The organism is Chryseobacterium polytrichastri, assembly GCF_900142445.1.
GTDB lineage: Bacteria > Bacteroidota > Bacteroidia > Flavobacteriales > Weeksellaceae > Chryseobacterium > Chryseobacterium polytrichastri.
Map to the genome: position 1 here is coordinate 57672 of NZ_FRAV01000001.1, position 222501 is coordinate 280172.

Consider the following 222501-nt stretch of genomic DNA (forward strand, 5'->3'; position numbering starts at 1 on the left):
TCTTTTTTCCCTATTTCATTATAAACAAAATTATAGATCAGAGAAGAAATAATTACATCCTGAGTCTGTCTATCTTTATTTATTAATGTTCCTGTAAATGCAATTAAGCGGTCAGCTCCTGCCTGATCCAAAGTTCCACGATATTCTTCATCTAGCAATATCTTTTGTGAAACCTGATCACTTGTAAGCATACCAGCAGTATATTCTTGCCCAATTTGAGAATGAAGCTGAAAATAGTTACGAAAAACCTCATCTCGTATTATTCTATCATTGGCGAAATAATCATAATAGGCATCTTTATTCTTTGTTAAACTTAGCTGTGTATTAAAAAGGGTAAGTCTGTGAGAAACTTTGTCGTTTACTGTAGCAAAATAATTTAATCCCGTATTAAAGTTTACCCTTCCCAAGCCAATATTATTTTGAACGGCCGCCCCTAGAACAATAGAAGATGTAGGGCTATATCTTTTAGGAATGAATTTATAATAATCAAAAGGAATCAATAATCTAGGGAAATTAAGAGAGGCTTGTGCAGAAATCTCATATGCTAAAACTCTTTGGCTGATATCTTTTGTACTTCTTATAGAACCAAAAGTTCCGGAAAGACTTGTTGAAAGGTTTTCTGCACCATTGAAAATATTTCTTGTAGTTAAATCTACGGAAGGAGAGATTCCTAAGTTTAATAACTGGGAATAGTTAACATCCGTTCCTAATTTCAACTCATATTTTGGAAGTGGTTTTAGTAAATACATGACATCAATAATACTGTCATTTGGAGATGTTCCGCCACCGTGTCTCAAAGAATCTTTTGCTTTCAGGATACTGAAGTTATTCATTGATAAAATATTTCTCTTGGTAAGATCTAGTTTTTTTTGATCATACACTTGTTTATTGGCAACAATAATGGACCTCCAAATAGACCGGGTTTTATATTGATTGTTTATTTTATGAAATCTGATACCTCTTAAGCTATCTTTAGTAGTCCTTTTAGGGTACTCATTAGCTTCATCTACAATAGCAACGTCTATATTTCCTATGGTGGCCTTTTTATATGGGGTATCTAAAGAGTCTTTATGGATCTCAAGAGTCAGAGGAATCTGTTTTCTGCTTTTTAAAGAATCTGCTACAAAATAAATTTCATCATTCAGATTATTAAATTTGTAATATCCATAATCTCTCATGAGATCGGTAATTCTTGTAACTTCTTTTTCAAGAACGGTCTGATCTAGAACTTTCCCTGACCTTACAAGACTTTGATGGATTTTTTCTCTATAGATTCCTTTAATTGTAGGGTCCGAAATATTATAATAATACTCTTTGATTAGAGAAGGATCTTTATGTGCTATAAAATAGGTGACAGCTGCTTTTTTAGAAGCCGAATCTAATGCCTGCTTAAACTTTACATCAGCATCCCAATATCCTCGATAGGTTAATCTTTTCTTAATAGATTCAGCACTTTTTTCAGTTTTAGTTTGATCCAGGATTACGGGTGGTGAGCCCCAATTGTGATACAATCTATCAATTAACAGATTTTTTCCCACGCTGCTTTTCATGTTATATTTAATGAAAAGAGAATCTCTTAATTTCTGATCTCTCATTTCATTAGGATAGGTCATGTATTCATTAAGAATGGTGTCGTATTTAGGATTTGCTGCATTGTATAGCCATAAACCTAAAGGCATGAAAAGAAATTGCTTCTTATTTGGCTTTTGCTGAACATAATTTTTCAGTTCACTATCGAAAAGATCTTTCTTGTCTTCAAACTCAAAATTGTTTTGGGTAAGCAAATATTCACCATTCGGAACTTTCTTTGTTGTACTACAAGCATAAAGAAGACCAACAAATGTTGCAAATGAGATAATTTTATAATATTTTTGAGGAGAATTCTTATAATGCTTACAGCTCATACAATAAAAATTTTACAGACTTTAGATAAAAAGAAGTTCAGACAAAAATACAATTTGTTTTTGGTTGAGGGTAATAAAATCATTTGCGAACTTTTTAATTCTAACTTTAAAATTAAAGAAATATTCTCTACCGATCCTCAAAAATTGGACCGTACAGATGTACCCATTACTCATGTATCTGAAAATGAGTTGAAAAAAATTAGTTTCCTGAAAAATCCTAAAGACTCCGTGGCTCTTTGCTATTTAAAAACGGAAGAAAAATTTGAAGATCAAAATGTTCAACTTGTGTTGGATGGAATTCAGGATCCCGGAAATTTAGGCACAATAATTCGATTGGCAGATTGGTTCGGGATAGAACAGATTATTTGCAGCGAAGATACGGTAGATGTCTATAATCCTAAAGTAATCATGTCGACTATGGGATCTTTTACCAGAGTAAATGTAGTTTATACAGATCTTGTAGAATATCTTTCCGAAACAAAAAATGTGAATATTGGAACAGATATGGAAGGAGAAAATATTTATACCTTTCAAAAACCTGAGAAATTTAATCTCATTCTAGGTAATGAAGGCAATGGAATGCGTCCTGAAACTGAAAAATTACTTCAGAAAAGCATTAGTATTCCGAGATTTGGAAAGTCTCAATCTACGGAAAGTCTGAATGTTTCAATGGCGGCAGGAATTATCTTAGGACAACTCTTCAGAGTTTGATAATAGTTAAAGTAATAGGGTTTTAGTGTCGGAGGGTTGTAGAGTTTTGTTTAACTACTCTTAAATTCGACACTAAAACTCTATACTATTATATAAGTTGTTCCATGCTTGAAACGCTTTTACTTTTTTGATAGCTTTCTAATTTCTTTCTTACGAATTTTAAAGCAATAGGAGCGAGGTAAATCATTGCAGCGCCCAAAATCTTTTTCTTCCAGTTGGGACTGCTCATATTTTTCTTGGCATAGTTTCCTACCAATGCAGCAACTCCAAGTTTAATGATACTGTCTACAGCATTTCCTTTAAATGCAGAACTCGCAAGACTCATTGCTGAGTTTCTGTTGATCAACATATCTTTAACCTCTGAGGTTAGTTGTTTGGCGATAACGTCTTTTCTGAGAACAATTTTTTCATCGCCTTCTTCATCTGTTTTTTCCTGCAGATACTGATCTGTTAAACCATTTGTAAATGCACTTAAACTTTCTTTTGTGTTTTTAAAAGTCAGTAAATTTTCTAAATCACTGATTTCACCTTTTAACAAATTTTTCTTAGTTCTTAATTCTTGTAAGCTTTCGTAATTTCTGCCCATAGTTTAATGATTTAAAAATTTAATAACTTGATCTGCCACAGAGTTTACAATTCTATTTTTGAAGGCAATAATAAAGATCATGACTAAAAAATAAAATGCAGCAACAATTAAAAATCCATATGATGTATTATCAAGGGCTTTACCAATAAGGAATGCAATTCCGAAATTAAAGAGAATAATAAAAAAGGTAAAAGCAATAATCAATACAACAAGATAAGTGATAATACCTGCAGAGAGTGATGACTTTTCAGTAGCTTCAATCTTCAGAAGATCTATTCTCTTAGATGCGTATTCTTTAATAGTTTCTATCATCATTGTTTTTTTTGAAATTTACAAAAAAAGGAACTTTCGTGCACAAAGTTCCTTCTCATAATTTACTTCTAAAAATAAATTATTTATTTTTTAAGATCATTTAATTCTGCTTCTACATTTTTTACTACATCTGTAGTTTTAGAAACAATTTGATCTTTATATTTATCATAACCATCTTTCATTGTATGAGCTACATTATTAGCTGTTTCTTTAAAAGTAGATGAAATATTACCATACTGGTCTTTCATTTTTTCAGAAACCTCCCCATACTTTTCTTTTGCTTGATCTTTAAGGTCGTTAGCTTTCGTTTTAATTTTTTTTCTTGTTTCTTTACCTTCTTCAGGAGCATAAAGCATTCCTAAGATTACACCTGCAGCAGCACCTGCAAGAAGTCCTGCTAATATACCCGCTGTATTTTTTTCTTTTCTAGACATTTTTCGTTTTTTAAATAGTTAATAAATATTAGTTTTTTACGCTTTAAATCCTACAATTAATGTACCAAAACAGGCTGTTTTCTATTAAAAATTTTTATTAATTTTTAATTCGGGAAAGAATAGTTTCAATAGTTTCTTTCTTTGTGAGGTTGGTGTTGTCTATTACAATGGCGTCATCTGCCTGCTTTAGAGGGGCAATTTCTCTTTCACTGTCAATTTTATCGCGGATAATAAGATTTTCCTTTACTTGTTGTTCATTGGCCTCAATGCCAAGGCTTAGCAATTCGTTGTATCTTCTTTTTGTTCTTTCGTCTATACTTGCAGTAAGGAAAAATTTGAAGTCCGCATTTGGCAGAACTACTGTCCCGATGTCACGTCCGTCCATAATAATTCCGCCTTTCTCTGCCAAGGTACGCTGAGACTGAAGTAAAAAATCTCTTACTTCTTTTTGTTTAGCGACTAAACTTACGTTATCAGAAACCTGATTTGTTCTGATTTGTTTAGATATATCATTTTGATTAAGATAAAGAACCAATTCGCCATCATTATTTTTAAACTCTAGCTGAATTTGATCTAAAGAAGAAAAAAGTTTTTCAAGATTTACAGAACCTTTTTCGTCCAGGCAATGTTGTAATGCAAACCAAGTAACACCTCTGTAAAGTGCACCTGTATCCAGATGAACAAGTCCTAGTTTATTGGCAATGACCTTGGAGATTGAACTTTTTCCGGTAGACGAGTACCCATCGATAGCTATTACAGGTTTTTTCATATCGCAAATTTCAAAATTTTTTCTGAAAAACCAATAGATACTAAGAAATTTTCTTCACTAAAATAAAAATTTCCTGATTCGAAAAATTTAATATCTATTTCTGCTAAGATCTAAAGAAATTCCTATTTGATTGACATTTGAAGAGTTGTGATATCTTACATGAGCATAATCAATTCTGAATTTTGCAATTTTAATCCCAAAACCTCCGGAAAGACCTGAAAAGTTTCTTTGATCTGCTACAGCCAATTCGTTTCCTCTTTTTACATTATATCCTAATCTGATGTTAAAACCTTTTTCAGGGAATAGCTCTGCACCAATAGAGAAGTGATCGGCAATTTTTCTTCCTACATTTACTTCCTGTCCGTTTACATTATAGTCTGACGAAATATCAAACTGCTGCAAATCGTGAGCAGTAATGGTAATTGCTAAAGGAATAGCCTTTAAAATTTTAGTATATCCTAAATCTACTCTAAATGGAAGATTTTCTCTCGTTCCGTTGAAAGATTTAAACTGATATCCAAAGTTTCTGGCTACTACAGAAATAACCTCTTTGCTTTTTTTATTGTGATAAGTAACCCCTAGAGTTCCTCCAATAGCAGAGGAAGTATAAGTATCGATTTTTGAAGTAATGAAGTTGATTCCCCCACCAATGGTCCAGTCTTCTTCAAACTGATAAGCATATCCGGCTCCCACAGCAACGTCAGAGGCAGTGAAGTTTCCGTTTTCAAAACCACTATCATCTGTTCTGGGGATGTCACCATAGCTCATATACCTCGCATTGATAGTGGCCATATGGCCATTCTCAAAATCTTTGGCGAAAGCTATCGTTCCGTATTTTGAATCGGCTAGATAAGCAGCTCCATTTACAGAAAGCTGTTTATCAGAATCTTTATTTAGTAACGAGGGGTTTGCAATAGCAAAGGAAACATCATAATCTCTTATGGTAATTGCGTCTCCACCTAAGGCTGCTTGCCTTGCAGATACAGGAATATTTAAAAATGGATAAACATTTCTTCCTGATTGCGCATAAGACACAATTCCTGACAGAAATAATGAAAAAATGACAATTTTCTTCAATTCAATTTATAATTAATGCAAAAATAATCCTTTTTCGTACGTATCAAAATATTTCTCACATTATTTCTGATTAAATATTTTTCTTATTGCAATATTTTTAATGATTATATTTGCAAAATCAAATTTCAGGGAGCTATCCCTTCTTAAAAAGTTATTAAAAATTAAAGATGAAATATAAAAGAATCCTTCTAAAACTTAGTGGTGAGGCCTTAATGGGTAACAGACAATATGGTATTGACACTGAAAGACTACAAGAGTATGCAGTGGAAATAAAGAAAGTAGTAGAAAGAGGCTGTGAAATTGCCATTGTAATTGGGGGAGGAAATATTTTCCGTGGAGTAGCAGGTGCTGCGAAAGGAATGGACAGAGTACAAGGAGATTATATGGGAATGCTTGCCACTGTAATTAACGGAATGGCTTTGCAAGGTGCTTTGGAAGATGCAGGAATCAAAACGAGACTTCAATCTGCTATCGAAATGGATAAAGTAGCTGAACCTTTCATTAAAAGACGCGCTGTAAGACACCTTGAGAAAGGTAGAGTAGTGATCTTTGGAGCAGGAACAGGAAACCCTTATTTCACAACTGATACGGCTGCTACACTAAGAGCTATCGAAATCGGAGCTGATGTTATCTTAAAAGGAACAAGAGTAGATGGTATCTACGACAGCGATCCTGAGAAAAATGCGGATGCCGTAAAATACAATTCTTTATCTTTCGACGAAGTTTTTGAAAAGAATCTTAAAGTAATGGATATGACTGCATTCACTTTAAGTCACGAAAATAAATTACCAATCATTGTATTTGATATGAATAAAGAAGGTAATTTAGTGAAGATTGTAGAAGGAGAAAATGTTGGAACTCTAGTCAATTTATAATTAAGTTCAGGGTCTAGAGTTTTTTTATTTTAAAAATTACTCATTACCGCTTACTTATTATTCATAAAAAATGTGTAACTATTCAAATTTTAGATATATAATGGAAGAATTAGATCTTATAGTAGAAACTGTAAAACAAGACATGGAAGCAGCTATTAAGCATTTGGATCATGCATTTCAAAGAATTAGAGCAGGACGTGCATCTACATCTATGGTTCAGGATGTTATGGTAGAATATTACGGAGCTCCGACTCCTATTAACCAAGTTGCTAACGTTTCTGTTCCTGATGCTATGACCATCGCTATTCAACCTTGGGATAGAACTGCAATTGGTGCTATAGAAAAAGCTATTATCAACTCTAACTTAGGTTTTGCACCTTCTAACAACGGGGAAAATATTATCCTTAATGTACCGCCTTTAACAGAGGAAAGAAGAAGAGACTTAGCAAAACAAGCTAAAGGAGAAACTGAAGATACAAAGATCGTTGTAAGAAACGCGAGACAAAACGGTTTGAAAGAACTTAAAAGATTGGAAGGTGTTTCTGAAGATGTTATAAAAGGAGTGGAAGAAGATATTCAAGCTCTTACAGACAAGCACGTAAAGGCTTGTGATGATCATCTTAAGGTTAAAGAAGCTGAAATTATGAAAGTATAATGTTCAGTTTTTGAAAATAAAAAAGAGGTTCCAGTTTTGTGGAACCTCTTTTTGTTGGTATGAATAATTGATTATTTACAGTTTTCGTTATAATCATAAATCACTTCGTTTACGATAGAAACGTTATCAGACATTGCATTGTCAATTTCATTTTTGATGAATTTTCCTAATCCAGATCTTTTCTTCGTGTCATTTTTCAGAGAAGCATATTCTCCTTTTGTGATTTTACCTCTTACATATGGGCAGTCGGCAACAATTATTTTAGCTTTATCAAGTGTTAATTCTTCTACTTTTCCTCCTTTTTTTGAATAAATATAAGATGGACTTTGTTTTAATCTTCTGGTTTCTTCTTCAGCTACTGCAATCTGGCTTCCTGCAGAAAAAGTAGTTGGGTAACCATATAATTTATATACTTTTATCTTTCCATCTGCTATCAATTCTGCAAACTGATTAGATTTTGTAAGATTATTAAAAGCCTTTATACTTCCACTTAGGCCTCCTGTTGCTGTATTGAAGCCTTCTTTGGTATTGGTATATTTTACAACTTCAAAGTGTCTTTCAGTATCATTTTCATAAGCCATATATGCTTTCAGATCATCTGAATCATAGGTCTTAAATTTCTGTCTTTTTTTAGAGCTGTCAATATCAGAAGATGCAATAAACTTTACTTTTTTTTGATTTTGCCACGGGCTATTCTCACTTCCATTCAATCTTACAATACCTTCAATTTTCTTTCCACTTTTATCGATTATATAGCCATATTTTTCACCTGCTCTCATTTCATAATCTAAGTTGTCTTCCTGTGCGTATGCATTGAAAGAAACTAGGCTGAATAATCCAATTAGTAATAATTTTTTCATATAATTTTATTTAATTCTCCCAAAGATAATTTTTTATCTTGAAAATTAATATAAGAGGAAAAATTTTAATGAAGAGTAATAAAAAAAGATCCAGAAAACTCTGGATCTTTTACTTTTGAATATTTTAATTTTCTATTGATATCTTTTATGTTCATCATTTTTCTTTGAGAACAATTTCATAATAGGTTTAAATAAAACTTTGTACTTCTCGGCATCAAACAATTGAGAGTCTGTAAGCGCTTTATAAGTCATCCAAACTCCAAAAGGGAAGAGAATGATATTTGGAAGCCAGGCAGCCAGATAAGGATTCATTTTTCCTGCCCAGGCAATGTTTTCAACGCCAACATTAATCACATAGAATATAATGAAAATTACAATCGCGATGATCACAGGAAGTCCCATTCCTCCTTTTCTAATAATGGAACCTAAACTTGCCCCAATCAAAAAAAATATAATACAGGTAAATGAATAGGTAAGGATTCTTTGCTGATAAATTACCACTTTACTGAAGTACTTTATGTTTGGGTTTATTTCGTTATTTTTTGTTTCTAATGTTGATTTTAAATTGTCTAATCTGTTATGAGCATTGTAGATCATTTCCAATTTCTTATCGCTTTTTACGGTGTCTAATTTAACCTGAGCTTTCGGAATTGCTTTAGATTTATTTTGCTCCATGTATGTAATGACAGCATTGGTCTGATTCAAAACATCTCCACTTGAAGTTGCGAAGAATTTTTCATTATCCTTCTTATTCTTATTAATCGTCTTTTGAAGCTGATTGAAAGTCTGGAAACGGTAATCATCAGTAATCTGCTCTTCATCGATCGCTTTATTGATGATTTCACTAATGTCAAAATGGGATGTTAATGTATCAAATTTAATAGCTTGATCGGGCTGTTTTAACCTTACATTATCAGGCTTGCCGCTAAAGTTATCTTCAAAAATATATCCGTTATAAAGAACTAATTTTAAATAATTTTTATTAGCAGCTGGAACAAATTTTCCTTTCTCTGCTACAATTGATTGCTGGTTTTCATACGTACTTGCTTTTCTGTGAACAAAAACACCTTCTATATTTTCACCGTTTTCACCATAAATTTTATCAAACTTTACCATGTATCCAGGAAGCTGATCTATAAACTGCCCAGGTGTAAAGTTCAATGCAGGCTTTGTTTGAGCAATATTAAAAAGCATGTTCTTTGCCTTTCTCTGAAAATCGGGAATAATATTATTCGAAAAGAAAAATAGCATAATGGCCAGTGCGGTAGAAACCCCTAAAAGAGGCATCATGACTCTGGTTAAAGAAATTCCGGCAGCTTTCATTGCTGCCAGTTCGTACCGTTCTCCAAATTCACCGAAAGACATAATACTAGCCAAAAGAATAGTAAGCGGTAAAACCATACTTATTACACTTACCCCAAGGTAAAAAAGTAATTTCAGGATTTCCCAAGTACTTAAGCCTTTTCCCATAAATTGTCCTAATTGCACCCATACAATATTTACAATAAAGATGAAAAACAATACACTAAATATGAAAAAAAACGGTCCAAAGAAGGTTTTTATGATATATCGGTCTAGTATTTTTAACATTCGCCAAAATTAATGAAAAAGCCACAAAGTTTTCTTTGTGACTTTATATTTTATTATTTTTTTATCATTAAGTAATAATACGAAATTGTAACGCTGAAAATCTGCTTTTTACAATTCTGTGATTACGTAATTCTTATATTTATTTTTATCAAATACAAACATGTTTGCATCCAGGTCTTGATTTTCTTTGTATTCTTTAATAGCAATTACAGCAACATCTTTATTGTTTCCGTGTTGTTCTAATTTTACCATTTGTTTTTTAGCAGAATCTACAAAGATGTACACATATTTTAACCCGTTTGCTTTAACCGGAGTTAATTTAATGAAATCTGCATTTATGCCATTCACATTTTTCTTCCCGTCGTAGGTTACATTATAATCATTTCTATACGTAGAAAGATAATTGATAGGGGAGAACATGGTGCTGTTGGCGTTAGGTTTTGCTACCGTTACCTCCATGTCTTCTGTATTAATATTGTAAATCTTATTTCCATCGAAGATCTGTTCTGTATCCATGATCTTCAATTTGTATTTATCTCCGGAAGCATAATAAATTCCAGGTTCTGTTTTGCCAACCTCTCCGTTTACTCCACTTCCAAAAGAGAACTTGAAATAGGTGTTCTTTTTAGATTTATAATTTGCTGTGATGTCGTCTAATATTTTTTTAGCCTTCGCATCAATTTTTTGGGCATTGGTAAATCCAACTGCTCCTAAAACAAATCCGCCTAATATTATTTTTGAAATACTGTTTTTCATTTTTTTAAATTTTTATACTCTTTATACATTTTCCAACTTCAAAAGTTTAACATCAAATGATGTTTTTTCCTTTATCTACGCAGATCTTTCAAAAACTGTTCCAAGAATTGCAACGTATTGAGAGGATGTATTAAATTATTTTCTATCTGCTCTATAAGTGTATTTATCAAAATTCTCAGGAAGAATATTTGTTACTGTGAGCTTATTGGAAGTAATCGTAGGTTCTATTCTAATTACTTTTGTATTATCATTGATTTCTACTTTGTGTGTACTTCTCATATTTACCATATCTATATGAAGAGCTTTGAAATCATAGTTCCCGTTTTTTAAATCAATGATCAGATATTCTTTTGTTCTGATTTGTCCGATTGATTTATCGTCAATCCAGACATTTAACCTGGCAGTATTATCCATTGAATGCAAAATACTTGCGCCATTATATATTAATACTTTCCCATTTCCTAATGTGTTTGTATCAACTGTTTCTAGTCTTACAGAACTATAATCACTCGGAATTGATCTTAGTGCACATGAAGTGAGCGATAGCGCTGAGAAAATTAGAAATAGATGGGCTATGTTCTTTTTAAGAATTATCATGATGTATGTATTATTAGTTATTAATTTAACATTTTTCAAAAATTTCTACCTGCGTAAGTCTTCTAAAAACTGTTCCAGCGAGTGAAGATCACTGATAATCACTTCTCTTGCTTTTGCACCATTAAAGCCGCCTACAATACCACTTGCCTCCAATTGGTCCATAATTCTTCCTGCTCTGTTGTATCCTAATTTTAACTGTCTCTGAAGCATAGAGGTAGATCCTTGTTGCGTAGAAACAATAATTCTTGCAGCATCCTCAAATAACGCATCTTTTTCATTCGGATCAAAAGCTCCGACATTACTTGTTGCTTCTTCTGAAACATATTCAGGAAGAAGGAATGCAGAGGCATATCCTTTTTGTTCCCCGATAAATTCTGCCAATCTTTCTACTTCCGGAGTATCTACGAAAGCACATTGAAGTCTTAAAATTTCATTTCCGTTAAAATAAAGCATATCTCCTTTACCAATCAACTGATCTGCTCCGGGAGAATCCAGAATCGTTCTTGAATCCACACTTGAAATTACTCTAAATGCAGCTCTCGCTGGGAAGTTAGCCTTAATCATCCCTGTAATTACATTTACAGAAGGTCTTTGTGTAGCAACAATTAAGTGGATTCCTACTGCTCTTGCCAGCTGAGCCAATCTTGCAATAGGTAATTCAACTTCTTTTCCTGCAGTCATAATTAAATCTGCAAACTCGTCAACAACCAAAACGATGTAAGGTAAATAACGGTGTCCGTTTTCAGGATTTAGTTTTCTTTCCGTAAATTTCTTATTGTATTCTTTTAAGTTTTTACAGAATGCATTTTTAAGCAGGTCATATCGTTGATCCATCTCTACACAAAGAGAATTCAACGTATTAATTACTTTATTGGTATCGGTGATAATAGCATCATCTGTATCCGGAAGTTTCGCTAAATAATGTCTTTCAATTTTTGAATATAAAGAAAGTTCTACTTTTTTAGGATCCACCATTACGAATTTCAATTCACTAGGGTGTTTCTTGTAGAGTAGGGAAGTAAGGATGGCATTGATACCAACTGATTTCCCCTGTCCTGTAGCACCCGCCATCAATAAGTGAGGCATCTTTGAAAGATCGGCCATGAAGACTTCATTCGAAATTGTTTTTCCAAAAACAACCGGAAGATCCATATCTGTATTTTGGAATTTATGTGATGCGATAACAGAGCGCATAGAAACCATGGTCGGATTTTTTCTGGGAACCTCAATTCCGATTGTTCCTTTTCCTGGCATTGGAGCGATAATTCTAATTCCCAATGCAGAAAGGTTCAAGGCAATATCGTCTTGTAATTTTTTAATGGCTGATACTCTAATTCCCGCTTCTGGAACAATTTCGTATAAGGTAACTGTGGGCCCAATTGTAGCTTTGATTTCAGAAATTCCAACATTGAAATTCTTTAACAACCCTACAATTTTATTTTTATTTTCTTCTAATTCTTCTTGGTTGATAGAAATCTCTTCATTTCCATAATCTGTTAAAAGATTAACCGGAGGCATTTGGAAATTAGCCAAATCTAATTTGTGATCATAAAGACCATGTTTGTCTACAAGCTCTTTAGATTTTCTGTCGGATTCATCTAAGACATCAATAACAGGTGCTATTTCTATATTAAATTTAATATCTTCTTTTACGATTGGTTTTGGAGGATTAATATCAAACGCTTCCTCTGGAGTTGAAACCGGTACAGGAGTTTTTGTATTTAGATTTACATTAACGGGTTGTGAAAAATCATTTCTACTTTCTTCAAATGAAGTATGATTTGGAGTGGTAATGGTAACAGGATCTAGAGTTGTTGAAACGGGAAGAACCTCAGGGAATCCTTTCGGAACACTTACTGCTTTTACAGGTTCTTCAACTTTTATTTTTTGAGGAATATCTGTTACCGAAACATTACTACTTTCGCTGTTAATGCTGCTAGTACTAGTAGTGGTATTATTATTATTATTATTATCCGGAGTCTCTTGAATTTCTTCTTCCAATTCTTCATCGGCTTCAAAATCTTCATCAGAACTTGGTATCATAGATTTTACTTTACCAATTGTATTTTCGTTGATTTTGTCCAGCTTTGCTTTCATTGAACTTGGGCGAAGATTAAATTCTAAGATAAAATATAATGCAATGCTCGATACCAAAACCGTCCAAAGCCCAACACCTCCTATAATGGCATTAAGAGAATCCATGATTTGATACCCATAAACCCCGCTTAAAACCCCTTGCCCTTTTGTGATTGCTCCAAACAAAACAGGAAGCCAGCAAATGAAAAATAAAGAATGCCCAAAGGTCATCCAAGGTTTAAAAATTTTCTTTTTAAGGATCATGGTTCCTATTACCATAAAAAGGAATGCTATAATAAAAGAGGCAACGCCTATGCTTTCAAAAATGAAAAGGTTTCCGAGCCAGTCGCCCAGTTTTCCAAAAATATTCGAAGATTTTATACTCTTGTCCAGCATTGTTCCTGCTTGGCTTTGGTCTGCTTTCCAATTCATTAAATAAGAAATGAACGAGAAAACAAGTACTCCAGAAAAAAGGATAAAAGTAAGCCCTATGAATATACGGGGCTTGGATAAAGTTCTGCCTTTGTCAGGCGATTCAGCTTGTTGTTTTTGTGTCTTTTTGTCCATAATATCAATGTTGGCAAATTTAGTGTTTTTTCAACACCAATACATATTTTTAATCAAAATTGAAAGGTAAATTATGTTAATTTTTCTAGAATAATGCTTACTACTAAAAGAAGATTTTAATAATTTTTGAAATTCTCTGAAATTATAAATTGGTTTTACTTTCACAAAATAAGTAGAAATATAATGCTTTTTTGAACTAGTTCAATTTTTTTGAATCCGAGTCTCTATAATTTTGCTTCATAATTAAGAAAACAAAATAGAATTATGAAAAAAGCACTTGTAATTATTGATGTACAAAATGATTATTTTCCAGGGGGAACCCACACTTTATTTGAAGTTGAACAAGCGGGAAAGAATGCTCATGAAGTTTTAGTTTATGCACGAAGTAAAGGTTTTGAAATTATTCATATTCAGCATATAGCCACGAACGAAGGTGCAGACTTCTTTTTAGCTGAAACAGAGGGCGCAAAAATTAACAACTGCGTACAGCCAAATGATGGAGAGAAAATAATCATTAAAAATTATCCAAACAGTTTTAGAGATACTGACTTGTTGAATCATCTTCGAAAAAATGAGATCAATGATTTGGTTGTGTGTGGAATGATGACTGATGTCTGTGTTGCTGCTACCGTAAGAACGGCGATGGATTTTGGTTTTAATACCACCATAATTGGTGATGCCTGTGCTACAGAAGACCGCGAATTGTATGGGAAAACTGTTGATGCTAAAGATATGCACATCTCTTTTCTTGCGGGGCTTACTGCCTTGGGTAATCTATATGCCTATGTTATAACAACTGAACAATTTCTATTGTCCTAAACCTAATTTTTTTAACTAAAAATATTATATGAAAAATTTATTTAAAACAGCCGCATTATTAGTTGTGTTCTTATTGGGAATAACTCAGTATGTTGTTGCACAAAGCCCGAATAATAATTTTGAAAATACTGCGCTTATCATTATTGATGTGCAGAATGATTATTTTCCAGGAGGAAAAATGACATTGGTAAATGCTGATGAAGCTGGTGAAAAGGCAAAACAATTACTTGCTGCATACCGAGCACACAATAGACCTGTAATTCATATTCAGCATATTTCTACCAATGCGGGAGCTACTTTTTTCTTGCCTAATACACAAGGGGCAAAAATAAGTTCCTATGTAACACCTAATTCAGGCGAAAAAGTAATTGTAAAGCATTATCCCAATAGCTTCAGAGAAACTGATCTTTTGCAGTATCTTAAAAGTATAGGTGTGAAAAACCTTGTAATATGTGGAATGATGACTGATGTATGCGTGGTTTCTACTACCAGAGCAGCGATGGATTTAGGCTTTAATAATACGTTGATAAGTGATGCAATTGCTACCAGAGATCGTATGCTGTATGGTAAAACTGTAAGTGCAGCCAAGATTAACAAATCTTATTTGGCAGGCCTATCATCTCTTGGTAACCTGTATGCAAGAGTGAGAACAACGCAGCAATTCATTAACGGGCAATAAGCCTAAATCATAAAAGATACAGATTAATTAAATTCTTAAAATAAAAAAATGAAAAATATATTTTTAACCTTCTTTTCAATGGCTCTGTTGATGATTACAGGATGTAATGATAATGACAGAAACCATCATGATGTAAAAGAGAATTCTACAGCATTGTTAATTATAGATGTTCAAAACGATTATTTTCCAGGTGGAGCCATGGAATTAGTTGGGGCTAATGAGGCTGGTGAAAAAACAAAATTGTTATTAGAGTATTACAGGAAAAATAACCTTCCTATAATACATATTCAGCACATTGCTACCAATGCGGGAGCTACTTTTTTCTTACCAAACACTCCTGGTGCAGAGATTAATGCTTTAGTTACTCCTTTGGAAGGTGAAAAAGTCATTGCTAAACATTATCCAAACAGTTTCAGGGAAACAGATTTGTTACAATATTTGAACTCTAAAAATATTAAGAAACTTGTTATAACAGGAATGATGACCGATGTTTGTGTGGATGCAACAACAAGAGCAGCAATGGATTTTGGATTTGATAATACGGTTGTTGGAGATGCTGTGGCAACAAGAGATAGAGAATTATTTGGAGAAACTGTAAAAGCTGCAGATGTGAACGAATCATTCCTTGCGGGGTTAACGGCTTTAGATAATTTATATGCGAAAGTATTGACAACAAAGGAACTTCTGAAATAATAAAAAAAATACATTGATTCTACTTGAATGGAGATACTCAATTGGGTGTCTCCATTTTGTTTAATGTAAAATTGATACATTTGTTTCACTCATAAACCAAATTATGTTCGAGATCTTAAAAAATAATATCAGCAGATATATTGACCTTTCTGATGAAGAGTTTCAACGTTTTTCTGAACCTTTTAAGCTTGAAACATTTAAAAAGAAAGATGTTGTATTAAAAGAAGGGGAGTATTGTCTTTTTGAGGGCTTTGTTGTAAACGGTTGTTTTAAAGTGTATTTTTTAACAGAAGACGGGTTTGAACAAACCTTATATTTTGCAATCGAGAATTGGTGGATCACAGATATCGACAGTTTGATTAATAATGTTCCAAGTACGTTGAATATTGAAGCGTTGGAAGATAGTGAAGTCTTAATGATTTTAAAAAAAGATAAAGAACTTCTTTATGAAACGATGCCAAAAGTTGAAAAGTTGTTCAGGATTATGAATCAACAATCTTCGGTAGCTTTGCAAAGACGGATTTTATCTTTAATGAATAAAACGGCAGATAAGCGCTACCTGGAATTTTTAGAAAAATATCCAACTCTTGAACAGCGATTAACGCAACAGCAAGTTGCTTCTTATTTGGGAATTTCTCATGAATTTTTAAGCAAAATAAGAAAGAAAACAATATTAGGAAATAGATAAACCCAATCGCGGGAATAGCTATTTTGTATTCACATTTTCAGGGTTTTCGATTTTAAATTTTCTTCAATTTATTTTTGCTTATTAAGAATGTTTCAAAATAGCGAATATAGGCTTCAAAGTGACAAAAAACAGTTTTTTTTATCCTCTTTATAGTTTATCATGCTTATTTTTGCATGTCAAGTAAAATAAATCATGAAGAAGCTCCAAGATATTCTTATCTCAACCAGAACAATGGCTGTGCTGTTACTGGTATTCGCATTTTCGATGGCCTATGCCACGTTTTTAGAAAACGACTACGGAACTCCAACAGCAAAAGCTTTAATTTATGAAGCAAAATGGTTTGAACTTATTATGGTTCTGCTTATTTTAAATTTCATAGGAAATATCGGAAGATACAGACTTTGGAAAAAAGAGAAATGGCCGGTTTTGGTATTCCACCTTGCATTCGTATTTATTTTTGTGGGTGGTGCAATCACCAGATACATTAGTTTTGAAGGTACAATGCACATCAGAGAAGGTGAAACTTCAAACGAAATTGTAACCGACAAAAATTTCTTTAAAATTCAGATTGAAGAAAAAGGTGATGTTCTTAACTATCAAGACGTTCCTTATCTGATGTCTCCTTTGCACAAAGACTTCAATGCTACCTACGATTTCCGAGGAAAGGAAATTAAAGTAGTCACTAAAGATTATGTTCAAAGAAAAAAAGACAGTTTAGTTGCTGGTCCTAGCGGTGCCGAATATCTACATTTGGTATCTACAGGAAAAACCGGAAGACAAAATATCTTCATCAAACCGGGTGAAACAAAGTCTATTAACGGTACTTTGGTAACATTCAACAGAGCGATTGAAGGTGCAGTTGAATTTAAAACTGAAGGAGGTAAAATATTCATTAAAACTCCTGTGGATGCGACGTATATGACGATGGCAACTCAGGCTACAGGTAATACAACGAAAGACGAATTCCAGCCTTTAGCGTTGAGAAGTTTATATAGTATTAATGAGTTAAAATTAGTTGTACCTGAAGGTCTTAAAAAAGGAAAACTAATATCTATTGAAGGCGATAAAAAGAAGGATGCTAATGTGCCGGATGTATTAACAGTTGAACTTCAAGGTCCAAAAACAAAGCAGTTGGTAGAACTTTCTGTTGAAAGAGGGAATCCAAATGCTTACAAGCAAATAACAATGGATGGTTTAAACATTATGGCTGGTTTTGGTCCTAAAGTGTATAACACGCCTTTTGCCTTGAAATTAGATGATTTCGTAATGGAAACTTATCCTGGAAGTTCATCTCCAAGTGCTTATGAAAGTCACATTAAAATCATTGATGAAGGAAAACAAACGCCTTATAAAATTTATATGAACCACGTTTTAAATCATGGCGGTTACCGTTTCTTCCAGTCAAGTTTTGATCCGGACAGAATGGGAACAGTACTTTCTGTAAACCACGATTTCTGGGGAACTTTGATCTCTTATATCGGGTACGGACTATTATTCTTAGGAATGTTTGTTATTTTCTTCTGGAAAGGAACGCACTTCTGGAAATTAAATAAAATGTTGACAGACGTTAACAAAAAAAGAGCGACAATGGTTGTGCTATTGTTCTTAAGCTTAGGCTTAAATGCTCAGAAGATTGATACGCACGGAACTATAGACGGAAGCACAGAGCACGTTCATGTAGAAGGTGATGGTCATACTCATGATATGGCTCAGCCTCAATCAGCACCACAACAAAATTCTTTAGCTGCGCCACTTACTAAAATGAAAACAATCTCACCAGATGAGATTATTGCAAGAAATAAAATTAGCGAAGAGCATGCAGATAAATTTGGATATCTATTGGTTCAGAATATTGAAGGAAGAATTATTCCGATCAATACTCAGGCTTTAGATATTTTAAGAAAACTTTACCAAAAAGATGCATTCAGAGGTACAGACGGAAAGTCTTTAACAGCTAATCAATGGTTTATTTCAATTAATACTGATACTCCGAGCTGGACGATGGTTCCGTTAATTAAGGTAGAGTCAAAAGGAGGAAAAGGGCTTTTAGAAAAAACAAAAGCCAATGAAGATGGATATACTTCTTTAATGAATCTTTTCCCGGCTGATGCCAATGGAAATTTAACGTATATTTTAGAGGAAGATTATAATACGGCATTTCGTAAGAAAGCATCAGAGCAAACTGAATATGACAAGCAGATTATTAAAGTAAACGAAAGAGTTCAGATTTTCAACGAATTTTTCAGCGGTCAGTTTATGAGAATTGTTCCTGTGAAAAATGATGCAAATCACACTTGGCATTCTTGGTTGGATCAAAAATTTGAACCGGATATGGAATCTCAACAAGTAATGGGACCTTATTTTGCAGAAGTATTGGCGGCTCAAAAATCAGGAGACTGGAGTAAAGCAGATGCGGAATTGGCAAAGCTTTCAGAATACCAGCAAAAATGGGGGAAAAGTGTAGTTCCTTCGAAGTCTAAAGTTGATTTAGAGGTTTTCATGAATGAAGTAAACATCAACTTCAAATTATTAATTTTCTATACAATAATTGGAGGATTATTGTTGCTTTTAGGTTTTGTTGAATTATTTAAACCTAATAAAGTTTTAAATAAAACGATTAAAGTCATTATTGTTCTTGGAATAGTAGGATATATCTGTCACTTCTTAGGATTGGTTGCAAGATGGTATATTTCAGGTCACGCACCTTGGAGTAACGGTTATGAAGCAATTATCTTTATTTCTTGGGTTGGAATTTCGGCTGGTTTAGCTTTATATAGAAACTCTAATGCATTAATTCCTGCAGCAGGATTTATGGTTGCGGTAATTATGATGGGATTTGCGCATGGAGGTTCAGCGCTTGATCCACAGATCACACCATTGGTACCTGTATTGAAATCATATTGGTTGATCGTTCACGTGGCGATTATTGTTTCAAGTTATGGTTTCTTTGCACTGTCAATGATTATTGCGGTAATCAGTTTAGTATTTTATATCATTTCTAGTAAAGAAATGTACAAAATTCATCATGATACAACATTAAAAGAATTGGTAATTGTATCCGAAATGTCTCTTACAATCGGTTTGTTTGCATTAACAGTAGGTAACTTTTTAGGAGGAATCTGGGCAAATGAATCTTGGGGTAGATATTGGAGTTGGGATCCGAAAGAAACTTGGGCTTTCATCTCGATCATGGTCTATGCTTTTGTTTTACACATGAGATTGGTTCCGGGATTAAGAAGCAAATGGGCATTCAACGTAGCAACAATGTTTGCATTCTGTTCTATGGTAATGACGTATTTTGGAGTAAACTATTACTTAAGCGGACTTCACTCTTACGCAGCAGGAGATCCGGTTCCGGTTCCGGCTTGGGTATACATAGGACTTGCATCAATGATTATTTTATCTGCAGTTTCTTATGTTAAGTTTAAAGCTTTAAATAAAAAATAAGATTTTTAAAATCATAAATAAATCAAATCCCGAAAAGTAATTTTCGGGATTTTTTTTGCAACATACTTTGAAATGACATAGGAAACTGAAGTGTTAAGAAACCTTTAAGAGGTTCGCTGATTCAAATAAAAAATAAATAAGGCAGAGGCAAAATTAAAAATTAATCCGTTAAAAAATTCCCACTGTTTGAAGCGCGAGACAAATTTAGAATTGAATAACTAATAATGAATTTGCGCAAGTTTTGGGAATTTTAAGATTAACTTTTAATTTTTAGCATTCAGTTTTCAAGTCTTGAAATAACATTCGCCGACTTTATGGAGGCAATTTTTGTTTCCTTTTGTTTGACTACGTCGAATCTTCGATTTCAAGACAAAAGAAAATTTAAATAATTATTTATAATTCAAATTTTACTCATATCTTTATGATATCAAAATAATATCACTTTAAAATTACAGTTATGGAAAAAGTTTTAAAACCAATGTCAGGTTATCTTGCTTTGGTAATTTGTTTAGTCTTGTTTATTGCCTCTGTAGTTCTATTTATAACAGGAACGGGCAGTGAGAATATTGTAAACATTGCGTTGGCGGGTGTATGCTTTATTACGTTTTTCTTTTTTATTAAAGGATTAATGATCATTCAGCCTAATCACTCAAGAGTATTGAATTTCTTCGGAAAGTATGTAGGAACGGTAAAAGACAACGGATTGTTTTTTATTAATCCTTTATATTCTTCACAGAAAATGTCTCTTCGTTCAGAGAACTTACAAGGACAAACGTTGAAAGTAAACGATAAAATGGGAAACCCAATCGAAATTGCAGTCGTAATGGTTTGGAAAGTGGGAGATACTTATAAAGCTGCTTTTGATGTTGAGCGGTATTCAGATTTTGTGAAAATGCAGAGTGAAGCAGCGGTTCGTCATTTGGCGATGAGTTTTCCGTATGATAATTTGGAAGATGATCATGCGCCAATTACTTTAAGAGAAGGAGGAGATAAGATTAATTCTATCTTGGAACAGGAATTAACAGACCGACTTTCAAAAGCGGGAATCGTCATCCAAGAAGCCAGAATTTCACACTTAGCGTATGCGTCTGAGATTGCAGGAGCCATGCTTCAAAGACAACAGGCAACAGCAATTGTGGCAGCAAGAACTAAAATTGTAGAAGGAGCAGTGGGAATGGTAGATCTAGCATTAAAAAAGCTTTCAGAAGGAAATATCGTTGAACTGGATGATGAAAGAAAAGCAGCAATGGTAAGCAATTTAATGGTTGTTCTTTGTGGTGAAAAAGCCGCACAGCCTATTTTGAATGCAGGAACTTTGTATAATTAATCTAAAAATTAAGAAGCAAAATTTCCTCAAAGTTTGTCATTCCGTAGGAATCTAAACAGTGATGTTAATGAATCTAATTTTAGATATAAAATATTGATTCTTCACTTCATTTTGTTCCGTTCAGAATGACAAAGTAACGTAAACCCTTTGCTGAGTGAAACGCCCTTGCGAACTTAAAAACATAAAGTTTATCAAAAAAACTTTGCGCCCTTTGCGTTTAAAAAAAGCATTATAAAACAAGTAAAATGAAATCAGAAAAAGCTCAAAACTCTACCGAAAACAAAAGCAAAAAATCTTTCGTCATAAGGATAGATGAGTCTACGTACAAACTTCTGGAAAAATGGGCAGGCGATGAATTCAGAAGTGTAAACGGACAGATTGAGTATTTGCTACATCAAAAACTGGTAGAATCCGGGAGAAAGAAAAAAGAATAATTTGGTAATTTTAATAAAAAAAGATCATTTAAATTCACAAAATAATAGTTTCTTTCCTCTATTTAAACTTTCACTAAAATGATATACATTTAATAGGAGTTATCTTAAAAATGATGTGAAATCTGTAAAAGTAGGGAGAGAATCAAAAAGGGAGATCAACTTCAAAAAATAAAAAGCAGAGAATATTTTCTCTGCTTTTTATTGTATTCAAAATTTATCAATTAATTAATCAAACATTCCTGTGAAATAACCACTTATCACGCTCCAGAAATTTTTTCCAAGAAAATAAATTAAGGTAGAAGTAATGATTCCTTTTACGGTAAAGAATATAATTCCGCCAATTCCAAATTTCTTCAAAAGCTGTTTCCACTTAGAGTTTTTCTTTTCTTCCACGGGTTCGTTTACCGTTTTGTTATTTTCCATTTCTGAAATTCAAATGATTACCCTACAAAGATAAGCATGTTTGTAATTAGTCCAAATAAAAAGTTTCTAAAAAATTAAAATTTTGGGATTCGCATAATATTTTTATCTTTAGGCAAAACGAAAAGTAATATTTATGTCTAAAAAAGTCAAAGATTTCGGAATCGAAAAAACACTCAAGAACCTAGGTATTAAAGATGAAAACAAAGGAACTTCCATAGGTGGAAAATACTTTGCTTCGGGGAAGACTATAGAAAGTTATTCTCCTGCCGATGGAAGACTGATTGGTAAAATAAAGACTTCTGGAGAGAGCGATTATAATGTAGTGATAGAATCTGCTCAAAAAGCATTTCAGGAATTCAGAATGATTCCCGCTCCAAGGAGAGGAGAGTTAGTAAGACAATTAGGATTAAAACTAAGAGAATATAAAGATGATTTGGGTAAACTTGTTTCTTATGAAATGGGTAAATCTTTGCAGGAAGGTTTAGGTGAGGTACAGGAAATGATTGATATCTGCGATTTTGCAGTTGGTTTATCAAGACAGCTTCACGGTTACACCATGCATTCAGAAAGACCTGGTCACAGAATGTACGAGCAATATCATCCAATTGGAATTGTAAGTATTATTACCGCTTTCAACTTTCCGGTAGCAGTTTGGGCTTGGAACACAGCTTTATCTTGGATCTGTGGGAATGTTACGATCTGGAAGCCATCAGAAAAAACACCTTTCTGTGCAGTAGCTTGTCAGAACATTATGGCTGAAGTATTAAAAGAAAACAATATTTCTGAAGGAGTTTCTAGTTTAATGGTTTCTGATCATGAGATGGGTCAAAAATTAGTTGAAGATAAAAGAGTTTCTTTGGTTTCTTTTACAGGTTCTACAAGAGTAGGAAGAATGGTTTCTACTAAAGTGGCAGAAAGATTCGGGAAATCAATCCTTGAATTAGGAGGAAACAATGCCATCATTATATCTAAAGATGCCGACATTGATATGTCAATCATCGGAGCTGTTTTTGGAGCAGTAGGAACTGCTGGACAAAGATGTACAAGCACAAGAAGACTGATTATTCACGAAAGTGTATATGAGGAAATAAAGAAAAGATTGGTGAAAGCTTACGGTCAGTTGAAAATTGGGAATCCATTGGATGAAAATAATCACGTTGGACCATTGATCGATGTTCATGCAGTGAATCAGTATGAAGAAGCCATCAAAAAATGTAAAAAAGAAGGTGGAAAATTCATCGTTGAAGGTGGAGTATTAGAAGGAAAAGAATACGAATCGGGATGTTATGTAAAACCATGTATCGCTGAAGTAAAGAACTCTTATGAGATCGTTCAGCATGAAACTTTTGCACCAATTTTATATTTAATTAAATACAAAACATTGGAGGAGGCTATCGCAATTCAGAATGATGTTCCTCAAGGTTTATCTTCTGCGATCATGACTCAGAATTTAAGAGAAGCAGAATTATTCCTTTCTCAGGCAGGTTCAGACTGTGGAATTGCCAACGTAAACATCGGAACTTCAGGTGCTGAAATCGGGGGTGCTTTCGGTGGTGAAAAAGAAACAGGAGGCGGTAGAGAATCCGGTTCCGATGTTTGGAAATACTACATGAGAAGGCAAACTAACACTATAAATTACACGGCTGAACTTCCTTTAGCACAAGGGATTAAATTCGATTTGTAAACCAAAGCTTTAAATCAAATAAATCATTCAAAGATTAAAGAATATCATTCGCATGGTCTGATTTTCAACTTCTTTAATCTTTGAATAAAAACCTTTCAATTCACACCAAAATATGGAACACACATTAGATATACAGGCAAATAAAGTAAAAGAAACAGTAGGAAAGCACGTTTTAGCAGACGGTTTTGATTTCGTGATGGATATCGAAAGATCTCACGGATCATGGTTGTATGACAAACTTTCAGACAGAGAATATTTAGATATGTTTTCAATGTTTGCCTCAGCATCCATCGGTTATAATCACCCTTACCTTGTTGAAAGATCGGCTTGGCTAGGAAAAATGGCTGTAAATAAACCTACGTTAGCAGATGTTTATTCTGAGGAATATGCACACTTTTTAGAAGTTTTCGAAAGAGTGGTAATTCCTGAAGAATTGCAATATGCTTTCTTTATTGAAGGAGGAACTTTAGGCGTAGAAAATGCTATGAAAGCATGTTTCGACTGGAAAACCCGTAAGAATTTTGAAAAAGGACTTCAAACAGAAGCCGGAATTTGTATCCATTTCAAGCAGGCATTTCACGGAAGAAGCGGTTATACATTGAGCTTAACCAATACTTCTGACCCAAGAAAATATCAATATTTCCCGATGTTCGACTGGCCAAGAATCTTAAATCCGAAGCTAAGTTTCCCAATTACAGAGGAGAATTTGGCAGAAACAATTAAGAATGAAAGATTGGCGATGTTAAATATCGAAGAAGCGATTTTAATGAACCCGAATAAAGTAGCTTGTATCATCATTGAGCCGATTCAGGCTGAAGGAGGAGACAATCATTTCAGAGATGAGTTTTTATTAGGCTTAAGAAAAATTTGTGATCAGAATGAAATCTTATTGATTTTTGACGAAGTACAAACAGGTATTGCAATTACAGGAAAAATGTGGGCTTTCCAACATTTCACTGCAAAACCGGATATTATTTCTTTCGGAAAAAAAGCGCAGGTATGTGGTGTTTTAGCAAACAAAGAAAAATTTGATCAGGTTCCGAATAACGTTTTCAGAGAAAGTTCAAGAATTAACTCCACTTTCGGAGGTAATTTTATTGATATGCTTCGTTTCCAATTGGTGATGGAAGTTATTGAGCAGGAAAACCTTGTGGAAAATGCTAAAATTGTTGGAGAATATTTATTGGATGGGCTGAAAATTTTGGCTCAGAAATATCCTGAGAAAATTTCAAATGCAAGAGGAAGAGGGCTAATGTGTGCGATAGATTTGCCGTCGGGAGAAGAAAGAAATCACTTAGTAAATGAGCTTTTTAATGATGGTTTGATCATCTTATCATGTGGAGATCAGGCAGTTCGTTTCAGACCTCACTTGAACGTTACCAAAGAAGAAATTCAGTTGGCTTTAGACAAAATTGAAAATAATATTAACAAAATTTAAAACTGAAGATTTGTAATTTTAAAAAAAACATTGTACATTTAGATACTCAAACGATATAGAATATGGAAAGAAGTACGAGAGTATCCGTTTTTGAAAGTGATAAACCTTCAGAAATACAGTTAATCAAATCTAAATTGGATGATGCACAAATTACAAATGCAGTTGAAAACAGTTATTTAACTTTTACAACAACGCCAACAGCAACATCATTAAAAATTATGGTAGATTTGGAAGAAGAAAGCAAAGCATTTGAAATTATTGATGCTTATCTTCAACAAAGTGAAAAACAATAAAAAACAATTTCATAATTTTAAATTTTACTACTTCGAACCGAAAATTAATCTTAATTAATTTTCGGTTTTTTTTAGTTGCTTTTTTGAAATAATTATTGAGTTAAATGATGAATTATCCGGACAATACAAGAATGTATTAAAGGCAAATTTCACAAACCGAAAGGATATTAGAATGATTAAAAATCTGGATATTCTTCTAACTTTTACGATTGATCTACTTTTGTTTAAAGGATAAATTTATTTTCATTAAAACAATGGTTTAACGTTTAATCAGTTCTTAATTTTTTAATATCTTTAGATTAAATTTTAAAATTATTAATAATGACAGAAGAAATAATAGGGTATTCAGGAGCAATTATATCATCCGTATCGTTTTTACCACAAGTTATAAAATTATGGAAAACAAAATCTGGTAAGGACCTTTCTATGGTTACCTTATTTTTCCTTACCCTAAATGCTATACTTTGGGTTATTTATGGGGTAATGAAAGATGCCAAACCGCTTTGGGTGACCAATATTCTCATGCTAAGCATGTTGATTATAATGATTTTTCTTAAAATCAGCTATAGAAAAAATGGAGCTCTTCCAAAAAAATAAAGCTGGAATCATATTATGAGAAGGCTTTAATAAACTCTTATTTGAACAAAATTTAATCAATTTATTTAATTAAAAAGTCTGATATTCAGTAATTAAATAATTATTTGTAGTAAAAATATAGAATTTACATTTAACTTATGCTTATTAAAATTATCAATAGATGTAGTTTCTATCAACCTTTCGGGGTTAAAATAAGTCAGCATAAACATTGACTTTTTTAAATATTCCAATTTTCAATATATAATAAACATGACGCAAGAAATTAAACTAAGGAAAGCAGAAATTAACGACAGAGATCTAATCTGGGAAATTATACAGCAAGCAATTGAAAGAAGAAGAATCGACGGAAGCACACAATGGCAAAATGGATATCCCAATCTTGATACCGTAGAAAGTGATATTGCAAAGAACTTCGGCTATGTTTTAACAGTTGACGGAGAAATTGCGGTGTATGTTGCCCTAATTTTTAATGACGAACCTGCGTACAGCACCATTGAAGGAGCTTGGTTGAGTGACGGAGAATTTGTTGTTGTACATCGGGTAGCGGTACTTGAAAAGTTTGCAGGACAAGGATTGGTGAAAAAACTTTTTGATCATATTGAATTTTTCACGAAAGAAAATGGGGTGCAAAGTGTAAAAGTAGACACCAATTTCGACAATATTGCGATGCTGAAAATCTTAGAAAAGCAAGGCTATTCCTACTGTGGAGAGGTATTTCTTGCCGGTGGAATGCGAAAGGCATTTGAGAAGATTATCATTTAACCCAAAAGTTAAATCAATCTTTATTGAATTTTTAGAAGATACTCTATTTATAAACTCTATTAAGTTTGTTCGTTTAGTTCTGAACTAATTTTTTACTTTTGCTTCAAATTATATACAATGCATAAAAGTATAGAAATTGATGAAAAAATTTTTCAAGATGCTGTAAAGTTCTACGGCACCGTTTTTAATCTACCACCGTTAGCTTCAAAAATCTATGCCTACCTTCTTTTCGATTATGATAAGGTGGGTATTACATTTGATGAGTTTGTTGAAGTGCTTTCCGCAAGTAAAAGCTCCGTTTCTACGAGTATTTCCTTATTGCTAAGCTCACAACTTATTATTGATCATAATAAAATGGACGAGCGGAAGCGGTATTTTTTCATCAATGATGAGTACAAAAAGATAAGATTTGAAAAAATAGTTCAAAAGATGAAAGACGAATTAAAATTATTGGATGATTTAAATAATTTCAAAAAAGTTCAAGATGAAGGGTACAACGAAAAAATAGAAGCTTACAAAGCTCTCTTAGATAAAAACATAATAAATATTCAAGAATCTCTTAATAAACTATAAAATGAATAATAAGCTAGTTATACTTTCTATTGCAGCGTTTTCACTCACAGCCTGCAAAAAAGAAGCTCCGAAACAGGATGGCGCAAAACCATATCCTGTTATTACAGTGGAGTCAAAAAATATCGTCGGCTATCAGACGTTTCCTGCTACCATTCAGGGTAGAGTAAACAATGATGTACGTGCGAAAATACAAGGATATATCACTCAGGTTTTAGTGGATGAAGGGCAATATGTTACAAAAGGGCAACCTTTGTTTCGTCTTGAAACTAATATTCTGAACGAAAATGCAGCAGCAGCAAAAGCAGGAATCGGGGCAGCTCAATCAACAATTGCAGCTTCTCAGGCAGCTGTAAATGCAGCTCAGGTTGAAGTGAATAAACTAAAACCTTTGGTGGCTAAAAATATCATCAGTGATGTTCAGTTACAGACTGCGCAGGCTAATTTAGCTCAGGCACAGGCTCAATTGCAACAGTCAATGGCAGCAAAACAACAAGCTTCGGCTAATTATAAAGGAGTAGAAGCCAACATCGAATATTCTATTATCCGTGCGCCTATTTCAGGAGTTATTGGGAAGCTTCCTTTAAAAGTGGGAAGTTTGGTTGGTCCGACAGATCAAACTGCTTTAACAACCATTTCAGATACTTCAGAATTGTTTGCTTACTTCTCAATGAATGAGAAAGAATATTTCGATTTCTTGGAAAAATTTCCTGGGGCTACAATGCCTGAGAAGATCAGAAATCTTCCTATGGTAGAATTACAATTGGCGAACGGAAGTATTTATTCTGAAAAAGGGAAAATACAAGCAATTACAGGACAAATTGACCCTACAACAGGAACCATTCAGTTTAGAGTTGCTTTCTCAAATCCTCAAAAATTATTGAGCAATGGGAACAGTGGATCTATCAGACTTCCGAAAACTTATGACAACGTATTGGTAGTTCCTGAAAGTGCAACGTTTGAGCAGCAAGGTATTGTTTACGTGTATAAAGTAGAAAAAGATACGGCTAAAAATGTTGTGATTAATGTGATCGACAGAATAGACAATATGGCGTTAGTAAAATCAGGGGTAAACAAAGGGGAAACGATTGTTGCTGCAGGTATCGGAGCATTAAAACCGGGAACTGCGATCATCAAAAAACCAATTAAAATGGATAGCCTTGTACAATCTATAAAACCGAAATTCTAACATGATAAAGAACTTTATTAACAGACCGGTTTTATCCACCGTAATCTCAATTTTGATTGTGATTCTCGGTGTTTTGGGATTGATATCCCTGCCAGTCACACAGTATCCTGATATTGCGCCTCCTACAGTAAGTGTTACAGCAAACTATACCGGAGCCAATGCGGAAACCGTGATGAAAAGTGTTGTGGTACCGTTGGAAGAGCAGATCAATGGGGTGGAAGGAATGGATTACATTACTTCCAGTGCAGGAAATGATGGTTCAGCACAGATTCAGGTATTTTTTAAACAAGGGATTGACCCGGATATTGCTGCGGTAAACGTACAGAACCGTGTTACCAGAGCAACTCCACTACTTCCAAGTGAAGTAACGCGTTCTGGAGTTGTAACACAGAAACAGCAAACGAGTGCTTTGATGTATATGTCTTTCTATTCTGAGAATAAAGATTTAGATGATGTATATCTTCAAAACTTTTTGAATATCAACGTTATTCCAAGCTTGAAAAGGATTAATGGAGTAGGTGATGCCAACGTTTTCGGGGGTAAAAACTACTCAATGAGAGTTTGGTTGGATCCTTCAAAAATGGCAGCGTACGGATTAACTCCGGATGATGTTACTGCAGCGATCAATGAGCAGAGTAGAGAAGCTGCCGCTGGTTCTATAGGACAAAACAGTGGAAGTTCTTTCGAATATATCATTAAGTATGTCGGAAAATTCAACGAAAAAGATCAATACGATAATATTATCATTAAAGCGCTGCCGGATGGTCAGAATTTAATGCTGAAAGATGTTGCTAAAGTTGAACTGGCAGGGCAGTCTTACACTGGAGTCGGGGAAAATGGAAACTATCCATCCATCAGTATGGGGATCTTCCAGACGCCGGGTTCTAATGCTCAGGAGATCATCAAAAATATTAAAACGTATCTGAAATCAGCAGAAGGAAGTTTCCCTAAAGGCGTAAAATATACTTTTAACTTTGATACCAATGAATTCTTGGATGCATCTATTGAAAAGGTAGTTCATACCTTAATTGAAGCATTTATCTTAGTATTTATTGTGGTTTATATCTTCTTACAGGATTTCAGATCTACTTTAATTCCGGCCATTGCGGTTCCGGTATCTATTGTAGGAGCGTTCTTCTTCCTGAATTTATTTGGATATTCATTAAACCTTTTAACGTTATTCGCATTAGTTCTTGCAATTGGTATTGTGGTGGATGATGCGATTGTCGTCGTCGAGGCTGTACATGCCAAGATGGAACATGGTATTTCCGATGCCAAGAAAGCAACGGTAGAAGCGATGGATGAGATCACAGGAGCTATTATCTCTATTACATTGGTAATGGCAGCGGTATTCGTTCCGGTAACGTTTATTACAGGTCCAACAGGAGTTTTCTACCAACAGTTTGGTATTACCTTGATTATTGCGATTATTATTTCGGCAGTCAATGCATTAACGTTGAGTCCGGTTTTATGTTCATTATTCTTAAAACCTCACACAGAGCATCATGCAGAATACAAGAGCATGAATTTCCTTCAGAAGTTTTTCTATAAGTTTAATATCGCTTTTAAAACAACTACAGAACGTTACGGAAGAGGATTTGTATTCTTATTAAGACATAAATGGGTAACGTTAATCATCTTTGCGGTGACAGGTGCTATTCTATTTTGGGCGAATTCTACAATGAAGAAAGGTTTCGTACCTACTGAAGATAGAGGGATCATCTTTACCGATGTACAGCTTCCTCCAGGGGCTTCAATGGAAAGAACATACAATGTTTTGAAAACGCTTCAGGCGAATGCAATGAAAGTTCCGGGAGTACAAAACGTTACCATTTCTACAGGTAGAGGTTTCTTATCAGGAAATGGGAGTAATAACGGTCTTGCTTTCATTAAGTTAAAACCATTTGAAGAAAGGAAAAGCGGAGGTCAGACCTCTGAAGATATTACTAAAAGACTATTTGGTATTTCAGGTAAAGTTCCGGATGCGAAAGTAGTATTTTTCCAACCACCGAGTGTACCAGGTTTTGGTAACAGTGCTGGTTTTGAAATGGTATTGTTGGATAAATCAGGAGGTGAATATGCCGACCTAGATAATAAAACAAACGAGTTCATTGGAAAATTGATGCAAAGACCCGAAATTGAATTTGCTCAATCTTCATTTAATACAAAATATCCTCAGTATCAAATGGACATCAATGTTCCTTTGGCTAAACAAGTAGGTGTTTCTGTAAGTACGATCTTAAGTACAATGCAGGGATATATTGGAGGGGTTTACACGGCTGACTTCACGAAATACGGAAAACAGTTCAGAGTAATGGTTCAGGCGCTTCCAGATAACAGAAAGAGCATTGAGAATTTAAATGAATTGTATGTAAGAACTGGTTCTGGAGTAATGTCACCAATTTCTCAGTTTGTTACGCTTAAAAAAGCATACGGTCCACAATCGGTTAGTAGATATAACTTGTTTACTTCCGTGAAGATTACAGGAGCCAACTCAGCAGGATTCAGTTCCGGAGATGCGATTACAGCGGTTCAGGATGTAGCGAAAGAAACATTAAATCAAAATTACGATGTAGAGTTTACGGGGTTAACAAGAGAAGAATTAAATTCCGGATCTCAAACATTATTGATCTTTGGTTTAAGTTTAGTATTCGTTTACTTCATTCTTTCTGCGCAGTATGAAAGTTATATTCTTCCTTTGGTGGTGGTAATTTCTCTTCCTCTTGGGGTAATGGGAGCTTATTTTGGTCAAAAAATAATGGGCTTGGAAAACAATATTTATTTCCAGATCGCTTTGATCATGTTGGTAGGATTGCTCGCAAAAAATGCCATCTTGATTATTGAATTTGCTGTCCAGAGAAGGCATCACGGGGAAACCATTGTTATGTCTGCCATCAATGCTGCAAAAGCGAGGTTAAGACCAATTTTGATGACGTCATTTGCTTTTATCTTTGGTTTATTACCATTGGTGTTGGCAAGCGGAATTGGAGCAGTGGGTAACCGATCTATTGCAACGGGTGCAGCAATTGGATTATTAATAGGTACAATTTTAGGACTTTTTGTAATTCCTGTATTGTATGTGATTTTCCAAACCTTACAAGAAAAGGTGAAGCCTATTAAAAGAGAAGACATCAATTTAGCAGAATAAAAAATAATGAAGAGTTTATTAAACATCATAAAAGGAATAACTTTTTCAGTCGCAATTCTTGCAGCCGTTTCATCTTGTATGGCGAGGAAAGAATATGAAAGACCGAAAAATGTTGTTGACGAAAAGCTTTTCCGTACAGATATGCTTCCTACAGACAGTGTTAGTATCGCGAATGTTTCTTGGAAAGAAATTTTTACCGATCCAATACTTCAAGGGCATATTTCAAAAGCTTTAGAAAATAATTTAGATATAAGAATTGCCCTGCAGAGTATTACTTCTGCAGAGGCTTATTTGAAGCAGAGTAAGGCTGCTTATGCGCCTACAATTTCTGTAGGGCCTAACTATACTTTCCAGACACAGTCTATCAATACACAATTTGGACAGATTCTTGGAGAAAGACGGTATGTAAATCAATACGATATCACCGGAAGCATTGGCTGGGAAGCGGATATCTGGGGTAAACTGAAAGCTCAGGAAAAAGCTCAGTTGGCGACTTATTTAGGAACAGTAGCTGCTCATAAAGCAGTAAAAAGCAGTTTGATTGCATCTGTTGCTTCTGCATATTATCAATTGTTGACGTTTGATTCTCAGAAAAAAATTATTACTGAGACCATCGCTGTTCGTGAGAAAAACTATGAAACCACTAAGGCCTTGAAAATATCAGGAACGGTTACAGAAGTTGCTGTTCAACAAAGTGAGGCATTGGTTTTCAATGCACAATCTATGTTGATTGATATTGATACTCAGATTCAGTCATTAGAAAATACAATGAGCTTGTTAATGGGAGAACCTTCTCACGCGATTGAAAGATCAACGTTGGAAACTCAGAAAATTCCTATTGATCTGAAATTAGGATATCCGGCTCAATTGTTAGCAAACCGTCCAGACGTAATGCAGGCAGAATACAGTTTGATGAATGCTTTTGAATTAACCAATTCTGCAAAAGCTCAGTTTTATCCTACGTTGAAAATTACAGGAAGTGGAGGGGTACAGTCTGTAGATATTGATCATTTATTCAGTGTAAACTCTTTATTTGCAAGTGTAGTTGGAGGCTTACTTCAGCCTGTTTTAAATAAGAGAACGATCAGAACGAATTATGAAGTAAGTTTAGCCAATAAGGAAACTGCCTATTTGAACTTCAGAAAAACGGTTCTTACCGCTGGAAAAGAAGTTTCTGATGCGATAAGAGTTTTCTCTGTTCAGGATTCTTTTATTGAGTTAAAAGAAAAAGAATTGAATGCTTACAAAAAATCTGTAGATTATTCTCAGGAATTGGTAAACTATGGGATGGCCAATTATCTTGAAGTATTGAATGCCAGCGTAAATTCATTAAACGCCGAGTTGAATATTTCAAATGCAGAATACAGTAAAATGAAAGCCGGAATAGACCTTTACCAAGCTTTGGGAGGCGGATGGCAATAATGAATATTGTATAAATTATAAAAATCGCATGTTAAAATTAACATGCGGTTTTTTGTTTATTATGAAAGTGAATACGACTAATAAAAAGAAATACAATTACTGATAAAGAATTGACAGTTAAATGATTTCGTTTTTACTATATCGTTTGTAGAAAATTGAAAAGGATGATTATCGCATAGCTAATTAGGGTTTTAATTAAATTTTATTCAATTAAAAACTTGTATATATGGTTTAAATACTTACTTTTGTACCGCTTCGAAAAACAAGGGGGATTGGCGCAGTTGGCTAGCGCGTTTGACTGGCAGTCAAAAGGTCACGGGTTCGAATCCCGTATTCTCCACAACACCTAAAGTCGTATTTAATACGGTTTTAGGTGTTTTTTTTGAATTGAATAAACCTTTAGTATTTACGGGTTTCCATGAAAGACTAACTCTTTTAAATAATATATTTGCTGGAAATTATAACCATGAAAAAAGCATTTGTATTTTTCACTATTTTATCTGCGACTCTAGCCTTTTCTCAGGAATTTATTTTAACTGAAGATAATTACAAATTAAAAGATGATAATTCAAAAAATTATACTGTTCTAGATTTTCCTGGAAAAAACAAAGAGGAGTTATTTATTTTGACAAAAAAATATATTTCATCAAATTATAGGGGCGTTGAAAATGAAAAATATAAAGAGGTAGTAAATGAACAGATTATTTCAGACATTACAAGCTTAACTTCTAGAACTATTTTTATAAGTAAAAAAGGGCCGAACATTTGGAGGGTAGTGAACAGTTATGAGATTAATTTTAAAGATTTTAAAATTATGATTCGTCCTACTTTTTTACACCTTGTCAATACCGATAATAACACAAAAACTACAATTGGAGCATTCTACGATAGTCGTGGAATATTACGTTTGCAAAATGCAACATATTTTGTAGATGCTTTTACGAATACTTTCGTAAGAAATCTAAAAAAAGAAATTCTTGATGGTAAAACTAATGATTGGTAAAATAAGAGATAGGAGGAAGAATTAATACATATGAAAAATCTTAATTTCAAATGTAAGTTCTCTGATCTCATGACGACCAATTTTATTGAAGATTGTTTTATTAAATATCATTTATAGAAGGCTGATAGAGAAAGCAGTTTAATTATATAGGAGTCTGAAAAAATTTACAATCCAACAACAAAGCAACACAATACATCTTTTTTGACGGAGATTTTATGTTTCATAATTTAGTATTTATAATTAGTAGTGATTTTCTGTAAAGGATTTCTATTGGGAAATAATTTACAAAAAAAATAAATCATTACATCGGGAATATTACTATATTTGGAATTCAACAAATTAAAATTATAACATGAAAAATTTAAAGAAAATCTCTAAGGAGAAATTAAGAAGTATTAATGGCGGCCAAAAACTATGTCTACCGGGACAAATAGAAATGCATTGTCCAGGCGTAGATAATCCACAATGCTATTGGAAAGAAAATACAATGGAATGCCCTGATTTATAAAATACATCCCCTCAATTTGAGGGGATTTTTATTTAATTCTAGTTCTAATTTTTTCAATTTCTATTTTAGTTGAAATTTAATCTTATGCTAATTACTTTTTATCTGGAGAATTTACTTTTACGTTAGACGCATAAGCTATAGAGCTTGGTAAAGAATTAGAAAAAAGCTATACCCCCAACATAATAAGGATATAAAATCTGCTTTAACGATATTTAAACTTCATACAATTAAGCTGGAATTTAAGGTTGTCATAATTTTTCTATTATTTTAAATCTGTAATTGGTGAATAATTATTATGTTTAGCACTCAACAAATTAAAATTATAACATGAAAAATTTCAAAAAAATTTCTAGAGAAGAACTTAAAAAAGTAAATGGAGGAGCTGATAAATGTGGCCCTGGATTTATATTAAAATGCGACTCATTTGGTCAATGTGATTCAAGCACTGGTTTGGAGGATTGCATTTGTATATGCATTCATATCAATACACCTCCATTATAGTGTTTTTTACACGTCCTATAGAAGTGTATTTAAAAAAATGAATTACCCTCTCTTTAGAGGTTAATTCATTTTTTTTGCAGTTTATTCTTTAATATATTAACAAATAATATTGAATTAATAATAATTTTCAGTCAGCATTCGCTCAGAAATATTATTTTTGTGAGATGGAGCTAGGCCAGGAAATCTTATTTTTTTTTAGTGCGTTAGGGGTGTTTAATGGATTCATTATTAGCATTTATCTGTTGTTGTTTAAGAAATCGAAAACTCCAACATCTTATTTTTTCGGATTACTGCTGCTCGTCCTGTCTATTAGGATTGTTAAATCTATCTTTCTGTATTTCTATCTGGACTTACCCCTTATTTATATTCAAATAGGATTGTCAGCTTGCTTTATGATTGGTCCGTCATTGTATTACTTTACGAAATCTGCATTGATTGAACCTGAAAAAACACCTGTTGTATGGAAACGGACTTATTGGGGGTGGTTTTTAGCGATTGTTCTATTCGGTATTACTTTTCCCTATCAAAATAATCCACATGTCTGGAAATACCTTTGTCCGCAGCTGATTTATGTTCAATGGTCAGTTTTTGTAATCCTGTCGGGATGGCAACTTAGAGGATTATTTGCTAAATTATTTAACTCAACAGAAAAATTATCGGAGACTGAAAAATCACTATTATCGATTTTCATTGGAGTTTTAATTATTCATATTGCTTTTGTTTTATCCATAATGGGAGCCTTTAAGGGGATGTATATTAGTGGAGCGCTCTTCTTTTCTTTCATTTTATACTTGAACATTCCGCTGTTTATCAACAGAAAAAAAAGCAATACCGTCTTTTTGGTAGATCAGGATGAAAAACGATATGTTAATAAGAAGATTTTAGACGAATATGCACTGCCTTTAACAGAAAAACTTGAAAGAATAATTACAGAGCAGGAATTGTATAAAAATCCAGATCTTAAATTAGGTGATCTGGCTAAAAAAATGAATATTTCTACACATCAGCTCTCGCAATTACTCAATGATAATTTAGGAAAGAGTTTTACTGTTTATATTAATGAATACCGCATAGAAGAGGCTTGCCAACTGATGGTAAGAGAACATGCGATTAAGCTTGAAGCCATAGGATATGAGGTAGGATTCAATTCTAAATCTACTTTTTACGCTGCATTTAAAAAACATAAAAATACCACACCTAAAGGCTACAAAGAACAGCTTTCGGCGAGTTAACATATCTTTATTTCGTATGGTTTTATAAATTGAAACTCCTGATTTTTAAAATCAGAACCTCGTAGATTTTCTTTTTCTATAGTTTTGGATCATTCCAATAATGGGATAAAAATTTAACTCATTTTAATCCAAAAACAATGAAGAAACTCTTTCTTTTATTCTATCTATTTACTGGCTCACTCGTTATTTCCGCTCAACAAAGACAATCAGATAAACAACTGATCAGGAAAGTCCTTACAAACTATATCGAGGGAAGGAATAATGGAGATACAGCACGTTTGTCAAGTGCATTTCATCCTCAAGCAGATCTTCGCTCGCGCGATGAAAAAACCGGGAAGCTTATGATTTGGCCTATTGCCGATTATATCAACAGGTTTACTCCCGGAGCAAAAATTAACTGCACTGGAAAAATTATTTCTATCAATATAGCAGGAAACGCGGCTCAGGCAAAAATTAAACTTTACTATCCTGATAAGACGTATGCAGACTATTTTAACCTGCTAAAGATCGATGAAAAATGGGTAATTGCCAGTAAGATATTTTCCATTTACCCAGCTCGTCAGTAGATCTCATTTCCTTTTTTACTAATAGAATACACTCTAGAGGAGATGATTCGTCCTATTTTATAAATTGAAACTTCTGATGTTAATACTCAGGACCTCTTGGATTTTCTATTCCTGTAATTTTGGACTACTCCAATAAAGGAACAATTTTTTAACTCATTTTTAATTCAAAAACTATGAAAAAACTCTTACTTTTCATTTACCTATTTACTTGTTCAATCCTTACTTTTGGTCAACAAGAGCAATCTGATACAGAACTTATCAGGATAGTCCTCACCAATTATATTGAAGGAAAAATTAACAGCGATACAGCCCGCTTATCAAGTGCCTTTCACGAAAAAGCAGATTTTCGGTATCGTGATCTAAAAAGTGGGAAGCTTGTCATTTGGCCCACTGCCGATTATGTTCGCTCATTCACACCGGGGAAAAAGAATAATTTTAAAGGCAAAATCATTTCCATTAATATTGCAGGAACTGCTGCTCAGGCAAAAGTGGATATCATGTATCCTAACGCGACCTATGCAGATTATATGAACCTGCTGAAAATAGATGGTAAATGGGCTATTGCCAATAAGGTACTCGGCCAACATGCCATTCGTAGAAAGGTATTGTTTATTACGACCAGTCATGAAAAATTGGGCAACAGTGGTGAAAAGACAGGGTATCATTTCGGAGAAGTAGCTCAGGCTTATAAACCTTTTTATGAAGCAGGCTATGATGTCGATTTTGCCAGTCCTAAAGGAGGTAAAACCTACCATTATGGGGCTGATATGAATAATGAAACAGATGCTTGGTTTATGCAGAATATTGAGGCTACTGATAAATTGTTTAATGCGCTAAGACTATCTGAAATCGTACCTGAAAAATATGATGCCGTTTATTTTGCGGGTGGTCACGGCGTAATGTGGGATTTGGCTAATCATACTACCAGTGAAATGATTACAAGAAAGATCTATGAAAATAACGGAATAGTGGGTGCGGTATGTCACGGGCCTGCTGCGATAACGAATGTAAAACTTTCTAATGGCGAATTTTTAGTTCAAGGCAAAGTATTGACTTCATTTACCAATAAGGAAGAAAAATACATTAAACTGCATAAGATAGTGCCCTTTTTACTACAGGATGAACTAGAAAGAAAAGGCGGTGTATTTAAATCTGTTGACAATTGGCAGCCAAATGTGCAGGTAGATCAGCGTCTGGTTACAGGGCAAAATCCTGCTTCTACAGGAAAACTGGCAGAGGAGATGATTCGCCTTCTGGCAAGTAAATCTGATGTAAAATAAAAATAATAAGCCTAAAATTCGTGAATTTTTCAAAATAACGTATCGAGTTTAAAATAAAAATGCACAAAAAGTGCACAAATTAAATTAATATTATATATTTGCCAGATTCTTAAAGTATATAGATAAATATTTTAAGATATAAGAGGTAGAATAGTGGTTTTTCCATATTCACCATAAAATATCAGAATTTATTCCATATAACTATTATAAAAACTATGAAGAAACTATTTTTACTCTTGTTTACCGCTTTTTTGTTTGTTGGTTGTAGCTCTGATGACGATACGATTTACGATTTTATCGGAACATGGTCTGGAACTTATGATGGAAGTGACAAAGGCGATTTTAATTTTGTGGTCGCTAGTGACGGAAAACTAACAGGGACGATGCATTCTACAGTAAAAAATGAAAATTATGTTATTTCAGGAAAGGTAACGGATGCAGGAGATATTACCGGAGTAGTAGGTTCACCTTCAGATGGTGACTTTCATGGGGCTTTAACAAGAGATAAAAAAGGAAGCGGAGGCTGGACGAATTCTGTGCCTACCCCTTCAAGATCTGGAACTTGGTCTGGAGAAAAGAATAAGCAATAAGATTATTATTACAATATACAAAAAGACTATTCGCTTGGATAGTCTTTTTTTTTGTTTTAAATCTGTAAAAGTGATTTCCTAATCTAATTCATTTACAAACCCCATATTCAAAATTTCTTCCTTCTTTTTTGCAATCATTAAATAAAGAATCACATCCTCTTCCAGAAAATGTTTTCCAAAAGATATTTTTTTCTGGTGTTCTAATAAAATGGCTTCTTCAAAAGATTCTGTTGTATAGTTTTCACAATCCACTTTTATAGTCAGCATTACCACTTCATCACAGGGTAATTGATTTTCAATAGAAAGGTTATTTTCTGCCGAATCTAAAGAAATTGAAGCCCTGTTTTCAAAATTAGGTTTTATGCCAAATTGAAATTTTCTGAGGAGAAGTTTTCCTTTTTTTGTAATCATTCCTTTGGCAACATTTCTTTTTCCTCTTTCTGAAATGAGGTCTAAATCTTTAATCTCTGTCATCAATTTGGCAAATTTCTGATAGAGTAGAGGATCTTCAGCCTTTTTAATATAGGGCTCTAAAGCCTGTCTTATAATCTTTCCAACTTTTGAACAATGGCCGAATTCGGAGCTGTTTTGTCGCACTTTTTCATAAGCAGGACTTTTCTTAAAAGCCGTTTTATTGAACCCGCTTTTCTTTCGAACAACATTTTTGCCATTCAAAGTATAAAAAACGAGGTCGCCAACAGCACCTTTAATTTTAATTAGACTTTCATAGGTTGCCATATCCAAAATTGAATTCAAATATAATGATAATTAGTTGAATATCAAATTTTAACATATATTTAGTATATAGTTCTAGTATAGTTTAAACATAATTTAAATATAAAATGTATATTTGTAAATAATTAGCTACAGTGTTAAAAATCAGATGAATATGAAAATGGGATTATTTAAAGACAACTTACAAATAAAGCAGCTATCTGTTTTACTGATTGCATCTTCACTTATTATTTCTTGCGGAAGTTCAAAAAGTGTTGCGAGTAAAAGAAACACAAGCAATAAAACAATTGCTAAATCTGAAAACATCAGAAAGTTAGATTCCAAGTTCGACGGAAAAGTCCCTAAATCCATCAATAGTGTTTTGAAAGATGCTGAAAAGTATATGGGAACACCTTATAAATTTGGAGGCAATACTTCTTCAGGATTTGATTGTTCAGGCTTTACTGTAAAAGTTTTTGAAGAAAATGATTTTAACCTGCCGCGTAGATCCTCCGATCAGGCAGAAGCAGGTCAAAAAATAGATATCACTGAGGTAAAACCGGGAGATCTTCTGTTTTTCGCTACAGCTGGAGGAAGCAGGGTTTCACATGTAGGAATTGTTCATGATATCAGTACAGATGGGGAAGTGAAATTTATTCATGCCTCCACTTCAAAAGGTGTTATCATTTCTTCATTGAATGAAAAATACTGGAATAAAGCATACCTGCACGCACAAAGAGTTTTGTGAAAAGTATCAATTGCAGAAGAAAATAACGAAGATGAAAAATAAAACTTTTGCTTTCATTAAAACTGATAAGAAATTTGTTAAACTTTTCTTTGATGATATCACGGCTATAAAAGGACTAGGGAACTACGTTGAAATTTACACAACTTCTGATAAAAAATACATTTACTATAAAACGCTTAAGGACTTAATTGAAAGTCTTCCGGATGAATTCATGCGAATTCATAATTCTTATATCGTCAATTTAACAAACATTCACTCATTCGAAGACAACCATATCATATGTAAGGATTTAAAATTAACGGTCGCTAAAAGTTATCGGGAATGTTTAATGAATACTTTGCAGAAGATGATGTTGTAATCCATCTACATTAGTAATTAGGCTAACGGAATAATATTTTCTGCAGACCGAATAATAATATTTTCTGATATTTATATTCACTTTAGTTTTGTTAAAAATTAAAGCAAAATGAATAAAAAAAAAGCCTTAGATTATATTCAAACTCATAATCTGATAGGAATAAAAGCTGGTGCAGATCGCTCTTCTTTTTTAGAAATTTGGATGGTTGTAATTAATGATCGAATTTTTGCAAGGTCTTGGGGATTAGCTGAAAAAAGCTGGTACAATAGTTTTCTACAAAATCCAAAAGGCCAGATACAGTGTGGCAATCTTATTCTTAATATCAACACTAGAGTTCCGACAGATAATGATGCACTTACAGATGCTATTAATAATGCCTATCTAACGAAATACAATTCCGAGCACAATATGGAGTACGCCAAAGGAATAATCCAAACGAAACATATTGAAAAAACAATGGAGTTCATTATTGATGAATCATGATACATCTTTCGCGAGGTGTCTATATTAAGATAATTTAATGATAAACTTCAGAGCTTTCTCGTAGAATTCAACTTGTATACTATAACAATCTTTTGTATTTTTATCGACTCAAATAACGGGCACGTAAGGTTGTGTTGGTTATTAAGAAAAAATAATTTAAAACAGAAATATGTCGTTACAACAAACAATTGAAAACATTTGGGACAATAGAGATTTACTACAAAATGGAGACAGTAAAAAGGCAATAAGAGAAGTAGTTTCTTTATTAGATTCTGGAGAACTTCGTGTTGCTGAACCTACAGAAAACGGATGGCAGGTAAATGAATGGGTAAAAAAAGCTGTAGTAATGTATTTCCCAATTCAGACAATGGAAACTATTGAGGTAGGTCCGTTTGAATTTCATGACAAAATTCCTTTGAAGAGAAATTATGCTGAAAAAGGAGTGAGAGTTGTACCTCATGCAATTGCAAGAGAAGGTTCTTACATTGCTCCAGGAGTAATTTTGATGCCTTCTTATGTAAATATTGGAGCGTATGTAGATTCAGGAACAATGGTTGATACTTGGGCTACGGTAGGAAGTTGCGCACAGATTGGTAAAAACGTTCACTTAAGCGGTGGTGTTGGAATCGGTGGTGTTTTAGAACCTCTTCAAGCGGCACCGGTAATCATTGAAGATGATTGTTTCATCGGATCAAGATGTATCGTTGTAGAAGGAGTTCACGTGGAAAGAGAAGCGGTTTTAGGAGCGAATGTTGTTTTAACTGCATCTACAAAAATTATTGATGTAACAGGTCCTGAACCTATTGAAATCAAGGGAAGAGTTCCTGCACGTTCAGTAGTAATTCCTGGAAGTTATACAAGACAATATCCGGCTGGAGAATATCAGGTTCCTTGTGCTTTGATCATTGGTCAGAGAAAAGAATCTACAGATAAAAAAACGTCTCTTAATGATGCGTTGAGAGAGAATAATGTAGCGGTTTAAGATTAATTCTTTACACTAATACCACGCAATTTTGAAAGAAAAATTTCTTAAGATACTATTAAACCCTAAATATATATTTGGGGTTTATCTTATTATATCGGTTGTTACCGCAATTTCTAAATACTTGAGAGGTGATTATGCAATCAATAATTATCTGATTTTTAAGAATGTATTTTTTAATACACTTCATAAAAAAAATCTTTATCTACAATATTTAGATCTTTATCAGGATTCCAATCATTACGGAATTTTTTTTAGTGCGTTAATAGCACCATTTGCTTTAATGCCGGATTGGATTGGGATTTGTCTTTGGAATGTAGCCAATACAGCCATTTTCCTATATGCTATTCATAAGTTACCACTGTCTGATCCTAAAAAGGCTTTATTTGCTTTATTATGTTTACAGGAATATATCACTTCATCTCTTTATTTTCAGTTCAACATAGCCTTAGTAGCTCTTTTAATATTGGCAGCTATCTATGTATATGAAAATAAAGAAGTAAAATCTGTAACAGCAACCTTAGTAGGAGTATTTGTAAAAGTATACGGAATTGTTGGGCTTGCTCAGTTTTTCTTTGTGAAAAATAAATTCAAATATATTCTTTCAGGTCTTATCGTTGCTGTACTTTTTTTTGCCATACCTATGCTATTTTCAAGTCCGGCATTTGTCATTCAGAGTTATGCAGATTGGTTCCAGTCCTTATCAGAGAAAAACGGACAGAATCAAGGTTTAACTTCTTATCAGGATATTTCTTTAATGGGAGTTGTGAGAAGAATTGCAGGAGATGCTGATATCTCAAATCTATATTTTTTAGGATTTGGAATCCCTATATTTTTATTACCTTATATAAGAATTAAACAATATAAGAACTATGCATTTCAGTTAATGATATTGGCTTCTACATTGCTGTTTCTTGTATTATTCAGTTCCAGCTCAGAATCTCCTACGTATATTATTGCAGTTGCAGGAGTGATGATTTGGTTTTTTATTCAGAAAGAGAGGTCTTCTTTAGCAATAGGATTACTCATTTTTGTAATTCTTTTGACTTGTTTTTCGACTTCAGATTTATTCCCGAAATACGTTAAAGAACATTTCATACATAAATATTCTTTAAAAGCTGTACCTTGCATTGTCGTTTGGTTTAGGGTTATTTATGAGCTTTTAACCAAAGATTTTGAAAAAAATTATAGTCTCAATTAATTATTTATGAAGAAGATTTCTATCGTGATTCCCGCTTATAACGAAGAAGGAAATGTTGCCATGATCCATCAGAAAATCAAAGAGGTTTTTGAAGGGTTAAGCAATTATGATTTTGAAATTATATTCGTTAATGATGGCAGTAGAGACAATACGCAGCAAAAATTAGAACAACTTTCTCAGGAGTTTAGCGAAGTTAAGTTTATTGAGTTTTCAAGAAATTTTGGACACCAGCCGGCTGTAAAAGCAGGAATGGATAATGCTTATGGAAACGCTGTCATTTCAATGGATGGCGATCTGCAGCATCCGCCTGAACTGATTCCGGATATGATTAAAAAATGGGAAGAAGGCAATGATATTGTTTTTACCATCAGAACGTATCCAAAAGAAATTTCTTTATTTAAAAGAAAAACGTCAGACTTTTTCTATAAACTTTTATCAAGCCTTTCTGATGTAAACCTTACAAAAGGAGGTGGTTCAGACTTTAGATTAATGGATGCCAATGCGGTAGAAGTGATGCGAGGTTTCAATGAAGATGACCTTTTTCTGAGAGGATTAACAAGTTGGATGGGTTTCAAGCAAACAGGAATCGAATTTACAGCGTGTGAAAGATTATCCGGAGAAAGCAGCTATAACCTAAAGAAAATGATCACTTTTGCTTTTACAGGAATTACAGCTTTCAGTGTAAAACCGTTGTCAATTGCGGCTTATCTCGGGTTTATATTCTCTGCATTTTCAGTGGTTGGATATGGCTTGTATGTCTTGTATGCATTCATTGCTAAAACAGAGATCTCGGGTTGGGCATCTTTAATTATGACCATCGTTTTCTTTGGTGGATTACAATTAATTATCTTGGGAATAATCGGAATTTATTTAGGTAAGATCTTTAAAGAAGTAAAGCAAAGACCTAATTATATTATAAAAAATAAAAATTTTCAATAATGGTTTTATTAAGTTTTGACATTGAAGAATTTGATATGCCATTCGAATATAAAGGTGAAATATCCTTTGAAAAGCAGATCTCTATCTCACAAAACGGACTAGAAAGAATACTTGATATTCTTAAAAAATATAATGCAAAAGCTACCTTTTTTTCGACTGTAGTTTTTGCGGAAAACAGTAAGCATCTTATCGAAAGATTGCTAAAGGAAGGTCACGAATTGGCTTCTCATACATGGTTTCATTCTGAATTTGAAGAGAAACATTTAAAAGAATCCAAAGAAAAACTAGAAGAATTGTTTTCTACGAAAGTAACAGGATTAAGAATGCCGAGAATGATGCCTGTAGATGAAAAAGAAGTTGAAAAAGCAGGATATTCTTACAATTCATCTGTAAATCCTACTTTTCTTCCGGGAAGATATAATAACTTAAAAGTTTCAAGAACCTATTTTAAAGAAGGAAATGTAACACAGATTCCGGCTTCGGTTTCGCCTAACTTTAGAATTCCCTTATTTTGGCTGAGCTTTCATAATTTCCCATTATCATTTTATAAAAAACTGGCTTCAGATACCTTAAAGAAAGATAATTATCTTAATGTTTATTTCCATCCATGGGAGTTTGCAGAGATTAAAGATGAAGCATTTAGATTGCCTGGTTTTACAGTGAAAAACTCAGGAAAAGATATGGTAAAAAGGTTTGATGAGTTTGTTTCTTGGTTAAAAAGTAAAAACTATTCATTCGGAACATTTCAGGAATTTCAAAAACAAATAGAATCATGAAAATAGCTTTCGATGCCAAACGTTTCTTTCACAACACCTCAGGATTAGGAAATTATTCAAGAGATCTGGTGAAAATTATTGCTCAATATTTTCCTGAAAACGAATACCTTTTACTCAATAAAAATAAATCTGAAAGAGGTTCTGCTATTCTTGAAAATGCTAATGTTCAGTTTGTTGAAACATCAAAAGGAACAATGTCTCGCCAACTCAAAATGGGAAAAGATGCACAAAAGCAAAATGCAGATATTTTCCATGGTTTGTCGGGTGAATTACCTTTAAAATGGGACAAAAAGCCAATCAAAAAAGTGGTAACAATTCACGATTTAATCTTCGTTCGTTATCCTCAATATTACTCTTTTTTTGATCGGAAAATCCACTTGTGGAAGTTCAAAAAAGCCGCTCAAACTGCCGATAAAATCATTGCGATTTCTGAACAGACGAAAAGGGATATTATTGAATATTTAAAAGTTCCTGAAGGTAAAATTGAAGTCATTTATCAAGGTTGTCATCATGCTTTTAAAGAACAGCAATCAGAAGAATTTATTCAACAAACAAAAGAAAAATTCAACCTTCCTGAGAGATTTATTCTTAATGTGGGAACCATTGAAGATCGTAAAAATTTGTTGAATGTTGTAAAAGGCATCGACAAAACAGAAATTCCATTAGTGGTTGTCGGAAGAAAAACAAAATATTACAGTAAAATAGAGCAATACATCAAGAAAAATAAAATGGAGAAACAAGTTCATTTTCTTGAAGGAGTTTCTATGGATGAGCTTGCTGTGATTTACAAATTAGCCGATATTTTTGTCTATCCAAGTTTCTTTGAAGGTTTTGGAATTCCTGTAATTGAAGCTTTATTTTCAAAAACGGTTGCCATTACAAGCAATACAAGTTGTCTTCCTGAAGCGGGAGGAAAAGACTCTGTTTATATTGATCCTAAAAATTATTTAGATATTCAGTCAAAAATAAAATTTTTATGGGCTAATGAGTCGGAAAGAAAACGCCGTGCTGATAAGGGTTTTGAGTTTGTTCAGAAGTTTAATGACGAACCAATTGCCAATGAATTAATGAACCTTTATCAAAAAATTCTGTAGAAAAACCTTTGAAGTTTAAAAATAAGTTCTACATTTGTACCATAAAATTCAACAATGAAACCCAATTTTTTAACACTACATCATTATTATCATCATCTCTGTTAGACGGAATTGATTGATATAAACATGTGTTAAAATCAAAAATATTTAAAACCGTCTGAGTAATAGACGGTTTTTTTGTTTCTAAATTTCTCGGGAATTTCTTTTCAATAATCAGTTTTTATTTACTCAGACTCAATGTAGAAAAAATGAGTAAATTAAAAATTGCAATCCAAAAAAGCGGTCGGCTTTACGAAGATTCTTTACAACTTCTGAAAGACTGTGGTATTTTCGTTAACAACGGAAAAGATCAGCTTAAAGTTTCGGTAGATAACTTTCCAATGGAGATCATGTACCTTCGAAATTCAGATATTCCTCAGTATTTGGAAGATGGTGTGGTAGATATTGCCATCGTTGGGGAGAATCTTTTGGTAGAAAAACAAAAAAAGATCGACATTATTCAGGAGCTTGGATTTTCAAAATGCAGGGTCTCACTTGCTGTTCCTAAAGAAATTGAAACGAATGATTTGAGCTATTTTCAGAATAAAAAGATAGCGACTTCTTATCCGAATACCCTTAAAGAGTTTTTAACGAAAAATAATATCTCTGCGGATATCCACGTTATTTCAGGCTCTGTAGAAATTGCTCCGAATATTGGTTTGGCAGATGGGATTTGTGATATTGTAAGCTCTGGAAGTACCTTATTTAAAAACGGATTAAGAGAAACGGTTACCTTATTGAAATCGGAAGCTGTATTGGCTAAAACACCGAATCTCAATCAGGAAAAAGAACTCATTCTTGAAAAATTCTTATTCAGAATTCAGTCTGTTTTAAAAGCAAAAAATTCAAAATACATTTTGATGAATGTTCCCAATGCAAAGATTGCGGATATTTCTAAAATACTTCCGGTCCTTAAAAGTCCGACGGTTATTCCTTTGGCTGAAGAAGGCTGGAGCAGTATCCATTCTGTGATCAACGAAGACCGATTCTGGGATGTTATTGATGAATTAAAAGAAAATGGAGCACAGGATATTTTAATTATTCCAATCGATAAAATGGTGATTTAATATGAAAATAGATCAATATCCCAATCAGGAAAAGTGGCAGGAACTTACAAAGCGACCAGCTTTTACAAGAGAAGAAATCTCAAAAACAATTAGAGATATTTTCTCAGAAGTAGAAAAAAATGGAGACAAAGCATTGCTTGAATTCAACAAAAAATTTGATTCTGCAGAGGTTGAAAATATCACCGTTTCAATAGAAGAGATTGAAAATTCGAAAAGTTTGGTGAGTCAAGAATTGAAAGAAGCAATTCAACAGGCTAAAGAAAATATTACAAAATTTCACGCTTCTCAACAATCTGACATTGAAAAAATAGAAACAACAAAAGGAGTAGTTTGTTGGCGAGAAAACAGAGCCATTGAAAAAGTAGGAATCTATATTCCGGGAGGAACAGCGCCTTTATTTTCAACTGTTTTAATGTTGGCAATTCCAGCTCAGTTAGCAGGTTGTAAAGAGATTGTATTGTGCAGTCCGCCAGATAAAAATGGAAATATTAATCCTGCGATTCTGTATGCTGCTCAACTTTGTGGTGTTGCAAAAATATGTAAAACAGGCGGGGCGCAAGCGATTGCAGCGATGACGTTGAGAACAGAAAGTATTCCGAATGTTTATAAAATTTTTGGACCTGGAAATCAGTTTGTTGTTGCAGCGAAAGAATATGCTCAAAATTATGGAGTTGCCATTGATATGCCTGCGGGACCAAGTGAAGTTTTAGTGATTGCAGACGAGCAAGCTATTCCCGTATTTTGTGCTGCAGATTTACTTTCACAGGCGGAACATGGAAGTGATAGTCAGGTGATTTTTATATCAACGGATGTAAAAGTTTTCAACGAAACGATTGAAGAAATAGAAAAGCAGGTTAAAGAACTTCCAAGAAATGAGTTTGCTCAACAATCGTTGAATAACAGCCATTTTATTCTTCTTAATACTATTGAAGAAGCCATCGAATTCAGCAATTTATATGCTCCGGAACACCTTATTTTAGCGTTGAATGATTTTGAAAGATATATTCCATCTATTCAAAATGCAGGTTCAGTTTTTCTGGGAAATTATTCATGTGAAAGCGCCGGAGATTATGCAAGCGGAACCAATCACACACTTCCTACCAACGGTTTTGCAAAGAATTACAGCGGCGTTTCTTTAGACAGTTTTGTGAAGAAGATTACTTTTCAACATTTGTCGAAAGAAGGACTTCAAAATTTAGGAAAAACAATAGAAATCATGGCAGCAGCAGAAGGATTAGTTGCTCACAAAAATGCCGTTACCATCCGATTAAATCAATAAAAAATGAAACAATTTACCTTAAATAATTTCGTTCGAAACAACATTTTAGCATTACAGCCTTACATCAGTTTTAGAGATCATAATGAATTCAAAGCACCAATTTTAATGGATGCTAATGAAAGTCCGTTTGGAGAGTTTAACCGTTATCCGGATTCTACTCAGAAAAGGCTTAAAAATAAATTGTCGGAGTTTAAAAATATTTCGTCAAATCAAATTGCTGTTGGAAATGGGAGTGATGAATTGATTGATCTAATTATTAAGATTTTCTGTGAGCCTAAAAAAGACTCGATCCTAATGATGAATCCGTCTTTTGCGATGTACGGATTTTATGCTACTATTAATGAAAACACAGTGGTAAAGCTCGATTTAAACGAAAATTTTCAAATCGAAAAACAACAATTTTTAAAAGTTACGCGAGAAAATCAACCAAAAATATTCTTTTTATGCTCTCCAAATAATCCTACAGGAAACAGTATTCAAGATATTGAATTTTATATTCAAAATTTTGATGGAATTGTTGTTGTAGACGAAGCTTATATTGAATTTTCAGATCAGAAATCGAGTCTTGAACTTCTTGAAAAATATCCTAACCTTATTGTTCTCCAAACGTTTTCAAAAGCTTGGGGAATGGCTGGCGCAAGAGTGGGAATTGCATATGCCAGTGAAGAAATTATTACGTTGATTAATACGGTAAAAGCTCCTTATAATGTCAATTCTTTAAGTCAGGAATTGGTTTTAAATGTGATTGATGATCAATATCAATTCAATCAAAACTTGAATAATATTTTTGAGGAAAGAGAATGGTTAAAAAATGAATTTCAAGATATAAATTGTATTACAAAAGTCTTTCCTACTGATGCCAATTTCTTTTTAATTGAATTTGAAGATGTTGAAAAAGTATATCAAACCCTTTTGGATAAAGAAGTTTTGACAAGCAAAAGAACTCCTCAAATTCCAAATTGCATCAGAATTAATATTGGAAACAGAGAAGAAAACATTCAATTAATTCAGGTTTTAAAGAAGTCTGAAACCTTATAGGTTTTGAAAACCTATAAGGTCTGATAGAATTAAAAAATCAAAAAAATTACAATTATTTAGAAATGAAAAAAGTATTATTCATAGACCGCGACGGAACATTAATTATTGAACCTCCAATAGATTTTCAGGTTGATTCTTTAGAAAAACTGGAGTTTTATCCCGAAGTATTTCAAAATCTTTCAAAAATAGCCAAGGAGTTGGATTATGAATTGGTAATGATTACCAATCAGGATGGTCTGGGGACGGAAAGTTTTCCTTTTGAAGACTTTATTAAACCTCAGGAAAAAATGTTGAAAGCATTTGAAAATGAAGGCATAATTTTCAGTGATATCTTAATTGATAAAAGCTTTGAGCATGAAAATTTACCAACTAGAAAACCGGGAATTGGGATGCTGGGAAAATATATTTATGGAGATTATGATTTACAAAATTCTTATGTAATTGGTGATAGACTTACGGATATTCAATTAGCAGAAAATCTAGGCTCTAAAGCAATTTTCATTAATAAAACGCCAAACGAAAAGGCTGAATTAACTACAGAAAGCTGGACAGAAATATATCAGTTTTTAAAGCAAAAACCAAGAAAAGCGAAAGTTTCAAGAAAGACGAACGAAACACAGATTGAGATTGAAGTTAACCTCGATGGAAAAGGAAATTCTGAGATCTCAACAGGTTTGTATTTCTTTGATCATATGTTGGAACAGATTTCTAAACACGGAAATTTAGACTTAAAAATTAAAGTCGATGGAGATTTACAGGTGGATGAGCACCATACGATTGAAGATACAGGAATTGTGTTTGGAGAAGCAATTCTTCAGGCATTAGGAAAGAAAAAAGGCATTGAAAGATATGGTTTTTTGCTTCCGATGGATGATTGTCTGGCGCAAGTCGCGATAGATTTTGGAGGGAGGCCTTGGCTCGTTTGGGAAGCTGATTTTAATCGAGAAAAGATTGGTGATGTTCCGACTGAAATGTTTTATCACTTCTTTAAATCTTTCACTGATTCTTCTAAATCTAATGTAAATATTAAAGTTGAAGGAGATAACGAACATCACAAAATAGAATCTGTTTTCAAAGCCTTTGCGAAAGCTATAAAAATGGCCGTGAATCAGACCGACAAAAACTTTAATTTGCCCTCAACCAAAGGAAGTCTTTAAATATGATTGCGATTATAAAATACAACGGAGGAAACGTTAATTCCGTGCAAAATGCATTGAATAGATTAGATGTAGAATCAATAATAACAGATGATTTTGAATTAATTCAAAAAGCTGACAAGGTAATTTTTCCGGGAGTTGGTGAAGCTTCTTCTACGATGGAATTATTAAAAGAGAAAAGGTTAGATCAATTAATTCCAACTTTGAAACAACCTGTTTTGGGAATTTGTTTGGGCATGCAACTGATGTGTAAAAACAATGAAGAAGGAAATACTGAAGGATTAGGGATTTTTGATATTAATGTAAAGAAATTCCCATCAAAAGAAATTGTTCCTCACATGGGCTGGAATACAATTTCTGGGCTGAAATCTTCTTTATTTTCAGAGATTAACGATGAAAATGATGTTTATTTTGTACATAGTTATTATTGTGAATTGTCAAAATATACAACTTCTGTATGCGATTATATTTTGCCTTTCAGCGCGTCTTTGCAGAAAGATAATTTTTTTGCAACGCAGTTTCACCCTGAAAAATCAGGAAAGATTGGGGCTGAATTATTACACAACTTTTTAAAACTCTAACGATGAAAATTATTCCCGCTATTGATATTATTGACGGAAAATGTGTCCGTCTTTCAAAAGGTGATTTTAGCACAAAAAAGATCTACAATGAAAATCCTGTAGAAGTTGCGAAAGAGTTTGAAAGCTTTGGAATCCAATTTCTTCATTTGGTTGATTTAGACGGTGCAAAATCTAAGCATATTGTTAATCAAAAAGTACTGGAAAGTATTGCAAAAGAAACGTCTTTATCTATTGATTTTGGAGGTGGTCTGAAAACGTTGGATGATATTGAAATTGCTTTCAATTCTGGTGCAAAACAAATTACGATTGGCAGTATTGCCGTTCAGGATCCTGAATTTTGTTTTGAATTGATTGAAAAATATGGTGCTGATAAAATTATCCTAGGAGCCGATTGTGACAACCGAAAAATAAAAACCTCAGGCTGGCTGGAAAGCAGTGATAAAGAGGTAATTGATTTTATTATTGAATATCAGGAAAAAGGAATTCAACAGGTAATTTGTACAGATATTTCAAAAGATGGAATGTTACAAGGTCCATCAACAGAGCTTTACAAGGAAATGATTGCTAAGACATCAATCCAACTTATTGCAAGTGGTGGAATTTCGTGTATTGAAGATGTAGAAAAAATGAAAGAAATTAGCTGCGCCGGAACTATCATCGGAAAAGCCATTTATGAAGGGAAAATTGAATTAAAAGAACTTCAAAAATTTATCAATTATGCTTAAAAAAAGAATAATTCCTTGTCTGGATATCAAGGATGGAACAACGGTAAAAGGAATTAATTTTGAAGGACTTCGAAATGCTGGAGATCCGATAGAATTAGCGAAAAGATATGAAGAAAGCGGAGCCGACGAATTGGTTTTTCTAGATATTACAGCTACCATTGAAAAGAGAAAAACATTTGTTGAATTGGTGCAAAATATCTCTAAAGAGTTGAGTATTCCTTTCACCGTTGGAGGCGGCATCTCTTCTATTCAGGATGTACAAAAACTCTTGGAAGCAGGCGCTGATAAGATCAGCATCAATTCATCTGCTGTGAATAATCCTCAGTTAATTTCTGATTTGGCTAAGGAATTTGGAAATCAGTGTATTGTTGTGGCGATTGATACTAAATTGATTAATAATTCAGATTGGGTTCATGTAAAAGGTGGGCGAGAAATCACCAATTTAAAAACGATAGATTGGGCAAAGGAAGCCGAGTCTCTAGGGGCTGGTGAAATTTTATTGACATCAATGGATGGCGATGGAACGAAAACGGGCTTTGATATAAGAATAACAAAATTGGTTTCTGAAAATATTAATATTCCTGTGATTGCTTCAGGTGGGGCTGGAAAAATAGAAGATTTTGAAAAGGTTTTCAAAGAAACAAGAGCAACAGGAGCCTTGGCAGCTAGTATTTTTCATTTCGGAGAAGTAAGCATTCAGGAGTTGAAAAAAGAATTAAATAATAAAAAAATTGAAGTAAGATGGTAATAGATTTCAGTAAAACAAACGGATTGGTTCCTGTAATTATTCAGGATAACAGAAGCTTACAAGTCTTGATGTTGGGCTATATGAACGAGGAAGCTTTTGAGAAAACAGAAAAAGAAGGAATTGTTACTTTTTTCAGCCGTTCTAAAAACAGACTTTGGACGAAAGGTGAGGAGTCGGGTAATTTTTTAAAAGTTGAAAATATTCAGATTGATTGTGATAATGATACCATTTTAATTAAAGCTATTCCTAAAAATGTAGTTTGCCACACAGGAAGCTTCAGTTGTTTCGGAGAGAAAGATGCAAAAGGTTTTTTATATGAACTGGAAGATAAAATTTCCCAAAGAATTGATGATAAGGTAGAGTCTTCTTATACCTATTCACTCTTTCAAAGAGGCATTAATAAAGTCGCTCAAAAAGTAGGAGAGGAAGCCGTAGAATTAGTGATTGAGGCTAAAGATAATAATGATGATTTGTTTAAAAATGAAGCTGCAGATTTGTTGTATCATTTTTTAATTTTATTGAAAACGAAAAGTTTTAGTTTAAAAGAAATCGAGGAAATTTTACAAAAACGAAATAAAAACTAAACATATTATTACAACATATTACTATTCAATCGTAATTTATTATAGTTGAAAAAATACTAAGAATAAATTATTCATTTGGATAAAAAGGTATTTTTGTTTCATTTTGAAGTAGTTGAAAAATAGTATTTTTGTCATTAATTATTCTAAATAAAAAGAATGCATTGATGGAAAAAAAGATTATTTGCTTAGGAGGGCTTGTATTCTCCGTAACTGTTTTAGCTCAAAATAAGTCTACCGTTAATGATACGGTGAAGTCTGAGAGGCTAGAAGAAGTAATTGTTTCGGCAACAAGATCTCCTGAAATTGTAAAGAAAACAGCGGCTACAGTTACTATTCTTAAGAGAAAGGATATTGAGCAGCAATCCCTTATTTCTCCAGATCTGAGTAATATTCTAGCTTATCGTGTTCCCGGACTGGCGTTTGGCAATAATCTGACAGGAAATAGAGGGCAAACGTTGAGAGGAAGAAATGTTTTGGTTATGATTGACGGCATTCCTCAATCCAGCCCTTTAAGAAATAACGATAGAGAAATACGGTCAATAGATCCATCAATACTAGAAAGAATAGAGGTCGTAAAAGGTGCAACTTCCATCTATGGAAATGGCGCAGAAGGAGGGATTATTAATTACATCACCTTAAAAAATGCAAGTAATAAACCTATTGCCGGGAAAACAGTTTTCGGCTTTACAAGTCATGACGTTTTTGATAAAAATATGTTTAAATCTGACGGAGGAGCCGGTTACAGAATTTCGCAAAGTTTATATGGTAAACTGGGAAAAGTAGATTATTTGGTGAACGGAACCTTTACCCGAAATGGAGTGAAAATAGATGGAGACGGGCTTGTGCAAAATCCACGGTACGGATTAGGAGAAACCAATGTAAGCAATGCATTTGCCAAAATAGGATATGATCTTAATGAAAATAACAGGTTTGAAATAATGTATAATTATTACTCCAGCCTACAGGATTCAAAATACATTCTTGATCTTGGAAAATACGGAGAAAGACCTTCTGCAGGTAAATTGGGGGAAAGACAAGGTGCAAAGGAAGGAACAAAATACAATCATAACGGATACCTTAAGTATACTAATAAATCTATTTTCCGTAATACATCTTTAAATACAACATTATATTTTCAGGACTTTTATACGATCTATGATTACCGAGATGCGCCTCGTTGGAAAACGGGTGGGCAATCGGCTATTTTAGAAAAAAAGTATGGCTTTCGAGCAGATTTTACTACCGAATTTAAGCAAAATGATAAGGTTACAGGTTCTCTTACCTATGGGGTTGATCTCCTTAATGAAAAAACAAGTCAACCTTTGGTAGATGGAAGGATTTGGGTTCCTGAACTCAATATGATTGCAGCAGCACCTTTCGTGCAGGGAAAATTATTTTTGACACCGGATCTCACCGTAAAAGGCGGATTACGATGGGATGAAATGCATGTGGATGTTCCTAATTATACAACACTTCCATCTGGTAAAGATACAGCAGTAGATGTTCTTGGAGGAAAATTGAGATATAATAACCTCTCTTATAATGTAGGTTTAAGCTACACGGCGATTGATCTTTTTCAACCTTTTACATCCTATTCAAGAGGATTTAATATTTACGATTTGGGACGTGTTTTGAGAGATGCAAAAGATAATACATTAGAGAAGATCAATACAGAGCCTATTGTTGTAGACAGTTACGAGATTGGTTTCAACAGTAAAATAGGAAAATCCATAGACCTGTCTGCGAGTTATTTTTACAATTATTCTAAACTAGGAGCAGATCTGGTTTCTGTAAATGGCTTTTGGGTTCCTCTAAGAGCGCCTCAGTATATCAGTGGAGTAGAAGTTTCTATTGATGTTTATCCAACAAAAAATCTAAATATTGGAGCAAACTATACGTATCAGGAAGGAAAAGTAGATACGGATAGTGACAACAAATATGAAAAATATCTGAGCGGTGTGAGAATAGCTCCTGCTAGACTTAACTCTTATATAAAATGGAATACTAAAAACAACAAGCTTCAAATGGGGCTGTATCATATGTATTCTTTTAAAAGAGACCGTTTTGAAAAGGATGCATCGGGGAAATACCAAGAAGGAGAAGGAGCAGTTACCGATTTTAATCTCTTTAATTTTCAAGGAAGCTATAAGCTAAATACTTTCACCACAGTAGGTTTAGGAATTGAAAATATTTTTAATAAGTCATACTATACTCCAACGGCTCAATTTACTGCAAGAGATGCAGAATACGTGAGGGGGAACGGAAGATATTATACGGTTTCGTTTAGCTTTACATATTAAATGATTGAATGTTGTATTCGTTTTTATGATAAGAAATAATTGATCTTTATTGTTGTATTAAAAAAATGCAGAAGTAAAATAAATAATATTTTAACATCAATAAAAGATTATTTTTACATTGAATTAAAAACAATTACCATGTCAGAAAAAGAAAAGGAAGAAAATCCTCAACCGATAAAAAAAGAGGAAGAAAACACGCAAAGTATTTCTCAGAAAGGCGGTGAGCGTTCGGGGAAAACTATAAATAGTGAAACAGCCAAAGGTGGTACGAGAGGAGGATAAAAATATAGAAGAGCCAATCATTGAGATTAGCTCTTTTTTTGTGAAATTATTTTTCAATTAAAATTTTTCTGACAACCGTCTGACCTTCGGATTTTAATACACCAATATAAGCTCCATTTGCTAAATTTGAAATATTAATCTGAGTCTTATTTTCTTCTTTTATTAATGTATGACCAATCATGTCAGTGATTTCAAAACTGAAATCTTTGCCTTTTTTAGGTAATTCAATGTGTAGAAAATCTTTTGCAGGATTAGGATATATTTTTATAGATTCTAATGTATTCACTGAAAGATTTTTGGTACTTAATGTACTTGCAGTAGTTGCTACGGCAAAGTGTTGAAGTGCTCCCACAGAAGCTTTCCCAACATTGTAAATATATACAGGATCTGTATTGGCAAAAGTATCATTGGAGGTATGTGGATAGGTGCTCCTTAATTTTTCAAAATAACCCGTAATCACTTCTCCTTTTGCTTCAAAAGGCATATAATCGGTATCTTCTGCTTGGTCAATATCCGTCAAAAGAGGAGAATAAAGCCCTGTAAGTGTTACCAATTCCTGAGTAGCAGCAACTCCTGCCGCCGTATTACTAGAGTTTCCTCCCATATCTTCGTCACAAAAAACGGTATTGTTGTTATTTCCCATTTTTCCGCCTACCTGATCCAGATTAAAAACTAATTTTATGTCTAATACTCGGTTGCTTCCTTGATAAGCTACAGTATTTGCGTAGTGTTGGCTTCCTCTTAAACCTTGCTCTTCTCCCGAAAAATGAATAAACTTAATAGAATATTCCGTGGGAACATCTTTTAAAATTCTTGCCGCCTCCAAGATAATTGAGGTTCCGCTTCCGTTGTCATTTACTCCAGGACCATTAATAGTATCAAAATGCCCACAAATAATCACATATTTGTTAGGATATAAGGTTCCTGTTTTGGTAATAACTAAATTTTTAGAACTTGTACTTCCAAAAGTAAAAGGGTCTTCTACAATCTGACTTGCAGAGTATCCGTATGATGCATATTTGTTTTTAAGCCAATTTAGGGCGTTCGCATTATTAGCAGAACCTGTAGTTTTGATTCCAAAATTTGAAAATTCCTGCAGGTTAGTGGTAATATTAGTTTGGGTAACCATATTGGCACGGTCTTGATAAGCTTGAATAAAGCTTTGGGCCTGAAAGTTGTAAATTGACAATGAACATAGAAAAAAGGTAGCTGATTTTATCATTCTGATTGAGTTTATTGCATTTGTGTTAATTTCAAGCAAATGTAGATAATAAAAAAATCCCAAGCAAAAAACTCAGGATCTATTAATCTTACGGGAATGAAATTTATTTTTCAATAATTACTTTTCTTGTAACACTTCCGTTTTCTGTTTTCACTGTACATAAATAAGTTCCATTTACTAAAGTAGAAACATTTATTTTGGTTTGGTTTTCACCTGAAAATAATGAACGTCCACTAGCGTCAGTAATTTCAACATTAAAGGCTTTAATCTTTGTTGGTAATTCTATAGTAAGGACTTCTTTTGCAGGATTAGGATATACTTTTATAGATTCTAGTACTTTTTTTGACGATATATCTTTTACGCTTAAAACTGTAGTTGAAGCAACTGAAAAATGCTGCAATGCTCCAAGGGCAGCCTTTCCAACTTTAAATACATAGCCAGGATCTACATTGGCAAAAGTATCATTTACAGTATGTTCATTATGGCTTTGAGGCGTTTCATAGAACCCTGTAATGATATCTCCATTAGCTTCAAAAGGCATATAATCTGATGAATAGGCATTAGACATTACAGTCTGCAATGGAGAATACAAAGTAGTACAGGTTGCTAGTTGTTGGGTGAAAGATAGGGACGCTGCATTATTTCCTGGCTGCCCGCTTTGGTCACTCTCACATTTTATAGAATTACTTGGATTTGATAATTTGCCACCCACTTGATCTATATTGAAAACCAATCGTATATCTAAATCACGTACTCCGTTTTTAAATACTACATTATTGGCGTAATGATCGCTTCCATATAATCCTTGCTCTTCGCCCGAAAAATGAATAAACTTAATAGAATATTCTGTAGGTACATCTTTTAAAATCCTTGCTGCTTCTAAGATAATAGATGTTCCACTTCCGTTATCACTTACTCCAGGACCTACAATGGTGTCGTAATGCCCACAGATAATAACGTATTTATTAGGATAAACAGTTCCTGTTTTGGTAATGATCAGATTTTTAGAACTGAGACCTCCTGCTGTAAAAGGATCTTCTTCCATCTGGGTTACTGTATAGCCATAAGAAAGATACTTATTCTTTATCCAGTTAAAAGCATTCGTATTGGCTAGAGAACCTGTCGTTTTCACCCCCAAATTTCCAAAATCTTGCAAATTTGTGGTGATATTGGTTTGAGTAATCAGGTTGGCTCTGTCTTGATAAGCCTGAATAAAACTTTGAGCCTGTAAACTGTAAGTTGATAATGAAAGGAGTAGAAGAGTAGATAATTTTTTCACTTTTAAATAAAGTTTTATATATTTAATAATATAGCAAATGTAGATAATAAAAAAATCCCGAGCAAAAAACTCGGGATTTATATTGATAACAAAAAATTTTACATTATTTTACTTGATCTACAACAGCTTTGAAAGCTTCAGGATAGTTCATAGCTAAGTCAGCTAAAACTTTTCTGTTAAGCTCGATGTTGTTCTTTTTAAGAGCTCCCATAAACTGAGAGTAAGACATTCCGTGCTCTCTAGCTCCTGCGTTGATACGCATGATCCAAAGTGATCTGAAATTTCTCTTTTTCTCTTTTCTACCACGGTAAGCATATTGCATTGCTTTTTCCACGGCATTTTTAGCTACAGTCCAAACGTTCTTTCTTCTACCGAAAAAACCTTTAGCTTGCTTAATAATTTTCTTTCTGCGAGCTCTTGAAGCTACGGCATTTACTGATCTAGGCATAATTTAAATTGTTTTTTTGAAAAGGGCGGTAAACTATTTCATTACACTTATCTGCACCATTTCAGGGTTAAAATATTGAATTGTTATTCTTATAAACCGAATAAGGATTATAAAAACTACTGAATTGCTAATTGACGCTTAACGCTCTTTTCGTCCACTTTTGCAACATAAGAAGTTTGCGTAAGATTTCTCTTTTGCTTAGTTTCCTTTTTTGTCAAGATGTGGCTTTTGAAAGCATTTTTTCTTTTAATCTTACCAGTTCCGGTAAGTTTAAAACGCTTCTTAGCACCTGATTTCGTTTTTAATTTTGGCATTTTTTTGCTTTTTATTGTTTTGTTATCAATATCTCTATAGATTACCCCTAAAGGTTATTAGGAATAATAGGCTGCAAAATTACGAAAAAAATATGATACCTGAAAGGAAAATTTAGGCTGTGAGAGGGAAGAGTTGTAAAGTTTATTGCCTAAAGCAAAAACTACGAGAAACAAGAATTGCTCGTAGTTTTTTAATGTATGTAAATTAAATTATGATGTAAAAAACTCTAAAAGGTCTTTATTAATTGTTGCAGCTTCAGTAGTTGGCATCCCGTGAGGAAAACCTGGATACGTAATAAGTTTACCGTTTTTCAATAATTTAATTGATTTTAATGCTGCATTTTGATAAGGTACAATCTGGTCGTCTTCTCCATGCAATACCAAAACAGGAATGTCAACGGATTGCAAATCTTCTCTGAAATCAGTTTCAGAAAACGCTTTGATACCATCATAATGAGCAACAATACCTCCCATCATTCCTTGTCTCCACCAGTTTCTCTGGACTCCTTCTTTTACAACAGCACCTTCTCTGTTATACCCGTAGAAAGGGATAGTCAAATCGATGTAAAACTGTTGTCTGTTGTTTAATGTTTGTTCTCTGATACCGTCAAAAACTTCCATTGGAACACCGTCAGGATTACTTTCACTTTTCACCATAATTGGTGGAACAGCACTAATCAATACTGCTTTTTTTGCTCTGCCATTTGCGTATTTGTTAACATAACGGATTACTTCACCACCACCTGTTGAGTGGCCAATGTGAATAACATCTTTCAGATCAAGAAATTCTACCAATTCAGCTGCATCAGAAGCGTACTGCTCAATAGTGTGATTGTATATATTCTGGCTTGAACGTCCATGACCTCTTCTGTCGTGAGTGATTACCCTAAAGCCTTTCTGCAAGAAAAAAATCACTTGTGCATCCCAATCATCTGATGATAAAGGCCATCCGTGGTGAAACATTAATGTTGGTCCTTCTCCTTGATCTTTATAGTAAATTTCTGTTCCGTCTTTTAATTTTAGTGCGCTCATTGTTTTGTTTTTTATGTTATTAATTAATATTTAAATAATTTTCTTTGTTATTTCTAAAGCAAATGTAGAGCTAAACTTTTCATGCGAAATTGATGTATGATAAATTTTAATGATTAATTAATAAGTATCATAAATTTTATAAAATAATGAAAGAAAATTTATTATTTATTTAACTACTTTAATAAAAAGTATAATTTCTCATTTTAATAATGAATGTGATAAGCTGATAAAAAATGAGATTAAATATTTAGGATATACAAGTGGATTTAAGCACAAGAATTCTTTAAAAAAAAGTCTTTCCAGATTATTTTCAATTTGATGCTTGGATCTTTTCAGGATGGTAAATTTGATGGATATAAATTTAAAAGAAGGAATAATTTCAATAAACAAAAAAAACCTCAAATTGCTTTGAGGTTTATATTTTAAAGAATAGATTTAAAATCTACTTAAATTATTTTGCTGGTTTTTTAGGACTCATCATCATAATCATTCTTTTTCCTTCCAGTTTAGGCAACTGATCTACTTTTCCAACGTGCTCTAATTCCTGAGCTAGTTTTAGAAGTAAGATTTCTCCCTGATCTTTAAAGATAATCGAACGTCCTTTAAAAAATACGTAGGTTTTCAATTTTGAACCTTCTTCTAAGAATTTTTCAGCGTGCTTTCTTTTAAACTCATAATCATGGTCATCAGTCTGAGGTCCGAAACGGATCTCCTTTACTACCACTTTTACTTGTTTAGCTTTAAGCTCTTTCTGTTTTTTCTTTTGCTCATATAAGAATTTTTTATATTCTAATATTCTTGCAATAAACGGTTCTGCCTTATCAGAAATTACCACAAGATCCAATTCCTGCTCTGCAGCAAATTGTCTTGCTTTATCAATTGGATAAATTCCCGGCTCTACGTTATCGCCCACTAAACGAAGCTCTCTCACACGAATTTTATCGTTGATCAAGTGTAAGTCCTCCTGTACAGGACGTCTTTGTGGGCCCCTGTTGTTAAATCTTTGTGCTATTGTATTAAATTTTATTGGTTAACTTTCTATTTAGCAATAATTATATTGCTGCTTCTTTCTTAAAATAATTGACGAAATCTTCCATATTCATCACTCCAAGATCTCCTTCTCCACGTCTTCTTATAGAAATCGTTCCATCTTTCTCTTCATTCTCTCCTACAACCAGCATGAATGGGATCTTGTTTAATTCTGCATCACGGATCTTTTTACCCGTTTTCTCATTTCTGTCATCAATCTGACCGCTAATATCGTGATTTTCTAAAAATTGTGAAACTTTTTTCGCATAATCTACATATTTTTCACTGATTGGTAGAATAATGAACTGATCAGGGCTTAACCATAATGGGAAATCTCCTGCAGTATTTTCTAATAAAATCGCGATAAAACGTTCCATAGACCCAAATGGTGCTCTGTGAATCATTACCGGTCTGTGTTTTTCATTGTCACTTCCGATATAGTGAAGATCAAATCTTTCCGGTAAGTTATAATCTACCTGAATAGTTCCTAACTGCCATTTTCTTCCTAAAGCATCTTTCACCATGAAATCTAGCTTAGGACCATAAAATGCAGCTTCTCCGTATTCTATAACTGTTTTTAGTCCTTTTTTCTCTGCTGCGTTAATAATCGCACTTTCGGCTTTTTCCCAATTCTCATCAGAACCGATATATTTTTCTTTGTTATCAGGATCTCTTAAAGAAACCTGAGTTACAAAATCTTCAAATCCTAAAGATTTAAATACATAAAGTGTTAAGTCAATTACCTTTTCAAATTCTTCTAAAAGCTGATCCGGAGTACAGAAAAGGTGAGCATCATCCTGAGTAAACCCACGAACTCTTGTTAAGCCATGAAGTTCTCCACTTTGCTCATATCTGTAAACCGTTCCGAATTCTGCATATCTTTTTGGAAGATCTCTGTAGCTCCATTGTGAAGTTTTATAAATTTCACAGTGGTGAGGGCAGTTCATTGGCTTCAGTAAGAATTCTTCTCCTTCATTTGGAGTTTTAATCGGCTGAAAGCTGTCTGCTCCATATTTATCCCAGTGACCAGAAGTTACATATAGTTCTTTTGAACCAATATGTGGAGACATTACGAATTCGTAACCTCCTTTTTTCTGAGCAACAGAAAGGAAATTTTCTAATTTTCTTCTTAAAGCAGTTCCCTTTGGCAACCAAAGTGGTAAACCGGCACCTACTTTTTCAGAAAATGCAAAAATACCTAATTCTTTACCTAATTTTCTATGATCTCTTCTTTTAGCTTCTTCTAATCTTTCAAGATGTTCAGTAAGATCTTTCTGTTTAGGGAAAGAAATACCATACACTCTTGTTAATTGAGGATTCTTCTCATTTCCTCTCCAATAAGCTCCTGCTGCATTTAAAATCTTCATCGCTTTCACAATTCCTGTATTAGGAATGTGCCCTCCACGACATAAATCTGTGAAATCATCGTGAGTTACAAATGTGATTTCTCCATCATTAAGATTAGAAATCAACTCAACTTTGTAAGGATTATCTGCAAACGTTTTCAACGCTTCTTCTTTAGATACAGGGTATAATGAGAATGTTGAAGCTTTTTTAGCATTTTCTAATACTTTCTTCTCAATCTTCTCAAAATCTTTTTCGGATAAACTTTCGTCTCCAAAATCTACATCATAATAGAATCCACTTTCGATTGCCGGACCAATTGTCAACTTAGCTTGAGGATAAAATTCCATAATCGCCTGCGCCAAAAGGTGAGCAGAAGAATGCCAGAATGCTTTCTTTCCAAGATCGTCATTCCAGGTTAACAATTGTACCGTAGAATCCGTGGTTATAGGTGTGGTGATCTCTACTTGTTTGTCATTAACAATTGCGGAAATGGTGTTTCTAGCCAATCCCTCGCTTATAGATTTTGCCACATCTAAAGGAGTAACTGCTCCTTCAAATTCGTTGACACTATTGTCTGGAAGTGTAATTTTTATCATTGTTTACTAAGAAATTTTAAGTTGCAAAAATACGCATTTTTTATTTAAAAAGGTATATTAACGTATATTTGAATTAAAGAATTAATACAAAACCATGAAAAGTATCCTCACATTTTTTATTCTTCTATTTTTCACTCTCTCTTTTTCTCAAAAAAATACCTCGAAATTTTCGGTGTCTTACCATAAGAATATAGAGACTTATTTCCTTGCTGAAATCCTTTCGGCAGACCATAGAAAAGCTAATAAAGGTTTTGAACTTTTTAAAATTAAGGAATGTTCTACCTATCAACCTATTGTGAAAAAAGCATTGGAGAAGTATGGTCATTTAAAGAACTCTAATATAGCATATTTAACTGCAAAAATTAATGACACATTATTAGAAAAATATGGCATTGGAAATGATGTAATGATGAAGCCTCTTTTATCCCATAAAGAATTTCCGTTGAAAGGATGGGCTGAATCATATGCTTTTGAAAGAAATACATTAACTAAAGAGCAAAATGAAGAGGTGACTTCTCTCATTAAAAATTATATTGCTGAGCTTGAACGTTTCTATGATAAAGAAAAGATAGGGGGATTCTTTAAAGAAAACAAAGCATTTTATGAAGGTGGAATAGCAGAATACAGCAAGCAAATCCCTGTAAATTTCACTTCTGCTATGGAACAGTTTTATGGAGAAGGTTTTCAGGAATACATCGTTCTTATCTCGCCGATGATGATGTGGCCTATTGATGATAATGAAGGACGTGGAATAGGTGCTGATGTGCAGCATAAATTAGGAAATAAAAGTATTTATGAAATTGCAAGTCCATTCATGAGAGTAGAGCAGCCGGGGTATTTTGGCTATGATAATCAATTTCAGGCGAGGTTTTTAACCGTTCATGAATTTGGACATTCATTTGTGAATAAAGAAGTCTATAGGTATAAAAAACAAATGGAAAAGTTTAAAGATTTATTCGAAAAATCAAATTTAAAAGAGATTATGACCAAAACAAATGGAGTAGCAGATTATCAGACGTGCGTGGTAGAGCATTTAGTGAGATTGGGTGAAATTCAGACCGCAAAAATTCAACATGATGAAGAACGCGCCAAAAAATTGGAAGAGTATCATCTTAAAAATTACTTCATCTTTTTACCTCAGTTAGAAGAAAAAATAAAAGAATACAATGCTAATAGGGCTCAATATAAGACATTCGGAGATTTTGTGCCGGAGCTTATAAAAGTTTTTGAAAATTCTAACATAGAATATATTAATAAAGAACTTAATGTCATCAAAAAAATAAGATAACTAAAGTTTTAAATACAACATACACTAATGACTCATTTTAATATCGATTTACACTGCGACTTATTATATTATCTATTAAAGGAAAACTCAAAACCAAATGATAAAGAAGTAAGATGCGCATTACCACACTTAAAAGAAGGAAATGTAAAGCTTCAGGTAATGGCAATTTATGCCGCTACAGCAAAGAATAGTACAGAAGAAGGAATTCTGCAAAGTGAAATTTTCGCAGATCTATTGAATACCGATGATTTTTTTCTTTTTAAAGATGAAAATGATATACCTAATGATAATAGAGTAGGTATTCTTGCTGCTATTGAAAATGCATCGTCATTTTGTGAAGAGGAAATGAATCTGGATATAGGATTTAAAAACCTTGAAACGATTATTAAAAATACCCAAAAAGTATTGTATCTAGGGATTACTCATCATTCTGAAAATCGTTTCGGAGGCGGAAATAATTCTGAAACAGGCTTAAAAGAAGATGGAAAAGTACTTATTGATTATCTGGCTGATAAGAAAATTGCGATTGATTTGGCTCATACAAGTGATCAATTAGCCTATGATATCCTGAATTATATTGATCAGAGAAATTACAAGATATCCATTCTTGCGAGCCATTCTAATTATAGAAACGTATACAAAAACAACAGAAATCTTCCCGATGAATTGGTAAAAGAAGTGATTAAAAGAAAAGGGTTAATCGGGCTTAACTTCATTAAAGATTATATTGATCTTCAACATCCGGAAAGATTCTATGAACACATTCAGTACGGTTTAGATTTGGGTGCTGAAGATTGTATTGCATATGGAGCAGATTTTTTCTTTGATGCTGAACATCCAGATCAATCCCGCTATCCTTTTTTCTTTGAAGAGTTTAAAGATGCCACAAAATACAATTCCATCAATAAAAGAGTAGCAGAAGATTTTTCCCCTGTAATTATGGAAAAGATCAGCCATAAAAATGCAGTAAATTTTATCACAAGATTGTGGATCTAAATGTATTAAATGGCAGTAATAAATTCTAAACTGCCATTTAGTTTCTTTTTTTATATTTCACTTTTCGTTTAATAATTTCTATAACATCTACATTTTGAACTTTAGATTGTACCCATCCATGAATATCGATGTAGAAAAGTGATCTTCTATAATATTCATTTTTAGAAAAAATGCTCAGTTTTTTATCAAAATTTTCAAAGGCCTCTTGTCTTTTATTTAAAACTAAATTATTCAAGTTTTTGAAAAAGTCGATACTTTCAAAATGAAATGCTTCCGGTTTTTTCATTTTATGGGTAAACTTCAACGTCGCTTTTATAAATTCATCATAATCTTCATCGTTTCCTGATTCGTGTTTCGACATTAAGATCAGGATTCGGGTATGAAACAATAGATCTTCCTGTACCATTCCTTTAGATTCAATGATTTTCTTAGAGTATTCCAAAGATTCATTATATTTCTTACTTCCAAAAAGCATGGCTGCTATTTTAATATAGAAAATCATAAAATGATGTTCATCAATTTTATCCCGAAGTTTTTCCATCTTCATTTCTATTTCAGGAATAAGCTTGGTTCCTGTGAAAAATTCACCTTTTATAAAGTGAATATTCATCAACGTATTATAATGCGTTAAGAAAATAAGAGATTGTAAGTTTTCATTCTGGGCAAAACTTTGAGAATTTACCATTTTATTGAAATTCCCGAAATGCTTTTCTAGAATATCAATATTACCATAAAGGAAAAGAATCTTAAGCAAATAGGTGTTTCCTTTGATATACCAAACGGGATGACTGGCAATCATTTCAGGGTTTTGATGGAATAATTCCACCCATTGAAAGGCGTATTTCAACGTATACTTATAATCCTGTAGCAGCTGATTTTTCCATACATGTGCTTTGTAATACCATAATTTCTCTGTGAAATTAAGCTTAAAAGGCTTTATGTTTTTGATTTGTGAATTAAATATATCCAAAATTTCCTTTCGCCCTTCATCATTTTTTACATAGCCATGCGTAAGCATTTCACTATAAAGCTTTAATGAAAGATTAGAAAGTTGTGTTGTATATTGATTTTGCTTACTTACCGCGTTAGATTGCTTAATTAATTCTTCTGCTCTTCCGGCAATACTTCGTGTAATGAATTGTGATTCAATCACTTTTTCTAAGTCAATAATTTCTGAGGCGATGCTTTTTTCATCTAATTCCAGGGCATACTGTTTGGTTTTATCTAATATTTTTAAAGCTTGCTTATAAAGGCCTTTTTGATAAAGAATATTGGCAAAATCCAACTGTTCCCTAAGTTGAATTCGATAGTTCTGATGACTGGGATTCATACGAAGACTTACCAAAAGCTGTTTGTAAAGATGGGCTTTGAGGTTAGAAAGCTGCTGTTTCGTAGATATCTTTTTTTGAAGAATAATGTTTTCATCATATTCATTCATTTTATCCAATTCTGAAAAAAGAAGCAAAAATTTTGCATCTATATTGATTCCCAAGCGGTTCACATAGAGTTTAAATTGTCGTTTTTCGGAGGTTGTCAAAGATTTAATAAGTACAAATAAAAAATCTTTTTGTAATTCTGCCATTGTAAATTTTAAGAATATAAGTGTTTGATTATCATTTTATTGATGTTTATTCTTGGCTGATTGAATATTGTATTTTTTAATAAATATGAAAATGAAAAAATAATTCAATCTTTAGTTTTGAATCAAAATTAAGTAAAAACTTTATTATGAATTCCGAAAAAATTGAAATTTTTGATACGACGTTGAGAGATGGTGAGCAGGTTCCTGGATGTAAGCTTAATACAGAGCAAAAATTAACCATTGCGGAGAGGCTTGATGAATTAGGAATTGATATAATTGAAGCAGGATTTCCGGTTTCTAGTCCGGGAGATTTTCATTCTGTTTCTGAAATTTCAAAATTGGTAAAAAATGCTAAGGTTTGCGGATTAACAAGAGCTAATAAAAAAGATATAGAAATAGCTGCGGAAGCTCTAAAATATGCAAAAAGACCAAGAATCCATACCGGAATAGGAACTTCAGATTCTCATATTAAATATAAATTCAATTCTACAAGAGAAGACATTATAGAGCGGGCTGTTGATGCGGTGAAATACGCCAAAAGCTTTGTTGAAGATGTAGAGTTTTATGCAGAAGATGCGGGAAGAACAGATAATGATTATTTGGCAAAAGTATGTGAAGAAGTAATTAAGGCCGGAGCAACGGTTCTTAATATTCCTGATACTACAGGCTATTGCCTTCCCGAAGAATATGGTGCTAAGATTAAATATTTAAAAGAAAATGTAAAAGGTATTGATAAGGCTGTATTGTCTTGTCACTGCCACAATGATTTAGGATTGGCGACAGCTAATTCAATTTCGGGTGTTGTGAATGGAGCCCGACAAATTGAATGCACCATTAACGGGCTTGGAGAAAGAGCTGGAAACACAGCGCTGGAAGAAGTTGTCATGATTCTAAAACAGCATACAGATTTGAATTTACATACAGATGTCAATTCAAAAATGCTTAACAAGATGAGTACTTTAGTTTCGGATTTGATGGGTGTATTCGTTCAGCCTAATAAGGCCATTGTGGGAGCTAATGCTTTTGCTCACAGCTCAGGAATTCATCAGGATGGTGTTATTAAAAATAGAGAAACCTATGAAATCATTAATCCTGAAGATGTAGGTATTAATGAATCTTCCATTATTCTTACTGCCAGAAGCGGGCGTTCAGCATTGGCCTATCGTTTTAAGCATATTGGTTTTGATGTTACTAAAAATGAACTGGATTTTTTATATCATGAATTTTTAAAAGCTGCCGATATGAAAAAGGAAATAGATAATGAAGATCTTCATATGATGATGACTGCTTTTAGCAGAAAAATAGGATAGGAGAGTTTCAAATCAAATATATCAAAAATGAACAATAATAAAAATACACTCTTTGATAAAGTATGGGATGCCCATGTTGTAGAAACAATTCCGGACGGCCCACAAATTATATATATTGATAAGCATTTAATTCATGAAGTGACAAGTCCACAGGCTTTTGCCGAACTGGAAGCCAGAAATCTTGAAGTATTCAGGCCTAAGCAAATTGTGGCTACAGCAGATCATAACGTTCCTACATTGCATCAAGAACTACCCATAGAAGATGAGTTATCAAGAAATCAGGTAGAGCATCTAACAGAAAATTGTAAGAAAAATAATATTGAATTGTTTGGTCTGGGTCACCAGTATCAAGGGATTGTACATATTATTGCCCCAGAATTAGGAATTACCCAGCCCGGAATGAGTATTGTTTGTGGTGACAGTCATACTTCTACGCACGGTGCTTTTGGATCAATTGCATTTGGAATTGGTACAAGTCAGGTAGCGCAGGTCTTTGCAAGTCAGTGTTTGTTGCTTAATAAACCTAAATCAATGAGAATAACAGTGAATGGGAAGTTGAAAAGCAACGTTCAGCCCAAAGATGTTATTCTTTATATTATTTCTAAAGTTGGAACGAATGGTGGAACAGGTTATTTCTGTGAATATGCCGGACAGGTTTTTGAAGAAATGTCTATGGAAGGAAGAATGACCGTTTGTAATATGAGTATTGAAATGGGAGCGAGAGGAGGAATGATTGCTCCGGATGATACCACTTTTGCATATATAAAAGGAAAAACTTTTGCACCCAAAGGGCAGGAATGGGAAGATAAATTAGTCTATTGGAAGACGTTGAAAACAGAATCTGATGCTACTTTTGATGAAGAATTTACGTTTGATGCTTCGGATATACAGCCTATGGTCACTTATGGAACTAACCCCGGAATGGGAATTCCATTGCATGAAGTGATTCCTGCGCCTCAAAATGAATCAGAAGAAAAAGCGTTGCAATATATGGGGTTAAAGGCCGGTCAATCTCTTTCAGATATTCATGTGAATTATGTATTTATAGGAAGTTGTACCAATGCTAGAATTGAAGATTTTAGATCGGCAGCAGAATATATTAAAGGAAAAAATAAATCTCAGGATGTAAAGGCTTTAATTGTTCCAGGATCTCAATTGGTTGTAAAACAATTGTATGAAGAAGGGCTAGATAAAATATTTAATGACGCAGGATTTCAGATCAGACAACCCGGATGCTCAGCTTGTTTAGCTATGAATGATGATAAAATCCCAGAAGGTGAATACTGTGTTTCAACATCTAACCGAAACTTTGAAGGCAGGCAAGGGCAGGGTTCCAGAACAATTTTGGCAAGTCCGTTAACCGCAGCGAAAGTTGCGATTGAAGGAAGAATTTCAGTCTTTGAAAATTTAAATTAAGAAATAACAATACAAACAAATAATGAGAGAGGATGTTGCTTTTGTAAATGTTGAGTTATCATATTCTCAAAAGCAGCTTTTATTTTAAATTATTTACGATATAACAATGCAAAAACTAACTATAATACAATCGCGTGCTGTACCAATGCCGGTAGAAAATATAGACACAGATCAAATTATTCCGGCAAGATTTTTAAAAAGCATTGATAAAAAAGGCTTTGGAGATAATCTTTTCAGAGATTGGAGATACAACGTTCATACAAATGAACCAAATTCTGATTTTGTTTTAAATAACCCAAAATATAGCGGAGAGGTTCTTGTTGCAGGAAATAATTTTGGATGTGGAAGCAGCCGTGAACATGCGGCATGGTCTTTGACAGATTATGGTTTCAAAGTAGTAGTGTCAAGTTTTTTTGCTGATATTTTTAAAGGAAATGCTTTGAATAATGGGTTACTTCCTGTAAAAGTTTCAGATGAATTTTTAAAAGAGATTTTAAATGAAATCACCGAAAATCCTGAAAGTGAGATTGCTGTTGATGTAGAAAAGCAAATAATCACTTTTAATGGTAAAACAGAAAAATTTGAACTTGATTCTTATAAAAAAATATGCCTTTTAAATGGCTATGATGATATTGATTTTTTAATCAGCAAAAAACAGGTGATACAAGAATTTGAACTAAAAACACAAAAATATGGATACTAATTATTTTAAAATCGCGGTGCTTCCCGGAGATGGAGTGGGCCCTGAAGTTACCGATGAGAGTGTGAAAATATTGAAAACTATTGGTAGTTTATTCAATTATAATTTCGATTTCAAATACGGAATTATAGGTGCTGAAGCTATTTTTCAAACGGGAAATCCGCTGCCGGAAGATACGCTTGAGCTCTGTAAACATTCTGATGCAGTTCTATTCGGTGCCATTGGAGATCCTTCATTTGATAACAATCCAGATGCTAAAGTAAGACCTGAACAAGGGCTTTTAAGACTTCGTAAAGAGCTAGGGCTTTTTGCAAATATCAGGCCTTTGAAAACATATTCTTCACTCGTCTCAAAAAGTCCACTAAAAAAAGAAATTATTGAAGGAACTGATATTCAGATTTACAGAGAATTGATTAGCGGAATTTATTTTGGCGAAAAATATACTGAGGAAGACGGGTCTTATGCTTACGATGTTTGCAGATATAGCAGAGAAGATATTGTTCAGATTGCTCATCTCGCATTTCAGGATGCACAGAAGCGCAGAAAAAAAGTGACTCTTATTGATAAAGCTAATGTATTGGATACTTCAAGGCTATGGAGAAAAGTATGTAAGGAAATCGCGAAAGAATATCCTGATGTTGCATTAGATTTTATGTTTGTAGATAATGCGGCGATGCAGTTGATTCTTAATCCAAAGCAGTTTGATGTTATTTTAACGGAGAATATGTTTGGAGATATTATTTCTGATGAAGCCAGTGTTATTGGAGGGTCAATAGGATTATTGCCGTCGGCTTCCATTGGGGATTCAAATGCTTTATTCGAGCCAATCCACGGATCTTATCCTCAGGCAAAAGGAAAAGGAATTGCAAATCCTATTGCTTCTATTTTGAGTGCGGCTATGATGTTAGATCATTTGAGATTAGAAGATGCGGCTCGTAAATTAAGAGAATCTGTAGAGCATGCTATCGAAAATAAATATGTAACTGCAGATCTTAATTCTGAACAGTCTTATTCAACCAGTGAAGTGGGAGATTTTATTGTAGATTATATTAAATATTCAGAAAAAACATATTACAATTTTGAGAATGTGAGAATAGGAAAGTCCACTATTGTATAGTATACTATAAGTTTGATATTATTTTTTTTTTATAAAAGTCTGCCTCTTTCGAAGCAGACTTTTAATTTTTTTATTGATCTGTATTGTCCGTTTTTCCGGATTTATTTTTAGAAGCTTTTTGAATGTCTTCCTTTTCAATATCCGGCGGGCTGGTCTTTTTTGATGAAGCAGGAATATCAGGGAAATCCTGATTTTGCTTTTTCGCTTCTGCAGAATTCGTAGATTCTTTCTTTTTGTTATTGTCTTTTGAATTACTCATAGCTTTCAATTTTTTAAAGTCTCGCAATACCGAGTTGACCGTATTGTCTTCTATAGTATAGTTCAAAGCCTTTGCCAAAATGAAAATATGATGAAATTTCTATAATCAAATAACAGAATTAACCTCCGGTCTTTCCGGATTTATTGGTTGTAGAATTTTGACTATTTTCTTTTTCAACCTCTTTTGTCTTTTTAGATAAAGAAGAAGTGTCTAAATCTTTATCAGCTTGTATTTCTGATGATTTACCTTTGTTGTTTTCTTTTGGATCCATAGTTTTTGTTTTAGATTCCTAAGATACCAATTTTCCCGGTCTTATCTTCTATAGGGTAATTTAAAGCTTTTGCCAAAACGAAAATGTGCTGAAATTTCTATAATCAAATAACACGATTAACCTCCGTTCTTTCCGGATTTATTGGTTGTAGAATTTTGACTATTCTCTTTTTCAGCTTCTTTTGTCTTTTTAGATAAAGAAGAAGTGTCTAAATCTTTATCAGCTTGTATTTCTGATGATTTACCTTTGTTGATTTCTTTTGGATCCATGGTTTTTATTTTAGAGTCCTAAGGTACCAATTTTTCCGGTCTTATCTTCAATGGTGTAATTCAATGCTTTTGCCAGCACGAAGATATTATTCAGGTTTTCTATTAATTGCTGATGTCCTTCGTTTCTTAGCTTATTTTGATCAATAGAATTAATAGCTACATCTTTAGCTTTTTGAGTTACATTTTTAATGTCTTTCTCAGAGATTCTATTGAAAAAAGAATCATCCAGAGACTGTATTTCTACACTGGGTGTGATTCTTATATCAGCATTTGGCAATTCTGTAATAATCAATTTTTTGTTGATAGAATCTACCTCCATTTTCATTTTGTTTAAGTCGTAAGAAACTTGCGCATTGGTTTTCGTATACGTAATGATACTATTGCTAGAAACTTCGCTTCCGAACACTTCATAACCCATCTTGGTTTTTTGCATGCTTGAAACATTTTGCTCCAAAACCACCATTTTATTCATCTTAGAAATTTGGTTGGTCAGGATATAATAATCTGATTTCTCCGTTTTACCTCCAAGATTAAAACAAGATTTAAGGCTAAAAAACAGGACTAACATGATGAGTATTCCTGCTAAAAATGGGATAATAATTCTAATATTTTTCAAATCTATTTTTTAAATATTTCTTTAATCACAGATTGGTCGTCTTTATTTAAAATTTCAACCAAATCTCTTTCTATGTAGCCTGTTGAAGGCATTTCTATAATCCTTCCAATTTCCTTGCCATATCTTTCAACAATAATGGTTGGGACTTTTTGGATATTATATAAGCCCTCTTCACCAGAAGGAGATTCTTTCTTGCGGTTTACTGCAATAACGGTTATTTTACCTTCAGGATATTTTGCAGCCTCTAAAACTTTCATCAATCTTGGAAAGTCTCTGTGGCTGTCTTCGCACCAGGTTCCGATAAAAGCAGTGATATTATAAGATCCTAATTTATCTTTTTTAAGTTCACTAATCGCTTTTTGATCAACAGCATATTCATCATGCTCTTTTACATACCAATCTGCATAAGGAGCTTTTGTGAATTGCTCTTTGGTTTGAGGTCCTAAAAGCATTTTACCATCTTTTGTAGACTCAACTTCGCGGTTCACCACTACTTTTTGAGCGCTGAACTGCTGGGTTGCCAAAACTACGCAAGAAATGGTAACAACATTTGTGATTATTTTTTTCATATTATTTTTCGATAATTGTCTTAAGATCGGCAGGAGAATAATATTTGTTTTTCAATACTTTATGATCTGCCTGTCTGTATACATTGAATTTTTCTCCAGATTTTTCATAGAAAGATTCTACTTCTTTTTCTTTATAGAACTCAACTGTTTCATTGGCTTGCTCTTCATTATCACAAGCTTTAGACATGTTAGAACGCTGAACTTCGTTGAATAGCTCTACAAATTTATCTCCAAGTCCGAATTCTAGAACAGCACCACTTAAAACATATTGCAAGTCACAAAGAGCATCAGCAATCTCTACGATATCATTATCTGCAATAGCTTGTTTTAATTCGTTTAATTCTTCTTGTAAAAGCTCAACTCTAAGATTGCATCTTTCCGGAGAAGGGATTTGTGGGGTATCTAAAATAGGTGCTTTGAAAGTAGTATGGAATTCTGCTACTTGGTTCAGACTATCAATTTTTTCCATGAAATTTTAAATTTAGAGCAAATATAATGATTGATGATAAATTTTGTATGCTATACAATGTAAAATATATAAACGAGTTTTTAAAAAAAATCATAATATTTCATTTACCTAGTAATACTATTGAAAATAAATTAATATATAAAAATATATTAACGGTAAATATTTGTTAATTAATTATATTTTAATTAAAATTTTAAATCAAAAAATAAATTCAATTAACTATTAAAACATGAGTAATATTTTAATAGTTAATTTAAATTGACATAAGTATTGGGATTATGTTTAAAATTATAAATTTAGACCACTGTAATTAATTATATTTTTTTAAAACTAATGTAACCAAAAAACAAACATATGCAATCTGAAATTTTATTTGACGTTTCTTTTTTTGATCGTATAAAAAAAGAATATTTTGAACTTCAAGAATCTCAGCTTTCCCTTAAAGAATTACTTTCTCCAGAAATTGCCTCTGAGATATTTTATAGAAAATTTGCTCCACATCCTCAAAGTAAGGATTTAAAAAAAGATATTCAAAGCTTTGGTGAAGAACATAATATGTCACTACCAAATTTTCAGGAATATATCAATTTTTCTTTATTATTTTATCCAAGGGGTTCTTATGATGAAGTGCTCTGTATTGCTAAAAATAATTTTTTCGATTTTTATTTGAACGATACTTTAGGTCGTGATATTTTTAAGTTTCTTTCAAAAGAAGAACAAGAAAAAGCAACAATGTTTATTAATAATATAAGCGGTCTAGATGAAACTTTGAGCGGTATTGTAAACCCGGATTCTCTAGAACTACTGTTTATCGAGTTATTAAGTGAAGTTAAAAACAATTCTCCGGAAGATTGGTTTCTGCAATTTTTAAAAGCTTACTGTTATCATTTTGAAATCACCCATAAAAACTGCCAGATTGATTCTAAAGAACAAATACCTACTATTGATGATTATTTAGAATACAGATGTCACATGGGAGCATTTTATACGGTATTGCACAATATAGAGTACAGTAGGAAGCAGTTTCTAGATTGGAAATTCCTGAAAAAAATACAAATAGATGAAAAACTCAAAAGACTTTATAAGCTCATGAGTGAATTTGCAGTTTCTACAAATGATCTTTTTTCTTTTGAAAAAGAAGTTATTACATATGAATCAAGCTCTAATCTCGTTGTGATATTTATTTTAAATAATCCAGGAACTACACTTCGTGACAGTATTATTGCCATATCGAAAATTATAAAAAACCAGTTAGCTGAAATATTTTCCTTGTTAAAATCAATTAGAATTACAGTTGATAGCTTGCCAGATTCTGAGATAAAATCTATCATAGAAGATAATTTGTTTGAAGTCAACAGGGTTTTACAATTAAGCTGGGTTTGGCAAGCGCAATCTTCAAGGTATAAAAACCCTACATCAATATGGGTTGAAACAAGAACCTGCGAGTCATCTCTTAATAAATAATGTTAAAATCTTTTGTTGATGATATAAAAAAAAGAGGCTTTTTTAAGCCTCTTTTCCTTGTTTTTTAATGATTGTTTATCTTAGTTTTTGATGAATCTTTTTGAGATCTCACCGATTTGAATCATATAAGCACCTTTAATAAGACTGCTTACATTTACAGATCCTCTTTGAAGTTTTCCTGAGTTAATTAGTTTTCCACCCATATCGAAAATTTTGTAATCTTCGGAAGTCGTATTAGAAACATTTAGAATATCTCTTACAGGATTTGGATATAATTTAATATCAGTCAATAGATTTTTAGGGTCTGATAACTCTCCTTTTCCTGAAGAAGCTATATTTAATGTATAATCTTCAACCTGTCCATAAGTGTATGATCCACAGGGTGATGTTGGGATAGAGCTGTATTGCATCATTACTCTCATTCTTGTAGTTCCTACCGTTGCTGTTGCAGGGATCGTAATGCTTCCTGTAGCTGGAGTTGTGGTAGAGCCGGCTTTAGACCAAGCTAATTCTCCGCTGTCTGTAAAGTCACCATTACCGTTATAATCTATATATACTGCATAAGCTTCGCTATAATTAGTTGAAGTCCAAACCGGAGTTACGGAAATCGCATAAGTGTTTCCTCTTGTAACATTCGTGGAAATAGTTGTGAAATTTTCATAACCTGCAGTTCCTGTTGATGTATTATCTATGGTTCCGAATTTCACATTTCCAATTCTCTCATCAGCAGTATTTGTTGAAGTAGCTGAGCAATAAGAGACTGTGCTTCCTGCAAGAGTTGTTACGCTTACAGAATTGCTTGCAACAGAAATGTTTCCTGCAGCGTCTTTTGCTTTAACAGTGAAATTGTAATTTGTTGATGGTGTTAAGCTTGTTACGGTGTAAGACGTAGAAGCAGTAGAACCAATCAGTGAAGCGCCTTGGTATACGTCATAACCCGTAACACCTACTGCGTCAGTTGACCCACTCCATGATAAGTTTGTGCTTGTAGAAGTAGTTCCAGAAGCTGAAAGGGTAGCAGCGGTTGGAGCTGTTGTATCAATAATTCCAGAACCTGCATTTACAGTAATATTGGCGTTATTCACATCAAAGAAAATATGATTAGAGCCTTTTACCATAATTCTTCCTGTAGTGGTAGCAGAATTCGGGATCGTTACCGGTTGTGTACCGTCGTTTGGAGTTCCTGCTAATAAGGTAGTCCATGTATTTCCGCTATCTGTAGACCAAAGAATATCTACATTCGCTGCGTTCACGCCGTTTGCTGTAGTTCCTGCCACATTCCAGGTTACGGTTTGAGAGCTTCCACCTGTGTATGCTATTGCTGAGTTTTGAGAACTTACAGTGAATGGTCCTGCTGTTCCATTTACAGTAACAATGGCGTCATCAGAATTGTTTCCGCCACCTCCGGCTCTGTTATCACGAACGGTAAATCTGAAATTTAATGTTCTGGCTACGGTAGATAGGGCTTCAACTGTGATTTCTGAACCTGCGGTTGTAGTTGCTCCCGTTAACACAGAAGCCATTCTTGGGAAATATCTCACAGGAGTTGTCTGTGGTGTCCAAGATCTGAAATTAGGACCTGTTGCTTTTGTAGCACTTGCGGCAGAACTTGCTCCTGTTTGAGAAGAAGAGGCACTGTCCATTTGTTCCCAAATATAAGTTAGTGAATCTCCGTTGGCATCAGTTCCTGTTCCTGTCAGCACAAATGGTGTTCCTTTCGGAATGGTATAATCTAATCCTGCATTAGCTGTAGGAATTGAATTTCCTGTTGATGTGCTTACCGGACATGTTTTAGCTTTAATGTTATTGGTGATTTGCTGAATGCTTACCGCATGAAAGAAAGAATCTGAATGAGGTTGAACGTCCTGAGCCGTAATTCCTGCATATCCCATGATCGTTGATCCTGAACCAGGTTCTACATTCACACCAGTTCCTTCATTGGTATGAGAGAAAGTGTGGTTCCCTCCAAATTGATGACCCATTTCATGAGCTACATAATCAATATCAAAATTATCTCCTGATGGAATAGCGTCTGCCGGAGAAGTATATCCACTACCTTTTGAACCGTTGGTACAAACGCAACCGATACATCCTGCATTTCCACCGCCTCCGGAAGCTCCGAATAAGTGACCGATGTCATAATTTGCTTCCCCGATAACTGAAGTTAAAGTAGATTGAAGTTGAGAATTCCAACTGCTCATTCCTGAGGCTGCAGAATAAGGATCCGTAGAAGCATTGGTGTAAATTACCGCATCATTATTAGCGATAAGAACCATTCTTGCTGCAAAATCTTTTTCAAAAACTCCGTTTACACGGGTCATGGTGTTGTTCATTGCGGCTAAAGCGTTGGCTTTTGTTCCTCCGAAATAAGTAGTGTATTCTCCTGTACTTGAAAGTGCCAGCCTGAATGTTCTTAGTTTAGCATCATCAGCGTTGGGTCTTGCTGCGAGGTTGTTTGTATTGGCAACCCCTTTTTGAGCGACATCAATAACAGAGCATTCAAACTTATTAAGGTCATCTTTTTTATCTGATTTTCTGTAAACCACATAAGTAGATAAGTCTTTCGTGTAAGGTTCAATAAAAACAGCAGATTTGTCACCATAAATTTCCATTGAAGATAATCCTAGCTGAGAAATACTGAAGTATACAGTAGAGTTTGAATCACCTAAGCCTTCACCAACGTAAGATTTGATATCAGGATATTTTGCCGCTAATTGAGGGTCAAAGTTTGAATTTTCTTTTACTTTAAAATTCTCCATTCTCCCTTCTGAATTTGGGAAAGAAATAATGATCATGGATTTTTCACCCACAGCGAGTCTTTTGGGAGCTTTTGCCAATATGCTCTTCAGGCCGTTAATATCGAGGCTGTAAACCTTTGGATTAGTAACGAAATTTTTGTTTTCGAAGACTTCTGAATTTGTTTTTCTTGAGCCTTCAGACCAAAGACGATCTGTCTGAGCGAAAGAAATGCCCGTGATGAGAAGCATTCCGATCATTGATAATTGTTTTTTCATATAAATATTATTTTGATTGTGGAATATCAAATCTAATAAATTTTTAATAATGAAAAACAAAATTATTTAAGAAAATTTATGATAATATATTTAAATTATTATGCAATACATTGAGTGTGCTTTAATGTGGAAAATTTTAAAAATAAAATAGCACACGCAAAATACGTGTGCTATTCAATTATGATTATATAATTCTAATTTTTACATTTCATCATCGAAAACAGATTCGAGATAATCTGTATTGATGTAAAATTATTTTGTAATATCTCTACCGATAACTAGTCTTTGGATCTCAGAAGTTCCTTCTCCAATAGTACATAATTTAGAATCTCTGTAATATTTTTCAGCAGGGAAGTCCTTTGTATATCCGTAACCACCAAAGATCTGAACTGCGTTGTTAGCAATTCTTACACAAGCTTCAGAAGCATATAATTTTGCCATAGCTCCTTCTCTTGTCATTTTTTGCTTAGCATTTTTCAATGTTGAAGCTCTTTGGATCAATAATTCAGATGCATCGATCTCTGTAGCCATATCAGCTAACATAAAGTTGATTGCTTGGAATTCAGAAATTGATTTTCCAAACTGATGTCTTTCTTTAGCATATTTTAAAGCAGCTTTGTAAGCTCCTCTTGCTGTTCCTAAACTTAGTGCAGCGATAGAAATTCTACCTCCGTCAAGAATTTTCATTGCTTGTTTGAAACCTTCTCCAACTTCTCCTAAACGGTGAGAGTCTGGAACTCTAACGTTGTCGAAAATTAATTCTGCTGTTTCAGAAGCACGCATTCCTAATTTATTTTCTTTTTTACCAGAAGAAAAACCAGTCATTCCTTTTTCTAATACGAAAGCGGTAGAATTGTTTTTAGCACCAATTTCTCCAGTTCTTGTCATTACAACAGCAATATCACCAGAAATAGCGTGTGTAATAAAGTTTTTAGCACCGCTGATGATCCAGTCATCTCCATCTCTTACAGCAGTGGTAGACATTCCTCCAGAATCTGAACCCGTGTTATGCTCTGTTAATCCCCAAGCTCCGATTACTTTCCCGGAAGCTAATTGAGGAAGCCACTTGTGTCTTTGTTCTTCATTTCCAAATTCATAAATATGATTTGTACAAAGAGAGTTGTGTGCTGCTACAGAAAGTCCGATAGAAGGATCTACCTGAGAGATCTCATCTAGGATTGTAACATATTCATGATAACCAAGACCAGAACCTCCATACTGTTCAGGAATAACAATCCCCATGAAACCCATCTCTCCTAATTGATGAAATAAATCTTTTGGAAAAGTTTGGCTTTCATCCCATTCCATAATATTCGGTCTGATATTTTTTTCAGCAAATTCTCTTGCCGTTTCAGCTATCATTTTAATGTTGTCCATTGTTTCTGTATTCATAAAGGTAAAATAGTTAATGCCCAAAGATACTTAAATTGTTGGTATACGAAAAAAAATTATCTTTAACATGTGAATTCATTTACAAAGTTTTAATTACCAATTTTTTATATTTCAATATTTAATGATTTCGTAATGAAAAGGTACAAACTTTAAGTTGTTAAATTGACTATTTTAGCCTCCCAATTTTAAAGCATGAAAAAACTTCTACTTCCTATCATTTTATTTTCGGTTTATATTTCTGCGCAGGCTCCGGCAGGATATTATAATGGAACAGCCGGGCTTTCAGGCTATGCCTTGAAGTCTAAAATTCATGATATCATTTCTGAAAAAAATATTAACTGGCATTATGGTGACTTGCCTGCTTTTTATAGCCAGACTGATCTGGATAGATATTATGATCATGGATCCAGTAATACAACGATTTTATTGGATATTTATTCCGAAATACCATCCGGGCCGGATGCATATGAATATACTTCTGCAAACTTAATAAGTACTTCAGGATCTGAAGGATTAGGTTATAATAGAGAGCACGCTATTCCACAAAGTACATTTAACAGTAATTATCCAATGTTTTCTGATCTGCATTTTGTAATTCCCACAGATGCAAGGATTAATCAGTTACGAAACAATTATCCTTACGGAATTGGTAATTCTACAGTACATCACACTTTTTCAAACTCCTCTAAAATTGCTAACAGCGCTATTCCTAATTATGTATATACCAATAGGGTATATGAACCGATTGATGAATTTAAAGGAGATGTTGCAAGAATGTTGTTGTATTTTGCAGTGAGATATGAAAATAAGTTGCGGTCATTTAATCACTCTACAAATATTAATCCAGCGTTAGACCGCTCGGCATTAGATGGAACTGCAGAACGTGCTTTTGAACCGGCATATATCTCTATGCTTCTTCAGTGGCATAATCAGGATCCTGTATCTCCAAGAGAAATAGATCGAAATAATGCGGTGTACAATATTCAAAATAATAGAAACCCTTTTATTGATAACCCTCAGTGGGCTAATGCAATTTGGACACAGACTCCTGATGCTATTGCGCCGCAAGCACCTTCAAATTTAACTTCTACTCAATCTGGAGCTAATTACACTAGTTTAACTTGGTCTCCAAGTATGAGTACAGATGTTCTTGGATACAATATTTATCAGAACGGTGTTTTTTTAACGGCTACAAAATCTACATCAATAGTTGTTGATCATTTAAATCCTTCAGCATCCTATTCGTTTACGGTGCGTGCATATGATCAGGGATATTTGCAATCTTCTGATAGTAATACTGCTACAATATCTACGTTAACAACGGATCCAAATTCGAAGGATCTTTTTATTGTTAAATATATTGAAGGAACTGATAACAACAAAGCTTTAGAAATCTTAAACAAAACGGGGCATGAAGTAGATTTAGAAAATTACAGTATAAGGGTGCAATATTACAACAGTGTAACTAATACTTATTATTTTGGAAATAGTTTCGAGTTTGAAGGTAAAGTGCCTAATAATGAAAGCTTTGTTATTCTTAATCCTAAATCTACATTATCTTGTTATACAAATGCTGAAGCTCAATTTCTCACGGCAGGTGATGCTCTTAATTTTGTAGGAACTCAATATGTTGAATTAGCATATAAATCAGCAACAATTGACGCTGTGGGAAGTAAATTTGTCAGTAATTCTTATGGAAATATTTCTCTTTACCGAAAGAATACTGTTACACAGCCTACTTCAGTATTCAGTGCCAGTGAGTGGGATTCATATTCAATCGATTATTGTCAGAATTTAGGAACACTTTCTACTTCGGATACTCTTTTCTCTAAAACTGATAAAGTTAAAATATATCCTAATCCTGTTAACGAAAATCTCTTTGTTGATGGTAATGAAATAGAAAAGATCAAAATAGCACAGATCATAGATTTCTCAGGGAAATTAATTTATACTGAAAAAGTACCTTTTAAGGACAAGAAAAATATTTCTGTACAAAACTTACCATCAGGAATGTATTTATTAAACCTTGATGGGAAAGGATATCAGTTTATTAAAAAATAAATTAAAATAGTCAGACCATCTAAATTTTAGGGTTTTAATCTTCATAAAACCTTGCATATAAAGCTTAATTGATATAAGCAGATTCACTAATAATCAATATCTATAAGTGTTTCTGCTTATATTTTTTATTTATAAGTAATTATGCTTATATTTGCAAAATGATAGCGGTCCTTACGGGTGATATTATAAATTCGCAACACGCAGACACAGAAGTTTGGATTACCAAGCTAAAGAATCTTCTGGAACATTGGGGAAGCTCTTCCCTTGTATGGGAAATCTACAGAGGAGACGAGTTTCAGTTTAAATGCAACATTGATGATGCATTTTGGCGTTTTCTAGCCATAAAATCTCTTATAAAAAGTCAGGAAAATTTAGATGTAAGAATTGCCATAGGAATTGGTGAAGAAAATTTTTCATCAGAAAAAATCACCGAATCCAACGGAACAGCCTATGTGAATTCCGGAAGATTATTAAATGATTTAAAAAGCGATGGACATACCGTTGCCATTAAAACTTCCAACGACAATGTAGACAGAGATCTTAATATTCTGTTGAAATGGTCTTCCAAAGACTTTGATAACTGGACAATGGCTACTTCGGAAATCATTCACGAAATGATCATGAACCAAGACATTACCCAGGAAGATTTGGCAAAGAAATTCGCGATTTCCCAATCGTCCATAAGCCAGCGACTGAAACGTGCAAACTACGAGCTTATCGTAGAGACCAATCAATATTTTAGAAAGAAAATCTCAGAACTGTAAAACATGATCTTTACTAAACTCATATTGGCACATTTACTTGGAGATTTTATTCTCCAGCCAAATTCATGGGTTTTTGATAAAGAAAGTAAAAAACTGAAGAGCAAGTATTTGTATCTTCATATTCTGATTCATACTATTTTAAGTTTTATTTTCCTTTGGGATCTGCAGCTTTGGTGGGTAGCAGTTTTAGTGGGAGTTTCACATTTTATTATTGATGCTGCTAAACTAAGTTTCCAAACGATTAAGAATAAAAAGAACTGGTTTTTTATAGATCAGCTTCTGCATGTTTTAGTTATTGTAGGAGTTTCATTTTATTTTAATGAGTTCAATCTTGAGTTATTAGAAAATCAAGACTTCTTAAAAATAGCAATGGCAGCTTTGTTTTTAACAACACCTGCTTCTATTTTTATTAAAATATTGTTGTCTTCATGGACACCCGTTCCAGAGACAACAAATAATATACAAACCGAATCTTTATCAAGTGCAGGAAAATATATTGGAATTTTAGAACGTTTACTAGTCTTCACTTTTATTATGGTGAATCATTGGGAAGGCGTAGGTTTTATGGTGGCTGCAAAATCTGTTTTCAGGTTCAGTGATCTTGCACAGGCCAAACAAAGAAAATTAACAGAATATGTATTGATAGGTACATTACTGAGCTTTGGAATGGCAGTTTTAACAGGAATTTTAATAAAGTAAAATAAATATAAATCTAACTAATAAGACATTTAGAAAATGGAAAAGAAAGAAATGTTGTACGAGGGTAAAGCAAAACAAGTATTTGCTACCGATAATCCGGATCAAGTAGTTGTACGTTTCAAAGACGATGCTACTGCATTTAATGCTCAAAAAAGAGGATCTGTTGATTTGAAAGGTGAAATGAACAATGCCATCACAACTTTGATTTTTGAATATTTAAATGAAAAAGGAGTGAAAACTCATTTCATTAAGCAATTGGACGAAAGAGAACAATTGGTAACAAAAGTATCTATCATTCCTTTGGAAATGGTTGTAAGAAACTACTCTGCAGGAAGTATGGCTCAAAGATTAGGAGTTGAAGAAGGTATTAAATCTCCGGTTACAATCTTTGATATTTGCTACAAAAAAGACGAATTGGGAGATCCGCTTATCAATGATCACCATGCAGTTTTCTTAGGAGCAGCTACGTATGAAGAGCTTGAGGTAATGTATAAATTAACTTCTGAGATCAACGAAATTTTGATCGATTTATTCGACAAAATGAACATCATCTTGGTTGATTTCAAAATTGAATTAGGGAAAACTTCAGACGGTGAGATCATCTTGGCTGACGAAATTTCTCCTGATACTTGCAGACTTTGGGACAAGGATACGATGAAGAAATTAGATAAAGACAGATTCAGAAGAGATCTTGGAGAAGTAACTGAAGCTTATGTTGAGATTTACAACAGACTGAAAACGTTACTTAACAAATAAGATTCCAGATGCTGGGTTTCTGGCATTGAAAAATGATTTGTTATTCAACAAAATTAAATTAGAAGTCGGTTTTTAGCCTTATATCTACTAGCTGACTTCTGCTATCTATAATAGAAAAAATAGAAATGAAAAGTTTAGACATTCATAAAAGTGAATATTTAAAACAGTTTGAAAATCAAACCTACGGAAGAAATCTTTTAAGAACGCAGGAAGAAGAAAGACTGGATGCTCCAAACGAGGAGTGCGGTATCTTCGGAATGTATTCGGATAATGATTTAGATACGTTTTCTCTTTCGCAATTCGGGCTTTTTGCATTACAGCACAGAGGTCAGGAGGCTTGCGGTATTTCTGTTCTTAAAGACGGAAAGATCACCAACATGAAAGATGAAGGTTTGGTTTTGGATGTTTATAAAGAGATCCAAGATCCTGAAGCTTTTATGGGAAATTCTGCAATCGGGCACACTCGTTACACGACAGCAGGAGACAAAAAGAAATATAATTTTCAGCCATTTTTCGCGAAAAACGAATATGACCAGATTATACTTTCTATCGCTCACAATGGTAACTTAACCAATGCGAGAGAATTAAAAACAGAATTAGAAGCTGAAGGCGTTGTCTTCAGAGCAACTTCGGATTCTGAGGTTATTTTAAGATTAATTCAAAAAAATCTTGATTTAGGACTTCGTGGTGCCATTAAAGCAACCATGGAAAAAATAGAGGGTGCGTATTCGGTTGTTGGAATGACGAGAAATAAATTCTTTGCATTCAGAGATTTCAACGGAATCAGACCTTTAGTTTTAGGTGCAGTGGATGAAAAAACATATGTTGTTGCTTCAGAATCTGTAGCTTTAGATGCTGTTGGGGCTCAATATGTTCGTGATATTTTACCGGGAGAGATCATTTACACAAATGAGAACGAGCCTGGGAAATTGAATTCTTACATGGTGAATGAAGAGAGAGGAAAGCAGAGAATCTGTTCTTTTGAATATATTTATTTTGCAAGACCTGACTCTACTTTAGAAAACATTAACGTTTACGAAATCAGAGAAAAATCTGGTGAAAAAATTTGGGAGCAAGCTCCTGTAGAAGCTGATATCGTTATTGGAGTTCCTGATTCTGGGGTTCCTGCAGCGATTGGTTTCTCTAAAGCTTCGGGAATACCTTTCCGTCCTGTTTTAATTAAAAACAGATATATCGGAAGAAGTTTCATCGTACCTACTCAGGAAATGAGAGAAAGGGTAGTGAACCTGAAATTGAACCCAATTATTTCTGAGATCAAAGACAAAAGAGTAGTGATTATTGATGACTCTATCGTTCGTGGAACTACTTCTAAAAGATTGGTTAAAATTCTAAAAGATGCTGGTGTAAAGGAAATTCACTTCAGAAGTGTTTCTCCACCAATTATTGCGCCTTGTTATTTAGGAATTGATACACCGTCAAAAGATGATTTAATCTCTGCCAATATGACGACTGAAGAGCTTAGAGTTTATCTTGGAGTGGACTCTTTAGAGTTTTTAAGTACAGACAGCCTGAAAGAGATTTTGGGTTCTTCTAACCATTGTTTTGGATGTTTTACAGAAGAATATCCTGTAGCGAAAGGGGAAGAAATAGAATTATTTAATTAAGCTTAAATAAATTGATAAATGAAAAGGTCTGACTTAATTACTAAGCCAGACCTTTTTCTATTGATATTAAAATTTGTTCTAGAATTTGTAGTTTAATCCTAATTGGAACACTCTGTTTGTTAGAGCATCAACCCCTTTAGGGCTATTTGTTTCAATATTGGTTAAACTGTTTACGTATCTCGCATTGATTCCTATGTTATGAGTGATATCATATCCTACACCAAGACCTAAACCTATGTTAAATTTCTTGATATCATCTTTGTCAATAGTTTCAGATACTGATGAAGTGGTAGTTGTTGTAACTCCTGCTGTAGTACTTTCAACCCTTCTTTCTCCTTTGTTCTTTCCATTGATGAAATAACTGAATTCAGGACCTGCTTCTATATAAAAATTCTTAGTAGGTCTCATTTGAAGCATCAATGGTACTGAAATATAATTTAGAGTATTTGAAAAGTCTTCTCTTGTTTTAACTGTAGTTGAACCTGTAGTTACATCTGAAGATGAGACTACACTTTTTGATCCTAATTGATTATATAAAACCTCTGGTTGAAGACTTAATTTTTGAGAAAGTGGAATGTTAACAAATACCCCAGCATGAAATCCTAATTTTTGATTATTAAGACTTACATCTTGATTGTTAAAAGAAGCAGCGTTACCACCCCCTTTAATACCAAATCTAATTGGGTCTTTTTGATTATTCACAGTAGTTACTGTAGGAGTAGTTTTTGTTTCTTGAGCAAATGCTAGTGAACCTGTAGCTACTGCTAGTCCTAGAAATAACTTTTTCATAATTGTTTATTTTTAATTTTACTTTTCTATTTTCAGTCTGATTTTTCAATCAGATGAGAAGTAATTTGCAAATTGCTTGCCAAAATTGAAAAATTATACGTTTAACCAGTGATGGATAAAGCATACCGCAAAATAGCTAATGTGAACTAAATCTTAATTTTATGTAATTAAATTAAAATTATTCAACTTAAAATGCTTTTTATATTAACAGATTCATTAAATCACTATTATATGTATTATATTAATTTTGGCAATTTTATCTGTTTTTTTAATTAAAAATTTTTATTTTAACATAAGTATCAAGTTTGTTTACTTCTAAATTGTAGTAAAAAATAAGATTCGGTCTCTAAATACATATAGTAAATCCCTTTAGATAAGTATTGTTTGGTAAGAATGAGTTCTAATTTTTATGAAAATTTATGTATTCTGAAAATAAAAAAGTCAAGATTATGTATGCAATCTTGGCTTTTTCTATTGAATGTAAAAATGTATTACTTAAACTTATTATAATTATTTCTTTACTTTAATATATTCCTAAGTAAAAAATGTGAAAAGGTCAGGCTTAATCATAAAGCCTGACCTTTTCTGTATTGAAATCAAAGTCTGTTATTAAAATTTATACGCAAGACCTACCTGGAATACATTGTTTTTTCCTTCTGGCTGATCTCCTTCAACTTTTTTACCTATATCTGTTACCCCTGCAACATATCTTGCATTAATACCAATATTAGGAGTAAAGAAATATCCTGCTCCAATCCCAATTCCAAAATCAAAACCTTTGATATAATCATTAGCTTTTACGGATACAGATTGGTATTTGAATTTAGAATCTATTAAGAAACTGAATTGTGGTCCTGCTTCAAGATAGAAATTAGGTGTTGCATTATATTGGAACATTACCGGAACGGAAATGTAACTTAAATTTACTTTAAGATCCTGAAATCCGTCTGCTTTTGCGCCAAGACCATTGTACAAAACCTCTGGTTGAAGACTGAAGTTTGATGCGATTGGAGCGTTCAAAAATAATCCGCCATAGAATCCTACTTTAGCTTTTGAATCACCACCAGAAATTGTAGACACATTTAAACCTGCTTTCACCCCATATTTAAGTGGAGTAGAAGATTGAGTTTTCTCTTGCGCCCATACTAATGAACTTGTAGCAATGGCTAATCCTAATAATAATTTTTTCATAGTTAATGTAATTAATTTTTATTATTTATATTTTTGATTTTCAAATTTTAATATACAAAATTCTTGCCAAAAAGTATTAATTCGTTTAATAATCAATAATAAAAAGGATGCTTTATAGCAATAGCTATTAAAATGTTTTCATTGAAAATCTATAATTTGCGATAAATTACAAACCAAATTAAGCCAGACCTTACGATCTGGCTTAATCTATTAAAATTTGTATAGGTAGGCTTATTTGAATTTATAAGCTACACCAACCTGGAATGCATTATTTCTAATTGCATCTCCACTGTTATGTTTGTAGACATCTGTAATACCTGCAGTAAACCTTGCTGTTACCCCAAAGTTCTGAGTAAAATAATATCCGGCTCCAATTCCAATTCCGAAATTAAATTTATTGTGAAAATCCTTATTGATTTTATTTGAGAAGCTTGATGTTTCGGTAACGGTAGTATTTCCTGTGGTGGTTGTCGTTGTAACATCTCCTTTATTTTTTCCTCCTAAAAGGAAGCTAAATTCCGGTCCTGCTTCTACATAAAGCTGAGGAAGAATATTATACTGTACCATTACAGGGATTGAAAGATAATTAAGATTTTTCTTGTAATCAGCTTCTCTTTTGTATTTGTCAGAGTTGACATAATACAGCTCTCTTTCTTCAGTTTTAGAACCTAATTGGTTAAAAAGGATTTCAGGCTGAATGCTGAATTTCTGCGCTACCGGAATGTTAACAAATACTCCTGCATTAAAACCAGGCTTCAATTTCTGGTCATTATCATACTGGTCAGCTTTACTAAGTGTAGAAGCGTTGAATCCAGCTTTAACTCCGAAAGTAATAGGAGAAGAAGATTTAGTTTTTTCTTGAGCATTCACCAAAAGGCTTCCTGCAAATGCTAATCCTAGAATTAGTTTTTTCATGATTTTAAAGTTTAAACTTATTTCCCCACATCGCTGCAAAATCCCCGCCAAAGAAAGGAAACTGATAAAAATCATATTAAACATCCAATGACTATGCTTAAAAAAATTAATCTTGTTTTTTAAAGTTACATGGAAAGCAATAAAAAATTTCGCTTTTCAAAAGTAAGATTAAATCCATCTCCATTTGACAGGAGGGCAATGGGTTATAAAACAAAAAAAGTCAGACCTTGCGATCTGACTTTATATATTAAAATTTGTTTTTGGAATGTTTAGGCTTATTTGAATTTATAAGCTAATCCTACTTGGAATACGTTGTTTCTTACCGCGTCTCCATTGTTGTTTTTATAGATATCATTTACACCAGCTGTATATCTAGCAGTAATACCTAAGTTTTGAGTGATATAATATCCAGCTCCTAAACCAATACCGAAGTTAAATGAGTTGAAATCTTTTTTATTCAATTCATTAGTTGTAGTACTGTTAGTTGTTCCGTTGGTAGAACTTTTATATTTGTCTTTAGCTGATACCAAGAATCCAAATTCCGGACCTGCTTCTATATATAAATTAGGAAGTGCATTATACTGGAACATTACCGGTACTGCGATATATCCTAAATTTCTAGAATAATCAGATCTATATTTATCTCCTGATATAGGAGCAGTAAATTCTCTTGTTACTTTCGAACCTAGGTCATTATAAATTACCTCTGGCTGAATGCTGAAAGAGCTTGCTACCGGAATGTTAGCAAAAACACCTGCGTTAAAACCGATTTTAGATTTTGAATCGCTTAAATCTGCTCCTTTAGAAAGAGAAGAAACGTTCATTCCTCCTTTAACACCAAATGTAATTGGGTTTGAAGATGAAGCTTTAGGTGTTGTTTGTGCGAATGCCAGTGAACTTGCAGTTACTGCTAATCCTAAAATTAACTTTTTCATAACTTTAATTTTTTTAATATTTACTATTCTTAATTTTAAATTTTACTACTGTCAATTTTTGTTGACGCAGAGTATCTTTCAAATTGCTTGCCAAAAATTAAAACATGATAAAAATCAGTAGTAATAAAATTCAATTCTTTGATTTTTTTAAAATTTAAATATCTTTAAATCAATTAATTGAGCGGTTTTATGAATAGACATGTAGAAAAGTGAAAAATTATAAAAATTTCTAAAATTGAGTTAAATAGTATCTAAAGTTCTGTAAAAATGTAAAGATTTAATAATATTTTTTTGATCACATTGATGATCGAAGGTGCAAGAACCTATTCCTGAGAGCAAAGAGAAGTTGATTTTACTGTCAATATTTTTCTTATCATTTAATAAAAGTGCAAAAATATCTTCATCTTTAAAATCACTGATATCTAAGTAAGGATAATATCTTTGAACATTTTCAATCACAATTTTTGAATCTTCTTCAGAGATAAGGCCCTCAAGGTAAGAAAGGTGTGCCTCGGAAATCATTCCCATTGCTACTGCTTCACCATGCAAAATAGGATTACCTTGTTCCAAACATAAGCTTTCTATAGCATGCCCAATTGTGTGAGCAAAGTTTAAGGTTTTTCTTATGTTTTTTTCGTGAAAGTCTTTTTCTACAACATCCTGCTTAATATCCATAGATGTTTGAATATGTGGAATAATACCTTCTATATCTAATTTATGGATCTGGGTGAGGTTTTCCCAATGTAGTTTATCTGCAATTAATCCGTGTTTTAGCATTTCTGCAAAACCACTTCTTAATTGTTTAAAAGGAAGGGTTTCCAAGAATTTAGGATATACAAAAATCTGTTCCGGGAAAGTGAAAGTTCCTACCATATTTTTATAATGCATCAGATCAATTCCTGTTTTACCACCAATAGAGGCGTCACACATCGATAATAATGTTGTTGGAATATTAATGAACTGAATTCCTCTTTTATATGTAGAAGCAACAAAACCACCCATATCTGTAATTACACCGCCACCAAGATTGATGACAAGTGCTTTTCTGTCGGCTTGCATTTCTGTTAAAATTTCCCATAGCTGATTTGCTGTCTGAATATTTTTCATCTCTTCACCCGCTTCAATCTCCAGAATTTCGAATCCAAGATCCGTCTCCATATTTCCTAAAAGTATGGGCAGACAATACTCATGCGTATTTTCATCAACTAAAATAAAGATTTTGCTGAATGATTTTTCATGTAAGAAGTCGTTAAGCTGAGAAAAATTATCGTTTAATATTGTTATCATTTTCAGAATTTCTATAATGTTAATAGTGAAACTATATTGCAAAGTTATGATTCTTAATTTTTAACTCGTAACTAAATTACTATCTTTGCAAAAATATTTAGAATGAGCAGAGACAATAATAATTCAGGAAAACCTAAAAGACCGAGAGTTTCAACAAGAAATTCCGGAAGTTCTCGCGCTCCTAAATCTGGAAATTCTTCAGAATCAAAACCTTTCAAAAAACCATTTTCTAAAAGCGGTGATAAGAGTTTTGGCCAAAAAGATAGAAATGAAAATGGCAATTCAAAATTTGAGAAAAAGCCTTTCAGCAGAAGTGATAGAGATACCGACTCTGGACCTTTTAAAAAACCTGATTCTAGGAGAGGTGATACAAATTTTGAAAGCCGAGGTGATGAAGATCGCAGCTCAAGACCTGGCAGAGAGCCTTACATTACATCACAAAACGAAGGTAGAGAAAGAAAAACATTTGGAGGTAAACCTGTTTCTAAAAGAGGTGGGCCAAGAGATCCTGATACCAAAGACAACAAAAGAGGTAAATACGAAAGAGGCAGCTTAAAGTACGGTAAGAGACCTTCTACCGGAAATGACAGAGATGAAGATAGAGCAAAATCTTTTGTACAAAAAAGAAGATTAAATAAGATTGATAAAGATATCCATAAAGATACTATTCGTCTTAATAAATATATCGCAAACTCAGGAATTTGTAGTAGAAGAGAGGCTGATGAGTTAATTACTCAAGGTTTGGTAGAAGTAAACGGGAAAGTAGTAACTGAAATGGGTTACCAGGTTGAAAAAACTGATAAAGTAGTTTTCGATGGACAGAATATTACTCCAGAAAAACCAGTTTATGTACTATTGAATAAGCCAAAAGGATATATTTCTACTACAAAAGATGATAAAGCAAGAAAAACAGTAATGGATCTTGTGGCAAATGCTTCTCCGTACCGTGTTTTCCCTGTTGGAAGATTAGACCGTTCTACAACGGGAGTTATTCTTTTAACAAATGACGGACACATGACGAAGAAATTAACGCACCCATCTTTTGATGCGAAAAAAATCTATCATGTAACGTTGGATAAAAAGCTTACCAATGAAGATATGAAACTGATTGTTGAAGGAATTCGTTTAGATGAAGGAATTGCTACAGTTGATCAAATTTCATTCATTGAAGGTAAGCCGAAAAATGAAATCGGAATTGAAATCCACATCGGATGGAACCGTGTTATCAGAAGAATCTTCCAAAGATTAGGATATGAAGTAGAAGCTCTTGATAGAGTAACGTTTGCAGGATTAACGAAGAAGAATATCAAAAGAGGACACTGGAGAATTCTTACAGATTTAGAAGTGAATACCTTAAAAATGCTTTAATAAGCTCAGATTTTTAAGATTAAAGATAAAAAAGACGTTGAATAAGTTTTCAACGTCTTTTTTGTTTCGTTTGTGATTCCTGAGGATTACAGAATAAAACTTTATGATTCTTTAATTATAAAAATCAAAATCCAGAAAGCGGTGAATATAAAACTTAATAGTAATATTCTTTTACCATGTTTCCTGTCTTTTTCATTAAAATAATATACTCTTTCTCCATTAGGAAGTTGTTTTTTAAGTTTAATAATAGCTACTGCAATCGCATAGCTTACAAAAATTAGCATTCCCCAAAACAATGAAACGATACAACCAACTACCGCAAAAATATATCCTATAATAATATAGTTTTCTACTTCTTTTGGGTTATCATATTCATTTTTTAATGATTCAAGACGTTTTTTGTTGATTGAATTTATTTCTTCATCTGTAATATTTTCTCCTCTGTTTTCTAAAATCTTTTTTGCGGCTTCATAATCAAATTCATTCCATTCATCTTTTTTGAAAACAATTTCTTTCAATTCTTCATTTGAATATTCCAACAAGTAATATCCTTCCGGAATTATCATTTCATGAGCGTAATATTCCGAAATGACTTTATTGGCAACCTCAAAATCATCTTCGGAAATTAAAATTTGATATTCTATTTTTCCGGGATTTGATACAAAACTAGGATCGAAATCTTTTTCGTTATCTATTGTTTCATATTGAATAAGATGATCTTCTAAAACCGAAGCTATTTCTTGAATGATAGACTTATTGATACTTTTTCTGAAAATACTTTTCATTATCCCAAAACAGTAACTCCTTTTTGAATCATCTCATAAATTGCATCTTTGCCATTATCCGGTTTTACGTTTACAGCGCGTGTTCCGTTGAAATGCAGACATGTTACATATCCGTTTGCGACAGCATCAGTAGATGTAAATTTCACGCAATAGTCCATTGCTAAACCTACAATTTCTAATAACTGAATTTCGTGATATTTTAAGAAATCATCCAGACCGGTTTTCATAAAGTGATTATTATCTTGAAAACCACTATAAGCATCAATTTCAGTGTTTTTCCCTTTTTGAATGATGTGAGTTACCTTATCTCTGTTTAAGTCTTTATGGAATTCTGCTCCAAAAGTTCCTTGAATACAATGATCCGGCCACATAAACTGCGGAACACCATTTAATATAATACTTTCCCCAACTTGTCTTCCGTTGTTGCTTGCAAAGCTTTTATGATTTGCAGGATGCCAATCCTGAGTAAGAACAATTTGATCATATTCATTTTCTTCCATAAGAAGATTAATGTAAGGAATTACTTCATTAGCTCTCGGAACTGCCAATGCACCTCCTTCACAAAAATCATTCTGTACATCTACTATTATTAATGCTTTTTTCATATTTAGATTGTCGAATTAAAGATAAATTTATAAAATTTATTATTCAAATATTTGTCCAAAAATTAATTATCGGACAAAACGGCATTTAGAATGATAATTTTTGACTTATATATTATATAAAAAGGGTATCAATCGCAAAGGCGCAAATTATAATTAACAATCATGTTTTTAAGACACAAGAATTTTGTTTTCGATAAAATTTGTACTGTTATAGATGAAAATCTTTGATTTTCTTGCGCCTTAAAACAGTATCAAGATTAAAAAACTTTGCGTCTTTGTGATTCTCCAACAAAACAAAATCTTTGTTTAATTATAAAAACAATTACTATTTCACTTTCAAGATATAAAACAAATCCCAATAGCTTATCTTTGCAATAAATAAGTATTTTTATGTCATTTGAATCGTTAGGATTATCACACAATATTATTCATTCTGTTAAAAAGTTAGGCTATTTGAAGCCGTTTCCTATTCAAGAACAGGCAATCCCTGTTATTTTACAAGGAAAAGATTTAATGGGAATTGCACAAACAGGTTCCGGAAAAACGGCTTGTTTTGTGATGCCTATTTTAGAAAAACTACAAAATGCAGAGGTTAAGAAAGACCGTAATATTCAGGTTTTAATATTGGTTCCTACACATGAGCTAGCCATTCAGATTGATGAGGTATTTAGAGCTTTTACAGACAATCTGAAGCGTGAGATTCGTACAATGGCGGTCTATGGTGGAGTATCCATCAATCCACAGATGAAAGGAATGTTTGGCGTTGAGGTTCTTATTGCAACACCTGGTCGTTTACTAGATTTAATTGATCATAAAGCGTTGAGTATTTCAGGAATCCAACATTTGGTGATTGATGAAGCAGATAAAATGTTTCAGTTAGGTTTTGGGGAAGAAATGAATAAGCTTTTCGCTCAAATGCCTGTGATGAAACAGACTACCTTGTTTTCTGCGACGTTAGATGATAAAGTTTCTGAAATGAAGGAGCGTTTATCAATCAACCCTACACTGATTGAGATTAAGAAAGAAGAAGTTGAAATTGATAATATCGAACAATTGGCATATCATGTTTCTCCAGAAAATAAAGGTCCATTTTTACGTTATTTAATTAAAGAAAAGAAGGTTGAAAAAGCATTGATCTTTGTTTCATCAACAAAATCTGCAGATAATTTGGTTGAAAAACTTAAGAAGAATAAAATTAAAGCAGTAGCCATTCACAGTCAGAAATCGCAAGGTGCCCGTAGAAATAATTTAGAAGAATTTAAAGTAAATGGGGCTCAGATTTTGGTCGCTACCGACTTAATTGGTCGTGGTATTCATATTGAATCTTTACCTTGTGTGATCAATTACGAATTACCGCGCTCGCCACTAGATTATATTCACAGAATTGGTAGAACAGGACGTGCAGGTGAAAAAGGGACTGCCATTAATATTCTGACGGATGATGAACTACAACATTTCAGAGTGATTCAAAAAAAAATGGGGAAGAAAGTTACTTTACAAAGAACAGAAGGAATCGACTTACATGGGTATTAATCCATTAACTTACATAACAAAAGCTTCAATTTTAATAGAATTGGAGCTTTTTTAATTATGATTTCTTTCACTCAGTGGATACATGGATTGCTAATTATTTTACGATAGGTACAATTAATAATTTTTTCATATTAATAATATCTAAATTTTGATAAATTTACAAACAACAAAAAGTTAACAATTATCTCAACGATTAATAATAGGGTAAAGCGATAACATAAAAAATAAAACTAATAAAATGAGCAATTTACAGCAGAAAAGGTTTCCAATAGGTGAGTACCAACAACCTGAGAGCATCTGTGATATTAAACTTGATGAATATATCAAAGTCATCAAAAACTTTCCTGAAAAGCTTAAAAACTTAATAGAAGACCTTTCTGAAGATCAGTTGGACACACCTTACAGAGAAGGTGGCTGGACCGTTAGACAGCTTGTGAATCATATTGCAGACAGTCATATTAACAGTTTTATTCGTCTTAAATTAGCATTAACGGAAGATAACCCAACCATTAGACCTTACGACGAGGCCAAGTGGGCTGAACTTCAGGATAGTGTCAATATGCCTATAAAGCCGGCCATGAGAATGATAAAAGGGACCCATCAGAGATGGGCAGCATTGCTTAAAACTCTTACAAACAAACAATTTGAAAGAACTTTTCATCATCCTGAGCATCACCAGAATTATGATTTGAGAAGTTATCTTGCTCTGTATGTTTGGCACTGTAACCATCATTTTGCCCACATTGAAAATTTGAAGAAAGAAAAAGGTTGGTAAAAAAGAGCCTCCATCATCGGATTTATTTCGAGGAAATTATTAATAGAATCTCTAATCTTGCGGAAAATTCTCCAAAAAAATGGGGACATATGTCTGCTGCTCAAATGCTAAAGCACTGTGATCTTGTTCTTCAGGTAGCTTTGCATAAAATTGTTCTTCCGGATATCAATGTTTTATTTGGCACAGTAGGTATTGTCGCAAAATATGAAATGCAAGTTTTTAATAATGGAATTCCTCGAAATATGCCCACTTTTCAAAAACTAATCGTTAATTTTGAATGTGATTTTGATGAAGTAAAGAAAAGTCTTCTAAAAACACTGGATGATTATTGGCAAGCATTTGAAAATAATAATCTATCTAACCGGCACAAACTTTTTGGTAAAATGACCGAAAAAGACTGGGGCTTTTTAGAATATAAACACCTTAATCATCATCTTAAACAATTTAATGTATGAGTTTCTTTGATAAAATATTTGGCGGAAAAGAAGAAAAGCCGGAAGAAAAATCTTTCTGGAACAAAATAGAATCTGAAGAGGATTTACAAAAGGCTATTGAAAATTCTTCTCGTCATAAGATCGGAATATTCAAACATTCTACAAGTTGCTTTATCAGTAAAACGGTATTGAGAAACTTTGAGAAAGAAATAGAAAATACCGATGAAAAAGTAGATTTGTATTTCTTAGATTTGTTGGCTCACAGACCTATTTCCAATAAAATAGCAGAAGATTTGGGAGTAAGACATGAAAGCCCGCAATTTATTGTCATCGAAAACGGAAAAGCCATTAGCAATGCTTCTCATCAGGATATATCTTTAAGCCAGATCCTCTAATGAAAAATATTAATAATTATTTATCTAAAGTTTTAAATGTTCCTGTTGAAAAAGTGAACATGTGTAGCTTGCATTATGAAGTAAAGAAAATTCAGAAGAATCAGTTTATCTTGCAATATGGGGAAGTTTGCAGACATATCTACTTTGTAGAAAAAGGACTTTTGAAAATGTATTCTATCGATAAAAATGGGAAGGAACACATTATCCAATTCGCTCCTGAAAGTTGGTTGATTTCTGACAGAAGTAGTCTTTATTTTAACGAAAAATCAATTTACTATATAGAAGCTATTGAAGATTGTGAGGTGCTTTTGCTACATCCTGATTTCATCAGTAAATTGGTAGGAGAGTTCCCAAGCAGCCTTGGAAAGAGTGATGTTTTGGTTCAGAAGCATATAAAAAGTCTTCAAGACAGAATCAATTCTTTATTAGGAGAAACAGCCGAAGAAAGATACATGAAGTTCGTCAAAATGTATCCCGATTTGTTGCTGAGAGTTCCCCAATGGATGATTGCTTCCTATTTAGGAATTACCCCTGAAAGTTTAAGCCGTGTTCGAAAAGAATTGGCGAGAAAAAACTTTGTTCCGGACAGGTAATTACGAAAGTCTTTTTGCTAAATTTCCTATTTGTCTTAGTTTTAATTGGGTGTCTTCTGACCAGGGTAAGCCAAAGCAAAGTCGCATACAATTTTCAAACTGATCCTGAAGGGTAAACATTCTTCCCGGTGCAATGCTTATATTTTGCTTTATGGCCAGATCATACAATTCTGTTGTACGAACTTTTTTATCAAACTCTATCCAAAGAGATAATCCACCTTGTGGTCTGCTGGTTTTTGTGCCTTCAGGAAAAGATTCAGCAATCGTCTGAACATAATTTTGATAGTTACTTTGCAACGTTCTGCGCATTTGCTGAAGATGTTTCTCATATCTTCCGCTTTTCAGGAAATTAGCAACGGCTTCATTTACAATGGATATTGATGAAGTAGAATGAAGAAGTTTTAGCTTTAAAATTTTCTCTTTATATTTTCCGGGAACGATCCACCCCACACGATAACCTGGTGCAAGCGTTTTTGAGACTGAGCTACAATAGAGTACATTTCCTTCTTTGTCAAAAGATTTACAGCATTTCGGGCGGTTGGCACCAAAATAAAGATCTCCATACACATCATCTTCAATTAATGGAATATTATTTTCTGCTAATAATTTAACGACTTCTTTCTTATTTTCATCAGACATACAGCTTCCTAATGGAGTATTAAAATTAGGAATCAATAAACAGATATCAATTTTAGGGATAGCTTTTTTTAAGGCTTCAATTTCAATACCATGAGCCGGATGTGTAGGTAATTCTAATACTTTCAATCCAAAACCGGCAGCCAGTTGTAAGATTCCAGGATAGCACGGACTTTCAATGGCAATGGTATCTCCGGGTTTTCCTAAAGCCATCAGACAAAAAGATAAGGCATTCATTCCGCCATTTGTTGTTACAACATCATTTTCATTAAAGTTTCCACCCCATGATAACGATCGTAAGGCGATCATTCTTCTTAATTTCAGATTTCCTTGTAGTTCTTCATATTCGGCTCCGCCAGATTTTAATTCTCTTGTCGCATTGATGATCTCTTTTTTTAGTTTAGCCTGAGGTAGCAAATCTCCAGACGGAATTGCAATAGAAAATAATGTGAGATTATTTTTACCCATATTTTCATACACCTTGCTGATGAGCTCATCAGGTTCATTAGTATTGGCAATTAAAGAAGGTCGGCTAACCTCTGGAAGGGGAAGTGTGATTGAAAGTAACTGACTTACAAAATAACCCGATTGCGGTTTTGATTCTATTAAAGACATCGATTCCAATTCCAGAAAAACACGTTTTGCAGTGTTCATACTGATTTGATGCTCTTTACATAAAATTCTAACAGACGGAAGCTTGTCTCCCGCATTTAAAACTCCACTTGTAATCTGAGAAGCAATTCCGTTGGCTATTTCTGTATATAAAAATTCTTTAGTCATATTTTTAAACTGTGCTCGTGCAAATATACAAAACTGATACTGTGCTTACTCAATTAACTTGTATAATTTTGACTCATCAAATAAAACCTCAATATAATGATGACAAATCAAATATCAAAAGACCAAACAGTTAACGGATGGATCAATGGATTCATAGGAGTACTGTTATTTAGTGGCTCTATGCCGGCTACCAAATTGGCAGTGAATGACATGAGTCCAATTTTTGTAACAATAGCACGTGCTGCTATTGCAGGAATTCTTGCTTTAATCGTTCTACTAATCTATAAAGAAAAGCGACCTACAAAAGATCAACTCTTTCCGTTGGTTTTAGTTTCGATAGGCTGTGTAATTGGGTTTCCTTTGCTTTCTGCACTGGCTCTTCAGTATGTAACTTCAGCACATTCCATTGTATTTTTGGGGATGTTACCTTTAATGACAGCAATTTTCGGAGTGATTAGGGGAGGAGAAAGACCACATCCTATATTTTGGTTATTCTCTATTATTGGAAGTCTTTTAGTGATTGGTTTTGCTATTTCTCAAGGGATTTCAGCGTCTCCAGTTGGCGATATTTTAATGTTAGCCGCTGTAGTTTTATGCGGACTTGGATATGCCGAAGGTGCAAAGCTTTCAAAAACACTAGGTGGCTGGCAAGTAATTTCATGGGCTTTGATCTTAGCATTGCCTTTAATGATTGTTTTATTTTTCATTTATTTTCCTAATAATATTGAAGCTGTAACTACAGGTGGTTGGTTTGGTCTGGCATACATTTCCTTATTCAGTATGTTTATTGGGTTCATATTTTGGTATCGTGGTTTAGCACAAGGTGGAATTACTACCGTGGGTCAGTTACAATTATTACAACCATTTTTTGGATTGGCATTGGCAGCTTATTTCCTTCATGAGCCTGTAAGTATGGGAATGTTAGGTGTTACCATTGGCGTTATTCTTTGTGTAGCGGGTACGAAAAAGTTTGCAAAATAATTTTTTTTAAACACCGAAAATCTTTATTTAATAAGTATTTAAGTTTCGAATATTCAAATTTACAATTCACCCTGCTTATGAACTTAAGCGGGGTGAATTGTGTTGTTTTATGAATTTTTTAATGTAAAATAAGGCATACGTTTTAAAATTTACTTGATAAAAAGGATATATGCATAAAATTTGGTCTAATTTTTATTGTGAATAAATGACATATTAAACGAGTACTATGAAAACAATAAGCTGTATGAATATCGATATGGAGCTTTTAAGCTCATTCGGTGGAGAGATTAAACTATATAAGAAAGGAGAAATCATTTTCAGAGAAGGAGATCATGCATTGTATTATTTTCAGATTAGTGAAGGAAAAGTAAAACTTAATAATTATGATGATGAGGGCAAAGAGTTTATTCAAAATATTTTTGGAAAGAAGCAGAGCTTTGGAGATTCTATGATTTTTTTAGACAAGTTTTATCCTATCAATGCTATAAGTTTGGAGCATTCTAAAATTATAAGAGTTCCTAAAAATAATTTCCTGGAATTGTTAGACAAACATCCTAACATTTCGTTGGGAATGAACGCCTGCCTTTCGCAAAGGCTTTATTATAAAATCTTGATGACCCAAAATATGTCTTCTACAAATCCTGTATTAAGACTAAAAGGATTAATGGAATACCTAAAAAGCTATTATGAAGATGATTGTCAACATTGTTTTCGTATAGAATTAACAAGACAACAGATTGCCAATTTAACAGGACTGCGAGTAGAGACTGTTATCAGGGTTTTAAAAAGAATGGAAAAAGACAATCTGCTTAAAATAGTAAATCGAAAAATTCTGTATTAAAGATATGATTCGAATCATAAAATGGTGAAATATTTTAGCGTACCTTTAATTATTCAATAATAACAAGTTACGAGTCGCTAAATGAAGCTTAGTCTATCAGTTATTTAGAATTTTAAATAAGGATGATTTGTTTTAACCATGAATAATCGAAAATGAATTGTGATAAAATAATACAATCACTGGAAGCAAGTCATTTTACTAAGATAGTAAATGAAGGAAACTGGTTAGAGACTGATGCTCTTATTTATGTAAAAGAAATTAAAGAGGCTGTTTTTCTATTGTTTCTCATTACGGAAGAAAAGGAAAAGATAGAAGATATCCGAGCCTTAATTGCCCAATTTGATGAATTTAATGACATCGGAAAGCAAGAACCGAAACAAACTCTATTCTATCTTTCGATTAAGAAAAAACATGATTTGCATTATTTTGAAAAATTTATGAAGGTTGACCATTAGGAAATCAAAACATTCAACAGCTATATAAACCAATCACTTAAATCTAATTACTATGAAATTTCAACAAAATTTACTCGAATATATCAGTCGTTCGCTGATTACGGTTGGTGAATCTATCTCAGTGGTAGAAAGCGTTACTTCAGGATGTCTGCAAATGGCTTTTTCACAAATGCCTAATGCTTCTCTGTTTTATAAAGGTGGAATGACCACTTATACATTACCTGAAAAGGTTAGATTATTAAATGTGGATCAGGAGGAAGCAGAGGAATACGATTGTGTCTCAGAAAATATTGCCCAAACAATGGCCTTAAATGTTGCCAAGCTCTTTGAATCTGATTGGTCTATTGCCACAACAGGTTATAGTAGGCCCATTCGCAGCTCGTTGTATAAAGTTTTTGCATATTTTTCATTTTCTTATAAAGGGGAAATTGTGCTCACTAAAAAATTAGAGTTACACCCAAAAACTCAATCTTTTAATGCTCAAATGTATTATACAGAGTTTATTCTAGGATGCTTTAAAAGCGAGATGAATCAATTGCTAATTTTAAAATAATGATTGGTTTAGATTAATAACAATCAATCTCATGACCACTTTAATGTTTATTATATTTATTGATGATAAAGCCATAATTTACTTTATGGCTTTATTTTTTTGATCATTTTAGATTTGCAGGTTATATACAAAGTAAGAGGTAAGCAAGTTTTATATTTAATTCAGAATTTCTTCAATATTGAATATGTACATTAGCAAAATAAAATATTTATACTGATGAAAGTCCTGATCATAGAAGACGAAACAGAACTGGCGAAGAGTATTGCAGAATACCTTTCGGAGGAAAATTATTTATGTGAATTTGCTTCAACATTTCAGGATGCGATGGAGAAAATACATACGTTTCAATACGACTGTATTCTTTTAGATATTATGCTTCCTGACGGCAACGGACTTACCATCTTAGAAGAATTAAAAAAACAAAACAAGCAAGACGGTGTTATTATTGTTTCTGCAAAAAATGCGTTGGATGACAAAATCAGTGGTCTGCAAATGGGTGCAGATGATTATCTAACCAAGCCATTCCATCTTTCTGAATTAATGGCAAGGATTTATTCTATCATTCGCAGGAAACAGTTTAATAATTCAAATGTTGTTACACAAAATGAATTACAGATTGATCTTTTAGCGAAAACGGTTTCTATTAATAATGAAATCATTTCGCTCACCAAAAAAGAATTTGATCTCTTGATTTTCTTTATTGGAAATAAAAATAAGGTTATTTCAAAAAGTGCTTTGGCAGAGCATCTTTCGGGTGATTTTGCAGATATGCTGGATAATCATGATTTTGTATATGCACACATCAAGAATTTAAAGAAGAAGCTGAGTGATGCTGGTTGTGACAGCTATTTGAAAACAGTGTACGGAACAGGATACAAATGGGAATCTATTTAATATGGCAATGAAAAATTTACTCAGTAAAACGACAAAACCGTTTCTAATATATGTTCTTATTGTATTGGTCATTAGCATACCAGTCTACTACGTTGTGGTTGATGCCATTTGGTTGAGTGAACTGGATGAGCATAATGAAATCATTGCCGATAAATCAGCTCATGAGCTTAATAAACTAAAGCTGTCTGATGAAGAACTAGAAAAAAGTATTGCGCTTTGGAATAATATTCAGCCTGGAACCAATATTGAAAAGCTTCCGTATGCTAATCTGAAGAGAGATCAAATATATACGGTGGAAAGGCAAAAATCTTATTCATCAGAACCAAATACAGATCGTTTCAGATGCTTAAAAAAGATTGTTTACATCAATAAAAAGCCTTATTTATTTACGGTAGAAACCAATGTAGAAGAAACGCAGGAAACAGTTATTGTCATTGCGATTATTACCATATTCTTCTTTATTGTTATTGTTGTAGGATTGTTATTTTTAAACAGAAGACTTTCCAATACGGTTTGGAAACCTTTTCATGATACGTTGCAGCAATTAAAATCATTCGATTTGAGTCATGAAACCAAGATTAATTTCGAAAAAACTGATGTTAAAGAATTTGAAGAATTGAATACGGTGCTTGCTAAGCTGATTGATCATAATATTTCAGTGTATAAAACCCAAAAAGAATTTACGGAAAATGCATCTCACGAATTGCAAACTCCTTTGGCTATTCTTCAAAACAAGCTGGACTTACTTCTTCAGGACGAAAATATCACCGAAAGTCAATACAATACCGTTGAAGAATTGAACAGAACGTTAGCCCGTAGCACAAGAATCAACAAAAACCTTTTATTGTTGGCCAAGATTGAAAATTTACAATTTGCGCAAAATGAAAAGCTACCGTTAAGTCAGTTACTGAATCAAAGTATAGAAGGAATACGCGAACATTTTGAACAAAAAGAGATTATCATTGATATTCATATGTTGGATGGAATAGAAATCAATGGAAATAGAACATTAACAGAAACACTCATTAATAATCTTTTAATTAATGCTGTAAGGCATACTCCGTCTCATGGAAAGGCTCATATAAAGCTTTCTGAAAATGAATTAGTTGTTTCTAATTCAGGAAATTCAGGGCTTAATAAAGAAAATTTATTCAAAAGGTTTTCTAAATCATCTACAGATACTGCCGGAAGCGGTTTAGGATTGTCTATTATTAAAGAAATCTGCACGCATCAACATTGGAAGTTAAACTATAGCTTTGAGAATAACAACCATACTTTCTCTGTGAAATTTTAACAACGTAATTCTTCTTAAAAATCAGACTGCACTTTATCATAAAAGTGCAGTTTTTTTTGAACTTATTTATCCAAATAGCAGTTGGACAGAATAATTGAATGAAAATGTTTTGTTGGATTTTCGCTAAGGCGCAATTTCTTTTAAAAACGATGTGTTGTAAGGCGCAAGGATTTTATCGGAGATAAAATTGATTGTGTTATAGTTGAAATTTCAGGAAATTAAAATATTACCAATTGAAAATCTTTGATTTTTTTGTGCCTTAAAACAGAATAAAGATTAAAAACCTTTGCGCCTTAGCGATTTTCCAACTATTCTATATGTCAGAAAAGCGTCATCACTCAAAGTTTGCAAATTCGAAATTTCTACAGAATTGCATCAGAACTTTGAATAAAAATATGAAAGCAGTAAAGCACATTACAATTTTTGCTTGCAGTAATTATAGTTTTCAATCAAAGACAGTAAAGAATTACGCCCTACTCATTTAGAAATTCAAAATTTCTTCTAAATCATAACAGAATATTGTATCATAAAATTAAAAATAGAATAAAATGAAAAAGTTAGCAATAGTATTATCCATCACGGTAAATGTTGTTTTAATCAACGCACAGAAAGTACAGCAGAAAGATGTTCCGGCATTAGTTCAGTCAGCATTGCAAAAGCAATTTCCTGACGCAAAAAATGTGAAGTGGGAAAAAGAGCATGGTAATTATGAAGCAGGTTTTGAATCTAAGGGAACAAAGTATTCTGCTTTGGTAAATATGTCAGGAAAAATTATAGAAACAGAAGTTCCTGTAGATATTAATTCTTTTCCTGCTCAAAGCAAACAGTTTATTCTTAAAAAATATCCTAATCAAAAAATAAAAGAAACATCCAAAATAACAGATGCAAAAGGGATTGTAACCTATGAAGCGGAGGTTAACGGAAAAGATATCATTTTCGATACAAAAGGGAATTTTTTAAAGGAAACTAAAGACTAAATCTTATGAATAAATTAAAACCGTTCCTATTCCTCACTTTTTTATTTTTCTCTTCCATGGCATTGGCGCAGGTTTCCTCTGTAACCGTTTCGGGAATTGTTATTAATAAAAATAAATCTGCTGTTCCGTACACAAATATTATTTTAAAAGATGCAAAAGATAACGCATTTGTTTTGGGAACCATTACCAATGAGGAAGGTCGATTTTCTTTAGCTGAAGTAAAACCCGGAAATTATCATTTAGAAATTTCTCTTTCAGGATATATTTCTAAAGATCATCCTCTTTTTATAGGCAGTCTTTCACCATTTTTAGATATTCCTTCCATAGAAATTGAATCGAACAACATTGAAAAGGAAACAAAAATAGAAGAGGTGGTGGTAACGGCTTCTAAAAAAAATGAAATAGGAAATCAACTCGACAAAAAAACCTATTCTGTTGCTGATAATATCAGCCAAAGCGGAGGATCTGTTCTTCAAAGTATGCAAAACCTACCGGGAATAACGGTTCAGGACGGAAAAGTTCAGTTGCGTGGAAATGATAAAGTAACCGTTTTGATTGATGGAAAACAAACTGCTTTAACCGGTTTTGGAAGCCAGACAGGATTGGATAATATTCCATCTTCGGCGATTGACAAGATTGAGATCATTAATAATCCGTCTTCAAAATATGATGCCAATGGAAATGCGGGAATCATTAATATCATCATGAAAAAGAATAAACAAAACGGATGGAATGGGAAAGTTGGGTTAACTACAGGATTAGGCTCTCTATGGGAAAGAAAAGAAAACCTTCCGAGTATCAGACCACAGTATACACTTACTCCAAAAATAAATCCTTCCGTTTCTTTAAATTATAGAAAAGATAAGGTCAATATTTTCCTGCAGGCTGATAATTTATATACGGAAACGCTTAACAAGAATGAATTTGTAACCAGAACCTATGATGATGGAACAGTTATCAATTCACAGTTAAAAAGAAACAGGAATACCAACTTCCTGACGACCAAAGCAGGAATAGACTGGACGATTGACAGTCAGAATACCTTAACGGTTTCAGGAATGTACGGGAGTGAAAAGATTATTGACCGTGGTGACCAACCTTTTTTCAATAAAGATTTTTCGCAGCGTTTGCGTCTTTGGCAGTTTTTAGAGGATGAGTTGAAAACGACGGTAATGGCTTCGGCAGCGTATCAGCATAAATTTAAAGAAGCGGGACATCTTTTAAATGTCGGTTTCAATTATACGTTTCACAGAGAAGACGAAAAGTATTTCTATGACAATTATTTGCCTACTTCCACGGGAACCGATGCTTTTAAACTATTGTCTGATGAGCAGGTGTATGATTTCAATGTAGACTACGTAAAGCCTCTACAATACGGACGAATTGAAGCTGGAATTAAGTTAAGAAACAGAAGCATTCCTACGAATATGAATTTTATACCAGGGGCTAATTCTGTGTTGGATGTGAATGCCGGAGGTTGGGCAGATTATAAGGAACTCATTCCTGCTGTTTATGGAAACTATGTTTTTGAAAATGAAAAATGGGAAGCAGAATTGGGGGTAAGACTGGAATACGTGAAGATTCAATATGATGTAAATCCTAATCATCCCACTTATAAAAGTGATGGTTACAATTATACACAGCCATTTCCGAATATGAGATTAGCATACAAACTCAACGATCGAAATAAGTTGTCTGTATTTTACAACAGAAGGGTAGACCGACCTAATGAAGTAGATATCCGAATATTTCCAAAATATGACGATGCTGAAATTATTAAAGTGGGGAATCCTGCACTAAGACCACAATTTACCAATTCGCTAGAGCTGGGATATAAACACAATTGGGACAACGGATATCTATATTCCGCGGCATATCATCGTTTTTCTAATGGAACCATCAGCAGGATCTCAAGCATTGCACCTGGAAGCACATTGATCTATGCTATATTCCAAAATGCGGGGAAGAGTTTTAATTCAGGGATTGAAGCAATTTGGAATCAAAAAGTTTCAAAAGTATATTCATTTAACGTTAATGGAAATCTTTACAGAAATCAAATCAATGCTTTTACGGTTGAGAATCTGTATCCTGTTCCTAATACTTTCTCTGCAGATAAGCAGACCGCAGTTTCAGGGAATATAAAGTTTAATAATACATTCAAATTTGCCAAAGGGTTTGATGCGCAGCTTACGGCCGTGTATTTGGCTCCTGATATTATTCCACAGGGAAAAATCAGTTCCAGATTCTCGATTGATATGGGCGTGAAAAAATCGGTTCAAAATGGGAAAGGAGAAGTATTCCTTAATGCTTCGGACTTATTGAATACAATGGTGGTTAAAAAGCAAATTCAAGGATCTGGCTTTCAATATAGCAGTAATGATTATTACGAAACACAGGTCGTTCGATTAGGATATAGTTATAAATTTTAATTCAAATAAAAATAAAGTTCAAATGAAAAGTTTATTCGCAGGCTTATTTTTAAGTTTGATCATTTTTCAGAATGCTGCTGCGCAAGACAGTTTAGCGGTTAATACAATCAAGGATACTACAGCTATTCCTTCAAAATTAACGGTTGATGATGCTTCCCATCAATTTACCTATAAAAAACTCATCATACCCGCAGCCTTGATTTCTTACGGAGTTGCAAGTTTAAGTATAAAAGGACTTAAACAATTGAATTCTTCTACACAGTATGAGATCAGTGAACATCAACCCGACAAAATAAAGCTGGATAATTACGCTCAGTTTGCTCCTGCGGTATTGGTGTACGGACTGAATGCAGCAGGTGTTCAGGGAAAACATAATTTCAGAGACCGAAGCATCATTTACGGAACTTCGATGTTAATCACTTCGGCGATTACTGTTCCGCTAAAGCATATTGTAAAGGAAGAAAGACCGGATGAGTCTAATAAACTGTCATTCCCTTCGGGACACACAGCTATTGCATTTGCCTCTGCTCAGTTTATGTTCAGAGAATATAAAGACACCAACTTCTTGTTGGGTATTTCCGGATATTCCTTTGCTGTTTTTACAGGAATTTACAGAATGTTGAACAATAAGCATTGGTTTGGCGATGTGGTGGGCGGTGCAGGCTTTGGAATCTTATCTACAGAATTAGCCTATTGGTTATATCCAAAAATCAATACACTTTTAGGGGGCAAAAAAGATAAATCCCAAACGATGGTTATGCCTTTTTACCAACAGGGCAACATGGGAATTGGTTTGGTTAAAAATTTTTAATAATTGATTTAAGCGAAATAAAGGAACTTAAAAATCACTTCTTCGGTTTGGGTTTAGATTTCATAATCGAAAAATAAGAAGAGGTAAAAGCCGAAAGACTTTGATAGCCAACTTTAAAACCAACTTCACTCAGGGTAAATTGTTTCATATCAATAAGTTCAACGCTCTTTAGAATTCGTATCAATTGTAAATATTTTTGAAGTGTAATTCCCGTTTCATGTTTGAAAATCCTTTGTAAACTTCTTACCGACATTTGTGCTTTTTCGGCTAACAAATCAATGTTTAGATTATATTTAAAATTTGAATTTATATAGTTACAAACAGGAATTAACCGAGCATCTGTAGGAACAGGAACTTCCAGATAATTGCTTTCCTTACAAAAGTTGGGAAGGCTTTTTAATATAGCCTTAAAAAATATGCTTTGCTCGTCATCTTCGGTTAAAAGTTTATTCCATTTTGAAGCATACAAAAGCATTTCTCTCAAAACGGGAGGAATCGCAAAAACCTGAACATGTTCATAAAAATCTTCTTTAAAGGAAGAATTAAACAAGAAAAGCATGAGCTTTACTGTTTTAGCTTCTGAAGTAATGCGATGAGGTTTTCCTGAAGGAATCCAGATCACGTGATTTTGAGGAACGAGATAGATCTTCTGATCAATATGAAAATATTGGTAACCTTCTTCCACATATGTTAATTGAGCGCGGTTGTGGGTGTGCTCGTAATCGTCATGTTTCCAGTCTTCTTCGCACCATACGTAGGCTTCTTTTTCAATGGTGTCGATAAAATGACTTTCTTTTTGTTCGGTTAAACCGCATTTTACCTTGTCGTTCTGCATAAAGTTTTTGGCAAATTTAATAAAAACGTCATTACTAATTTTGTATTATAAAATATATCGTATTAATAATGAAAAAATTAGGTTCTCTTTTTGTATTAATTTTATTACTAAAAATCACAAATATCATGGCGCAAGATAAAGCTAAAGTGTTGGTTTTGATTCATTCAGACAATGGTGGAACTTACGAACTGGCCAAAGAAATTGCCAAAGGAATTGAAAGCGATAAAAATGCAACGGCAGTTATAAAGCAAGTAAAAACATCTCAAAATCAAAAACTAAAAGATATTCCTGTGGCAACAGTGGAGGAACTTCCGACTTATGACGGAATTGCTTTTGGTTCACCCGTTTATTTCGGAAATATCAGTACAGGAATGAGTGAGTTCTTGTCTAAAACAGTTAACCTTTGGACGAACCATTCACTTGAAGGAATGCCGGCAACAGTGTTTATGTCTGCAGGAAGTGGAGCGGGTAAAGAATTGGCTTTACAAGCTTTTTGGAACAGTCTTGCCGTTCACGGAATGGTATTAGTTTCTAACGGAATTCGTGGAACAGAAGGAATTAACAAAGCAATTCCTCAGGGGAACACAGTGTTGGGAGTAACCAGTATGGCTTCTTTGAAAGATGTGGAAAGACCTACAAAAGATGAAAGAAACCTTGCTGAACTTCAAGGAAAAAACTTCGCAAAAGTAACGTTGGCTTTAAAAGGTACATTTGCTAAAAAGGCAATGGCGACGATTGAAAAGTCTGTTAATTTTAACGAAATGTTGAAGCAAAAAAATATTACCCTTCCTCAAGTTCCTAAACCTGCAGGAAACTATAAACCTTTCGTACGTTCAGGAAATTTGATTTTCATTAATCAGGTTGCCTTGAAAGACGGAAAAATTTTAAATCCCGGAAAACTGGGAGTTGATGTAAATGAACAACAAGTGAAAGACGCTACAAAAGCAACGATGCTAAATGTTTTATCAGTCTTAAATGAAGCCGTTGGCGGAGATCTAAGCAAAGTGAAGCAATGCGTACAACTAACAGGGATTTTCAATACCAAAGATGATTATACAAAACATGCCGATTTGATGAATATTGCATCAGATCTTACTGTTGAGGTTTTTGGTGATAAAGGAAAGCATGCAAGAGCAACATTAGGCGCTTCATCTATTCCTGTGAATTCTTCTGTGGAAATACAGGCTATTTTTGAGGTTGAGTAATTAACTCAAATATATTTTTTAATCTTGAAATTCTCGCAGAACCAACAGGCTGAACAGATTTATACATCTTACAGGTTTGTAAATTCTGCGGGATTTTTTATTTTGATTTAAATCAATTTAGAATTGACAACAGATTTATGGCGTTTTTTGAATTCTGTTGGTGTTTCGCCAACAAGTGTTTTAAATAGTTTATTGAAATAAGAAATACTGTCAAAACCTACAGTATACCCAACTTCAGAGACACTCACATCACACAATAACAATGTTTTCGCCTGATTAATCCTGTATTGATTCACAAAATCTGTGAAAGTCATATCCGTTTGCTTCTTAAAGTAGCGACAAAAAGCAGAAGTACTGAGATGAACCATTTCTGCAACAATATTCACATCAGGACTTTTATCATAGTTTTCATGAATATAATTGTAAACGGTTCCCAGCCTGATTTTATCATTTAAAAAGAATTTCACCCTTGTATCTTCATGATTAAGCTGTTCAAATTCGCTGGAATCTGCCAAAATATTTAATACTTCAATAAGCCCCAACAAAGAATCAAAAGATTTCATTTGTTGTATTTCTTTCAATTTTTCAACTACCTTTTCTTTTGTCTGACCTTCAAATGAAAATCCTAGGTAAGAACGTTCCAATAGTTTTTTAATTTTAGCAAACTCTGGTGTTGAAATAATCGTGTTTTCTGGAAAGTTTTCCTTTAGCTGAACAACAATTTGTTTGTATTCTGTTTCAATTCCATAATCGAAATTAAGATGGGGAACATTCGGGCCAATTAAGACCAAATAACTTCCTACAAAGCCGGAAACATGTTTTCCTACATGGCTTATTCCATTAATCGCTTCAACATAAACAATCTCTATTTCAGGATGATAATGCCAGAAAAAATAGTTTTTAAAACAAGGTGTATGAATCTTAAATGAGCTTTCGGTTTCAAAAGGGATAATTTCTTTTTCAATTTTCATAGTGTGTTGTGTTTTTCAGTTTGAGAGCAAATTAACTAAAAAAATGTCAATGGAGAGCAAGAAATTGGCATTGATGATTAATTCGAAGGTAAGTTTTATGCACAACTTTGTCTCATTAACAAAAATCAAATATTAGAAAACATGGAAAAAGAATTAGAAACAACAGCAGCCCCAATGATGAATAATATGATAGGTGGTGGTAAAAAAGGAGAACCGGATCCGGGAAATCCTTCCACAATTACTAAAAACAACCCTAAATTATCGACAAGAGCAAATAATGAGTCTTTAAGAATTCTTTCCGAAGAAGACTGGAAATTCTGGATCGAAAACGGATATATCGTTGTAAAAGGCGTGATTTCTAAAGAGCAGGCAGCAGAAAGTGCCGCTTTTCTTTGGGAATACGAAGGTAAAGACCCAAATGATAAAGAAACTTGGTATACAGTACCACAAACTGCACACAAAATGAAAGAGCTGAATAATGCAGGAATGGTAGAAGTTTATAACACGCTGGTTTTATGGGAAAATCGTCAGGCTCCAAAATTACATCAGGCTTTTGCTGATATTTGGGGAACCGATAATCTTTGGGTAAGTATAGACAGAGCTAATCTTAACTTCCCGATTCGTCCCGGATTTGAATATAAAGGCTTTATTCATTGGGATTACGATCCGGAAACTAAACCTCAATACGTACAGGGAGTTTTGGCTTTGGCAGATCAGACTGACGAGGAAATGGGTGGTTTCCAATGTATTCCTGAGTTATTCAGAGAATATGATACTTGGAAATTGACGCAGCCTGCTGACCGTAATCGTTTTAAACCCGATACAACAGGGTTTACTCCTACAAAAGTAAAAATGGAAGCCGGAGATCTATTGATTTTCAACAGTTCAGAACCTCATGGAATCAGAGCCAACAACAGCGAAGGTAAAGTGAGAGTTGCACAGTACATTTCCATGGTTCCTGCGGATGAAGAAAACGAAGATCTTCGCCAATGGAGATTAAATTCATGGCATGACAGAATCTGCCCAGATGGTGACGGATTCCCCGGAGATCCTTTAAAAAGAGAAAAGAACTATCCAATTGCTGAGCTTTCAGAGCTAGGCAAGAAATTACTTGGACTTAACAAATGGTAATTTGACAGTGAGCAGTGATGAAAATCACTGCTTTTTTATTTCAGATTGTTGAATAAAAACCTCTGCAATTACTTTTATACTCTGTTCCAATTGTTCTTCGGAAAGCGAACCATAACTTAGTCTAAAACCATTGATCGTTTCATTAGAGCCATATTTGTTAGGGTGAATTATTTTGATGTTTTTATCTGATAACAAATGAGTTATAGTGTCCCAGTTTAATTTTACTTTAGGGGTGATCCAGAAAGCAAGACCTCCTTCAGGCAATGTGAAATCTGTAGTGTTTTTCAAATGTTTTTCCAAAAGTGCGTACACAAAATCTCTTTTGTTTTTATAGTGAATTGTTGCTTTTTTAATATGCTTTTTCACAGCACCATCTTTGATCAACTGTAAAACAGCCTGTTCCATAATGACGTCGCCTTGTACATCAATAATTTTCCTCAACTCACCAATTTTCTTTAGCAATTCCTGATTCTTGGTCACCAAATACCCAATCCTCAAAGCCGGAGCTACCACTTTACTCATTGTTCCCACATATACACTGTTTTTCAACTCAGGAAAACTGGAGATTGGCAGAATTGGACGATAACCAAAATGAAACTCATTATCGTAATCATCTTCAATGATTGTCAGATTATATTCGTTGGATAACTCAATTAATTTTAATCTTCTAGCTAAGCTTAAAGTAACCGTCGTAGGATATTGTCTGTGAGGAGTTAAATAGATTGATTTTATATTTTTATTGATCTTTAAAAGTTGAATAATATCTTCCATAATAATTCCGTCTTCGTCTACAGAAATGGGTAATAATTTTGCTCCTGCATGTTCAAAAGCATTCCACGCAGGTTGGTATCCCGGATTTTCAACAATTACACAATCACCCGAAGTAAATAAACTTTGTGCTGTTAAAAACATTGCCATTTGGCTGCCCCGGGTAATAGAAATGTCATGCTCATTATGATGCATTCCTCTCTGATGATTGAGCATTTGAGAGATGGCTTTTCTGAATTCAAGATCACCATGTTCACTGCTGTAGCCCATCATCTGCCATTTTGCTTTTCTGTTGAAAATCTGGCGATAGGCGCGGGCCAATTCTGTAACCGGAGCAATTTTACTGTCGGGATGCCCATCATCAAAATTGATCAATAATCCATTATTGATTTCCGCTTTATATTCCTCCTCTGATTCATTCTTATTAAATCTTGGCTGCAAGACAGGCAATTGATTCGATACGAAAATTCCTTTTCTTTCCTTGGAAATCACCCATTCTTCATTAATTAAAACCTGATAGGCTTCTACAACTGTATTTCTGTTGATTTTTAGCAATAAGGCTAAATTTCTACTTCCCGGAAGAGCATCACCACAGTGTAGCCTACCGGATTGTATATCTCCAATAATGGTATCAGCGATCTGTAAATAGACCGCTTTATCAAGTTTCTTATCAATCTCAAATTCTAATTTCCATGGACGTAACATCTGGACTACCTATTTATGTAAAAACTGAATCATTTGAACAGTCCAAATATAAAATAATTTTGTCTCGCAATAATGCAATAACAGATAAATTTTTAAAAATCATGGACAATAAACAATTTAGTTCAAAAGACTTTCACGAAACTTTTTCAAGACCAAAGTATGTAAAACCAACTCATTTGATTCACAAAAACGTAGAAAATGAAGGTGAACACAATCAATTTTCAACAGAAAGAAAACATCCGGTCTTCTTCATTGATCTCCCAAGTAAAAATGTAAGTATGACCATTGGAGGATTATTGCCCGGACAACAAACCAACAAACACCGTCACACTTACGAAACGGTTTTATATGTCATTGAAGGAAAAGGTTGGACAGAAGTTGAGGGTGAAAAAGTAGAATGGGAGGCTGGTGATGCTGTTTACATTCCTTCTTGGGCTTGGCATAAACATCAAAACCTGAGTGAAACAGAATCTGCAAAATACATCGCTTGTGAAAATGCACCACAATTACAAAATCTGGGCGTTGCATTAAGAGAAGAAGAAGGCAGAGACCTTTAAATGAAATAACAGTTAAAAATTAGAATTACATGAAAAATGTTCCATTTAAAGGGGTTATTGCATACCCAATTACTCCTTTTGATAACAAAGATAAAGTTGATATTCCGTTATTTAAAAAATTGGTTGAAAGATTGGTTGTTTCAGGAAACCACGGAATTGCTCCGTTAGGAAGCACCGGAGTTTTACCTTATTTATCGGATGAAGAAAAAGAAGCCGTAACTGAAGCGACCTTACAGCAGGTTAACGGCAGAATTCCAACATTGGTTGGGGTGTCTAATCTTACGACTGAAAAAACAATTCATCATGCTCAATTTGCAGAAAAGGCCGGAGCAGATGCCGTAATGATTATTCCGATGAGTTATTGGAAACTTACAGATGATGAGATCGTAACGCATTATGATGCTGTTGCCCGTAAAATTTCAATTCCAATTATGGCGTACAATAATCCGGCAACGGGTGGAGTAGATATGTCTCCGAATTTGCTAAAAAGACTATTGGAAATCCCCAATGTGACGATGATTAAAGAAAGCACCGGAGATATCCAGAGAATGCATTATCTGAGAAAAGAATTGGGAGAAGACGTGGCTTTTTATAACGGGTCAAATCCATTGGCATTGGCTGCTTTTTCTGCCGGAGCAAGAGGTTGGTGTACTGCCGCTTCAAATCTTATTCCTGAATTGAATATAGGATTGTATAATGCCATTGAAAATAACCAGCTTCATGAAGCCCAGGATATTTTTTATCAACAAATTGAATTATTACAATTCATTGTGGCAAAAGGACTTCCAAGAGCTGTAAAAGCAGGGTTGAAAATTTTAGGAGAAGAAGGCGGAAACTTAAGAAGCCCATTACAACCTTTAACAGAAAAGGAAACGGAAGAATTGAGAATTATTATGAAACCCTTTACAAAGTAGTTCAATGAAAAAATCAGTTTTTTATCATGCCGGTTGTCCGGTATGTATAAGCGCAGAACACGATATTATTAATCTTATCGGTGCTGAAAATGTAGATATTATCCATTTAGGAGAATCCAAAGATGAAATTTCCGAAGCTGAAAAGGCAGGTGTACAATCTGTTCCGGCTTTAGTAACTCCAAACGGAAATGTATTGCACATCAATTTTGGTGCATCAATAGAAGATGTTAAAAAGTAAAAAAACAGGCTGTCTCAAAAAAGGCAGCCTATTTTTTATCATTGAAAGTTGAAGAAATTATACGGATGCAGTTCCTTCTACACCATCTGTATTATTGGTTTTAATTCCGGTAATAGCAGAGGCCGCAAAACTGAGTAGGCTTACCAATTTTCCGGCTTTAGTATCCCAATAATAAGTTTCTTTCGGTTCTACACGAATAATGGTAACATTGGGATCATCTTTTCCGTCAAACCAAGCTTTTGCCATGGGTGACCATTTTTCCTCAATCGTTGCTTTGTCTTTATAGATAGAAGCCGTTCCATAAACAGAAAGATATTGAGAATCTCCGTTATTCATAAAAAACAATTGTACTCTTCGGTCTTCTTTAATTTCAAAATTTTTATTACTATCTGCGCTGCTGATAAACCAAAGATTTCCACTGTCATCCGTTTCCTGTAAGCCCATCGGACGGGAATTGATCGGGGTAACATCCAATTCTGTACAAAACATACAGATTCTGGCTTTTTCCGAGAGTTCTTTGATTTTTTTAATTGCTTCAAGATGCGTAAGATTTTGTGTTGACATAATATTGTATTTTAAGTGATTTGAATAGAAATAAGAAATAAATCAATAAGAATAAGGTGATTCATTAATATTAATAACTATTCAAAAACCCGACCAAAAGAATTCATCCCAGATTTATGGAAGCTTGAAATTATATTATACTTTTTTTCGCTACTTTTAAAGTAATGGTAATAGGGTTATTCGTTACACTTAAGAAAGAATAGCAATTAAAAAAGAAGCTTAATGGAAAACTATGCAGTTATTTTAATGATTATGGCACTGATGATTGGAGCATCAGGTTTTGCGGGCAAAATTAAAATTCCGGTGCCAATGCTTCTTCTGGTGGTTGGGATTTTATTTGGTTTTATTCCTGCAATGCCGGAAATAGAGATGAATCCGGAAATCATTATGCTTCTTTTTCTGCCACCGTTGCTGTATGATGCAGCTTTCAATATTTCTTTTCAGGATTTTAAAACCAACATCAATACCATTAGCACATTAGCGATAGGATTGGTATTTATAACAACAGCCGGGATTGCGGTGTTGGCGTATTATTTAATTCCGGGAATGACTTGGCCGTTAGCTTTTGTATTGGGATCTATTCTTTCTGCGACAGATGCTGTCGCTGCAGTTGGAGTCACCAAAGGACTCGGAATTCCTCATAAAACGGTAACCATATTGGAAGGAGAAAGCTTGATCAATGATGCTTCAGCATTGGTAGCGTATCGGTTTGCAGTAGCAGCTGTAACGGGAATTGCCTTTGTAACATGGAAAGCTTCTTTAGAATTTTTGTTCGTTTTGGGTGGCGGTTTTGTTGTTGGGTGGTTAGTTTTTAAGGCGTTATCACTTACCATTAGATTCTTTCGTTCTGATGCCATGGTGGTTAACAGTTTGATTTTATTAATGCCTTTTGTGACGTATCTTATTGCTGAACATTTTAAAGTTTCCGGAGTGATTGCGGTGGTGATTTTAGGATTGGGAATGTCTAAACTGAGTCGAAACAAATTTCCTGATCATGTGAAAGACCAATCCCGAAACTTTTGGGACATCATTATTTTTTTACTGAATGGTTTGATCTTTTTATTGATCGGTCTGGAATTTCCTATTATCTTAAAGAAAATGCCTCAGGCACAAGTCTGGACTTTTACAGGCTATGCCGCCATCATCGTTTTGATAACCTTGCTGATAAGAATGGCTCGTGTTTATCTGCAGCAGTTTAACCTTCAAAAAGCCTTTCAGGGGAAACGTAGGATTAGTGAAGATGCATTATTTGATTCCAAGACAAGTTTTATCATCACATGGTCGGGAATGCGGGGAATTGTCTCCTTAGCCATCGCGATTGGTATTCCTGTAACATTAGAGAATGGCGAACCATTTCCTATGCGGAATGAGATCATCTTTTTATCGGTGGTTGTGGTTTTAATTTCTTTACTGGGACAAGGGCTTACTTTGCCATGGATCGTTAAAAAGTTTAAATCTTAAACAGGTTAAAACTAATTTGACTAATTTTGATCTATGCAGATTTCTCCGCCGAAACATTTAGCATCCTACATCAAACATTATATATTCTTGGAAAATTCTGAGAATGATATAATGAGATTAAGGTTGTTTACAGACGGAAATACCGGACTTATTCTATCTGGTAATATCAATCTGCAGGATCTATCTGGAAACAGCCTGCCACTTTCATTTTTCTATGGACAGTTAACGCAGTATAAAGATTTGGTTACCAACGGTTCGTTTTCTTTAATGGCAGTAGTGTTTCAGCCTTATTTTTTAAATATTCTCCTTAAGATCTCTGCAAAAGAAGTTCAGAATCAAATTGTTTCTGTGGAAGATGTTTTAAAAAATGAGATGCAGGTTTTTCAGGAAAAGCTTTTTTACAACGTTGATCCTGAATTGATTATCAATGATTTGAACATTTATTTCACAACATTTTTGTCTAAAATAATCAACTCAGATTATGAACTTATAAAAGCAACGCAACAGTATATTCTTCAGAACAAAGGTATTGTCACATCAAAAGAATTAGAACATTTCACAGGATATTCTGAACGTCAGGTTGAAAGGAAATTTCAACAGTATATAGGATTATCTCCTAAAAAATACAGCAATATTGCCCGACTTCATTATTTTTTAAGCTTAATGAAAACAAATACAGAAGAAAGCATTACTAAACTTTCCTATCATGCGGGTTATGCTGACCAGTCTCATTTGATTAAAGAATTCAATAACAATATCGGGCTTACACCCAATCAATATTCAAAAACAGAAAATAAATTGGCAGTAAACTTTATAGAGCTTCATTCAAAATAATAGATGTCGGTTTTTTACAATTTTTAGATTTTTAGTCATCATAGATTTGTAGAAAAAAAATGATCAATCTTAAAATTTCAACAGCACAATTTGAAAATAAAAGTGGCGATAAAGCTTACAATCTTTCTGTAATCGAAAAACTGGCAAAGGAAGCGGCTTCTAAAGGTTCACATGTGATTGCTTTCCATGAATGTTCCATTACAGGCTATACATTTGCCAGAAAACTTACTCGAGAACAACTTTTAGATATTTCAGAATTTATTCCAGAAGGAAAAAGTATTCAAAAGCTACAAGAAATCGCTGAGAATTATAACATCACCATTTTGGCAGGCCTTTTTGAAAAGGATGAATATAACAACCTATTCAAAGCGTATGTTTGTGTAGATAAAACCGGATTAGTTGCAAAATACAGAAAATTACATCCCTTTATTAATCCTAATCTTACACCGGGAAATGAATATTGTGTGTTTGAAATTCACGGCTGGAAATGTGGTATTCTGATTTGCTACGACAATAATATTATTGAAAATGTAAGGGCTACAAAACTCTTGGGAGCCGATATTATTTTCATGCCTCATGTTACAATGTGTACACCTTCTACAAGGCCGGGCGCAGGTTTTGTAGACTCAAATCTTTGGGGAAATAGAGTAGCAGACCCAACCTCTTTACGACTTGAATTCGACGGAATGAAAGGAAGAGATTGGCTGATGAAATGGCTGCCTTCTAGAGCGTATGACAACGCAGCGTATGTCGTGTTTTCAAATCCTATTGGGATGGATGATGATCAACTGAAAAATGGGTGTTCGATGATTATTGATCCTTTTGGCGACATCATTGCAGAATGTCGCTCGTTTGATGACAGCTTTGAAACCGCTGTTATAACTCCTGAAAAACTGACCCAAGCTGGAGGACATCGATATATCAAAGCTAGAAGACCGGATTTGTATAAAGATATTATCGGTGAAGATCATCTTTCTGAACAAAAAGTGGTCTGGATTGATACTAAGAATGTGTAGATTTAAAATCTTTTACAATTCAGAACTCAATAAGCTCTCTCTAAATTTGGGATGGCTTATTGAGTTGTTTATCTTAAATTTGTCATGTAAAATCTTATTATGAAAGAAAATCTTTTACAAGCTTCGGTAGAACCTCTGATTGATTATTTTAATCAACTTATTCCATTAAATTCGGAAGAGAAGAAGCTTGTGACAGAACTTTTTAAATCTAGATTATATCGTAAAAGACAGTATATTCTACAGGAAGGAGATGTTTGCAATCAGTTCAATTTCATTGTTCGAGGATGTTTAAGGATGTATAAGATTGATGAAAAAGGGAATACCCATATTATTCAGTTTGCTCCTGAAAACTGGTGGATGATTGATATTGGGAGCTTTCATAAAAGAAGTCCTTCAGAATTGAGTATAGACGCTATAGAAGATACGATGGTATTGCAAATTAGTCATGAAGATCTTATCAAATTATATATTTCAGCTCCAAAGTTTGACCGTATTTTCAGAGTTTTAATAGAAAACAGTTTTGTTACTCTTCAAAATCGGTTGCTTCAAAATATCAGTTCTACCGCAGAGGAACGATATCTTTCTTTTATGGAAACCTATTCTCATTTATCCAATCGCCTTCCACAAACGCAAATCGCTTCTTTTTTAGGTATCACTCCCGAATTCCTGAGCAGATTGAGAAACAGGCTCGTAAAGCCAAAGTCTTAATCTAGATCAATACTATTTCTTGATGCAGTTTATTGGAAAGAAGCCTCTTTTCAACAGAAATTTGCAGTATAAATTAAAAAGAAATAGTTATGACAAACAATTCAAAAGTAGCCGTTATCGGCTTAGGAAACATCGGACAGGCGGTTGCTGGAAATTTCGCAAAATCAAATACAAGTTTTATCGCCGCTGATAGAAATATCGAAAAAGCAAAAGAACTTGCTGAAAAATGGAATGCAAAACAAAGTGACATTACAACTGCTGTAAAAGATGCAGACACTGTAATTTTAGCCATTCCATTTGAAACAATTGGTGGTTTTTTAAAGGAATATTCGACTGATTTAGAAGGGAAAATTATTATTGATCCATCAAATCCTATTGCTCCGGATGAAAATGGAGGTTTCAAAAAAATTATAGAAGAAAATGAATCTGCAGGAGAAATCAATGCTTCTTATTTACCTAAAGATGCAAAATTGGTTAAAGCTTTCGGAACTTTAGGTGCTGCATCTTTAGTAGGATCTTCCTATCAAGTTCCTGAAAAAGCGGTTTTGTTTTATGCAAATAATGATGAAACGATTGATGCTGAAATTGAAAAACTAGTTCAGGAGAATGGTTTTGATGCTTTAAAAATAGGAGGGTTGGATCAATCTATCAGAATTGAGGTTTTTGGTGATCTTCACGAGTTTGGCGCATTAGGAAAAACCGTAACAATTGAAGAAGCAAAACAGAAAATTTAGAATGACGAGAGTTTTAATAATAATGTTTTCTTTGATATCCTTTTTTACTATGTCAGCACAAACCATACAATTCGAAAATAAACAATTTGAAATTTCTAATGTAAAATCTTCTGTTGCAGATCTTAAAGGCGAAAAAGTTTTAAAGATTGAAAGAGATTTAAATAAAATACCTTTCGATGTAAATCATCTCGAAAACACTGTAGATGAACCCACTTTTGTTAAGCTTAGCAATGAAAATATTGAAAATGGAATTATTGAGGTAAAAGTTTTAAGTCAAATTCAAAATCCGTCACCATTTGAATTTGCTCAAGGTTTTATAGGATTGGCATTTAATATTAATGATAAGAACACAGCTTTCGAGGCTATTTATTTAAGGCCAAAAGCGGGTAGATCTGAGCTTCAATTTCATAGAAATCACAGCGTACAGTATTATGCATATCCTGATTTTAAATTTGAAAAATTAAGAAAAGAAGAATTTAAAGGTCAGTATGAAACATATGCCGATGTAGGATTAGACGAATGGATAACTTTTCGTTTAGAATTAAAAAAAGAGAAAATATTTCTTTATATCAATGATCAAAAATTTCCATCCTTTATTGTAAATGAAAGAAAAGGAAAAATGAAATCAGGAAGCATTGGTTTATGGGTAGATATCGGAACAATAGGATATTTTAAGGATTTAAAAATAACTAAGTACTAAAATCATATTGTAAAAACCCTTCAATATTTTAGTTTCTATACTTTATTATATCGAAAGAGTTTTTTAAGCTCTTTCGATATTTTTATTTAAGACTTTTCTGCAAGTCACTCCAAGCACCACCGTTATAAACTTTTTTAAAGCCTTTTTCCTTCAAAATATGTTCAACTTTTACACTTCTGAGTCCGTGTGAACAGACGGTGATATAAGTTTTATTTGAATCCAGCTCTACATATTTTTCCCTGATCTCTCCTAAAGAAATATTCAAAGATCCATCGATATGTCCCATTGCATATTCTTTTTCAGTTCTTACGTCTAAAATAACGGCTCCATTTTTAATCAGCTTATCTAAGCCATTCTCCAATGTTTGGTATCTGTAAATGCGATAAACAACATATACGGTAAGAACAATTCCGCAAAAAATTAATATGTTTTTCATAGTTTGCTTAATATTTTATAATCAATATAAAAGGTTCCAAACGGAATAAAACACGCCAAAAGTACTTTCCATGTTGTTTCTTTAAACTTCCAATGTTGCTCTACACCAACACTCAGTGTATTAAAAAGAAAAAGTAGGAATAGAGTGCCGTGGATGGGGCCCATCATTTTTACTAAAGCAGGATTTTCCATTCCGTACTTTAACGGAACTGCGATGAATACTAAGGTTAATAAAGAGATTCCTTCCAAAATAGCAAGAATCCTCAATCTTCCAATCTTTGTTTTAAATAAATTTATCATAATTATCTGAAATAAGGTCTGTTAGCAAGAGGGGAGAATGGCCACGGAATGGCAATGAAAATAATGATCAAAGCAACTGTATACCAGATCATCATCGTTTTGAATTTTTCTTTATCCGTTGTTTTTCTTTTTGTTAATGCAGATCCGATCGTGATTAAGACGATAGAAAACAGCATCAGAAAAATGTGAATTAATCCGAAAAATAAGAGATCAAAAGATTCTTTTGCAGTACTGAAGTTGTTCCAAAAGTATTTTACGATTGGGCTTTGAGAATATAAAGTAATACCCAAGATCAATTGTATATGAGCGATTGTAGCTGTCCAATGTCTTATTGAATCATCTGTTTTTGAAAAATTTTTGTTAGAAAAATACCCTTTGTAAGCAATAAATAGGGAATAAATAAGGCTTAATAAAACCAGCCAACGAAATGTAGAATGCAAAAAAGTAAGCGTTTGGTACATCTTTTCATTTTTTAGATGTAGCAAAGGTAAAATAAAAACATACTAATTAGTATGTTTTTTAATAAAAAATTATCTTAAGGAATTAAAATAAGATGTAAGTTGCTTTAAATAAACAAGATATATTGATTTTGAATTTACTAATTTTCCTAAATTTCTAATTCCCCAATATCCGGACATTACAAAAATGGCAACTCCTTTTGCATTAACATCGGGTTGTACTTTTCCGTTTTCCTTTCCTTTTTCTATAGCTTCGATCATTGCGTTTTCCCATTCTGTCGAAAGCTTGTTCAGTGCTTTGGTAAATTCAATATTCCAAGGCGCCATTTCCTGTGTAAAATTGGAAGTAGGGCAGCCATATTCAACTTTTAAAAATTCATTTTCCATCAGAATATTTTCCATTAGATTATAAATCGTGTCTAACGGATTTTCCGAATCCTGAAAAGGATCAATAAAAGTATCCTGAAAGGAAGATCTCATCAGTTCATTGATGATTGCCAAACCCATCTCATCTTTAGTTTTAAAATGATAATAGAAAGCCCCTTTTGTAACCTGAGTGGTCGCAATAATTTCATCTACGCTGGTGGTCTGATAGCCTTTTTCATAGATCAATTCAAATGCTTTTCGTAAAATATTTAAACGGGTTGCTTCCGATTTTTTCATAAGATACTGAATGGTATTTTATACAAAGGAACAACTTTTTTTGGTGAAGTAGCTTAATTCTTTTTTTGGAAAATCGCAAAGGCGCAAAGATTTAGAATCTTTATTCTACTTTATAATCAAAGATTTTCATTACGTTTTCTGCTTGTCATTGCGAAACCGTAGGTGAAACAATCTTTTTATTCTTTCATATACATTGAGACTGCTTTGTCACTTCGTTCCTCGTAATGACCCAAAGTTTGTCCAATCAATTTTATCGCAGATAAAATCTTTGCGCCTTACCCACAGTATTTTTTTATAAAACTTTGCTCTTTGCGATTTACCAACTTTGCAAAGTAAAAATCCAAATCTCATCTATTATTTTAATGATAATTAACTACTATTTATCTAATTTTTATAATACAATAAATCCTCGGAAATTTGTAGTGTTAAAATCATTAAAAATAAATACAATGAATTATCAAAATGAGATCAATATTAATCCTGATCATCCCATCATAAAAAAGAAAAAATTGCCCGCAGCACTTTGGGCATTAACAATAAGCGCTTTTGGAATCGGAACAACGGAGTTTGTTATTGTAGGGCTTCTTCCAACCGTTGCCAGTGATCTGAATATTTCCATTCCATCAGCCGGACTGCTCGTAAGTTTATATGCCATTGGAGTTGCCATTGGCGCTCCTATATTAACGGCTTTAACAGGAAAAGTACCTCGAAAAGCCTTATTGATTGCCATTATGATGTTGTTTGTTATTGGAAACGGATTAGCTTCAATTGCTCCTGGGTTTATTACTTTGGTATTGGCGAGAATTTTAACAGGTTTTGCACACGGGGTTTATTTCTCCATTGGATCTACGATTGCTGCTTCTTTGGTTGCTGAGGAAAAAAGGGCCACCGCAATCTCCATTATGTTTGCAGGATTAACATTGGCAATTGTAACCGGTGTTCCGCTGGGAACTTTCATCGGACAACATTTTGGATGGAGAGCAACTTTTATCGGAGTAGCCATTTTAGGAATAATCGGATTAATAGCAAGTATATTTTTGGTTCCTAAAAATTTACAGAAAGGAAAAACGGCTTCTTTAAAACAACAGCTAAAAGTACTCACCAACAGACGTTTGATCTTTGCCTTCTTAATGACTGCAATGGGATATGGCGGAACTTTTGTGGTGTTTACGTATTTATCGCCTATTTTACAGGAGATTACAGGATTTAAAGAATCAGTAGTAACGATTATTTTGTTGATTTACGGAATTGCGATCGCTTTAGGGAATTTAATCGGTGGAAAAGTAGCCAATAAGAATCCATTAAAAGTATTGCTTTGGATGTTTGCCGCACAAGGCTTGGTTCTATTGGCGTTTTATTTTACAGTAAACAGTCCGGTTTTGAGTATTATTACGCTTTTCTTTTTGGGAGCATTATCATTTGCTACGGTTCCGGGATTACAACTTTTGGTGGTTCAGATTGCTGAAAAAGAATTGCCGGGTACAGAAGATGTAGCTTCAGGAATCAATATTGCCGCTTTTAATATTGGAATTGCGATTGGCTCATATTCAGGAGGCTTGATTGTAACTTCAGCATTAGGAATAGAAAGTACCCCTTGGATCGGAGCTTTGTTTCTTTTGGTAACTGTTTTAATCACTATGTATAGTATTCGTATTTCTAAAAATAGATTGAAGTAAATATTTCAACCAAATTATAGAAGGCTATTCAAATATATGAATGGCCTTTTTGTGTTTTAAAAGTCAATACATCCATTATGGTATTACGGAAAGCAGTACAATACCTACTTAAAGAATTTAAAAATTGTAGAGAATTAATTAAAACCAAAAAACTCACTTTTAAATTCAATGATTTTAGTTTCTAAAGGATAAATAAAGAATTCATTGTCACCAATTATTCTGGCGTCCAAAAGATGGCCAACTAAGTTTGTATGGTTTTCTCGTTCTAAAGTAGTTTCAAGATGGAATATCGGGATGCCATCAATTTCGGAAAGAGTACCAAAGATCTCTGATAAACGTATTTTGGCGTCAAATTTTATATGAAATTTTCTTTTCGTTGAAGGATTAAAAAAGCCTAAAATAGCTTCCGTTACATTTCCTATTCCTTTTATTTTTCCGTGTTTAATTTTTTGGTGAACAACAAAATCGGTTAAGCCCTCCATTATGTTTGAAAAATCTTTTAAGCATACGATATACGTGTTTTCTATTTTCCTTGCGGTCCATAAATTACCTTCAATGAATTTTGAATCCATACAATTAAATGGTTTGATAGTTTTTATGTTTTTTTTCAATATTCTCAATCTTTCTTTTTTCATCTATAGAATCAAATACAATTGAGCTCACTATCAAAAAATAAAGAAATAATAATTTTCATCAATTTATATAAAAAGTAATACCATATAGATACCACAAATATTCATTTTCGCTTTTTACCGAGTAAAAAATGAAAACATTGATTAAGGTCATAAAAATGAAATGCTTCAACCTTATATATTTGAATATTCACAATTAAAATAAAATCGTTTTCATAAAACTTGATGAAAAAAGAGTTAAAATAGACCTTCTAAGTAATTACGTGGTATGTATGTGGTATTTTAATTTAAGAAAATTTTAATCATTTTTTCTTTCTTTGCCTACTACAAAATAGTACCGAAGTTATATTCTTAGAATAATTTTAATCACAAATGCAAAAATACAGAAAATCGCATCAATAAAAAGAAAAACAACTTTATTTTATAAATAGATCAGGATTTTAAAAGAAACATTATTAATAACACTTCATTATATAATTTATTATTTACAACTACTTTTAGTAATAAAGTGAATATTAAAAATACTATAAGAAGTAAAGACCCAAATTCTGGAGCTGACCATTAAAATAAAAGTAGCAGCAACAGAAAGTACCGTAGAGATGAAAAAATTATTATGAAAAACAAAAAAATTGAATTGAATTTAGACGATTTAAACCAAAAATTTTTAGCTCAAGATGAAATTATTGCACTTGCTAAGGAAAACTCACCCCGTTTACTGAATAAATTCAGATTGGCTTATCCTGATTTCTTCGACAAAATATCTTTGATACAGTCCAATCTTAAAAATTCAGAACTTATTTTTTGTATTTATTTAAAACTAAACCTTACAACCAAAGAAATTGCGACCTATACGTATGTAACACCAAAGGCAATTCAGAACAGAAAAAACAGAATAAGGAAGAAGCTAAACATCCCGTCAACTCTTGATATTTATAAATGGTTTAATGATATTTAAACCATTTTTTATTAAAATTCAATAATAGCTTTATCTAAATCATGGTAAAGTAAAACTTTCCAATGGTTTTCTATGGCTTCTTTTTCCCATTTCTGTCTCAATTCCATTGCTTTTCTTCCGTCAAAATCACTTTTGTAAGCAACATGGTATTTAAGATAAGATTCCTGTGGAAGATCATCGGCTCCATAAAAAACGGTTTCATTGTTTTCTTTGATCCAAAAGACCTGCATAAATGGGGTATGGCCACCAACAACTTCAAAAGAAATTTCATCTGTTATTTGCCCTTGATCCTCGTTCATCCAAATAATGTTAGGGAGTTGAATCAGTTTTTCAAGTATGTCAAAATCAAAAGAAGGATTGCCTTTATTTTCCATTGCAAAATCAAGCTCGCGCTTTTGAATGTAAATCTCTGCATTAGGATAGCTAGCCTCATAACCACTTTCCGTATTTTTTATAATACCGTCAATATGATCTTTATGAAGATGCGAAAGCAAAACTTTAGTAATTTGATCTGGTGTAATGTTTTCTCGTTCAAAGATTTCAGAAATAACGGTTTTACCCGCTTCATTTTTCCACCCAATACCTGTGTCTAAAAGAATACGATCATTTTCGGTAATAATCAAAAAAGGTTGAATAGACATTTTTATTCCTTTAACAGCCTCTCTATTTTCTTCTGTTAAAAGAGTAAAGTCTTTGGTTTTGCTTGCCGAAAAATTGCCTTCTTTTAATGGTACGATCTTCATGTTGCAAATTTCCTGATAATTAATCAATCTTGAAAACGTTTTTTTTCGATACAAATCATCGGCAAAACCGATTATTTAAGCAGTAGAATTTTCTTTACTATTGTTCATTAAAAAGGCTTCGACTCCGCTCTGCCTGACACCGCTAATACTATTCCCAATATTATCTACTGTCAGGCGGAGCAAGGTCGAAGCCTTTATTATAAACTACATCCATATTGATACGGAAAGATAATGATTTCTTGTATTACTATTATCCGTAAAAAAAGATAGAGTCTTGAAATATTTTGTAATTTATTGTTTCAAATAATTGATGATCCCAATCACATCATCCTTTCCGAAACCTGCATCATGAGCAGATTGGTAAGTTTCTATTAAGGTTTTAGATAAAGGAAAATCTGCTCCGGAATCTTTTGCTAAGAGAATGTCTTTTAACATCAAATCTAAAGCAAATGCAGGTGCGTAAGTATCATTAACCAACAATGGGGTTTTTACTTTGGTAGCCCCACTTCCGCTAGCACTTTCATTGATGATATCCAGCATATCTTTACGTTCAATACCTAATTTATCTGAAAGCAAAATAGTCTCTGCCAATCCTTGATAAATTGTTGATATGAAATAATTAATAGACAGTTTCGCCGCAATTCCTTTTCCGTTTTCACCGAGATGCTTAATCTCCTTTCCTAATTTTTGGAAATAGGGTTCTGCACGCTGAAGATCTTTTTCATCGCCTCCCACCATAATAATCAGTGTTCCGTCAGCCGCAGGTTTGGTACTTCCGGCAACAGGCGCATCCATAAATGAAGCTTCTTTGACGATAACGGCAGCTGCCAATTTTTTACTGGTTTCAGGAGAAATAGTACTCATGTCTATAAATAGTTTCCCGCGAATATCCAAAGTCAAAACTTCTTCATAAATGGCTTTCACAGCAGCATCATTGGTCAACATTGTGAAAATAACATCACTATTCTTAACCAATTCTGTTATGGTAGTAAAAACGGTAGATTTTGCTTTGAAATCATCGGCTTTTTCAATCGTTCTATTGTAAACGGATAATGAAAATCCTGCTTTTTCTAAATTTTTAGCCATCGGAAGTCCCATGTTTCCTAATCCTATAAATCCTATTTTTTCGGTGCTCATTTTGTTTTTTTTTATTTTAATTAAACAATATCCGGCCAGTTATTGGGTAATTCTCCACTGAAACCCATTTCCGGAATTTCATTGATTTGTTTGATTTCTTCAGGGCTTAATTCAAAATCAAAGATATTAATATTATCTTCAATTCTTTCGGGTGTAGTAGATTTCGGGATGGTGATCGTATCATGTTCAATACACCATCTTAAACAGATTTGCGAGACCGATTTATTGTGTGTTTCCGCAATAGATTTTAGTAATTCATTGTCAAAAACTTTTCCTCTTGCCAATGGAGACCAAGCTTCGATAACAATTCCTTTGTCTTGAGAAAATTGGGTAACCTCGGGCTGCCAATATCCCGGATGAAATTCTATCTGATTGATAGACGGTGTAACGTTGGCCGTTTTCGCTAAAGCCTCCAAATGCTCCTGCCAAAAATTGCTTACCCCAATTGATTTAATTTTCCCTTCAGCCTGAAGTTCTTCCATCGCACGCCAAGTTTCCGCATTTACTTCCTGCCAGTTATCAAAATTCTTTTCGTTTGCAGGCCAATGGATCAGATACAGATCAATATACTCTAAATCTAATTTTTGAAGTGATTCTTCAAATGCTTTTTTAGTGTTTTCATACCCTAGATTGTCTCTCCAAACTTTAGTGGTTACAAAAATCTCTTCACGCGGAATTCCACTTTCTTTAATTCCTTTTCCTACCGCAGATTCGTTTTCATATCTGGCTGCAGTATCCAGCAATCTGTATCCTTTTTGTAAGGCTAATTTTACAGAAGCAATACCTTCTTCCTCGGTTGCTTTATAGGTTCCAAAACCAATGGATGGTAAAGTAAGTCCGTCGTTAAGGGTAATATATTTCATTATAATTTCTTGTGATTGTTTGTACTGAATACATTGCAAAAACTTTATATAACTAATTGGTTGTGCCTTTGCAATGTATTTTTATTATTTAAAATCAACGGTTAAAAAGCATTCACCAGATCATCAATCGTTTTCAATTCTTCTGCGCTTAATTTGATGTTGATTGCTTCCGCATTTTGAACTGCCTGCTCTGCATTTCTTGCTCCGGCCAATGCAATCGTAATTCCTGGTCTTTCGATCGTCCAACGTAAAACTAACTGACCTAAACTTGCATGATGCGCTTCTGCAATTGGTTTTATTTTAGCTAAAAGAACATTGGTTTTCTCAATAAATTCAGGTTTGAAATGTGCTAGATTAGCTCTATGGTCTCCTTCTTTAAATTGATAATCCGAATGAATTTTCCCTGTCAATAATCCTCTTTCTAATGGACTGTATGCCAAAATAGATTTGTTATTTTTAATACAATAAGGAACTGTTTCTGCTTCAATACCTCGGTTTACCATGCTGAACGGAATTTGATTTGAAACTAAATTCAACGTTTTTTCTGCTTCTGCCATTTGTGCAGCGTTGTAGTTACAAACTCCTGCATGACGCACTTTTCCTTGTTCGATTAACCTTGAAACAGCTTCAAAAGTTTCATCAATAGGCGTGGTAGAATCCGGCCAGTGAATTTGATACAGATCAATGTAATCTGTTCCCAACCTCTTTAAACTCTGCTCGCATTCATAGATGATGCTTTCTTTTCCTGCATATTTGTAAACGTCGATTGCGTCTCCGTTATTTTTAAAACTCTTCATCGCAAAATCACCTTTTGCAAGATCCCAACGCATTCCAAATTTGGTTAAGATCTGAACTTTATCTCTTGAGAATCCTTTAATGGCTTCCCCAACAATTTCTTCACTCACACCTTGCCCATAAATAGGTGCTGTATCAATGGAGGTTACCCCAACTTCATACGATGCTTTGATGGCCTCAATAGCTTCGTTTCTATCTGTGCTTCCCCACATCCAGCCTCCTGCAGCCCAAGCTCCAAAAGTGATTGCTGAAACTTCTAAATCGCTGTTTCCTAATTTTCTGTATTCCATCTATTTTTTATTTAATGATTAAAAGAAATCAATCTTAAAAGTACTATTTAATATCTCTATAAAGAGTATAACAAATTTTGGTAAAAAAAATCAATTTTAGCTTGTAGAAATCGTTTAACATATTGTAATTTTAAAAGATGAAACGAAAACAGTTTGAGCCTTTAGAAATAGATACTTTTGAAACTTCTGTCTTTCCATTTCCCAAACACAGCCATACGTATTATGAAATGATTTATATTTTCAAAGGCTGCGGAAATCATCATATCAATCAAATTGTGATTCCTTATAAAGCTGGAGACTTATATTTGATCTCTCCCGATGATGAACATTACTTTGACATCAAGAAGTTAACCAAGTTTTGCTTTATCAAGTTCAACGACAGCTATTTTGAAAGCAATAAACATCTTTCTCCCGATAATTTGGCAACGGCTTCTCCAACAGATATTATGCGAAATCCTTTGTTGAAGGAAGAAAAACTGATCTTTGATGAACCCTGCAAAACAATCTTAAGAAAGACGGTTGAAAATATTATTGAATACAATAGTTTTTGTAAAGTTTCGGATTCACCCATTATCTTTTTTCAGGTTTTATCTTTGTTTGGATTAATTCGTGAAGCTTCCGCTAAATTCTTAAAGGTGAATCTAGACCATGCTGCGCTGCGAAAAGATGATTTGATCTCCTATATTCATCAAAATATTTACCATCCTGAAAAGATTAGAATAGGCATTATTTCAGATCATTTTAATATCTCCAATACATATTTTGGAGCCTATTTTAAACGAAATTTTGATGTTTCCTACCGAAAATACGTCACCGATTATAAGTTGAAATTAATTGAAAGAAGGATAGAATCCGGACAAATGACGATGAAGCAAATTGCATATGAATTCGGATTTACAGATGAAAGCCATTTAACGAATTACTTTAAAAAACAAACCAGTATAAGCCCGACGGATTATAAATTTCAGTTGGTTTAATATTGAGTTGTTGGATAATCGCAAAGACGCAAAGAATTATTTAAAACTCTGTTGTAGGGCGCAAGGATTTTATCTGCGATAAAATTGATTATGCTATAACTGGAACATTTAGTTTAACAAGATCAAAAAAAGTCCCAAACAATTACGTTCAGGACTTTTGAATACCATTTTAACCTATTTTTTCTTACAGTTTTCGGGAGAATTTTCGGGATTACATCTTGCCGTTTCGCCTCCGGGAAGCGTGACATAATAATCTGTTCCGTACGTGTTTCCTTTTTTGAAGAAATCGGTGGAAACAATTTGAGCTCCGCTACTGAATGCAGCTTTTTCTCTTGTTCTGTCATTCACCTTTGCTTCGTATGTTTCTATATCTGATCGGGTTCTTACCAAATATCCTTCTTTTACCGACTTCTGAATTTCATTCTGTCTTACAATGGCATTATCATACAATATAAAAGCGGAATGATCTTTACCGGGTGTAGATTCTATAAACATCATTCTTCCTTTAAGACTTGGATGTTCTGCCAGATAAGGAGATTCATTATTGCTGATTCCTGCGCTGGACGGCAAAAGGATAAATACAAATTTTCCTTTTGCATCATTCACTGTTGGCCAATTGTTATGAAGAACGGCTTCATTTAACGTTTTATATTTTCCTTTAACATCATCAGGCGTAATGATCTTTTCTCTTCCCAAGACAGCAAGTACTTCCTGATCCAGATCATCAAATGCTTTTTTATCAAATTTCAAGACTTCTGCGGAATTGGGTAAAATACGCATTCCGGAATCTTTAGCCTCAATTTGAATGAAAATCGGAATGTGATCATGGTTTTTATCAGACCAGTCTTTTAAAGCCTGAAGTGCCTTTTTTAAAGTCGTATAATGGGTTCTGAAATCGATATCTGCAATATGCATTACTTTAAAACCCGGTTTATCCAGATCTTCTGTAGAAAAAGGAGCAAGGTCTGTTACGCCTTGTTTTTTCAACATTTCATACGCTGCGGGTTTGTTGAATCTTTTTCCTGTAGGATCGTAATACACATCTATTTCGAGATTTCTTAAGCCTGCATTCAGTTGTTCATTAAAATCGGGGTGATTGTAGTTCAATGCTTCGGAGAAATCTAATCCGTTCGGGTGATATTCCTGAAATTTTGCTTTTTCGTCTGGCGACATGTTATCAAAAAAAGAATTCTTAAACTTGTCCATGATGCCTGTTGCTAGTTTAATCACTTTCGGATCTACAGGCTTCGCATAGCTGTTGTGGGTTCCCAAGACCTGAATCTGATTGATCTTTAACTCTTTTGGATAACCGCTGAATTCTTTTTTATTTTGGCCTATAGCCATAGCTGATAGCAATCCGAAGATGGATAGTATTATTTTTTTCATGTTGAAATATTTAGATTAAAAGTTGAATGAAACTCCCATTTGTCCACGGAAGCCTGTGTAGGAAACACTTTCTGTTCTTGCCTGTTCTCCGTGATAAAACCTGTTGGGTTCGTTTAAAAGATTATTAAGTTCTACAAACAATCTTACTTTTTTTGAAAGAGCATACGAAGCAGTAGTATCAAGGGTAAAGTTTTTATCAAACCACTGATAATGTTCTGGCCCTGCCAAAGAACGGATGGCATTCAGATATTTTCCTTTATAATTTCCGGCAAGTCGTATCATGAATTTATCGGTTTCATAAAAAATGCTCACGTTGAAAATATGTTTAGCCTGCTTGGGTAGAGTAGTCTCGATTTTCTCTAAAGCTATTCCGTTTTGATATACCGGAATTTCTGTTTTTGAATCTACAAAAGTATAGTTCCCTTCCAATCCGAAATGTTGCAATATGCCCGGCAATTCTGTAAAACGTTTGCTGAAATTAGCCTCTAATCCAAACAACCAGCCTCCTTCTAAATTACTTGGCGAAGTTTTAAGATAGGTAAGTCCGTTTCGCTGTTCTGTCGTTTGATCCTGATAGATAATATTGCTCAATCTTTTATAAAAACTTCCGACAGAGATAATTCCTAAATTAGAAAAATATTTTTCAAACATTAAATCAAAACTGTTGGCATAGGTAGGCTTTAGACCTGCATTTCCTTCTGTAATGGTTTGAAGCGCATCGTTGATCTGTAATCCGGGATTAAGATCGCTAAAATCCGGTCTTGCGAATGATCGGGTATAGGAAGCTCTGAAAATCGTATTATCATCCAGATTATACTTCATATTCACCATCGGCAAGAAAGCGTTGTACTTGTTTTCCTTTTGTACAGGTTCTGCTGTTGCCGTATTTCCCTGCTGTACCACACGGTTTCCTTTGAAATTGGTAACGTTATATTCATTTCTGAACCCTCCAATCACTGTGAATTTTTCAGTGAGTCTGAAATTCCCCATCAAATAAGCAGAATACACATTTTCTTTTCCTGAATAAGAAGAAGCCAAATTACTAGCCGTATTCGCTCCCTGCACATTAGTCATCGTATGATTGGTCATGAAATCAGGGTTGTACATTTGATCAATCTGACCGTTGGTGATTTGATTGATCAATACATTGTTATAAGGATTCCCTAAAGGATTAAGAAATCCACCATTGTATGGGAAATCTTCGGTCTGTAGCTGATTGAGATAGACCAAAGGCGCAGCTCCCGGAATTCCCAATAGTTTGGAAGGCATCCATGCATAAACACTTGACGTGAAGGTTTTATCTTTATTAATGAGCTTTCCTCCCGCTTTTAAATTGATATTGTCATTCAATTTATAATTAAAGTTGAATTGCGCTCTGTAATCTCTTTCACTGTTTTTATTTCGGCTGATAATGTTTTGATACAAATACAGTTTGGAAGCGTCTAAATTATTAAGATTATGGGGTAAGACAACATCCGAAGCATCTCCAATACCGTCGGGAGAATCCATTGCTAAATATTTCAGTCCGTCACTTGAAAGATTTCCATACGTCATATCCTGCCTGAAAAGGACAATAGGATAACCTCTTTCATCTTTGCTTAAATTTTTAGGAGAATTAAATTCAAAGCTTGATTTTGAATTCACCAAAGACCAATCCAGTTTTAATTTATCCGACAATTTGTGTTCACCTCCAATGTCAAAAGAATAGAGATCTGTAATGTAATCTGCATGTCTGGCTTGTAGCTGAACATTTTTAGTGTTAAAATTAAAATAAGATTCTCTTACCGTCTGCTGATCAAGATACTGACTGTATAATCCTTTGAAATAAAGCTTATTGTTTTTATTAATCTGATAATCCAGCGCGCCATTGAAACCTAAGGTTCTTCTTTGCGCAATATAATCTCTTAATTGTAATTGATTGATCGCAAAAGATTTAGTCTTGTCTTTATTGTTAAAATCATACACCATCTGGAAATTATCAATTCCGGTATCTCGGTTCCATATCACCGCAGATGTGATGAATTTTAATTTATCTGTGATCTTATTTCCATAGACTACCGATGCATTATAGCTCGGCGACTGAGATTGATTAACATAGCCACCTGCGACATTTACCGAAAAAGTTTCTTTATTAACTGCCGTTTTGGTAATGAAATCAATGGTTCCTCCGATGGCATCTCCATCCATATCGGGAGTTAAGGTCTTAGATAATTTTACATACTGAATCAATTCTGAGGGAAAAATATCCATCTGCAATCCTCTGTTGGCATTATCTCCACTGGCACTAGGCATTCTGTTTCCGTTCAGCGTAGACGAGCTCCATTGAATAGGCGTTCCTCGTACGGCAGCAAATCTACCTTCGCCCATATCTCTTTCGATTGTTACGGCTGGTAATCTTTGGATGGCTTCAGCAGCATTTCGATCCGGTAATTTTCCAATTGCATCTGACGCTAATACATCAGAAATGGTTTCAGAATTCTTTTTAATATTTAAGGCTCTGGCTTGGGAAGGTTTATACGCAGAGGTAATGGTAACGCCTTCAATACTCTTTACTTTTTCTCTGTTTTCTAAGACAATGACTCCCACATCAGCTATTTTGGGATTTGCAGAAGCGTCTATAATAATCGTTTTATCAGCATATCCTTCATAGGTTACTATAATAGACGTATATCCTTCAGGAATGGTAATGCTAAAATTCCCTTGATTGTCTGTGAGAACAAAAGTTTTGTTGTCATTCGTTAGAACTTTCGCCTGAGGAAGTCTTCCTTGTGAATCTTCCACTTTTCCGCTTACCTGAATCTGGGCATAAGATTGTATGGAAGCAAAGAAAAGGGCAACAGCCAAAGTCGATGTTAGTTTTTTCATTTTTACAGGTACAGTTTGATTTGCTGCAAAACTATTCCGACTTTCATTTTTAAAAGTTCATTTAGATTGAGATGAACTTATTTCCATGAATTGAACTTTTAATCAATTGACAAACAGTGTTTTGAGTTGTTTTAATTATTTGTTAACAGATTAGTATTCAACACTAAATCTGTGGTGTTATTAGCTTTTCTTCAAGTATTTTTTTTCGGTAATCGTTGGGATTTACTCCTGTTTCCTGTTTGAAATATTTATAAAAAGTAGCCTTAGATCTGAATCCGCATTGGTAATACAATTCACTGATTTGGAGATCAGGTTTTTGATTGATTTGTTCAATAAATTCCTCGATTCGGTATTTATTGATAAGATCGTAGAAAGTGGTCTCAAGACCTTCAGAAATACATTGAGACAGATGATTCTTAGAAATATGAATCATGTTCGAAATATCTTCCAGGTTTAAATCTTCTTTCGTGTATATTTTTTTATTTTTTAAAAGTTCGACCAGTCGATTATTGGTATTTGTGATATAATCTTTACTCAGGACAGATGTTTTATACTTTGAATTTTTTTTAGCATCGATTATGATATCAGGAGCTTCAACAACAACTGTATTTTCAGTTTTTTTCTGAATATGGAGAGGTTGTTTTTCTATTTGATTTAATCTAATCAAAAAAGCAAACTGAATAAAAAAGGAGAGGGTGTAAATGGTTCTCAACAGTTCTTTATCAACAAGTTTTGCATAATAACAAATAGCATATAAGATCACTAAAGAAAGAACGAAACCTATAAACTTGATAAATAGTTTTTGAAATGCATTTTCACGATCTCTATGTCTGATCTGTTCTACTAAAGTCGCAGTCAGGTAACCCGCCCAGTACAACGGATACAGTTTAAATATCCATAAATAAAACTGATGAAAGCTCTGAGATTCCGAGCCTATAAAAAGGACAATGATATTACATATAAAAACAACGAAAAAAAGGACAAAATGGAGATACTGTTTCCAGGTATTGGTGTGTTGCAGTAAATATCTTCCTGCTAAAAACAAAAGTGGACCTTTTAGAAGTCTGAAGCTTGACGGATATTGGTCTATCAGAAAAGTGCTTTTATTCCCAAAACTAAAAATAAAATATTCGCAAAGGAAATCTAATGTGATGGTTACGATATAAAGAATTAAAAAAATATTCTTCTTGGAATTGTCTCTTTTAATTAAAAAAAAGGAGAGTATGGCTTCTAAAATTACCGCTAAGAAAGCACCAGAAATTTCCATAATTGATCAATAAAATTTTGCAGAAAAGTAGTCTTTTTCAACAAGAACTTATTGAATAATGAATTACGATTTTGTTAAATATGTCTTTATTTATGGTTGCATTTTGAATTGTTGGTTTTTCGCAAAGGCGCAAAGTTTTATGAAAAAATACTGTTGTTAAGGCGCAAGGATTTTATCTGCGATAAAATTGATTATGCAGTAAGTTCCCCATAAATATTGTCATTCCGAAGGAATCTAAACATCGTTTTTTATTGATTGTTTAGATTCCTTCGGAATGACAAATAGTAGTTAAATAATTCCTCAGATTAATTCAAATTTCTGTATTCAATAGGCGACATTCCCACTTTCTGTTTGAAAAGTCGTGTAAAATGCTGCGGATATTTAAATCCTAAATGATATGCAATCTGACTAATCGACTGGTCAATATCAAAAATTTTATCTTTCGCTACATCAATAACTTTTGTCTGGATATATTCCTGAGGCGAAATACCGGTTTCTTTTTTAATAAGGTCTCCAAAATAATTAGCCGATAGATTAAGTTCTTCTGCGCACCAAGCCACAGAAGGTAAGCCGATGGTTTGCGGTTTATCAGAAGAGAAGTATTCATTCAGAAGCGTTTCAAAACGTTCTACGATTCCTTTGTTGATATTGTCTCTTGTAATAAATTGACGGTCATAGAATCGTGTACAGTAATTCAGAAAGAGTTCTAAATTGGAAGCGATTAAAGTTTTGCTGTGTTTATCAATATTTTGCGCCAGCTCATCCTGAATTTTCTCAAAACAATCCATCACAATCTGTCTTTCTTTTTCTGAAAGGTGCAGAGCCTCATTAGATTCATAAGAAAAGAACGAGTAGTCCTGAATATGCTTTCCTAATAATGTACCTTTTATCAAATCAGAATGAAAGATCAAAGCCCAGCCTTTGGGTTCAAATTGAGTTACTTTCGGCTGCACCCTAATGATCTGTCCGGGGGAAATGAAAACTAAAGTTCCTTCCTGATAATCATAGTAATCACGGCCATATTTCAACTCTCCACATTTTAATTCTTTCAGGAAAATTCCATAGACTCCAAAGTTCAACGTTTGAGCAGGCATTGCTGTTGCTTTAGACATATCAATAATACTAATCAAAGGATTAAGCGTTTCTACTCCTCTTAATTTATTATAGACATCTACGCTGTCAATTTTTGCGATCTTTTCCATTCTCTTCGTTTTGATGATACAAATTTACATATTATAAGACACTGATAATCATCCGAAAATCTCAATCAGTAATTTTGGTAACAAATACAGTAATCTGTATAAAACTATCGTTGTTTAATCTTCTGAAATTTGCAAAGAGAGAAAAGGAATAGATTATTTATGATCAGTTATAAAAGTTTCGAAAATTTTTTTGTTGGAGAATCGCAAAGGCTTTTAATCTTTATTATGTTTTAAGGCGCTAGAAAATCAAAGATTTTCGATTGGTAATTTTTTAATTTCCAGAATGACAAAGTGAACGGATATATATTACACAATCAATTTTATTGCAAATAAAATCCTTGCGCCTTAAAAACATAGAATTTATCAAAAAATTGCGCCTTTGCGAAAAACCAACCCTACAAAGTAAAAGTTAAACAAAGTTTATTTAAACCTACTAAAAATCAAAATATGAAATACAGAAAATTAGGAAATAGCGGACTTGAAGTTTCAGCCATAGGAATGGGATGTATGAATTTAAGTTTCGGAACAGGGAAAGCAGCTGATATCAATGAAGGGATTAAAGTAATCCGTTCAGCTTTTGAAAAAGGGATTACTTTCTTTGATACTGCTGAAGCTTACGGACCTTTTACCAATGAAGAATTGGTAGGGAAAGCGTTAGAACCTATTCGTAAAGATGTTATCATTGCTACAAAATTTGGAATGATCTCAGAAGAAGGAGGATTAAACAGTCGCCCTGAACACATTCGAAAAGTTGTAGAGGAATCATTGAAAAGATTAAAGACAGATTATATCGATCTATTATATCAACATAGAGTAGATCCCAATGTCCCGATTGAAGAAGTAGCAGGAACCGTAAAAGACCTGATCAGCGAAGGTAAGGTGAAATATTTCGGACTCTCAGAAGCAGGTTCAGAAACCATTAGAAAAGCACATGAAGTTCAGCTTGTTTCAGCTGTTCAAAATCAATACTCTATTTGGACAAGAGAGCCAGAGGTTTCTGTACTCCCGTTATGTGAAGAATTGGGAATAGGATTTGTTCCGTGGGGACCATTAGGAACAGGATTTTTAACCGGAAAGATATCTGCTGATACAAAGTTTGATTCTGCAACAGATTTAAGAGCTACCTTTCCTAGATTTACGCAGGAAGCAATGAGAGCGAATATGCCTTTGGTAGAAATGTTGAATGCTATTGCTAAAAATAAAGACGTTTCAACAGTACAGATTGCTTTGGCTTGGCTGTTAGCCCAAAAGCCATTTATCGTTCCAATTCCCGGAATGGATAAAATTGAATATCTGGAAGATAATATTAAATCTGCAGATCTAGAACTTTCAACAGAAGACTTACAGGAAATTGAAGAGAGACTTTCTGTCATCCATATTCAGGGAGAGAGGTTATCAAAAGAATTATTAAGCATCTCTGAAGAATAAGTTTTATGAATCTACAATTAAAAAATAATATGGAAACTGCAAAAATAGAAGATAACCAATTACAAATATTAACGGTGACACAAACACTCACGGAGTTGATGATTGAAAAAGATATAATTGGCATTAACAAAATTGTAGATGTAGATTTTACCCTGACGCACATCACAGGATATGTACAGTCAAAAAAGGATTGGTTTACAGAAATAGAAAGTGAACAGATGAAATACTATTCCTATACAGAAGTGAAAACATCGGTAAGCATCACTGCTGATAAAGCAACTTTTGTTGGTCAAAATCTTTTGGATGCCCGAATTTGGGGAACACGAAACACGTGGAGATTACAACAGACCATACAACTTGAAAAACGCAACGGTAAATGGATCATATTAAAATCCGTTGCCACAATATTTTAATTAAAAATCAAAAAAAATATGAAAACAAGAACATTAGGAAACCAAGGATTAGAAGTTTCTGAATTAGGATTAGGATGTATGGGATTAAGCTTTGGCTACGGTCCTGCAACAGATAAAACAGAAGCCATCAAATTATTACAAACAGCATTTGATGCTGGAGTAACATTTTTTGATACTGCAGAAGCATACGGGCCTTACACGAATGAAGAATTATTAGGAGAAGCATTAGAGCCTTTCAGAAAAGAAGTGGTAATTGCTACCAAATTCGGATTTAAGGAGGGGAGACCTGATCTGGGAATGGACAGCCGCCCGGAAACCATCACCGCTTTTGTTGAAGCTTCATTAAAAAGACTGAAAACAGACGTTATTGATTTGCTTTATCAACACAGAGTAGATCCGAACGTTCCAATAGAAGAAGTAGCAGGAACAGTGAAAGAACTTATTCAACAAGGAAAGGTTAAACATTTTGGAATGTCAGAAGCCGGAGTAGAAAGCATCCGAAGAGCTCATGCAGTACAACCTGTAACAGCTTTACAAAGCGAATATTCATTATGGTGGAGAGAGCCCGAAGTCGAAATTTTGCCCACTTTAGAGGAACTGGGAATTGGTTTTGTTCCCTTCAGTCCATTAGGAAAAGGGTTTTTGACTGGAGCGATTAATGAAAATACACAGTTTGACAAGACCGATTTTAGAAATATTGTTCCGCGTTTTACAGAAGACAATAGAAAAGCCAATCAGGCATTGGTAGATCTTCTTCAGAATATTGCGAAAGAGAAAGAAGCAACTCCGGCACAAATTGCATTGGCCTGGCTGTTAGCTCAGAAACCTTTCATCGCTCCAATTCCTGGAACAACTAAAGTTCACCGTCTGCAGGAAAATATGGGTGCAACACGTATTGAATTAACGCTGGAAGATTTACATCAGATTGAAGAAACAGCTTCAAAAATTACCATTGTAGGAGAAAGATATCCTCAACATCTTCAAAACAGAGTAGGAAAATAAAATTTTAAATGAAAAAAGTACTTATCATAGGAGCTACCGGAAGCCTCGCAAAATACGTTGTCGAGGCGGTGAAACCTTTAGAAAATATAGAATTAACCTTATTCGTAAGAAACAAAAACAGACTTTCAAAAGACCTTTCAGATGATTGTAAAATTATCGAAGGAGATGCCTTGAATTTCAATGATATTAAGAATGCCGTAAAAGGAAAAGATATTGTTTACATTAACCTTGATGGCGATTTAGAAACAATGACGGGTAATATTGTACAAGCCATGCAGGAAGAGAAAGTAAAGAGAATCATTGGGATCAGCTCTATCGGGATTTATACTGTTCCGTTGAGACCCGTTTTGGTTCCTTACAGAAAATTGGCAGACATTATTGAAAGTTCAGGATTAAACTATACGATTCTAAGATCCGATTGGTTTACCAATGTAGATGAGGTTGATTACGAAACTACCATTAAAGGTTCTCCGGAAATTGGTTCCGCCATTTCAAGAAAAAGTATTGCAGATTTTGTTTCAAAACTAATCAATTATCCGAATCTGTATATCAATGAAAACTTAGGAATTAGTAAACCCAATTAAATCTTTTTGACAGTTCAATTTGATATATTTACGTAATGAAAGTTTTTAAAGATTTTGCTTCATATAATACATTCATGGGAATGTCTGAGCCTTTGGATGAAGATATTGATGTTGGATATTATGATCCGCCCAATATCATATTGGGATCCGATCCTGTGATGGTAGATTTTTACAGAATATCTATTAAGATTAAATTCAAACGTAAAGCAACACCTTTCGCAGAGTCTATTACCGCTGTCTTTTTCAACAGTCCGGATCTGGTCATAGCACCAGGTTGGGATGCTGAACCTACCTATACGGGAATGTATCTTCAACTTTCTAAAAAAGTCATTGACCAAAATAGATTTTTATTTAAAACGTACTTAGATTACGGACAACATGAAGCGCTGTATTTAACAGAAGAGGAAGTTGATGAAATCAGTGCCGTTTTTGGATTGCTATTTAAATATTATGGAAGCGAAAAAAAGCAGTTTGGTGTTTTATTGTCTTATGTAAATGTTTTAATTTCATTGGTAGAAGCTTTTTATAAGCGACAGTTTTCAACCGACCCTAAACAGTATAACAGAATTGTGACTGATTTTCAGCAGAGTTTGGTAGAGTATTATAATCAACCCACAAAACAGCTTCCCAATGTTCAGTATTTTGCAGATGCATTAGGATTAACGGCTAATTATTTAGGAGATATCATTAAACATTATACTCAAAGATCTGCCCTTGAAAATATTCATGACTTCATCATTATAAAAGCAAAAGAATTACTGGAACAAAACGCTGAAATGAATACCACTGAAGTTGCGTATGAATTAGGCTTTGAATATCCCAATTACTTTTCGAAGTTCTTTAAAAAGCAAGTGGGATTAAGCCCCAAAGAATATCGTTTACAACGCATTAATAAAGAGTAAACTTATCATAAACGCCTTCACAAGAGGCGTTTTTTTGTATCAGTAATTTGTTTCTTTTTTATTGGTAATCTGTCTCTGTTAAAAATTTTATTCGTTTCTACATTTGTTCAGTACAAAATAGGATAAAATGAAAAACAGTAATAATGAAAATTCAAGACGGAAATTTATTCAGCAAACAGCAATGGCAGGACTTGGATTACTATTAGCTCCGAATATATTGTCTGCATCGGTGAATGAGCCACTTGAAAATAATACGGATAAAAAAGAAGATACAATGACTAAAAGAAAATTAGGTAAGTTAGAAGTTTCAGCTTTAGGCGCAGGCTGTATGAGCATTACTGCAAATTATGGTGCAGGCGCAAAAATTGAAGATGGAATAAAAACGATTCGTACAGCGTATGAAAATGGAGTGACTTTTTTTGATACAGCCGAAGTTTATGGATTACACGCCAATGAAAAACTGGTAGGTGAAGCTTTATTACCCATGAGAAACCAAGTTACTATTGCTACAAAATTTGGGTTTGACCTTGAAAATGGCGGATTAAATAGCCGTCCTGAACATATTAAAAAAGTAGTTGAAGAATCTTTGATCCGTTTAAAGACAGACCGTATAGATCTTTTATATCAACATAGAGTTGATCCGAATGTACCAATTGAAGAGGTAGCTGGGGCAGTAAAAGATTTGATTAAAGAAGGAAAAGTATTGCATTTTGGTTTGTCGGAAGCTAAGGTATCAACCATTCGCAGAGCACATGCCGTTCAGCCTATTTCGGCTATTCAAACCGAATATTCTTTTATGGAAAGAACTGTTGAAAAAAATGGAGTTTTAGCTATTTGTGAAGAATTGGGAATTGGTTTTGTTCCTTGGGGACCTGTGGGAATGGGTTATTTAACTGGAAAATTAAATGCTCAAAGTCATTTCGATGACAAGCTGGATTTACGCAAAACTTTCGACCGTTTTAGTCCTGAAAACTTAGCATTGAATATGCCTGTCGTTAATTTACTTAATGATTTTGCATCCAAGAAAAATGCAACTGCTTCACAAATCGCTTTAGCTTGGTTATTGGCTCAAAAACCCTTTATTGTTCCTATTCCGGGAACAAGAAACATCCCTCATTTGAATGAAAATTTGGGTGCCTTACCTATTCAGCTCACCAATACTGACTTGCAGGAATTAGAAACAGAATATTTAAAACTAAAAGTATATGGTGGCAGAATGAATGCAATGCAAATGGCAATTTGCGAGTAGTTATTAAAAATATTTAAATAAAATCAAAATGAATCAAACAAAAAAAGTACTGTTAATCAATACCCATTTAACATATCCCAATTGGTCTGAAGGCCTTTTAAATGATGCTTTCAACCAAAAAGCAAAAGAGTTTTTCGCATCAAAAGGTTTTGAAGTTTTAGAAACAAAAGTTGAGAACGGTTATGATGCAGACGAAGAAGTAGAAAAACATATACAGGCAGATATTATCGTCCTGCAAACGCCCATCAATTGGTTCGGCGCTCCCTGGATTTATAAAAAATATGTAGATGAGGTTTTCAATAGTGGCTTACACAGTGCCAAATTCCTTTCTGGCGATGGCAGAACAAGAGAAGATCCTACCAAACAATATGGAACAGGTGGAAAAATGCAGGGTAAAAAGTTTATGGTCTGCAGCACTTGGAATGCTCCGTTTGAAAGCTTTAATGACGTTAATCAACAGTTGTTTCAGGGAATAAGCACGAAGGATTATTTATTGCACATTACCAGCAATTATCGTTTTTGTGGGATTGAAGTGGTTCCGGATTATAATTGTTTTGATATTTTCAAAGACGGAGATATTGCTAAAGATTTAGAAAATTATCCGGCACATTTGGCCAAGGCTTTTGGAATTTAAAAATGGACAATTACTGAAAAGTTGAGGTAATAATTTCAGCTTTTTAACTTCTGATAGTTATGATCTCAAACTTTAATTATTAGCATATATTTTAATTATTTGTGATTTTTTAGCTATTTATTTATAATTCAAATAATCTAATCTGAACAGTAGTAATGTTCATGCAAATACGATGTCTGCTACAGATAAGACCAAATTAAGTCATTATTATTTTGTTAAAAATAATATATAATATGTTAAAAATTATACTATTGGCTGCTTTTTTTTCATAAAAACATAATTACAATGAAAAAAAATATAATTTTGCTCTATAAAACACACACAAAATGAAAAAAATATTATTACTAGCAGGTAACCTGCTATTCGTTTGTCTAGTGAATGCTCAAGTAGGCATAAACACAAGCAACCCTCTCGGAACATTTCATATAGACGGTGCAAAAGATAATGCAGCCACTCCTACAGCAGCTCAAGCAGCTAATGATTTCATTGTAACATCTTCCGGAAATGTAGGGGCTGGAACTATTAACCCGACAACAAAATTACATGTGAACTCCTCAACAAGTCCTGCTTTTAGGTTGGTTGATGGAACTCAAGGAGTAGGAAAAGTTTTATCTTCTGACGCTAACGGAAATGCAACATGGGTAACTGATAATACATCAAAGCCAACCGTTATCGCCACTCTTGGGCCGGGAGTTACACTTACCCAGGCAGATAATCCACCGTCTAGCGGTACACCCGGAAATGGTAGAGACACAGGAACTTCAGTCACCATTCCAGCTAACAGTAAATATATTGTGATGTGCTATATGTTGGTACGTATTAATCCAAACGCACCGGCAGATGGATATGGATGGATACAAACAACATTTACAGATTCTCCTGCAAGCAATACACATAGCGCAGATATCCAAGGGTCATGGTTTATTAGTGGGGCAATTATACCTAATCAAATTTTTAATATGATGAGTGGTGCGATTGTAATTAATAATACTTCAGCTTCACCCAAAACTTATTATTACAGGGTAAGAATTGCCACAGCAAACAATCTTGGGAATTATTCCATAGAAAGTTTTGGAGGCTCTGTTTGGGGTGAAAATAATATTATTGCTGTTGGAATAAATTAAATCAGAAAGTAATCATTAGAAAATCAATAAAAAACATTTGTTTTCTTCTGTTATACAATACCTCCCTTTCTAAGTGGAGGTATCTTTTTTAATTATATGAAATGAGTCGTTGAGACATACTTATGGATATCATTCTGCTGCTTCTGAACGATTTTAAGTAATTCTGATGCAGCAATAGTACCCATTTTATATCCATCATTAATTTGGTATTCATAATCTTCATCAAGATATTTAGGAAGCGTTCCTTCGCTTATAGCAATTACTTTTATATTACTATTGTTAAGATTTCTTTTAATTAAAGAGCTGTGAAGTCCAATCAATGTTTCGTCACTCATTGCAAAGAAACCATCAAAAGAATTTTCTTTCAGAAGAGTTTCAAGTTTCTCTTTTACTACTTCAGCAGATTCACAAAATATTGTTTTGCATTCAATATTTTCAGACTCATTTATTTTTTTTAAAAATGATTCTTTTCTTGTCTGGGTAATTTCGAGACTTTCATCCCCAAAAATTGCAAGTATTTTTTTGCAGCCGTGGTTGATAAGATTTTCAGCGCATAATTCTGAATTTCTTGCATTATCAAAAATAACAGAATCATGCAGGTCTTGTGGAATTGTTTTGTCAAAAATCACAAGAGGTATTTCCAACTCTTTTATTTTAGAAAAATGGTTGAGGTTCTTTGTCTGCTTTGTAAGGGAGATAAGAATTCCATCCACTCTCGAATTAATGCAGGTCTGAATATTTTCCTGTTCTATTTCATAGGAATCTTCTGATGATAAAATGAAGAAATGATACCCTTCCTTATTCAGCACAGAAGAAATACCTCTAATAATTGATGGTATGAAAAACATGGATATTTCAGGAACGATAAGACCAATTACTTTTGAAGATTTTTTTCTAAAGTTAATTGCAAAATCATTTGGTATATAATTAAACATCTCTGCTGCTTCCTTTACTTTTAGTTTCACAGAGCTGCTTATATCAGGATGATCTTTCAATGCTCTTGATACAGTTGAGGTACTAATGTTCAGCATTTCTGCAAGGTCTTTTATCGTCGTTCTTTTCATTTTAAGAGGTAGCATCAATTATTGGGATAAATTAGCACTATTTCGGTATTACTTTTTTGTTAAAAAACGTTAAATAAATAAACGATATAAGTTAACAAAATGTTAAAATAAAAATAAGTTATCAACCGCAACCGTTTGCGCAACCGTTTGAATTTCATGTTAATTTAACCTTCCCTTTAAAAACAGTTATTGCTATCGTAAAAAAAATACTTTTAAGCCATAATTAAAAAACTCAGAATTATGGACCCTAAACTCATAAAGCGATTACTTATTGTAGGAACGTTAAATACAGCAGCAATAATGTTTTCTCAGAAAACAACCGCAGATTCTATATCTACCAAAGATAAAATGATTGATGAAGTTGTCATTACAGGGAATTCTAACCCCAAAGCTTCTATTAAAACAAGTACCTCTATTTCTACACTAAAGCAAGCTGACATTATCAATGCGGCCCCCAGAACAACCGCTGAAATTTTCAGGGCCATCCCAGGAATACGTTCTGAATCTTCAGGAGGGGAAGGAAACTCAAATATCACAGTGAGAGGGGTTCCTGTTTCTGCAGGAGGATCAAGATATCTTTTAATTCAGGAAGATGGTCTTCCGGTGATGCAGTTTGGGGATATTGCTTTCGGAACGCAGGATCAGTTTGTAAGATTTGACTCTTTTGTATCTAAAGTAGAAGTATTAAGAGGTGGGTCATCATCTGTTTTTGCATCCAACTCACCCGCAGGAATTATCAACTTTATAACGAAAACGGGAGAAAAGGAAGGTGGTAGTATTACGCAACAGGTAGGCTTGAATTATAAAAATTTCAGAACAGATATAGACTACGGAACACCATTGGGCAATAACTATTTTATTGGGGTAGGAGGCTTTTACAGAGTGGGAGACGGGCCAAGAAAAACAGGCTATATTTCTAACAATGGCGGACAGTTCAGATTGTCTTTGCTTAAAAAATTTGAAAAAGGAAGTATTAGAATTTATGGAAAGTATTTGGATGACCGAACAGCAGCTTATATGCCTATGCCTGTTGCAGTATCAGGTTCCGATGCAAATCCGGAGTATAATTCTCTCCCTAACTTTAATATCTTAACCGGTGCTTTACAGTCTTCTAACTTTACCAATGATTTGACTTTGGGAGGAAATGGACAGATCTTGAAGAGCGATATCAGAGATGGAATGCACTCAGTAGCTAAAGCGGTAGGGCTGGAATTTAATTATGATTTAGGCTCAGGCTGGAAACTGGAAGAAAAAGCAAGATATACAGCAAACGACGGACAGTTTTTGGCTCCCTTTCCAGCTTCAGTAGGCAGTAAGGCAGAGATTTTAGAATCTATTACAGGATATGGCAGTGCTGTATATGCAGGAACGAATACGATTGTAGACAGCAATTCGAAATATATGAAAACGGTATTATTTAATACCAAACTAAATAACCTTAATAACTTTTTCAGTGATTTGAATATTACAAAAAAATGGGATAAGATAAAACTGAATACAGGATTGTATAACAGCACACAAAATCTCAACCTTTCCTGGAATTGGAATACCTATCTTATGGAAGTGTCTGACCATAATGCAAGACTGGTAGATGTGGTAAATCCTTCCGGAACTAAAATTACTGATAATGGTTTGCTTCATTACGGAGTTCCGGATTGGGGTGGTGGAAACAGAAACTATGATACCAAATATTCTGTGATTGCTCCTCATGCCCAAGTAGAAATAAATTTGGTTGAAAACCTTACATTAGATTTAGGAGCAAGATATGATTTTGGAAAGGTATCAGGAAGTTTTTCGGGTACAGAAAATACCACACGAGTGATAGACATTAATCAGAATGGAACTATTGAAACTCCGGAGCTTTCAGTACCTGTAATTCACGGAACTGTTCCGGTAGATTATAAATACGAAATTTTCGGGTATTCTTTTGGGGCTAACTATGCTCTTAATTCTCATAATGCAATTTTCGCCAGAATAAGTCAGGGAGGAAGCGCTTCTGCCGATAGAATTCTTTTTGCAGGATATAATTACACCAATACTAATGATCCGGCATTAGATGCTGTAAAGGTAAATAAAGTGAATCAGACAGAGGCCGGTTACAAATTGAGAGGAGCAAATTATTTTTTAAATACCACTTTCTTTTACGCCAAAACTGTTGAAGCTAATTATGAGGCAACAACACAAAGAAGAACAGAAAATAGATACCAGTCTTTAGGGGTAGAATTTGATGGATATTTTAAAATAAATAAGAATTTCGATATCAAAGCCGGACTTACCTATACCCATGCAGAAATTAAAGAAGCAATGGACGCTACAATAATCGGAAATATGCCGAGAAGAACTCCAAAATTCATGTATTCTATAAACCCGAATGTAAATATTGAAAAATTAAGCATTGGTTTCTTTGTGGTAGGATCTACAAAAGCATACACACAGGATAATAATATGCTGGTTATGCCGGGTTATGCTATTGTTAATCCATACATTTCGTATAAAGTATTGAAGAATATGACTTTAAACATCAATGCTAATAATATTTTCAATGCATTGGCTATTACAGAAGTAGAAGAAAGTTCTCTGATAGGAACTAACGGAATTGTAAGAGCAAGAACGCTTCCGGGAAGAACGTTTGCAGCAAGTGTAAAATTTGATTTTTAACAGTCTGATTTCACTTATCAATTAAAAAAATTAAACTAACGATTATGTACAAACAAAAAGCAATAGAAACAATACTGAAAGCTATTTCGGAACAGGGAATTTTAGCATCATCAGAAAAACGGGATAATTATGCCAGAATCTGGTCTAGAGATTCTATGATGACAGGAATTGCAGGAATATTAGCAAACAACCAAATGATTGTAGATGGGTTGGAAAAATCGATAAAAACACTTGTTGCGCATCAGGCAGAAAATGGACAAATACCCTCCAATGTTTATGGTAATAAGGCAAGCTACGGTACACTTGTGGGAAGGACGGACGCTACGATATGGTGGATTATTGGAACTTGTGAATACATCAAACATTCAAAAAAGGATGTCTTAAAAGCGGAACTAAAAGAGAATATATACAATGCGCTTTTATGCCTTAAAACTTGGGAATTTAATCAAAGAGGATTGTTATATAGTCCATTAGGTGGAAATTGGGCAGATGAATATGTAACTTCAGGTTATGTTCTTTATGATAATGTTTTACGCTATTGGGCATTAAAAAATTTGGCAGAAGTCTATCATGATCATGAACTTAAAACGATGGCTGAAACTACCAAAATGCTGATTGAAAATAATTTCAGAAAAAATAGTTTCGAAGAGAAAAAGTATCATGAGACAGCTTATAAAAAAGCTACAAATAAGCCTTATTTCTGGGCCTCATTAAATGCCAATGGATATGATGAACGATTTGATCTTGCCGGAAATGCCATTGCTGTTTTTTTAGGGTTTGATTTGGATATGAATGCTTTTACTCAATATTTAGAAGAAATAAGTGTTGAATTTGGTCATTGGATGCTTCCTGTCTTTTATCCTATTATTTTTCCAAAAGATCCCGACTGGAATTTGCTGGAAAACAATTACAGCTATGATTTCAAAAATCAACCGTACCATTTTCATAATGGAGGCTCTTGGCCCATATTTCTTGGCTGGCTTTGTTTGGGGTTAAAAAACAGAGGATATATAGAAATTCCTCTTAAAATACTGAAACAGTATGAACTACTTCTGGAGAAGAAAGGAGCAAACTTTAATGAGTACTATTCTACAGATGAATTATTGCCTTTAGGTACAAATTACCTTTGCTTTTCGGCTTCCGGATATTTATTAATGAACATTTGATCACAAGGTGTAAGATCAAAAAAAGAAGAAATTTTTATTTTTTTAAACAGAATAACGATGATTGGAGATGTAATAGACTTACAGGAAAAATATTTGCATACTGCAGATGCACTTTATGATATAGTAAAAAAAGAGCTAAATTTTACAAAGAAATTAGTGATAGGAATTGGTGGTGAAAGCGGGAGTGGAAAATCAATAACCGCTTTTGCTTTACAGAAGGTAATGGAAAACAAGGGCATAAAAAGTATAGTTATTCAAATGGATGATTACTTTAAACTTCCACCAAAAGATAATCATGAAAACAGGAAAAAGAGCTTAGACAATGTAGGAATGCATGAAGTTCGGCTGAATGTAATGCTGGAAAATGTAAATCAGTTTAAGGCAGATCAATCTTTCATTGAAAAGCCTTTAATTGATTATCACGGTAATTCAATTTCCGAAGAAGTGATAAAAACAGATGATATTCAGGTTATGATTATAGAAGGAACATATATATTTGACGTAGTTGGTTTAGACTTCAGTATTTTTATTGATCGTAATTATAAAGATACCTATGAAAATCGCATGAACCGGAATCGCGATGAACAAACTGATTTTATAGAAGAGGTCTTGAAAATTGAACATCATATTATCAAGCAGTTTAAAGAAAAAGCAACTGTAATACTTAACAAAGACTATCACATTATAATGCCGTAAACTATGACAAAAAAAATAATTCCCAAGCTTAGTTTTTGGCAGATTTGGAATATGAATGTCGGCTTTTTTGGTATTCAGTACAGTTTCGGGTTACAGCAGACTGCTGTAAATCCTCTGTATTCTTTTTTGGGAGCTCATGCAGATCAACTCCCTATTCTTAATTTGGCGGGTCCTGTTACGGGATTGCTTATCCAACCATTGATTGGCGCCATAAGTGACAAAACATGGAGTGTAAAGTGGGGGCGTCGGAAGCCATTCTTCCTGTTGGGCGCTGTATTCTGTAGCTTGGCATTATTTATTTTTCCGTTTAGTTCTTCGATATGGATGGCCGTCGGGCTGCTTTGGATTTTAGATGCAGCTAATAATACAGCAATGGAACCATACAGAGCTTTTATTGGAGATAAACTTCCGGAAAGCCAGCAGACTTATGGTTTTCAAATGCAGAGTCTGTTCGTGGGAGCAGGAATCACTTTGGCGAATTTATCTCTTTTTGTTTTCCAGAAATACCTTGGAGGAAGCTCAGAATCAGGAGGAATTCCTATTTGGGTATATTATTCGTTTTTCCTGGGTTCTTTCTGCTCTATTGCTTCAGTGGTTTGGTCTGTATATAAAACGCCGGAAATTCCACCTACTGAAGAAGAGCTCATACAACTGAAAGCTGACAAAGAAAAGGATACGGTGGTAACCCCATTCGTTGAAATCTTTATTTCAATTATGAAAATGCCAAAAATACTTTGGCAACTGGCATTGGTTTACTTATTTCAATGGTATGCACTATTCTGTTATTGGCAGTTTGTAACGCCAATGATAAAACAGACTTTGTACAATGTTTCAGAAAATGACGAACAAAAAGCCAATCATTTTATTGAGCTTACCAAAAATGGAATAGCCGTTGCCAACAGTGATTTGTTATGGGCAAAAAACACGCTCCATCTCGTTGAAACTGCTGTAGGACAAACAGGTCTTATGAATGGTTTTTATAATTTTATAACAATGATTTCAGCACTTGTTCTGATTCCATTTGCCGTTAAATTTTCTTCAAAAAAAGTATACTCTTTTTGCCTTTTCTGTACCGGATTGGGATTGCTAATGTTACCCTTTATAAAAAATGAAGGTCTGATATTACTACCAATGGTTCTTTTTGGCGTGGGATGGGCGGCAATGATGGGGCTACCGTACTCAATGGTTTCCCCTTCAATACCACCAGCTAAAAGAGGGGTTTATATGGGGGTTATCAATATGATGATTGTAATTCCAATGTTAATTCAGACGGTGTCCTTTGGTTTCATTTATAAAAGTATATTAGGAAATAATCCTTCTCATGCTATTATTTTAGCCGGAGTATTATTTTTGTTGGCTAGTATTTCAGTTACTTTTATGAAGGTTTCAAGAGAATAAGTGCTTTGTATTTTTCAACAACCTGTTTAATACTAATTTTTGTGTAGCATATTTAAACTCACTCAATATATATGTTGGGTGAGTTTAAATATGTTAGGAAGATTTGTTTTGAACTTTTAAGAAAGAATAGTTGAGCTGTACAATAAAGATTTATGTTTTTTAAAGCAATAAATTTGTTAGATTTAATAAGATAAATTCATAATTATTATGGACCAGACAGAAAAGCTGCGAACATTAGCCTATTCAGGAATATTTCTGTCCTGTTTTTCAGATTATAGCGAAAAATGCATTCATGCAACTCCAGATCACACTTTGGTTTACTTGTATTCTGGTGAACAAATCATTCAGGACCGAGATAAACAAATTATTTTAAAAGCTGGAGAATGTGCTTTCATTCGCAGGGACCATCGGGTTTTAATGTATAAAAATAGTGTAGGAGAGGAGCTTTACAAAGGAATTTCTCTAACATTTAAAAGGAGTATTTTACGAGAGTTTTTTAATAACTTAAATAAATCTGAGATTCCAAAAAATGTCTCAATATCTGAAAATATTATATTTAAGATTGAAACTCGTCCTGATATTAACAGCTTATTTCAATCATTGATTCCTTATTTTGATAGTAATATAAAACCCACAGAAAAAGTTACTTATTTGAAATTACTAGAGGGAATTTATGCATTGCTCAACAGTTCGGAAATATTTTATCCCATCCTTTTTGATTTTACAGAACCTTGGAAAGTAGATATTTTAGAATTTATGAATGAAAATTATATGGATGAACTCACGATGGAACAAATTGCTTCTTACACAGGTCGAAGTTTAGCTACTTTCAAAAGGGATTTTAGTAAAGTAAGTAATCTAACTCCACAAAAATGGCTCATTAAAAAACGTCTTGAAGTAGCTTACTATAAGCTCAAGCAAGAAACAAAAAAAATACAAGATGTTTGTATAGAAGTAGGCTTTAAGAATCCATCTCACTTTTCTACAGCATTCAAAAAAGAATACGGATTTTCTCCTACAGAGTTATCATAAGCTGAGCTTCTTAGAAAGAATATTTGAGCCTCGCAACAATGTCGTTGTGAGGCTTTGTTTTTAATTTTGCTTGTATTAAAGTAAGATAAAATGATGCATAGCAAAGATATTTTAGAGAGGTTAAAATCAGGAGAAGCAATCCGTCCCACAGATATGGAATATTTTAAAATAACCAAAATAGTCCAAACAACTATGAAACTTTCTCAATCACTCAATCACGCCACAGATACAGAGCAAATTCGTCATTATCTGGGTAAGATCATTAATACGCCTATTGATGAAAGCACAACTATATTCTCTCCATTTTATACCAATTTTGGAAAATTTATTAGCATAGGAAAAAATGTATTTATCAATCATTCCTGCTCATTTCTCGATATGGGAGGAATTACGATAGAAGATGAAGTATTAATAGGGCCTAAAGTGAATCTCATTACAGAAAATCATCCTTTAGACCCACATGATAGAAAAGCTTTACTCACAAAACCAATAATAATTAAGCGTAGAGCTTGGATTGGTGCTAATGCAACTATTCTTCCAGGGGTAACCATTGGTGAAAACTCAGTTGTTGCAGCTGGTGCAGTTGTTTCAAAAGATGTCCCTGATAATACAGTTGTAGGTGGAGTTCCTGCAAAATTTATAAAATCAATTCAGTAAATTAAACATTATGAAGAAACTTATTATGATTGCTGCAACATCTCTTTTATTTTTTGGAGAAGCCCCAGCCCAGAAATACCAAAATAGCAAACCTACAAAAACAGAAATGAAACAAATTTCACCAGATGAATTCGCCACCTTTAAGGTAAGTAATAATCTGATTATGTATAGGGTTGTATTTAAAAACCAATATAATATGGATGTCATAGGGCATCTTTTTATTCCGAAAAGCTTCAATAAAAATCAAAAATATTCTGCAATTATTGTAGGGCATCCGATGGGAGCCGTAAAAGAACAAAGCGCAGATGTGTACGCTTCCTATATGGCAGAAAAAGGATTTGTAACAATGGCTATAGATCTTTCTTTTTGGGGAGAAAGTGCAGGTGAGCCACGCAATGCTGTTTTACCTGATGTATATGCAGAAGACTTCAGTGCTGCGGCTGATTTTTTAGGTACCAGACCTTTTATTGATAGAGAAAGAATTGGCATTATTGGAGTTTGCGGAAGTGGAAGCTTTGCCATTAGTGCTGCAAAAATAGATCCCAGATTAAAGGCAATTGCAACAGTAAGTATGTATGATATGGGAAGTGCAAGTCGTAATGGGTTGAATCAGTCTCAAACTCTTGAACAAAGAAAAGAAACCCAAAAGCAAGCATCCGAACAGCGGTACATAGAATTTTTAGGTGGTGAAACCAAATATGTTGGGGGTACAACTCATAAAGTTGATGAAAATACCGACCCTATTCAAAAAGAATTTTTTGAATTCTATCGTACACCCAGAGGCGAGTACACTCCAAAAAGCAGTTCTCCATTATTAACAACACATCCGACATTAAGCAGTGTGGTGAAATTTAATAATTTCTATCCATTCAATGATATTAAAACAATTTCACCGCGTCCAATGCTTTTTATTACAGGAGATCAGGCGCATTCAAAAGAATTCAGTGAAGATGCTTACAAAAAAGCGGCAGAACCAAAAGAATTATACTACATCAAAGGAGCAGGTCATGTTGATTTGTATGATAAGACCGATTTAATTCCTTTTGATAAATTAGAATCATTTTTCAAAGAAAATTTATAAAAGTGAATATTTAGAATACCCTATAATGTAATTTTCTGTTCCTACAATTTTTTAAAATCAGAAAACTTCCTGAAATTTGTAGAAATATAAATGAAGACAATAATGAAGATTGTAGACTTAGAAAACTGGAACAGAAAAGAACATTTCGAATTTTTCTCAAGAATGGCAAGTCCGTATTTTGGTTTTACAACTGAGGTAGATTGTACAAAAGCATTTCAAAAATCTAAAGATGAAGGACATTCTTTTTTCGCATCATACCTTCACAAATCAATGGTTGCCGTAAATTCTGTATATGAATTAAGATTGAGAATTCTTGATGGTAAAGTGGTGGAGTTTAATGATATTCATGCAGGAACCACAATTGGTAGAGCAGACGGAACTTTTGGTTTTGCATTCATTCATTTTTCTAAAGATTTTGATGTTTTCAATGCCGAATTACAAAGCGAAATCGAGGGTGTACAAAATACAACAGGAATCAGAATGAATAATGGCGAATTGGGCAAAGACTTAATCAGACATTCTACCATCCCTTGGAATTCTTTCAGCGCTTTACTTCATCCAACTCCTTTAGATAAAACAGAATCTGTACCCAAAATCACTTTCGGGAAATTCAGCATTCGTGATGGTAAAAAATTCTTGCCGGTTTCTGTTGAAGCACATCATGGTTTGGCAGACGGAATTCATATCGCAAGGTATTTGGAAGAATTTCAAAAGCAGCTTGATATGTAAGCTATCTAGTTTTTTTTATAAAAATTCTTTGGATTCAATGCTTTTCCAAGAATTACCGAATATAATTTTTACAGTTCTGAAAATGTAAATTTTTCAGATAATAGGTTACTCTAAAGTATTCATCAATAAGTTCTTTAGAGTAAATTTTAACACCGTTTGTTTTGATGATTAAACGAAATAATGTAAATTAGATAAAACATTAAACACAAATGTCCATTTTAAGTCTATTAATATCATTCTTTTTAGAGGTTGTAAAGCACAAGTAGGCATTTGAGCAAAAAACATAATATGAAAAATAGATAGAATGTAAAGAGAATAAAGACTAACGTAAGTCTTCATTATCAAATATTATTAGCAGTAAATCACATCATTTAATCTTCCAATTTACAATGAATTTTAATTTCTAATATGATTAATCTTGATATCCCACATAAACATATATCGAAATTAAATGTAGTCTGATTAAGATTATTTATATAAAGCAAAACCATGATATTCTAAACTTAAACTGTAATGAATGTAGAATATTAATCAATTAAAAACACACACGATGAGAAAAAAAACAGTAAACCTTTCTACGGTAGGTTTTCTTTTATTTTCAAGTTTTGCATTGGCACAAGAAGATAGCCTTGTTGTAAAGGATTCCACAAAAATGCAGAAAAAAGACCTAAAAGTAGGAGATAACAGAAATGTTATGCTCAACGCTTCCAGTAACTCTGGCCCCAGAGAAGTAAATATTGGCCTGCCATCAAATATCGGAGGAATGACTATTCTTGAAAATGATCTTCCGGTTGTTTATTTTTCTTGGCCGGAAATGCCCAACCAGGTATGGAGACCAAGCGTAAGTCTTGAAAAAACAGATCTTTTAAGGATGGATCAACTTGCCAATACCATGGGAGATCTTGGTTTTGCAGTAAATTCTTATACACAAACAGGAACAAAAGAATTAAAGGGAAAAGGAAAATTTACAACCAATAATTACGGTTGGATCCAAGGTGATGTAAATGTTTCGGGGCCTATCAGTAAAAATGGATGGGCATATACAGCCGGTATTTTTGCCAACTATGACCCTGGAACCTATAAACTTGGCTTTGCGAGAAATGTTGACGAAACCAAGATTGTTAGAGCTGGTATTACAAAATTCTTTAATATTGACAGAGGTAAAATAAGCGTTTTATACAAATATTCACATGCTTATAGTATAGACAATTACGCTGTTTTCAGATATGGTGAAAATGGAGAAGTAACAGAGCTAGACAATTTCACTATTGGGAAAGACTCCTTTGTTGTGCGCGATGGTATGGTTAAGTTTAGAAATAATTTGACAGGCGAATATTATTGGACCCGCTTGGCAGGAAACGACAATGTAACGAAATCTCACAATGTGGATGTTGTCGGAAATTATTTATTAAATAACGGGTGGAATTTTAAATTTTCCACAAGGTTTCATTTTGCAAAAGCTGCTACAGTAACACTTACGCCTATTAGTATTTTTGATGTTCAGGAATCGGATGGATATAAGTTGGGCAATAACGGGCAACCTTATACGGGAAGTGTTGCAGCACAGTTTGCCATGCATACTCCGTCTACTCCTGTTACCAATATTGCAGGACGCTTCTCTTTAAATAAACAAGTTGGCAACCATAACTTAACCGTTGGATTATTAGAACAATTTTACAAGGTAAATAGATTTACATCAAACAGAGATTTCTTCTTTCAGACCGTAGAAAGGCAACCACAAAGACTTGTGAGCCCAGGAACAGATAGCGATGGATTTTACAATTATAATGCCGGAACAGCATATCATAGTGGTATAGAAAACAAACTATCCGTATATGCAAGTGATGAATGGAAGGTTTCCGATAATTTCAGTCTTCACTATGGGCTTAATTTAAGATACCAACTACTTGATGGTGAATTTTCTTTAGCACCAAGACATGCAGATTTTGTTTTTCAGCCGGGAGATTTTTCTAATTTCAAAAACAATTGGTTTCATATAGGAGGAAGTTTAAATGCCAAATATAATATCAATAAGAACTTTGGTCTTTTTGCCAACTTCCTTTACACAGAGGAAAACAGAAGATTAGAGAGTTATTCTCAAGCGCTCGTTCCAAATACAAGTAAGATCAAATCTCCTTTGGGGGCAATTGGTGTTTTCTGGAATACAGATTATATCCAGCTACTTTCCCAGGCAACTGTCGTGAAAAAGAATAATTATTTGGCAAGATTCAGTCTTGTAAATCCGTCAAATACAACTCAGGCGGAGCTACTTACACTTTACTATGACATTCAGACATTAGGTTGGACTACCGATTTTGTTGTAAAACCATTTAAAGGATTTAATCTTCATTATTTATTGACTTTCCAAAATCCGGTATACAAGAATTTTAATTTCACCGCTTTTGGAAAAGACTATGACTATAATAATAACAATGTATTGGGAATTGCAAAAGTCTTAATGGAGGTAGATCCCAGTTATACTATTGATAAATGGAAATTCTGGGCAAGTTTCAGATACTTTTCAAAACAGTATGCCAACCTTACAAATGTACTTTATTTCGCTCCGAGATGGGAGACCTTCGGAGGGATTAATTATACTTTCAACAAAAACCTTGATGTAGGAGGTACGGTTATTAATTTTTTAAACCAAAGAGGAGCAAGTGGATCTATTAATGGAGCAGAATTAATTACCGATGCAAGTCCGTATTACGGAAAATTATTAACCGGAAATTATATTATGCCTTTAACATTCCAATTTTCAGTAAACTTTAATTTTTAATGAATAATTAAAAATCAAAAAAACTAAACCGCAATGGGCCTAAAATCCATTGTGGTTTAGTTTATATTACCAATTACTCAAACCATTTTCTAAGGCTCTTTCATAATTCTCTTCATCAAAAGAATACAGATCAGGAGATTTATGAGCTCCACCGCGTCTTTGTTCTTCCAGTTTATTTAGAATTCCGAGGTTTTTAATTTTTCTGTAAAAATTTCCACGATTAAGTTCTTTTCCCAAAATAGCTTCATATAATTTCTGTAATTCAGAAAGAGTAAATTTTTCAGGCAAAAGATTATAACCAATCGGTTTTGTTGATATTTTTTCGCGCAAAGTCATCAATGCTTTATCAACGATTTCACGGTGATCCATCGCCAGATCAATTTCTGATAATTGATTTAAATAAATCCACTCAACTTTTTCACTGAGTTCATCCGGAATAGGATTTAGTTTCGTAGGATTATATAAAGCGTAATATCCGATAGAGATAAATCTTTGTTTATGGAAAAGCGTTTCATCAAAATCTTCAAAATAGAATTCACTTCTGTTTTTCTTTCCAAAAACACCGAACTCTTCAAGATAAACACCCGTTACACCGGCTCTGTCTTTTAAAATTCTTTCCACAGCTTCATCTAGGTCTTCATCTTTCTTCACATAACCTCCCGGCAATAGCCATTGTTTTCGGTAATTCATCTTGATCAGTAAAACCTTCAAGTCATTTTGATCAAAGCCAAATATCACAGGATCAGCAGATATATGAGGAAGAAAAAGCTCTTTAGCTTCGTTTGATTTATCTAAAATTTGTTGTTTGGAATCCATTGGTGTTATGAGAAAAACGTGATATTACAAATTTACTAATAAAAATTTTGAAAGAAGCTCAAAAATGCATTCTTGAATTCAATTTTGGGGAAATTTTAAGACTTTAATTATCATTGATTCACTCAGAAACAATGATAATTAATCATTTGAAGTAAATTTAATTAACTGATTATTAGCTTATTAACGCTAATGTTAAATTTTATTAATATTTTTTTTCAAAAATTGAATGAAAAAATGTAGTATTGTAATGCTTCGCATTGAAGCAATGAAAAAAAACAAAGATTGAGATAAAATTGCTTCGAAAATACTTTCTCCTGAGAGTATGCAATTTTCAGTACAAATATGATGCTTAATCCAATAAGCCTGCATGAAAAAAAGGAAAGCAAATAAGCTTTTTACCTGATTTCATGACGATGCAGAGGTAAATGAACAGCTGGCTGTATTAATAAAAAATCCAGTACTGATTTTAAATGATAATAGTTCATCTAATGAAAATTTGGATGCAGGAAATGTTGTGTCTTTTAACTTTTGACTATAAAGAGAACAGAGCATTGATTATCATAGAATTAGATATAAAAAAGAAACTAAAGAAGAAATTATATAAACTAAGCAATGAAAAAATCAATTGTAAAAATTTCAGCATTAGGCATCGTTCTGTTCTGTTCCAATCTTGCATTTGGACAGACAGATAAGCTTGCTGTACAAGACTCTGTAAAGCTGCAGGAAAAGCTTAAGATTGGAAACGTAAAAGAAGACAACAACAGAAATGTGATGTTGAATGCTGCCAATAATACAAGTCCGAGAGATGTAAATATCGGGCTTCCTTCCACCGTTGGCGGAATTACCATCCTTGAAAATGACCTTCCCGTGGTTTATTTTTTCTGGCCCGAGCTTCCCAATAAAACATGGAGACAAAGTGTAGGTTTAGAAAAAACCGGATTGTTAAAAATGGATCAATTGGCCAATACCATGGGAGATCTTGGATTTGCAGTGAATTCTTATGCTCAAACAGGCACCAAAGATTTTAAACTGAAAGGAAAATTTACAACAAGTACTTTTGGATGGCTTCAAGGTGATGTCAACGCTTCTGGACCCATTTCTAAAAACGGGTGGACCTATACTGTTGGGGCTTTTGCAAACTACGATCCCAGTACTTTTAAGCTAGGTTTTGCAAGAAATGTAGATGAAACAAAGATCTTCAGAGCGGGTGTTACGAAATATTTTAATGATGATAAAGGGAAGATTTCAATTTTATATAAATATTCAGATTCTTATAACGTAGGAAACTATGCCGTTTTCCAATATGGTGAAAATGGGAAAGTTACCGAGTTGGATAATTTCAAAATAGGTAGAGATTCTTATGTGGTCAATGATGGCCAGATCCGAATGAAAGATATTTTATCAGGACAGAATTATTGGGCATCTATGAATGGAAATGATAACAGATCAAAAGCTCATAACATCGATATCTTCGGTAATTATTTATTAAATAATGGCTGGAATTTCAAATTCTCCACAAGAGCCCATTTCTCAACAGTAAAAATGTCAACAATTATTCCTTTGAGTATTTTCCAGGCAGATCAGTCCGCGGGTTATACGATTGCTTCAACCGGACAGCCGTATTCCGGGGCAGTAGGAACTCAGTTGGCAATGCACACGCCTGAAACTCCGATTACCAATATTGCAGGACGTTTTTCACTAAACAAACAACTGGGAAATCATAACCTTACGGTGGGAATTTTAGAGCAATTCTATCATGTAGATAAATACACATCCAACAGATCATTTTTCTTCCAGACCGTAGAAGCACAACCTCAAAGATTAATTGGGCCAACCACAGATGCTTCAGGATTTTACAATTACAATGCAGGTGGAGAATACCACAGCGGAACAGAAAACAAGCTGTCTGTATATGCAACAGATGAATGGAAAGTATCTGATAACTTTAATCTAAGCTATGGTTTACATCTAAGAAATCATTTGGTTGATGGTGAATTCTCAATGACACCAAGAACTCCGGGGTTTGTGTTTGGACCTAATGATTTTCAAAGCATTAAAGAAAGTTGGTTTCAGATTGGAGGAAGCCTAAATGCAACGTATAACATAAACAAAAACTTTGGAGTTATTGCCAACTTACTTTACACAGAAGAAAACAGAAGGCTGGAAAGTTATTCTCAGGCATTTGATCCCAATACAAAGAAGATTAAAAGTCCGTTGGGAGCGTTAGGAGTATTCTGGAATACAGATTATCTTCAATTGATTTCTCAGGCCACGTATCTTAAAAAGAATAACAATTTGAACAGATATAACTTAGTGAATCCGGCTAATACAACGCAAGCTCAGAATGTTACGGTTTACTATGATATTCAGACCATTGGTTGGACAACAGATTTTGTACTAAAACCTTTCAAAGGCTTTAATCTTCACTATTTGATCACGTTACAGAATCCGGTATATAAGAAATTCAATTTCAATGCTTTTGGAAAAGATTACGATTACAACGATAACAATGTTTTGGGAGTGGCTAAAGTGTTGATGGAGATTGATCCAAGTTATACAGTTGACAAATGGAGATTCTGGGCAAGTTTTAGATATTTCTCAAAACAGTATGCCAACCTTACGAATGCGTTATATTTCGCCCCAAGATGGGAAACTTTTGGAGGAGTGAATTATACTGTTAACAAAAATATCAACCTTGGTGCTACCGTGATCAACTTCCTGAATCAAAGGGGAGCAAGTGGAACCATCAACGGGGCTGAATTAATCACCGATGCAAGCCCATACTACGGAAAACTATTAACGGGAACATACATCATGCCGTTGACAGGGCAGTTTTCAGTAAGCTTTAATTTTTAATAGGTAGAATAATGAAAAAGACAGTTTTAAGTATCGCAGTTTTGTGTTTGGGAATATCGGCTTCTGCACAAAATATTCATCAGATAAAAAATACGAACGGACCCGTTTTAGGATATTCCGAAGAATCGGGTGTGAAAATCCTTGATGTTTCAGGGAAAAAATTCAAAGATTTAAATAGAAACGGAAAGCTCGATAAATATGAAGACTGGCGTTTACCTGTAGAAGAAAGAGCAAAAGATCTGGCTTCTAAAATGTCTGTTGAGCAAATTGCAGGTTTGATGCTTTACAGTGCGCATCAAGCGATTCCGGCGCCATCCGAAGGTTTCAGAGCAGGGAAATACAATGGTAAATTTTTCAATGAAAGCGGTGCCAATCCTTGGGATTTGACGGATCAGCAAAAGAAATTTTTAAAGGATGATAATCTTCGTCATGTTTTGGTAACCACTTTACAGTCGCCGGAAGTAGCTGCCAAATGGAATAACAATTTACAGTCTTACATTGAAGGTTTAGGCTTGGGAATTCCGTCTAATAATAGTACCGACCCGAGACATTCTGCTTCTGTAACGGCTGAGTTTAATGAAGGAGCAGGCGGACAAATTTCTCTTTGGCCTGATGGCCTGGCAATGGGAGCTACTTTCGATCCTGAATTGGTGAAAAAATTCGGAAATATTGCCGCTCAGGAATACCGTGCATTGGGAATTTCAACGGCTTTATCTCCACAAATTGATTTAGGGACTGAGCCCCGTTGGTACAGAATTGCTTATGTATTCAGTGAAAGCCCGGAATTAACAGCTGATTTGGCAAGAGGTTATATCGATGGTTTCCAGACTTCTTTCGGAAAAGATGTGATCAAAAACGGATGGGGTTATAAAAGTGTCAACGCGATGGTAAAACACTGGCCGGGTGGCGGACCTGAAGAAGGTGGGCGTGATGGTCACTGGGCAATGGGAAAATATGCCGTTTATCCGGGAAATAATTTTCAAAATCATGTGAAACCTTTTACAGAAGGTGCTTTCAAGTTAAATGGAGGAACCAAAGAAGCCTCTGCGGTTATGCCTTATTACACCATCAGTTTCAATCAGGATACAAAGAATGGGGAAAATGTAGGAAATGGATTCAGTAAATATTTAATTACGGATTTATTGAGAGGAAAATATGGTTATGATGGAGTAGTATGTACCGACTGGCTGATTACCGCTGAAGAAGGAAAAACTCCGGGAACATTCGCCGGAAAACCTTGGGGTGTTGAAAAGCTTTCTATTGCAGAACGTCATTACAAAGTACTGGAAGCCGGAGTAGACCAATTTGGTGGAAACAACGACAAAGGACCTGTATTGGAAGCCTACCAAATGGGCATAAAAGAACATGGAGAAAAATATATGCGTACTCGTTTTGAACAGTCAGCCGTTCGTTTGTTAAAGAACATTTTAAGAACCGGATTGTTTGAAAATCCTTATGTAAACGTAGACGAAACGAAGAAAATCGTAGGAAACCCTGAATTTATGAAAGCGGGATACGATGCACAGGTAAAATCTATCGTTATGCTTAAAAATAAAGCGCAGGTTTTACCAATTAAAGAACGCAAAACAGTCTACATCCCGAAGAGATATTCTCCGGCAACATTCAACTGGTGGGGAGTTTACACGGCTCCATCTTTAGATTATCCTGTGGATTTAGAATTTGTTAAAAAGCATTATAATGTATCGGATGATCCTGCAAAAGCAGACTTTGCCATTGTTTTTGTTCAGAGCCCGCACAGTGAAGAAGGTGGATATAGCGATGTTGATGCAAAAGACGGAGGAAACGGATATGTACCTATCTCTCTTCAATATCAAACCTATACCGCAACAGAAGCTCGTGAAAAAAGCATTGCCGCAGGAGATGCAGTGATTGCACCAACGGTTAAAGACAGAACGTTTAAAAACAAAACAACGACTGCTACTAATTTCACCGATTTATTGAATATTGAAAATACCTATAGAGCAATGAACGGAAAACCTGTGATTGTTTCCGTTACTGCTTCAAAGCCAATGATCTTTTCTGAGTTTGAAAAACATGCGGACGGAATTTTAGTGAATTTCAATGTGTCGAACCAAGCTGTGGTAGATATTATTGCCGGAAAATATGAACCTTCAGGATTATTGCCTCTTCAGATGCCTGCTGATATGAAAACAGTGGAAACCCAAAAAGAAGATGTTCCGTTTGATATGATTCCTTACAAAGATTCGGAAGGTCATGCGTATGATTTCGGGTACGGACTGAACTGGTCAGGCGTTATTAAAGATGCAAGAACGAAGAAATACGTGAAATAATTCAATAAAAAATATACCACAAATCGAAGATTCGACGAAGTCAAAAGGCAACAAAGGATTGTAAACCATTAAGGAGAATTTAGTTGTTAAGGAAGATTAAGAAAAAAAACACATTTTTTTTAATCGGGATAGCCTTAAAGCGAAGCTCAAACTTAATATTCTAAAAATCTTAATAGCTTCTTAATGGTAAGAAAAAGTGAAACTTAAGGTCTTTTGTGGTTAATGAAAATACTTAAAACTTAATACAATGAAAAAACTCATCATAGCAAGTTTATTCCTTATTGGGATCAACAATATACAGGCTCAAAAAAGCATTTCATTATACAGTGGAAAAGCTCCGGGCTCAGAAAACTGGAAGCAGAAAGAAGCGCAAACCTATTCTGATTTGTTTAAAACCGAGGTTGTTTACAATGTAACGCAACCTTCAATTTTAGTCTTTGAAGCTGATCAAGCTAAAGCTAACGGAACAGTTATTGTTATTGCTCCGGGTGGCGGTTTTCAAAGTTTATCGATTAACAGAGAAGGAATTGATATGGCTAAAAAATTATCCGAAAACGGAATTACTGCCGTTGTGTTAAAATACCGTTTATTGGAAACAAAATCCAACGATCCTGCCCGTGAAATGATGGAGAACATCAAAGATAGAAAAGCTTTTGATGCGAAAACAGCTCCCATTAAAGTAATGGCAGGCGAAGATATCAAAACAGCTATTTCTTATGTAAGAGCTCACGCTAAAGAATTAAATATTCAGGTTGATAAATTAGGGGTAATCGGTTTCTCGGCTGGAGCAAGTGTGATTTTAGAAAGTGTTCTTCACAGCAAAGATGCATCCACCGTTCCCAATTTTGCAGCTTCCATTTATGGTGGACCGAATGAAGATGTTTTAACTTTAAAAATCCCAACATCAATGCCATTATTTATTTGCGCAGCAACCGATGATCAGTTAAAACTGGCTCCAAAAAGCATTCAGCTTTACAATAAATGGTTGGAAGCAGGACAACCTGTAGAACTTCACCTATATGAAAAAGGAGGTCATGGTTTCGGTATGGGAACACAAAACTTACCTGTTGATAAATGGTCAGAGGTCTATCTGGATTGGTTGAAATTTCACAAGTTTTTATAAAATTTTAATCTGTAACCACAAAAGAAACAAAAGCTTATGTTTTAATAAAAAGTTTGATTAATAAATTATTTAAGAGCACAACAGTATTCAAAAATCTTCGATTTTTATCTTATGTGACCTTTTGATTTTTTATTTCAAGCTTAAAAAACTTTTGTCCCTTTTGTGGTAATAATAGTATCGCATGAAATCAATCATTACAAGACAAGTGTAATGTCATTATTCATTGCGCAATAACTACTTAGATATCCGATTAATGTTCGAATATTTTTATGCTAAACTCAAATTATTTAATTCAAAAAAATAAAAAATATGAAGAAGAACCAATCTGCATTGATCAAACTTGTTCAAAAAGCTAAAAACTCAGGATTATTTCTTGTTTTATTAGCGACATCGGCAGTTGTAAATGCTCAGCAAAATAATCAGACGGTTACCGTAAACGGTCAAACGTTTAAAGATTTAAATAAAAACGGAAAATTAGATCCTTGGGAAGATGCGCGTCTTTCCGTGGATAAAAGAATAGATGCGATTGTTAAACAAATGACCAACGCAGAAAAAGTAGATGTATTGATCGGAACAGGAATGCCCGGAATTGAAGTGCTGACAGGTCCTGTGGGTGATTCAAAGCAAGGTCTTGTTCCTGGAGCAGCGGGTGGAACAGCTTCTTTCGAGAGATTTGGAATTCCTGCGACAGTAGTTGCCGATGGTCCTGCGGGGCTAAGGATTGCGCCGACCAGAGATCATGATTCAAAAACCTATTATGCAACAGCATTTCCCGTGGGAACAGCCTTAGCTTCTACATGGAATAAAACCTTGCTAGAGCAAGTAGGAAAAGCAATGGGGAACGAAGTAAAAGAATATGGAGTAGACGTATTATTGGCTCCGGCGTTGAACATTCACAGAAATCCATTGAACGGAAGGAATTTTGAATATTATTCTGAAGATCCTTTAATTTCAGGGAAAACAGCTGCTGCCATTGTAAACGGAATTCAGTCTCAAGGAGTGGGAACTTCCATCAAACATTTTGCGGCTAATAATGAAGAAACCAATCGTTTGACGATCAATGCTCATGTTTCAGAACGTGCGATGAGAGAACTCTATTTAAAAGGTTTTGAAATCACGGTTAAAGAATCTCAACCCTGGACGGTAATGTCTTCTTATAACCTGTTAAACGGAGTGTATACTTCAGATAGCAAAGATTTACTGACTCAGGTTTTAAGAAACGAATGGGGTTTCAAAGGAATTGTAATGACCGACTGGTTTGGTGGTTTCCCGGGATTTGAATCCATCAAAAACGGCGGAATTTCTGATGTTGTAAAACAGATGAATGCAGGGAACGATCTTTTGATGCCGGGAATTCCTGCACAGAAAAAAGTACTTCTAGCTGCACTTGATTCAGGGAAATTATCTCAGGAAGTTGCCAATGTAAATGTGAAAAGAATTCTGGAATATATTTTTCGAACTCCGACTTTCGCACACTACAAATACAGTAACAAACCCAACCTTGCTCAAAATGCAGAAGTGACAAGAAAGGCAGCTACAGAAGGAATGGTTTTGCTTAAAAATGATAACAATGCATTACCTTTTGCCAACAAACAGAAAGAGGTTTCTTTATTTGGAGTTACTTCTTACGCTTGGATCACGGGTGGAACAGGAAGCGGAAGTGTGAATAATAAACACACCGTTTCATTATTGGAAGGGCTAAATTCTGCAGGATATCAATTGGATAAAGAATTGGTAGATCTTTACAAACCTCATGCAGAAAAAGAAATAATTGCAGAAAAAGAAAGAAGAAAAGGAAAAGGAATTTTAGCGTTACCTGGAAGACTTTCTGAAATGAAAATGGATGATGCTTTCCTTGCTAAAAAAGCTGAAACTTCAGAAATTGCTTTCGTGACCTTAGGAAGAAACTCTGGTGAAGGTGGTGATAGAGTTGTTGATAATGACTTTAATCTGGCAACTGAAGAAATTGAAATGCTGGATAAGATTTCAAAAGCCTTCCATGCAAAAGGTAAAAAAGTAGTGGTGATCTTAAATATCGGCGGTGTTATTGAAACGGCATCATGGAAAGATAAAGTAGACGCTATTGTATTGGCTTGGCAACCTGGTCAGGAAGGCGGACATTCTGTAGCAGACGTTGTTTCAGGGAAAATAAATCCTTCCGGAAAACTGACAATGACGTTCCCTGTGAAATATGAAGATACTCCTTCTGCGAAAAACTTCCCGGGAGTTCCTGCTGAAAACCCGAAAGAAGTAACGTATGAAGAAGGAGTGTATGTGGGATACCGTTATTTCAATACCTTTAACGTAAAACCTTCGTATGAATTTGGCTTTGGAAAATCATACACCAGTTTTGATTATTCGAACATAAAAATAAGTTCACCTACTTTTAAAGATAAATTGGAGGTGAAGGTTACAGTTAAAAACAACGGAAAAGTAGCCGGAAAAGAAGTGGTAGAATTATACCTGTCTGCTCCAAACCAATTAATCGACAAACCAACATCAGAACTGAAAGCTTTTGCAAAAACGAAAGAATTACAGCCTGGTGAGACTGAAACGATTACTTTACAACTTAATCCAAAAGATTTAGCCTCATTTATCACCGAGAAAAGTGCATGGATTGCTGAAAAAGGAAAATATAAAGTTGCTGTTGGCGCATCCTCTTTGGACATCAAACAAACTGCTGAGTTTGAAGTAAATTCAGATCTTGTTGTAGAAAAAGTGCAGCATGTTTTCCCTGCGGATAAACAGTTTAAGGATTTAAGACCTTAAATTTGTTTAAACTTTTTTTAACCACAAAAGAGGCAAAAGATTAACACTTTAGTATTTTAAGTTAATTGTTAAACTGCTAATTAGACTCAGTAGGTCATGTTTGAAATCATTTTTTGATTAAAAAGATTAACGCAAAGTTGATGAATAATTTCGCTTTATTTTAAGTTGGCAAAGTGATGCGACTTCGTCGCTGATGAAGTTGTATGCCTATCCATACGCTTCGACGAATCAATGAAGTTGATTCTATTCTTTGCTCCCTGAAAACATATGTAATAAAGCTAAAGCTTTGCGTTAGAAAAATAGGTCATCAGTACATTATCTTTTTAATCAGAAAAATCCTTAAAGAATGTGATTTAGATAAAGATTTGAATGGTATACAAAAAATCAAATTTAGAAATTTAAACAGGCTCTTAAAATAAACAACAAAAAGAGGTTCGCAATGAACCTCTTTTTTAATACGTATTATTCAATCCACCATCCAAAGGGATATTGGTTCCTGTAAGGTAAGCAGCATATTCAGAGGCTAAAAAAGCAACCAAATGACCATATTCTTCAGGCTTACCCAATCTTTTCATAGGAATTTTATCTTCTCTACCTTTTTTTATTTCTTTCACAGATTGATTGTTTTGTTCTGCTTCGTGATCGATCAGTTTTTTAATTCGTTCGGTATCAAAATATCCTGTCAGAACATTGTTAACCGTAATGTTATATTGTGCCACTTCATTAGCCAACGTCTTTGCCCAAGCTGCCACTGCTGAACGAATAGAATTTGAAAGCACTAAATTATTAATCGGTGATTTTACCGACAGAGAAGAAACATTGATAATTCGCCCGTGATTTTGTCTGATCATATAAGGCAACGCTAAATTTGTGGTTTCACAAACCGTTTTAAAAACCAGATCAAAAGCTTTCTGATAATCATCCACATTCTTTTCTAATGCAACTCCAGGCTCGGGACCATTGGTATTATTAACAAGAATATCAACCGAATTATTTTTAAAATACTCCGAAATAATGCCTCTATATTTTTCAAAATCTGAAAAATCTGCTACTAAATAGTTATGCTTCTGCTCTTCATTAACAATGGGTAAAGAAGCCACAAAGTTTTTCAACTTCTCTTCATTTCGAGCCATTACGGTGACGTTTGCCCCGCATTTTGCCAGTTCCAGAGCAATTCCGGCTCCGATTCCTTCAGTAGCTGCTCCTACCAATGCATTTTTTGATATCAGTTGAATATTCATGAATTTGTCTTTTTAAATTAATCTTTTCATTAAATTGTAATAAATGTACAAAAAGCACTTGATTTTAAGATAGAGAATTTAATGGTTCCCTGATTACTGTAGAAAATTTAAATATTTTGGTGAATCGCAAAGACGCAATTAAGATTAAAAATAATGTTTTTAAGGCGCAAGGATTTTATCTGTGATAAAATTGATTTCGTGTGATACTAAATATTTGCTGAAAATCTATGATTTTCTTGCGCCTTAAAGTAGTGTAATGATTAAAAATATTTGCTCCTTTGCGATTTTACAACAAAAAATTAATTAAACACTCGAAAATAGATAATTTGTACAAATCTTTTTTTACAAAAAGAAGTACCTTTGCTGATCTTTAAAAAATATTCTTTGCTGATTGATTTTATAATTAATCATTAACAATTTGAAATACATCAAAAGTCAAGAATTCTATAACTAAATTTGAAGTAAATTTTTACCATGCAGATGAGCGCTTCTAACGGTATTTCGCGTACTGTAATTTGGCTAATGGCCATTATTTCCGGACTTGTAGTGGCCAACAATTATTATAACCAACCTTTATTGGGACTTATTTCTAAAGATTTAAATGTTTCTGAAAGTGCAGCCAGCCGAATTTCTATGCTTACTCAGATAGGATATGCGGTTGGATTATTAATGATTGTTCCTTTAGGAGATAAATTTTTCCGCAAAAGATTAATTTTAATTGATCTATTTCTAGTTTTTGGATCGTTATTATGGATGACATTTGCCACCCAGTTATGGATGTTATATGCTGCAAGTTTACTAATTGGAGTAACATCTGTAATTCCTCAATTATTTATCCCGATTGCCGCAGAACTATCATCTGATAAAGAAAAATCTTCCAATATCGGAACCGTGATGTCAGGCTTATTATTAGGAATTCTTTTGTCAAGATTTATAGGCGGAATTGTAGGCGATGTCTGGGGATGGAGAGCCATGTTTGGAATCGCTGCAGGATTAATGATCTTGGTATGGTTTGCCGTTTACAAAATGCTACCCGAGATGCAACCTAATTTTAAAGGAACCTATAAAGAATTGATGCGTTCTGTGGGACACTTGGCTAAAACACAGCCTATTTTACAGTTGGCTTCATTCCGTGGAGCGATGGCTTTTGGGTCGATGTGTGCTTTGTTTACAACATTGGTCTTCCACATGGAAAAACCGCCATTCAATGCAGGGGCATCCGTTGTAGGAAGCTTCGGATTAGCTGGTGCGGTGGGTGCTTTAGCTGCTGCGAAAGTTGGAAAACTTCAAAAATTCTTAGATATCAACAGAATTATTTCTTATTCTTTATTGGTTGTGTTGGGAAGTTGGGCGTTCACGTATTTTGGAGGCGAAACGTATTGGGGACTGATTGTAGGCGTAATCCTTGTGGACTTAGGTGTACAATCGAGTCACATTATGAATCAAACCAATTACTTTTTAATAAAATCTAATGCGGTTAACAGATTGAATACCGTGTACATGGTGTGTTATTTCATCGGCGGATCATTAGGAACATGGCTTGCTTCAATCGCATGGCAATATGCGCAATGGGATGGTGTTTGCTTCGTGGGAGCATCCTTTGGTTTATTAGCTTTAATTGCTCATATCCTGTTCTGTAACAAGGTGAATAAAGAGACTGGAAACTAGATTCTTTAAAAGTTTAAAATATTTCAATAAATCTCATTAATTTTCATCAACTTCCAATAGTTGCTCTTTTACTAATTTTTTGTGCTTTTTTCCCCAATCTTCCAACTGTTTCCAAATGGGAATCAGTTCTCTGGCTATTTCTGTTAATTCATAATCTACTCTTGGAGGAACTTGGGCATACACAGTCCTTTTTAGTAAACCATCTTTTTCCATTTCTCTTAAATGTAGGGTAAGCATTCTCTCTGTGATCCCTGAAATTCGGTCTCTGATCTCACTGAAACGCAATTTGCCGTTTTCAAGCTTACATAAGATCAAGAGTTTCCATCTTCCTCCAGTTTTGCAAACTGCATACGTTAAATCACATTCCGTAATGTATTGTGAATTAATACTGTTCGTTGAATTTTCCTTTTTCTTTGCCATTACTTACAAATTTGTTAGTACCATACAATTAACTGTGTACAGTGCAAATTTAGGGTTTGTTTTTTACTTTTGCTCCCTCAAAATAAATAAACGTGCAGAAAATAATAGGAACGCTTCTCATTCTGGGAACTATTTCCTGTAAAAACATCAGTAATACCAAAAGACAAACAAATATGCAATTAACCCCTAAAATAGGTAAAGTACTAGACTATTTACCAAAAATAGAAGTATTCGACAGTCAGAATCCTTTAGAGATTAGTCGAAAAAATTATGAGATCATGACTCAGCAACTGAGTGGTAAGAAAGAACCGGTTGCAATAATCGAAGAACTAAATATTCCGGCAGAAGATCATCAAGTCCCAGTTAGAATATACAGACCTAAAGGCGTCACTTCAAAATCGCCTGCTATTATTTACATTCATGGGGGTTGGTTTATTTCCGGTGGTTATGAAACTCATGATGCAATCGCCAGAAAATTAGCGAATGCAACAGGTGCCATAATTTTGTTTGTAGAGTACCGTCTTGCGCCTGAACATCCTTTTCCTGCCGGATTAAATGATTGTAAAACGGCTGCAGAATGGCTTATTCATAATGCTGAAAAATTAGGAATTGATTCTCAAAAAATCGGGATTATTGGGGACAGCGCAGGGGGAACATTAGCCACGGCTTTAACGACTCAATTGGGAAATCAATTACAATTTCAGGTTTTAATTTATCCTGCCGCTGATAATACGCTCAACACAACATCTTGGGAAACTTATAAAGACGGTCCGGTTCTTAATAAAGAGTGGGGATCACAAGCATGGAAATGGTATTTATCATCCGAAGAAGACCAAAAGAATCCATTAGCTGTTCCTATGTTAATAAAAGATTTTACAGAAACGCCTCCCACGTTGGTTATTGTAGCAGAACATGATCCTTTAAGAGATGAAGGCGAAGTACTGGCCCAACACATGAAAGACTCGGGAATCTCAGTGAAAACCAGCCTTTATAAAAATATGGTTCATGGGTTTATGCACATGGGAATTATTCTCGATGAAACCCAATCTGCCATTGAAGAAATCGCAGAATTTACGACTGAAAATTTAGAAAAATAATAGACTTAAAAAAAATGAAAAAATTCGCATATATAGGATGTTTGGGCTTTCTGGCCGTTATTACTACCGAGTTCGGTGTGATTGGTATTCTGCCTCAGATAGCAGAGCATTATCAAATCAGTATCGATAAGGCTGGCTATTTATTAAGTGCTTTTGCGTTGATTATTGCGCTTACAGGACCTTTTATGACATTATTGATGTCGGGGTTTGACCGTAAAAAAGTAATGTTTGCTGCCATATTTATGTTTCTGATCACGGGAGTTGTTTCCTCATTTTCGCCCCCTTTCTGGTTGCTGATGTTGGTGAGAATATTGCCTGCATTTTTACAGCCAGTTTACATTGCAAGTGCATTATCGGTTGCAGTCTCTAACGCCGATAAAAAACACAGCAATGAATTGATGGGGATTGTATTCAGCGGTGTTGCACTGGCTATGGTAACTACGGTTCCTTTTGCAACATGGTTATCGAGTGTTTGGTCTTGGGAATCTTCTTTTATCGTTCAGTCTGTTGTGAGTGTAATTGCTTTAGCAGGAATTTATTTTTTACTGCCTCCAATGCCTGTAAAAGAGAAAAAATCTTATGGAAGTCAGCTTAAAATATTAGCACAACCTACGTTTATCATCAGCACGCTGATGAACTTTTTCATGATCACAGCTTGGTTTTCCACCTACAGTTATTTTGCTGATTATCTGAACAAAGCTAAAGGAATGGACAGCACAATGATCAGCTATATGCTTTTTCTATTCGGGATTATCGGAGTTTTCGCCAATTGGATCTCGGGAAAAATGCTGAATAAAAATATAACCGGAACCACCGCTTTTTTCCTTTCCGGAACTATTTTAGTCCCTGTTTTATTATACTTTTCAGATGGAAATTTACTTGCAACGATTGTAGTTATTGGTATTTGGGGCTTTCTTTATTCTCCAAGTTTCCTTAATGCTTCCACTTATATGATCTCTTCAGTACCTCAATCACTGGAATTTGCCAACAGCCTGGCAACGTCATTCGGTAATTTAGGTGTAACACTTGGAACAACGGTGGGCGGATGGATGATTATCACAAAAGGGGTAGAATTTAATCCTTGGATTGGACTTGTTTTCGGGATTCTTGCCTTCATCATGATAGGAGTGAGAAGCCTGTTGGAACGCAGAGAAAAAACTGTGGTACTATGCGGGGAATAAACCGTAATATATTTGGTTGAAATAGCCAGATATATTAACTTTGATTGACTTAAAATAAGTGAAGAAATCTTTACAGAAGATTCATTAAAGTATTAAAATAAGAAAAAATGAAAGTAGAAATCTGGTCGGATGTAATGTGTCCGTTTTGCTATATAGGGAAACATAATTTTGAACAGGCGCTTGAGAAATTGCCATTCAAAGATGAAGTAGAAGTAGAGTGGAAGAGCTTTCAGTTGGACCCGACTTTAGATCCTTCGGAAACAAAAACTACCACTGAATATTTTAAAGAAAAGAAAGGATTTCCTGATGCTCAGGCTAAGCAAATGATTGGTCAGGTAGCACAGATGGGAGCAATGTCGGGAATTAATTTTAATTTTGAAAAAGCATTAATTACCAATACATTTTCATCCCATAAATTAATTCATTTAGCTAAAAAATACAACAAAGGTTCTGAAGCAGAAGAGGCTTTATTTGAAGCACATTTTCTGGAAGGTAAAAATGTTGGTGATCTTGAAGTACTGGTTTCTATTGCTGGAAAATTAGGAGTTGATCAGGAAGAAGCAAGACAGGTTTTAAGTTCTGATCAGTTTGATAACGAAGTAAATCAGGATATTACAGACGCAAAAAATAATGGAATTAGCGGTGTTCCCTTTTTCATTCTGAATGGTAAATATGCCGTTTCAGGGGCACAACCTGTAGAAGCTTTTGCAGAAGCCCTTCAACAGACGTATAAAGAAACCATAGTTCCTTTTAAAGATATTTCTAACGGTGGAGCTTCTTGTGATGCCGATGGTTGCAGCATTTAGTATTCTACTATTTATATAAAGAGCATCCTTGAAAAAGGATGTTCTTATTTTTACAGCTATTTTGTATTTTTATTAATTTCGATCAATAACTAAAGGATATCTACAAGTATCAAAAATATACCAATCTCTCTGCCCATGTATGCAAAGTTTCATATTTTCTATAAAGTGGTCAACAGCTTCCTGATGCTCACCAAAATTTGGTAATGAATTACAAATGGTTAAGATTTCAGAAACATCGTTATCGTGAATAGCAACAGACATTTCGTAAGCAGTATGCAAATCTGTTTTATTCCAATATTGATTAATCAATATTAAATTCATTACATCTATTCCCTGCTCTCTTTTTACAGAAAAATAATCATTCGTCCATGCCAAAATATTACAGAAAAGATCTGCCATTCTTTTAAAAGGAGGCGAGTAATAAATATGATCAGGCAATATAAGGCCTTCACTTAATTCAAGTAGAGCAAAAAGCGGATAAACACAAACAGATTTTTGTCTCACTCTGGTGTATTCTCCAACAGTTGGCCATATCATTGGTCTTTTATAATAAAGTTCTTCAGTCATTCCTTCCAAATAAAGATGAACAGATTCTGCAAAATGTTTCATCCATTCTTTAGGCATCAGTTTATTCATATCATCTCTTATAGCTGCCATTTCTATAAATATAGGAAGATCATCAGCATGAGGATTATATCCCTCAAACAAAATACGATCATATTTTTCCTGTGTCTCTTTGTGTACTTCTTCACTCAGCTCATCAAGATAATCATCATTAATAAGGCCCCAAAGTAGGAATCGGGCAATAGTTATTAAATTATCCCGTTTTGCAGTAGGATACATCCTTGCAGCAAAATGCCCGCATAATGTTACACTGGCTTGAGACCTTTCAAGGGTATCATTTTGTTTTGCCTTATAGACGTTTTGAATCCACATTTCACTCATTTCCTCAGTCTCATGAACAAGAGGATGAAGACCCCGGTTTTCAAAAGGATAATCAAGGGTAGGTAATTGTTTCGTTTCCATTGTGTTATGATTGTTTTAAGAATTAAATTTAATGAAAATTATTATTAAATATCACATTTTAGAGAGTTTTATTAGATTTAGGTTAATCCATAAGCCTTTTTACGTATTTTAGAGTACAATAAGACGAAAAGAAATAACCAGAATTAAATCTCAATTCTTAATTTTGTTTAATATTTACTTATCCATGATAAAAATAAACGACGAACTTCATTATCCTGTTTCCGATACGCTTTTTGTTTTTGCTTTAGATTCAGAAGCCGGGGAAGATTTTAATGATAAAAATAAATTGGTTACAGGAATCGGCAAGGTAAATGCGGCCATGGAATTAACCAAAGAAATTCACCTCAGAAAGCCAAAATTGATTGTGAATTTAGGTTCGGCAGGAAGTAAAAGTTTTCATAAAGGTGAAGTTATTTGCTGCACAAAATTTATCCAGCGAGATATGGATGTAAGAGGTCTTGGATTCAGTTTATATGAAACACCCTTGTCCGGAATTCCGCCTGTGTTGGAATATGGTTTGAAAAAGCAGGAGCTAAAAGAAGGCGTTTGCGGAAGTGGCGACAGCTTTGAAATGAATCATTCTGAAACCGATTATAATATTGTAGATATGGAAGCCTATCCATTAGCATTAATTGCGATGAAGGAAAATATTCCGTTTCTATGTTTAAAATATATCTCAGATGATGCCGGAAGCGATGCTGCAGACGATTGGGCGGTACAGGTACATTTGGCTTCTGAGGCTTTTAAGAAAATATTATTTTCATAGCTTTTAATTAAAACACTAATCAATGGCATCAGTTATTATTAATAAGGCTTCTTTTGAAGACCTTGAAACCATACAAAATATCGGAATCCAAACGTTTTCTGAAACCTTTGCAGAAAGTAATTCTGAAGAAGCAATGAAAACATATCTTGAAAAAAGCTTTAATACAGAAAAAATTAAATCAGAACTTAATAATCCCGATTCATTTTTCTTTATCGCTTGGGAAGAAGATGATGCAGTAGGGTATTTGAAATTGAATTCCGGACAGGCTCAAACGGAATTGCAGGATGAAACTTCTTTGGAAATTGAGCGTATCTACGTTAAAAAGAGTCATCACGGTAAAAAAGTTGGACAGTTATTGTACGACAAAGCATTAGAAACAGCGCAACAACAGAAAAAAGGATATCTCTGGTTAGGCGTTTGGGAAGAAAATCTAAGAGCCGTAAATTTCTACACAAAAAATGGTTTTGTTGAATTCGACAAACATATTTTCAGATTGGGAGATGATGAACAGACCGATTTAATGATGAAAAAAATGCTGTAATATTCTAAATTTCATGAATTTCAGAATCCGTAAAAACATAGAATCTTCCGCCTTTCGGAAGATTTTTTGTATCTAAGCCTGTAAACTCGCTAAAAGCAGGTAACAACAACTGATTTTCCGTCTGTACAAAGCAGGGAAGCCTTATTTTTTTAACAGTAGAATTAAGCACAACTCCGGGATGAATATGACCTGTAATCTGAAAACCTTCAATTGATTTATCAAAATCGTGTACAAAAACAAAATCGTTAATTTTTAATTGATTGGCTCTAAAATCAAGACCTAATTTTTGAACTAAAGTTTTTGAAATTCGGTCATGATTTCCTTCAACGAGATAAAATTTTATATTTGAATATTGATTTTTCCAGATACAGAATTCGTCAACATCAGAATTATCGCCGGCATGTAAAAGATCTCCAACCACAATAAATTTTTCAGGTTTAAAATATTCTATTAAAATTGATAATCGCTCTAAATCATTTTTCATGATATGATTGGCTAAGGCAATTCCGTTTTTTCTGAAATGAGCAGTTTTTCCGATATGAAGATCGGATAAAATCAAAGCTTTTTCCTTTTTCCAAAACAACGCACGCTGATTGGTTAAAGTAAAAATTTCGTTTTGAATTGTTGTATTTTTTGTTGCTAAATTCATTTTAATATATATAATCAAACAGCTTTTTGAACAGTATCTTTGCCATGCTGCAAGCATCTCTACAAAGTAAGTTTAGATTCCTCTGGAATGACAAACTTTATGTATAATTTTAATAATCCAAACTGTTTTTCAATAGAGTGTTTGCTTGTTTATTAAACATTTATACATCATAAAATTCACCCTTTTTTCATTTCTTCTTCGCCTGTTCAATCAATTTTTTAATCCTTGCATCTAAACCTTCGCTTGATAAGGTCTGTCGTAAACTATCTACTTTTATCGGGAAACTTAAAGGGGTAAAAGTATTGGCAAATTTCAAAATAATTTTTGACTTTTCTATTCGTTTAAAGGCTTCCACCAATCTTTGTTCCTGCAACTGCATATTGAAAACTTCGGTGTAGGCCTGTCTTACCAAGAAATGATTGGGATCATAATCTTCCAATACTTTGAAAATCAATCCTGCAGAACTTTGCAACGCTTTATTTGATCGCTGTTGTCCCGGAAAGTTTTGAATCACCATTCCTGAAATTACGGCAATATCACGAAACTTTCTTCTCGCCATTTCTGCCGAATTGATACTTGAAATTACATCAACCATCAAATTATCTCTGGTTAATATTTTTTGTAAATTATCTTCATTTAAAGGAATTTCTTTATCGCTGAACAATTCAAAACCGTAATCATTCATCGCCATTGAAAAGGAGATTGGTGCCAATTTTGAAATTCGATAAGCAATCAATGCCGCCATGACTTCATGCACCAAACGTCCTTCAAAAGGATACATAAATAAATGATAGCCTTCGCGGTTTTTAATTAATTCTACCAAGAACTCATCCTCTTTCGGAATATGAGAACGTTCTTCCTGTTTTGCCAATAATGGATGTAGAAATTTCAGTTCTTTCTCGGAAGCTTTTGGATTCAATGCGCCAGACAGTTTTTCTCTTAAAAAATGACCTAGATTAGAACTTAAAGGTAATCTTCCGCCCAAATAGCTTGGCGCCATCGCTTTCCCTTTTGATAATCGAACATAGACTGTCATGTCTTTCACAATCGCGACTTCCAAAACTCTTCCGGCTAATATAAATTTTTCTTCTTTTTTTAATCTTGAGATAAAATATTCCTCAACCATTCCGATATAGCCCCCTGAAATAAATTTCACTTTTAACATCGCATCACTTACGATGGCCCCCATATTCATACGGTGAAGCATCGCTATTTTTCGGGAGGTCACTTTAAATAAACCATCTTCCATGATTACTACCTTGTGATATTCTTCATAGCTTTTTAAAGCACTTCCGCCAATCGTTAAAAATTCAAGGATGTTTTTCCATTCTTCGTCTCTAATTTCTTGAAAAGTATAAATTTGTTTAATCCTTTCATAGGTTTCTTCAGGATAAAATCCATCACCAATCGCTAAAGTCATTAAAAACTGAACCAACACATCAAAACACAACACCTGCGGATCACGAGGTTCAATTACTTTTTGTTTCACAGCTTCTTTCAATGCTGCAACCTCAATCAACTCTAAAGAATGAGTAGGAACACAATATATTTTTGAGGTTTCAAAAGGGGAGTGACCGCTTCGTCCGGCTCGTTGAAGAAATCTTGCAACACCTTTTGCAGAACCTATTTGTATTACAGTATCGACGGGTTTAAAGTCAATTCCTAAATCTAAAGATGATGTGGAAACAACGGCTTTCAATTTGCCATTGCTCAAGTTTTCTTCAATCCAGATTCTTAGATGAGCATCGATCGAACTATGGTGAATCGCAATCTGACCCGCAAAATCCGGATAAGCTTCCAATAATAATTGATACCACATTTCACTCTGACTTCGGGTATTGGTAAAAACAATCGTTGATTTGGAAGCTAAAATAATCGGAACCACTTTATCCGCCAGTTTATGTCCTAGATGTCCCGCCCAAGGCAAAATTTCTACTTCATCAGGGAAAACCGGAATAATATCAATCTTTTTATGTTCTTTGGCGGTAATTTTAGTCTTTTTAATAGCATAAGGAATTAAAGTTTCCAACGCTTCATCTAAATTTCCAATCGTTGCGGTTATTCCCCAAATTTTCATTTTTGGAACATATTTTCTTAATTGAGAAATAGCTAATTCAACCATAACTCCACGTTTTGAACCCAACAATTCATGCCATTCATCTACCACGAAACATTGGAGGTTTGTAAAGAATCGGAGGTGGTTTTTCTGTCCGAGAAGAAGATGTAAACTTTCAGGAGTTACCACCAAAATATCAGGCATATTTTTCACCTGTTGCTGTCTTACTTTAGGATCTGTATCACCATTTCGAACGCCTACAAGCCAATCTAATCCGATCTCATCAATCGCTTCCTGCATTGCCTTTGCAATATCTTTTGACAGCGAACGAAGAGGAGTTACCCAGATCATTTTTAATCCTTTTGTATATTTTTCAGGATGCGTTAGAAAATCTGAAATTAGGGCTAAAAAAACGGAAAAAGTTTTACCAAAACCAGTCGGAGCAATAACCATTCCGCTGTATCCATTGCCAAATTTTCGCCAAGTTTCTATCTGAAAATTGAAAGGGGAATTGCCTTTATCAGCCATCCATTGTTGAATGACCTTAAATCCGTCGGTATTTTTAAATGCAGCCAATTTTTTGTTTTTTGATTTTTAGCGCTAGGTTCGCGAGGATATTTTAAAAATATTTTCTGCATACTTTTTCGTTCGCAAAGGCGTTCCACTCAGCCAAGGTTTATTGCTATCATTCGCTGAACGAAGTGCCCTTGTGAACTAAAAATATTTTCAATTTTAAACAATTTCCTTGCGTCTTATCGTTTATAAAATTTAATTTACTGAATCAATTTCTTAATTTCTTCCAAATCATCAATTTCATTCACCGTTTTATCTTTCCGCCATCTTACAATTCTTGGAAACCGTAATGCGACACCGCTTTTATGACGTTTGCTGAAACCTATTCCTTCGAAAGCGATCTCAAAAACCAACTCAGGTTTTACGGTACGAACAGGCCCGAATTTTTCAATGGCATTTTTATTAACAAACTTGCTGACTTCCATAATTTCTTTATCCGTCAAGCCTGAATATGCCTTTGCAATGGTGACCAAAGCATCGCCGTTTTTTACGGCAAAACTGTAGTCGGTGTAATAAGCGCTTCGCCTTCCGCTTCCTTTTTGGGCATAAATGAGAACAGCGTCAATCGTTAACGGATTGATTTTCCATTTCCACCAATCGCCTTTTTTTCTTCCTGAATGATAGGGTGAATTCTTTTGTTTTAGCATCAAACCTTCACTATTGATATCTCTGGAATTTTCTCTGATTTGATTGAGATCTTCCCAGTTTTCAAAATCAATAACCTGAGAAAGTTTAATATTTTCAGGAGCTTGATTTAATAATAATTCTTCCAAAATCGCGCGTCTGCCAGAGATTGGTTTTTCACGTAAATCCGTTCCTTCTAACTCTAAAATATCATAACAGAAAACTTCAATCGGAATTTCTAAAAGCATTTTTTTAGGTAAATTTTTCCGGTTTAATCTTTTCTGTAATTCATTAAAATTTAAAACCTTGTTATCTTTTACGGCTAGTATTTCTCCATCTAAAACAAAGTTTCCTTTCATTGCCTGTATTGTTTCTGCAACTTCAGGGAATTGTTCTGTCACCAATTCTTCACCTCTCGACCAAATGAAAACCTCATCATTTCGTTTAATGATTTGTCCACGAATTCCGTCCCATTTATATTCAACTTGCCACTCGTCCGGAGTTCCGAGTTCTTCCAATTCTTTTTCTAAAGGATACGCCAAACAGAAAGGATAAGGTTTGGAATTATCTGGGTTTATATTTTCCGCTGAAATCAGTTCTTGAAATGAAACTTCATCAGGCTGCCATTTTCCCATTAAACTATGCATTAACGTACTTGCTCCCTGTCCTGAAAACTTTGTTAAAGAATTAATTAACGTTTTAGAAGAGACGCCAATACGGAAACTTCCACCTAATAATTTATTGAAAATCAAACGTTCTGTATAATCCAATCCATTCCAAGAATGTAAAACGAATTCTTTTTTCTCTGCTTCTGTTTTATTTTTTAAACTGATAATTTCATTCATCCATTCAGACAATGTTTTATCAATTTTTTCCGTTGGAGGAGGAAGAATTAGCGAAATTGTTTCACCCAAATCTCCAACCGAAGAATAACTTTCCTGAAACAGCCAAAATGGTAATTGGGTAATTTCCAACGCCCATTTTTTCATATAATTGGTATTGACATTTCGTTTCGGTCTTTTACCTGTGAACAAGGCGATAAACCACAATTTGTCTTCATCTGGAGCGCGTTCCAAATAATCAATAATGGCGTCAATTTTTGCGTTGGTCTTGTTGGTGCTTTCCAAAGCATTGATCAATTCTGCAAAATGTTTCATAAGTAGGGGATAGCATTTGTTTTGGTCATTTTTTCCGTTTTTCGTTAACCATGTCAAGGTTCAAAACCTTGACATGGTTAAGAAACTATTCAACATCTTTAATAACTTCCTTCTCGGTTTTCTCTTCGTCATCGTCACCATACAACGTTTCAACGACATCAGATTTAATTCCGATTTCATTTAAATATTTAGAAAAAACTTCGGTTTGCCCATGCGTAACATGTACAATTTCCGCTTCGGTGGCCTTTATGGCTTGCAATAACCCTTTCCAATCTGCATGATCACTCATAGGAAATCCTGCATCTGCACTTCGCCATCTTCTTGCTCCACGAACCTGTATCCAGCCTGAACAAATGGCTGTTGCTGCATCCGGTATTTTTTTGATTACATTACTATCCAACAAAGCGGGTGGAACAATCACAATATCGCCCTGAACGTGTTTTACACTTTCTCTAAAATCGGGAATTTCATAATCGGGAAGTACGATTCCGACCTCTTCAAATGCTTTGTTGAGTTTACCGATAGAGTAATGAACATAGATTTTTCCCATTCCCTCAACCGCTTTCATAATTCTCTGCGCTTTTCCCAAAGAATAACCGATAAAAACGGATGTTTTTTGATTTTCCTGATTTCGTAACACCCAGTTTTGAAGTCTTTTATTAAGATCAGGAATTTCCAGCCAATTATAAATAGGAAGTCCGAAAGTACTTTCTGTAACGAATTCATTGCACTTGACCAATTCAAAAGGCGTACTTAATCCGTCGTCCTGAACTTTATAATCTCCGGAAACTACACTTACATATCCTTTATATTCCAAACGGATTTGGGCAGAACCAATGATATGGCCTGCCGGATGGAGTGAGAGCTTAACACCATTGATATCCAAGACTTCACCATATTGTAAGGTTTGACATTCAATATCCGGAGAAATCCTTTGATGTAAAATAGGTTTTGTGAAATGGTGACACAGGTATTTTTTCATTCCCCAACGGGCGTGGTCGGCGTGACCATGTGTGATAACTGCATAATCAACAGGTCGCCACGGATCAATATAAAATTTCCCTTGCGGACAGTAGATACCTTTATTGGTGAATGTGATTAGTTTCAATGGTGTGATTGGTTTAGATTTAATATTCAAAAATCTAACCAATCACTTTAAGAATGTCTGTAAATTAAAATTTTTAAGCCTTTTTCAATTTTAGCTTATAATTATTCAGTAAGAAGAAAGTAATGATTCCAACTGTCAGTTCAATTAAGGCACTTCCCCAATAGATGCTTTTAACCCCGAAATAATACGGTAAAATCAACATTAACGGAATGTATAAAATCAACTGACGTAAAAACACCAGAAAGCTTGCTTTTTTACTATCATTTACTGCAGGATAATAGGAGAGTGCCAACACGGTGATTGGCAATAACGGAAGCACAGAAAAGAATAATCTAAAATCATTAATTTGATTATCGTTCACTACATATCCCGGAAGCATTAAGCCAATTAATTGTTTCGGAAAAATAAGGGCGATTAAAAAGAAAGGCAACAATATCGCGATCCCAGCTATAATATAGGTTTTCAAAAATTTTCGGGCTCTATCAAATTGTCCAGCTCCGAAATTAATTCCGACAACAGGCTGTAACCCTCGCATTAATCCAAATAAAGGGGTTAATAAAAACAGGAAAAATCGATTCAAAACGGTAAAAAATGAAATGTCATTTTCAGTTCCATATCTTGCAATGGCGTTGAAAATAATAATGCTTTGAACAACGCCCATTACCGATAATATCATTTCGGGAAGTCCTAATTTCAATATTTTTTTTCCAATTGTTTGATCGAATGAAATTGATTTCCAATTGGTTTTAAAAGAACTTTTCCCTTTAGCGTAATAATAAAATCCAAGGAGAGAATAGATCAGCATTCCACAGTTCGTTGCCCAAGCTGCACCTGACACGCCCATTCCGAATGTGGAAATAAAAATAGGTTTCAAAATAATATCGATGACAAGCCCAACCGCAATCATCATCGCAGCGGTTTTCATTTTTCCTTCTGCACGGACTAACATATTTAAGGCTAACCCATAAATCCAGAAAATGGTTCCAATCAATGTTACTCTAAAATATTCTACCGCAATGATTTGTAATTCTCCTTTTGCGCCCATCATCGCCATTAATTCGTGGGCAAAAATATAGGCTGGAATCGTACAAAGCAAAGAGAAAAAAATACATAGAAAGTTGAAACTTCCAAATAAATTATACAGTTTATCTTGCCTATTTTCTCCAATCCACATACTTACTGCAGCACCGGCTCCTGTTCCTACTAATCGCCCAAATCCGAGAACAATTTGAGATAATGGATATGCCATTCCGACTGCTGCAAGCGCTTTTGTGTTAATTAAATAGCCTACAAAAATAGCATCCAGGAAATTATTGATTCCATATAAAACAATCGCCGCAACGGCAGGCCATGAGGTTTCCCACATGACCTTTTTGAGATCACCTTTTAAGATGAATGTTTTGCGGTCCATGCTTTTGTTGTGTTGAATTGTTGAAAGGCAATTCGCTTTTCTACTTTATAAATTTCTTTTCCGGCAATCGCATTGATGATGATGGCATTTCGGTACGCACCCATTCCTAAATCCGGAGTCACAAAACCATGCGTATGAAGTTCTGCATTTTGCACGAAAATGTTTTCTGAGCTGTCGATGGTGTATTCACGACTTACATCAAACAACCCTTCTTCATTTCTTTGGATCTGGTTTTTAATTCCTTGTAAGAATTTTGGTTCTTTATATTTGTAGCCCGTCGCCAAGACAACATAATCTGAGATATTGGTAAACGTAATGTCATCCTGCATATGTGTGAAATTCAAAACATAAGAATTACCTTCAGGAGATATAGTATCGAGTTGACAACTTGGTTTCAAGTCTACATACAAAGGCACATTACCAACGCTCATTTCGTATAATGTATCAAAAATATCGTTGATCAATTCAAAATTAATTCCTTTATAAAGTGGCGGTTGTTTTGCCAATACATTTTGTCTTTGAGCAGGCGCCATGTTATAAAAATGATCAACATATTCTGGAGATGTCAATTCTAAAGTCAGTTTAGAATACTCCATTGGGAAAAAGCGGTCTGGTCTCGTGAACCAGCTCATGTGGAAATGCTCATTCGTTTCAGGAAGAAGATCCTGAAAAATCTCAGCTGCACTTTGTCCGGAACCTATGATAGAAACTGATTTTGCATTCAGAATATGATCTTTATGCTTCAAATATTCTGATGTATGAATAACATTCGGATAGTTTTTACCCTCCATAAATTCAGGCAACCTTGGTTGAGTTCCTGTTCCTAATGCTAATTTTCTTGTGAAATATTTTTTAACATCATTATTTTTTAAGTCTAACACTTCAAACGTATATATTTGTTGAGATTCTTCAAAGCTGATGTTTTCAACTTTTTTCCCGAACAGGCAATTCGGCAATTGGTTCGCTGCCCACTGGCAATACAGATTATATTCTTTTCTTAAAATAAAGAAATCTTCTCTGATATAAAATTTATATAAACGGTCGGTTTCCTTTAAAAAATTCAGGAAGCTATATTTGCTTTTCGGATCTGCCATCGTAACCAAATCTGCCATGAAAGGAACTTGTAAAGTAGCGTTATCAAGCATCAAGCCGGGATGCCAATCAAAGCCTTCTGCCTGATCTAAAAAAAGAGATTCGATGGATTCTACAGGCTCTAAAAGCGCTGCTAATCCAAGGTTGAATGGACCAATTCCGATTCCGATGATGTCGTATATTTTGTTGTTTTCCAATGTTTTTATTTTTTGAAATTTGAATTATTTAAACTTTTATTTTAACCACAAAAGTTTCAAAAGCTCACATTGAATTATTTAAGTTGATCATAAACTGTAAACAAGAACACATAAGTTTTAAAAATCAAAGATTTTTATTCTTTGTCAAACTTTTGTTTTCTAAACAGTTAGCTTTAAATGATTCAATGTGAGCTTTTGTATCTTTTGTGGTTAAAATTTTAATTAGCTTGAAGAATTATTTTAAATACTTTTCGCTTCCAATCTGCTTTCAGGGCATTTTTCCCAATATCCTTCTCGAGTACAGAAAGTCAGGTACGCAGTTTTGTGAGGCATTTCAATAATTCCTTCACGAGTGTATCCTAATTTTGTAATGATTTTATCAGTCGGAACGGCATCCACAGATGCTTCGCCAATACATTTTCCTACTTCAGGAAGCATGAAAATATAATCTAATGCTACTTGAAAAGATTGGAAAGAGAACTTCTTATCTTTCTGCGTTTCAGCAACAAAAAAGTGTGTTCCGTAATCTGTTGGTAAAGACTCATAATAAGCTCCTACAATATCTCTCATCGGCCAGTAAGGCTCAAAACTGAATTGGGCAACACCATTCACTTCACCAATAAAACTGTGTTGTTCATCACTTGGAAGAATCGTTCTGAACCAAAGTTCCAAGTCTCTTTTCGGGCCATCCATTTTCCAGAAAGGTTTGGCGTGTTCCATGTTAAACCATTCGTGAATCATTTCAAAATCATTTTCGATGTTGAAAGGTCTGATGCTAATATGTACATTATCATCTTCAAAGTATCTTGAATAAACCGTTTCTGTAGATTCAGGCTTGATTAGCTTATTTGAAAAGAAGTATTTATGTAAAGGATTCGGAGTATCCAGAAAAACAGCAGGATATTCTAGATTTTCATCTGCTTCATTGATGTTTTGAAGGCTTGTGATTAAATTTCCTTTCGTGTACCAATTTCTTTTGTTGATAATGTAATCCACTAACCCTGTTTCATCTTCATTTTCAAGCTCTTTGAATGCTTTGTAAACTAAATTAATGAGCTTTCTTTCGTTCGCTAATCCGCTGCATCCTAAAGCATTCACAACGCCTAAAATATTATTCGTCACCAAATAATAGGTATATTTTGGCGCCAAAGATTCTTCATCAATAATCGACTGGCTTTCATCCGCGATTCCCGGAAGCGCATTAGAAACCAAATCTTTTCTGCCTTCTCTAAAGAAAAATCCCTGATTGTCTCTGAAATAAATTTTCCCTGGAAAACCTTTTTTATCAAGCTCAATCATTACATTTTGCTGATGGAATTCACAAGCTAATCCGTAGGTATTCAAAATACCGACAATTGGTCTTACGCAAATATGGAGATATTGTTTAAACCAATCTAAAGCGACCTGTTCAACTGGTAAATCAAGATTTTTAGCCGTATTTTCTATGATATTTTGAAGTCTTGAAGGTTGTCCAAAAATTCCGTCCTGACAAAGCGCTGCTAAAAGCGTTACATTTTTAGTCTTATTTTCACCTTGGAAAGGATTTCTTCTGATGCTGATATTGAATCCATTAATTACTTTATCATTGAATTTTACAGCAATAAAAGCGGGATCCACCATAAAATCAATTTCAGGATAATCCTTCTGTAAATTTTTCCCCCAATCTGTTTTTAATAACTGACTGATGTCGTGACCACGGTGCAATTCAGGATATAAGTTGATTCTTTCTGAGTTGGTGATTTTCACATGAAGAGAAAATTTATACATCCATTTGCTGTTTTCGCTGTAAACTGTTCTTACAGATGAAGTAGGAGTGAAGGACTCTCCATAATGTCCTAATGCAAACAAAATCCCTTGCTCCTGCATGATTTGAATATCTTCCTGAACCAATAAATACTCAGCTTCCCAAGGATGCATTGGAACAATTTGATATTCAGGAAATCGATCCCATAATTTTTTATGCTCAGTGTTTAAAAGAGGATAGATCTTTTCGCCTAATTCTTTGGTAACAGGCGTTCCATCCGCATTTTTTTCAATGATGTTTTCAGGTTTAATTAAAAAATAAAATAACTGAAATTGTCCAGAAGTTTCAGGAGAATATTTCAATAAATCTTCTTGATTAAATCCTTGTTTTGATTTGGGAACCGGATGTAAAATATGTCCTAAAACAAGCGATTGCTCAGCCTCAATAAAATACATTTCCAGATCATTCACTGACTTATTATTTTCAACCAGATAATCTAAATAAGTAGTCAAATTTTCAATACTATTGTTCAATCTTTTTAAGACTGTTGAAGCATCGATATTGGGATACAAGCCTTTTGAATATTCTGCGGTCATGGTCATAAAACCGTAAATATCTACTTCAGAAACTTCATCGGTATCAATAACTCTCCTTATTACAGGAAAGTCAAAAAGATGTCTTCCTGTTTCTGAAAAATAATTTACCGGAACGTAAACATCGCATCCAATCGAAGAAAAATCGATTCTGATATGTAAATCAGTTGGTGTTTTTTTCAAATGTTTGGCAATGGCATCATCATATTTTGGAATTCCCAAATAGCGGCTCCAGTTGCTGAATTCTCTCATATAACAATTGATGAGAGCGGTATAGTTGATCTGTTCTGCGTAGTCTTGATTAGTTAACTTCAATGTATTCATTTCCGTGTTTTTTTATGGTTTTTACAATTGATTTGATATCTTCAACCGTGGTTAAAGGATTTAGAATGGTGAATTTTAAGTAAAACTGTCCGTTGACTTTAGTTCCTGCAACAAGTGCATTTCCGTTTTTATAGAGTTGTGATTTGATGTAGGTATTGATTCTGTTCAGGTCAAAGGTTTTAAAAGGATCTGCCGAATAACGGAAGACCAAAGCAGAGAGATCCGAGCGGTTTAGTAATTCAAAATTCGGATCATTCTCCAATAGAACCGCTGCTTCTTTTGCGGTGTGTATAATTCTCTCAATATAGCCTCCCAAGCCTTTTTTACCGATAATTCTAAGGGTAAACCAAAGTTTTAGTGCATCAAAACGTCTTGTGGTTTGTATTGATTTATTAACCTGATTAGGAATTTCGTTTTCATCATGATCTTTTGGATTTAAATAATCGGCGTAATGGGTAATCAGTCCGAAATATTTTTTATCTCTCACGATAAATCCGCTGCTGCTTACAGGCTGAAAGAAAGATTTGTGATAATCTACGGTTACAGAATCGGCATCTTCAATTCCCTTAATTAAGTGGCGGTATTTGTCTGTCAATAACAAAGCACATCCGTAAGCGGCATCTACATGGAACCAAAGGTTATATTTCTTTGCAATTCCTGCAATATTAATCATTGGATCAACATTTCCAAAATCTGTAGTTCCTGCTGTTGCAACAACTGCAATCGGGATATTTCCGTTTTCAATTTCTTTTCTAACGGCATCTTCCAACAACACGCTGTTCATTCTAAAAGAGCGGTCGGTTTTAATCTTAACAACAGCCTGCTCGCCTAATCCTAAAATTGAGGCACTTTTCTGAATGCTAAAATGGGCTGCATCCGAAACAAAAATTCTGAAACGATGCGCGTCTTTTGATAATCCATCTTTTTTGATGTTGTGGTTTAAATATTTCAGAGAATAATGATCTCTCGCCAACAGCATTCCCATCAGGTTGCTTTGAGAACCACCGCTGGTGAAAATCCCGTCTGATAGATTGTCAAAACCTATTTCATTAGAAGTCCATTCAATGAGCTTCTGCTCAATTAATGTTCCGCCTGCACTTTGATCCCAAGTATCAAGTGAAGAGTTGATAGAGCTGATCAACATTTCTGCTGCAATCGCTGGAATCACAATCGGACAATTAAGATGGGCAACATATTTAGGGTGATGAAAGGCAATTGCATGTTGGGTATACAATTCTTTAACTTCCTCAAAAACCTCTTCATAGGTATGCGAAGGATCGTTAAGATTAATATTTTCAAACTGTTTTCTCAGTTCTCGTGGAGAAATTCCACTGAAAGGTTTGTGGGTGTCTTCCAAAAATGAAATGACACTTTCCTGCGCTTTGTTGACTGCTTTTTGATATTCATGAATGTTGATATCACAAAATAAGCTCTCCAGATTTGGGAAAAGACTTTCCTTTTCCGAAACCAATTTTTCGGTAATCACTGTGTTCATAGAAGTTCTGGATTGGTTGTTTCTTTTTTACTATTAAATTTTAGAGTAAACCATTAAGATTTTCTTTAAGACATTAAAAACGTTAAGTAGACTCTTCATTACGCTTTACTTTATTCTGACATCGCGTTTGTCATTTCGACGATAGAAAAATCTACTTAACTGTCAAAAAATTAAATCTTAATGGTTTAAAATATTCATCTAAATTTGAATTAAATGATTAATACGTTATCGTGTATCCTACAGAAAATGTAGTTCCTCGCCCTTGGTACGCAAAGGCCTTTTGAGGCGCTCCGTAGAAAAATACAGAACGCTGTCCCCAAATAGTGGTGTATTGTTTATTGAAAATATTCTGAACGCCAAAGTTGATGGTTCCTTTGTTCAGTTTTACATCTCCAATAAAATCGAATAGGGTATACCCAGTGATTTTCATATCTGCTAAATCAGTATAATTCATAGAATTCTGCATTTGCAGTCTTACAGAGAATCTTTTAGCGTTCCAACCTGTGAAAGCCATAAATTTCGATGGATTAGTCGTATAAACAGACTGATTCTGCCAGCCTTTATCAACGGTTTCTGTTTCAGATTGCATCAATAAAATGTTTCCTCCCAATTCCAAGCCTTCGGCAAATCGATAGCCTAAAGCGCCTTCGAAACCGTAGTTTCTCAATTTCTGGTCAAGTAAAGAAATTGTAAAAGCGGCATTGTCTATTTTCAATGTTTTGTTGGAAAGGGCGTAGAAAAAAGATCCTTGTCCATAGAATCCGGCTTCCGAAGTTCTGTTATGTCTGAAACCTAATTCCATTTGGTCGGTTTTTATTCCGCTTAATGGCTGCTCTGCAATGTTGATGCTGTTGAGTACATTCCAACGATTATTATTCAATTGATATTTTCCAAAGCCATAAGATTTTGCAGCATCGGGAACGGCAAATCCTTGAGAAAAACTCAACCAAGCCTGCCAAGCGGGATTAAATTTGTAGAGTAAACTTCCATTAAGTAAGGTTACATCGTAGTTGTTTTTACCGCCTTTCACCACATCTGCAGAATTTCCATATCCGAAATGCATGTACACCTGCTCCTTGAATCCAACAAAATCATCCAATTTCACATTAATGAATTGCTGTCTTACCCCTCCGGAAAGGGTCAGTTTTTTAGTAATATTCCAGTCTGCCTGGATAAATCCTGCCAATGTAAATATTTTGGTATCAGGATATCTTCCAACAAAAGTATCTGTTTTGTTAATTAATCCTCCCGACTCACTGCTTTTTTGAGGATTGAATATCGCCTGATTTCCTGTGAAATTTTCAAAATCGGTATCTACGCCGTAAGTAAAGTTGAATGAATCCCATTTTTTAGACAACACGACTTTCGCACCATACACATCGGTATTTCCTCTTGCTGAAGACAAAAATACAGGAAGTATAACGCCCGCCGGAGGTTTAGGAACTTCCGCAAAAGAAGCCCCGAAATCTACTTCTTCTCGTCTCGCATACGCTTGTAGAATTAAATTTTGACCGCCTAAAAAATTACGATGATTATACTGTAAATTAGCCATAAAACGCTCTGTTCTTGGAACAATATCAGAATCTGCTCCGTCCAAAACATTGATGAGATCAGGGTTTTTAGTAGTAAATCCAACGAAATTGGGTCCGAAAGAAAGCCATTTTTTATTTCGAACTTTGGAGTTATAATATTGTAAATCTAAGCTCAAATCCTGATCCGGACTTAATTTAACGCTAATTCCGCCTAAAATATCGATCGATCTGTTGTATTGAAAGTCGGCCTGTTTAACATCAGTTATAATTTGATTTCCGCTCGCATCAAAAGCACCTTCATTTTGAGTAAAAGCAGCTCCCAATCTGAATTTTATTTTATCATTTCCTCCTGAAACAGACTGAGCAATTCTTTTATCAAGATCATCTTTATGGAATCCTGATTTCAAACCAACAGAAGTTTCAAAAGCCAGGTGATTAGACGTTGGTTTCTTGGTAATGATATTAATAATTCCTCCCGTAGAATCACCTCCGTAGATGGCAGAAGCTCCGGAAAGCACTTCAATTCTTTCGATGTTAAAAGGGTCTATGGCATCAAATTGTCGGCTTGTGGCTCTTGTACTGTTTAGGGAAACACCGTTGAGTAAAACAAGAACATTTCTGCCACGCATATTTTGGGCATAATTGGTTCTTCCCTGATTTCCAAAATCAAATCCCGGAATCATATTTCCCAATACTTCCTTCAGTCCGGCACCGCCTCTGATCTGGGTTTGAAGCTCTTTATCACTAATCACCCAAACCGTTCCCGGAATATCACTGATCTGTTTCGGTGAACGTGATGAAACCATAATAATTTCATTGATGTCTGTTGTGTTGAGACTGTCCTGCTTACTCTGAGCAGAAGTATTTGTGGCTATAGCTGCCAACAAGAATATAGAAAGCGCGTATTGCTTTTTCATTTATTTAGAATAATTAAAAATAAAACAACAAATATAAATGAATATTCTAAGAATAATCAAAATGATATTTGTCATATAATTCAAGCTAATGTGAATGGGTTGCTAATTAACCTAGAATTAATAGTAAATGCAACCGATAAATCAGCCTAGGTAACTAATGTAATCTAGTCTCAAAATGAGAAATACTACATTTGATTTAAATGAAAATTTAATAAAAATGTAATATTGCAGGCTGATTTTTAGTTTAAAATACCTCATTGAGTCGTTGGTGAGAATCCCCAAAACTGCACGTTAGGTAAGATGTTTTACACTTTCCGAAAAAATCTCAATGCTTTTATCCATTTCAACGAAATTTAAACTTCCGAATCCTAACCTCATAGCGGTTATGCTTTTATTCTGATACAGCAATGTTTTGGGAATGAATAAATTATTCTGGGCGCAATGTCTGCTAAGCTGCATCAGGTTGATTGGGATATTCCATTCTGCCCAGATCGCCAAGCCACCTGAAGGCTTCTGAAAACGGATGGCGGTTCCTAAATGCTTGTGTAATAGTTCAGCGAAATAATCTCGCCTTTCCTGATAGACCTTCAATGATTTCTTTAAATACCTATTGATTTCTCCTTCCGCAATCATTTCTCCAAGGACTCGTTCCATTAAAACATCTCCTTGTCTGTCAATAATTCCGAGATATTTTCGCATTTCGATCATCAAGTTTTCGGGGGCTACAATAAATCCTGTACGAAATCCGGGAGCAAGAGATTTCCCAAAAGAACCAATGTAAATAACCATTCCGTTCGTATCTGCGCTAGACAGTGGAAGAATAGGGCTTTTATCATAATGGAATTCATAATCGTAATCATCTTCAAGAATGATGAAACCATATTCGTTGGCCAAATTAAGAAGCTCTAATCTCCGTTTTGCACTCAATGCAACGGTGGTAGGATAGTGGTGATGCGGCGTAAGATACAGCATTCTGATCTTTTGTTTCTGGCAGGCTTCTCTTACGCTTTCTACCATGATTCCTTCTTCATCAATCGGAATAGAAACAATATCAACTCCTGCTTTCTGAAAGATCATATTCACCGAAAAGTAACTTAAAGCGCCTACCAAAACGGTATCTCCTTGGGATAATAAGATTTCAGAAACAATGTAAATACTCATTTCTGTGCTTCGGGTAATGAGAAGATTATTCTTAGAAATGGGTAATCCTCGAGATAAATTAAGATAATGAGAAAGGTTTTTCTTAAAAAATTCACTTCCATCATGGTTGTAATGTCCCAACATTTTCTGCTGAGACTTTCGCTTCAGAATAGAACTATAAAATTTAGAATGTTGATCAATCTGAGTTAATCTGATATCCGGAACGCCATCATTGAAAACATATTCACAAGTGGAATGCTCAAAAGGATTATCTAAAATATTCGACGTTTTAAATGAAAAACCTGTCGATTTTGGATAGTTTTCAAGATGATTCTTTTCAAAAGTTTTAATTTCTAAAGGTTTTTCCTGATTCTTTCCAATAACAAAAGTTCCTTTATTCGGAAGACTTTCTACCCAACCTTGGGCAAATAATTCATCATACACGGCAACAATCGTATTACGATGCACTTCCAATATCTGGCTTAAAGCTCTGGTTCCCGGAAGTTTGGTCCCAAAGGGAATATAGCCTCTCTGTATCGCATTAATTAACTGATTTGCAATTTGCATGTAGATAGAAGTTTCAGACTTTCTATCAATTTTCACAAAACTTTTATAAGGAATTTCAACCGGACTATCCATAATATAAAAACTGGCACCATTCAACCATCCGGCAATATACTACATTTGAACCATAAAATAAAAATCTATGGAATTCTACAATCTACTCGAAAGAATGGTGCAGGATAATGAGACCCATGCTAAATGGCTCAACACGCTTTCTTTTATGGAAAATGCCGGAGCAAGAAAAATATCTGCTTGTGAGCATCCTACCAAAGTAAGTTTAATACAACTAAAACATGCTGCTGAAGAGCATCGCCACGCGTATTACTTAAAAAAACAAATTGGTAAGCTAGATCCTGATTTTTGTAAAACGTATGACAACACAGAGCTTTTGGCTCCAATTGCAACTCGTCAATATCTTCATTCTTTAGATGTTAAAGCTTGTCGATACATTCAGAAAGCTTTTCAATTAACAAAAGAAGAGCTAAAATACGCTGCTTATCTTTTTGTGACCTACGCTATTGAAGTTCGTGCCGATGAATTATATCCTGTTTATCAAGATGTTCTTACCAAAGAATCTTCTAAAATCATGGTAAAATCAATTATCCTGGAAGAAGAAGGACATTTGGAAGAAATGATTAATCAATTGAACGAATTCGCAGAAGATTGGCAAACGCATGCTGATGTAATTTTAGAAATTGAAAAAGAACTGCACGAGCAATGGATGAATGCAATAACTGAAGAAGTGTCGCTCCTTAATTATGCTTCATAATTTCCAAGAAGCTCTCGATAAAAGAAAAGAAACGGGAACGCTAAGAATCTTAAAACCAAGATCGGAAGGGACTGATTTTTATTCCAACGACTATTTGGGATTGGCGAGAAATAAGGAATTACAACAGATATTGCTTGAAAAGATCATTGCAAATCCTCAAGTATTATCAGGTAGCACCGGATCAAGGCTGATTAGTGGGAACAGTTGTGAAGTAATTGAAACCGAAAGTTTTATTGCGCAAGAACATCAATATCCTGCTGCTTTGCTTTTTTCATCGGGTTATAATGCTAATCTGGCTCTATTTTCAACGCTTCCAACCCGCCACGATACCATTATTGTTGATGAAAAAATCCATCGGTCTGTGCATGATGCCTGCAAAATGTCTCATGCGAAAAAGTTGAAATTTAAGCACAATGATATTGAAGATTTAGAACAGGTTTTAAAAAAGCAAAACGGAAACTGTTATGTCACTATAGAAAGTTTGTATTCGATGGATGGTGATGTGGCTCCCATTCAGGAAATCATTGAAATCGTAGAAAAATATAAAGGCAGCTTAATTGTAGACGAAGCGCATGCTTTTGGTGTTTTTGGATATGGCTTTGTTGATAAACATCAATTGCAAAATCGAGTTTTAGCAACTGTTATTACATATGGAAAAGCACTTGGGGCTCACGGAGCAGCTATACTTTGTGAGGATGTTGTAAGATCTTATCTCATCAATTTTGCCTCTCCTTTTATCTATACAACTTCGGCTCAGAATGTACAGTGGATGACGATTAAAACCAGCTATGAATTTCTAAAATCGCATGAAAACTTTTCTACTCAACTTCAGGAAAACATTACAATTTTCAGGAATCAAGGTTTAAAAACACCATCGGCGGAAAACAGTCCGATTCAAGCCTTGGTAATTCCTGATAATCAAAAATTAAAAGCAGTACAGCAAAATTTATCAGACAATGGCTTTCTAACCTATGCAGTTTTCAGTCCAACCGTAAAAGAAGGAACAGAAAGATTGAGAATTTGCCTACACAGCTTTAATACAGAAGAAGAAATTATACAGCTAACGAAAATTATTAAAGAATTTACATGAAATTATTTGTAACCGGAATCGGAACAGAAGTCGGAAAAACGGTTTGTTCGGCTATTTTAACAAAATATTTTAAAGCTGATTATTGGAAACCTGTACAATCCGGAGATTTGCATGCTACCGATAGTATGAAAATTAGAGATTGGGTAGGAGATGGTGTTATTTGTCATCCTGAGACCTATCGTTTACAATTGGCTGCATCACCGCATCAGTCGGCATTGGAGGAAGGTATTTTGATTACGGTTAATGATTTTATCCTTCCTGAAACTCAGAATCATCTAATCGTAGAAGGAGCCGGAGGATTGATGGTTCCTCTTTCGGATAAAGAATTTATCATTGATTTAATTGAAAAACTACAGCTTCCGGTGGCTTTGGTGGTGAGGAATTATTTAGGATGCATCAATCATACTTTATTATCAATCATGGCCTTGCAACAAAGAAAATTAAAACTGGAATATTTGATTCTCAATGGGAATTTCCCGCCAGATACGGAAAGAGTGATTTGTAAAAATATTCAACCAGAAACCGAAATAATAAGAATTTCGGACATCGAAAATATAACAAAAGAAAATATAGAAAAAAGTACAAAACAATTAACAAATTTAGGATAATGGATAGAAAAACAGAAATTAGAAATGATTGGACTAAAGAACAAATAGAAGAAATTTATCATCAACCTTTACTTGAATTAATTTATAAAGCAGCAACCGTTCACCGCGAATGGCACAACCCGGAAGAAGTACAAATGTCTACCTTATTATCCATTAAGACTGGTGGTTGTACAGAAGACTGTTCGTATTGCGGGCAAGCTGCGCGTTATCATACCAATATTAAAGTTCAGGCTTTGTTGCCTACAGAAACCGTAATTGAGCATGCCCAAAAGGCGAAAGACAATGGTTCTTCCCGTTTTTGCATGGCTGCGGCTTGGAGAGAAGTAAGAAATAACCGTGATTTTGATCGCGTGATTGATATGGTAAAAGGCGTTAATGATCTTGGACTTGAAGTGTGCTGCACCTTGGGAATGTTGACGGAAGATCAAGCCATTCGTTTACAGGAAGCCGGTTTATACGCTTATAATCATAACCTTGATACTTCAGAACAGTATTATGAAGAGATTATTTCTACCAGAACTTTTGACAATAGAATTAACACCATCAATAATGTCAGAAAAGCAGGAATAACCGTTTGTTCAGGTGGGATTATCGGATTGGGAGAAACTCACAAAGATAGAATTTCAATGCTTTTAACCCTAGCAACGATGCCAAAACACCCTGAGTCTGTGCCCATTAATGCATTGGCTAGAGTAGCAGGAACTCCCCTTGAAAATAATGAAAAAACGGATACTTGGGAAATGGTAAGGATGATTGCCACTGCAAGAATTGTAATGCCTTCTTCAATGGTTCGTTTAAGCGCAGGAAGAATTGAAATGACAGAATTCGAGCAAGGCTGGTGTTTCATGGCCGGAGCTAACTCCATCTTTACAGGAGAAAGAGAAACTTTATTGGTGACGCCGAACCCAGGAGTTTCTGAAGACATGCAGATGCTTCAAACTTTAGGGTTAAAGCCTATGAAAAGAGAATCCGAAAAAGTGATGGATCAGTTTGAAAACTGGAAAACAAGCTTAGTCTAATTGTTAGAATTATGCATTGTGAATACTCAATTGTCAATAGTAAGCTTGGATAATTCACAATTCATTATTACCATTCACCAAATTACTCATTACCAATTACCCATTACTTATGAATCTACAAGAACGTGATAAGGCTGTCAACTGGCATCCTTATACCCAAATGAAAACGGCAAGTGACGCCATTCCTATTGTTAGGGGGAAAGGAGTACATCTTTATGATAACGAAGGAAAACAATATATTGATGCTGTTTCTTCATGGTGGGTGACCTTGCATGGGCATGCGCATCCTTATATTGCACAACGTGTTTCTGAACAGTTAAATACATTGGAACAAGTTATTTTTGCAGGTTTTACTCATGAGCCTGCGATACAACTTTCAGAAAATTTACTGCAATTGCTACCGAATAATCAGCAGAAAGTTTTTTACTCTGATAATGGTTCAACAGCGGTGGAAGTCGCCTTGAAAATGTGCATTCAGTATTGCTACAATCATGGAAAAGAAAAGACTAAAATTTTAGCTTTTAAAAACGCCTACCACGGAGATACTTTTGGCGCCATGTCTGTGAGTGGAAGAAGTGTCTGGACAAAACCTTTCGGGGAAATGTTGTTTGAAGTTGTTTTTATTGATACTCCCAATTCTGAAAATCTGGAAAGCATAAAAGATCAGATTAAAGATGTAGCTGATGAAATCGCATGTTTTATCTATGAACCTTTAATTCAAGGTGCTGCAGGAATGTTGATGTATGAAGCTAAGGATTTGGATGAATTAATGAAATTTTGCAGAGAACAGGAAATTTTAATGGTTCAGGATGAAGTCTTTACCGGTTTTGGACGGACAGGAAAACTGTTTGCAGCAAACCATCTTTCAGAAAAGCCTGATATTATGTGTTTTTCAAAAGGATTGACGGGTGGAACGCTTCCAATGGGAATTACCACCTGTTCCAATGAAATTTACAATGCTTTTTTATCGGATGATAAATACAAGACGTTGTTTCATGGACATTCTTTTACTGCCAATCCGTTGTCCTGTACAGCTGCTTTGGCGAGTATGGAATTGTTATTAAATGAAGAAACACGACACAATATTCAACGAATTTCTGAACAGCATTTTCAGTTTTCATCCATTTTAAAACAACATACAAACGTTGAAAATGTTCGTCAGACCGGAACGATTCTCGCTTGGGAATTTAAAACAGATCAGGGCACGTCTTACTTTAATGAAATAGGAAAGATGTTATATGATGCATTTTTGTTGCGAGGAATTATCATGCGTCCCTTAGGGAATGTGATGTATTTGGTTCCGCCTTATTGTATTACTTCGGAGGAATTGGAATTTGTTTATCATAGTATTGTTGAAGTACTCCATAAACTTAAAGATCATTCCCCCATGCATGCAGTGTATCAAGGATAGGACCTAGTTTGTAACCTTTTTCTGTAAGCCTATAATAAACCTCAGGAGGAAAATTATAAACTTCAATCCGTTGAATGATATCATCTTCCTCCAGTTGTTTTAACTGTTCCGAAAGTACTTTTTTTGATACTCTTGGCATTTTTCGCCATAATTCCACAAACCGAACTTCTTTTTCCTCAAAGAGACGATGCAGGATCAATGGTTTCCATTTACCTGAAAGAATATCAAGACTACGCCTGAGCCCACACTTTTTAAATTCTTCAAAATTCATCAGTAACTGTAATGTATATAGTGAACCTTTTGGTAACCTTCGATTATTTACCTCTATTTGTACAATAGCTTTGTGGTACAAAATTAAATAAATGAAATTACAATTATGGCGCAATGCAACATTGCTTTTGAATATTGATGGAATTAAGATTTTAATTGATCCTATGCTTGGCAGAAAAGGATCATTAGGAAAAATGCCAATGACCGATAGCGAGGTACTGAATCCGTTAGTTGATCTTCCCTTTAGTACAGAAGAACTGGTGGAAAAGTTAACAGAAATAGATGCAGTGGCTATCACTCATCTTCATCCCGATCATTGGGACAACACAGCAATAGAACTTCTAAATAAAAAAACACAAATCATTTGCCCTGAAGCCATTGCAGATCAGATCGCCCAATGTGGTTTTGAGAATATTGTTTCCATTAAAGACAGAATATGTTGGAGAAACATTGATATTTCTATTACCAAAGGCCGTCACGGAACGGGTGAAGTAGGTAAAAAAATGGGATTGGTAAATGGATTTGTTTTTACACATTCTAATGAGACTGTTTATATAGTTGGAGACAGTATTTGGTACGATGAGATTGCCAATGAAATAGATCAACACAAGCCTCAACATATCATTGTTGCGGGTGGTGCAGCTACTTTTTCGGTAGAAGAGCCGATTATCATGACAAGTAAGGACATTATTAGCACCTGTAATTATACTCCTAAATCAACCATTTGGGTGACCCATCTGGAAGCAGTAAGTCATTGTAAAGAAGACCGAGATTATATTCAGAAAAAAATTAATGAAAATCATGTAGAAGAAAGATGTTTTATTTTAAAAGATGGAGAAGAAGTCTTTTTGGCTTTTGACTAAGGGGCTTTTGGTTCCCAATTATTAAGAGGCTTATTTTCTTTACCCTTCATTATCTATTTAATCATAAACTATAAATTCATTTTTTAGTAAAACTTTTTTTATTAAAAAATGAATGGCTGTATTATTTTGGTATAAATTCACAAAACTCATTTCGGCTTAGTTTCCACTCATTTTGGCTCATTCAAGATTTTGATTCCTTCGCAACTTTGTCGTGTTATTAAAAATCAACAAAATGAATAAAACAGTTTTAATCACCGGAGCATCATCCGGAATTGGAAAAGCAACTGCTAAATACTTTGCAAATAACAATTGGAACGTAATCGCAACGATGCGCAGCCCAGAAAAAGAAACGGAACTCACTCAAATAAACAATGTTTTTGTTATTCAGCTGGAAGTTACCGATTCAGATTCCATTCAACAGGCTATCGAGAAAGGAATTGAAAAGTTCGGAAAAATTGATGCAGTGATCAACAATGCAGGATACGGTCAACAAGGACTTTTTGAAGCGACAACACCAGAAAAAGTAAGGGCTCAGTTTGAGGTTAATGTTTTTGGAGTGATGAATGTCACGAGAGCTATTTTACCTCATTTCAGAAGTCAAAACTCAGGAACTATCATAAATATTACTTCGGGAGCAGGTCGCGTTACCACTCCAATCTTATCGATTTACAGTGCTTCAAAATTTGCAGTAGAAGGTTTCACAGAATCTTTAGCTTTTGAATTAAGCTCTCAAAACATCAAGGTTAAAATAATAGAACCAGGATTCATTCAAACCTCTTTCTATGACAGAGCCAATGAGGAATTTGCTTTTGATCCTTCATTGGAAGATTACAAAGAATTTTCAGATGAAATGGCTGCATTTTTCAGTACTTTTGAAGGTGGCGAAAATCTCTTTACCTCAGAAGATGTAGCCCGCGTGATTTATAATGCAACGACAGATGGCAGTCATCAATTGCGTTATCTTGCCGGTCCTGATATTGAAACATTATTCGATGTAAGGAATAGTAAAACAGATCAGGAATATGTAGAATACACAAGAAACCTGTTTATGCCCAATGGTTTTAAAAGCTAAGTTTTGTTAAACTTTAAAGATTTTGAACCATTAAGATTAGTCATCATGATTTTAAACTAAAAGTAAAGCTTTTCTTACTATGATTAATGGCGTGAGAACAACTTAATGGTTCAAATTTGATATTTTTGTATATAATCAAAGATAAGGTAAATCCAACAAAAACAAATGCAAGATATGATTGATAAAAGCATAAAAAAGAACAACTTAAATCAGTTTAATTCAATCACTGAATTATCCAATACTTTTGGGTTTTCAAAACCGTTGCATCCATTTATTACATTGGTACATCATGCCGATATTTCTTCCGAATCTGAGATTAAAAACATGGTTACTAATTTTTTCATGATTTCCTATAAAAGTAATTTAAAAGGGAAACTAAAATATGGACAGGGGTATTATGATTTTGAAGAAGGCGGTTTGATTTTTACCTCTCCCAATCAGGCAATTTCTGTTGTAGACGGCAATGAGGTTTGCCAAGGAGTAAGTGTATTTTTCCATCCTGATTTTCTGGCAGCTTCTACTTTAGGGTTTTCGATTAAAAAATATGGTTTCTTTTCTTATCAAATCAACGAGGCTTTACATCTTTCGGACAAGGAAAAGCAAAAAATATTAAGCATTTTTGAAAATATTGAACAAGAACTTACTACTTCTATTGACGAAATCAGCCAAGATTTGATCATCTCTTATCTTGAAGTTTTGCTCAATTACAGCAATCGATATTATAAAAGACAATTTGTGACTCGAAAAATTGTCAACAGATCCATTGTAGAAAAATTTGAAGATCTGTTATCTGAATATTTTAACACTGAAAAATCTTTATCAAATGGACTTCCTACGGTTAAATATTTTTCAGACAAGCTAAATCTTTCATCGGGTTATTTGAGTGATCTCCTCCGAAATACAACAGGCTTAAATACTCAACAACATATTCATTCTAAAATTATTAACAGCGCTAAAGAAAAGCTGTTGACCTCCCAAATTACTGCTGCTGAACTCGCTTATGAATTGGGATTTGAACATCCTCAATCGTTTAATAAATTGTTTAAAGCAAAAACAAAAATGTCTCCGATGCAGTTTCGACAATCTTTCCAAAATAATTAAAATATATTTTAGAATTCCTCTGTTTCACATAAAAATAATTAGGTTGTACTCAGTGACAGCCTTTTTTTATGCCTATGGCTTATTTTTTGAAGTTATGAAATAAATAATTTTCTATGTTCGCTTCATTTCTATTAAAATTAAACTGGAAAGAATTATTAATGGGTCAGGAAGAATGGTCATTTATTCTGGAAATCATTTTGCGAACAGCCATCATGTTTTTAACAATCATTATCGGATTACGAATTTTAGGAAAAAGAGGAGTGAAGCAACTTTCGATATTTGAATTGGTGGTAATCATCGGGCTGGGTTCCGCTGCTGGAGACCCTATGTTTAATAAAGATGTAGGAATTATATCTTCGATTATTGTTTTTGTGGTCATTATTTTACTCTACAGTATCATCACTTATTTTATTGGAAAATATAAAGGTTTTGAGCAGTTGCTTGAAGGAAAACCCATTTGTTTAATTGAAAACGGAGAATTTGCCATCGATAATTTTAAAAAGGAAAATCTCGGAAGTGATGAATTTTTTACTGAATTGCGATTGAAAGGAGTTTCTCAATTAGGACAGATTGAAACCGCCATTGAAGAAATTTCCGGTGAAATCAGTGTTTTCTTTTATGAAGATAAAGAGGTAAAATATGGCCTCCCCATTATGCCCAATTCATTAGAAAATCCATTAAGAATGATTAAAAAAGACGGACATTATGCCTGTACTTTTTGCGGACATACAGAAATAAAAACTCCGGGAGATTCCCGACATTGCCCTAAGTGCAAAAAAGAAGAATGGGTTCCTTCATGCAATAAAAAAAGAGTGACGTAGAATATATACCTAATAACTTCATAATTTTACATCCAGAAACAATCTTCACAGTGAAAGAATTCTTAGAACAAATCAATCTTTATTATCCTTTATCAGAGGAAACCATCACAGCTTTATCAAAGATCTGTACCGAAGAAAGTTACCCTAAAAATGAATTAATGTTAGAATCCGGAACGATGTCTCGGTACTATTATTTTTTACAATCCGGATTAATAGGATATTATTTTAATAATGAAAATGGAGATTCTGTATATAAGATATTTTTTGAAGAGAAAAGTTTTGTAGCTTCCACTTCATCAATCATTAAAAATGAGCCCAGTGATTTTAATATCATTGCTTTAGAAGATTGCAAGGTCATACAATATCCCGTAAAAGAATACCGAGAACTCTTAAATAAGCACCATGATCTTGCCATGTTTCATCTTCATTATCTGGAGAAAAACTGGGTCGTAAAAAAAGAACCGCTGGAGATCTCTTTAAAATATGAAACAGCCAAACAACGGTATGTTTCATTATTAGAAAATGAGTCTTTGTATCATCGTCTAAAACAACATCATATCGCCTCTTATTTGGGAGTTACGCCAACTCAGCTGAGCAGAATAAGAAAAGAATTAAAATAAGAAAGTCGTCAACATATGTTGATGGTTTTTGCCTTTATATCGTGCAATTTTGCAGAGTACAATTTCATTATGAAATAAAAAAAATCATTAATTAAACATTTTTACACATGAAAAATTTAATCATCATTGTATTCGCAACCATTGGTCTCACTGAACTTTCTGCTCAAAAAATCATTCACAAAGAGGTGTATAGCCCTGTAATGAAAAAAAATATTAAGACAATTATTATCACCCCAAACATAAAGCCTTCTGCGCATTATAAAACGGTCTATATTTTACATGGCTACAGCGGAAATCCCGATAGAACGGTGAAGGAAGACTTGCCAGGTTTAAGTAAAAAAGCACAGGAATACAATACCATTTATATTCTTCCTGATGGAAATTTTAACAGTTGGTATGTAGATAGTCCTATTGTAAAAGATTCACAATACCAAACTTTTATCGGAAAAGAATTGGTAGATTTTATTGATAAAAATTATCCTACTCAAAAAGATAAACAATACAGAGGAATTTTAGGATGGAGTATGGGTGGCTATGGCGCTGTAAATATCGGAGTAACGTATCATAACACTTTCGGAATTGTTGGCAGTTCTTGTGGCGCATTAGACTTTAAAACTTTTGGAGAAGGTTACACTCATTATCAGGTTAATAAAGTCTTAGGTCCTATAGAATCATTAGATCCGAAATACTTTACTGACAGCAAAATAGAAATCATGAAAGATGCCCAACAAAGCTATATTTTTGATTGCGGTACAGACGATGTTCAAATGATTGCGCAAAACAGAAAGTTTCATGAAAAGCTGACCGCTCAAAAAGTTCAACATTTATATATAGAATCGCTTGGAGATCATACAAATAGCTATTGGAGCCAGTCTTTGTCTAATCAACTCGCTTTATTCAATCGGTTTTTTGATAGTAAATAATTATTGATTAAACATACATTAAAGAATAAGTTGAATATTTTTAACGCAAAGATTTTTAGAATTTTATATATTTAAAAGAGAGCAAAGAATTGAATCAATATAATTGATTCTTAAGAAGCTACCTTTATCAGCGACTTTGTCGCATCTCTTTGCTCACTAAAAATAATATGTTTTTATATTAAAACTTTGCGTTTAAAAATCAATTTTATTACTATCATCCGTTGATCTTTTATGGGTAATTTTATTCAAATTAATCCTCAACATTTTTGTTTCTCGCCGCCTTCATTCCAAAATAAAACATCAATATCACTGCACAGCTTAAAAAGTAAAAAGAGCTCTTCCAAGAGATGTCCCAATCATGAAGTTTTCCGAAGACTGGTGGACCAAATGCAGCAATCAGATATCCTATAGACTGAGCCATTCCGGAGATTTTGATGGCGTTAGCACTGTTTTTTGTTCTGGTAGAAAAGAATAAAATGGATAGACTAAAAGATAATCCGTTAGAAATCCCAATGATAACAGCATTTAAATAGATCCATTGAGATTGCAACCATACAAACATCATGGTACTTCCGAACATTAACGTACAAATAAAAACAATTAATATTCTCTGATCTTTCATTTTACTTGCAATAATAGGACAACAAAAAGCGACAGGAATCATCGTAATCTGGATCACAAAAAGAACCCAACCTGTACTTTCTGCGTGCATATTATAATCTGTAAGTAACGATGGAAGCCAAGTCATCAGGCAATAATAAAATAAGGATTGTAGCCCCATAAAAATACTGATGCTCCATGCCTGGGTAGATTTAAACATATTAAAATCTGATACACTTAAGGCAGTTTTCGTTTGATCGGCATTCTTTTTATTGAATATAATTTCCAGGCTCAAAACAATTAACCCTAATATAGCAATGACTAGCCAAATTCCCAGCGATCCGCGCCACCCGAAACCTGTCCATTCTCCAATTCTTACACTGAAACCTGAAGCCAAAGCAGCGGTAAGATTCATGGAAACAGCAAAAATTCCTGTCATCAAACCAATCTGTTTTGGAAAATTATTTTTAACATAACCCGGAGTGACTACATTTCCTATACAAATTCCTAAGCCGATGAAAATGGATCCTAAAAATAATGTCCAAAGAGATCCTGTAATTCGTAAGAATAATCCAAAACTTAAAATAATTAAGGAATACATCAAAAACCGACTAATACTGAATTTATGTGAAAATCTGCTCACCAAAACGGAACATGTAGCAAACATAAACAGTGGAATAGAGGTCAACATACTTACTTGAAAATTATCCAGACCTAGCGCTTCCCGTACATCACTCAACACAGGAGCCACCGAAATAATCGGAGATCGTAAGTTGCTTGATACCAATACGACCACCAAAACATTAATGATCAGTAAAATATAAGAGAGATTTTTTCTGCTTTCAGGCTTCGTCATCATAAGAGAACTATTTTGATGCAAAATTAAGATTGTCAGTTTGTTTAAGTTTGCCATTTTTTTAATATGAAACGACAAAAATGTATCATAAAATAATCTTGCAGATAACGACTCAAACATTTTTAGATTTTATTGAAAATAAAAAACTGAAAAAAAATTCACTAAAATTTAAAAAATAGAGGGGGATTTATCATTCGTTGCGTCATTAAAAACAAAATTTTCACTAAAATGAGAAATAAAGTAATACGTAAAATATGAAAATCAATACTTTTTCATTGATGATGAAAATATATCGCACTCACAATCAATGATATGTATTTTTATTTAGAGCAAAAAAAAAGACCTCCAAAAAGGAGGTCTAAAAAAACACAAATGATGAAAAAAAATTATTTCGATCCGCAAATATAGCAAATTATATTATGTTTCACATAAATTTTACATAATTGGTGAAAAATTTTATTTTATTTAACGAAATAGATGGAGATATTTGCATTATACTCTTAATTTAAATATTCAAAAATAAAAGATTTGAAAACATAAAATACTATTAGTCAATGCGTTGATTTGGACTAAAAAGTTCATTTCAATGAATTACTAAATGATAATTTATGATAAAAGATTAAACAATCTGAGAACTTTCTTTAATGCTATTCATAACAAAGATACTTTTGGTTTGCCCGATACCTTCTATCTCCGAAAGTTGATTTACAAAAAAATCATGAAATTCATCCATATTAGGCGCTAAGATTTTTAGCATAAAATCAAACTCACCACTGATATTGTAGAACTCAACCACTTCTTTAAGCTTACTCACTTCTTCTATAAATTTCGTGGCAATGCTTTTATTATGGGCATTCAAGGCTATCATACAAACCACCATCATTCCTTTATTCACTTTTTTACGGTCAACAATCGCTGTATATTCTTTAATAATTCCTAACTTTTCCATACGCTTGATACGTTCATGCGTGGGCGTAGGACTCAGGTTAATTCTTGCCGCAATATCTCGAATACTTAGCTTCGCATCTTTTTGCAATAAACGCAGTATAGAAAGGTCTTTCTCGTCTACTGAATAATTTTCGGTTGCCATTTGTTCTATTTTTCAGGTTTAAAGTCTTATTAAAAGAACACATGTTCTTTATTAATCTATTAAAATATTATTTGTTCCAAAATTAATATTTAATTTTCACAAACGTTCTAATAATCTTAATTTTGCCAGAAATTTAGAAGAATATGCAAGCAAGAAAAAACCTGATATTAATTTTAGCCTCTATAGGAACTTTTGTAGAAGCTCTTGATATTGCGATCATTAACTTAACCATACCATCCATACAGGAGCAATTCGGTATTGGTGCAGATATGGTTCAATGGTTACAGACTTTGTATGTACTATTTTTTGGTGGATTTTTAATTATTGGTGGAAAATTATCCGATCAAATCGGACGAAAGAAAGTGTTTCTTCTTGGCGGACTTATTTTTATGTTGACTTCTTTGGGAGCCGGGCTTTCAACCAATTTTCAGGTGTTAGCTATATTCCGCGCCTTACAAGGTTTAGGAGCAGCATTTATTATGCCTTCAGCTTTATCTATTGTTACGAATACCTTCAGAGAAAATCAGGAAAGAAACCGTGCTTTAGGAGTATTTAGTTCATTTGCAGCGATTGGATCGGGGAGTGGATTGTCTATTGGAGGTATTATCAGTACGTATATGAGTTGGCATTGGGTTTTCCTGATCAACGTTCCTATTCTTTTGGTAACCCTTATTCTTGCCTATCAATATTTGCCTAAAGATGAAAAGAATTCGGATGTTCAAAAAACAGATGCTATTTCCGGGATTCTCCTTGTTTTGGGACTGTTATCTTTAACCTACGGAACCCATGAGTTATTCCATATCAAAGAGCAGCCTATTCAGGTTATTGGTTCATTAGCCATCTCATTGGCCTTATTGGGAACTGTATTTTATCGTTTAAAAACAGTGGCTCAACCTTTAATTGATTTACAATTATTCAAACACAGATCGTTGGTGATCTCTAATATTACGTTTTTCGCATTAGGAGCTTTTTTCATTTCATTCTTATTTTTAATCTCTTTGATGTTGCAGAAAGATATGAATCACAGTGCCGCTTCAGCAGGATTAATGTTAGTTCCATTCAGCTTGATGTCTGCCCTAATCTCTAAATTTGCCCTTCCTCATATTGCAAAAAAAATGAACCCTTCTCAAATGGGCGTTTTTGGTTGGAGCTTTATGTTGATAGGAGCCCTATCATTATTGATATCTGTTTATATTGGTCATCCTTTAACAACCGTTTTACTGGGGGCAGCATGTATCTCAGGAGTAGGAATGACTTTGTGCTTTACCAGCTTATCCATTTTAGGAATTCAGGATGTAGAAGCTTCACATTATGGAGTTGCTTCCAGCTTAACAAGCACGAGTTATTTCTTAGGTGCAGGAATAGGCTTATCTTTTATGACTTTAATGAGCCAGATTTTCCCATCAAAATGGGCCGTTGGAAATTTAAGCTTGGGAATTTTAACCGCTTATGCAGTATGCGCTATCGGGATATTGACTTATTTAGTGGTAAAAGAAGTAAAAAGTAAGCGAGCAGAAATGGCGATATCCTAATCTATTTATTATTAAAAAATTAAAGACATGATAAAACGACTTACTGTATTTTGCGGATCTAGCTTCGGAACAGATAAGATTTACGAAGAACAAACTTACGAATTGGGAAAACAATTGGCCGCTCAAAAAATTGGATTGGTGTATGGTGGCGCCATCACAGGTTTGATGGGTACCGTAGCTAACGGAGTGATAGAGCATAACGGAGAAGCTATTGGAGTTTTGCCTCATTTTCTGCAAGGAAAAGAAATCGCCCATAAGCAACTTACGGAACTGATTTTAGTGGAAACAATGCATGAACGAAAAACTAAAATGAATGAACTTTCAGATGGCGTTATCGTTTTACCTGGCGGCTATGGAACCTTGGAAGAGTTTTTTGAAATGATCACTTGGGCTCAATTAGGATTACATCAAAAACCCATCGCGATATTAAACATCAATGGATTTTATACTGAATTATTAAATATGATTCAGACCATGGTAGACAAAGGTTTTCTGAAAGAAGTCAATCAAAAAATGCTCATTGTAGATGAAGATATCGAATCTCTTTTACATAAAATAAAAAATTACGAAGCTCCACAAGTTGATAAATGGATCTCGAAAGATAAAATCTAATTAAATTTTAATTAATATATTGTTTAAAACCATGGGAATTTTCTCATGGTTTTTGTTTTTCTATTACATCAAAATCCAAATATTTATTTCTTAAAAGTCTGTTTTATGATCTGAATTAATAATTATCAAATTCATCGTTACCACTCACGCTATTTTTCATGTCATTCACGACATTTATTTGCTATAACACTGATTAATAGCAAACTTTGTATCAGAAAATAAAAACTAATAGCCATGTTAATAACAGTAACTTTTTTAAGCGAGCCAACAATTAATTTAATTATTATCATGCTTATTTGCGGAATCGTTGGCGGAGTAGGAAACACATTGAGAGGCACAACCTGTAGTGGAGTTGTGATATCAAAAAATATCTGTTTGGGAATTATTGCTTCTATCGCGGTACCTCTTTTTCTTAGTCTTGTCTCGAGTGATATCATCAGTAATTTATATATTGAAAAAAAAGGAGCGGACGGAAATACTATTAATCATTCAGTCAATTATTTAATCTTTTCTGGATTTTGTATGATTGCTTCTTACACATCTCTAGATTTTTTAAACAATATTTCTGGAAGAGTAATTCAAAAATTTGAAAAGCGCGTAGATAGAGTAGAAGAAGAAAGTGAGGTTTTAAACCAAGCATTAAAAACAATCGCAGTGAATACAGAAAGTAATACTCAAATTAATGCCAGTGAATTGGAAAAATTCAAGACATCATCTTATGCAGAAATAATGAATTCCATCAAAAACAAAGAAAATAAATTCAGACCTCTGGACATCATCAAGACAGAAGTAAATCAAGACAATACCGAGATCGATAAGAAAATCGAAATCCTAAAAAACAATAATCTTGTAAAAGAAATCGAGCTCAGAAAAGGTGAAAAAGCAGTCGCTTTGACTGAAGATGCCGAAAAAATTATGTAAATAAAAAAATAATAACCAAATAAATATCAAAATTATGGAAACGTATGAAACAGGGAATCCGAACAATAAGATATATGCTAGTTTTAATTTATCTAATGTCATCGACCTGTTCCCACTCCGCACATTTTTACAACTTGAGTATAAACTAACAGGAGACTTATATCTTCATAAAACAACTATTACATCATCTAAAGATTCCAAAATTAACATACCTAAAACATTGATTGGTACTGAATCTTATCATAAAAAAGGAACGGTAGTAATTGAATCACATATTGGATATGCAGATGAAGATAATTTAGAAAATCTTTTAAAGCTACTTCAATTTAATTATAAAATTAATGGTGGAAGCCAAGGAGATGTTACTTATGATTCTTATGATAAGTTGATACCAATTAAGAGTGAAAGAGGAAACAAAGTTATTTTATTAAAAATAATAGACTTAATATGAAAACAATAATACAGGTGATTTTTATATTTTGTTGTATACTTATAAAATCACAATCAGGAACTGATCTGAGCATAAAAGATATTGATAATAATCAATCAGTTAGTATGGCTTTACTAGATAACAGCCCGAGTATAGTTTTTGCAAACTCTATACCTAAACAACTAAGTTTAAATACCAATAACTTATCAAACCTATCTGTAGAAGTAACACCTTTCTATTATCTTAATAAAAAAAAATATGAAGGATATGAATTTTTTGGATTAAAAGATACACTTTCAACTTTCAAATATAAAAGTGGTGGTTTTCATAATTTAAGTAAAATAACGCTTTCATTGAATGCTATTCCAAAAGATTCTGTGACAACTATAGCCTTTGGAGCAAGAACAAACATTTTAACACTGTATAATTTTTCACCTAAAGAGCTTCATGAATTATTTGTAGAAATAGCTAATGATGATGATATAACCGAAAAGGCTAAAGAAAAACTTAAAGGAAAAGGTATTGATGAACCATCTGTAGCTACAGACGAATATGGGAAGTATGTAATACTACTTGAAGAAGAAAAGGATAGGATAAAAAAAGAATTGAAAGTTGAAGAAAAACTGTCAAGTTTTATAAATCAACTAAAAAACCCGATGGTAACCCTAGACGTTTCTGGTGCTTATAGCTCAATATCTCCAAATAATAGAATATCCACTTTCAGAACAGACAGATATGGAATTTGGTCTACGCTTGGTTTATCCTTTAATTTAAATAAAGATTATACCCGTTTTTTCAAATTCTATTTCTTTCTAAGATATTTAAAAGACAATTATATTGAAGATAACTTAATATCTACCAATCAATTTACGGATGTTGGTCTTAAATTTCAGGTTGTTTTGAGTAAGAAATTTTCAACAGCATATGAATATGTTAAAAGAAATGGTGATGGAGGAGACTATCGCTCTGTCGGGCAAATTCAATGGAAATTCAGTGATGAATTAACTTTCAACGGAGGATTTGGAAAAAACTTTGAAATTTCGAATACCAATTTAATTACTTTTTTAGGAATTAGTTGGGGATTTGTAAATAACCCTAAAACCAAAAACTAATTACCATGATACAGCCAAACATCAACAGTATTTTGAATGTTATGAATTCTAAAAACTACAGAATTTATAACACTCCGGAAATAGATTGGAACATCAACATCGTCGGAATAAGAAATAAAGCATTAAGACATGAAAAATTTGACGATACTTTAGTTGTTTTTCATAACTTTATAGGGAACTGGTACGTGAATTATTATCCGATAACCACAGATCCAAGCACACACTATTTGAAAAACCCTATAAACAGCAAAGGGACGGCTATTTTAGTGGAAGGACAATATTTGGGAACGCATTGTATAGATAAACATCAGGGAAAATATGATGCAATTTGTCAAAGATTAGGCAATGTAAAAGTTTATCGGGATAATAATAGAAATGGAAATTTGGATGTCGATCCAACAAAAATTGAAACAGGGATGTTTGGAATTAATATTCACAAAGGTCCGCTTAATGGAGATTGGAATTCAGATAACACTCAATTTTCAGCAGGATGCCAAGTTTTTGCAGATGCAAGACATTTTCAGGAATTCATGATCAAATGTAAAAATGCAAGAAATGCTTTCGGAAATAAGTTCACCTACACCTTATTGAATGAGAGAGATTTTGGATAAAAACTAATAAAAAACTACATACCATGAAAAAATATTCGTTACACATAGGTTTAAATGAAACCTCGCTCTTTAGTAATAGCAGCCTCAATTCACCGGAAGCAAATACAAGATTTTACAAAAAAATTGCTGAAGAAAATGATTTCGAAGCAATTGAATTATTGGGGAAAAATGCTACAAGCATCAATTTATTAAACACACTCAGAGCCATTTCAAAGAAAATAATGCCGGAAGATATTTTTTTCGTAACCTATTGCGGACATGGTTTTACAATTAAAGATATTTCGGGAGAAGAAAATGTCGGTTATGATCAGATCGCAGTTTTATATGATAGGTATTTCATAGATGATGAACTCAAAAACTGCTGGTCATGGTTTCCTGAAAATTCTAAAATTGTACTTGTAACCGACTGTTGTTATGGTGGAACTTTAAATAAAAAATCTGCCACCACAACCTACAGTATCAGCAAAAATTTTAGTCTTTATTTAGAAGATGTATCTCCTTACCTCAATAGTTTTCAACTGCATTTTAAAGAGTTTAAAGAAGCAAATATATTTATGAATCATATTTCGTCTTCTCAAGATAGGAATGTAGCTAAAGACAGTCAGATTAAAGATCAGTTAAGCCCTTTTACAGAAGCATTTGAAAAGGTGTATAATGAAGGGAGCTTTATCGGAACTTTTAGTGATTTTTTTGAAGAAGTTAAAAGTGAAGTTGAAAAAACGCTTCCCTATAACCTGCCATTTATAGATAGAGATATTCAAAATTTTTTAGATGAGGAATTTTTCTTTACAAAAAACCTTGTTTTAATCCATAACTAATAAACCATACAAAAACTAATATCATGAGTACAATTAAAATTGCAAAAGACTTCATAAAAATTGAAGCAACATTGAGTGGCATTTCCAACGTTAGTCAATTCAAATTTCGAGGTGCAAAGGTTTTAAATCTTAAAACAAAAGCTGGAGATACTTTAAAAGGAGTTGTTATTAATATTTCAAATGAAAACCCAGGAAGCCCTTGCATGTCAGCAGGATTAGAATCTGGTACATTTGATTTTATGTTCAAAAATGACTTAGGATGGAACAAAAATGATAAAGTAAGAATTTCATTTTTAAATGAGATTGATTACAGAGATTTTGAAAGACTAATGCCTTATTTTGAATCGAGACTTAGAAAGTTCGGATATGATGAACTCGTTACAATTGAAAATTTCCTGAATTTTTCTGACGAATGGTCAAAATTTCATGAGGACAATCCGGTAGATGATATCTGTAAACATGAGTTGAGTCCCATTCCACGTCAGACACATGACGGAGGAGTTGTGAGAATAGAAGAACTTCCATGAAAGCAATAAAATATATACTTCTTATATTTTCTGCAATCATCATTAAAGCTCAGAGTCTGAACGGCTATCTCGAGAATCAAAAATTTGAAAAGTTCCCTCAAAATATAGTCACATTAAAAAGGAATATTCTTAACGAAAAATCCTCATTAGAGTTGGCTAAATACAACTATGTTTTGGGCAAAAATTTTGAATATCTCAATCAGGAAGACTCTGCGCTTTATTACTATATGAAAAGCAGAGATCTATTTGGAAAATTAAATTATAAAAATCAGTACCACGATTTGTCGCTGGAAATTCATAAAGTGATTTCCTCACAGGTAAACTATGACAAATATGGATATACTTTTTTTAATGATTATTATAATTATGCCTCCAAAACAAAATCAAATGAAAGGTTAGCATTAGCTTACAATCAAAAAGCGATTGAAAAATTTTATGAATTTGATTTTGATAAAAGAAAAAATATTGAAGTTATTGATGCTGCCATTAAAATTTTAGATACCGCTTACACTTACAGCCAAAATTCTACGAATCTTGAAACAAGAATTAAAATTCTAAATAATTATGGACTTTTTAATTATACAAAAAATGATTTTCAAGCAGCAGAAAAGTTTTTTGTTCAGGGAATTGATTTAGCTTCAAAACATAAAATACAATATGAGTTGTTCATTCTTTATTACAATTATGGAAATTCATTTTTCATTCAAAAAAAATATAATGAAGCTGTTTATTGGTTCCTGAAAGCTGAAACGGTTCCCATTCAACAATATGAATTAAAATCCAAAAGACTTCTATATCAGAAGTTAAAGGAAAGTTATGACTATTTAAACGACCATCCAAACCGCAAAAAATATGATTCTCTTTACACTCATTTAAACAAAAAAATAAATGATACAGAGCAAAATATAGCCATCCATCAGATTAACACCAAATATCAGGTAATTGAAAAGGATAAGCAAATCTCCTCTCTAAAAAAAATAGCAATGAATTATCAGGAAAATAAAATACTGTATTTCTTTTTGATAGGAATAGTGTTTCTTATCGCTATGTATTCTATTATTCGATGGAAGAGGGTAGACTATAGAAAGAAAAAACTGGATCAGGAAAAAGAATCTCTACAGATAGAACATACGCAGACCATTCAAGAGCTTGAAAAGGTGAAACAATTAGTCATAGAAGACCATATTGTATTGAAAAACAGAACAAAGATCTATCTCAAGGAACTTTTATATATCAAGGCAGAAGATCATTATTTACAGCTGTATACATCTAAAAAGAAAGAATTTGTAAGAGGTAAAATTTCTGAAATTATTAAAGAATTACCACCCAATTTCACGCAGGTTCACAGATCTTTTATCGTTAATAAAAATTCGATTATTTCCAATAACGGGACCTCCGTTTTTCTGGAAGGGAAAATAGAAATTCCATTGTCTAGAAATTTTAAAAAGAATATTGAATAATTTATACCAAACTTTATTCCTAATGTAAAGCCTCCTAAATTGGAGGCTTATTATATTTTATAGTATCAATTCCATTTGAATATTACAACGTTTATAAGGTGTGGCATGGCCCGCAACTTTTTCAAAACCTAACTTATAATAAAGATTGATAGCTGGTTTCAGAATCGTATTACTTTCAAGATAAAGCTTCGAAGCGCCTAATTCTTTGGCAGTATCAACAACCTTTTGTCCCAGCAGCCAACCAATACTTTTACCTTGCGCTTTGGGAGATACAGCCATTTTTGCCATTTCAAAATCATAATCGCCATCATTCATTTTAATTAGAGCACAAACGCCTAAAGGTTCATCATTATATAAGGCCACAAATATTTTTCCGCCCTTATCCAGAATATATTCCTGCGGATTATCTAAGGCTTTGTAGTCGGCCTCTTCCATTTCAAAATAAGTGGAAATCCATTCTTCATTCAGAGCTCGGAAAGCTTCCTGATATTCGGCTTGATATTCTACGATCTGTACATCTTTACTTTCTCTGTTTTTTTTCTGATCCTGTACGCGTTTAAAAAGCGATTTTTTTTCTAAAAGAAATTCCCATTCGGCTATTGCTTCCCAAAGATTATGTGAAGCTTCAGCGGTCATACTTTCAATGGCCTCTTCAATATCAGCACACTGAGTTTCCAGCGTTTTTGAAACTTCAATTCCTTTTTTTGTCAACCCTACCATATTTCTTCTTTTATCATCAGATTGTAAGTTTGAATGAACCAGGTCTGCCGCAGTCATTTCTTTAATAATCTTCGTAACAGAAGGCTGGGAGTGACCAATTTCTTCAGCAATTTCGGTAATGGTTTTACCTCCATTTTCAGCCAGAATAAAAAATACAGGAAACCATTTTGGAGAAAATTCTATGTTATATAATTCATAGATCTTGGCAGCATCTTCAGTTACTTTTCCTGTGAGTAATCTCAATCTGCTCCCAATCGCCATTTTTCCTGTTCTGTTATAAAAATCCATATTTTACTTATTGTTATTTAATTAATACCATTCATTTTCATTAGGAAAATCTCCTTCTTTTATATCTGAAATAAAATTTTTAGTTGCATCGGTCATAATCGTATGAAGATCTGCATAACGTCGTAAAAACTTCGGAGAGAATTCCTTATTCATTCCCATTACGTCCTGTATCACAAGTACCTGTCCATCAACACCAGCGCCCGCTCCGATACCGATCACGGGAATTTTTACTTTTTGAGCAATTTCCGTGGCCAACCTTGCCGGAATTTTTTCAAGTAGCAATCCAAAAGCGCCTAATTCTTCCATTAAGAGACAATCACTGATCAGTTTTTGAGCTTCCTCTTCATTTTTTCCTCTTACCGTATAACTTCCATATTTGTTAATAGATTGCGGCATTAAACCCAGATGAACCATTACCGGTATTCCTGCATCAATTATTTTTTTAATATCATCTTTAATCTCTTCTCCACCTTCTACTTTTATAGCGTCAGCGCCTGTTTCTCTCATCATTCGTATTGCATTTTCAAGAGACTTAAGAGGGTTTCCTGAACATGTTCCAAAAGGCATATCAACAATAATCAGCGCTCTTTTAGCCCCATTTACAACGGATGTAGCATAATTAATCATTTGATCGAGGGTAATCGAAAGGGTAGTAGCGTTTCCAATCATTGTATTAGATGCCGAATCATCAACTATAATGGCGTCAATTCCTGCTTCATCAATTATTTTTGCCATTGTATAATCATAAGCCGTTAATACACTTATCTTTTCGCCTTGTTGTTTCAATTTGAACAAAGAGCGAGTGGTTACCTTTTTTAAGTTTTCAGTATATGTTGACATGGAAGGAAAGCTTTATTTGGTTTTTTAACTAATTATATAATTAATTACATAATTAGTTATGCAAATATATAAAATAATTTTGTCTTAACTATTTTTCAACAAAAAAAGATGTTCATCAACTGACGAACATCTTATTATAATTGTGGCATTTCCTTACCTATTTATTCATGCAATACCAATATGGCCTTCACCGATTTATTCAGTACTTCATTTACCGTACTGCTTGCAAATAAGCGGTAAATGATATTATGATTGCGCTTTACCAGACATAGAATATCAGTTTCATTCGTCTCTATAAAATCTATAATTCCATTGGATGTTTTACCTTCATCATCAATATAATTGAAATTAATCTCTACATTAGGAATCTGTTCTTTTAATTTCTTTTCACCATTCTTTATAGATTTAGCGTCCATATCTTTTTCAGCTATATGAAGAACATCTAGTTTTTTCGGATTCGTAGCCTTCAATATCTGGGTCAATGCTTTAACATCTTTAACAGATAATTTGGTTGTTTTATAATCTGTAGCAAGAGCAACTGCAGGAAATGCAGGCAACACACTTTCCAGAGGAACAATTAAGGTAGGAATTCTCATTTTTGTAACTACCATACTCGTATTACTACCAACAATCCCTTTAATTCCTGTAGCGCCCGTAATCCCCATCATCAGAAATGATACTGCATTATATTCCGTGTATTTGTTAATTACCTTACGTAAGAAACCTACATCACATACTGTTTTTATGGGCACCTCTTGATAAGCTTCATTTTGCCTGAATGTCTCTGCCCATTCTTTTAAAGCAGATCTCTTTTTAGCATAATAATCTTCAATAAAAATTGCATTATAGGTACTGTTATTAATGCCTTCTGTAGGGTGTATTGCATGAATAACAGCAACTTCCATTTGTAAAATTTTAGCAAGAGACAAGGCGTATGTCATCGCATGGCTTGCGCTGTTGGAAAAATCTGAGGCAACGAGTATTTGTTTCATTTTTTTTCGTGTTTTAATACTGTAAATTAATCAAAATCATCTTAATTAAATAAACAAATGGAAGAATAAAAATAACAACAAAGATAAGATAATAGAAACGGGAAGGGTGAGAACCCATGCCAAGCCAATACTTTTTAAAGTGCTCGGATTTAAATTGTTTTTACCCCCAGATGCTACCATAGATCCTGCAATACCACTTGATAAAACGTGGGTTGTACTTACCGGTAATCCAAAAAGCGTACTAATTCCAATGGTTGAAGCTGCAACAATTTCGCTTGAAGCCCCCTGTGCATAATTTAAATGTTCATTTCCTATTTTTTCACCAATTGTTACGGCTATTCTTTTCCAACCAATCATGGTACCTAGGCCCAATGAAACAGAAATCGCAATAATAACCCAGATTGGAGCAAATTCAGTTATTTTATTAAGTTCTGACACCTGATGATGAAGTTCGTTAGTCGTATTTTCATCAATGGTTAGCGCTTTATTTTCATCTAATTTTTTAATAGATTTTATTAAAGCTTCTACCTGCTTTCTAAATGTGTATGTGGCTTCTTTATTCTTTTCACTTTTGAATTTGAGATGTAACTTTACTGCTTCAATATCTTGAGCTAACTTAGTAAATTCTGCAGTGTTCTGAGTGTTTGTTGAAGCAATTGTTTGCAGCGTTTTTTCAGTTTGATTTAAGGTAGAAATAATTTTTTCATTAGGAATATTATGATCAATAGCAAATTTGGCAGGCAGAAATGCAATCAATATCAACATAAAAAGTCCAACCCCTTTTTGTCCGTCATTACTTCCATGAAAAAAGCTAACTAGAGTACACGTAAGAATTAAAATACCTCTAATAAGCAAAGGTGGTTTATCATTTTCACCTGTTGGAATGTGAAAAAGGGCTTTGTATTTCACCACATGCTTTAAAAATAACATTAATAAAACAGCCAAACCAAAACCGATAATGGGTGACAAAATTAATGATAACCCAATTTCTTCAGCCTTATGCCAGTTGACACCGCTTCCTCCATAATACCAGGTAAATCCTAAACCAGCACCAATTAAAGCACCAATTAAGGTATGAGAACTGGAACACGGAATTCCTAAATACCAAGTTCCCAAATTCCAAATAATGGAAGCCAATAAAACAGCGAGAACTAGACTTGCTCCAACAGCCGTTGGCAAGCTCATAAGTGCATCCATGGGAACCAATTTTAGTATTCCCATAGCTACAGCAATTCCACCGGTAAAAACGCCTAAAAAATTCCAGAATCCCGACCAAGGAATGGCAATAACGGGTTTAAGTGCTTTCGTATAAATTACGGTTGCTACAGCATTGGCGGTATCATGGAATCCGTTTACAAATTCAAACGCTACTACCGCAAGCAAACATAGTATAAAAACGGTCAAAAGACCTGTGGTTAAACCTGATCCACCTAAAAAAGACATCATTTCATCTAAAAACATAGTGTATATGTGTGTTTCTTTACATTAAATACATCGTTATGAACAGACTATCATCAATTTTTAATAATCACAATCTAGATGCATTATTATTTTGCTGAAGAGAGAACAACTGAGGCCAATCTCAATATCACCAATTCTTTTTCATCTATACAAAAGTAAGTGGTCTTTATTATCTGAATATCAATGAATAGTTAACGCTGTATTACATTTCATAGAAATAACGATAAACAGAAACTTCATTTAAAACTCTTGCACAAAAAAAGATGTTCATCAACTGACGAACATCTTTTTATGATTTGGATTTAATTATTAAAATTTTTAATCAAGCGGCTTTCTGCCTGAAATAATATTATAAAGAATAACAATTATGGCAATGACCAATAAAACATGAATTAAATATCCAGTACTTATTCCCGGTACAATCCCCAACATTCCTAAAAGCCATACGATAATACAAATGACTGCTACTAACCATAATAAACTTTTCATAATAGTAAATTTTTAAGTGATTCGGTTAAATAATAGCATATACTATGCCTATAGTAATAAAAAGACTTTATTTTTTTTCTTGAAGAACGTCAAACTAACTAAAAAACAATAACATATTGCCTAAAAAAAAGTTTTGGAATATTTTTATTCTCCAGATAAAATAAGAGTAGAATGGAATAGTATCTAAAAAAAAATTAAACCACAAAAGCATTACACTTAAGTGGTTTGATTGTAAGATCTTTATAAAAAAACAATGTCTTGCAATTTACCTGTTACATCTTCGGTTATGATTAATCAAAAGATTAGTCAGTTGATTTTAAAGCCCACCCAATCAAAGGAGCCTGCATGAAAAGCCTTCCCAATCTTTGATTATCTGTATTTAGTCCAAAAGAATCTTTCCGATTGGTATATTGTGCAATATTTCCTGGAAGAACTGCAGCAAAGAATGTTGCAACCACTTTCCCCATCGTTTTTCGATATTTCTTAGGAGTTACGATGGTGGCTGTACCCAAAAGGATCTCCGCAATTCCTGAATAAACAACAGTGTCATCTTTTGCCAAAGGAACCCAATCCGGAACCTGAGCCTGAAATTCTTTTCTGGCAAAGGTAAGGTGCCCAATGCCCGCAGTGATTAAAAATACACCAAGAGCAATTCTAGATATTTCTTTAGTTTCCATATTTTATATTTTAGTGATTGTTATTTTTTGAAAATGATTGAAAAATTAATTCGATCAATTCTGTTATATACTACGTTCAAGAATAAGACCAAAACAAATTGGTTCTTAATTATTTGAATTCAGTTTATTAAGGTGAGTTAGATAGAAATCGAAAAGATATATGATTGTCTGGTCCTAAAAATTCGATACAGATTATAGGATAAAAATAATTAATTAAACCAAAGCAAAAATGTTTTTGCTTTGGTTTTTTGTTTTGTATGTTTTCATTTTCAATTCAGACTGGTTGTGCATTTGGTTTGGCGTAAGATAATGATTCGAAAAATGTGGACGCATTTCATTGTAGATTTCAATGGATTGATCTACTATTTTTCTTCTCAGAGATGTTTCTATATCATATTTATCAATATCAAATTCTTGTTTCAAAATTCCGTTAATTCTTTCTGCCACTGCATTCTCGTAAGGATCCGAGTTTTGCGTCATGCTACATCCTATGCGGTTCTTTTCCAATAGTCTTTGGTACTCATTCGAGCAATATTGCAGACCTCTGTCAGAATGATGGATTAATGATTCTAAATTGACCTTCTTATTTTTCAAAGCTTTCCTTAAAGCGATTAAACTGCTTTCCGTATTGAGATTATCTGCAACATGATGTCCTACGATTTTCTTGGAATAAGCATCTGTTATTAAACTTAAATAACTCGGATTTGCTCTATTTCCAATATAAGTAATGTCTGCAACCCAAACTTGATTGGGCTTGTTGATTTGATAATCTAATATCATATTCTTGTGCTTTCTGAAGCGATGATGTGAGTTGGTTGTAACGTGATAACTTCTCTTGTCTTGGGAACAATCAGTAAATGATTAGCCCGTAAAATATCAAAGAACTTATCTCTGCCAATGTTCAATAATCTCAGAGGTTCTTTTAACATGAAATACAATTTCCTGCCACCTATTTTTGGTTGCATCATACGCTTTTCTTCCACCAATATAACCACTTGCTGAGCGGTGTTAATACGAATTGTGCTGCGTTTCAAACTTCGATAATAGACTTGTCTATCCAGTCCGGACAATCCACAGATAAAAACTAAAGTTTCTTTTTCTGTTCTGCGGAAGTTGCTGATTGTGCGGATGCGGAGTTTTTTCTGATATCAATTTGATATTCGCTTTCCGCAAGATCAATCATCATATCGAAGAAAATAACT

At 33.9% G+C, this 222501-nt stretch carries 210 protein-coding genes, 1 tRNA gene and 1 pseudogene (1 of these 212 cut by a window edge); 133 read left to right on the plus strand and 79 right to left on the minus strand.

The window, feature by feature from the left end:
* On the minus strand, window positions 1-1904 hold the 5' portion of the coding sequence (tamL, locus tag BUB80_RS00215) for a translocation and assembly module lipoprotein TamL (protein WP_073289824.1). Its footprint begins 697 nt before the window's first position; the window shows 1904 of its 2601 coding nt (coding positions 1-1904); its start codon is at window positions 1902-1904; its stop codon lies beyond the left edge, outside the window.
* Between tamL and BUB80_RS00220 the strand changes: the two genes are divergently transcribed.
* The gene (locus tag BUB80_RS00220) at window positions 1890-2615 is read left to right on the plus strand and encodes a TrmH family RNA methyltransferase (RefSeq protein ID WP_073289826.1); all 726 of its coding nucleotides are present in this window, start codon (window positions 1890-1892) and stop codon (window positions 2613-2615) included. The genes tamL and BUB80_RS00220 overlap by 15 nt on opposite strands.
* 88 nt (window positions 2616-2703) lie before the next feature.
* Here BUB80_RS00220 and BUB80_RS00225 read toward each other — a convergent pair whose 3' ends face one another.
* The 5 genes from BUB80_RS00225 to porQ form a co-directional block, all read right to left on the minus strand.
* Window positions 2704-3201 carry a phosphoribosyl-ATP pyrophosphatase gene (locus tag BUB80_RS00225; RefSeq protein ID WP_073289828.1) on the minus strand — a complete coding sequence of 166 codons (498 nt, stop codon included), beginning with the start codon at window positions 3199-3201 and terminating at the stop codon, window positions 2704-2706.
* Window positions 3202-3204: 3 nt separating this feature from the next.
* Entirely contained in the window at window positions 3205-3516 is a 312-nt protein-coding gene (locus tag BUB80_RS00230; protein ID WP_228433617.1) for a phage holin family protein, read from the minus strand.
* Between the two features lie 80 nt (window positions 3517-3596).
* Entirely contained in the window at window positions 3597-3947 is a 351-nt protein-coding gene (locus tag BUB80_RS00235; protein ID WP_073289830.1) for a YtxH domain-containing protein, read from the minus strand.
* A 97-nt stretch (window positions 3948-4044) separates the two neighbouring features.
* Window positions 4045-4716, minus strand: coding sequence for a (d)CMP kinase (cmk, locus tag BUB80_RS00240; RefSeq protein ID WP_073289831.1), 672 nt, complete (start codon window positions 4714-4716; stop codon window positions 4045-4047).
* Between the two features lie 87 nt (window positions 4717-4803).
* Window positions 4804-5793, minus strand: a complete 990-nt coding sequence (porQ, locus tag BUB80_RS00245) for a type IX secretion system protein PorQ (protein ID WP_073289833.1) — start codon at window positions 5791-5793, stop codon at window positions 4804-4806.
* 167 nt (window positions 5794-5960) lie between these two features.
* Here porQ and pyrH point away from each other — a divergent pair, with 167 nt between their 5' ends.
* The gene (gene pyrH / locus BUB80_RS00250; protein ID WP_054508875.1) at window positions 5961-6668 is read left to right on the plus strand and encodes a UMP kinase; all 708 of its coding nucleotides are present in this window, start codon (window positions 5961-5963) and stop codon (window positions 6666-6668) included.
* Window positions 6669-6768: 100 nt separating this feature from the next.
* Window positions 6769-7323, plus strand: a complete 555-nt coding sequence (gene frr / locus BUB80_RS00255) for a ribosome recycling factor (RefSeq protein WP_073289835.1) — start codon at window positions 6769-6771, stop codon at window positions 7321-7323.
* Between the two features lie 71 nt (window positions 7324-7394).
* Here the strand turns inward: frr and BUB80_RS00260 are convergent, their stop codons facing one another.
* The 5 genes from BUB80_RS00260 to BUB80_RS00280 form a co-directional block, all read right to left on the minus strand.
* Entirely contained in the window at window positions 7395-8183 is a 789-nt protein-coding gene (locus BUB80_RS00260; protein ID WP_073289837.1) for a hypothetical protein, read from the minus strand.
* Window positions 8184-8315: 132 nt separating this feature from the next.
* The gene (locus BUB80_RS00265) at window positions 8316-9773 is read right to left on the minus strand and encodes an LptF/LptG family permease (protein ID WP_073289838.1); all 1458 of its coding nucleotides are present in this window, start codon (window positions 9771-9773) and stop codon (window positions 8316-8318) included.
* A 108-nt stretch (window positions 9774-9881) separates the two neighbouring features.
* On the minus strand, window positions 9882-10529 hold the full coding sequence (locus tag BUB80_RS00270) for an outer membrane lipoprotein periplasmic chaperone LolA1 (RefSeq protein ID WP_073289840.1): 648 nt from the start codon (window positions 10527-10529) through the stop codon (window positions 9882-9884).
* A 135-nt stretch (window positions 10530-10664) separates the two neighbouring features.
* The gene (locus BUB80_RS00275; protein ID WP_073289841.1) at window positions 10665-11126 is read right to left on the minus strand and encodes a hypothetical protein; all 462 of its coding nucleotides are present in this window, start codon (window positions 11124-11126) and stop codon (window positions 10665-10667) included.
* Between the two features lie 45 nt (window positions 11127-11171).
* Window positions 11172-13769: a DNA translocase FtsK gene (locus BUB80_RS00280; protein WP_073289843.1), complete on the minus strand. Its 2598-nt coding sequence runs from the start codon at window positions 13767-13769 to the stop codon at window positions 11172-11174.
* A 264-nt stretch (window positions 13770-14033) separates the two neighbouring features.
* Here BUB80_RS00280 and BUB80_RS00285 point away from each other — a divergent pair, with 264 nt between their 5' ends.
* The 7 genes from BUB80_RS00285 to BUB80_RS00315 all read left to right on the plus strand — a co-directional run bounded on the left by BUB80_RS00285 (window position 14034) and on the right by BUB80_RS00315 (window position 21856).
* Window positions 14034-14588, plus strand: coding sequence for a cysteine hydrolase family protein (locus BUB80_RS00285; protein WP_073289844.1), 555 nt, complete (start codon window positions 14034-14036; stop codon window positions 14586-14588).
* A gap of 28 nt (window positions 14589-14616) precedes the next feature.
* Window positions 14617-15267 carry a cysteine hydrolase family protein gene (locus BUB80_RS00290; RefSeq protein WP_083546956.1) on the plus strand — a complete coding sequence of 217 codons (651 nt, stop codon included), beginning with the start codon at window positions 14617-14619 and terminating at the stop codon, window positions 15265-15267.
* A 48-nt stretch (window positions 15268-15315) separates the two neighbouring features.
* Window positions 15316-15960 carry a cysteine hydrolase family protein gene (locus tag BUB80_RS00295; RefSeq protein WP_083546958.1) on the plus strand — a complete coding sequence of 215 codons (645 nt, stop codon included), beginning with the start codon at window positions 15316-15318 and terminating at the stop codon, window positions 15958-15960.
* A gap of 103 nt (window positions 15961-16063) precedes the next feature.
* Window positions 16064-16648, plus strand: coding sequence for a Crp/Fnr family transcriptional regulator (locus BUB80_RS00300; RefSeq protein WP_073289846.1), 585 nt, complete (start codon window positions 16064-16066; stop codon window positions 16646-16648).
* A 192-nt stretch (window positions 16649-16840) separates the two neighbouring features.
* The gene (ccsA, locus tag BUB80_RS00305; RefSeq protein WP_073289848.1) at window positions 16841-20095 is read left to right on the plus strand and encodes a cytochrome c biogenesis protein CcsA; all 3255 of its coding nucleotides are present in this window, start codon (window positions 16841-16843) and stop codon (window positions 20093-20095) included.
* A 457-nt stretch (window positions 20096-20552) separates the two neighbouring features.
* The gene (locus tag BUB80_RS00310) at window positions 20553-21422 is read left to right on the plus strand and encodes an SPFH domain-containing protein (RefSeq protein ID WP_073289850.1); all 870 of its coding nucleotides are present in this window, start codon (window positions 20553-20555) and stop codon (window positions 21420-21422) included.
* A gap of 245 nt (window positions 21423-21667) precedes the next feature.
* A complete protein-coding gene (locus BUB80_RS00315; protein WP_054508887.1) occupies window positions 21668-21856 on the plus strand; it encodes a type II toxin-antitoxin system antitoxin in 189 nt (62 codons plus the stop codon).
* Window positions 21857-22081: 225 nt separating this feature from the next.
* Here BUB80_RS00315 and BUB80_RS00320 read toward each other — a convergent pair whose 3' ends face one another.
* The gene (locus BUB80_RS00320) at window positions 22082-22279 is read right to left on the minus strand and encodes a hypothetical protein (protein ID WP_073289852.1); all 198 of its coding nucleotides are present in this window, start codon (window positions 22277-22279) and stop codon (window positions 22082-22084) included.
* 133 nt (window positions 22280-22412) lie between these two features.
* On the opposite strand from BUB80_RS00320, the gene amaB reads away from it, so the two are divergent.
* The 17 genes from amaB (at window position 22413) to BUB80_RS00400 (ending at window position 39062) form a co-directional block, all read left to right on the plus strand.
* Entirely contained in the window at window positions 22413-23963 is a 1551-nt protein-coding gene (amaB, locus tag BUB80_RS00325; RefSeq protein ID WP_073289854.1) for an L-piperidine-6-carboxylate dehydrogenase, read from the plus strand.
* A 112-nt stretch (window positions 23964-24075) separates the two neighbouring features.
* Entirely contained in the window at window positions 24076-25401 is a 1326-nt protein-coding gene (gene lat / locus BUB80_RS00330; protein ID WP_073289856.1) for an L-lysine 6-transaminase, read from the plus strand.
* 62 nt (window positions 25402-25463) lie between these two features.
* Window positions 25464-25694, plus strand: coding sequence for a DUF2007 domain-containing protein (locus BUB80_RS00335; protein ID WP_073289858.1), 231 nt, complete (start codon window positions 25464-25466; stop codon window positions 25692-25694).
* A gap of 321 nt (window positions 25695-26015) precedes the next feature.
* Window positions 26016-26291 (plus strand): SemiSWEET family sugar transporter, encoded by a 276-nt coding sequence (locus tag BUB80_RS00340; RefSeq protein WP_073289860.1) that lies wholly within the window; start codon window positions 26016-26018, stop codon window positions 26289-26291.
* Between the two features lie 249 nt (window positions 26292-26540).
* Window positions 26541-27053, plus strand: a complete 513-nt coding sequence (locus tag BUB80_RS00345) for a GNAT family N-acetyltransferase (protein ID WP_073289862.1) — start codon at window positions 26541-26543, stop codon at window positions 27051-27053.
* A gap of 117 nt (window positions 27054-27170) precedes the next feature.
* A complete protein-coding gene (locus BUB80_RS00350) occupies window positions 27171-27626 on the plus strand; it encodes a hypothetical protein (RefSeq protein ID WP_054508894.1) in 456 nt (151 codons plus the stop codon).
* 1 nt (window position 27627) lies between these two features.
* Window positions 27628-28812: an efflux RND transporter periplasmic adaptor subunit gene (locus BUB80_RS00355; RefSeq protein WP_073289864.1), complete on the plus strand. Its 1185-nt coding sequence runs from the start codon at window positions 27628-27630 to the stop codon at window positions 28810-28812.
* A 1-nt stretch (window position 28813) separates the two neighbouring features.
* Window positions 28814-31960 (plus strand): efflux RND transporter permease subunit, encoded by a 3147-nt coding sequence (locus BUB80_RS00360; RefSeq protein WP_073289868.1) that lies wholly within the window; start codon window positions 28814-28816, stop codon window positions 31958-31960.
* Between the two features lie 6 nt (window positions 31961-31966).
* On the plus strand, window positions 31967-33382 hold the full coding sequence (locus tag BUB80_RS00365; protein ID WP_073289870.1) for a TolC family protein: 1416 nt from the start codon (window positions 31967-31969) through the stop codon (window positions 33380-33382).
* 266 nt (window positions 33383-33648) lie between these two features.
* A tRNA-Ala gene (locus tag BUB80_RS00370) sits at window positions 33649-33722 on the plus strand.
* Window positions 33723-33848: 126 nt separating this feature from the next.
* Entirely contained in the window at window positions 33849-34385 is a 537-nt protein-coding gene (locus tag BUB80_RS00375; protein WP_073289871.1) for a HEPN domain-containing protein, read from the plus strand.
* A gap of 352 nt (window positions 34386-34737) precedes the next feature.
* Complete coding sequence (locus BUB80_RS23780; protein ID WP_228433619.1) at window positions 34738-34893, plus strand: bacteriocin-like protein; 156 nt, start codon at window positions 34738-34740, stop codon at window positions 34891-34893.
* 327 nt (window positions 34894-35220) lie between these two features.
* A complete protein-coding gene (locus BUB80_RS24105) occupies window positions 35221-35394 on the plus strand; it encodes a bacteriocin-like protein (protein WP_449384802.1) in 174 nt (57 codons plus the stop codon).
* A gap of 377 nt (window positions 35395-35771) precedes the next feature.
* The gene (locus BUB80_RS00380) at window positions 35772-36626 is read left to right on the plus strand and encodes a helix-turn-helix domain-containing protein (protein ID WP_175549544.1); all 855 of its coding nucleotides are present in this window, start codon (window positions 35772-35774) and stop codon (window positions 36624-36626) included.
* A 137-nt stretch (window positions 36627-36763) separates the two neighbouring features.
* Entirely contained in the window at window positions 36764-37192 is a 429-nt protein-coding gene (locus BUB80_RS00385) for a nuclear transport factor 2 family protein (RefSeq protein ID WP_073289873.1), read from the plus strand.
* 173 nt (window positions 37193-37365) lie between these two features.
* Complete coding sequence (locus BUB80_RS23230; protein ID WP_083546960.1) at window positions 37366-38472, plus strand: nuclear transport factor 2 family protein; 1107 nt, start codon at window positions 37366-37368, stop codon at window positions 38470-38472.
* A gap of 215 nt (window positions 38473-38687) precedes the next feature.
* Window positions 38688-39062 (plus strand): hypothetical protein, encoded by a 375-nt coding sequence (locus BUB80_RS00400; protein WP_073289874.1) that lies wholly within the window; start codon window positions 38688-38690, stop codon window positions 39060-39062.
* A 78-nt stretch (window positions 39063-39140) separates the two neighbouring features.
* Here the strand turns inward: BUB80_RS00400 and BUB80_RS00405 are convergent, their stop codons facing one another.
* Window positions 39141-39800 carry a hypothetical protein gene (locus BUB80_RS00405; RefSeq protein ID WP_073289875.1) on the minus strand — a complete coding sequence of 220 codons (660 nt, stop codon included), beginning with the start codon at window positions 39798-39800 and terminating at the stop codon, window positions 39141-39143.
* A 151-nt stretch (window positions 39801-39951) separates the two neighbouring features.
* On the opposite strand from BUB80_RS00405, the gene BUB80_RS00410 reads away from it, so the two are divergent.
* The 18 genes from BUB80_RS00410 (at window position 39952) to BUB80_RS23510 (ending at window position 56157) form a co-directional block, all read left to right on the plus strand.
* A complete protein-coding gene (locus BUB80_RS00410) occupies window positions 39952-40524 on the plus strand; it encodes a C40 family peptidase (RefSeq protein WP_139262461.1) in 573 nt (190 codons plus the stop codon).
* A 31-nt stretch (window positions 40525-40555) separates the two neighbouring features.
* Window positions 40556-40882 carry a LytR/AlgR family response regulator transcription factor gene (locus tag BUB80_RS00415; RefSeq protein WP_073289876.1) on the plus strand — a complete coding sequence of 109 codons (327 nt, stop codon included), beginning with the start codon at window positions 40556-40558 and terminating at the stop codon, window positions 40880-40882.
* A 108-nt stretch (window positions 40883-40990) separates the two neighbouring features.
* Window positions 40991-41365, plus strand: coding sequence for a DUF2255 family protein (locus BUB80_RS00420; RefSeq protein ID WP_073289877.1), 375 nt, complete (start codon window positions 40991-40993; stop codon window positions 41363-41365).
* Between the two features lie 169 nt (window positions 41366-41534).
* The gene (locus BUB80_RS00425; RefSeq protein ID WP_073289878.1) at window positions 41535-42347 is read left to right on the plus strand and encodes a 2,3,4,5-tetrahydropyridine-2,6-dicarboxylate N-succinyltransferase; all 813 of its coding nucleotides are present in this window, start codon (window positions 41535-41537) and stop codon (window positions 42345-42347) included.
* A gap of 31 nt (window positions 42348-42378) precedes the next feature.
* Window positions 42379-43548, plus strand: coding sequence for a glycosyltransferase family 87 protein (locus BUB80_RS00430; RefSeq protein WP_073289879.1), 1170 nt, complete (start codon window positions 42379-42381; stop codon window positions 43546-43548).
* Window positions 43549-43554: 6 nt separating this feature from the next.
* Complete coding sequence (locus BUB80_RS00435) at window positions 43555-44487, plus strand: glycosyltransferase family 2 protein (RefSeq protein WP_073289880.1); 933 nt, start codon at window positions 43555-43557, stop codon at window positions 44485-44487.
* Window positions 44487-45263: a polysaccharide deacetylase family protein gene (locus BUB80_RS00440; protein ID WP_073289881.1), complete on the plus strand. Its 777-nt coding sequence runs from the start codon at window positions 44487-44489 to the stop codon at window positions 45261-45263. The genes BUB80_RS00435 and BUB80_RS00440 overlap by 1 nt, the downstream gene beginning before the upstream one ends.
* Window positions 45260-46357 (plus strand): glycosyltransferase family 4 protein, encoded by a 1098-nt coding sequence (locus BUB80_RS00445; RefSeq protein ID WP_073289882.1) that lies wholly within the window; start codon window positions 45260-45262, stop codon window positions 46355-46357. Before BUB80_RS00440 ends, BUB80_RS00445 begins: the two co-directional genes overlap by 4 nt.
* 248 nt (window positions 46358-46605) lie before the next feature.
* A complete protein-coding gene (hisG, locus tag BUB80_RS00450) occupies window positions 46606-47463 on the plus strand; it encodes an ATP phosphoribosyltransferase (RefSeq protein WP_073289890.1) in 858 nt (285 codons plus the stop codon).
* A 1-nt stretch (window position 47464) separates the two neighbouring features.
* Entirely contained in the window at window positions 47465-48742 is a 1278-nt protein-coding gene (gene hisD / locus BUB80_RS00455) for a histidinol dehydrogenase (RefSeq protein WP_073289892.1), read from the plus strand.
* Window positions 48743-48745: 3 nt separating this feature from the next.
* Window positions 48746-49780: a histidinol-phosphate transaminase gene (gene hisC, locus BUB80_RS00460; RefSeq protein WP_073289894.1), complete on the plus strand. Its 1035-nt coding sequence runs from the start codon at window positions 48746-48748 to the stop codon at window positions 49778-49780.
* A gap of 62 nt (window positions 49781-49842) precedes the next feature.
* Window positions 49843-50937 (plus strand): bifunctional histidinol-phosphatase/imidazoleglycerol-phosphate dehydratase HisB, encoded by a 1095-nt coding sequence (gene hisB, locus BUB80_RS00465; RefSeq protein WP_073289896.1) that lies wholly within the window; start codon window positions 49843-49845, stop codon window positions 50935-50937.
* 2 nt (window positions 50938-50939) lie between these two features.
* Window positions 50940-51518 (plus strand): imidazole glycerol phosphate synthase subunit HisH, encoded by a 579-nt coding sequence (hisH, locus tag BUB80_RS00470; protein ID WP_073289897.1) that lies wholly within the window; start codon window positions 50940-50942, stop codon window positions 51516-51518.
* A 2-nt stretch (window positions 51519-51520) separates the two neighbouring features.
* Window positions 51521-52243, plus strand: a complete 723-nt coding sequence (hisA, locus tag BUB80_RS00475; protein ID WP_073289899.1) for a 1-(5-phosphoribosyl)-5-[(5-phosphoribosylamino)methylideneamino]imidazole-4-carboxamide isomerase — start codon at window positions 51521-51523, stop codon at window positions 52241-52243.
* A complete protein-coding gene (gene hisF / locus BUB80_RS00480; protein WP_073289901.1) occupies window positions 52236-52991 on the plus strand; it encodes an imidazole glycerol phosphate synthase subunit HisF in 756 nt (251 codons plus the stop codon). Before hisA ends, hisF begins: the two co-directional genes overlap by 8 nt.
* The gene (gene hisIE / locus BUB80_RS00485; RefSeq protein ID WP_073289902.1) at window positions 52985-53575 is read left to right on the plus strand and encodes a bifunctional phosphoribosyl-AMP cyclohydrolase/phosphoribosyl-ATP diphosphatase HisIE; all 591 of its coding nucleotides are present in this window, start codon (window positions 52985-52987) and stop codon (window positions 53573-53575) included. The genes hisF and hisIE overlap by 7 nt, the downstream gene beginning before the upstream one ends.
* 164 nt (window positions 53576-53739) lie before the next feature.
* The gene (locus BUB80_RS00490) at window positions 53740-55875 is read left to right on the plus strand and encodes a TonB-dependent receptor (protein ID WP_073289904.1); all 2136 of its coding nucleotides are present in this window, start codon (window positions 53740-53742) and stop codon (window positions 55873-55875) included.
* A 138-nt stretch (window positions 55876-56013) separates the two neighbouring features.
* Entirely contained in the window at window positions 56014-56157 is a 144-nt protein-coding gene (locus BUB80_RS23510) for a hypothetical protein (protein WP_175549545.1), read from the plus strand.
* A 46-nt stretch (window positions 56158-56203) separates the two neighbouring features.
* Here the strand turns inward: BUB80_RS23510 and BUB80_RS00500 are convergent, their stop codons facing one another.
* From BUB80_RS00500 to thrS, 7 genes are all read right to left on the minus strand, one after another.
* On the minus strand, window positions 56204-57379 hold the full coding sequence (locus BUB80_RS00500; protein WP_073289907.1) for a M28 family peptidase: 1176 nt from the start codon (window positions 57377-57379) through the stop codon (window positions 56204-56206).
* Between the two features lie 103 nt (window positions 57380-57482).
* Complete coding sequence (locus BUB80_RS00505) at window positions 57483-58658, minus strand: M28 family peptidase (protein ID WP_073289909.1); 1176 nt, start codon at window positions 58656-58658, stop codon at window positions 57483-57485.
* A 103-nt stretch (window positions 58659-58761) separates the two neighbouring features.
* Window positions 58762-59106 (minus strand): 50S ribosomal protein L20, encoded by a 345-nt coding sequence (gene rplT, locus BUB80_RS00510; RefSeq protein ID WP_054508924.1) that lies wholly within the window; start codon window positions 59104-59106, stop codon window positions 58762-58764.
* A gap of 116 nt (window positions 59107-59222) precedes the next feature.
* Window positions 59223-59420 carry a 50S ribosomal protein L35 gene (gene rpmI, locus BUB80_RS00515; protein WP_072406970.1) on the minus strand — a complete coding sequence of 66 codons (198 nt, stop codon included), beginning with the start codon at window positions 59418-59420 and terminating at the stop codon, window positions 59223-59225.
* Window positions 59421-59630: 210 nt separating this feature from the next.
* Window positions 59631-60452: an alpha/beta fold hydrolase gene (locus tag BUB80_RS00520; protein WP_073289911.1), complete on the minus strand. Its 822-nt coding sequence runs from the start codon at window positions 60450-60452 to the stop codon at window positions 59631-59633.
* A 451-nt stretch (window positions 60453-60903) separates the two neighbouring features.
* Window positions 60904-61404, minus strand: coding sequence for a translation initiation factor IF-3 (gene infC, locus BUB80_RS00525; RefSeq protein WP_175549546.1), 501 nt, complete (start codon window positions 61402-61404; stop codon window positions 60904-60906).
* Between the two features lie 100 nt (window positions 61405-61504).
* On the minus strand, window positions 61505-63424 hold the full coding sequence (gene thrS / locus BUB80_RS00530) for a threonine--tRNA ligase (RefSeq protein WP_073289915.1): 1920 nt from the start codon (window positions 63422-63424) through the stop codon (window positions 61505-61507).
* A 94-nt stretch (window positions 63425-63518) separates the two neighbouring features.
* Between thrS and BUB80_RS00535 the strand changes: the two genes are divergently transcribed.
* Both BUB80_RS00535 and BUB80_RS00540 read left to right on the plus strand, forming a co-directional pair.
* Entirely contained in the window at window positions 63519-64712 is a 1194-nt protein-coding gene (locus BUB80_RS00535; protein ID WP_073289917.1) for a DUF4932 domain-containing protein, read from the plus strand.
* Window positions 64713-64739: 27 nt separating this feature from the next.
* Window positions 64740-65708 (plus strand): dipeptidase, encoded by a 969-nt coding sequence (locus BUB80_RS00540; RefSeq protein WP_073289919.1) that lies wholly within the window; start codon window positions 64740-64742, stop codon window positions 65706-65708.
* Window positions 65709-65745: 37 nt separating this feature from the next.
* On the opposite strand, the gene BUB80_RS00545 is transcribed toward BUB80_RS00540, so the two are convergent.
* Complete coding sequence (locus tag BUB80_RS00545) at window positions 65746-67290, minus strand: hypothetical protein (RefSeq protein WP_073289921.1); 1545 nt, start codon at window positions 67288-67290, stop codon at window positions 65746-65748.
* Between the two features lie 146 nt (window positions 67291-67436).
* Between BUB80_RS00545 and BUB80_RS00550 the strand changes: the two genes are divergently transcribed.
* The 4 genes from BUB80_RS00550 to leuB all read left to right on the plus strand — a co-directional run bounded on the left by BUB80_RS00550 (window position 67437) and on the right by leuB (window position 71833).
* Window positions 67437-68600, plus strand: coding sequence for a 2-isopropylmalate synthase (locus BUB80_RS00550; RefSeq protein ID WP_073289923.1), 1164 nt, complete (start codon window positions 67437-67439; stop codon window positions 68598-68600).
* 27 nt (window positions 68601-68627) lie between these two features.
* Entirely contained in the window at window positions 68628-70016 is a 1389-nt protein-coding gene (gene leuC / locus BUB80_RS00555) for a 3-isopropylmalate dehydratase large subunit (protein ID WP_073289925.1), read from the plus strand.
* Between the two features lie 106 nt (window positions 70017-70122).
* Complete coding sequence (gene leuD / locus BUB80_RS00560; protein ID WP_073289927.1) at window positions 70123-70719, plus strand: 3-isopropylmalate dehydratase small subunit; 597 nt, start codon at window positions 70123-70125, stop codon at window positions 70717-70719.
* Complete coding sequence (gene leuB, locus BUB80_RS00565; RefSeq protein WP_073289929.1) at window positions 70709-71833, plus strand: 3-isopropylmalate dehydrogenase; 1125 nt, start codon at window positions 70709-70711, stop codon at window positions 71831-71833. The genes leuD and leuB overlap by 11 nt, the downstream gene beginning before the upstream one ends.
* Before the next feature lie 70 nt (window positions 71834-71903).
* Here leuB and BUB80_RS00570 read toward each other — a convergent pair whose 3' ends face one another.
* The 6 genes from BUB80_RS00570 to BUB80_RS00585 all read right to left on the minus strand — a co-directional run bounded on the left by BUB80_RS00570 (window position 71904) and on the right by BUB80_RS00585 (window position 74286).
* The gene (locus BUB80_RS00570) at window positions 71904-72092 is read right to left on the minus strand and encodes a hypothetical protein (RefSeq protein WP_073290147.1); all 189 of its coding nucleotides are present in this window, start codon (window positions 72090-72092) and stop codon (window positions 71904-71906) included.
* A gap of 118 nt (window positions 72093-72210) precedes the next feature.
* Complete coding sequence (locus BUB80_RS23515; RefSeq protein ID WP_175549547.1) at window positions 72211-72363, minus strand: hypothetical protein; 153 nt, start codon at window positions 72361-72363, stop codon at window positions 72211-72213.
* A gap of 116 nt (window positions 72364-72479) precedes the next feature.
* Window positions 72480-72632, minus strand: a complete 153-nt coding sequence (locus BUB80_RS23520; RefSeq protein ID WP_175549548.1) for a hypothetical protein — start codon at window positions 72630-72632, stop codon at window positions 72480-72482.
* A gap of 10 nt (window positions 72633-72642) precedes the next feature.
* Entirely contained in the window at window positions 72643-73248 is a 606-nt protein-coding gene (locus BUB80_RS00575) for a DUF4230 domain-containing protein (RefSeq protein ID WP_073289931.1), read from the minus strand.
* 2 nt (window positions 73249-73250) lie between these two features.
* Entirely contained in the window at window positions 73251-73817 is a 567-nt protein-coding gene (locus tag BUB80_RS00580; protein ID WP_073289933.1) for a TlpA family protein disulfide reductase, read from the minus strand.
* A 1-nt stretch (window position 73818) separates the two neighbouring features.
* Window positions 73819-74286, minus strand: coding sequence for a pyrophosphohydrolase domain-containing protein (locus BUB80_RS00585; RefSeq protein ID WP_073289934.1), 468 nt, complete (start codon window positions 74284-74286; stop codon window positions 73819-73821).
* 354 nt (window positions 74287-74640) lie between these two features.
* On the opposite strand from BUB80_RS00585, the gene BUB80_RS00590 reads away from it, so the two are divergent.
* A complete protein-coding gene (locus BUB80_RS00590) occupies window positions 74641-75750 on the plus strand; it encodes a terpene synthase family protein (protein WP_073289936.1) in 1110 nt (369 codons plus the stop codon).
* Between the two features lie 80 nt (window positions 75751-75830).
* On the opposite strand, the gene BUB80_RS00595 is transcribed toward BUB80_RS00590, so the two are convergent.
* Window positions 75831-78764: a reprolysin-like metallopeptidase gene (locus BUB80_RS00595; RefSeq protein ID WP_073289937.1), complete on the minus strand. Its 2934-nt coding sequence runs from the start codon at window positions 78762-78764 to the stop codon at window positions 75831-75833.
* A 252-nt stretch (window positions 78765-79016) separates the two neighbouring features.
* Entirely contained in the window at window positions 79017-80156 is a 1140-nt protein-coding gene (locus BUB80_RS00600; RefSeq protein ID WP_054508938.1) for an acyl-CoA dehydrogenase family protein, read from the minus strand.
* 192 nt (window positions 80157-80348) lie between these two features.
* Between BUB80_RS00600 and BUB80_RS00605 the strand changes: the two genes are divergently transcribed.
* From BUB80_RS00605 to purF, 5 genes are all read left to right on the plus strand, one after another.
* On the plus strand, window positions 80349-82217 hold the full coding sequence (locus BUB80_RS00605; protein WP_073289939.1) for an endonuclease: 1869 nt from the start codon (window positions 80349-80351) through the stop codon (window positions 82215-82217).
* Between the two features lie 158 nt (window positions 82218-82375).
* Window positions 82376-82981: a SatD family protein gene (locus BUB80_RS00610; protein WP_054508940.1), complete on the plus strand. Its 606-nt coding sequence runs from the start codon at window positions 82376-82378 to the stop codon at window positions 82979-82981.
* Window positions 82982-82984: 3 nt separating this feature from the next.
* Window positions 82985-83680 (plus strand): DUF3307 domain-containing protein, encoded by a 696-nt coding sequence (locus tag BUB80_RS00615; protein ID WP_073289941.1) that lies wholly within the window; start codon window positions 82985-82987, stop codon window positions 83678-83680.
* A 36-nt stretch (window positions 83681-83716) separates the two neighbouring features.
* Window positions 83717-84436, plus strand: coding sequence for a phosphoribosylaminoimidazolesuccinocarboxamide synthase (gene purC / locus BUB80_RS00620; RefSeq protein WP_073289943.1), 720 nt, complete (start codon window positions 83717-83719; stop codon window positions 84434-84436).
* A 125-nt stretch (window positions 84437-84561) separates the two neighbouring features.
* Complete coding sequence (gene purF, locus BUB80_RS00625; protein ID WP_073289944.1) at window positions 84562-86061, plus strand: amidophosphoribosyltransferase; 1500 nt, start codon at window positions 84562-84564, stop codon at window positions 86059-86061.
* A 78-nt stretch (window positions 86062-86139) separates the two neighbouring features.
* On the opposite strand, the gene BUB80_RS00630 is transcribed toward purF, so the two are convergent.
* From BUB80_RS00630 to aroB, 5 genes are all read right to left on the minus strand, one after another.
* A complete protein-coding gene (locus BUB80_RS00630) occupies window positions 86140-86850 on the minus strand; it encodes a porin family protein (RefSeq protein WP_073289946.1) in 711 nt (236 codons plus the stop codon).
* 609 nt (window positions 86851-87459) lie between these two features.
* Complete coding sequence (locus BUB80_RS00635; protein ID WP_073289947.1) at window positions 87460-88041, minus strand: porin family protein; 582 nt, start codon at window positions 88039-88041, stop codon at window positions 87460-87462.
* Between the two features lie 231 nt (window positions 88042-88272).
* Window positions 88273-88956, minus strand: coding sequence for a porin family protein (locus BUB80_RS00640; RefSeq protein WP_073290149.1), 684 nt, complete (start codon window positions 88954-88956; stop codon window positions 88273-88275).
* A gap of 275 nt (window positions 88957-89231) precedes the next feature.
* Window positions 89232-89891 carry a porin family protein gene (locus BUB80_RS00645; protein WP_073289949.1) on the minus strand — a complete coding sequence of 220 codons (660 nt, stop codon included), beginning with the start codon at window positions 89889-89891 and terminating at the stop codon, window positions 89232-89234.
* A 240-nt stretch (window positions 89892-90131) separates the two neighbouring features.
* The gene (aroB, locus tag BUB80_RS00650) at window positions 90132-91178 is read right to left on the minus strand and encodes a 3-dehydroquinate synthase (RefSeq protein ID WP_073289951.1); all 1047 of its coding nucleotides are present in this window, start codon (window positions 91176-91178) and stop codon (window positions 90132-90134) included.
* 429 nt (window positions 91179-91607) lie between these two features.
* Here aroB and BUB80_RS00655 point away from each other — a divergent pair, with 429 nt between their 5' ends.
* The gene (locus BUB80_RS00655; RefSeq protein WP_073290151.1) at window positions 91608-92546 is read left to right on the plus strand and encodes a pseudouridine synthase; all 939 of its coding nucleotides are present in this window, start codon (window positions 91608-91610) and stop codon (window positions 92544-92546) included.
* Window positions 92547-92647: 101 nt separating this feature from the next.
* Here BUB80_RS00655 and BUB80_RS00660 read toward each other — a convergent pair whose 3' ends face one another.
* Window positions 92648-93331, minus strand: coding sequence for a hypothetical protein (locus tag BUB80_RS00660; protein WP_073289952.1), 684 nt, complete (start codon window positions 93329-93331; stop codon window positions 92648-92650).
* Complete coding sequence (gene pncA, locus BUB80_RS00665; protein WP_073289954.1) at window positions 93331-93936, minus strand: bifunctional nicotinamidase/pyrazinamidase; 606 nt, start codon at window positions 93934-93936, stop codon at window positions 93331-93333. The genes BUB80_RS00660 and pncA overlap by 1 nt, the downstream gene beginning before the upstream one ends.
* 390 nt (window positions 93937-94326) lie before the next feature.
* On the opposite strand from pncA, the gene BUB80_RS00670 reads away from it, so the two are divergent.
* From BUB80_RS00670 to BUB80_RS00690, 5 genes are all read left to right on the plus strand, one after another.
* On the plus strand, window positions 94327-95469 hold the full coding sequence (locus BUB80_RS00670; protein ID WP_073289955.1) for a DEAD/DEAH box helicase: 1143 nt from the start codon (window positions 94327-94329) through the stop codon (window positions 95467-95469).
* 238 nt (window positions 95470-95707) lie between these two features.
* Window positions 95708-96244, plus strand: coding sequence for a YfiT family bacillithiol transferase (locus BUB80_RS00675; RefSeq protein ID WP_073289957.1), 537 nt, complete (start codon window positions 95708-95710; stop codon window positions 96242-96244).
* Window positions 96238-96699, plus strand: coding sequence for a DUF1569 domain-containing protein (locus BUB80_RS00680; protein ID WP_228433621.1), 462 nt, complete (start codon window positions 96238-96240; stop codon window positions 96697-96699). The genes BUB80_RS00675 and BUB80_RS00680 overlap by 7 nt, the downstream gene beginning before the upstream one ends.
* On the plus strand, window positions 96696-97073 hold the full coding sequence (gene ytxJ, locus BUB80_RS00685) for a bacillithiol system redox-active protein YtxJ (protein WP_073289958.1): 378 nt from the start codon (window positions 96696-96698) through the stop codon (window positions 97071-97073). Before BUB80_RS00680 ends, ytxJ begins: the two co-directional genes overlap by 4 nt.
* Window positions 97073-97666 (plus strand): Crp/Fnr family transcriptional regulator, encoded by a 594-nt coding sequence (locus BUB80_RS00690; RefSeq protein WP_073289960.1) that lies wholly within the window; start codon window positions 97073-97075, stop codon window positions 97664-97666. The genes ytxJ and BUB80_RS00690 overlap by 1 nt, the downstream gene beginning before the upstream one ends.
* Here the strand turns inward: BUB80_RS00690 and BUB80_RS00695 are convergent, their stop codons facing one another.
* Window positions 97667-99082, minus strand: a complete 1416-nt coding sequence (locus BUB80_RS00695) for an aminotransferase-like domain-containing protein (protein WP_073289962.1) — start codon at window positions 99080-99082, stop codon at window positions 97667-97669.
* A gap of 96 nt (window positions 99083-99178) precedes the next feature.
* Here BUB80_RS00695 and BUB80_RS00700 point away from each other — a divergent pair, with 96 nt between their 5' ends.
* From BUB80_RS00700 to BUB80_RS00740, 9 genes are all read left to right on the plus strand, one after another.
* Window positions 99179-100063 carry a DMT family transporter gene (locus tag BUB80_RS00700; RefSeq protein ID WP_073289963.1) on the plus strand — a complete coding sequence of 295 codons (885 nt, stop codon included), beginning with the start codon at window positions 99179-99181 and terminating at the stop codon, window positions 100061-100063.
* Between the two features lie 226 nt (window positions 100064-100289).
* Window positions 100290-100904 carry a Crp/Fnr family transcriptional regulator gene (locus BUB80_RS00705; RefSeq protein ID WP_228433623.1) on the plus strand — a complete coding sequence of 205 codons (615 nt, stop codon included), beginning with the start codon at window positions 100290-100292 and terminating at the stop codon, window positions 100902-100904.
* A 152-nt stretch (window positions 100905-101056) separates the two neighbouring features.
* Entirely contained in the window at window positions 101057-101359 is a 303-nt protein-coding gene (locus BUB80_RS00710; RefSeq protein WP_073289965.1) for a hypothetical protein, read from the plus strand.
* 52 nt (window positions 101360-101411) lie between these two features.
* Entirely contained in the window at window positions 101412-101912 is a 501-nt protein-coding gene (locus BUB80_RS00715) for a CinA family protein (RefSeq protein WP_073289967.1), read from the plus strand.
* Between the two features lie 216 nt (window positions 101913-102128).
* The gene (locus tag BUB80_RS00720) at window positions 102129-102806 is read left to right on the plus strand and encodes a response regulator transcription factor (protein WP_054508961.1); all 678 of its coding nucleotides are present in this window, start codon (window positions 102129-102131) and stop codon (window positions 102804-102806) included.
* A 7-nt stretch (window positions 102807-102813) separates the two neighbouring features.
* The gene (locus BUB80_RS00725) at window positions 102814-104100 is read left to right on the plus strand and encodes a sensor histidine kinase (RefSeq protein ID WP_073290156.1); all 1287 of its coding nucleotides are present in this window, start codon (window positions 102814-102816) and stop codon (window positions 104098-104100) included.
* A gap of 548 nt (window positions 104101-104648) precedes the next feature.
* Window positions 104649-105077 (plus strand): PepSY-like domain-containing protein, encoded by a 429-nt coding sequence (locus tag BUB80_RS00730; protein WP_073289969.1) that lies wholly within the window; start codon window positions 104649-104651, stop codon window positions 105075-105077.
* A gap of 5 nt (window positions 105078-105082) precedes the next feature.
* Window positions 105083-107506, plus strand: a complete 2424-nt coding sequence (locus BUB80_RS00735; RefSeq protein WP_073289971.1) for a TonB-dependent receptor domain-containing protein — start codon at window positions 105083-105085, stop codon at window positions 107504-107506.
* A 22-nt stretch (window positions 107507-107528) separates the two neighbouring features.
* A complete protein-coding gene (locus tag BUB80_RS00740) occupies window positions 107529-108317 on the plus strand; it encodes a phosphatase PAP2 family protein (protein ID WP_073289973.1) in 789 nt (262 codons plus the stop codon).
* 34 nt (window positions 108318-108351) lie between these two features.
* Here the strand turns inward: BUB80_RS00740 and BUB80_RS00745 are convergent, their stop codons facing one another.
* Window positions 108352-109152 carry an AraC family transcriptional regulator gene (locus BUB80_RS00745; protein ID WP_073289975.1) on the minus strand — a complete coding sequence of 267 codons (801 nt, stop codon included), beginning with the start codon at window positions 109150-109152 and terminating at the stop codon, window positions 108352-108354.
* 125 nt (window positions 109153-109277) lie between these two features.
* Here BUB80_RS00745 and BUB80_RS00750 point away from each other — a divergent pair, with 125 nt between their 5' ends.
* A complete protein-coding gene (locus BUB80_RS00750) occupies window positions 109278-110357 on the plus strand; it encodes an Atu1372/SO_1960 family protein (RefSeq protein ID WP_394334051.1) in 1080 nt (359 codons plus the stop codon).
* A gap of 107 nt (window positions 110358-110464) precedes the next feature.
* Here the strand turns inward: BUB80_RS00750 and BUB80_RS00755 are convergent, their stop codons facing one another.
* A complete protein-coding gene (locus tag BUB80_RS00755; RefSeq protein WP_073289977.1) occupies window positions 110465-111328 on the minus strand; it encodes an AraC family transcriptional regulator in 864 nt (287 codons plus the stop codon).
* A 141-nt stretch (window positions 111329-111469) separates the two neighbouring features.
* Between BUB80_RS00755 and BUB80_RS00760 the strand changes: the two genes are divergently transcribed.
* The gene (locus BUB80_RS00760) at window positions 111470-112459 is read left to right on the plus strand and encodes a phytanoyl-CoA dioxygenase family protein (RefSeq protein WP_083546963.1); all 990 of its coding nucleotides are present in this window, start codon (window positions 111470-111472) and stop codon (window positions 112457-112459) included.
* A 24-nt stretch (window positions 112460-112483) separates the two neighbouring features.
* Here the strand turns inward: BUB80_RS00760 and pdxR (BUB80_RS00765) are convergent, their stop codons facing one another.
* Window positions 112484-113932 carry a MocR-like pyridoxine biosynthesis transcription factor PdxR gene (gene pdxR / locus BUB80_RS00765; RefSeq protein WP_073289979.1) on the minus strand — a complete coding sequence of 483 codons (1449 nt, stop codon included), beginning with the start codon at window positions 113930-113932 and terminating at the stop codon, window positions 112484-112486.
* 101 nt (window positions 113933-114033) lie between these two features.
* On the opposite strand from pdxR (BUB80_RS00765), the gene BUB80_RS00770 reads away from it, so the two are divergent.
* Genes BUB80_RS00770 through BUB80_RS00780 form a run of 3 tightly spaced genes read left to right on the plus strand, consistent with a single transcriptional unit; the run spans window position 114034 to window position 115641 of the window.
* A complete protein-coding gene (locus BUB80_RS00770) occupies window positions 114034-114489 on the plus strand; it encodes a cupin domain-containing protein (RefSeq protein ID WP_139262463.1) in 456 nt (151 codons plus the stop codon).
* A gap of 29 nt (window positions 114490-114518) precedes the next feature.
* Entirely contained in the window at window positions 114519-115403 is an 885-nt protein-coding gene (locus BUB80_RS00775; RefSeq protein WP_073289981.1) for a dihydrodipicolinate synthase family protein, read from the plus strand.
* Between the two features lie 4 nt (window positions 115404-115407).
* Window positions 115408-115641 carry a thioredoxin family protein gene (locus BUB80_RS00780; RefSeq protein WP_073289983.1) on the plus strand — a complete coding sequence of 78 codons (234 nt, stop codon included), beginning with the start codon at window positions 115408-115410 and terminating at the stop codon, window positions 115639-115641.
* Between the two features lie 57 nt (window positions 115642-115698).
* On the opposite strand, the gene BUB80_RS00785 is transcribed toward BUB80_RS00780, so the two are convergent.
* Entirely contained in the window at window positions 115699-116205 is a 507-nt protein-coding gene (locus BUB80_RS00785) for a pyridoxamine 5'-phosphate oxidase family protein (protein ID WP_073289984.1), read from the minus strand.
* Between the two features lie 222 nt (window positions 116206-116427).
* Here BUB80_RS00785 and BUB80_RS00790 point away from each other — a divergent pair, with 222 nt between their 5' ends.
* From BUB80_RS00790 to BUB80_RS00815, 6 genes are all read left to right on the plus strand, one after another.
* On the plus strand, window positions 116428-117666 hold the full coding sequence (locus BUB80_RS00790) for a Na+/H+ antiporter (RefSeq protein WP_073289986.1): 1239 nt from the start codon (window positions 116428-116430) through the stop codon (window positions 117664-117666).
* Between the two features lie 33 nt (window positions 117667-117699).
* The gene (locus tag BUB80_RS00795) at window positions 117700-118500 is read left to right on the plus strand and encodes an AraC family transcriptional regulator (RefSeq protein ID WP_073289988.1); all 801 of its coding nucleotides are present in this window, start codon (window positions 117700-117702) and stop codon (window positions 118498-118500) included.
* A gap of 59 nt (window positions 118501-118559) precedes the next feature.
* Window positions 118560-119516 carry a nitrilase family protein gene (locus BUB80_RS00800; protein ID WP_073289990.1) on the plus strand — a complete coding sequence of 319 codons (957 nt, stop codon included), beginning with the start codon at window positions 118560-118562 and terminating at the stop codon, window positions 119514-119516.
* A gap of 99 nt (window positions 119517-119615) precedes the next feature.
* A complete protein-coding gene (locus BUB80_RS00805) occupies window positions 119616-120224 on the plus strand; it encodes a Crp/Fnr family transcriptional regulator (protein WP_073289991.1) in 609 nt (202 codons plus the stop codon).
* Window positions 120225-120313: 89 nt separating this feature from the next.
* Window positions 120314-120958: an NADPH-dependent F420 reductase gene (locus BUB80_RS00810; RefSeq protein ID WP_073289993.1), complete on the plus strand. Its 645-nt coding sequence runs from the start codon at window positions 120314-120316 to the stop codon at window positions 120956-120958.
* Between the two features lie 49 nt (window positions 120959-121007).
* Window positions 121008-121658 (plus strand): hypothetical protein, encoded by a 651-nt coding sequence (locus tag BUB80_RS00815; RefSeq protein ID WP_073289995.1) that lies wholly within the window; start codon window positions 121008-121010, stop codon window positions 121656-121658.
* Window positions 121659-121740: 82 nt separating this feature from the next.
* On the opposite strand, the gene BUB80_RS00820 is transcribed toward BUB80_RS00815, so the two are convergent.
* The 4 genes from BUB80_RS00820 to BUB80_RS00835 form a co-directional block, all read right to left on the minus strand.
* Window positions 121741-122094: a rhodanese-like domain-containing protein gene (locus BUB80_RS00820; protein ID WP_073289997.1), complete on the minus strand. Its 354-nt coding sequence runs from the start codon at window positions 122092-122094 to the stop codon at window positions 121741-121743.
* On the minus strand, window positions 122091-122393 hold the full coding sequence (locus BUB80_RS00825) for a DUF3817 domain-containing protein (protein ID WP_073289998.1): 303 nt from the start codon (window positions 122391-122393) through the stop codon (window positions 122091-122093). The genes BUB80_RS00820 and BUB80_RS00825 overlap by 4 nt, the downstream gene beginning before the upstream one ends.
* A 2-nt stretch (window positions 122394-122395) precedes the next feature.
* A complete protein-coding gene (locus BUB80_RS00830) occupies window positions 122396-122854 on the minus strand; it encodes a hypothetical protein (RefSeq protein ID WP_073290000.1) in 459 nt (152 codons plus the stop codon).
* Window positions 122855-122923: 69 nt separating this feature from the next.
* Window positions 122924-123514 (minus strand): TetR/AcrR family transcriptional regulator, encoded by a 591-nt coding sequence (locus BUB80_RS00835; protein ID WP_073290002.1) that lies wholly within the window; start codon window positions 123512-123514, stop codon window positions 122924-122926.
* 449 nt (window positions 123515-123963) lie between these two features.
* Between BUB80_RS00835 and BUB80_RS00840 the strand changes: the two genes are divergently transcribed.
* On the plus strand, window positions 123964-125190 hold the full coding sequence (locus BUB80_RS00840; protein WP_175549549.1) for an MFS transporter: 1227 nt from the start codon (window positions 123964-123966) through the stop codon (window positions 125188-125190).
* A 134-nt stretch (window positions 125191-125324) separates the two neighbouring features.
* On the opposite strand, the gene BUB80_RS00845 is transcribed toward BUB80_RS00840, so the two are convergent.
* On the minus strand, window positions 125325-125762 hold the full coding sequence (locus tag BUB80_RS00845; protein ID WP_073290162.1) for a PCC domain-containing protein: 438 nt from the start codon (window positions 125760-125762) through the stop codon (window positions 125325-125327).
* A gap of 673 nt (window positions 125763-126435) precedes the next feature.
* On the opposite strand from BUB80_RS00845, the gene BUB80_RS00850 reads away from it, so the two are divergent.
* Window positions 126436-126777: a helix-turn-helix transcriptional regulator gene (locus tag BUB80_RS00850; RefSeq protein ID WP_073290004.1), complete on the plus strand. Its 342-nt coding sequence runs from the start codon at window positions 126436-126438 to the stop codon at window positions 126775-126777.
* An 11-nt stretch (window positions 126778-126788) separates the two neighbouring features.
* Here the strand turns inward: BUB80_RS00850 and BUB80_RS00855 are convergent, their stop codons facing one another.
* The 4 genes from BUB80_RS00855 to BUB80_RS00870 all read right to left on the minus strand — a co-directional run bounded on the left by BUB80_RS00855 (window position 126789) and on the right by BUB80_RS00870 (window position 130605).
* Window positions 126789-127520: an MBL fold metallo-hydrolase gene (locus BUB80_RS00855; protein WP_073290006.1), complete on the minus strand. Its 732-nt coding sequence runs from the start codon at window positions 127518-127520 to the stop codon at window positions 126789-126791.
* 291 nt (window positions 127521-127811) lie between these two features.
* Window positions 127812-128696, minus strand: a complete 885-nt coding sequence (locus BUB80_RS00860) for an NAD(P)-dependent oxidoreductase (RefSeq protein ID WP_317043883.1) — start codon at window positions 128694-128696, stop codon at window positions 127812-127814.
* The gene (locus BUB80_RS00865; protein ID WP_073290010.1) at window positions 128678-129520 is read right to left on the minus strand and encodes an aldo/keto reductase; all 843 of its coding nucleotides are present in this window, start codon (window positions 129518-129520) and stop codon (window positions 128678-128680) included. Before BUB80_RS00865 ends, BUB80_RS00860 begins: the two co-directional genes overlap by 19 nt.
* 101 nt (window positions 129521-129621) lie before the next feature.
* Window positions 129622-130605, minus strand: coding sequence for an aldo/keto reductase (locus tag BUB80_RS00870; protein ID WP_073290012.1), 984 nt, complete (start codon window positions 130603-130605; stop codon window positions 129622-129624).
* Between the two features lie 137 nt (window positions 130606-130742).
* Between BUB80_RS00870 and BUB80_RS00875 the strand changes: the two genes are divergently transcribed.
* Entirely contained in the window at window positions 130743-131582 is an 840-nt protein-coding gene (locus BUB80_RS00875) for an AraC family transcriptional regulator (RefSeq protein ID WP_073290014.1), read from the plus strand.
* 174 nt (window positions 131583-131756) lie between these two features.
* Here BUB80_RS00875 and BUB80_RS00880 read toward each other — a convergent pair whose 3' ends face one another.
* From BUB80_RS00880 to BUB80_RS00895, 4 genes are all read right to left on the minus strand, one after another.
* Window positions 131757-132968 carry a Ca2+-dependent phosphoinositide-specific phospholipase C gene (locus BUB80_RS00880; RefSeq protein WP_073290016.1) on the minus strand — a complete coding sequence of 404 codons (1212 nt, stop codon included), beginning with the start codon at window positions 132966-132968 and terminating at the stop codon, window positions 131757-131759.
* Window positions 132969-132983: 15 nt separating this feature from the next.
* Window positions 132984-135833: a TonB-dependent receptor gene (locus BUB80_RS00885; RefSeq protein WP_073290018.1), complete on the minus strand. Its 2850-nt coding sequence runs from the start codon at window positions 135831-135833 to the stop codon at window positions 132984-132986.
* 163 nt (window positions 135834-135996) lie between these two features.
* Window positions 135997-137100, minus strand: coding sequence for a helix-turn-helix domain-containing protein (locus BUB80_RS00890; RefSeq protein ID WP_073290019.1), 1104 nt, complete (start codon window positions 137098-137100; stop codon window positions 135997-135999).
* Window positions 137101-137405: 305 nt separating this feature from the next.
* Entirely contained in the window at window positions 137406-138302 is an 897-nt protein-coding gene (locus tag BUB80_RS00895) for a helix-turn-helix domain-containing protein (protein WP_073290021.1), read from the minus strand.
* A 447-nt stretch (window positions 138303-138749) separates the two neighbouring features.
* Here BUB80_RS00895 and BUB80_RS00900 point away from each other — a divergent pair, with 447 nt between their 5' ends.
* From BUB80_RS00900 to BUB80_RS00935, 8 genes are all read left to right on the plus strand, one after another.
* Entirely contained in the window at window positions 138750-139730 is a 981-nt protein-coding gene (locus BUB80_RS00900; RefSeq protein ID WP_073290022.1) for an aldo/keto reductase, read from the plus strand.
* Window positions 139731-139735: 5 nt separating this feature from the next.
* Window positions 139736-140143: a nuclear transport factor 2 family protein gene (locus tag BUB80_RS00905; RefSeq protein WP_228433625.1), complete on the plus strand. Its 408-nt coding sequence runs from the start codon at window positions 139736-139738 to the stop codon at window positions 140141-140143.
* Between the two features lie 18 nt (window positions 140144-140161).
* Complete coding sequence (locus BUB80_RS00910; RefSeq protein ID WP_073290024.1) at window positions 140162-141145, plus strand: aldo/keto reductase; 984 nt, start codon at window positions 140162-140164, stop codon at window positions 141143-141145.
* A gap of 8 nt (window positions 141146-141153) precedes the next feature.
* Complete coding sequence (locus BUB80_RS00915) at window positions 141154-141729, plus strand: NAD(P)H-binding protein (protein WP_073290026.1); 576 nt, start codon at window positions 141154-141156, stop codon at window positions 141727-141729.
* A gap of 35 nt (window positions 141730-141764) precedes the next feature.
* Window positions 141765-142631, plus strand: a complete 867-nt coding sequence (locus BUB80_RS00920; RefSeq protein ID WP_073290028.1) for a helix-turn-helix domain-containing protein — start codon at window positions 141765-141767, stop codon at window positions 142629-142631.
* A 127-nt stretch (window positions 142632-142758) separates the two neighbouring features.
* A complete protein-coding gene (locus BUB80_RS00925) occupies window positions 142759-143880 on the plus strand; it encodes an aldo/keto reductase (RefSeq protein ID WP_175549550.1) in 1122 nt (373 codons plus the stop codon).
* A 28-nt stretch (window positions 143881-143908) separates the two neighbouring features.
* Window positions 143909-144514: an NAD(P)H-dependent oxidoreductase gene (locus BUB80_RS00930; protein WP_073290030.1), complete on the plus strand. Its 606-nt coding sequence runs from the start codon at window positions 143909-143911 to the stop codon at window positions 144512-144514.
* Window positions 144515-144840: 326 nt separating this feature from the next.
* Window positions 144841-145638, plus strand: coding sequence for a hypothetical protein (locus tag BUB80_RS00935; RefSeq protein WP_073290032.1), 798 nt, complete (start codon window positions 144841-144843; stop codon window positions 145636-145638).
* A 92-nt stretch (window positions 145639-145730) separates the two neighbouring features.
* On the opposite strand, the gene BUB80_RS00940 is transcribed toward BUB80_RS00935, so the two are convergent.
* The gene (locus tag BUB80_RS00940) at window positions 145731-146702 is read right to left on the minus strand and encodes a LacI family DNA-binding transcriptional regulator (protein ID WP_073290034.1); all 972 of its coding nucleotides are present in this window, start codon (window positions 146700-146702) and stop codon (window positions 145731-145733) included.
* A gap of 240 nt (window positions 146703-146942) precedes the next feature.
* Between BUB80_RS00940 and BUB80_RS00945 the strand changes: the two genes are divergently transcribed.
* The 9 genes from BUB80_RS00945 (at window position 146943) to BUB80_RS00985 (ending at window position 158898) form a co-directional block, all read left to right on the plus strand.
* Complete coding sequence (locus BUB80_RS00945; RefSeq protein ID WP_073290036.1) at window positions 146943-149360, plus strand: TonB-dependent receptor; 2418 nt, start codon at window positions 146943-146945, stop codon at window positions 149358-149360.
* 44 nt (window positions 149361-149404) lie between these two features.
* Window positions 149405-150526 (plus strand): glycoside hydrolase 100 family protein, encoded by a 1122-nt coding sequence (locus BUB80_RS00950; protein ID WP_073290037.1) that lies wholly within the window; start codon window positions 149405-149407, stop codon window positions 150524-150526.
* Window positions 150527-150583: 57 nt separating this feature from the next.
* Window positions 150584-151222, plus strand: coding sequence for a hypothetical protein (locus tag BUB80_RS00955; RefSeq protein ID WP_073290039.1), 639 nt, complete (start codon window positions 150584-150586; stop codon window positions 151220-151222).
* Window positions 151223-151225: 3 nt separating this feature from the next.
* Window positions 151226-152620, plus strand: a complete 1395-nt coding sequence (locus BUB80_RS00960; RefSeq protein WP_073290041.1) for an MFS transporter — start codon at window positions 151226-151228, stop codon at window positions 152618-152620.
* A 207-nt stretch (window positions 152621-152827) separates the two neighbouring features.
* A complete protein-coding gene (locus BUB80_RS00965) occupies window positions 152828-153652 on the plus strand; it encodes an AraC family transcriptional regulator (RefSeq protein WP_073290043.1) in 825 nt (274 codons plus the stop codon).
* 90 nt (window positions 153653-153742) lie between these two features.
* Window positions 153743-154309, plus strand: coding sequence for a sugar O-acetyltransferase (locus BUB80_RS00970; protein WP_073290044.1), 567 nt, complete (start codon window positions 153743-153745; stop codon window positions 154307-154309).
* Between the two features lie 10 nt (window positions 154310-154319).
* Entirely contained in the window at window positions 154320-155390 is a 1071-nt protein-coding gene (locus BUB80_RS00975; RefSeq protein ID WP_083546967.1) for an alpha/beta hydrolase, read from the plus strand.
* A 102-nt stretch (window positions 155391-155492) separates the two neighbouring features.
* Window positions 155493-156119, plus strand: coding sequence for a chloramphenicol acetyltransferase (locus tag BUB80_RS00980; RefSeq protein ID WP_073290046.1), 627 nt, complete (start codon window positions 155493-155495; stop codon window positions 156117-156119).
* Window positions 156120-156669: 550 nt separating this feature from the next.
* Window positions 156670-158898, plus strand: coding sequence for a TonB-dependent receptor (locus tag BUB80_RS00985; RefSeq protein WP_073290047.1), 2229 nt, complete (start codon window positions 156670-156672; stop codon window positions 158896-158898).
* Window positions 158899-158964: 66 nt separating this feature from the next.
* Here the strand turns inward: BUB80_RS00985 and BUB80_RS00990 are convergent, their stop codons facing one another.
* The gene (locus BUB80_RS00990) at window positions 158965-159714 is read right to left on the minus strand and encodes an NUDIX hydrolase (RefSeq protein ID WP_073290049.1); all 750 of its coding nucleotides are present in this window, start codon (window positions 159712-159714) and stop codon (window positions 158965-158967) included.
* A gap of 612 nt (window positions 159715-160326) precedes the next feature.
* On the opposite strand from BUB80_RS00990, the gene BUB80_RS00995 reads away from it, so the two are divergent.
* From BUB80_RS00995 to BUB80_RS01010, 4 genes are all read left to right on the plus strand, one after another.
* Complete coding sequence (locus BUB80_RS00995) at window positions 160327-162570, plus strand: TonB-dependent receptor (RefSeq protein WP_073290051.1); 2244 nt, start codon at window positions 160327-160329, stop codon at window positions 162568-162570.
* An 11-nt stretch (window positions 162571-162581) separates the two neighbouring features.
* Window positions 162582-164882: a glycoside hydrolase family 3 protein gene (locus BUB80_RS01000; RefSeq protein WP_073290053.1), complete on the plus strand. Its 2301-nt coding sequence runs from the start codon at window positions 162582-162584 to the stop codon at window positions 164880-164882.
* 247 nt (window positions 164883-165129) lie between these two features.
* A complete protein-coding gene (locus BUB80_RS01005; protein WP_073290055.1) occupies window positions 165130-166005 on the plus strand; it encodes an alpha/beta hydrolase in 876 nt (291 codons plus the stop codon).
* Window positions 166006-166314: 309 nt separating this feature from the next.
* A complete protein-coding gene (locus BUB80_RS01010; RefSeq protein WP_073290057.1) occupies window positions 166315-168774 on the plus strand; it encodes a glycoside hydrolase family 3 C-terminal domain-containing protein in 2460 nt (819 codons plus the stop codon).
* A gap of 452 nt (window positions 168775-169226) precedes the next feature.
* On the opposite strand, the gene BUB80_RS01015 is transcribed toward BUB80_RS01010, so the two are convergent.
* Window positions 169227-170015, minus strand: coding sequence for an SDR family oxidoreductase (locus tag BUB80_RS01015; RefSeq protein WP_073290059.1), 789 nt, complete (start codon window positions 170013-170015; stop codon window positions 169227-169229).
* Between the two features lie 474 nt (window positions 170016-170489).
* Here BUB80_RS01015 and BUB80_RS01020 point away from each other — a divergent pair, with 474 nt between their 5' ends.
* Window positions 170490-171683 (plus strand): MFS transporter, encoded by a 1194-nt coding sequence (locus BUB80_RS01020; protein WP_073290061.1) that lies wholly within the window; start codon window positions 170490-170492, stop codon window positions 171681-171683.
* Between the two features lie 36 nt (window positions 171684-171719).
* On the opposite strand, the gene BUB80_RS01025 is transcribed toward BUB80_RS01020, so the two are convergent.
* Entirely contained in the window at window positions 171720-172103 is a 384-nt protein-coding gene (locus tag BUB80_RS01025) for a winged helix-turn-helix transcriptional regulator (protein WP_073290062.1), read from the minus strand.
* Between the two features lie 92 nt (window positions 172104-172195).
* Between BUB80_RS01025 and BUB80_RS01030 the strand changes: the two genes are divergently transcribed.
* From BUB80_RS01030 to BUB80_RS01040, 3 genes are all read left to right on the plus strand, one after another.
* Complete coding sequence (locus BUB80_RS01030; protein WP_228433627.1) at window positions 172196-173200, plus strand: alpha/beta hydrolase; 1005 nt, start codon at window positions 172196-172198, stop codon at window positions 173198-173200.
* Window positions 173201-173214: 14 nt separating this feature from the next.
* A complete protein-coding gene (locus BUB80_RS01035) occupies window positions 173215-174381 on the plus strand; it encodes an MFS transporter (RefSeq protein WP_073290064.1) in 1167 nt (388 codons plus the stop codon).
* 107 nt (window positions 174382-174488) lie between these two features.
* Complete coding sequence (locus BUB80_RS01040) at window positions 174489-175187, plus strand: DsbA family oxidoreductase (RefSeq protein WP_073290066.1); 699 nt, start codon at window positions 174489-174491, stop codon at window positions 175185-175187.
* Between the two features lie 72 nt (window positions 175188-175259).
* Here BUB80_RS01040 and BUB80_RS01045 read toward each other — a convergent pair whose 3' ends face one another.
* Window positions 175260-176213 carry a terpene synthase family protein gene (locus tag BUB80_RS01045; RefSeq protein WP_073290068.1) on the minus strand — a complete coding sequence of 318 codons (954 nt, stop codon included), beginning with the start codon at window positions 176211-176213 and terminating at the stop codon, window positions 175260-175262.
* Window positions 176214-176397: 184 nt separating this feature from the next.
* Here BUB80_RS01045 and BUB80_RS01050 point away from each other — a divergent pair, with 184 nt between their 5' ends.
* A complete protein-coding gene (locus tag BUB80_RS01050) occupies window positions 176398-176979 on the plus strand; it encodes a 5'-methylthioadenosine/S-adenosylhomocysteine nucleosidase family protein (RefSeq protein ID WP_073290070.1) in 582 nt (193 codons plus the stop codon).
* Between the two features lie 22 nt (window positions 176980-177001).
* Complete coding sequence (locus BUB80_RS01055; protein ID WP_073290072.1) at window positions 177002-177520, plus strand: GNAT family N-acetyltransferase; 519 nt, start codon at window positions 177002-177004, stop codon at window positions 177518-177520.
* A 4-nt stretch (window positions 177521-177524) separates the two neighbouring features.
* On the opposite strand, the gene pdeM is transcribed toward BUB80_RS01055, so the two are convergent.
* The 10 genes from pdeM to pdxR (BUB80_RS01105) form a co-directional block, all read right to left on the minus strand.
* Entirely contained in the window at window positions 177525-178169 is a 645-nt protein-coding gene (gene pdeM / locus BUB80_RS01060) for a ligase-associated DNA damage response endonuclease PdeM (RefSeq protein WP_073290168.1), read from the minus strand.
* 187 nt (window positions 178170-178356) lie between these two features.
* Window positions 178357-180801 carry a ligase-associated DNA damage response DEXH box helicase gene (locus BUB80_RS01065; RefSeq protein ID WP_139262465.1) on the minus strand — a complete coding sequence of 815 codons (2445 nt, stop codon included), beginning with the start codon at window positions 180799-180801 and terminating at the stop codon, window positions 178357-178359.
* Between the two features lie 197 nt (window positions 180802-180998).
* A complete protein-coding gene (locus BUB80_RS01070) occupies window positions 180999-182579 on the minus strand; it encodes an ATP-dependent DNA ligase (RefSeq protein WP_073290170.1) in 1581 nt (526 codons plus the stop codon).
* A gap of 85 nt (window positions 182580-182664) precedes the next feature.
* Complete coding sequence (locus BUB80_RS01075; RefSeq protein ID WP_073290076.1) at window positions 182665-183687, minus strand: ligase-associated DNA damage response exonuclease; 1023 nt, start codon at window positions 183685-183687, stop codon at window positions 182665-182667.
* A 73-nt stretch (window positions 183688-183760) separates the two neighbouring features.
* A complete protein-coding gene (locus tag BUB80_RS01080) occupies window positions 183761-185098 on the minus strand; it encodes an MATE family efflux transporter (protein ID WP_073290078.1) in 1338 nt (445 codons plus the stop codon).
* On the minus strand, window positions 185074-186387 hold the full coding sequence (locus BUB80_RS01085) for a lysine N(6)-hydroxylase/L-ornithine N(5)-oxygenase family protein (protein ID WP_073290080.1): 1314 nt from the start codon (window positions 186385-186387) through the stop codon (window positions 185074-185076). Before BUB80_RS01085 ends, BUB80_RS01080 begins: the two co-directional genes overlap by 25 nt.
* 240 nt (window positions 186388-186627) lie before the next feature.
* Complete coding sequence (locus tag BUB80_RS01090; RefSeq protein ID WP_073290082.1) at window positions 186628-189048, minus strand: GNAT family N-acetyltransferase; 2421 nt, start codon at window positions 189046-189048, stop codon at window positions 186628-186630.
* Window positions 189026-190543 carry a pyridoxal phosphate-dependent decarboxylase family protein gene (locus tag BUB80_RS01095; RefSeq protein ID WP_073290084.1) on the minus strand — a complete coding sequence of 506 codons (1518 nt, stop codon included), beginning with the start codon at window positions 190541-190543 and terminating at the stop codon, window positions 189026-189028. The genes BUB80_RS01090 and BUB80_RS01095 overlap by 23 nt, the downstream gene beginning before the upstream one ends.
* Window positions 190544-190760: 217 nt before the next feature.
* On the minus strand, window positions 190761-192992 hold the full coding sequence (locus BUB80_RS01100; protein ID WP_073290086.1) for a TonB-dependent receptor: 2232 nt from the start codon (window positions 192990-192992) through the stop codon (window positions 190761-190763).
* Between the two features lie 291 nt (window positions 192993-193283).
* On the minus strand, window positions 193284-194771 hold the full coding sequence (gene pdxR / locus BUB80_RS01105) for a MocR-like pyridoxine biosynthesis transcription factor PdxR (RefSeq protein ID WP_073290088.1): 1488 nt from the start codon (window positions 194769-194771) through the stop codon (window positions 193284-193286).
* A 67-nt stretch (window positions 194772-194838) separates the two neighbouring features.
* Here pdxR (BUB80_RS01105) and BUB80_RS01110 point away from each other — a divergent pair, with 67 nt between their 5' ends.
* The 5 genes from BUB80_RS01110 to bioA all read left to right on the plus strand — a co-directional run bounded on the left by BUB80_RS01110 (window position 194839) and on the right by bioA (window position 199593).
* Window positions 194839-195465: a hypothetical protein gene (locus tag BUB80_RS01110; RefSeq protein ID WP_073290090.1), complete on the plus strand. Its 627-nt coding sequence runs from the start codon at window positions 194839-194841 to the stop codon at window positions 195463-195465.
* Complete coding sequence (locus BUB80_RS01115) at window positions 195455-196555, plus strand: aminotransferase class I/II-fold pyridoxal phosphate-dependent enzyme (protein ID WP_073290092.1); 1101 nt, start codon at window positions 195455-195457, stop codon at window positions 196553-196555. Before BUB80_RS01110 ends, BUB80_RS01115 begins: the two co-directional genes overlap by 11 nt.
* Entirely contained in the window at window positions 196552-197163 is a 612-nt protein-coding gene (bioD, locus tag BUB80_RS01120; RefSeq protein WP_073290094.1) for a dethiobiotin synthase, read from the plus strand. The genes BUB80_RS01115 and bioD overlap by 4 nt, the downstream gene beginning before the upstream one ends.
* The gene (gene bioB / locus BUB80_RS01125; protein WP_073290096.1) at window positions 197163-198182 is read left to right on the plus strand and encodes a biotin synthase BioB; all 1020 of its coding nucleotides are present in this window, start codon (window positions 197163-197165) and stop codon (window positions 198180-198182) included. The genes bioD and bioB overlap by 1 nt, the downstream gene beginning before the upstream one ends.
* A 109-nt stretch (window positions 198183-198291) precedes the next feature.
* Window positions 198292-199593 carry an adenosylmethionine--8-amino-7-oxononanoate transaminase gene (gene bioA / locus BUB80_RS01130; protein ID WP_073290097.1) on the plus strand — a complete coding sequence of 434 codons (1302 nt, stop codon included), beginning with the start codon at window positions 198292-198294 and terminating at the stop codon, window positions 199591-199593.
* Here bioA and BUB80_RS01135 read toward each other — a convergent pair.
* Window positions 199553-199864, minus strand: a complete 312-nt coding sequence (locus BUB80_RS01135) for a winged helix-turn-helix transcriptional regulator (RefSeq protein ID WP_073290172.1) — start codon at window positions 199862-199864, stop codon at window positions 199553-199555. The genes bioA and BUB80_RS01135 overlap by 41 nt on opposite strands.
* Before the next feature lie 91 nt (window positions 199865-199955).
* Here BUB80_RS01135 and BUB80_RS01140 point away from each other — a divergent pair, with 91 nt between their 5' ends.
* The 6 genes from BUB80_RS01140 (at window position 199956) to BUB80_RS01165 (ending at window position 205263) form a co-directional block, all read left to right on the plus strand.
* Window positions 199956-200726: an MBL fold metallo-hydrolase gene (locus BUB80_RS01140; protein WP_073290099.1), complete on the plus strand. Its 771-nt coding sequence runs from the start codon at window positions 199956-199958 to the stop codon at window positions 200724-200726.
* A 232-nt stretch (window positions 200727-200958) separates the two neighbouring features.
* Window positions 200959-201798: an SDR family oxidoreductase gene (locus tag BUB80_RS01145; protein ID WP_073290101.1), complete on the plus strand. Its 840-nt coding sequence runs from the start codon at window positions 200959-200961 to the stop codon at window positions 201796-201798.
* Between the two features lie 174 nt (window positions 201799-201972).
* Window positions 201973-202899 (plus strand): helix-turn-helix domain-containing protein, encoded by a 927-nt coding sequence (locus BUB80_RS01150; RefSeq protein ID WP_073290174.1) that lies wholly within the window; start codon window positions 201973-201975, stop codon window positions 202897-202899.
* Between the two features lie 113 nt (window positions 202900-203012).
* On the plus strand, window positions 203013-203720 hold the full coding sequence (locus BUB80_RS01155) for a DUF421 domain-containing protein (RefSeq protein WP_083546969.1): 708 nt from the start codon (window positions 203013-203015) through the stop codon (window positions 203718-203720).
* Window positions 203721-203770: 50 nt separating this feature from the next.
* A complete protein-coding gene (locus tag BUB80_RS01160) occupies window positions 203771-204340 on the plus strand; it encodes a Crp/Fnr family transcriptional regulator (protein WP_073290103.1) in 570 nt (189 codons plus the stop codon).
* Between the two features lie 107 nt (window positions 204341-204447).
* Window positions 204448-205263, plus strand: coding sequence for an alpha/beta hydrolase (locus BUB80_RS01165; protein ID WP_073290105.1), 816 nt, complete (start codon window positions 204448-204450; stop codon window positions 205261-205263).
* A gap of 250 nt (window positions 205264-205513) precedes the next feature.
* Here BUB80_RS01165 and BUB80_RS01170 read toward each other — a convergent pair whose 3' ends face one another.
* The gene (locus tag BUB80_RS01170; protein ID WP_228433629.1) at window positions 205514-206776 is read right to left on the minus strand and encodes a CynX/NimT family MFS transporter; all 1263 of its coding nucleotides are present in this window, start codon (window positions 206774-206776) and stop codon (window positions 205514-205516) included.
* Window positions 206777-207338: 562 nt separating this feature from the next.
* The gene (locus BUB80_RS01175) at window positions 207339-207809 is read right to left on the minus strand and encodes an Lrp/AsnC family transcriptional regulator (protein WP_073290106.1); all 471 of its coding nucleotides are present in this window, start codon (window positions 207807-207809) and stop codon (window positions 207339-207341) included.
* Between the two features lie 143 nt (window positions 207810-207952).
* On the opposite strand from BUB80_RS01175, the gene BUB80_RS01180 reads away from it, so the two are divergent.
* From BUB80_RS01180 to BUB80_RS01220, 9 genes are all read left to right on the plus strand, one after another.
* Window positions 207953-209341, plus strand: coding sequence for an MFS transporter (locus BUB80_RS01180; RefSeq protein WP_073290108.1), 1389 nt, complete (start codon window positions 207953-207955; stop codon window positions 209339-209341).
* 27 nt (window positions 209342-209368) lie between these two features.
* Complete coding sequence (locus BUB80_RS01185) at window positions 209369-209953, plus strand: LOG family protein (RefSeq protein ID WP_073290110.1); 585 nt, start codon at window positions 209369-209371, stop codon at window positions 209951-209953.
* A gap of 234 nt (window positions 209954-210187) precedes the next feature.
* Window positions 210188-210874: a YEATS-associated helix-containing protein gene (locus BUB80_RS01190; protein ID WP_073290112.1), complete on the plus strand. Its 687-nt coding sequence runs from the start codon at window positions 210188-210190 to the stop codon at window positions 210872-210874.
* A gap of 34 nt (window positions 210875-210908) precedes the next feature.
* Window positions 210909-211325 carry a hypothetical protein gene (locus BUB80_RS01195; protein WP_073290113.1) on the plus strand — a complete coding sequence of 139 codons (417 nt, stop codon included), beginning with the start codon at window positions 210909-210911 and terminating at the stop codon, window positions 211323-211325.
* Complete coding sequence (locus BUB80_RS01200) at window positions 211322-212416, plus strand: hypothetical protein (RefSeq protein ID WP_073290115.1); 1095 nt, start codon at window positions 211322-211324, stop codon at window positions 212414-212416. The genes BUB80_RS01195 and BUB80_RS01200 overlap by 4 nt, the downstream gene beginning before the upstream one ends.
* 5 nt (window positions 212417-212421) lie before the next feature.
* Window positions 212422-213027, plus strand: coding sequence for a hypothetical protein (locus BUB80_RS01205; RefSeq protein ID WP_073290117.1), 606 nt, complete (start codon window positions 212422-212424; stop codon window positions 213025-213027).
* 23 nt (window positions 213028-213050) lie between these two features.
* The gene (locus tag BUB80_RS01210) at window positions 213051-213845 is read left to right on the plus strand and encodes a caspase family protein (protein ID WP_073290118.1); all 795 of its coding nucleotides are present in this window, start codon (window positions 213051-213053) and stop codon (window positions 213843-213845) included.
* A 23-nt stretch (window positions 213846-213868) separates the two neighbouring features.
* A complete protein-coding gene (locus BUB80_RS01215) occupies window positions 213869-214372 on the plus strand; it encodes a hypothetical protein (RefSeq protein WP_073290120.1) in 504 nt (167 codons plus the stop codon).
* Window positions 214369-215832, plus strand: a complete 1464-nt coding sequence (locus BUB80_RS01220; RefSeq protein ID WP_073290122.1) for a LytR/AlgR family response regulator transcription factor — start codon at window positions 214369-214371, stop codon at window positions 215830-215832. The genes BUB80_RS01215 and BUB80_RS01220 overlap by 4 nt, the downstream gene beginning before the upstream one ends.
* Window positions 215833-215889: 57 nt before the next feature.
* On the opposite strand, the gene BUB80_RS01225 is transcribed toward BUB80_RS01220, so the two are convergent.
* The 7 genes and pseudogenes from BUB80_RS01225 to BUB80_RS01250 all read right to left on the minus strand — a co-directional run.
* Complete coding sequence (locus BUB80_RS01225) at window positions 215890-216840, minus strand: bifunctional helix-turn-helix transcriptional regulator/GNAT family N-acetyltransferase (protein WP_073290124.1); 951 nt, start codon at window positions 216838-216840, stop codon at window positions 215890-215892.
* Between the two features lie 21 nt (window positions 216841-216861).
* Window positions 216862-217680, minus strand: coding sequence for a 3-methyl-2-oxobutanoate hydroxymethyltransferase (gene panB / locus BUB80_RS01230; protein ID WP_073290125.1), 819 nt, complete (start codon window positions 217678-217680; stop codon window positions 216862-216864).
* Window positions 217681-217841: 161 nt separating this feature from the next.
* Window positions 217842-218672, minus strand: a complete 831-nt coding sequence (locus tag BUB80_RS01235; RefSeq protein WP_073290127.1) for a universal stress protein — start codon at window positions 218670-218672, stop codon at window positions 217842-217844.
* Between the two features lie 45 nt (window positions 218673-218717).
* Window positions 218718-220133, minus strand: coding sequence for an inorganic phosphate transporter (locus BUB80_RS01240; RefSeq protein ID WP_139262467.1), 1416 nt, complete (start codon window positions 220131-220133; stop codon window positions 218718-218720).
* Between the two features lie 318 nt (window positions 220134-220451).
* Window positions 220452-220622 carry a lmo0937 family membrane protein gene (locus BUB80_RS23320; RefSeq protein ID WP_139262469.1) on the minus strand — a complete coding sequence of 57 codons (171 nt, stop codon included), beginning with the start codon at window positions 220620-220622 and terminating at the stop codon, window positions 220452-220454.
* Window positions 220623-220924: 302 nt separating this feature from the next.
* A complete protein-coding gene (locus BUB80_RS01245) occupies window positions 220925-221299 on the minus strand; it encodes a DoxX family protein (RefSeq protein WP_073290129.1) in 375 nt (124 codons plus the stop codon).
* A 213-nt stretch (window positions 221300-221512) separates the two neighbouring features.
* Window positions 221513-222124 (minus strand): annotated as a pseudogene (locus BUB80_RS01250) (IS3 family transposase); the annotation flags it as partial.
* Window positions 222125-222501: the final 377 nt, after the last annotated feature.

What these genes read in the sequence shown, in the direction of transcription:
- BUB80_RS23520 (WP_175549548.1), bottom strand. Translation starts at nt 72,632, where the DNA reads ATGGATCCAAAAGAAATCAACAAAGGTAAATCATCAGAAATACAAGCT.
- frr (WP_073289835.1), top strand. Translation starts at nt 6,769, where the DNA reads ATGGAAGAATTAGATCTTATAGTAGAAACTGTAAAACAAGACATGGAA.
- BUB80_RS00805 (WP_073289991.1), top strand. Translation starts at nt 119,616, where the DNA reads ATGAAAGAAAATCTTTTACAAGCTTCGGTAGAACCTCTGATTGATTAT.
- hisG (WP_073289890.1), top strand. Translation starts at nt 46,606, where the DNA reads ATGAGTAAATTAAAAATTGCAATCCAAAAAAGCGGTCGGCTTTACGAA.
- BUB80_RS00535 (WP_073289917.1), top strand. Translation starts at nt 63,519, where the DNA reads ATGAAAAGTATCCTCACATTTTTTATTCTTCTATTTTTCACTCTCTCT.
- rplT (WP_054508924.1), bottom strand. Translation starts at nt 59,106, where the DNA reads ATGCCTAGATCAGTAAATGCCGTAGCTTCAAGAGCTCGCAGAAAGAAA.
- BUB80_RS01000 (WP_073290053.1), top strand. Translation starts at nt 162,582, where the DNA reads ATGAAAAAGACAGTTTTAAGTATCGCAGTTTTGTGTTTGGGAATATCG.
- BUB80_RS23230 (WP_083546960.1), top strand. Translation starts at nt 37,366, where the DNA reads ATGAAAAAACTCTTACTTTTCATTTACCTATTTACTTGTTCAATCCTT.
- BUB80_RS00235 (WP_073289830.1), bottom strand. Translation starts at nt 3,947, where the DNA reads ATGTCTAGAAAAGAAAAAAATACAGCGGGTATATTAGCAGGACTTCTT.
- thrS (WP_073289915.1), bottom strand. Translation starts at nt 63,424, where the DNA reads ATGATAAAAATTACACTTCCAGACAATAGTGTCAACGAATTTGAAGGA.
- BUB80_RS00385 (WP_073289873.1), top strand. Translation starts at nt 36,764, where the DNA reads ATGAAGAAACTCTTTCTTTTATTCTATCTATTTACTGGCTCACTCGTT.
- BUB80_RS00920 (WP_073290028.1), top strand. Translation starts at nt 141,765, where the DNA reads ATGAAAGTTTTTAAAGATTTTGCTTCATATAATACATTCATGGGAATG.
- BUB80_RS01055 (WP_073290072.1), top strand. Translation starts at nt 177,002, where the DNA reads ATGGCATCAGTTATTATTAATAAGGCTTCTTTTGAAGACCTTGAAACC.
- BUB80_RS00225 (WP_073289828.1), bottom strand. Translation starts at nt 3,201, where the DNA reads ATGGGCAGAAATTACGAAAGCTTACAAGAATTAAGAACTAAGAAAAAT.
- BUB80_RS00880 (WP_073290016.1), bottom strand. Translation starts at nt 132,968, where the DNA reads ATGAAAAAAATAATACTATCCATCTTCGGATTGCTATCAGCTATGGCT.
- BUB80_RS00980 (WP_073290046.1), top strand. Translation starts at nt 155,493, where the DNA reads ATGAAGATTGTAGACTTAGAAAACTGGAACAGAAAAGAACATTTCGAA.
- BUB80_RS00840 (WP_175549549.1), top strand. Translation starts at nt 123,964, where the DNA reads ATGAATTATCAAAATGAGATCAATATTAATCCTGATCATCCCATCATA.
- BUB80_RS00965 (WP_073290043.1), top strand. Translation starts at nt 152,828, where the DNA reads ATGGACCAGACAGAAAAGCTGCGAACATTAGCCTATTCAGGAATATTT.
- BUB80_RS00445 (WP_073289882.1), top strand. Translation starts at nt 45,260, where the DNA reads ATGAAAATAGCTTTCGATGCCAAACGTTTCTTTCACAACACCTCAGGA.
- BUB80_RS00590 (WP_073289936.1), top strand. Translation starts at nt 74,641, where the DNA reads ATGCAATCTGAAATTTTATTTGACGTTTCTTTTTTTGATCGTATAAAA.
- BUB80_RS00745 (WP_073289975.1), bottom strand. Translation starts at nt 109,152, where the DNA reads ATGCAGAACGACAAGGTAAAATGCGGTTTAACCGAACAAAAAGAAAGT.
- BUB80_RS00985 (WP_073290047.1), top strand. Translation starts at nt 156,670, where the DNA reads ATGAGAAAAAAAACAGTAAACCTTTCTACGGTAGGTTTTCTTTTATTT.
- BUB80_RS00890 (WP_073290019.1), bottom strand. Translation starts at nt 137,100, where the DNA reads ATGGAAATTTCTGGTGCTTTCTTAGCGGTAATTTTAGAAGCCATACTC.
- ccsA (WP_073289848.1), top strand. Translation starts at nt 16,841, where the DNA reads ATGAAGAAGCTCCAAGATATTCTTATCTCAACCAGAACAATGGCTGTG.
- BUB80_RS00795 (WP_073289988.1), top strand. Translation starts at nt 117,700, where the DNA reads ATGCAGATTTCTCCGCCGAAACATTTAGCATCCTACATCAAACATTAT.
- BUB80_RS00995 (WP_073290051.1), top strand. Translation starts at nt 160,327, where the DNA reads ATGAAAAAATCAATTGTAAAAATTTCAGCATTAGGCATCGTTCTGTTC.
- BUB80_RS01040 (WP_073290066.1), top strand. Translation starts at nt 174,489, where the DNA reads ATGAAAGTAGAAATCTGGTCGGATGTAATGTGTCCGTTTTGCTATATA.
- BUB80_RS00735 (WP_073289971.1), top strand. Translation starts at nt 105,083, where the DNA reads ATGAATAAATTAAAACCGTTCCTATTCCTCACTTTTTTATTTTTCTCT.
- BUB80_RS00720 (WP_054508961.1), top strand. Translation starts at nt 102,129, where the DNA reads ATGAAAGTCCTGATCATAGAAGACGAAACAGAACTGGCGAAGAGTATT.
- BUB80_RS00820 (WP_073289997.1), bottom strand. Translation starts at nt 122,094, where the DNA reads ATGAAAAACATATTAATTTTTTGCGGAATTGTTCTTACCGTATATGTT.
- BUB80_RS00885 (WP_073290018.1), bottom strand. Translation starts at nt 135,833, where the DNA reads ATGAAAAAACTAACATCGACTTTGGCTGTTGCCCTTTTCTTTGCTTCC.
- BUB80_RS24105 (WP_449384802.1), top strand. Translation starts at nt 35,221, where the DNA reads ATGAAAAATTTCAAAAAAATTTCTAGAGAAGAACTTAAAAAAGTAAAT.
- BUB80_RS00405 (WP_073289875.1), bottom strand. Translation starts at nt 39,800, where the DNA reads ATGGCAACCTATGAAAGTCTAATTAAAATTAAAGGTGCTGTTGGCGAC.
- BUB80_RS00725 (WP_073290156.1), top strand. Translation starts at nt 102,814, where the DNA reads ATGAAAAATTTACTCAGTAAAACGACAAAACCGTTTCTAATATATGTT.
- hisIE (WP_073289902.1), top strand. Translation starts at nt 52,985, where the DNA reads ATGGTAATAGATTTCAGTAAAACAAACGGATTGGTTCCTGTAATTATT.
- BUB80_RS00630 (WP_073289946.1), bottom strand. Translation starts at nt 86,850, where the DNA reads ATGAAAAAGTTATTTCTAGGACTAGCAGTAGCTACAGGTTCACTAGCA.
- BUB80_RS00905 (WP_228433625.1), top strand. Translation starts at nt 139,736, where the DNA reads ATGAATCTACAATTAAAAAATAATATGGAAACTGCAAAAATAGAAGAT.
- BUB80_RS00265 (WP_073289838.1), bottom strand. Translation starts at nt 9,773, where the DNA reads ATGTTAAAAATACTAGACCGATATATCATAAAAACCTTCTTTGGACCG.
- BUB80_RS00670 (WP_073289955.1), top strand. Translation starts at nt 94,327, where the DNA reads ATGTCATTTGAATCGTTAGGATTATCACACAATATTATTCATTCTGTT.
- BUB80_RS00835 (WP_073290002.1), bottom strand. Translation starts at nt 123,514, where the DNA reads ATGAAAAAATCGGAAGCAACCCGTTTAAATATTTTACGAAAAGCATTT.
- BUB80_RS00585 (WP_073289934.1), bottom strand. Translation starts at nt 74,286, where the DNA reads ATGGAAAAAATTGATAGTCTGAACCAAGTAGCAGAATTCCATACTACT.
- BUB80_RS00950 (WP_073290037.1), top strand. Translation starts at nt 149,405, where the DNA reads ATGTACAAACAAAAAGCAATAGAAACAATACTGAAAGCTATTTCGGAA.
- BUB80_RS00990 (WP_073290049.1), bottom strand. Translation starts at nt 159,714, where the DNA reads ATGGATTCCAAACAACAAATTTTAGATAAATCAAACGAAGCTAAAGAG.
- hisA (WP_073289899.1), top strand. Translation starts at nt 51,521, where the DNA reads ATGAAAATTATTCCCGCTATTGATATTATTGACGGAAAATGTGTCCGT.
- BUB80_RS01035 (WP_073290064.1), top strand. Translation starts at nt 173,215, where the DNA reads ATGAAAAAATTCGCATATATAGGATGTTTGGGCTTTCTGGCCGTTATT.
- hisF (WP_073289901.1), top strand. Translation starts at nt 52,236, where the DNA reads ATGCTTAAAAAAAGAATAATTCCTTGTCTGGATATCAAGGATGGAACA.
- pdxR (WP_073289979.1), bottom strand. Translation starts at nt 113,932, where the DNA reads ATGTTACGTCCATGGAAATTAGAATTTGAGATTGATAAGAAACTTGAT.
- BUB80_RS00785 (WP_073289984.1), bottom strand. Translation starts at nt 116,205, where the DNA reads ATGTCAACACAAAATCTTACGCATCTTGAAGCAATTAAAAAAATCAAA.
- BUB80_RS01150 (WP_073290174.1), top strand. Translation starts at nt 201,973, where the DNA reads ATGATTGATAAAAGCATAAAAAAGAACAACTTAAATCAGTTTAATTCA.
- BUB80_RS00855 (WP_073290006.1), bottom strand. Translation starts at nt 127,520, where the DNA reads ATGAAGATCGTACCATTAAAAGAAGGCAATTTTTCGGCAAGCAAAACC.
- BUB80_RS01025 (WP_073290062.1), bottom strand. Translation starts at nt 172,103, where the DNA reads ATGGCAAAGAAAAAGGAAAATTCAACGAACAGTATTAATTCACAATAC.
- BUB80_RS01015 (WP_073290059.1), bottom strand. Translation starts at nt 170,015, where the DNA reads ATGAATATTCAACTGATATCAAAAAATGCATTGGTAGGAGCAGCTACT.
- BUB80_RS00825 (WP_073289998.1), bottom strand. Translation starts at nt 122,393, where the DNA reads ATGATAAATTTATTTAAAACAAAGATTGGAAGATTGAGGATTCTTGCT.
- BUB80_RS00800 (WP_073289990.1), top strand. Translation starts at nt 118,560, where the DNA reads ATGATCAATCTTAAAATTTCAACAGCACAATTTGAAAATAAAAGTGGC.
- BUB80_RS00230 (WP_228433617.1), bottom strand. Translation starts at nt 3,516, where the DNA reads ATGATGATAGAAACTATTAAAGAATACGCATCTAAGAGAATAGATCTT.
- BUB80_RS00275 (WP_073289841.1), bottom strand. Translation starts at nt 11,126, where the DNA reads ATGATAATTCTTAAAAAGAACATAGCCCATCTATTTCTAATTTTCTCA.
- amaB (WP_073289854.1), top strand. Translation starts at nt 22,413, where the DNA reads ATGTCTAAAAAAGTCAAAGATTTCGGAATCGAAAAAACACTCAAGAAC.
- BUB80_RS01185 (WP_073290110.1), top strand. Translation starts at nt 209,369, where the DNA reads ATGATAAAACGACTTACTGTATTTTGCGGATCTAGCTTCGGAACAGAT.
- purF (WP_073289944.1), top strand. Translation starts at nt 84,562, where the DNA reads ATGAAAAGTTTAGACATTCATAAAAGTGAATATTTAAAACAGTTTGAA.
- hisD (WP_073289892.1), top strand. Translation starts at nt 47,465, where the DNA reads ATGAAAATAGATCAATATCCCAATCAGGAAAAGTGGCAGGAACTTACA.
- BUB80_RS01005 (WP_073290055.1), top strand. Translation starts at nt 165,130, where the DNA reads ATGAAAAAACTCATCATAGCAAGTTTATTCCTTATTGGGATCAACAAT.
- BUB80_RS00345 (WP_073289862.1), top strand. Translation starts at nt 26,541, where the DNA reads ATGACGCAAGAAATTAAACTAAGGAAAGCAGAAATTAACGACAGAGAT.
- pncA (WP_073289954.1), bottom strand. Translation starts at nt 93,936, where the DNA reads ATGAAAAAAGCATTAATAATAGTAGATGTACAGAATGATTTTTGTGAA.
- BUB80_RS00350 (WP_054508894.1), top strand. Translation starts at nt 27,171, where the DNA reads ATGCATAAAAGTATAGAAATTGATGAAAAAATTTTTCAAGATGCTGTA.
- BUB80_RS00675 (WP_073289957.1), top strand. Translation starts at nt 95,708, where the DNA reads ATGAGCAATTTACAGCAGAAAAGGTTTCCAATAGGTGAGTACCAACAA.
- BUB80_RS00300 (WP_073289846.1), top strand. Translation starts at nt 16,064, where the DNA reads ATGTTCGAGATCTTAAAAAATAATATCAGCAGATATATTGACCTTTCT.
- rpmI (WP_072406970.1), bottom strand. Translation starts at nt 59,420, where the DNA reads ATGCCAAAATTAAAAACGAAATCAGGTGCTAAGAAGCGTTTTAAACTT.
- BUB80_RS23780 (WP_228433619.1), top strand. Translation starts at nt 34,738, where the DNA reads ATGAAAAATTTAAAGAAAATCTCTAAGGAGAAATTAAGAAGTATTAAT.
- BUB80_RS01195 (WP_073290113.1), top strand. Translation starts at nt 210,909, where the DNA reads ATGGAAACGTATGAAACAGGGAATCCGAACAATAAGATATATGCTAGT.
- BUB80_RS00355 (WP_073289864.1), top strand. Translation starts at nt 27,628, where the DNA reads ATGAATAATAAGCTAGTTATACTTTCTATTGCAGCGTTTTCACTCACA.
- BUB80_RS01050 (WP_073290070.1), top strand. Translation starts at nt 176,398, where the DNA reads ATGATAAAAATAAACGACGAACTTCATTATCCTGTTTCCGATACGCTT.
- BUB80_RS00610 (WP_054508940.1), top strand. Translation starts at nt 82,376, where the DNA reads ATGATAGCGGTCCTTACGGGTGATATTATAAATTCGCAACACGCAGAC.
- BUB80_RS01095 (WP_073290084.1), bottom strand. Translation starts at nt 190,543, where the DNA reads ATGAACACAGTGATTACCGAAAAATTGGTTTCGGAAAAGGAAAGTCTT.
- BUB80_RS00975 (WP_083546967.1), top strand. Translation starts at nt 154,320, where the DNA reads ATGAAGAAACTTATTATGATTGCTGCAACATCTCTTTTATTTTTTGGA.
- BUB80_RS00775 (WP_073289981.1), top strand. Translation starts at nt 114,519, where the DNA reads ATGAAAAATGTTCCATTTAAAGGGGTTATTGCATACCCAATTACTCCT.
- BUB80_RS00865 (WP_073290010.1), bottom strand. Translation starts at nt 129,520, where the DNA reads ATGAAATATATTACCCTTAACGACGGACTTACTTTACCATCCATTGGT.
- BUB80_RS00710 (WP_073289965.1), top strand. Translation starts at nt 101,057, where the DNA reads ATGAATTGTGATAAAATAATACAATCACTGGAAGCAAGTCATTTTACT.
- BUB80_RS01170 (WP_228433629.1), bottom strand. Translation starts at nt 206,776, where the DNA reads ATGGCAAACTTAAACAAACTGACAATCTTAATTTTGCATCAAAATAGT.
- BUB80_RS01210 (WP_073290118.1), top strand. Translation starts at nt 213,051, where the DNA reads ATGAAAAAATATTCGTTACACATAGGTTTAAATGAAACCTCGCTCTTT.
- BUB80_RS00615 (WP_073289941.1), top strand. Translation starts at nt 82,985, where the DNA reads ATGATCTTTACTAAACTCATATTGGCACATTTACTTGGAGATTTTATT.
- BUB80_RS00415 (WP_073289876.1), top strand. Translation starts at nt 40,556, where the DNA reads ATGAAAAATAAAACTTTTGCTTTCATTAAAACTGATAAGAAATTTGTT.
- BUB80_RS23510 (WP_175549545.1), top strand. Translation starts at nt 56,014, where the DNA reads ATGTCAGAAAAAGAAAAGGAAGAAAATCCTCAACCGATAAAAAAAGAG.
- BUB80_RS00545 (WP_073289921.1), bottom strand. Translation starts at nt 67,290, where the DNA reads ATGGCAGAATTACAAAAAGATTTTTTATTTGTACTTATTAAATCTTTG.
- BUB80_RS00520 (WP_073289911.1), bottom strand. Translation starts at nt 60,452, where the DNA reads ATGAGCGCACTAAAATTAAAAGACGGAACAGAAATTTACTATAAAGAT.
- BUB80_RS01110 (WP_073290090.1), top strand. Translation starts at nt 194,839, where the DNA reads ATGGAATTCTACAATCTACTCGAAAGAATGGTGCAGGATAATGAGACC.
- leuB (WP_073289929.1), top strand. Translation starts at nt 70,709, where the DNA reads ATGGATACTAATTATTTTAAAATCGCGGTGCTTCCCGGAGATGGAGTG.
- BUB80_RS00425 (WP_073289878.1), top strand. Translation starts at nt 41,535, where the DNA reads ATGTCGTTACAACAAACAATTGAAAACATTTGGGACAATAGAGATTTA.
- BUB80_RS01155 (WP_083546969.1), top strand. Translation starts at nt 203,013, where the DNA reads ATGTTCGCTTCATTTCTATTAAAATTAAACTGGAAAGAATTATTAATG.
- BUB80_RS00580 (WP_073289933.1), bottom strand. Translation starts at nt 73,817, where the DNA reads ATGAAAAAAATAATCACAAATGTTGTTACCATTTCTTGCGTAGTTTTG.
- BUB80_RS00285 (WP_073289844.1), top strand. Translation starts at nt 14,034, where the DNA reads ATGAAAAAAGCACTTGTAATTATTGATGTACAAAATGATTATTTTCCA.
- panB (WP_073290125.1), bottom strand. Translation starts at nt 217,680, where the DNA reads ATGTCAACATATACTGAAAACTTAAAAAAGGTAACCACTCGCTCTTTG.
- BUB80_RS01220 (WP_073290122.1), top strand. Translation starts at nt 214,369, where the DNA reads ATGAAAGCAATAAAATATATACTTCTTATATTTTCTGCAATCATCATT.
- BUB80_RS00700 (WP_073289963.1), top strand. Translation starts at nt 99,179, where the DNA reads ATGATGACAAATCAAATATCAAAAGACCAAACAGTTAACGGATGGATC.
- BUB80_RS00440 (WP_073289881.1), top strand. Translation starts at nt 44,487, where the DNA reads ATGGTTTTATTAAGTTTTGACATTGAAGAATTTGATATGCCATTCGAA.
- BUB80_RS01045 (WP_073290068.1), bottom strand. Translation starts at nt 176,213, where the DNA reads ATGGAAACGAAACAATTACCTACCCTTGATTATCCTTTTGAAAACCGG.
- BUB80_RS00340 (WP_073289860.1), top strand. Translation starts at nt 26,016, where the DNA reads ATGACAGAAGAAATAATAGGGTATTCAGGAGCAATTATATCATCCGTA.
- BUB80_RS00365 (WP_073289870.1), top strand. Translation starts at nt 31,967, where the DNA reads ATGAAGAGTTTATTAAACATCATAAAAGGAATAACTTTTTCAGTCGCA.
- BUB80_RS00420 (WP_073289877.1), top strand. Translation starts at nt 40,991, where the DNA reads ATGAATAAAAAAAAAGCCTTAGATTATATTCAAACTCATAATCTGATA.
- BUB80_RS01200 (WP_073290115.1), top strand. Translation starts at nt 211,322, where the DNA reads ATGAAAACAATAATACAGGTGATTTTTATATTTTGTTGTATACTTATA.
- BUB80_RS01140 (WP_073290099.1), top strand. Translation starts at nt 199,956, where the DNA reads ATGAAATTACAATTATGGCGCAATGCAACATTGCTTTTGAATATTGAT.
- ytxJ (WP_073289958.1), top strand. Translation starts at nt 96,696, where the DNA reads ATGAGTTTCTTTGATAAAATATTTGGCGGAAAAGAAGAAAAGCCGGAA.
- BUB80_RS00570 (WP_073290147.1), bottom strand. Translation starts at nt 72,092, where the DNA reads ATGAGTAATTCAAAAGACAATAACAAAAAGAAAGAATCTACGAATTCT.
- BUB80_RS01225 (WP_073290124.1), bottom strand. Translation starts at nt 216,840, where the DNA reads ATGGATTTTTATAACAGAACAGGAAAAATGGCGATTGGGAGCAGATTG.
- BUB80_RS00660 (WP_073289952.1), bottom strand. Translation starts at nt 93,331, where the DNA reads ATGAAAAGTATTTTCAGAAAAAGTATCAATAAGTCTATCATTCAAGAA.
- bioB (WP_073290096.1), top strand. Translation starts at nt 197,163, where the DNA reads ATGGATAGAAAAACAGAAATTAGAAATGATTGGACTAAAGAACAAATA.
- BUB80_RS00900 (WP_073290022.1), top strand. Translation starts at nt 138,750, where the DNA reads ATGAAATACAGAAAATTAGGAAATAGCGGACTTGAAGTTTCAGCCATA.
- BUB80_RS00740 (WP_073289973.1), top strand. Translation starts at nt 107,529, where the DNA reads ATGAAAAGTTTATTCGCAGGCTTATTTTTAAGTTTGATCATTTTTCAG.
- BUB80_RS00930 (WP_073290030.1), top strand. Translation starts at nt 143,909, where the DNA reads ATGAATCAAACAAAAAAAGTACTGTTAATCAATACCCATTTAACATAT.
- BUB80_RS00690 (WP_073289960.1), top strand. Translation starts at nt 97,073, where the DNA reads ATGAAAAATATTAATAATTATTTATCTAAAGTTTTAAATGTTCCTGTT.
- BUB80_RS01020 (WP_073290061.1), top strand. Translation starts at nt 170,490, where the DNA reads ATGCAGATGAGCGCTTCTAACGGTATTTCGCGTACTGTAATTTGGCTA.
- BUB80_RS00320 (WP_073289852.1), bottom strand. Translation starts at nt 22,279, where the DNA reads ATGGAAAATAACAAAACGGTAAACGAACCCGTGGAAGAAAAGAAAAAC.
- BUB80_RS00875 (WP_073290014.1), top strand. Translation starts at nt 130,743, where the DNA reads ATGAAACGAAAACAGTTTGAGCCTTTAGAAATAGATACTTTTGAAACT.
- BUB80_RS00940 (WP_073290034.1), bottom strand. Translation starts at nt 146,702, where the DNA reads ATGAAAAGAACGACGATAAAAGACCTTGCAGAAATGCTGAACATTAGT.
- BUB80_RS00260 (WP_073289837.1), bottom strand. Translation starts at nt 8,183, where the DNA reads ATGAAAAAATTATTACTAATTGGATTATTCAGCCTAGTTTCTTTCAAT.
- BUB80_RS00760 (WP_083546963.1), top strand. Translation starts at nt 111,470, where the DNA reads ATGGAAAAAGAATTAGAAACAACAGCAGCCCCAATGATGAATAATATG.
- BUB80_RS01080 (WP_073290078.1), bottom strand. Translation starts at nt 185,098, where the DNA reads ATGGACCGCAAAACATTCATCTTAAAAGGTGATCTCAAAAAGGTCATG.
- BUB80_RS00540 (WP_073289919.1), top strand. Translation starts at nt 64,740, where the DNA reads ATGACTCATTTTAATATCGATTTACACTGCGACTTATTATATTATCTA.
- BUB80_RS00705 (WP_228433623.1), top strand. Translation starts at nt 100,290, where the DNA reads ATGAAAACAATAAGCTGTATGAATATCGATATGGAGCTTTTAAGCTCA.
- BUB80_RS00925 (WP_175549550.1), top strand. Translation starts at nt 142,759, where the DNA reads ATGAAAAACAGTAATAATGAAAATTCAAGACGGAAATTTATTCAGCAA.
- BUB80_RS00310 (WP_073289850.1), top strand. Translation starts at nt 20,553, where the DNA reads ATGGAAAAAGTTTTAAAACCAATGTCAGGTTATCTTGCTTTGGTAATT.
- BUB80_RS01165 (WP_073290105.1), top strand. Translation starts at nt 204,448, where the DNA reads ATGAAAAATTTAATCATCATTGTATTCGCAACCATTGGTCTCACTGAA.
- BUB80_RS00915 (WP_073290026.1), top strand. Translation starts at nt 141,154, where the DNA reads ATGAAAAAAGTACTTATCATAGGAGCTACCGGAAGCCTCGCAAAATAC.
- BUB80_RS01245 (WP_073290129.1), bottom strand. Translation starts at nt 221,299, where the DNA reads ATGGAAACTAAAGAAATATCTAGAATTGCTCTTGGTGTATTTTTAATC.
- BUB80_RS00895 (WP_073290021.1), bottom strand. Translation starts at nt 138,302, where the DNA reads ATGGAAAAGATCGCAAAAATTGACAGCGTAGATGTCTATAATAAATTA.
- BUB80_RS00695 (WP_073289962.1), bottom strand. Translation starts at nt 99,082, where the DNA reads ATGACTAAAGAATTTTTATATACAGAAATAGCCAACGGAATTGCTTCT.
- BUB80_RS00845 (WP_073290162.1), bottom strand. Translation starts at nt 125,762, where the DNA reads ATGGATTCAAAATTCATTGAAGGTAATTTATGGACCGCAAGGAAAATA.
- BUB80_RS01205 (WP_073290117.1), top strand. Translation starts at nt 212,422, where the DNA reads ATGATACAGCCAAACATCAACAGTATTTTGAATGTTATGAATTCTAAA.
- BUB80_RS01070 (WP_073290170.1), bottom strand. Translation starts at nt 182,579, where the DNA reads ATGAAACATTTTGCAGAATTGATCAATGCTTTGGAAAGCACCAACAAG.
- hisC (WP_073289894.1), top strand. Translation starts at nt 48,746, where the DNA reads ATGAAACAATTTACCTTAAATAATTTCGTTCGAAACAACATTTTAGCA.
- BUB80_RS00750 (WP_394334051.1), top strand. Translation starts at nt 109,278, where the DNA reads ATGGCGCAAGATAAAGCTAAAGTGTTGGTTTTGATTCATTCAGACAAT.
- leuC (WP_073289925.1), top strand. Translation starts at nt 68,628, where the DNA reads ATGAACAATAATAAAAATACACTCTTTGATAAAGTATGGGATGCCCAT.
- BUB80_RS00910 (WP_073290024.1), top strand. Translation starts at nt 140,162, where the DNA reads ATGAAAACAAGAACATTAGGAAACCAAGGATTAGAAGTTTCTGAATTA.
- BUB80_RS00645 (WP_073289949.1), bottom strand. Translation starts at nt 89,891, where the DNA reads ATGAAAAAGTTAATTTTAGGATTAGCAGTAACTGCAAGTTCACTGGCA.
- BUB80_RS00715 (WP_073289967.1), top strand. Translation starts at nt 101,412, where the DNA reads ATGAAATTTCAACAAAATTTACTCGAATATATCAGTCGTTCGCTGATT.
- BUB80_RS00730 (WP_073289969.1), top strand. Translation starts at nt 104,649, where the DNA reads ATGAAAAAGTTAGCAATAGTATTATCCATCACGGTAAATGTTGTTTTA.
- leuD (WP_073289927.1), top strand. Translation starts at nt 70,123, where the DNA reads ATGCAAAAACTAACTATAATACAATCGCGTGCTGTACCAATGCCGGTA.
- BUB80_RS00600 (WP_054508938.1), bottom strand. Translation starts at nt 80,156, where the DNA reads ATGAATACAGAAACAATGGACAACATTAAAATGATAGCTGAAACGGCA.
- BUB80_RS00830 (WP_073290000.1), bottom strand. Translation starts at nt 122,854, where the DNA reads ATGTACCAAACGCTTACTTTTTTGCATTCTACATTTCGTTGGCTGGTT.
- BUB80_RS00315 (WP_054508887.1), top strand. Translation starts at nt 21,668, where the DNA reads ATGAAATCAGAAAAAGCTCAAAACTCTACCGAAAACAAAAGCAAAAAA.
- aroB (WP_073289951.1), bottom strand. Translation starts at nt 91,178, where the DNA reads ATGATAACAATATTAAACGATAATTTTTCTCAGCTTAACGACTTCTTA.
- BUB80_RS23515 (WP_175549547.1), bottom strand. Translation starts at nt 72,363, where the DNA reads ATGGATCCAAAAGAAAACAACAAAGGTAAATCATCAGAAATACAAGCT.
- BUB80_RS00960 (WP_073290041.1), top strand. Translation starts at nt 151,226, where the DNA reads ATGACAAAAAAAATAATTCCCAAGCTTAGTTTTTGGCAGATTTGGAAT.
- BUB80_RS01100 (WP_073290086.1), bottom strand. Translation starts at nt 192,992, where the DNA reads ATGAAAAAGCAATACGCGCTTTCTATATTCTTGTTGGCAGCTATAGCC.
- BUB80_RS01235 (WP_073290127.1), bottom strand. Translation starts at nt 218,672, where the DNA reads ATGAAACAAATACTCGTTGCCTCAGATTTTTCCAACAGCGCAAGCCAT.
- BUB80_RS00810 (WP_073289993.1), top strand. Translation starts at nt 120,314, where the DNA reads ATGACAAACAATTCAAAAGTAGCCGTTATCGGCTTAGGAAACATCGGA.
- BUB80_RS00220 (WP_073289826.1), top strand. Translation starts at nt 1,890, where the DNA reads ATGCTTACAGCTCATACAATAAAAATTTTACAGACTTTAGATAAAAAG.
- bioD (WP_073290094.1), top strand. Translation starts at nt 196,552, where the DNA reads ATGAAATTATTTGTAACCGGAATCGGAACAGAAGTCGGAAAAACGGTT.
- BUB80_RS00755 (WP_073289977.1), bottom strand. Translation starts at nt 111,328, where the DNA reads ATGAAAATTGAAAAAGAAATTATCCCTTTTGAAACCGAAAGCTCATTT.
- pdeM (WP_073290168.1), bottom strand. Translation starts at nt 178,169, where the DNA reads ATGAATTTAGCAACAAAAAATACAACAATTCAAAACGAAATTTTTACT.
- BUB80_RS00410 (WP_139262461.1), top strand. Translation starts at nt 39,952, where the DNA reads ATGAAAATGGGATTATTTAAAGACAACTTACAAATAAAGCAGCTATCT.
- pyrH (WP_054508875.1), top strand. Translation starts at nt 5,961, where the DNA reads ATGAAATATAAAAGAATCCTTCTAAAACTTAGTGGTGAGGCCTTAATG.
- BUB80_RS00635 (WP_073289947.1), bottom strand. Translation starts at nt 88,041, where the DNA reads ATGAAAAAATTATTATTAGGATTAGCCATTGCTACAAGTTCATTAGTA.
- hisH (WP_073289897.1), top strand. Translation starts at nt 50,940, where the DNA reads ATGATTGCGATTATAAAATACAACGGAGGAAACGTTAATTCCGTGCAA.
- BUB80_RS00550 (WP_073289923.1), top strand. Translation starts at nt 67,437, where the DNA reads ATGAATTCCGAAAAAATTGAAATTTTTGATACGACGTTGAGAGATGGT.
- BUB80_RS00815 (WP_073289995.1), top strand. Translation starts at nt 121,008, where the DNA reads ATGTCAGCACAAACCATACAATTCGAAAATAAACAATTTGAAATTTCT.
- BUB80_RS00790 (WP_073289986.1), top strand. Translation starts at nt 116,428, where the DNA reads ATGGAAAACTATGCAGTTATTTTAATGATTATGGCACTGATGATTGGA.
- lat (WP_073289856.1), top strand. Translation starts at nt 24,076, where the DNA reads ATGGAACACACATTAGATATACAGGCAAATAAAGTAAAAGAAACAGTA.
- BUB80_RS01115 (WP_073290092.1), top strand. Translation starts at nt 195,455, where the DNA reads ATGCTTCATAATTTCCAAGAAGCTCTCGATAAAAGAAAAGAAACGGGA.
- BUB80_RS00595 (WP_073289937.1), bottom strand. Translation starts at nt 78,764, where the DNA reads ATGAAAAAACAATTATCAATGATCGGAATGCTTCTCATCACGGGCATT.
- BUB80_RS00640 (WP_073290149.1), bottom strand. Translation starts at nt 88,956, where the DNA reads ATGAAAAAACTAATTCTAGGATTAGCATTTGCAGGAAGCCTTTTGGTG.
- BUB80_RS00970 (WP_073290044.1), top strand. Translation starts at nt 153,743, where the DNA reads ATGATGCATAGCAAAGATATTTTAGAGAGGTTAAAATCAGGAGAAGCA.
- BUB80_RS01240 (WP_139262467.1), bottom strand. Translation starts at nt 220,133, where the DNA reads ATGTTTTTAGATGAAATGATGTCTTTTTTAGGTGGATCAGGTTTAACC.
- BUB80_RS00870 (WP_073290012.1), bottom strand. Translation starts at nt 130,605, where the DNA reads ATGGAATACAGAAAATTAGGAAACAGCGATTTAGAAGTTTCAGCAATC.
- BUB80_RS00335 (WP_073289858.1), top strand. Translation starts at nt 25,464, where the DNA reads ATGGAAAGAAGTACGAGAGTATCCGTTTTTGAAAGTGATAAACCTTCA.
- purC (WP_073289943.1), top strand. Translation starts at nt 83,717, where the DNA reads ATGGAAAAGAAAGAAATGTTGTACGAGGGTAAAGCAAAACAAGTATTT.
- BUB80_RS00435 (WP_073289880.1), top strand. Translation starts at nt 43,555, where the DNA reads ATGAAGAAGATTTCTATCGTGATTCCCGCTTATAACGAAGAAGGAAAT.
- BUB80_RS00490 (WP_073289904.1), top strand. Translation starts at nt 53,740, where the DNA reads ATGGAAAAAAAGATTATTTGCTTAGGAGGGCTTGTATTCTCCGTAACT.
- BUB80_RS00290 (WP_083546956.1), top strand. Translation starts at nt 14,617, where the DNA reads ATGAAAAATTTATTTAAAACAGCCGCATTATTAGTTGTGTTCTTATTG.
- pdxR (WP_073290088.1), bottom strand. Translation starts at nt 194,771, where the DNA reads ATGGATAGTCCGGTTGAAATTCCTTATAAAAGTTTTGTGAAAATTGAT.
- BUB80_RS01135 (WP_073290172.1), bottom strand. Translation starts at nt 199,864, where the DNA reads ATGAATTTTGAAGAATTTAAAAAGTGTGGGCTCAGGCGTAGTCTTGAT.
- BUB80_RS01010 (WP_073290057.1), top strand. Translation starts at nt 166,315, where the DNA reads ATGAAGAAGAACCAATCTGCATTGATCAAACTTGTTCAAAAAGCTAAA.
- BUB80_RS01190 (WP_073290112.1), top strand. Translation starts at nt 210,188, where the DNA reads ATGTTAATAACAGTAACTTTTTTAAGCGAGCCAACAATTAATTTAATT.
- bioA (WP_073290097.1), top strand. Translation starts at nt 198,292, where the DNA reads ATGAATCTACAAGAACGTGATAAGGCTGTCAACTGGCATCCTTATACC.
- BUB80_RS01180 (WP_073290108.1), top strand. Translation starts at nt 207,953, where the DNA reads ATGCAAGCAAGAAAAAACCTGATATTAATTTTAGCCTCTATAGGAACT.
- BUB80_RS01175 (WP_073290106.1), bottom strand. Translation starts at nt 207,809, where the DNA reads ATGGCAACCGAAAATTATTCAGTAGACGAGAAAGACCTTTCTATACTG.
- BUB80_RS01215 (WP_073290120.1), top strand. Translation starts at nt 213,869, where the DNA reads ATGAGTACAATTAAAATTGCAAAAGACTTCATAAAAATTGAAGCAACA.
- hisB (WP_073289896.1), top strand. Translation starts at nt 49,843, where the DNA reads ATGAAAAAAGTATTATTCATAGACCGCGACGGAACATTAATTATTGAA.
- BUB80_RS00605 (WP_073289939.1), top strand. Translation starts at nt 80,349, where the DNA reads ATGAAAAAACTTCTACTTCCTATCATTTTATTTTCGGTTTATATTTCT.
- BUB80_RS00500 (WP_073289907.1), bottom strand. Translation starts at nt 57,379, where the DNA reads ATGATAAAATCAGCTACCTTTTTTCTATGTTCATTGTCAATTTACAAC.
- BUB80_RS00935 (WP_073290032.1), top strand. Translation starts at nt 144,841, where the DNA reads ATGAAAAAAATATTATTACTAGCAGGTAACCTGCTATTCGTTTGTCTA.
- BUB80_RS00770 (WP_139262463.1), top strand. Translation starts at nt 114,034, where the DNA reads ATGGACAATAAACAATTTAGTTCAAAAGACTTTCACGAAACTTTTTCA.
- BUB80_RS00270 (WP_073289840.1), bottom strand. Translation starts at nt 10,529, where the DNA reads ATGAAAAACAGTATTTCAAAAATAATATTAGGCGGATTTGTTTTAGGA.
- BUB80_RS01090 (WP_073290082.1), bottom strand. Translation starts at nt 189,048, where the DNA reads ATGAATACATTGAAGTTAACTAATCAAGACTACGCAGAACAGATCAAC.
- BUB80_RS00850 (WP_073290004.1), top strand. Translation starts at nt 126,436, where the DNA reads ATGAAAAACAAAAAAATTGAATTGAATTTAGACGATTTAAACCAAAAA.
- BUB80_RS00360 (WP_073289868.1), top strand. Translation starts at nt 28,814, where the DNA reads ATGATAAAGAACTTTATTAACAGACCGGTTTTATCCACCGTAATCTCA.
- BUB80_RS00945 (WP_073290036.1), top strand. Translation starts at nt 146,943, where the DNA reads ATGGACCCTAAACTCATAAAGCGATTACTTATTGTAGGAACGTTAAAT.
- BUB80_RS23320 (WP_139262469.1), bottom strand. Translation starts at nt 220,622, where the DNA reads ATGAAAAGTTTATTATGGTTAGTAGCAGTCATTTGTATTATCGTATGG.
- cmk (WP_073289831.1), bottom strand. Translation starts at nt 4,716, where the DNA reads ATGAAAAAACCTGTAATAGCTATCGATGGGTACTCGTCTACCGGAAAA.
- BUB80_RS00780 (WP_073289983.1), top strand. Translation starts at nt 115,408, where the DNA reads ATGAAAAAATCAGTTTTTTATCATGCCGGTTGTCCGGTATGTATAAGC.
- BUB80_RS01145 (WP_073290101.1), top strand. Translation starts at nt 200,959, where the DNA reads ATGAATAAAACAGTTTTAATCACCGGAGCATCATCCGGAATTGGAAAA.
- BUB80_RS00280 (WP_073289843.1), bottom strand. Translation starts at nt 13,769, where the DNA reads ATGGACAAAAAGACACAAAAACAACAAGCTGAATCGCCTGACAAAGGC.
- BUB80_RS00295 (WP_083546958.1), top strand. Translation starts at nt 15,316, where the DNA reads ATGAAAAATATATTTTTAACCTTCTTTTCAATGGCTCTGTTGATGATT.
- BUB80_RS00955 (WP_073290039.1), top strand. Translation starts at nt 150,584, where the DNA reads ATGATTGGAGATGTAATAGACTTACAGGAAAAATATTTGCATACTGCA.
- BUB80_RS00400 (WP_073289874.1), top strand. Translation starts at nt 38,688, where the DNA reads ATGAAGAAACTATTTTTACTCTTGTTTACCGCTTTTTTGTTTGTTGGT.
- BUB80_RS00375 (WP_073289871.1), top strand. Translation starts at nt 33,849, where the DNA reads ATGAAAAAAGCATTTGTATTTTTCACTATTTTATCTGCGACTCTAGCC.